Origin of the sequence: Maribellus sp. CM-23, assembly GCF_021354595.1 — a bacterium.
Classification (GTDB): domain Bacteria; phylum Bacteroidota; class Bacteroidia; order Bacteroidales; family Prolixibacteraceae; genus Draconibacterium.
The window spans coordinates 980,412-1,211,097 of record NZ_JADWYJ010000001.1 but is presented as its reverse complement, the minus strand read 5'-3'; the positions used below and the strand labels follow the sequence as shown (position 1 = coordinate 1,211,097).

The following is a 230,686-nucleotide window of genomic DNA, read 5'->3' as shown; positions in this document are numbered from 1 at the left end:
GCCGGCCATGATCCAGGGATAGTAAACATTGGTTTGCCCGTTTAGCGAACTGTTCACAATAAAATTCATCAGTGCAAACGGGATGGCGATGTAAATAAAGCCAAGTACGGTGAGTCCGCTTCTTTCCAGCGTATTATGGTTTCTGCGAAATAATTCGATGATAAACATTAAAAGAATAATGGGGATACAAATGAGTAGCAGGGATTTGGGAAGTAAGCTATTGGCAATACCGGCGCAGATCAGAAAATAGAATACGCCCATTAAAGTGCCGGGCAGGCGGGAAATTTTGTGTCCCGCGGCTTCAACCAGCGCATAAAATTCGTATTGGGTAAAAAATAAAAGTGTTCCGAATACCACGGCAAACGCGATAGGGTGAAACAAAAGGCCGCCCATCATCACAACTACATAGATCAGGCCCCAGATCGATCGTTTTGTTAAGTTACTCACCTTCCTTTAGATTTTTGAGTAACACAACAGCTTTTTGATAATCGGCTTCCGACACATATAAAATGAATTCCCCGAAGGACTGGTAAGCTGTATCGTGTTGGTTTAAAATAACTGATTTAATGCCGGCATTTGCCAGAATGTCTTTCGCCATTTCAGCTTCGTATTCAATCGCCGTCATATAAACTTCAGTCCATCCTTTTTCCATGGCGTAAAGTTAAGAAAATATGGCTATGCTGGATAATTGTATCAATTAAACGATAAATACATGTATTGCACGCGGCCCGTGCGCTCCCATTACCAGTGTTTTTTCGATATCGGCAGTCCGGCTAGGCCCGGTAATCAACGCAATGTGGGAGGGAAGAATGTCCTTATATTTGTTTTGAATGGCAGTGTAAGCCTCGTCAAGGTATGCAACCAGCTGATCTTTTCGGGCAATCACAATATGAACCGGAGGATAAACAAACATCCGGCGACCGCCTTCAATGGCAGAACTAACCATCACTGACCCGGTGTGTGCGATCAGAAATTCGCAACTGGTAATACCCGCTTCCAGATCTGAAGGAAGTTCAGAACCGCTGGAAAAGCCGATCCCGTTTTCTTTTAATCCTTGCTGAAGTAGGGTTTCGTTGCAGTAAATCTTTTCCGGAGAAAATGCTTCAAGAAACTTTTTGAGGCGCTTGTACAAATCGGTTTCAGACTCACATAAAACAACATTCCCGCTTATTTTCTCCAGGTTCTCTTTGAAAGCCAGTTCCAAAGGCTGATCGATGGGAAAATAAACGGGAGTGTTAAAATCGGGTATTTCGTCCGGCTCCGGATGAGTGGCTTGCTGAAGCCTGTTTAATATTTCCTCCCGGGCCGAAGTCATCTTTATTCAGGTAAAACTTCTGTTTCAGTGTCTTGAACGTCCTTTGGTTCGTCAGTGGAAATTTTAGGCGTTTTGCTATCGCCGTTGCCATTTTCACCAATCAGGTGCTTTTTCTCCCACGGACGTTTTCCAAAAATCTCTTCCAGATCTTCGCTAAAGATCACCTCACGCTCGAGCAATAAATTGGCCAGTTTACTGTGTCCTTCCGCATTGTCGCGCAAAACTTGTTTGGCTCTTTCGTACTGTGCGTCTATCAGTATTTTTACTTCTTCGTCGATCAGTTCAGCGGTTTTTTCACTGTAAGGTTTTGTAAACGAGTAATCTGATTGCCCGGTAGAATCATAATAGCTTACATTTCCTACCTTTTCGCTCATCCCAAAAATACTTACCATGGCATAGGCTTGTTTGGTAATTTTCTCAAGGTCGTTTTGTGCGCCCGACGAAATTTTTCCGAAAACAATTTCTTCTGCCGCACGTCCACCCAGTGCAGAGGCCATCTCATCCAAAAGTTGTTCCTTGGTGGTGATGGATCTTTCTTCCGGCAGGTACCAGGCAGCACCGAGCGCTTTCCCGCGGGGAACAATGGTAACTTTTACCAGCGGGTGGGCATATTCGAGCAGCCAGCTGATGGTGGCGTGCCCTGCTTCGTGGTATGCAATGGTCTTTTTCTCTTCCTGCGAAATAATTTTATTCTTTTTCTCCAGTCCGCCAATGATCCGGTCAACGGCATCCAGGAAATCCTGTTTGGTTACCGAGTCCTTGTTTTTACGGGCGGCAATCAAGGCTGCTTCGTTACAAACATTGGCAATATCGGCACCCGAGAAACCGGGCGTTTGTTTCGACAGAAAATCAACTTTTACGTCTTCACTCAGTTTCAGCGGACGCAAGTGAACCCTGAATATCTCGGTACGCTCGTTCAAATCGGGAAGCTCCACGTGAATCTGACGGTCGAAACGTCCGGCACGCATCAACGCGCGGTCTAGAATATCGGCACGGTTCGTAGCTGCCAAGATAATTACCCCGCTGTTGGTGTCAAAACCATCCATTTCGGTCAGCAACTGGTTCAGTGTGTTTTCGCGCTCGTCGTTCGATCCCATGTTGGGGTTCCGTCCACGGGCACGCCCGATGGCATCAATCTCATCAATAAAAACAATACAAGGTGCTTTTTCCTTGGCTTGTTTAAACAGGTCGCGCACACGCGATGCTCCAACACCTACGAACATTTCAACAAAGTCGGAACCCGACATCGAGAAGAAAGGTACGTTGGCCTCACCTGCCACTGCTTTTGCGAGCAGGGTTTTTCCTGTTCCGGGAGGGCCTACCAGCAAAGCTCCTTTTGGAATTTTACCTCCCAGTTTGGTGTACTTTGCGGGATTTTTCAAAAACTCCACAATTTCTTCCACTTCCTGCTTGGCTTCTGCCAACCCGGCCACATCTTTAAATGTGGTGGAAACACGTTGGTCTTTGTCAAATATCTTTGCCTGCGATTTTCCTACGTTGAAAATACCACCGGCACCACCACCGGCACCACCGCGGCTCATCCGGCGGAAGATCCACCACCAGAGTAAAATGATGATGATAAAGGGCCCAAACGAAAGAAGAATATCACGGAGCCAGTTATTTTCGTCTTTGTACGAAGGGAGAATTTCGTCCGGTTTTCCTTCCTGTGCTTTGGCTAAATCGGTGGCGAATTTCTCAATCGGACCTGTTTTAAAGGTGAAATGAGGACCCACTTCGGCAGGCTTTGAGAAATTCCCCTGGAATCTATCTTCGTAGTTTTTTAAGTGGTCTTTTTTGATGTAGACATTGGCTTCTTTTTCGTTGATCACCTCCAGGCGCTCAACGTCGCCGTTTTCAATCATCTGTTTTACTTCGCCCCAGTTGGTGTCAATGGGACCATGACTGTAACTGATGTAGTACTGAACCACCAGAAATACGATGGCAATAATACCGTAGATCCAGTAAGCATTGAATTTCGGCGGTTTTCCATCGCCTTTTTTATTGGGAGAAAAACGTCCGAAAGGATTGTCTTTCCCATTTTGTTGTTTTTGATTGTTATTCTGATTGTTTTCTGCCATGATACGTATTAATCTTCTTCTATTGTTCTTGATTTTGCATCGGCCCAAAGGCCTTCGAGATTGTAAAACTGACGGGGTTCTTCCTGGAAAACATGTACCATAACATCGCCGTAATCCAACAAAATCCACATAGCGTTCCGGTATCCGTCTCTGTGCCAAACATCTTCTCCGAGCATTTCCTTAACGGTTGCTTCCACCGAATGTGCAATGGAATCAACATGTGTAGAGGATGTTCCGTGACAAATTATGAAAGAACTGCATTCGGTATGCTTGATGCTCTCTAAATCAATAATTGTGATTTTTTTTCCTTTTAAACGTTGTATCCCTTCGAGGATTGCTTCTGTTAGTTTATCTGTTTCTGCTTTTTTTTGCTTCATAAATTAATCTTGAACCTTACAAAGATAATCTTTTTGTCCATTAACCATTTTTTGTCAGAATGGTTTACTTTTGATCCTCAAATGTTTTTAATGGGCCGAAATATCATCTTTTTAGACGAGGTCGACAGTACCAACAACTATGCCAAGCAACTTGTTTCGGACGGGGTCGCAAATGGCACTGTCGTTTTGGCACATTTCCAGACCCGGGGGAAGGGACAGCCGGGTAATTTCTGGGAAAGTGAGGAAGGAAAGAACCTGTTAACCAGTGTTATTCTGCATCCTGATTTCCTGGAGGCAGGCAAGCAGTTTCTGATATCAAAAATTGTCAGCCTTTCTTTAGTAGATTTGTTAATGCCGGAAGTAAATGATGTTTCAATTAAGTGGCCCAACGACATGTACATCGGAAATCGTAAAGTGGCCGGAATTCTGATCGAGAATTCGATTAAAGGCTCGACGCTCGATTCTTCGATTATCGGAATCGGACTTAACCTGAACCAGTTGGTGTTTCATTCCAAGGCACCCAATCCTGTTTCTCTGCAGCAGCTGAACGGAAAAATTTACGATACGAAGGAAGTGTTAAAAGGGTTCTTTCAGCATTTTGAAAAGTGGTACGCGCTTCTGGAAGCAGGACAGTTTCAGCAAATTGACGAAGCATATCGAAGCAAACTTTTTGGCTTTAACCAATGGAGAAACTTCCGGAAAAACAAGCAGCTATTCGAGGCCAGGATTTCCGGAATCGGTGAATTCGGGCAACTTCAGCTGGAAGACCGTTCCGGGAAAACCACGGAATATATGTTTAAGGAAGTGGAGTATATTTTTTAGTAAGATGCTTCTCTTTTAATCTGGCAGATGTTGAAGCTTCAATGTTGATGAATTGCTAAATTGTAAAACTGCCAAACTGCGACTGGCAACTGCGACTGTAAACTTATTCAAGCATTACAGCATTTTCGCATTCAAGCATTTCTCATATAATTCAATCCCTCAGTCCTTCAGTCCTTATAGTTTGCTCTATTGATACGGAAGCTTAGTCAATGTATCGGCCAGATTATTAAGGCCTTCTTCCAGTTTGTTGCCCACCATCATTTTAATCATCATACTCATTTCGGCATGAAGTGTCAGGCGCATTTTGGTGTTGTATTCATCCACCGGAAGCAGTTGGATCCAGAACGTAAAACTTAGCGGAAGTCCACCGGAACTTTCAATTTTGATGGATTTAAACGGTTCGCGGTCGATGATTTTGATCTCGGCAACACCCAGCCCGGTAATGTTGAATTTGCAGGAATCGCGGTCCGACTGAAATTCGGTGATTTTTATCTGCGGCACTTTTTCGGTGATACGCTCAATCAATCCTGAATTCATGTAGCCTGCCAGGTTCTCGAAATTCGACAAATAATTAAATACAACTTGCTGGTTGTGTCCGATTGTTTTTACGTCGCTTACGTATTTGTTAACTCCCATCTGTCTGCTTTTGAAAAAAAATCCCGTCCCGGTTGTTACCGGGAGCGGGATCTATCTGTTTTTGATAAAGTTCTAAAATTATTTTCCCCAGTTGGCCGGGTCTTCGCGCCATCCCATCAACGATTCAACCTGATCTTGGGTGATTTCTCCCTTTTCAAGAGCCAGGTCAATCAGGATTTGGTAGCGGCTTAACGAAGTAAGTTCGATGCCGGCTTTCTTAAAGTTTTCTTTGGCATGCGGGAAGTTGTAGGTGAAAATGGAAACCATTCCCACAACATCGCCACCAAAATTGTTGACTGCTTCGGCAGCTTTCAGGCTGCTGATCCCGGTTGATACCAGGTCTTCGATCACCACCACTTTTTGAAACGGTTTCAGGTCGCCTTCGATCAGGTTTTCCAAGCCGTGTCCTTTTGGCGACGAGCGAACATAAATAAAGGGCAAGCCCATTTGTTCGGCCACCAATACTCCCATGGCAATGGCGCCGGTTGCCACTCCGGCAATCACTTCGGCGTCCGGGTATTTTTCACGGATTACTTCCACAAACTTGTCGCGGATGAAAGTGCGCGTTTCCGGGTAAGACAAAATCTTACGGTTATCGCAATAAATCGGCGATTTCCAGCCGGAAGCCCATGTAAAAGGATTGTTGGGTTGTATCTTTATGGTGTTGATTTCTAACAGTCGGTTGGTAACTTCGATTTGAGTTGACTTCATGATAAATGCTATTTTGTTCGATGCAAAAGTATAAAGTTTTTTTGAATGAAAAGAGGATTGTGTTTTCCTCGCCTGCGATGATAACATTTGCGAAAACAAGCTCTGTTTCACCCGCTTTTACTGATGGTTCGGAGGTGTTAACATACCTGGAAAGCCTGCTTAAGACAGAATGCCGGGAGGCTGTTATAGAACATGAACATCCGGAGAAAGCCTTTCAGTTCTTTCAATCGGCCTTGCTGAATGTGGAGGCAGCAGGTGGAGTGGTGAAACGAAAGGACAGGATTCTTTTTATTTTCAGAAACGGAAAATGGGACTTGCCAAAAGGGAAGATTGATAAAGGAGAATCCGCATCGCAGGCTGCGTTGCGCGAAGTGGAAGAAGAATGCGGAATCAGCGGACATGCGATTGTGAAAACTTTGCCTTCGACTTTTCATATTTACCAATCGCCTTACCCGGATACAAAAGGAAAATGGGTTTTTAAACCGACGCATTGGTTTGAAATGGAATACGACGGAGCAAGCGAGGGGCTGCCGGAAACAGACGAAGGAATCACCGAAGTACGCTGGTTTCATCGCTCTGAGTTGGATGAAGTGCTGGCGAATACCTATGAAAATTTAAAAGACCTGATTCGGATTTATGCGTGATGCTCGATTTTCGATTCTGGATTCTTGATATACTTTATTTTGATTGATTGCGCTGGCGCATAAAAAGTTCGTTGCGGAGCCATTCTCCAAATTGTTGTTCAAATCCGTCAAGCGGCGTTTTTACATGTTCAAAAACCACTTCGTGTTTTTCATTCAGCAAAAAACACTGCGGAAACGAACGTATTTTGTAAAGGTCGATAAATTCGTTGTCGGTATCCACTAGCTTTTCCGCAGGTACTTTCTGTTCATTAAAAAAGTGGTGGATGCTTTCTTGCCCGGTGTTTCGGAGTATCACATAAATTTCCAGGTGCTTGTTAAACAGTTCGTCGATGCGGCTCAGGTATTTTAGTTGCTCCTGGCAAACGCGTGTTTCAACATCCGCAAAAACGATGTATTTGAATTTACTCTGGCCTTTGTTAGTGCATTTTTTTTGCCCGTCCAAATCGTTCAGGCAAACAACAGGCGCCTTGCTTCCTGTTGCCATAAAACCAAATTTGTCAAGGATATTTTTAGTGGCAGTTTTTATGATCGAATTACTGTTCTGGACAAAAAGAGGGTTCCTTACCAGTTCTTTAATGGCCGCTTTACTAAACTCATCCGAATAATAAGCATCGTGAAGCAGTTTTAGCAAGACCAATTCTGCCATTTTTCCGCTTACCTTGTATTTGTTTTCCACGAAGCTTTTTACGGCTGGAAGGTTTCTGGTTTCCACGGCCTTTTTTACCTCGCTGCCGCGAATGGCCTGTGCAGAAAAACTCAGTTGCCGGTCGAAGGTTTTATTAAACAACTCCATAAAGGCGGGATGTAGCCAGTATTCACTGGTTACTGCATTTAGTTCAGAAGAATAGGCTTCGGGCCGCATCCTGAAAATATCGGCCTCAATCAATTTTAGCTTTAGATTTTTGTACCAAATCAACGTTTTTGCAGCAGTGTCGGGTACTTTTTTGTCGAGTTCGGTTTTTATCGAATCAAACGCTGCTTTAGACTGGCGTATGTATAACTGGTTAAAATATTTGTCGGTGAGGTAATTAAAGAACTGGTCGAATTCAGAAACTTTGTCCGTTAAGACATTTTTGTTTTCGGTGATAAACCAAAAAGGTACGGGTGAGAAGTACGGATTTTTCTCGTCGGCAAACGACTTTTCTTTAAAGGGTGGAAGTTTTAGCTCGATGTTTTTACCCGCCTCCAGAAAAAGCATTCCTCTGAATACTCCAAAATCAGAAAACACATATTTTGTTTCCTTTACATCGGTGTTGGCAACCGCCTTGCCGGAAGCATCGAACTGAAGCGTAAATGCTGTCTCTGTTTTCCCCGAAACAGGGTCGCTGTAAGTAAAAAACTCGATTGTTTTTTTTGCGTATTCTGCATTCTGACAACGGATTTCAACAGACTGCGCCTGCCCGGCTGCCAGCAGAAATAAAACGACAAGAAGAAATGAAAATTTGTTTAAAGCCACTTTTACTAACCGTTAATTTTGAACTCGTTTTTGTCAAGTCCCTCGGGTAGAAACATACTGGCGTCGCCGCCGTGCGAGATAATATCGCGAATGATGGTGGCGTTTACCGGCGTGTGTTCGGGTAGTGTGAGCAGGAAAACGGATTCAATATCGGGATGCATTTTTTTGTTCATTTGCGCAATGGCCCGTTCGTATTCAAAATCGGAAGACGTACGAATTCCGCGCAGAATGTATTGGGCATTCACCGTTTTACAGAAATCCACCGTTAGCCCCTCGTGTAGCCTGACTTCTACCTTTGGTTCGTTGGCAAATACCTGGTTGATCCATTTCATGCGTTTTTCCACGGGAAAGAACGATTTCTTGTTGGCGTTGTAACCGATCATGATGTACAACTTGTCAAACATCGGCAAGGCACGCCTGACAACTGATTCGTGTCCGATGGTAAAGGGATCGAACGAACCCGGAAATATGGCAATTCTTTCCATTTTTTCTGTTTAAGATCAATCAAAGGTAAATAAATCTGCCAAGTGTGAAAACGTAGCGCTTTTTTAGTTTATTGTTTTGGCCTTGTTGGAACTCACAAAAAGGATATTTCCCAAATCGTTGTAGCCTTCGCTGAATTCGTCCATATTCTTTAATGCCTCGCTCGTAAATCCGATAATGGTGAGGTCGGCATCGGCCGAATAATTGGAGATCACATTTTTACGGTTACCCGAGTCAAAAGGCACCATCGAAATGTTGGCCGGGCTTATAGGAAGACGTCCGGTTTTGATCAGGTCCATCAATTGTTGCCGCTTGTCTTCGATGCCTTCTTCAGGATACAGCGCAAAAATCTTGATCTTTCCTTTTTTCCAGTCGGGGTGGCCCAGAATGATGTACCCCAGCAAAATCATCAGGTTGGCATTTTGGTAATCTTCGGGACTGATCCAGATATGAATTTCGTTTTTATACCCAAAGCTTTTGTAGGAAGTATTCAGGATACAGATGTCGAAACCTGCCGATTCAACAATCTGGTAATTCCCGGTTATCTCTTTCAGGTTGCCGGGATCGGTGCGCGAAAATTCAAACAAAATGAGGTTGTTCCCTTTTCCTGAAATTCCCGAAAGCTGCACCACCTGAGCAATAGCCGATGTGTACGATGGAGAAATGATGGTGTCGAGGTAAACCCGGTTTTTGCTTCCGGCGGAAAGTTGAATCAGCCGGTCCAGTATTTTCTTCGATTCTTCGGTGGTTTTTTCATTCAGCAAGCCTTTTATAAAATGAATGTAAGTGCCAAAACCGTATTTGTACGAAATCCAGCGCATAATGTCGAAGGCCGAGCGGCGCTTAAAAGTATCGTGCGAAATGCAAACGCCAAACGGACGCCAGCTGGTGTCTTTTTCGCTGTCGGCGCGCTGCAGGATTATCTGTAGCTGACGGCTTAACTGGAAAATAACCCCCTTGAAAAGTTTATTGAGTCCCTGGTTATCATCGTTGTTCAGCATAATTACATAGTAGATCATTGCCATGATAACGACCGACAGCGCTGCATAAGTGGCGTTCATTTTAAACATCAGCCAGAAGGAAAACAGTGCCCCAATCAGCGAAATTTGCCACCGCGAGCGAAAGGTGGGGCGGTAGGCGGGATCGGCAGCAAAGTGCTCAAGAAAAGAAATCAAACAAATGGCACCGTAGGTCACCATGAAAAACATGGAGATAATTTGCGCCACAAAATTCACATCGCCGATCAGTACAAACACAAAGGCAATTAAAATAGTTACCAGTGACCCGTTGATGGGCTCATTGTCTTTTTTGCGACCTTTGGCAAACCAACGGTTCACATGGTTTTGCGGGAAAATATCGTCGAAGCCAATGGCCTGCAAAGTACGGGGCGCCACCATGATCGACCCCAGCGCCGAACTCAGCGAAGCAGCTGCCAGCCCGATCGGGATGATGGGACCCCAAATCGCTATTTCCTGCATAATCAATTGGTCGCTTACCAGTTTTTCGGGGGTGGCGGAAATGGCAAATTTATAGGCTACTGCAACATATATTACCATTCCAACAACAGTCGCCCAAAGTGTTCCGCGCGGAATTGATTTTTGAGGGTCTTTCAGGTCGCCTGAAAGTCCAAGGCCCGCAGCAAGTCCGGTAAAAGCCGGAAATACGATGGTGAATACGTAAAAGAAATCGAGGTTGTCTGCTACCGTGAGGTGGAAATTTACTTCTGCAGGTTTAATGGGCGAGTCTCCCATAAAAAACATGACAATGGAAGTAAGCAGAACGGCTACAACAACATACAAGGCTTTCATGCCCACATTGGCTCCCTTGGTAAGAATGAGCAACGAAAGCAAAGCCATTGTGGGGACGGAGATAAAACGACGGTCGGGAATGTAAAAGTCGTAGGTTTGCGCGATCCAGCTGATAAGCGGCTCGAAAGCTTCGCCAAAAGCAATCACGTAAAATGCGACACTGATGGCCTGCGAAAGATAAAGCGTAAGACCAATGGCGCCACCAATGTTCAGCCCAAACGAACGGCTGATAATGTAATAAGCACCGCCGCCCTGAACGCGCTGGTTGGTAGCAATTTCGGCTACGGCAAAAGCAGTGGGGATAGTTACCACGTGCCCGAGAATGATGATTCCGATTACGCCGATAAAACCAACCTGGCCGACAGCCCAGCCAAAACGAAGGAAAAGAATAGCACCTAAAATGGTGGATAAAGCTGTTAAAAATACTGGCAGTGTGCCAAATTTTGCATTTGTGTTTACCAGTGATTTAGCCATAAGCAAAGCGTTTGTGCGCTCTAAAAATGAAAACTAATTATGAGAAATCAAATGGTTTTAATGAGAAATAGAACCGTACTCCGATAAAAATTATGTACTGTAAAGTTCAAATTTGAGTTAATCGTGCATTCTCAAATCAGTTTCTGCGATGATATAGTTGGGGCGTTTTTTATTCTCGATAAATAATTTTCCCAGGTACTCACCAATAATACCCAGCATTAAGAGGTTTAGTCCACCTATAAAAAGAACACTCATTAAAATCGAAGTCCAACCCGGAAGGGCATTGTTTGTAAACAGGAATACAGCCAGTGCGTAAACTCCGTAGAGAAATGACAATGCAGCGAACAAAAGCCCCAGATAAATAGAGAATCTTAAGGGCTTGATACTAAAAGCCGTGATTCCTGACAAGGCAAAAGACAACATTTTCTTTAGTGTGTATTTTGAGTCTCCGGCCACTCTTTCTCCTGCTTTGTAGGAAATAACACACTGTTTAAAGCCCAGCCATTGAATGACGGCCCTCAGAAATATCTGGTTTTCTGAGAAACTTTTTAAAGCGTCCAGAACTTTTCTGTCCAGTAAACGGAAATCAGCAACTCCATTCTCCAATTTTACATCCGATAACCGATTGGTAAGTTGGTAAAACATCCTGGAAGTTAATTTCTTGAATCCGGAAATGGAATCATGGTCAATCCGTTTGGTAACAACAGATTCAAACCCTTCTTCCCATTTTTCCATAAGTTGAGGGATTAGTTTTGGAGGATGCTGAAGGTCTGCATCAAGGCAAATAGCACAATTGCCGGAAGCCATATCAAACCCCGCTTTTAAAGCATTCTGATGTCCAAAGTTTCGGGAAAAGGAGATAAAATGAACCGACGAATCATTTTGCCGAAGCTCTTTGATTACTTCCAAGGTATTATCTGCACTTCCGTCATTTACAAAAATTACTTCGTAATGGTACTTTTCAGGGAGATGACTTTTGAGATCTTTGTAAAAAAGCAGAAGACCTTCTGATTCGTTAAAGCATGGAATAATTACCGAAACTTTTTGGGTTATATTCATCGACGCATGTTTTATGTTGTCAAATATACTTTAATTTGTAAAACTTAATAAACCACTGTTTGAATAATGAGCTCTAGAATCAGGGGATATGTATTGACTGTTTTGTTGGCTATTGCGGTTGTTTTTTTATTTTTTGGCAAAATTATTTCCAATCCCAATAACTATTATTATTCAGCTGACGGAGACGGTTTTAAGGCGTATTATGGAGCTATTTATCATATTGAATATGACTCCTCTGCAATGCGTATGGACGGCATGAATTATCCATATGGCGAGATGGTATTTTTTACCGGAAGCCAGCCGATGGTGGTCAACACGGTGAAGTTCATCAGCAACCATTTTTTTGACATCAGCGGGAACATTGTTGGGATAATGAATCTTCTTATGATTTTTTCGATTGTTTTGGCGGCAGGTTTTTTGTTTCTGATATTTTATGAGTTAAATATTAACTGGCTGTATGCTTCGGTGGTTTCGGTGGGTATTTGCTTGCTGTCGCCGCAAATTGCCCGATTTGGCGGACATTTCTCTCTGTCCTGGATATTCTGGATACCATTCATGCTTTTCCTGGTTCTTCGTTTTCATAAAAGGCAAAATTGCCTAAATACCAGTTTAATAGCACTTGCTACTTTTTTTTCAGGGGCTATGCACATGTATTTCTATGGGTTTAACGGTTTTATCATCGGACTTTATCTGCTGGCACAGGTTGTAAATAAAGAGCGGAGTTTTGGCTTAATAAAGGGATTGTTATTTTTCTTTATGCAACTGATTTTACCCTTTTTACTTTTCCAATGGTTAATTGGCAGTTACGACTCTGTTGTTGATAGAACAGCATATCCTTATGGATTTTTTGCCTACCGCGGACACCCGGCGGGTGTTTGGCTCCCCAGCGGAAAACCTTATGGTTTTGTGCCCGAAGTAATAACCGTGTTTAAACATGTTCCCTGGGAAAGTCTGTCTTTTATCGGAGTGTCGGCTCTTGTGGGATTTCTGGTTGGAATAGTTGTTTTTGTGAGGAAGATTGTCGTTCGCAAAAATGCATTTAAGATCACTGATAATTTTGTTCTGAATACATTTTTCTGGACTTCATTTATTGCTTTACTTTTTTCATTTGGAATCCCTTTTATATTTGGGTTGGAATGGATGGTTGATTATGTGGGCCCTTTTCGTCAGCTAAGAGCGTTGGCCAGGTTCTCGTGGTTATTTTATTATGTGCTGAATATCGTTGTTTTCTATGCCCTGTACAGAAAACTTGTTGAAAACAACAAAAGTAACTTGTGGAAAGTTCTGACGGTTTTAGCCGTCGGATTTCTGCTGTTCGATGGATATTGGAATATATACATGAACAGCCGTTTTATTCAGAATCGAAATGCGGACATGGAGGACGTTTCAAACTCCTTGCCTCAAAATGAGTGGGTGAGTAAAATTAATCCGGCAGATTATCAGGCGATTCTTCCCATTCCCTATTTTCATGTTGGTTCAGAAAATATTTGGATCGAAAGCAAAAACAATATGCAGGAGATGACGATGATTGCTTCGCTGAAAACTGGTCTGCCAACAACCGCTGTTCAGCTTAGCCGAACATCCATCTCTCAAACGTACAAAAATTACACGCTGGTAACTGAGCCATTTGAGTCCTACGCCCTTTTGACCGATCTACCCGCGAGTAAGCCTTTTTTACTGCTTATTAATGGAGATTATTCTCCCAATGAAGATGAACAGCGTTTGATCCGTTTTTCTGATCCTGTTTTTAAAAACGATAAAGTTGAGGTGAAAAGTTTGTCGATAGAAGCTTTGCAGGAAATGAGAGGATATTATTTAAGTGAAATTCGGCAAAAAATAAGTGAAAAAATATGGAAAGAAGTGCAGAGCGTTGAGGTGAGTGATTCTTCGTCTGCTTTTATTATCCGGAATTTTGATGACCAGAAATCGGATATTACCTACAGTGGAGATGGTGCTTTGCACTATTCTGCCAGGCACTGGAAAAACATTTTGAATGATACGCTGAAAGCTGATGCAGGTAAAAAGTTTAAGCTCTGTTTCTGGATGTATGATTATCAAAAAGACGGATATTTGCGAACTGCCATTGAACTGGTGCAGCGAAACCCCGAAACACAGGAAGTAACTAATTATTTTTATTCGGATGCGCACCGACACATTAAAGGTTTTGACGGGAAATGGGCATTGATTGAGATTGCCATAGAAACAAAGAATGCAAACGAGTGTATTTCAATTGCCTTGCGCAACAGTGTGTTGCGAAATAAAGAGTTGATTGTGGATGAGTTGCTCGTTAAAGAAGCCGGTGTTGATATTTTTGAACAGAAAAACGGCAGTCTCTTGCTGAACGGTAGGAGGATTGATAACACATTAAAGCGGAATTAAAATGAATAAATCCATCTGGCAAAAACTAGATCGTTATAATTTGTATGCGTACCTGTTTTTTGTATTTCTGATTGTTTGGGCTTTAGTAACAAAAGAAGAAAGAATACTTATTTCAGATCCCGCCTATTATTTTTTTCACATTGTCAACAAAGCCGATTTCTTTTATCCGGGCGTTCGTTATACTGCCATAATTAATCAGTTCCCTCTTGTGCTTGCCACACGTATGCAGCTCCCGCTCGATACGCTTCTGAGTGTGTATTCTGTTTCGTTCGTATTGGTGCGCTTATTCTACTTTTTTCTGGCAAACAATGTATTTAAAAATAAGGCAGCTGGCTATGCGGTTATCGCCATTTCATTTGTAGGAGTTGCTGAAAGTTACTTTCGGCCTACATCCGAAAGTACCATTGCTTTGCTAAACAGTATCGCTTTGTATGCCTGGTTGACTTTTGCCGATACTAAAATAAAACAGGGAAAATGGAAACAGTCGTTAATCGTATTTGTAAATGTTTTGTTTATTGTGTTTGGTTATGTTTCGCACCCTATTGCATTGTTTTCCCTGTTTTTTGTGATTGCCTATCATAGCCTGGAGCGCAACAAGTTTAAATCCATGTATCCTTATCTGTCGTTTGTAATTTTGTTTGCAGTATTTACTTTCAAAGTGTTTCTGAGCAAAAGCGGGTATCAGCATAATTCTGTTTACGGAAATCTACTAGAGTCGCCACTCTCCATTTTAACGGAATTGAAAACCTATTACCCTTATAAGTTCTTTATTCTTCATTTTAAGTGGATTTATTATCCGTATGCAGTATTGTTGGTTGCCGCAATTGCAATTTCAATTAAAAAAACAAGGTGGTATGTTCCTGTATTTTTGGTGCTATACTCCTTTGTTTATTTTGTTGTTGCCTGTGCCTCTTTTAAAGAAGGAGACGCCAATATGCAAATGGAAAAGATTTTCCTTCCGAACGCGATGTTTGCTGCACTGGTATTTGCATCCGTTGTTACAAAATATTCGCACAAATACCGTTTTGTTCTGAGTTTGATTGGAGTTATTGTTTTGGGAATGAGTATGAACATTAATATTCGGAATTACAAGCCCAAATATACGCAGCGGATTAATGATCTGCACATGGTTGCAGAGGAAGCAAACAAACTTGAAGCCCGGAAATTAGTTATAACGCCCAAACAGGTAGAGCGCTTGCCACTGGCATATTGCTGGGCATACGGGATTGAGACGTTGATTATCAGTACTATTGATTCCAACATGGACCCATTAACCGTTTTTATTGCACGAAATCCCGAAGAAATTAAGAAAAAAATGGATGATCCCGGGAATTTTATGCCTGCCGCTTTTGATACTTCATCGGGGCAGAAATATTTCAACAAAAATTACTTTAATTTGCCGGAACAGTCCTATGTTATCTGGGATAAGGTTTTTGGCGAATAAATTATTCGTTTATAAGATACTTTACGCTGTAAAAGGCTTCGTTCGAGGCTTCGTTGTAAAAGGTTTGTTCCAATTCGAACTCTTTTGAGATGTGTTTCTCAAGAACCTCTTTTATTGTGTCGAGATGTTTTATGTGCTCTAAATAAATATGAATCGGTTTTTCTGTTGTCAGTTTAAAATCATCTATCCAGGAATTGAATGTGCCGTCCCAGAAATAATAAATAACTGTATTAGGAAATAATTTGCCCAGATAAGGTTTGTAGATTTCTTTTTGTTTGCCGGCCCAGCCATAGCTAAAACGGAGGGCATACGCCGGAGAGGGACAGTTGTAGTACCCGGGCACCAAAACTTTTATGGCATCTTTTTCGAAAGATTGAAAATGATAATAGGCAGGCATTTTTTTCACTTTCTCGTTGTCGAGGTGTTTCGAAAGCGATCGTATGATCGGAACTTGTGTGGATGTGTAAAAAAACAGAAAAAGAAGAATGACAAGGGGATATGAATTTATGCCTTTTAGCCTGAGCTGCCAGGCTTGGGTTAACTTCAGGGACAGAAGAACAATAAGCGGAATTAGGAGTGGGGCAATAAAGTAACGCTGCTCATAGTTCTTGCTCATCATCAGAAACTGTGCGAAAATGGCAGCAATTATTGCGATAGCAATTCGTTGCGGAATGGATGAATCTTCTTTCTTCTTCAGAAAAGTATATAACACCAGCGTAATCAGCATTCCACCCGAGAGAATAACAAAAAGCTGGTTGTTTTCCCATACTTTTTGCAGATTGGGCAGCATTTTTTGAAAATCGAGAATACCTTCTTCCCCGGAACCATATTGCCCGCTGTGAAAAAACAATGTTTTGGTCCAGTTCCAGAAACGTTTTATCTGAAGTGTTGCGGGCAATGCGAAGGCAAAAAACAGACCGAGAGTTGAAAAACTAAATGCTATTTTCTTTTTCCAACTTCTGATAATTATAAAAGGAATTAAAGCTAAAGGAAGAAAAGTTAGTTTAATCGATAAGCCCAATGCAGTTATTGCCGCGTATTGAAATGTTTCTTGCCAGGAGCTTTGACCCGATTCTTTTTTTGTTTCGGACAGCAGACGCAGGGTCAGTAAGATTATAGGAATTGGGATAAAATTTTCGGGCGTAATTCTTCCTAGATTTCCGTAGAACGTAATGGTGTAAAAAGGGATGGTTTGAACAAGGATACTTGTAGTTACACTTTTCGTTTTCTTGTAGGCTTTAGTTCCTGCGAAATAGATAAATCCTCCCATCAACGCAACAAAAAACAAATGGGCAACATTTAAATAAAAGTCAGGATGTGCCAATGCATCTTCGATAAAAGGAACTTCGTGACTGCGGAAAAGGTAAATTGCTCTGAACGCAAGCGCTAGAAAATACTGAAGCGGTGTTCCCGGGTTATCAATATGGCCCAGTTGCAGGTGGCCATTGGCAACGCTCAATCCGCTTATGTAGTAAATGTATTCCGGATCAATTGAACGCAACGAATATAAGCCGGTAAGTTGTTGAATATAAATTCCTAAACAAGCATAGAGAAGAGGGACAATAAAAATTAACGATCTTTTTGCATCCATTTTATCGATAAATTTTTAATAGCATTCTAACGTAAAAGAAAAGCAAGCGGCTTTTATATTCTAACAAAGCTAACTCTTTACTTTTTGATATTATCTGTTAATTTTCGTGCCAAATAGTAATACTTAAGTCGTCAAAATAAATCGGGTCTTCATTTGCATTCCACAAATAGATAAAGAATTCATTATTATCCTTTTTTCGTGGCAACCAGCAGGTTAACTCAAGTTGTTTCCATCCTGTATCATCCTGTTCTGTCACCGTATTACTATGGTAGTTGAAAATATGGTTGTATTTGGCGACAATAAAAGCTTTCTCTTCGTTTCCTTTTACCCAAACATTAACCTTTATATATTTTTGTCCTGCCTCTGCATTAAAACTTATAGCTTTTCCAAAAGGATTTTGTCTACTTAACACAAGGCTGTTTTGCTTGCTTTTGAAGACATTTGTGCTTTGATTGTTTTTTAAATCGACGGTCAGGTCAGTATTGTTAAACAGAATTAGATTTGTAGTTGTATCCACGTTCTCAAAATCACAAAACAATGTTTTTGTTTGATAGTTGTCAAAGACGGAATGGTTATCCGAGGAGTCCAGGTTAGTAGTCCGTTTCAATAGAAATACCGGGAAAGCTTCATTAATCACTTTCCATTCGGGAGAATTGAAGTATTTGTTTCTTCGCGTTTCATTTTCCATGTGCGACATCAGAAAATAGTTGTCGAAAACTGAGAAAACAATGTATTCTGCATCATTCACCTCTGGAAACAAATAGATGTATTGACGTTGTGCAAGATGAGCCAATAGGTGGTCGGAAGCACTTACTTTTGCTTCAAGAGGTATTTCATTTATAAGTTTGTGCGTTGTTAATAATTGATAAGGAGAGTGATAAAAACTTTTCCCATAAAATTTCTCCTTAGCCGGAATAAACGCATCAGGAACTTTCACATTAGAACGATCCATTTTGTGAATGGTCATAGATAAAGCCGCAATACATGTAATAAGTGTAAGGTAATTCTGTACTTTTTTATTTCTTATATCGGATATTGTTAACATAACCGATAGGGGCAATAGAGTAATTATCTCAGTTGAGTAGTAAGTCGCAATACCCCATCGTAAAGGAGCATCGTTTAGAACTTTTTGAGCCACAATAGGAATAAGCCAAATAAAATATTTAGGTCGCCATAAAAGCAATATTCCTCCTGAAATTAGATAGACCAGATAGAACTCTACTTTTATCCCATTATTGGCAGGATTTTCTGTGTGGTTGATAAAAAATAATTTGAGGGTTTCAATCGGGTGTTTAAAAACGAACAATAATGCTGTTCCCGGGTTCTCGCCTAAGGCTGAATAATTAAATAAAGTAAATTGTTTCTCTTCGTTCTCTATTGATGGAATTATAACTTTGAAAAGAAGGATAAAGTATAGTAAGGAGATCAATATCCCTCCTATACATAATAAGGCTACTTTCTTTTCTTTTTTGTGCTCAAGCATCAACACTACGAATATGAAGATAAACCAGATTGGAATATTTTCTCTGGACAATAGTGCTAAAATGAAGACGATAAAGGCAATAAGATATTTTCGTATCTGAAAATAATATAGAAAAATAGGAATAAATGCCGAAGACATTACTGCAAGATTTACATCGCAAGATAACATTGTAAAGCGGCCCAATAGCAAGTAATAGTATGCAATCAGTGCTATTCCAATCCATAGGTTGCCTGTTTTTAGTCTTACCAGTTTATAACTATACCAGGCAGCTACGGCCATTAGAACATGTTGAATAATGATTAATGTATATGTTCCTGTTAACCAGTTGAGTAGCCAATAAACAGGTGTGAAATAAAATAAGGTAAACGAAAAATGATCTTGTAGGAAATTTCCCGGATAAGTTGGAATAGAGCTTATCCGAAAATGAGAGTAGTCCCAAAATGCAAAGTTATAGTTGCCGTAATCAAAAGTAAATGACCTGAAACAAAAATGATTTGCCAACCCTGCTGACAAAAAGATGACTGCAAACAAAATTAATAAAGTGAATGGCAGTCTTTCTTTTGTGATTATTTGCTTCAATTTATTCATAGAGGGCTATTTTAATATCTATAAAAGTTGAAATATCTTATTTTTCAATAACCCCCACTTCTGCAATCTAAACTGAACCGAAGTTCTCAAAACCCCCAGTGCATATACCGTGCTGTTTTTCAGGTTGATGCTCGATGCATCGTCAAAATACTTGGTGGGGCAGGTAATCTCAGCAATTTCGTACCCGGCGTACCAGATTTGTGCCAGCATTTGGTTATCAAACACAAAATTATCGGAATTGGCATTATAATTAACCTTTTCCAAAACTTCTCGCGTAAAAGCCCGGTAGCCTGTATGGTATTCTGACAGCTTGGCATTCATTAAAATGTTCTGGATAAGGGTTAGTCCGCGGTTTGAGATATATTTAATCATTGGCATTCCACCTTTTAAGGCTCCTTTTCCCAGGATTCTGGAACCCAAAACTACGTGGTAAAGTCCGCTACCTAGTAGGCTCGACATGGCTGGTATCAGCTTTGGTGTGTATTGATAATCAGGATGCAACATAATCACAATATCGGCCCCAAGTTCGAGGGCTTTGTTGTAACACGATTTCTGGTTACCTCCGTACCCTTTGTTTTGTTCGTGAATTACAATGTGTTTTATTCCCAGTTTTTTCCCCACTTCAACCGTGTCGTCTTTGCTAAGGTCGTCCACCAATATTACATCGTCAACAATAGCGAAATCAATTTCTTGGTAAGTAATTTCAAGTGTTTTTGAGGCGTTGTAGGCTGGAAGTACAACTACAACTTTTTTCCCGTTAATCATTATTATTTGGTTTTGACCGCTAAAAATAGAAAGAATTAAAGAACTAATAAATAATAAGTGACGAATTAAAAAAATAAAAACAACCAACTAGCGTGCAAATATCGGGTCTGATTTAGCCGCTTTTGGGTTTCTATCAACTTTTAATTTTCTATTGCCTGAAGTATTTAGAATACAGTAATTTATTCCTTAACTGTTTTTTTATTGAGTAATCCATTGCCTGTTTGCTAGCAGAATCTAGTGGCTTATTTTAGCCTCATTTGTCCGGCCAGCCGGGTAACAAAAGTGGCAAAGGCCACCACCGAAACCGAACTGATGGGCATTAAAATGGCGGCTACCACCGGCGAAAGATTTCCGCTGATGGCAAATGAAATTCCTACGATGTTGTAACAAAAGGAAATAATGAAGGCCATTTTTACAATGCGGAGCGATGTGTGCGTAAAGCGGATAAAAGCGGCAAGGCGGTGAAATTGGCCGGCTTCAAGCACAGCATCGCTGGCAGGCGAAAAGTGATAGGCTTTATCGGCAATGGTAAGAGCTACATCGCTTTGCATAAGTGCTCCGGCATCGTTTAGCCCGTCGCCTGTCATTAAAACCGTGTTGCCTTTGCTTTGCAGGTTTTTAATGAATTCGGCTTTGTCTCCCGGCTTTTGGTTGAAAAGCAGGTGCTGGCTGTTGAAATAAGTGGAGAGATTGCCAGCCTCGGCGTCGTTGTCGCCCGACACCAGGTAAAGGCCAAACTGGTTTTTCAAGGTCTTTAAAACTTCACTCAATCCATTTCGGTACTGATTGCTGATGGTATAATGCCCTTTCATCTGTCCGTTGATGGAAACATAAACCGTAGAAGATTTTTTGGCGGAAGCCTTTGTTGCCCCAGTAACGTATTCTTCCGAACCTATTTGAACTTCCATGTTGTTCACCTTCCCAAAGATTCCGCGCCCGGCTACTTCCACAAAATGTTCGGGAGTGCGGTAGGTCAGGTTGTTAAAGAACTGGTTTAAGGCTTCACTCAGAGGATGGGTCGACTGTTTGGTCAACGAGAAAACAGCTTCCGATTCTGAGTCTGAAAGTGTTTCTCCCGAATATCCGACCACATTCTGATTGGGTTGTGTGAGGGTGCCGGTTTTATCGAAAACAATGGTGTTGATGTGGGAAAGCTTTTCAATTACGTCGGTATTTTTAATGTAAAGCCCCTTGCGGCCGAAAATTCGCATGGTATTTCCGAAGGTAAACGGGATGGAAAGCGCAAGCGCACAGGGACAAGCCACAATCAGAACCGCCGTGAAAACAAAAACGGCCGTATGAGTTTCCCCTTTTAACATCCAAAAGGTAAACCCTGTAATGCCAATGGCAATCACAATCAGCGTAAAATATTTGCTGATGCGGTCGGAGAGGGTCTTTAGCGTGTCGCTGGGTTTGTGGTAAGTGGCATCCTGGTTCCAGAGTTTGGTGAGGTGACTCTGGTTGACCTCTTTTTTAACTTTTATGCGGATAATCCCACCCATTTGTCGTCCGCCGGCGTAAATAAAATCACCCGCTTTTTTTGTCACCGGAGTAGATTCGCCCGTAACAAAGCTGTAGTCGATGCGTGCATCTCCTTCCAGAAGTTCGCAGTCGGCGGGTATCAGCTCCTTGTTGCGAATGAGCAACACATCGTCAACGTCGATTCTTTCGAGCAGAATACTTTCTTCTACCTGTTTATTGATTTTCGTAACAGCGATGGGGAAATACGATTTGTAATTTCGTTCGAACGAAAGCGCTTCGTAGGTTTTGCTCTGGAACCATTTTCCTACCAGCAGGAAGAAAATCAGTCCAGAAAGGCTATCGCTGTATCCTGGGCCCAATCCCGACATTACTTCGTAGGTGGTGACCCCAAACAGTACGATAATACCCAAGGCAATGGGAAGATCGATGCTGATGTTTTTCTTTACCAGGTTTTTGAAGGCAGAAATGTAATAATCGCTGCCACTGTAGAAGGTGACCGGAATTACGAGTATGTAGCTGAGGATATTAAACAGCGTCTGCAATTTGTCGCTCAGTGGCTCGCCGTTAAAGTAGGCCGGGAGGCTGTATGTCATTACATTCACAAAAACAAAACCTGCCAGCCCGATTTTATACAACAGTTTTTTGTATGATTTATCGTCTTTTTTATCGGATAAACTTTGCGACAAATCCGGGATGTAATGAATGGAAGAAAGCAGTTCGACCAATTGCCGCAAGGTGATCCGGCTTTCATCGAAAGTAATGTCGACTTCCTTTTTGGTGAAATTCACAAACGAGTGCTTTACTCCCGAATGTAGCTTTTGCAGATGTTCGAGGAGCCAAATGCACGAAGCGCAGTGAATTACCGGAATAAAAAACCTCACTTTTGAAATGCTGCCTTCGGTAAATGAAATGAGTTTCTGTTTTACTTCTTCGTTGTCGAGAAAAGCATATTTGTTTCCAAACTCAGTGGTTTCAACTTTTATCCCGGGTGTTTCTTCCAGTTTGTAATAGTTGTACAGCTTGTTTTCATTCAGAAGCTGATACACGGTAAGACAGCCGTTACAGCAAAAGTGCAGGTCGTTCCACATTACAGGCTCTTTGCCGCAATCGGCTCCGCAATGCACACACGCATTATTATTTTCCTTGTTCTTCATAAATTTCCTGTGCGAAAATAATCATTTCCGGGAACTGCTTTCAGGTTAAGACACAAGGCCAAATTCAACTGGGCGGTTCTTAAACAAGCATTTTCCCGGAAGACAATTCCATTCAATTTAAAAACCGAGGATTAACTTGGAATGCATCGATTTTACACCATAATCGCGGATTTGAGTGTTAAACGTTTTCTTCATTCCAATATCCAGTTTTACCTTTTTATATTTTGCCTGTAGCCCGGTTCCTATCTCTGTTTGTTCAAATATTGGACTCCAAAGCATGAGCGGATCTATAAATTTATTATCGACCGTTAACGATGGCGTAACATACTGGCCGTGAAAATAGGCACTTACCCAATCTGTCAGTTCATATTCTAAATAAGCCTGAAAATTTAGCTGGTAGTTGGGTGTATGGGCATTTAGAACGGAGTTCTGGTGTACAAGCCCAATTCCGGCAGAGGCAACAAGTTTGTTTCCGTCTCTGTAGGTAAGTGTGTTGTTGAACTGGTGGGAGAATCCGATTGATGGGATTTCAGACTCAATCTTTGCCTGGCTGAACGAAAAAGTATTAAACTGTTTCGATTGGGGTTTGAACTGATAAACCGTTGGGGAGTTATCCGGTAATAACTGCATTTTGTTCAGCGTTAGAGATAAGAGCGTTGAAAGGGGAAAGGCTTCGGGAGGCAGGGTATTCGGAAACAGATTGTTTTTTATCCTGATCGTATCCTTCCATTCAATTTCAGATTGAGCGGTAGAGTTAAAATGAAAGACGAACAAAACACAAATAAACAAAACAATGCGTGGGAAGAATTTCTGTTTCATTTACAATAATTTGTCTGTTTAATTATTAGCCGGCATTTAAGTATCTGAGTGAAGACAAGGAATTGGACAAAAGTGGTTTCATCCCATTTCTGTTCGCTTTCCAATTTGGTATCAAGGTAAAATTATGAAAGCCAGCGTGATTTACATGATAGCTTAACTTTCTTTATACCTTTTTAAGTTTCCATAATTTTAGAGATGGAAACCAGAGCCAATGTACGAGCTCTTTTTCTTCCAGATAATTTATTCGATGTTTCCCTTACAACAATCTCCTTTCGACTCTTGGTGCAGCTCCTCGGCTTCAGACTGAAGGCTTTTTTCAAATTTTTGTTCAATCTTCTGTTTGGGCGGACTCAGGTAAGGTATTCCCAAACTCAGGCCCCGGAGAATAAACAATAGGCCCACAATTACCACAAGAACGGGAATCAGTTTGTTGATTCGTTTACGAACGGCAATGCTCATTATGTTTCCGGCCAGCGAGATGGCCAGCAACATCGGTATAGTACCCAGTCCGAACAGGATCATGTACAAAGAGCCTTCTGCCACGCCTCCGGTGCCGATAGCTCCGGCAATGGCCATGTAAACCAGTCCGCAGGGGAGTAGCCCGTTGAGCATTCCGATAAAAAACAGGCTTTGAAACGAACGGATGGCAAACATTTTTCCGATGGTTTTTTTGAGCTTTCCAACAAAGGAAAACCAGCTTTTATCGAGGCTGTACTGGTTTCTGAAAAGTGCCGGAAAAAGTACAGAGATGATCATTAAGGCGCCCATCAGCACTGAAACTTTTTGCTGAAAACCGATTAAATGCAGACCTTGTCCGAGCAAGCCAAAAACGGCGCCCATTATTCCGTAGGTGATGGTACGGCCGATATTGTAAAGCGTGCCTCCAAATATTTTTTGCGAAACGGTGTTCCCGTGCAGGGGCAGTGCAACGGCAATGGGGCCGCACATACCCGCGCAGTGAAAGCTACCCATTAATCCGAGTACAAGTGCTGATAAAAGAATTGTCATGGCAATTATATTGTACTAAAGTTAGTAATGAAGTGTCAGTCCAGGTTATTGTACGTTTACCGGCCGTTGTATCTGGTATTTTACGCCTTTGGTGTACCAGGAGAACTTGAGGATGTACCTCCCGTTTTTTAGTTCCGATTTCAGAAAAGAAACCTGGCTGGTGGGCGCTTCCAGGGAAAGAGTAATGTCACTCTTACTGTCGGAAGGACGGTACAAATACATGCTTCCGGAATCGATTTTGGCCGCAACTTCCGGAGCGATGTTTACCAGAAGACTTTCGTTGGTGGTCTGAATATCCAAAGCATCCAAAAATTCTTTCGACCGCTCTTTTACCCTGATTTCTTCGGAATAATCCACGCCTTTCTCGTAATAATCCTTGTGAACAAGGTTAACCGTTTGCCGCGATGCAAAAATGATAAAGACGGCTGATCCTGCTAAAAACAGTACCAGAAAAAGAAAAATTCCTGTCCCCCACGTAAATTTCTTCATATCAACTGATTCTAATTTTCTCTAAACTAATAACTGCGACTGTCAACTATGGTCAACTGCGACTGCAAACTTATTCCTACGGCCCAACAAAACTGGTCGTATATTTTTCCAATAGCTTATCGTTGCTGAAAATTCCAAATTCGATCTCGGTTTTATCGCTCGTAATTTCCGGTTTCTGAATATACACTAAAAATGTGGATTCGAATTTGTCCTGGTCCTTAATCACCATTGAGTTCCCTGCCATCTGAATTTTCCCTTTGTGCGAGAGAAGTCTAAGTTCCAGAGGCATTTCCTCGTGGGTTTTGTTTACGATTTTGATGTTGTACACATTGGAATAAGTGGAATCCTGTTCCTGGTAAATCAGTCCCGGAGTGCGCAAAATGGTTGTTTCAATTTCGGGACGGGAAACCAGCGTGAAAACAAAAAATGCAAAAATGATAAAAAGTACCACTGTGTAAGCCCGGTTTCTGGCGTTCCACACCGAAGAGTGGCCGCCTTTAATAGCCGCCTCGGAGGTATAACGAATCAATCCCTGCGGCTTACCGATCACTTTCATGATTTTGTTGCACTGGTCGATACAGGCAGTGCAATTGATACATTCGAGCTGCGTTCCGTTCCGAATGTCGATACCGGTGGGGCACACCGAAATACATTGCTTGCAATCGGTACAATCGCCGCTTCCCCTGCCGCCGCGCGGTTCGCCACGCACATAATCGTAGGCAACCATGATCGATTTTGAATCGAGCAAAACCCCCTGCATTCTTCCGTAAGGGCAAACCATTGTGCAAATCTGCTCGCGAAAAAACGAGTAGATCCAGTAAAACACTGCCGAAATGAGCAACATGATGGCGAAGCCTCCGAAATGCTGCGATATGGGTTCGGTGATCAACTGCAACCAGCGTTCGCTGCCAATAAACCACATCAGGAAAACATTGGTCATGGCCACCGAAATCAGTATAAATATGCCGTGTTTAAGTGTCTTTTTGAAGATCTTCTTGGTTGTCCACGGACTGTTGTCCAGTTGGTGGCGCTCGCGGTAGTCGCCTTCAATCAGGTATTCGATGCGCCGGAAAACCATTTCCAGGAAGATGGTTTGCGGGCAGGTCCAGCCGCACCACAAACGTCCGTAGGTTACGGTAAACAATACGACAAACAGTACAAACGACAGCATCAGCAAGGCCAGGATAAAGGTATCCTGTGCCCAGAAGATAGCGCCAAAAATGATAAATTTCCGGTTGGCGATATCAAGTAAAATAAGCGGGTTCCCGTTGATTCGGATAAAAGGCACCGCTACCCAAAATGCCAGCAGCAGCCAGGCAACAATGGTCCGGCGCTTCCACCACTTTCCGGAAGGTTTTTTTGCGTACACCCATTTTCTTCCGCCCCGTTCGTTCAGGTTAATGGGTTTGTCCCTGAAAGTTAATTCCTGAGTTGGCATATGTTCAAAATAAAACTAAAAAAGGGGGAAGCAACTTCCCCTCTCTTCTTTGTATCTGTAAATTAGTTGTTACACTCAACACCCTGCGGATCTTTGGCATTTGCCGGATTCGAGTCTTTCATGCTAAGGATGTAACTGGCTACTTTCTGAATTTTCTCGTCACTGATCTGGCCTTTAAAAGCGGTCATCCCTTTGGCCGGAACCCCGTTTTTAATCACGTTAAACACGCTCTGTATATCGCATCCGTGAATCCAGAATTTATCCGTCAGGTTCGGGCCAATCGCATTGCCTTCGCCGTTTAGTCCGTGGCAGGCCATGCAAGCCATTTCTGTATAAATTTGTTTGCCTTCGGCCAGCGAAACTTCATCGGTAAACGCTACCAAATCGTCAGCCGATAAGGATGCAATCTGGTATTTCTGATCGTGTTTTTCCGATTTACGGGCGTATTCCGCATCCTGGTGGTCGCCTTCTTTCAGCCAAAAATAATAGGCACCGTAAATAATAGCCCAGCCAATGGTGATGTAGAAAAGCAGCATGATCCAGCGCGGCGGCGGATTGTCCAGCTCTTTTATTCCATCGTAGTCGTGATCCGTAATGTGATCATCCTGTTCGGTATGCTTTATTTTTTCTTCTGACATAGCTTTACGGTTTAATTTGAAGTGGTTATTTCTTCGGATTCGCCATCCGCCAGTATTGAGTTTTTTATGTTCTCCATTTCTTTGTCAGGCATTCGCATGGTACGAATGGTGATAACAATAAACAGCACCACAAAAATGAGCAATCCGATAATGTAAAAGATCTGGATTCCTTCAATACTTGTTAATAGGTCACTAACAATTTTCATTCGCTTTTATTTTTCCTGGTTCTGTTCATGAAGTGTAATCAGCACATAACTTGCCAGTTGTGTGATTTGTTTTTCCGACAACATGTTTTTGTACGGAATCATTCCCTTGGCAACGTTTCCTTCAGCAATGGAATGGTACACATCGGCAGGTTTGTTGCCTTTGATCCACTCGTCGTCTACGAGGCTGGGGAAGGCCGGTGGAATTCCTTTTCCTTCAGGACCATGGCAAACCACACAGTTGGCCTGGTAAAGTTTTTTGCCAGCTTCCAGGTCTTCCGGAGTGTTGAGCAAGGTTATTTCATGGGTCGGTTGTTCGGCTGTTTCACCATGCTCTTCGGTCACCGCGGCATTTTCACTCATGATATCACGTCCCAATTTGTGGAGGTAAGCAATCAATGCAATCATTTGTTTCTCGGGTGCCAGCTCAATTCCCGAAGCCTTCAGATCGTCGGAAATTGTTTGTGCCTGTGCCATCAGATCAGCCACTGCTTTTTGGTCGTAACCTTCTTCGTAAGGAACACCCAGTGTTTGCATGGCCCTGATTTTCTTCGGTGTCATAGTAACATCCACGTTTTTAACCGCCAGCCACGCATAATTAGGCATAATCGACTCTTCGTTCATTTTCTGCGGATCCATGAAGTGGTTGTAATGCCATGCTGCGTTTTTATACATAGGACCACCGATTACACCGGCGCGGGCCAAATCAGGTCCGGTTCGGCGCGAACCCCATTGGAACGGATAGTCGTAAACAAACTCCCCGATTTTGGAATATTCTCCGTAGCGGTCGGTTTCCCAGCGGAAGGGGCGCACCATTTGCGAGTGACACACATAACATCCTTCGGCAACGTAAATGTCACGTCCTTCCAGCTCAAGCGGCGTATAAGGTGTCACTGACTCCAGTGTCGGAACATTTGACTTGATAAAGATCATCGGGATAATTTCCACTGCACCTCCAATCGACAAGGCAACAAAAGTCCAGATCGAAAATCTTACTGCCCTGCGCTCCATCCAACGGTGGAAAGTTTCTTTTACCGCGTTGCGTTTCCCGGCCAATACAAGTGCAGGTGCTTCCGAAGCTTCGTTGTTGATAAAACTACCGGCTTTCATTGTTTTGGCCAGGTTGAATACCATGATCAGGAAGCCACCGAGGAACAACAGTCCGGCTACTACACGTACCATGTACATAGGTACAATTTGGGTGAGTGTCTCGAGGAAGTTCGGATATGCCAAAAATCCTTCGGGAGTATATTCCTGCCACATCAGCCATTGGGTAACAGCCGCCCAGTACAACGGAATTGCATACAGCAGGATGGCCAGCGTTGACATCCAGAAATGGATGTTGGCCAGTTTTTCTGAAAATAATTTTGATTTGAATAATTTGGGAACCAGCCAGTACAGCATCCCAAACACAAGGCCGCCGTTCCAGCCCATTCCGGCAATGTGAACGTGGGCGATGGTCCAGTCGGTAAAGTGAGTGATTTGGTTCACGGTTTTCAGCGACATCATCGGTCCTTCGAAGGTCGACATACCGTAAGCAGTTACGCCTACTACCAGGAATTTCAGTGCCGCACTGTCGCGAACTTTGTCCCAGGCACCTCTCAGCGTTAGTAGTCCGTTGATCATACCTCCCCAGCTTGGAGCAATCAACATGATCGAGAAGGTTACTCCCAGCGCCTGCGCCCATTCAGGTAATGCCTGGTATAGCAGGTGGTGAGGGCCGGCCCACATGTACAGGAAAATGAGCGACCAGAAGTGGATGATGGATAATTTATAGGAATAGATTGGCCGGTTGGCTGCTTTGGGCAGGTAGTAATACATTAGCCCCAGGAATGGCGTGGTAAGGAAGAAAGCCACGGCGTTGTGACCGTACCACCATTGCACTACAGCATCCTGTGCCCCGGCGTAAATCGAATAACTTTTGAACAAGGAGATAGGCAACTCAAAAGAGTTTACCACGTGCAAAATGGCTACTCCCAGAAAAGTAGCCAGGTACCACCAAATGGCCGCGTAAATGTGCTGAACACGACGCACAATCAGTGTTCCGATCATGTTCCAGCCAAATATTACCCAGATAATGGTGATCATAATGTCGATCGGCCATTCCAGTTCGGCATATTCTTTACTGGTTGTGATTCCGGCGAGCAGGGTTACTGCCGCCAGCACAATAATGGTTTGCCAGCCCCAAAAATGGATTTTACTCAAAGTATCGCTGAACATGCGCGTTTTGAGCAGCTTTTGCATGGAGTAGTAAACACCCGCAAAAATGGCATTTCCTACAAATGCAAAAATGATTGCATTGGTGTGCAGGGGCCGTACCCGCCCAAAAGTGGTGTATTCCAATCCGAAGTTGAAGACCGGGAACGCCAGTTGGGCCGCTGCCAGAATTCCAACAAGGATACCGACAACTCCCCAAACCAATGTGGCAAGGATAAACAGCTTAACGATTTTGTTGTCGTAGTAGAATTTTTGATTTTCCATAATCTGGATTTATGTCGTTTGTTTTTTTTCTTCGTTTATTTCCGTCTCCGGTTCATCGTCGTCGAATAATACCCTGATTGAAGGTGTTTCGTTGTCATCGAACTGGCCATTGCGCACCGCCCAAATAAAGGCTCCCAGAAAAATCAGGGCCGCCAGCAAACTCACTCCTATCAGCAGGTAAAATATATTCATAACGATCTTATTCTTTTCCGAGGCGCCAGATCTTAAAAATCTGGAATACTACGTATGCGATGGCCGCCCAGGCAGCGCCAACTGCACCCAGGTAGGATAACAATAACCAGGTTTGGATGTTTTCGTTGGTCGACCACAAAATTTCTTTTTTGATCAGCTTGGGTTGTGGCTTGAGTTGCCCTACTTTTGCGGCGTCCAGCACAACATTGTCGGTAACATAAGCTTCATCCAGCTGAACCACAATGTTTACCATCCCGTTTTCGTCACCGATCAGTGTTTCCGGAATTTTGTATTCGGCACGGCCGTCGGCATTGGTAAGCACTTCCCCGATTGGCAGGTTGCCAAAAGCTTTTTTAGCTGAAATTTTTACCGTAGCATCGGTTAAGGTTACAAACGATCCGTTGGCGCTTTCCACTTCGGCAAAAATCTCGACTTTCTTTTCTACTTCGTTGACCGAAGCCAGTAGTTTGGCTTTTTTAGGCGGAGCATCTACCAAAAGTTGTTCGCGCGAAGGATCAAAATTCCGGATGAAGTTGATCAGCCTCCAGCGGTCGTCATCCGAAATGGTGCCTTCGAACTGAGGCATTCCACCCCGTCCTTTGGTGATTTTGAAGTGCAGTTCCCCATCGGTGTTGTTCTGCATTTTTTCGGACACCACATCCGGTGGTGCAGGTACCAGCGGTAAGCCGTTGTGTTTCCCGGGATCGCCGTGGCACGACTTACAGTTTTTTATGTACAGGTCTTTCCCTTTTTTTACGTTGGAAAGATTGTATTCCGAAGGATTGGTTAAGGTTTTCTGATCATCCGGAACCAACCATTCCTGTGCGAATCCCTGAGAAACAGACATCAGGGCAATTACCAGTGTAAGTATGATTTGCTTCTTCATCTTTCCTTATTTTTTGGGTTCCGAAATAATTTCTCTTGAAATGCCCTTTTCTTCGGCGTATTCCCAGATCGTAATTACCGGGAACATTTTGGCCAGTACCGTAATGATCAGCAAGGCCGCCATAAACGAAAAGATCGTAATCATGAGCTCGATGCTGGTGGGCGCGTAATGCTGAAAATTTTCAGGTACATTCTGAACCGGCAGAAATGGATGCTCCAGGGTGGGGATTACAATAATGTAACGCTTGAACCACGAAGCGATCAGCACAAACACCGAAATGATTGTGATAGGCACCGGTCTTCTGAAATATTTGTTCACCATCAGTGTAATGGGAAGCAGCAATCCGAAAAATTGCGTGGCCCAAAACATGGTGGAATATTTTCCGGTAAACAGGTTGGAAAGGTGAATACTTTCAGCCGTTTTCATTTTATAACCCGGAACCAGGAATTCGTTGATGTTGAAATAGAGATAAACGAGGCAAACCAACACAAACAGTTTTCCCATCATATTGAAGTGGTAATCTTCAAAATAATCTTTTAGTCCGTAGCGCGTGCGGTACAGGAACATGACAATAATAACCGCGGCTACACCGGCCACAAAGGCACCGGCCACGAAATAGGGACCAAAAATAGTGGTGTCCCAGCCCGAGCGTAAAGTGGCCGCAAACAGCCACGAAGTAACGGTATGGATTGAAAGCCCCACGGGAATGATTAAAATCATCAGGATACGCATGGCATGCGCAACTATTTTGTACTGTTCGGCATGGCCTTTCCAGCCCAAGGCAAGGATGCGGTATATATTTCTTTTCCATTGTGGAATGTCGTCAGTGCCTTTGTCGCGCAACAAGGCCAAATCCGGAATCAATGGTAAATAATACAGCAGTACCGAGATGGTCAGGTAAGTGGTCACCACGGTAACGTCCCAGATAATGGGCGAAGCAAAACGCCCGTGCAGGAATACATTGAGAAAGCGGTCGGGGCGCCCCATGTCGGTAACAATGATGATACCGGCCAGCGCAACGGCAGCAATCGCCACTTGTTCGGCAACACGCGAGATCACTTTCGACCATTTTATTTTCAAAAGGTGCAAAGCCGAACTGATCAGGAAGCCGATCAAACTAACGGCCACAAAAAATACAAAGTTGGCAATGTACATTCCCCACGACACATAATCGCGCATTCCGGTAACGCCAAGTCCGTCGCGTATCTGAATACCCCAGCCCCACAATCCGACGAGGGCAAAGATGATCAGTAAAAAGTACCAAAAGTTGGTGAACTCGTCGCGTTTTACAATGGAACGCGTGAGGTCGAATGTAATTTTATCTAGCAGCTTCCGGGATTCTTCCGGTGATTTGACTTTATCCATGTTGCTGATATTAGTTGATTATGAATGGTGTTGATCAATTTCTCCCTGGAATGGAAATGCCCTGTCTTTTGGAGGAAGATAGTAAACCCTTGGTTTGGTTCCGAGTTCTTCCATTAAAGTGTACGCTGCATTGTCTTTAATTAACTTGCTAAAGCTGGTTGTTTCGTGTGTCGTTCCGTTGGTAACGGCATCTTCGTTCTGGTCGCCAAACCAGTAAACGCCGTTCGGGCAGGCTGATACGCACGAGGGAAGTTTGCCGTCGCGCAAACGGTCGGCACTAAACAAACATTTCGAAATGGTTCCTTTTTTCTGCGGAACATTGGCTTCGATGTTATAGGTTACGCCTTCGTACTTTTCGGCGTCGCGTGGTTCAAACCAGTTGAAAACCCTTGCTGAATAAGGGCAGGCAGCAATACAGAAACGACATCCGATGCAACGCTCGTTGTCGATCAGCACAATCCCGTCTTCGCGTTTAAAAGTGGCATTTACCGGGCAAACCTTGGTACAGGGCGGGTTGTCGCAATGCTGGCAGGGCTTGGGCATGTAGTACGGTGCAGTGTTCTCTGCATCCTGCATCTGCAATACGTTTATGTGATGCTGTTCAGGCCGGAGCTGGTGGTGGTTCTGGCAGGCTTTCATACACTGGCGTGCATTCCGGCATTTCGAAAGGTCAATTACCATTACAAATTTTCTTCCGGGTAATCCTTCGCGGCCACGCTTTTGATTTTCCGACAAACTTGGCAGATCTGCAGGTTTTAACTGCGATTTATCCACTTTCACCAACTCGCCGCTTGAAGTTAACAAGGTGATTGTGTCGCTGTTGGTGGAGGCTACCTGGGTACAGGAGTTCAAAATTGACGATCCACCGACTACTCCTGCTGCTCCGATAGATACTCCAAGAGCTTTCACAAAGCTTCTGCGCGATTTCTTTTCCATAAAACTGACAATTTATATCAACTAATTCAGAAGAACTAACATTCCTTCTGTAGCGAAATTATAAAATATGGGGATCGTTCCAAATAACAATTTTACGTTAAGAATAAAAGACAAAAATGTCTCAGATAGCTAAACGAGAGTTAGTTACAGCGAAAAGTGATAAAAAAATCAACTTTTATTTTTGAATAAACAATTGAGTAGAACGGCAATAGCAGTCATTAGTAAATTTTCGTGAAATTTTGTGTGAACAAACTAAATCCGGGGATTGTTCCATTGGGTTTTTTGCTTGAAGGGGCAGTTCAACATAAAGTCGATTCTGGGGGTGAATTTATATGTTGTAAAACATGTTTTAAATAAGCTTTTCAGCTTTTGACTTTGTGAAAATAATCATTTTTCTTGAATTTTTCTCCCTTTTTCATCGGATGTTTCCTGCGTTTTTGGGTGTTTGTGTTCTGAACAAATGATTTTTTGGTGGATAGGCTGACTCAGGCAAATTCGAAAAACATTAAGAAACAGCGGTTTTGCATAAACATTCAGAAGCTTTTGTGGTTTTATTAACGAACAATTTGAGTCGATTGTCTTTTTTGCTTGGATGACTTTTGTCTGAAACCAATGGCAGATAAGCAAATCAGGATAAAGGATAAAAGACAGAGCCTGCTAAAACTGGATTAAAAAAATGAGAAATCAGCTTATCATAAAATTCCTGATTATCACTGTGCTTCTTTTTGGGGGTGGTAAAGCCATCCTGGCGCAGGAGGTTATTAATCCTTCCGCCAATGCCGATGATGTGGAAATCGGGGTAGTTGAACATCTCGATGATTTTCTTCCTGATAGCATTTCGCTTATAAACGAAGCAGGGGAGCAGGTTTGGCTGGCCGATCTTATTGATAAACCAACCATCATTAACTTTGTATATTACCGTTGCCCGGGAATTTGCAGCCCGCTGATGGAAGCGGTGGCAGGTGTGATGGACAAGTCGGAATTAATACCGGGAAAAGATTACCAGGTGCTGACCATTAGTTTTGATCCCACCGAAACCATCGACCTTGGGATTCGCAAAAAAAACAATTATCTGAAGCTGATGAACAACGCCGACAAAGTGGAAGCCGCAAAAACCGGGTGGAAATATTTTGTTTCGGACACGGCCAGTATTTTAAGGGCTACCTCGGCAACAGGTTTCAAATACAAAAAAACAGGCAACGATTATTTACATGCCGCATCGCTGACGGTTGTCAGCCCCGATGGAAAAATAACCCGCTATCTGAACGGTTTATACTTTCTGCCTTTTGAATGGAAAATGGCGATTGTGGAAGCCTCCAAAGGACAGTCGGGACCTACCCTCAACAAGGTTTTACGGTTTTGTTATTCATACGACCCGCAAGGTCAAACATATGTACTAAATGTCACAAAAATTGGCGGAACACTGATCATGTTTTTTGCTGTGGTGTTGCTGCTTGTTTTGGTAATAAAACCAAAACGTAAGAAGTCAATTTAAATAAAACTTTATGCAAACAACTGCTGTTAACGGAGCAAATTATTTAACCTATCAGGGAAAGTACAAAGGTTTGCTCGGATGGATTTTATCAACAGATCACAAAAGAATCGGACTGTTGTATCTGTATTCAATAGCTACCATGTTTACAACAGGTGTATTACTGGGGCTGGCCATGAAATTCGAATTGCTGGCTCCCGGAAAAACCATCATGGAAGCCCAAACTTACAATTCGGTTTTTACCGTTCATGGCGTGATCATGATATTTATGGTGGTGGTTCCCGGACTACCGGCAGTTTTTGGTAACCTGATGTTGCCGATTATGATCGGTGCGCGCGATGTGGCTTTCCCAAAACTGAACCTGCTGTCGTGGTGGTTGTATGTGGCCGGAGTTTTCCTGGTACTGGCAGCTTTGCTTTTTGGCAAAGGTTCGCCCGATACAGGCTGGACTTTTTACGCGCCTTACAGTTTTAAAACAGGAACAAACATGTTACCAGCCATTTTTGGGGCTTTTGTGTTAGGGTTTTCATCCATTCTTACCGGGCTGAACTTTTTGGTAACCATTCACCGCTTACGGTGTAAAGGAATGAAGTGGATGAAACTGCCGCTTTTTGTTTGGACACTTTACGGAACTGCCTGGATTCAGCTTTTGGCAACGCCGGTGGTAGGCATCACCCTCGTATTGGTGGCGCTGGAGCGCGTGTTTGGTGTCGGTATTTTTGACCCGGCACTGGGTGGCGATCCCATCCTTTACCAGCATTTATTCTGGATTTATTCGCACCCGGCTGTTTACATCATGATACTTCCGGCCATGGGCGCGATTTCAGAAATTATACCGACTTTTTCACAAAAACATATTTTTGGGTACAAAGCACTTATCGCTTCAACAATGGCCATTGCATTTGTGGGCTACCTTGTTTGGGGACACCACATGTTCACGGCCGGGATGAGCGGAACAGCCCAGTATTATTTTTCGCTGTTAACGTTTATTGTGGCGATTCCGAGTGCCATTAAGGTGTTCAACTGGATTTCGACCCTGTACAAAGGATCGATCAATGTTCAAACGCCTTTTTACTGGGCGGTGTCGTTTATTTTTGTTTTTATGATCGGTGGTTTAAGCGGCCTTGTTTTGGGAGCTCTGGCAACCGATGTTCATGTACACGACACGGCTTTTGTGGTAGCGCATTTCCACTACATCGTATTTGGCGGAACAGGTTTTGCCTTTTTTGCCGCCATTCATTACTGGTTCCCCAAAATTTTTGGGCGAATGTATGATAAAGCCTGGGCCAACACGGGCTGGCTGGTTTTCTTCGTTGGTTTCCTGGCACTTTATACACCCATGTTTTACCTGGGAATGATGGGGATGCCCCGCCGTTATTACGACTATCTGGAAGAATTTCATGGCGGTAATATCCTGAGTACATTTGGTTCCTGGGTATTGGCAACCGGTTTCATCATCATTGTGGTTAACCTGGTGCGTTCGGCCCGAAAAGGAGCCCCCGCCGAAGCCAATCCTTGGCATGGTAAAACCCTCGAGTGGACCGTTCCATCGCCTCCTCCGGTGTTGAACTTTGACGAAGAACCGGTACTCGGAGAAAAAGACGGACCTTACAATTACGAATAAAACTTAACTAAACGGATATGGAACATGCACATCATGTAGAACATCCCGATATGTACGATGCCGAGTCGTCGAAAGTCGGCATGTGGTTGTTTATTTTTACTGAATTACTGCTTTTTGGAGCGCTGTTCGTTATTTACGCGGTTTACCGCTATATGAACCCCGATGCATTTCACCTGGCAGGCGAGGAGTTGAACCGGGTCATCGGGACAGTCAATACCGTTATCCTGCTGATAAGTAGTATGACCATTGCCATGGCTACCACTGCTTTGCAGAAAGGACAGCGAAATGTGGCCATCGGCCTGGTAAGTATCACTTTTGTGATCGGGCTCGTTTTTTTGGTCAACAAGTACTTCGAGTGGGGAGTGAAATTTTCGCACGGAATCTGGCCGGGATCGGAACATATGATGAACGAAATGAGCCACGGTGAGATTTTGTTTTTTGGTTTGTACTTCGTAATGACGGGCTTGCATGCCCTGCACATCATCATCGGGATGGCGATCATGGTTTTTGCCGTACGTGGCCTTGTAAGAGGGAAAGTGCATGCCGACCGGCCTTCGCTGCTCGATAACTGCGGATTGTACTGGCACCTGGTCGATCTGATCTGGATTTTCCTGTTCCCGTTATTTTATTTAATACACTAAAACTAAATCAATATGTCCGGAGAAAAGCATCACATAGTTCCCTATCGGCTGTATTTTGTTGTGTTGATTGCCTTGCTGGCTCTCACTTTTGCGTCGGTATGGATCACCAGCATCGAACTGCGGGACTATACGGTGGCAGCTGCCTTATTGTTTGCAATAGTTAAATCATATCTGGTTTTGAACTATTTCATGCACCTGAAATACGATAAACCTTATATCAAGATTATGGTCGGCTTTGTGTTCGCCATCTTTTTGGTGATGATAGTGATAACCTTTTTAGATTACCTTTATAGATAGCTATGAACTCAGAAGTGACTCAAGCCTCAAATTTTGTACAAGGTGTTGACACGGCCTTTATTATAATCCTGGCAATATGTTTCATATTCCTGATTGGTTTAACGGCCGTTATGTTGTATTTCATTTACAAGTACAATAAAAAGAAAAATCCGAAACCAACTCAGATCGAGGGAAGTACAAAACTGGAGATCATCTGGACGATCATTCCGTTTTTGCTAACCATGCTGATGTTTTATTATGGCTGGGCAGGCTGGAAACCCATGCACAAGCCGCCGAAAGATGCCATGGAAGTAACGGTTTACGGCCGGATGTGGAATTTCAGTTTTGAATACGATAACGGGAGAAGGTCGGATACCTTGTTTCTTCCGAAAGACAAACCGGTGAAACTGAACCTGGTGGCGATGGATGTACTGCACAGTTTGTACATTCCGGCTTTTAGGGTAAAACAGGATATGGTGCCGGGAAAGAAAGACAATTTTATGTGGTTTGAACCGCAGAAAGAAGGAACCTACGAATTGTTTTGTGCCGAGTACTGCGGTTTGCAGCACTCCTACATGTATACCTATGTGGAGGTAATGAAAGATTCGGCTTTTCAGGCCTGGATTGCCGATACTACGAGTGTGGCTGCTTCGGTGGCAGCGGTTGAATCGCCGGCAGCTACCGGAAAACGGATTATGCAGAACATTGGCTGTTTTGCCTGCCATACCATCGACGGAACCCGCCTTGTTGGACCAAGTTTTAAAGGAATATGGGGCGAAACGCAAACGGTTGCAACCGGGCGCGACAAACGCGAGGTTACCGTGGACGAAGAATACATCAAACGCTCGATATTTGATCCGAATGCCGATATTGCTGACGGCTATCAGAAAGGGCTGATGCTGACGTATGAAGGGCAACTTTCAGACGACGATGTAAACAATATTATTGAGTACCTGAAAACATTGAAATAAGAAAAGCTGGCAGAATGGAAGGGTCGTTGAGTATGCTGGAAACAAATAAAGCGCTTGATTTTAAGCAGCAGCTGAAAGTGATTTACGAATTAGGAAAAGTTCGTATATCGCTGCCTATTGCCCTTTCTGCCATTACCGGTTATGTTTTGTTTGGGCATGTAATGGATGCACAGGGCTGGTTGCTGGCCCTGGGGGTTTTCCTGATGTCGTGCAGTTCGAGTGTGATCAACCACTGGCAGGAGCGGCACCTCGATGCACAAATGCCCCGCACCAAAGACCGCCCGATCCCTTCGGGAAGAATCAGCGCCAATGGAGCCTTTATACTGGCCGTTGCTTTTGCGCTAACTGGCTCGGTTATTTTGCTGGTTTCAAGCCCGGTGATGGCCCTGGTTTTAAGTTGGGTGACATTGTTTTTTTACAACGGTGTTTATACGCCCATGAAGAAATTCTCAGCTTTTGCGGTTATACCCGGCTCCATGGTGGGGGCTTTGCCTCCAATGATCGGATGGGCCGCTGCCGGCGGAAGCCTCACTTCCGAAGTAATACTGATTGTGGCCGCTTTCTTTTTTATCGGGCAAATTCCGCATTTCTGGCTGTTGCTGCTCATGTTTGGCGAGCAATACCAAAAAGCCAGCATGCCCAGTTTAAATCAGCTTTTCAGCAGCGACCAGATCAAGCGCGTAACCTATGCCTGGGTCTTAACCACCATCGCCTCGGCATTGCTGGTGCTCTTTTTTGTGGTACAGAACCGCATTGTCATGTTTTTTCTGATTTTTTATATTTTTTACCTGCTTTTCTCCCTCACCCTGGCGGTTTTTATGCAAAAGGAATTCAAGGTTAGGCCCGCATTTTACAAGCTAAACTTTCTTTATTTGTTTATGATGATCTTTCTGATTGTCGACAGTTTGGTAAAGACTTGATTCACGGATAAGTTTGGTGGCTTTAATTTCGTTAACTTTGCAGCATCGAAATTTATTTTTTACATGAAATTTTCAGAACTCGGAATACACGATGACCTCTTGGATGCCATCGAATACATGGGATTTAAAGAAGCTACTCCTATACAGGAACAAGCGATCCCCATTATTTTGGATGGTCACGACATGATCGCCTGTGCACAGACAGGAACCGGCAAAACAGCCGCATTCTTGCTCCCCGTGCTCGACTTGATCGCTGATTTACCCGGAGGTGAAACATCCACACTTATCATAGTTCCTACACGCGAACTGGCCATGCAGATTGATCAGCAGGTTCAGGGAATCGGTTACACGATGGGCATCCATTCCATTGCGCTTTACGGAGGTGGTGACGGCGATGAATGGGGACAACAAAAAACGGCGCTTACAAAAGGAGCAGATATCATAGTTGCAACTCCCGGAAAACTGATTTCGCATCTGAACCTAGGATATGTGAAGTTTGATACCATCGAATTCCTGATTCTGGATGAGGCCGACCGTATGCTTGATATTGGTTTTTACGACGACATTGTGAAGATCATTTCCTATCTGCCCAAAAACCGGCAAACACTTATGTTTAGTGCTACCATGGCACCAAAGATCAGGAAACTTGCTTCCCAGATTTTGCACGAGCCGAAGGAAATAAACATTGCTATATCCAAACCGGCTGAAGGAGTCTTGCAAGCTGCCTACCTGATTTACGATAAACAAAAAAATGATCTGGTAGCTCATCTTATTAATGAGAATCCGGAGTATGACAGCATACTTATCTTTTGCTCAACCAAACGTGCCACCACAGAACTGGCCCGCGTTCTGAAACGAAGGAAGTTTGAAGCTGAAGCCATTTCTTCTGATTTGGAACAATCGGAACGGGAAGGTGTGTTAAATGGGTTTCGTTCCAAGCGAATCCGGATTTTGGTAGCCACCGATGTAATGAGCCGCGGAATCGACATTAAAGACATTAACCTGGTAATTAACTACGATGTGCCGAGTGATGCCGAAGACTATGTGCACCGTGTTGGGCGTACTGCCCGTGCTGATTCAACCGGAGTGGCTCTGACCCTGGTGAACGAAGACGATATGTACAAATTTCACCAGATTGAAACCTTGATTGAGCGGGAAGTTTTCAAAATACCGATGCCCGAACATCTTGGTTCCGGACCGGAATGGAAAGTGCCTGCCAAAGGAAGGAAAAAGGGGAAAGGTAGTTTTCATAAGTACAAAAAGCAGGGCGGAGGAGGTCAGCCCCAACACCGGAAGAATTACCAGAGCAAGAAGAAAAAATAGACCGCACTTTTTTACGAAGCTAAAACCACTTGTGAAATGTTATCAAAAGCTTTTATTGCAATTGCAGCACTGATATTCAGTGTTTCCTTACAGGCACAGAATCCGCTTGAAAAGCTGGAATCCCTGATTGGTAAATGGGAAGGGACAGGTGAGGGATTTGGAAACTCAAAATCAAACATCTCTGCTGAATACAACTGGCTGATGGATGGCAAATTTATTGAAGTGAAGCATCATTCAGCGTTTGCCCCAACAGCCCAAAATTCCAAAGGCGAGATTCACGACGATTGGGGGATGATCAGTTTCAATAAAGAACGTAGTGTGATCGTTTTCAGGCAATACCACAGCGAAGGTTTTTTTAATGAATACATTTTGAATAAAGCTGAATCGAATGATTCGACACTGGTTTTCGAAACCGAACGGATCGAGAATTTTGTTCCGGGAGGCAGAGCCCGTTTTACCATTAGGCTGAAAGCGGAGAGTGAAATTGAAACGGTTTTCGACGTAGGTTTTCCGGGAAAAGAACTGGCTTGTTTCGGTACCAACCGGATGACAAAAAAATAAAATCCACCGGCTTCCACCGGCGGATTCTTTCTCAAAGTCTTTTCCTCAAGCATCTGACTACTTTTGGTTTTTGTGGATGGTAACTTTTATGATCTTGTCAACTGCTGGGTAAGTAAAACCGTCATCAAGCAAACGTACCAAACCTCCTTCATCTTCATCCATTGATTTTGTCCCGGGGTATTCATTTACCTCCGTTCCTGCATCCCACAGCATTACTTCGTGTGTAATATCCTGAACGTCGTTTCCAAAGCTCAGCTTAATACCACTATCGCCAAAGGCAAAGAAAATGTCGTTGGAATTTCCGAGCATGCTTGCAATACTTAGATACTGATTTGGTTTTGCATCAATAGAGAAAGTGTATTTATCACCGGGGAACAGCGGACCTGCTTCATTCGATCCATCAGGAATCGCATAGGCACCTGCGTTGTAATCCATGGAGATCAGGCTAGCTGCAAGGTCTCCTGGATTTCCGGTCTCTGCCAGCAATTCCAGTCCTTCTCCGCGATCGGGAGTATTGGCCGTAAAAATCGGCATTTCACCTTTTTCATGAACCGCCCAAAGTACTGGAGCAACCGGCGATACATAACCACTGTTCCAAGTCAGGTAATGCGAAAGCGGACCCGGATTCCCGGTTTCTGCCAGTTCTTCCAGGCCTTTGTCCCAATCGGTCATGCCGGCTTCAAAAATTGGATTTTCCATGCTGTGTACCACCCAGGCTACCGGTGAAACGGCAGTAGTCGCTCCGGCAAGCACCTCAACGGTTACGGTGAACATGTGGCCGCCGTTGTAGTCGAGCATTACTTTCAGGTTGGTAGCTACCGTACCGTAGTCGTAGCCATCGCCAACTTCCGACATAAGTTGAACCGGATCATCGGTATCAGCGCCGTTGTGCGGATTTCCGGGGCCAGGCATCTGGTTCATCTGGGTTCCGGCATCCCACAGCATAATTTGCGAGGTTATATCGCCGGTAATCGGAGTGCCGTTGTCGTAAAGCGCTATTCCCTGTCCGGAAGGCGCATAAAAACCATCGTTCGAGAGACCGTACATGGTGGCAAACGATAGTTTGTGAGCAGGTCCGGCGTGGAATGAGAAAGTAAACGAATGCCCCGGGAAAGCAGGTCCGGCTTCGCTTTCTCCGTCCGGCACGGCAACTGCCCCAGCTACAAAAAACTTGTAGTTTGTCGAGACATTTTCAACCGTTACGGTATACATTTTCGAGGGGACAACATCCGGTAAGCTTCCTTTTTTAAGTACAGGTTCTTCCATTTCGTCTTGCATACACTGGGTAAACAAAACAGCAACAATTGCTAAACTCAATAATAAACGAAGTGATTTCATAACGATATAATTTATGGTGAATAATCTGAACCAAAGGTCCGGGTAAAGTATCACGGAAGTGTCACAAAGAATTCAACTTTTGGTAAAACTTTGAGATTGAACGGGATAAAACTGCTTAACAAATCCTCATTTTTCAGAAGCTGTTTGCAGAATTGGATTTTATCTTTCTACTTTTGCGCCATGAAAAGAGTGGTTGTAGGATTATCGGGCGGAGTTGATTCGAGCGTAGCCGCGTATTTGCTGAAAAAGCAGGGCTATGATGTGATCGCACTGTTTATGATCAATTATCATGAACGCGAAGGTGTGCTTACCAGCTCGTGTACCTGGGAAGAAGATTCGCTGATTGCCAAAATGGTGGCCAGGAAACTGGATATTCCGTTTCATATTGTTGATTTAAGCAAGGACTACAAAAAGCGGGTGGTGGATTATATGTTTGCCGAATACCAGGCAGGCCGCACACCCAATCCTGATGTGCTGTGCAACCGGGAAATCAAGTTTGATACCTTCCTGGAAGAGGCCATGAAATTTGATGCCGATTATGTAGCTACCGGGCATTATTGCCGGAAAAGCGAAGTAGAGGTGAACGGCGAAACCATTCATCAGTTGCTGGCGGGGAAGGATCCGAATAAAGATCAGAGTTATTTTTTGTGCCAATTGAGCCAGGAGCAGCTGTCGAAAGCGATGTTTCCGATCGGGGAGCTGTTGAAACCCGAGGTTCGCGAAATTGCCCGCGAGCAAAATCTACCCACTGCCGAACGTAAGGATTCGCAGGGAATCTGTTTTGTTGGGAAAGTGGATCTTCCTACTTTTCTTCAGCAACAGCTCGAACCCAAAACCGGTAACGTGATTGAAATTCCGGCGGCTTTCATGGAAAAGAAAAAGCAGTTGGAAATAACAGAAGAAAATTACCGGAAGTTGTGTCTTCCGTTTCCGTATAAACCCTGGAACGGAGAAGTGATTGGGGAGCATGAAGGCGCTCATTTTTATACCATCGGGCAACGAAAAGGCCTGAACATTGGCGGACACAAAGAACCGCTGTTTGTAATTGGTACCGACGTAAAACGCAATATTGTGTATGTGGGCGAAGGCCAGGATCATCCCGGGTTACACCGGAAAGGATTGTTTATTGCCAACGAAGACATGCACTGGATCAGAACCGATTTGAAAATGAAGGTGGGCGAGAAGCGCAATTATGATATTCGCATTCGTTACCGTCAACCCCTGGAAAAAGGGAGCATTCATTTGCGCGAAGACGGCGCCTGGTTTTTATTCGAAAACGAGCAACGCGGTATTACTTCGGGGCAGTTTGCAGCATGGTACGACGGAGATGAACTGATTGGTTCCGGGGTTATTACATGAGGTAGAAAGATTGAAGGACTGATGGATTGAGTTAATTCATGAATGGAATAATGCTTAAATGCAGCATCCAATATCGGGAATCTAGCTTCGGGCATCCTGTATTCCGCTCAATATTACAGACTTTATACTAAATTTGAACAAAAATTTTATATATGATAAAATCGATGACCGGCTTTGGGAAGGCTGAATTGGAGGTAAACAACAAGAAAATAACCATCGAGATAAAGTCGCTGAACAGCAAACAAATCGATATCAATACCCGGACTCCCGTTCTTTACCGCGAAAAAGACATAGAAATTCGTAAAATAATTTCGGACAAACTGGTTCGCGGAAAAGTGGATTTCAACATTTATGTGGAAAACCTGGGAGACGAAAGTAATTCGAAGATCAACGAGCAAATTCTGAAAGGCTATTTTCTTCAACTCAAGGACATTGGCGCCGAATTAGGCGTTGCCACCGATCATCGAACCCTGCATGCAGCCATGCGTTTGCCCGACGTGGTAAAAACCGAATACGAGTCGCTTGACGAGGAGGAATGGGAAATCATCGAAGCAAATATTAGAAAAGCGCTGGATGATATCGATTCTTTCCGTAACAAGGAAGGATTGGCGCTGGAAGCCGATATTCTCGGAAATGTAAAAAGCATTCACCAGTTGCTGAAGGATATTGAGCCTTTTGAAAAACAGCGGATCGAAGCCGTGAAAACAAGGCTAATGGATAACCTGGAAAGCTTGAAAATGAATGGGAATGTGGATCAGAACCGTTTTGAGCAGGAGCTAATTTTTTACCTGGAGAAACTGGATATCAACGAAGAGAAGGTGCGCTTGAACAACCACTGTAATTATTTTTACGAAACTGCCGGACTGAAAGAGTCCTCGGGGAAAAAGCTGGGCTTTATTTCACAGGAAATTGGTCGTGAGATCAACACCATCGGGTCAAAAGCCAACGACAGCAACATTCAACGCATTGTGGTTCACATGAAAGATCACCTGGAAAGAGTGAAGGAACAGTTGCTGAATGTTCTTTAGTTTAGTGTTCAGAGTTCAAGGTTCAGTGAATTTCAAGATAGGAAACAGCTCGCAGCTCAATGCTTGTGGCTCATAGCTCAAATAAATGAAAGGAAAGCTTATTATATTTTCTGCTCCGTCGGGAGCCGGTAAAACCACCATTGTACGTCATTTGCTCGGGAAGGGATTTAATCTCGAGTTTTCGGTTTCGGCCACTTCGCGTGCGCCGCGCACTACCGAGACCCATGGCAAGGATTATTACTTTCTTGCTGAACCTGAGTTCAAGGAAAGAATTGAGAAAAACGATTTTCTGGAGTGGGAAGAAGTGTATGCCGGTATTTTTTACGGAACACTCAAAAGCGAAGTGGAACGCATTCGCGAAGAAGGAAAAAATGTGATTTTTGATGTGGACGTAGTGGGCGGATTAAACATCAAGAAATACTACGGAGATGAGGCGCTGGCGGTGTTTGTGCAGCCTCCGTCGGTGGAGGAATTGCGCAATCGTTTAACCGCGCGTTCAACCGAAACCGAAGAGAAGATTGCCATGCGAATTGCAAAAGCAGAGCATGAACTAAGTTTTGCTCCCCAGTTTGATGTGGTGATCGTAAACGACCAACTAGAGAAAGCCTGTGTGGAGGTGGAAAAACTTATAGCCAAATTTATAGAAGGCTAAGCTCATTCTATTATTTTCTTTCTGGGGACGGATCGACACCAATTCTAAAATAAAATGAAAAGAACAGAAAGGATATTATATTATTTAATTGTTGCCGCTGTACTCTTGGTAGCTATCTCTCTTTTATTTTTCATATCGTTTTTTGGTGGCCAAAAGTTCTCTGAAGATATTTCAGATTGGGCATATTTTGGAAATTACGTAGGAGGTGTGGTTGGCACAATTACTGCAATCTTTAGCTTTATTGTTTTAGCCATAATAACAATTTGGGTGAGCAAGCAAGGTAATGAGGAAAGTAAGAATCTATTTTTGACAAAAAAGAAAATGGATGCTTATGAAGAGCTAACCTCGAAGATTCACTTGTTTGTAAAAGGGAATGATATGACAGAGTTGATTCGAGCATTAAATAGTTTTAATGAAGCTCCTTTTATTAAAATTGATGCTCAAGGGAATATGGAACTCGATCGCACTTCAGAGTTGGCAAAAGAGTCCAAACGAGTTTTTTTTAATGCAAACGAGTTTTATCTTTTTATTTTCCATTTTAGGTTAAGGTTTAGTCATGTGTTTAGTTATGATTTCGATTCTAATGAGCATAGATCACTTATTGCCTTTGTTCAAGCTTATAGAGATAAGTTGAAACTAATATATGAAAGGTATAACTATAATGAGCATTTTGGGGATTCGAAAAAATATAACTTTATCGAAGAATTTAATTCGCTTTCAGATTCTTTGTCTCAGTTTTCTACGAAACTTCGTACAGAGTTGATGTAAATGTTGTTTCTGCAATGATTAATTAAGTAAGATGAGCAATGCGGTTATTGACATACTTGCACCAAAAACCAATCTCCGCTTAAAAGTAGGATTGTATTTTGGCTCCTATAATCCGATTCACATCGGGCATCTGGCCATTGCGAATTACATGGTTGAGTTTACCGGAATCGATCAGTTATGGTTTGTGGTTTCGCCACAAAGTCCGCACAAAAAGAAGAACAACCTGCTGGACGATTACCAGCGCCTCGAAATGGTGCACCGCGCCGTGGAAGGCGACGACCGTTTGCGGGCTTCCAGCATCGAGTTTAACTTGCCCAAACCCAGCTACACGGTCGATACCCTGGCTTATTTAAAAGATCAGCACCCTAATTACGACTTTGTGATTTTGATGGGATCCGACAACCTGGAGAACTTTCATAAATGGAAAAACTTTGAGAGCATTGTAGAAAACTACGGCATCATTGTTTATCCGCGCCCCGGGTTTGATGCGTCAAAAGTGCAGGATCACAAAAACATTGTGGTAGCCGGCGAAGCCCCGCTGATGGAAATCTCTTCTTCTTTTATCCGTCGCGCTATTCGTGACGGGAAAGATGTGCGGCATTTCCTGCCCCCAAAAACATGGGAGTATCTGGAGGAGATGAATTTTTACAAATAGAAGTTATTCAACGCTCAATGCCTGGAGCGGGAAGAGCAAAACAATTATCCGATTCAATGGATTTAGCTTTCAGCTTTGATTGTTAGATGATCCCATCCCTTACGCAACGTGCAATCAGTTCGGTGGTGGTTTTGCAATCGGTTTTACGTAGAATGTTTTTTTTGTGGGTATTGATGGTATGCGGAGAGAGATTCAGGATCGTTGCTATTTCACCAAACGTTTTACCGTTGGCGACACTCTTTAGAATTTCTTTTTCCCGCTCCGTGAAAAGATTTTCATAGTCGTATTGCTTTGGGGTAAAATCAGGTTCAGTGGATAAGGCATAATAGGAAGGACGACCATCTCCGATAAATGATATTTTGTGATCAATCGGCATATCCAGGTAACTGACATCGGTGTGAATTCCCAGTACATGCTGCGCTTTTTTATCTTCAGATAAAGTTAGGGTTTTCGACTGGTGAAGGATGGTTTTGTAACGGCCGTTGGCATGCCTCATTCGAAGTACATAGACTACTTTGTAATGCAGGATATCCTCGGGAGGGATTCGGTTCAGAAGAAAATCGACAGCAGCGGCTTCCTTTCGGTGCATTTGATTTAAATCTTCGGGATGTATCGATTCAAAAGCTTTATCGAGGCTCCAGTCACTTGGATTATAGCCCAGCACCGACTGAACTCTTTTGTCGACATACTCCATTTGGAGGGTTTCAAAATTTAAAATATAGTAGTAGAAACTTCCTGCCGAGAACAAATTGGCTACTTGTTCGATAACATTCAGGTACAATTCGGTTTTAACCGGCTTCTCAATTTTGTTGGGTTTCCACGCCTCCTTTATTTTTACTACACTCTCCTTATCCATTTCCCGGTTGCCTAAGTTTTTATGTTAATAAGGCTTTGCTAAAATACCTAAAATTAGGTATTTAAAAATAGAAAATCCACGAGTATATTGCAATGCGAAAAAGGACAATATCCCTCCCTTTAAAATATTCTCCATTCGCACTTAAAAGAAAGGCAGCATCTGTATGCAGCCTTTTTTTTTAAGGACTTTGAGCCACTATGGTTCAGTCTTTGCCTTACCTCGTCCGCGTCATATCCTCATCTACACAGATCGTAAAATCGGCTTTCCCTGTGTTTTCTTCGCTGAGTTCCGAAATATCTTTTTGCGTAGCGCTGTGGATCGTAACAATTTTCAACTCTGGTTGGTAATGTTTCAGGTACCAGTAAATGCTTTCGTAGTTTTGCGAGTGGTACGCACCGTGGTAATGCAACAGCATTTTACCCGGCTCACGGTTTTTGAGTATGAAATGCGACATGGTTGCGTCTTTTATAGCCTGTGCTTTCGGAAAATTAGATGACACATGACTGCCCATACCTTCCATAGTCATCATACTGGCATAACAATTCAGCGTTGAATCGTAAGGAGGAGGAAGGGGTGGCAAAAAGGTTTTTGCCTCGTCCGATAATTCTTTAAGTCCCTCGAAACCTTTCTTATTAACAAGAGCTGCATACCTGCGCGGAACATTGGTGGCTACAAAATAAAGACCGCTGTCTTTGGCAAACTCGACCAGGGGTTTATAATCGGTTTTATAGTTGGGCCACAGTTTCATTTCGTCCTCAAAATTTCGTTGCGAGATCTTTCCCGAAAGGTATTCGTCCAGGATGACCTGGTTATCGCTTTCAAACATTTCTGCACCCAATACGAGGTTCTTCCCCTTTAGTTTGTACAGTTCTTTGGTTAGTTCCAGCTGTAGCCAGTGCGAAATCGGGTTGTCGTGCAATTCACCAAAAAGAACCACATCGGCTTCCTGAATTTGTTTGAGCATTTTTTCGTACTTAACCGTTTTTCCGTCTTTGTCAAAAAGCAGGTAAGCAGGCTTGTCCGTTTTAAATGCGGTGAAAACCAAAAAAATAACCGGAAGGAGGTAATTGTATTTATGCATATTATTTTTGTTTGTGTTAATAACAAAAAAACGCGGATCGAGTTTGTTTAAGAAAGGATATATCATGAAGACACTTTTCCTCTTAGTCTGGATTTCGATGGTTCCCATGGTCTGTTTGGCGCAGGCCGGAACAGAAAAAGTTTACCTTGAAGTGGATGGATTGATACGCTTTTACCAGGTTTATCTGCCAAAGACTTACGATGTGGGGAAAAGCTATCCGGTGGTTTTTGTTTTGCACGGAGGTGGTGGAAAAGCAAAGGGCATGCTGAATTTTACGGGGCGCAGATTCAACGAACTGGCCGACCGCGATGGTTTTATTGCCGTTTATCCCAATGGTTACCGAAAGGGCTGGAACGACGGCGAACGGGATACCTTGTCGGTAGCACGTCGGTTGAAGATCGACGACGTTGGTTTCTTTGATGCAATGATCGACGATATGGATGAGAAACTGGCCATTGACCGTAAAAATATCTTTGCCTGTGGCATTTCGAACGGAGGGTTTATGGTGCAGCGCCTGGCCATTGAGCGTTCGCAGGTTTTTAAGGCCATCGGTGTGGTGGCGGCCACCATGAGCGAAGACCAGCAAAAAAAGGATCCCGAAAATCCGGTCCCGGTTATTTTTATTGGCGGAGATGCCGATCCTTTGGTTCCCTATAACGGTGGGCCCGTAGTTGTTCTAAAGCAAAAACGGGGCGAAGTGCTCAGCAATGGGGAAGCGGTTAAATACTGGAAGGCGGTGAACGGGTGTTCGAAAAAGTCAGACCTTTATGTTTTTCCTGATATCAATACAGAGGACGATTGTACTGCTGTGAAAACGGTTTGGGAAAATCCAGCTGATGATCGGCTAAAAGTGGTCGATATTAAGGTTGTAAACGGCGGGCATACCTGGCCGGGTATGCGTCAGTACCTGCCCCGAAGTATGGTGGGCAATACCAACCGCGATTTTAATGGCTGCGATGAAATCTGGTCGTTTTTCAAGTCAACAATAACACAATAAATGGTAGAATCCGGTATTTTTTACAGCACCCTGCTCGATCCTCTCTTACGGCCGTTGCGGAAAAGGATGGTAGAGCATATTAACAAGGGAGACCGTGTAATTGACATTGCCTGTGGAACGGGAGCGCAACTTTTTGAACTGACAGATTGGGCAGGTTCGCTTACGGGGGTGGATTTAAGCGATTCGATGATTCGTTATGCAAGCAAGAGAGCTCAAAGACTAAACGTGCCGAATGCCGGTTTTTACGTGGGAGATGCAACGGATCTTTCGGGGTTTTACGGGCAAAAATTTGATGTCGCCATTCTTTCGTTGGCTTTGCACCAGTTCGATCCTGGTTTGCGCGGGCCTGTTTTAAGCGAAATCCAAAAGGTGGTGGATAAAATTGTTGTGTTGGATTATGCCGTTCCGTTGCCGCGGAATTATGCGGGAGTCGCAAGCAGAGTGGCAGAGTTTCTGGCCGGAAGAAGCCATAACCGCAATTTTAAAAGTTATACGCAGGCCGGTGGTTTAATGTCTATTCTTCCGGAGAATGGGTTTTCAATTCAAAACATACAGACCGTTGGAAAAGGAGCATTTCAACTGGTAGTAGCCCAAAGATCAGCTGATAATTAACGTTCCTTTACTGATTTTTGCAGTTGGCTACACTATTTAACAAAGCTATATTTAGTTTAACAATAACCAGACGTTCATTAAAATTCATTAACATAGTTATTTTGTAGTTTTGATCAGTGATTAAAAACTTGGTTATTTACGATTTAGCACTGTTCAAAAAACGTCAGAAAGAAGGGAATCATGTTGGTTCCCTTTTTTATTGTTGAACGTTTCTCAAAGATCAAAGCTGAATACGGTTATACTCTAACTCTCGCTGATCTGCCAGCCGTCGGACAATCATTTTGTTCAACACTAGGCCATCCTTTAGACATAAATATTCTTTGGGTAATTATTTCTAATGGGCGATTGCGGTGCGGCGCAAAGAACTTTATGTCTCTGAAGTGCCGGGAGATTGCGCCTTTTGTTCGTCCTTATCAATACCCCGGGTTGCACTTTCCGTCCGTCAACTGCTGGACGAATCGTTTACCCGCGGTTATTATTGTTTCACCCTTGCAGGGTGTTGACTAAATTGACACTGAAAGTGTCGAACATCAATAACCCGGTGCAAAGCGCCGGGTAAGCACTCGCCCAACTTTCGTCCGGCGAAGAAAGTTGTTTTGTAACGGTTCGTGATCCCGGACGAAATAATATGGTACTACATTGAATGGGACCTTAAAAAGATATTTAGAAAGGGAGCTGAGATTAGGTGGAAAAAAGGAGAGTTGAAGACTAAATATCACTCTTCTTTCTTTGACTTGATTCAAGATTGGTTTATTTCTTCTTCAGATAGTAATAACTTTTCTTTTCAGCCTTAACATCAAAGGTATAGATCTCCGCATTTTTGTGCCGGTAAAAAACAGAGAGCAGGCCTATGTCGCCGGCGCAGAAAAGGCTGTGAACGGCCATGGTCAGAAGAAAAAAATAGAGCCAGGGTGTGTGCCAGAAAAAAAGTGATAAAACCAGCGTCATCAGCTTTACAACCAGCAGGGGAGTCAAGGCAATCCAGGCAAATTGTGTTCGGTTGATCACGTGGCGGTCGGCTTCGGCATAAAAGATAAATTTCCGGAGGTAGGCACCGTAATGCACCGTGGGCGCACCGCTTAGTTTTATGGCCAAGCCGTGTAAAAGCTCGTGAATAGGTATTAGTGCAGTAAAACAAAACAGCAATGCAGCGATGGTGAAGTAAAGATTCTCCGGCGCATCGTGTAAGGCCTGGATGATGGCTCTTGTCACTAAGAACATCCCCAGAATAATCATGAGCGACTGGTAAATCATAAATGCGATGCTTATCCGGCCTCCTTGCCCCAGCTGATCGAGCACAAACGATTTTATGTTTTCGTGACTCAGCTCGGCAATCAATTCAAAACGATCCGGATCCTGCAATTCCTGAATGGTTGGATTGGCCATGTTTATTTGTATCTGATAATTTCATAAAGGTTTTTCAGATTAAAAAGTTTAAGCGCCACGGCAGAAATTACCGATGCTGCCACCAGGAAAGCGTAGCCCAGCAGCCAGTTGTCGATTTCCTTTGAAAGAGTGCCCAGCACCACCACGAGGCCGGTAAAAAGAAGCAGCTGAAAAATGTATTTAATCCCCGGGTTTAGGCGAAATATGATTAGTGCCAGCACCAGTTGTGTTCCGCCGGTAAAAAGCTGTGTTGCCAGGCTGGCCCATGCCGAGCCGTGTGCCTGGTATTTGGGAATCAGTATAATATTCAGTGTAATATTTAATATCATTCCTGTAAAGGCCATGGTGTTGAGCTGTTTCATGCTGCCGTTGGCGGTAAGCAGCGTGCCGAAAATATAGGTCATTGCAATGCCAATAAAACCGGTCATTAGAATGCCCAGCAGGTCTGCCGAATTTTCGGTGTTGGCATGGTACAACAGGTTCATGATTTCGCTGTTGTAATAGATGCTGGAAACTGCAATGATTATGGCCGGAACGATCAGCAGTGTAAACGACAGCTTCACCATTTGTCCCACGTGTTCTTTTTGCTTCAGCATTTTGGCGAAAATGGGAAGCAGCAGTCCGGCAAACAAAACCCCAAACATCGAAACGGCGTCCAGCAGGCGGAAAGCCTGTGCATAAATTCCCGCCTGTTCTTTCCCGATGGGGTGTGGCAGCAGGCGTTCGAGCATCACCGAATCGATGCGGTTGTAAAACGACATCAGCAAAATCAGGAGCGCGTACGGATACGATTTCTTCAAAAACACCCTGAAAAAAGCCGGGTCAAACTGGATTTTTATTCGCCCCGATTTCTTCAGAACAATCAATAAGGTAATCAGCGAAGTGAGGCCGTAAGCCATGGTTTGGGCGTATACAAACCAGTTGATGGTAAATTCGATCCGAAAAACATTGGTAAACAGCAAAAGGCTGCAGATAATGATCATCAGGCTGCGGTCGAGCACCGAGATCAGGCTGTCGGTGCGAAACAGCTGAAGTGCGCTGATGTTGGACCGGAGGTACAGCGTGAAGGAAATCAAAAACTGGTTCAAAATAAGAAAAGCGAGCAAATGAAACTGCAAGTTGTTATACCCGATTATGGCGGCTACCCCCAGTGTAAACAGCGCATACACAACGGCGAGCATAAATTTCAGCCCGATAATGTGCGAAAGATGCTTGGGGAGCAAAAAGCTGTAACGCGAAATATTGCGGTTGTTGTAGTTGGTGATCCCCACATCGAGCAAAATATTCAGCAGCATCGAAAAGTTGAAAAGCGCAAAATACAAACCGTAGTTTTCGTCGCCCACCGAGTTCTGAACCGTGCGGTCGATGCCAAATATCCAAAATGGCTTGATCAGCAGATTCAGGAAAAGGAGCAGGAGCAGGTTTGTTACAAATTTTCGTTTCAAACTACCGGTATTAGGTGGATATCTCGCTTGTTTTTTGAACGCTTAAAAGTAAGAAATATTGAATATACGCAAGCGGGAATAATCACCACAATCTTTGTACATTTACGAAAATTAGAAACCGACAGCATGATTATTGCCGTAAACACGCGTTTACTGATCAAAGGAAAACTGGAAGGAATCGGGTGGTTCACGTATGAAACCCTGAAGCGGATGACGCTGAATCATCCCGAACACGAATTCATTTTTCTTTTTGACCGGCCGTACAGCCCCGATTATGTTTTTTCAGAGAATGTTAAACCCGTGGTGGTTGGACCTCCCACACGGCACCCGGTGTTGTGGTATTTGTGGTTTGAATACCAGATTCCGCGCATCCTGAAAAAATACAAAGCCAACCTGTTCTTGTCGCCCGACGGGTACCTTTCGTTGCGGACAAAAGTGCCGCAGCTGGGCGTGATCCACGATATAAATTTTGTGCACCGCCCCGACGATCTTCCGTGGTTAAAGGCGAAATACTACAACCACTTTTTCCCGAAGTTTGCGCGCATTGCCCGGCGCATTGCCACGGTTTCCTTTTATTCGAAAGAAGATATTACGCGTTCGTACAAGGTTGATTACGATAAAATTGATGTGGTGTACGACGGTATCAACCAGATTTTCGAACCCATCTCGGAAAAAGAGAAAGTGGAGGTGAAAAAGCGTTACACCGGGGGTGCTGATTACTTTTTGTTTGTTGGCGCGCTGCATCCGCGGAAGAACGTGAGCGGGCTGTTAAAGGCTTTTGATGCGTTTAAAAGCGTGAAAGGCGATGCCACCAAAATGGTGGTGGTGGGAGGCGAAATGCACAAAACCGGCGATATCCACGAGACCTACGAAAACATGCGCTACCGGAACGATGTGATTTTTACCGGGCGGGTGTCGAGCAAAGAGCTGCACGATATTTTTGGAGGCGCGCTGGCCCTGACTTTTGTGCCTTTTTTCGAAGGCTTCGGAATCCCGATAGTGGAGGCAATGAGCGCCGGCATACCTGTGATTTGTTCCAACACCACGTCTATTCCGGAAGTGGGCGGGGGTGCTGTGATGTACGCCGATCCGTTAAAGATCGATCAGATCGCCGATGCCATGTTGCGGATTCACGAGGATTGCGATCTTCGGAAAACCTTGGTTGAAAAGGGATTTATTCAGAAAAATAAATTTAGCTGGGACGAAACCGCACGCCTGCTTTGGATGAGCGTGGAGAAAGCGCTGCAGTGAGGGGAGTTCGGAGTTCAAAGTTTAGAGTTCAAAGTTCAGAGAGTCGCAGTCTCAGTATTCAGTCTTAGCTTACAGAATGTCATCCTGAGCGGAGTCGAAGGATGGAGGAATTGATTTAGGAATGATGATTAACGATTTGTGATTGAAGAAGGATTGAGTGATAAGTCGCAGTCTCAGTATTCAGTCTCAGTATTCAGTCACAGTTTATCAGTTTAGCGATTTTACAGTTTGGCAATTCCGTGAGAAAGCCCTGAAAGGGCGTGGCTTGTCAGCCCGGGGCAATGCCCTGGGGATATTGACGCAAACAAGCCCGCGCTCCACGCTCTGCCCTTCGGCAATGTGTAAAGGTTCTTTGGAGCAAGACCGGGCATAAGTGGTTAAATGTTGGAAATAAAACCACATTTTTACAATTTCGCAGTATGGCAAGAGGAATTGATTGGAGAATGATGATTAACGATTTGTGATTGAAGAAGGATTGAGTGATAAGTCGCAGTCTCAGTATTCAGTCACAGTTTATCAGTTTAGCGATTTTACAGTTTGGCAATTCCGTGAGAAAGCCCTGAAAGGGCGTGGCTTGTCAGCCCGGGGCAATGCCCTGGGGATATTGACGCAAACAAGCCCGCGCTCCACGCTCTGCCCTTCGGCAATGTGTAAAGGTTCTTTGGAGCAAGACCGGGCATAAGTGGTTAAATGTTGGAAATAAAACCACATTTTTACAATTTCGCAGTATGGCAAGAGGAATTGATTGGAGAATGATGATTAACGATTTGTGATTGAAGAAGGATTGAGTAATCAGTCTCAGTTTCGCAATTATATCAGTAAGCTCAATTTAGCATGAAGAAACAAAAGCTACTATCATATTTTAAAGAGGGGCAAGTGGAGGCCGGTTGCGACGAAGCCGGGCGCGGATGTCTGGCGGGGCCGGTATTTGCCGCGGCGGTAATTTTGCCCGCTGTTTTTGAAAACCAATTGCTAAACGATTCGAAACAGCTTACCGAAAAACAACGCTACCAGCTTCGCCCGGTAATCGAAGAACAGGCGCTGGCATGGGCCGTTGTTGCGGTGGACAATCATGAAATTGATGAGGTTAATATCCTGAATGCCTCGTTTCTTGCCATGAACAGGGCAGTGGCGCAACTCAAAATAAAACCGGAGCATTTGCTGATCGACGGAAACCGTTTTCGCACGCAGGGCGACATTTCGTACACCTGCATGGTAAAGGGCGACGGGCGCTTTTATTCCATTGCGGCAGCCTCGGTGCTGGCCAAAACCTACCGCGACGATTTCATGCTGAACATTCACAGGGAGTTCCCGCACTACGACTGGGACAAAAACAAAGGTTACCCCACTAAAAAACACCGTGCTGCCATCCGGGAACACGGGCCCACCAAATACCACCGCATGTCGTTCCGCCTGCTCGATGAGCAGCTGGTGTTGGATCTTTAATGATTCCCGGTAGTGTCTGGTTCGCATCCTACGGGAGAACGAAATCCTGCAAAGCCGACATAATCAACCAGCCAGTTCCCGCTTTTTTTGCAACAAATTGAGTCGCAATCTTGGTAAAGAATGGTGTAATAGTTCGTCACCAGAATACAGCCAAATCCCCGTGTCTGACACGATCGTATTACAACTTTTCCGTTTCGCTCATCCATTCCTAAAATAAGGGTAGTGGTGTCAATATTGCTTCTGTCGGGGAGGTAGTTTAAACTATCTGCAATCTGGTATTCCCGTTTAATATCATCCAGTCCCAACAACTTCAGATTATTCGGATTTTCAATTTCATGATCGCATGAAATCATCAGTAACACCGGAAACAATACGTAAAGGAGCTTATACATGTTTTTTTAATTTCAGATGATAATTTCCAGGAAATGGTTGCGTCCAAAGTGCTTTATTTTGAAATAAATAGCTAGTTTCGGGTAGCCCCCGGCCTTAGAACCAATTTCAGAAGAAGATACCATTTCTGTCTGCCCTGTGCCAGCTTAAAGAACCGTTCTTTATGCGTTGATTAAAATAAAGAACGGTTCTCTTTTCCTGCTTTGTGGTAACAGCCTCTGGATTGAAGCAGCGTCAAGTGGTTATTGAAGTGAACCTTTCATTCATTACACTGAACTTATGAAACGCTGAAGCAAGCAACCGGAGCCAACGTTACCGTAACGTTCCATCCCCGGGCGAAAAAGGAAGCACCGTACTCAATACGTTTGTTCCCCGAAGGAAAAGTGAAGGAATGTACTCAGTACGTTTGTTGCTCGGATGAAAAGTGAAACGATGTACTCAGTACGTTTGCTGTCCAGAAGAAAAGGGAGGGAACGTAGTCAGTACGTTTGTTGTTCAGCAGAAAAAAGGAGGCATTAATAGCCCTGATTCGTTGAATACCCACTTTATATAATAACCAACGCAACCAAACGACCTGTAGAATCATCTTACCCCAAAATTGTCATGAAAGGAAAACTTCTTTGGATGGGTTTGTTGATGATGGTACTTATGGCCTGCGAAAAATCGGACGACGATGTGAAAACCGGCCCGATTGTTAATACCGAATGGAAACTGGAACAGATAATTGACGAATCAGGCATCGCATCCAATTTTCCTTCCACTATCAATGATTTTGAAATTTCCTTTAAAGAAAACGGCAACATTGATTTGGTCAACTTGTGTAATTACACTTTCGGAAGTTACTCCTTAAGCGGCGGCAATTCAATCAAAATATACAATGTTGGGCAGGGAACGGAGAAGTATTGCGAGCCACTCCTGCGTATGCAATGGGAAACGCTTTTTGTAAACAGTTTTATTACGGCCAAAACTTACTCAATCGACAAGAAGAGACTCAGCATCAGTTGCGAGGATTGTAAACTGGTTTTTGCTGTTGTTGAACCTTCGGAATAAGGCCTTGACATGCGCCGCTATTGGTTGCCCAAAGCAATGTTTTCGCCCATGCGTATGGTGGTTTCCAGTCCGTTTTGTGTATGCTGAACCAGGTCGGCATCAAAGCTAATTTTTCCCGCTTCAAAAAGCAGCACCAGTGTTGATCCGCCAAAGGCAAAATAGCCTTTCTCGCTGCCTTTTTCTACCCGCCCGGGCGAGTAAGTCTGAATGATGCTTCCCACCATGGTAGCGCCCACATCCATGATCAGAATATCGCCGTACTCGGCTGTTTGCAAGGTAGCGTATTCGCGTTTGTTCTGGCAAAAAATCTCGAGACTGCCGCGCAAAGCCAGTGGTGAAACCGAGTAGTAATGTCCTTTGATTTTTACGGATTCGGAAGCGGTGCCCGAGGCCGGAAAATGGTAGCGGTGATAGTCGGGCGGTGCCAGCCGTACAATGGCCATGGAACCGTTGGCATATTTCTTTGTGAGTTCGTCGTTACACAGAAAGCTCTGCAATGAAAATTCCGATCCCTTTACAAAAAACAAGTCCACATCACTGAGGGTAGGAAAAACCAGGATCTTTCCGTCGGCAGGAGAAACTACGTGTTCGCCAATGGGCCGCGCACCAGCTTTTAGCTTGCGGTAGAAAAAGTCATTGAAGGTTTTGTAGTCATCAACATTCGAAACGGCGTATTCGTTCATGTCGATGCGATGTTCCTTGACAAAATCAGCGGTTCGCCTGGCCGACCAGCGGGTGTTCATGTACCAGCCACCCAGGGCCGAAACAAGCTTCCGTTTAAACAACAGATTGAGCGTAAGTTTGCCGGTAGCTGAAGCGTACAGCCAGTGCAACATTCCTTCGCTGGGAACATTTTCGGTTTTCAGTTCCCCGCTTGCTCTTTCTATGTATTTTATGGTTTCCATTTTTTTATCTGCTTCCTCTTTCTGGCTGCACGCAACAAAAGCCAGAAGAAGAAGTGCCCAACTCAAATTTCTCATCTATTCCGGTTTATACCCCACATCCTCCAACAGATCTGCTTTAAATGAAGCCTCCACCGCCAACTGGTCGCAGCGTTCGTTGAGCGGGTTGTTGGCATGCCCTTTCACCCAAACAAATTTAACCAGGTGATTTTTGTAAATCTCCAGAAAACGCATCCAAAGATCGGGATTTTTTTTCCCTTTAAACCGGTTTTTCACCCAGTTGAACACCCATCCTTTTTCAACGGCGTCGGACACATACCTCGAATCGGTGTAAATGGTGACTTCGCTTCCGGGAATTTTGAGCGTTTCGAGGGCAACAATCACGGCGAGCAATTCCATCCGGTTGTTGGTGGTCAGTTTGTATCCTTCCGAGAGTTCTTTGCGGAATTCCCCCGACAATAAAACAATGCCGTAACCACCCGGTCCGGGGTTTCCGCGCGCTGCGCCATCAGTGTATATCGTTATTTTCGGTCGGGCCATTTATAAATTTTGAGTACAGAGTAGTGAGAAAATAGTACTGAGTGCAAAATAGGGAGTATTATTCGTAATAAACAAATAAGTGGGGATTGCAGTGTAGGCGTTGACGTTTGGTTTCTGTAATTTTTATTCTCAGTACTTTGGGGATACATTAATCTTTTGGAACGGTGCGTAAATAATATGTCCTGAAAGGACTAAACTTGAATAACCGCCGGTATAACCGGTGGTGGCTGAATGCCTGTCTCCTCAACCCTGAAGGGGGGAACGACGTTTGGTCTTTATCTCGCCATCGGTTGGTTATGGCGATAAAATTTTTATCTGAATTTATTCAATCCTTTTCAGGGCTGAAATCTACTGACCGTCCTTCACCGTGCGTTTCACTCACGGATATTCATATTTAGTCCCTTTCAGGACTCCATGCTCATTCCTTTAAATCTTATAAAAAGAAAACCCCGCCAAAACTGACGAGGTTTTACTTCTCATATATCTTCTGAAATATTATCGGATAATTTCCATTTCCTCGATGAGGTGATCGGCACCGGCATACACATCGATTACCCACAAAACAAAGCGGATATCGACATTGATACAGCGTTGCAGGTTGTCCTCAAAGGCAAGGTCGCCGCTCATGGCTTCCCAGTTACCGTCGAAAGCAATACCGATCAGTTCACCTTTGCCGTTGATAACCGGGCTTCCCGAGTTTCCTCCGGTGATGTCGTTGTTGGTGATAAAACAAGCGTGGAGTGTTCCGTCAGCATCGGCATACTGGCCGTAATCTTTTGCGAGCAACAACTCTTTCATGCGGGCCGGTACGTTGAATTCGTAATCGCCCGGGATTTCTTTCTCCAGGTAACCGTCGGTAGTGGTGTAGTACTTGTAGGTTACACCGTCGCGCGGATCGTAATCCAACACTTTACCGTAAGTAAGACGCATGGTTGAGTTGGCATCGGGGTAGAATTTCTTGTCGGGCTGCATTTCCATCAAACCGGCCACAAACAATCTTTGTCCCTTTTTCAGGATGTCGCTGCGGGTATCAATGGCTTCCCTGATCTGGTTGTATTTGTCAAAAATTTCAACCGCTGTTTGAAAGGCCATGTCCTTTTCCAGTACTTTCAGACTTGGGTTGTCCAAAAATGCGAGGTATTCTTCCTGGTTGTCAAAAATGGTTTTTTTGAACAGCTGCTCTGCGAATTTATCGTAATCGCCTTTGTATTTTTTCTGAATAACCTGGTAGCAAGCCGGCTGGAAGATTGCCTTGTTTTCCTGTGCATACACTTCCATCAAGGCAGCAGTCAGTTTCTGGTCGGTAGCGGCATCATAATCTTTGAAATAGCTTTCCGTCATTGCTTTCAGGAAATCGGAGTAACGTTCGATCCGGTCTTTGTTGCCAACCGGGTCTTTTAACATTTCCATCAGTGGTTTTACACGGTTGGCAAAAGTGAAGATCTCCGGGCCTCTCAGCAAGGCTTCGGTCATGAATTCACGGGCTTTGTCGTTTTCAACATCCGAGTAATAATCTTTTATCAGGTCAAGTGCTTCGCTGTATTTGGCTTTTCTTGCCGGGTCGGCATTCAGCCAGGTTGTGAACTGGTTTTCCAGCGCTTTTTTCTGGTCGATAACCTTTAGCTTGGTCAAAGCCTGGTTCATCCCAATGGAGTTCTTGTAATAGTTAGCGCTGCTGGCATGTTTCGATGCATACTGGATTTTTGCTTTTTGGCTCGATGCCATGTAATCGGCAATAATCTCCAGTTTTTTCTCACGAACCACAATACGCGCAGTGTTGGTCACCTTCATGGTGTAGTCGATGCCGTAAGAAGTTTTGTAACGGCTGGTTCTTCCCGGGTAGCCAAAAACCATGGCAAAGTCGCCTTCCTGAACACCTTTCAGCGAAATCGGTAAAAAGTGTTTAGGCTGATAAGGAACATTGTCTTCTGAATAGTCGGCAGGTTTCCCATCAGGTCCGCAATAGATACGGAACATCGAAAAATCGTTGGTATGACGGGGCCACATCCAGTTGTCGGTGTCGCCGCCAAATTTACCCAGTGCCTGCGGAGGAGCTCCTACCAAACGCACATCTCTGAACGTTTCGGTCACAAAAAGAAAGAACTGGTTTGAATTGAAAAAGTCGCGGGCATAAACTTCGTAATGCGTATCGGCTTTGGCTTCTTTTACCAGTTTATCGAGTGCTGCGTTAACCGCTTTGTCTCTTGCTTCTTCGGTCATGTCGTCGTTAACATTCTCCAGAACTTTCGCTGTTACATCTTCTACTCTAACCAGGAAAGTAACTGTTTTACCCGGGTTCGGAAGCTCTTCTTCGCGGCTCATGGCCCAGAAACCATCTTCCAGGTAATCGTGCTCAACACTCGAATGCTGTTGAATTTCGCCAAAACCACAGTGGTGGTTGGTTAACAACAGACCGTCTTTTGAAACCACTTCTGCCGTACACGATCCGCGGTCGAGCGCTACAATGGCGTCTTTCAGGCTCGAGTGGTTAATACTATAGATGTCGTCGGCACTTAACTCGCATCCCATTTGCTGCATCGTATTAATATTCAACTTGTGAATAAGCGATGGCAGCCACATCCCTTCATCAGCTACTACAGTACCGATAGTAAACACGGTAAGTAACAGCAGGAGCTTAATCTTTCTAATCATTATTTTTCGTTTCAATTTTGATAAAAGTTGCAAATATAATTTTTCCCTACACTTTCAATAGTGACATTTATCTATTAAATTGATCTGCATAACCAATTTAACACATACATCGGTTGGTATTCAAAAGAAATCAGGTCTTGTCCCGGTCAGGTTTCACCATAGGTATCACACAAAGTGCAAATGTTACACCTGGGGGGAAATTATTTTCAGGCAATACCATTTTTCGATTCCGGGATCGATAAAAATAGGACAGTCCGCTTTGTGTTGCCTATTTCCAATGGTAGTTCAGTAAGAAATTTTATTGTGCATTTTGCACGAACCGCTGCTGTTTTTCAATCGTCAATCTACAATCGTTAATCGAAATTCATCATTCATTGCTGCTTTCCAACCATCGAATTTTATTCAAGACTTATGTCTGGCTATTTCAATGTATCGTGGTTTAGCACTTTGATGGAAGCTCGCTTTATTCGTAAAGGTCGTGAATGTCGCAAAGCGCCAGTTCTGTAAAATAGGAGGCAATGGTATTGCTTACATCTTCCACAAACATTTTTCCTTTTTCGGCAGTGGCTTTTTTCGGATTTCCGATTCCGGTGTCGTCCGAAATTTTGTCCCATTGACGCGGGGCCCAGGCTGTTTTTTCGCGAATGCCTTTTAGTTTATGGGTTTTTGAACTGCCATCACCGGCTTCTTCCAGCGGCAAAACCAGTTCAGGAAAGTAATGCAGGATAATGCTCGTCTCCATTTCGTTGGCATGGTCGCCGTCTTCTTCAAAATAGTTTTCACGGATAGGAACACTGAACCATTCCACCAGTGAAAGAAACATTTCGGGGAATTGCGGTTGAAGTTCCCGGATCAGAGATTTGAAAGTGTTGCCTCCGTGGCCGTTCATGATCACCAGCTTTTTTATTCCCTGGCGGTTGAGTGACGTAACAATGTCTTTTAAAATTAAAAGCTGTGTTGACGGAGGGGTGTGCAGACAGAAAGGCATATCTACCTGCCCTGTATTCTGACTTCCGAGCGGAATTACCGGCAATACCATCACTTTGGTGCCTGCTTCCCATGCTTTGGCTGCTGCGTCTTCCGTTATTTTTGCCGTTTCCAGCGAGTCGGTTCCATAGGGCAGGTGGTAGTTGTGGGGTTCGGTGGCTCCCCACGGAAGTACCGCTACATCGTATTTTGTGTGTTTTATCTGTTTCCAGTTGGTTTGCTCCAGAATGTATGGTTTCATGCGAATGTATATTTATTAATAAGTGATATCAGAACCTGATGAGCGTAATGCCTACAGTAAAGGGTGTGAGTTCGGGGCCTCTTTCGTCGCGGAACAACGGAACCAGGTCGTAGGTGGCAAAAAAGTTAACGCTCCGGTAGCCGGTTCGTACCATCAGTCCGTAGCGAAAGTCGCGCAGCGAAAAATGATCCACTACTTTCAGCTTTTCCTTTTGGTCGATTTTGTATTTTACCTTGGTGTGGCTGTTTAGCTTTACTTCTCCGTAAGCTCCAGCCGAGAAATAGATTCGGTTGTCGTAATGGTTTACCGGTACTTGAAATTCCAGAAGCACCGGTACCATGAACGAAATCAGGGCCAGCTTTGATTTCTGGTTGTCGTAAGCCACCAGTGTTTCAGGTTGGATAACACTGTTCTCATCACGTACTATGGTTGTATTGTCATTTAGCCGATAGCTTTGAAGATGAAGCCCGAGCCCGGTAACCAGCCCGATTTTGTTTCGGTTCCGTTGAAGCCCAATGCTCTGTTGCAGCACATTGAAATAAGCAGAATTGGAGCGAAGTTCGTCGATCTCCATAAATTGGCTTGCATACCCGGTATAGTCGGGATTGAGAAGCATGTTCAACCCAAAATCAACACCCGCCCAATGTCCTGAGAAATCGTCCTGCCAGAAGTTAAAACCGTTTTTGGTGATCTGGCGTATGTGGATTCGTTTTAAGGCTTTGTCGGGGTTTACTGCCGATTCGGGTATTGAATCCCGGTTTTGGGCGAAAACACCCGTGCCTGAAACCATAAACAGAAAAAAGACGGCAAGAATCCGGGGGATGTTTAAGCTTGTTTTCGAAGGCATGTTCCTATTCATACACGTATTTTTTGAATGAAATCGGTTAAGCAAATTTAATGGAATCGATGCAATAAGCAGACGGAATAAAGCGTAATTTTGAAAATGAAGGGGCCTGGTGACGCAACTAATTCATATTTAACGTCATGCTGAAAGTTAAATTTACGGTATAGAACGTCATAAATGACTGAAATACAAATAAAAGAAATACCTTTGCGCCCACTTTTTTAATAATTAGAAGATGAGTTTATTTGAATCAATGGGTTTACGGTCTGAAATTCTGAGCGCTATTCAGGATTTGGGATTTATAGAGCCCACGCCGATACAGGAAAAAGCAGTTCCGTTTTTACTGGAAAGCGACCAAGACATGGTGGCATTGGCACAAACAGGAACCGGGAAAACTGCTGCTTTTGGCTTGCCCATTATTCAGCAAATAGACACGAACATAAAGGCGCCGCAGGCGTTGATATTGAGTCCGACGCGCGAGTTGGCGATGCAGATTGCCAACGATCTGAGCAACTTTTCAAAGAATCTGGGAAAAATCAACATCGCCGTTTTGTACGGAGGGGCTGACATTAGAAAACAAATTACCGCATTGGAAAAAGGTGCGCAGGTAGTTGTTGGCACGCCGGGGAGAACACTCGATTTGATCAAACGTGGTAAACTGCGTGTGAACGAAATTCAGTGGTTGGTATTAGACGAGGCCGACGAAATGCTTTCGATGGGCTTTAAAGACGACCTGGATGGAATTCTGAAAGATACTCCGGCTGAAAAACAAACACTTTTGTTTTCGGCTACTATGCCATCAGAGATTGTATCGATTGCCAACACCTATATGTCCGATCCGTACGAAATTTCGGTAGGAAAGAAAAACACAGGTTCTGAAAACGTTGAGCACCATTATTACCTGGTTCACGCCAAAGACCGTTATCTTGCGTTGAAGCGGGTGGCTGACATCAATCCGAATATTTACAGCATTATTTTCTGTCGTACGCGTATGGAAACCAAAGAGGTGGCCGATAAGCTGATGCAGGACGGATACAATGCCGATGCGCTTCACGGTGATCTTTCGCAGGCGCAACGCGACCATGTAATGGCCCGTTTCCGCGGAAAACATTTACAGATGCTGGTAGCCACCGACGTTGCTGCCCGTGGTTTGGATGTAAACGATCTGACCCATGTAATTAACTACAATCTTCCCGACGACCCCGAGGTGTACATTCACCGAAGCGGGAGAACCGGAAGGGCCGGTAAAAAAGGTATCTCGATTACCCTGATTCACTTGCGTGAAAAGGGAAAACTGAGAGACGTGGAGCGCAAAATAGGGAAGAAGTTTGTAAAAGTGGATGTTCCGCAGGGTAAAGAAATTTGCGAGAAGCAACTCTTTAACCTGATCGACAAGGTAGAAAAGGTGGAAGTAAACGACGAACAAATAGCGCCTTTTATGCCGGTTATCTACAAAAAACTTTCCTGGCTCGACCGTGAAGACCTGATCAAACATTTTGTTTCGGTAGAGTTCAACCGTTTTCTTACGTATTACGAAGGTGCCCAAGACATCAACGTAGATGAGAACGGGTACGATGATCGGAGAGATAGGCGGAACGATCGGAAAGACCGGAAAGATCGTCAAAATAGCACCCGCCCCGAGAGAGGTGGAAAGGGCCGCCGCGGCGACTATCAGTACTCGCGGTTCTTCTTTAGTTTGGGTAAGAAAAATGGAATCAGCAAGCGTTCGATCATTGATATGATCAACCAGCAAATGCCCGGCAAAAGCGTGGAAATTGGCAGTATTGAGGTTTTGAAAGGATTTTCATTTTTTGAGGTAGACAACCGTTTTGAGAAAGACGCAATAAAAGCATTTAAGAATGCACGTTTTAGAGGTCAGAAAGTGAATATCGAAATCGCGAATCACAAGAAATAGAATATAACAAGCGAAATATAAAGGCTGTCGGATTCCGGCAGCCTTTTTCGTTTTACTTTTTCGAGATTATTTATGGCCTGATCCTGTTTTCGGTCCAATCAAATCACCAATCAATGCTTTTTTTGGGCCAATAAAAAAGGAGCCTTTTGAAGCTCCCGTTTTGTTGTGTTTTTCAGTGTGAAAATTCACTTTTTCTATACCAGTTTGGCATCCAGCTCAATGGTGGCTGTACCTCCGGCATAAAGTCTTGAGATCGGGCATTTGGCTTTGGCCGCCGCCGCCAGCTCTTCGAATTTGTCCTGAGCCAGGCCTTCGCATTTCACTGTGCAATCCAGTTTAATGTTGGTGATTGCGGGACCACCATCCAATTCACCCAGAGTTACCGAAGCTTCCGTTTCAATGCTTTCCGGAGTCAGGCCTTCTCCACTGATCAATGCCGAAAGAAACATCGAGTAACAGCCTGAGTGTGCTGCTCCCACCAGTTCTTCCGGATTAGTGCCTTTGCCGTTTTCAAAACGGGAAGCGAACGTGAAAGGACCGCTGTAACCGGTTATATCCATTTTACCTGCACCTTGTTTCAGGGTGCCATTCCATACTGATTTTACTTTTCTTACTGTCATGACTTGTTATTTTTATTTTGGTTTTTGACGTGTATGCCGTGCTTTTTGGCAACAAACAAATTTAGTCTTTCAAATAGCGCAAGTCAAATCGATTTTTTTTAACCAGAATAGAGTTCAGCTATCTTGTGCAGGGTAAGTATTTGACAACTAGATTTGTTTTGACGAATGCCGCCTGATCTAAGCTTTCCCGCTTAAGAAATTTTAAGATTCGGTTTAACTATTTAATGGCTTCCGGCATTGTGTGTCCTGTGAATATCGCTATATTTAACAGTTTTTTTAACAGTTTTAGTATTTAAAACCTATCCGATTAAAACTACATTTATCATGAAAGAGAAAGAAAACAGTGGAATGGTTTCGAGAAGAGCCTTCCTTGGTACTACAGCGGTGGCTGCCGCCGGATTTACTATTGTTCCGCGTCACGCTGTGGCCGGATTGGGGCATAAAGCTCCCAGCGACAAACTTAATATTGTCGGAGTTGGTGTCGGCGGTATGGGCTTCGCTAACTTAAAAAATCTTAAGTCAGAGAACATCATTGGGCTTTGTGATGTGGACTGGAAATACACTGCCGGAAATGGCGTGTTTGATGCTTTCCCAAAAGCCAAAAAGTACAAAGACTGGCGTGTAATGTACGACGAGTTAGGTAAAGATATCGACGGTGTAATGGTCGCTACTGCTGACCATACGCATGCTATCATTGCTGCTCATGCCATTACAATGGGTAAACACGTATACGTTCAGAAACCTTTGACTCACACCGTTTACGAATCGCGTTTGTTGACCAAATTAGCGGATAAGTACAACGTAGCTACTTCAATGGGTAACCAGGGATCTTCAGGCGAAGGCGTAAACGTTACCTGCGAGTGGTTGGCAAATGGTGAAATTGGTGACGTTACAAAAGTAGAAGCGTTTACCGACCGCCCGATTTGGCCGCAAGGTTTGAACACTCCGGAAAGAGGAGACTGGGTGCCGGATACACTTGACTGGGACTTGTTTACAGGACCCGCCAAAATGAGGCCTTACAACCAGGTTTACCATCCTTGGAACTGGCGTGGCTGGTGGGATTACGGTACAGGTGCACTGGGTGACATGGCTTGCCATATTCTGCACCCTGTGTTTGTTGGTCTGAATTTGGGTTATCCAATTCACGCACAAGGTAACTCAAGTTTGTTACTGAACGACTGCGCACCTGTTTCTCAATCGGTGAAACTTACTTTCCCTGAAAGAAAAACAGCGAAAAAAGCGAAGATGAAACTTCCGCAAGTAGATGTTTACTGGTACGACGGTGGTATTAAACCGATGTTGCCGGAAGCATGGCCAGATGGAAAAAATCCGAATAACTCGGGTGGTGGTGTATTGTTCCACGGAACAAAAGATACACTGGTATGCGGATGTTACGGTAAAGACCCATGGTTGCTTTCAGGTCGTACACCAGACGCTCCGAAATTCCGTCGCCGTGTAGAAACCAGCCACGAAATGGATTGGGTACGCGCTTGTAAAGAAAGCCCTGAAAACCGCGTGAAAACCGCTTCTGATTTCAGCGAAGCAGGTCCGTTCAACGAAATGGTTGTGATGGGTGTTCTAGCAGTTCGTCTGCAGTCGTTAAACAAAGTGTTGGATTGGGATGGTGAGAAAATGGAATTCACCAACCTGACTGATGACGAAAAAATTAAGACTGTAGTAAAAGACGGATTTAAGATTCACGATGGTCACCCAACTTTTGATAAGTCGTGGACTGATCCGATTCCTGCAAAAGAATTTGCTGCCGAACTTATTAAGCACACATATCGTAAGCCTTGGAGCTTGCCTGATATGCCAGCATAATAAAAGTAATATCGATAGAAAAGGGTGTCAGAAAAAGGCGCCCTTTTCTTGTTTTAAAAAGATAAAAATTACTTGCGTAATTTCGGGTAAAGTTGTAAACTTGCACTCCGAAAATCATTCGTAAGAAAAGATTTTCATTCAGGGCCTATAGCTCAGTTGGTTAGAGCACCTGACTCATAATCAGGGGGTCGCAGGATCATGCCCTGCTGGGCCCACAAAATATAAAGCAGTTACAGAAATGTGGCTGCTTTTTGTTTTTTCATAACTTTGAGAAAAACAAACTTAACCCTATGCCAGCCTCGTGTTACATTCTTTTCAGTAAAAGGTTAAATAGCTTTTATATTGGTGTAACGCACGAATCTATTGAGCAAAGGATTGAAAAGCACAACAATCACGTTTATGGAAAACACCGATATACCGCAATAACAGATGATTGGAGTATTTATTTAATCCTTGAAGCTTCTGATTATTCCCATGCAGTAAGAATAGAACGCAAGATTAAATCAATGAAAAGTAAAGTTTTCATTCAGAATTTAAAGAAATACCCTGAGTTGAGGCAAAAATAGTGAACCAAACAAGCACCTGACTCTTCCGATAGCTATCGGAACAGGGGGTCGCAGGATCATGCCCTGCTGGGCCCACGAAATAAGATGGATTTTGCTGGAAAAAGCGAAATCCCTTTTTTATGCATATTAAAATATCCCTTTTCGGGAATGGTTTCTCCGACCAGCCTTAGTTTGCCGGGAATTATGCAATTATTTTTCAAAAGAGCTGAGAAATGATTTAATCTTTCTGTTGGATACTTTTCCTGGTTGATTTCTGTAATATCAATGAAACTTTCACGGACCGCTTATTTAAGGTAGTTAACTCATGATCTGAAACCTCCGTTTCTATCTTTTGCTGGGATGAGTCAGAAAGGTATGAAATTAATATCCCCGGGGAATAGGCACGTAGCATATCTCCCGGGGATATAAAACCATTCAATACAAATGGCTGTCTCCTAAAATAATCGGTGTTTACAAAACCAATTCCCAGCCTGCGCGGGGTTTTACGTTTATAAGGCTTTTGGCATAATCGTAGGCGTTAATAATTTCGTATTCCGATTGGTATTTTGGGATGCCTGTACTCAGGTCCATTTTTACAATCTTCGGCAGCCTGATTTTGTCTTCCTGCGTTATGTTGGTGAATTCCATTTTTTCACCGTCCCATTCCAGAATGCGTTCCAAACCTGCCAACCGGGGAGCAACGGTACCCATGACCACCACCTCGTTAAACGGGCCGGCATATCCGAAATGCGATTTGGGTTGTACACGCTCTTCCGGTTTTTCCCTGCATGCTCTCAGCCAGTCTTTTTCATGTCCGTCAATTCCTCCGGGAACCAAACGCTCATTTATTTGCGGAGCATAACCTTCAAAATCTTTAGACGGTAGACGTTTGGCATTTTTACCGTAGCAGCCGCACACAATCTTCCCTTTGGTTCCGATAAACAAAACACCTCCATCGGTGTCGCCCATCATCTCGCCATCTTCCATTTCAAGAGGACGGTCAGGTTTTAAGCCTCCGTCGTACCAGGTAACACTTACTGCGGGCATTTCCGCATTTCTGAATTTTTCTCTTTCCGGGAAGTAGTAAGTAACTTTTTCTGATTCGGCAGGAGATTCAACCGTCCATTTGGAAGAGCTTGCCTGAATGCCAGTCGGATATTTCAGACACAAGCTACGCATTACAACATCCAGAATATGGCAGGCCATATCTCCAAGGGCACCCGTTCCGAAGTCGTACCAGCCACGCCAGTTCCAGGGGTGGTATTGAGGTGAGTAAGGGCGAACAGCAGCCGGTCCGAGCCATAAATCCCAATCCAACTCTATCGGAAGGGCAGGGGTGTCTTCGGGCCTGTTTAAACATTGTGGCCAAATCGGGCGGTTGGTCCAGGCATGTACTTCCTTAACTTCGCCAATGTCGCCACTCCAGATGGCTTCACAAACCCAGGCAGTATCGTCACCCGAAGCTCCCTGGTTACCCATTTGTGTAACAACATTTTTATATTTTTCAGCCGCCTGCGTTAGTATTCTTGATTCATAAACGTTATGCGTTAAAGGCTTTTGGCAATAAACATGTTTGCCCAGCTTCATGGCATCCAGCGTGATTTTGGCATGCGTATGGTCGGGAGTGGCAATAATTACCGCGTCAATCTGGTCACCAATTTCCTCAAACATTTTGATGTGACTCTGGTATTGGTACGGAACCGTTTTCCCGGGGTACTTCTCCTTGAAGCTTTCAATTCTTCCGGCCAGACGCCGGGTGTCGACATCGCACAGGGCTACAATGTTTTCATCCGAACATCGCTGCATGTTTCCCCATCCCATGCCTACGCCAACAACGGCAATGTTTAACTTATCTTTGTCCCATACTTTCTTTTCTTCGGGAGCTGCGCTTTTTTCCTCGTTCGCACAACCGGCAACCAGCGCGCCGGATATTGCTGTAGCCGTAGCAACAATCGCAGTCGATTTGATAAAGTCGCGTCTGGGTACTTGAACTTCTTTACTCATTCTTATAGTATTTAATTGATTTAGGTAATGCTGTATTTTGAAATACAAATAACTTAAAAAGAATAACTCTGTTTCTGAAAGTTTATTGAGCCATTAAAACACAAAACGAGGTAAGACATTCTTGTCGTTTGTATACGTCGTAAAAGACTCAATAAAATACTGGCAGATAATACGTTTGTATTCTTTCCGTTAAAGTTGTCGATTATATTTTACAGTAACAGTGTTTCTCTCTTTCTGATACCTTCTTTTTTTACAAAAACTTTAACTTGCTCTTGTCAGAAGGCCATTGGTGCAACTACTTGTCTGTATTTCATAAGCAAACAGGCTCCGGCAGCTGTAATGAAAAGTGCACTGAACCTGTTTGTCTAAACATTTCTGCTAACTGCGAGCGATAGGCTTACAGTTCTCTTATTTTAATATTTCGGAACCAAACCGTATAACCATGGTCCTGAAGACCGATGTAGCCTTCTTTGGAGATTCCTTCAGTAAAACCTTTAAAGTTTTTGAATTTGCTGTTTTGTACCAGCTCGTCCCATTCTTTTGTCCACAAGGTGTACGACAGTACCTCTTTTCCGTTCATGTAATGTGTTACTTTTCCGTTGAGTGCTTTCACCACAAAAGTGTTCCACTGGCCGGCAGGGTTTACGGTGGCCGGATCAGCCGCAATCATGTCGTACAACGAGCCTGCGAGGTGGCTATCGACTTTGTTGTCGGTGGCATTTTCGTTATCAAGTACCTGTGCTTCGGGTGCAGCATAATAAATGGCTTCTCCGGGAGTTTCCCGCACGTAGTAAAAGATGCCGGAGTTGGCTTTTTCTCCTGCTTTCCAGTCGATTGACAATTCGAAATTTTTGAATTTTTTGCCGCTGAAAAGAATATCGCCACCTGCTCCCTGCCCCGGTTTTTTCCCTTCGCCGGTAAATACTTTCATGGCTCCGTCTTCAATCTCCCAGTTGGCTGGCATGGCGGTTCCGTTGCATTGTCTCCATCCGTCAAAATTCTTCCCGTTAAAAAGTAAAACCCAGTTGTCCTTTTTTTCTTGTTTGCTTAATTTATTAACCTTTTGTGCAAATGCCGAGACGGTAAAAAATAGCGTTACAACTGTCGTTAAATAAAGAATCTTTTTCATACGATTAAAATTTTTGTTTTGAAAGCATTGCATCGAATTCACAGGTCTTTCGGCTAACGGATAAATATCCTAACTGAAATGAATTCCATACGCATGCTCATTTCATGTTTATAATTGTTGGTTTAAGTGTGGAATGGCCCATATTCCAGCTGCTTGTATTGTCCGTTATTCCGGTTTTCTACAAGCTTGCGGATTTTTTTTTCGCCTGGTACATGTTCCATTCTCATGCTTGTATTGTTCTAACTAATTCGTTTTTTAGGAAACGATTTTTTCTACACGGCTAATATAAAGCATTTATTTGTGAAGGTCGTTCTTCGTTCCCCCAATTGTAATTGGGACGATCTCCCATTTACAGTACTAACTTGGCTCCGGTAGCAATGTCGTCGCAACTGATCCGGCATTGGTTGAATTTCCGGCCGTTTAGGGGAGCCGGTTGGATACAGGTATTCTTTCCGAATTATTACGGACAAGAATAGTAAGAGATTTTCCTTTTGAAATCAGGGCTTTAATAGAATGGGATTGTGCTAAAAGGGGCTGGTTTTTTAAATAAAGCTTTTTGATGCCGGAACGAATCACCAATCGAGTAATCGTTTTTCCCCTTTCAATGATTGGATATCGGATATTTCCTGCGAAACTTCAATCACGCCTTTGTATTGACCAGCCTGATCTCTCACGGCGAAATAGCGGATAAGAATAAACTCGCCTTTCATTTTTATCCAGAAAGAAGCCTGGTCTTTTTCGCCGGAGCGGAATGAATCAACAATTCTCTCTACCACATGAACGCTTTCAGGCGGATGGCAGTTCTTTACCTCGCGCCCGATAATGGCAGTAGTCCGCGGAAAAATTCGTTTGGGGGGAGTCGAAAAATACTGCACTTTATTGTTTTCGTCCACATAGGTAATGTCAACCGGCAGGTGGTTAAAAATCAAACTGATTTGTTCGATACTTAAAGCACCGGTTCCCAGATTGATAAAACCATTGCCTATGCTTACTTCTTCTTTCCCGGCTGTTGTCTGAGATGGTTGAATGTAGGGGTAACCCATTTTAAAGCCCAGGTGATTCATCGACTGCAGTTCTTTTTCGCTGATCGTAGAGAGAATAGCCGGAAACAGTATGTGTTCTTCCCTAAACTTGATGGCCAGCATGTTGAAGAAGATATCCCCCATACAACGGTTAAACTGCCGGGCTTCCACCGGTCCGCTTTCCAGTTGTTGTATTACTGTTTTCAGGTTTTTGCGGATGTCGTCGTGGATCGACCACATAATTTGCAGACAGCGGTAATCGGGCCACGTCTTTTCAATTACCGGAAACAAAACATTTTCCTTGATGGTATAGTGCTTTACAAATACTTCGAGCTTCCGGAAGTGCTGGAGTAATTCTGCGCGCAAAGTCTTGTCCCGAATATCTTTGGCAAAGGCTTTAAAAACAGGCCGTATTTGATCCAAAAACTGCACCATCTGGCTGTTGTTTTGTTCCAGAACATCCAAAAAAGAACCCACAGGTGGCTCTATTCGCAGATAATTTTCAATCGGGATGTGAAAAATATTCAAAACCTTGTTGGCAAGCATTTTTAGCTTGTCAACCGGGATTTCTTCCTGAACAAGCACGTCGAACAGCGCTATAAAATCAGTGGGAATAACGGTCGGAATAAAACTTTTGTTGGCCATCACAAAAGAATGTGCACTTCCTGTTTCAAGGATCAATTTTGAAACTTCCCGTAGTTTGGCCAGCCTTTTTTCGTTGGTTTTTGTGAATTCTGACATAGCCGGCTAATCGTTAATAAAAAATACCCAATATTCCTCTCCAGCTTGTTTGTCGAGCCAGTGCCGGTAACTCATGCTAAGCGATTTGTCGATCAGCGGGGCCGGAATAAATGGCGCGATGACCTTTAGGATTTCGTTGTTTTTTAACCTCTTAATGGCTGACAATACTTCGTGTACAGGTTGTTCGCCGGCATTTAGCATTTCACGGATGTCAATGGTTTCCACAATCTTGTTTTCGTCAAACCACGCCGGTTTTTCTGTGGTGTAATTTCCGCCTTCCACTTCCATTGTGTCGGTGGTGGTTTGTCCAATTTCAGTGCGCAGCCTGTTCACCAGTTCTTCTACTTTTAATCCGCCAATAGTGGCCGCCTGGCTCAAACTGGTAATTTTTGTGATGGTTTTTCGCAACACCGGGTTCTTTAATTTTTTAAAGGGGGGAGCCGCGCTAATTAAAACGTCTTCCAGTTGCGGGTAGGCTTCCAGCAGGTCAAATATTTTTGTTTTTGGAGTGATGATCAGTTTTTCCATCGCTTATGGTTTTTCATCGGTGTAAGATAAAATCCGTCGTTCGCCTTCGAGGCTGCGGTTGTCGGTCAGGTCTTGCGAAACCTCCAGCGTACCAAGGTATTCGTTGTTGTCGCCGCGTAAAGCAAAATACTCAATTTTGATGAATTTACCTTTCTTTTGAATCCAGAAGGGGGCGTGAGAGGCCTTGCCCGATTTAAAGTCTTCGAGAATTTTTTCTACAATGTGTGCGCTTCCGGGAGGGTGGCACAAGCGAACATCGCGGTTTATGATCGACCGGCTGCGGGCGAAGATGCGTTCCTTTCCCTGTGTAAAATATTTTACCTTGTCGTTTTTGTCCACAAAAGTCATATCAAAAGGAACGGAGTTTAAAATGGCCATGATCTCTTTTGCCGAAAAGCTCCCGGATGGTAACTGAATGCTGCCATCGGACGAAATGGTCGTGTCGTCACTTTCTTCCGAAAAACCTTCGGGTTTCCATTCAACCTCGGGATCGTACAGGGTAAAGCCAAATTCGAGGGTTTGCCGGTGTATGTTCCACCATTCGTCGGTGGTAAGAATATCCATGCACATCGGGAACAGGATCTCTTCTTCTTTTTGGGTCATATCGACCAGCGCCTGTAGGGTTGGAAGAAAGAGCAGTTCAAGAGAATCGTTCAGGTCATGGATGGTGAGGTCTGGAGTTTTCAGAATCTCGATACATCCTTTTAGTTGCTCCCTTATTTCATCGTGTTTTCCCCACATTACTTTGGGTGGCCCGGTAATTTCATTTTTCTCCAGGTAAGGGAAAACAAGGTACTCCTTTCGCTGATAATGTTTGTCGACATCCATAAGCTGGTGGAAAAGGCTAAGTAAGGCCAGTTTTATTTCCGGGAATTCGTTCTCATCAACTTGCTGCAATGTTGAAAGCAGGTTGCGGGCTTTTGCTGCCACGGCCTTCAGCTCGGCATTTTCGTTGATAAAAACATCTACCGGATGGCCCTCCGGAATCGCCTTGGCCGCACTCAGATCAACATTCCCTTCTAGCACGGATCCATGGATGTCACATAATTTCAGCACTTCGGTCTCGGGCAAGCCTTCGGAAATCAGCTCCTGTTCAACTTCCACAACCTCGCCGTACGGAATGCTCTTTAGCGATTCAATGAGTTGTTTTCTGACACTTTCAGCCGATTCTCCTTCGTGTAATTTCAGGATCAGCTGTTTCAGTTGTTCTTTTCTGAATTTCGAATTGTTTATTAGCTCACTCATGGGTCCGTTCCTCAAATTTTATGATTTGTACCGGGCAGTTTTCTGCCGCTTCTCTGATTTCCTGTTCGTATAAATCGTAGTCGGGCCAGGGCACTACAATCATTTTATCAAACACCTTGAAAACCCGCGGTGCATATGCCTGGCAAATTTTGCAGGCTATGCACTGGTTCACCCTATCGTCTCTCCAAACTCGTTTAATTCCCACAGCTATTCATCGTAACCAGCCTGGCACGACAGGCAGGCGTTTGCACAAGCATCGTATTCATCGTAGGCAGGGCCGGGTTTCCCATTAATGGTAATAATCCGGTCCAGCCTTGGGTGATCAGCGTTTTCAATTTCCAGAAACTCTCCTCTGCTGTTCGTTACAATCCCTTTCAGGCTTCCTGCTGATTCTTCCAATGCATTGTCAACCCCAAAATAGATAACTCTTACCTTTTTTTGCAGGAATACTTCTGCAACATCAAAAAAATCGGGTGTAACTGGTAAATATTTCTCCAATGTTTTCATCTCGCCAAATCTATTCGTTTTCAAAGATGTAATCAGGAACTTTCAGTATCGTCGTCCTGTATTTCAGAGCGGCTTTTTATAGGTCTCGCTTCACAACTTCTGGTTTCAGGCATTCTTTTAAAATAGCCTCCACATGAATTTTTGTGGTATTCAGAAACGGCATTCCCAAATACGCTTCTTCCCTGAACATGAGCGGAAACTCGGTGCAACCCAGGATAACTGCTTCAATGCCGTGCTGCTTTTGCATGTCGCCAACAATTTCGAGAAACTCGTTTTTGGTTTCTTCTTTAAAAATTCCCAGTTCAATTTCGTTGAATACTTTCTGATTGATGTACTCGATTTGTTCCGGGCCGGGCACCACTATATCCATCTGGTACTGAAGAAACACTTTGCGGTAGAAATCGTTTTGCATGGTGAATTTGGTGCCGATCAGTCCGCATTTTTTTACCGACAGTGATTGAGCTTCCCGGGCACAGGCCTCTACAATGCTGATGAGCGGAATGTCCACTTTCGACTGGATTTCGTTGAACAGCAAATGCGGTGTGTTGGCACTTAAAACGGCAAAATCAACCCCGGATTTTCCAAGACTGTTAACGCGGCGAACCAGGTAGTCAACGGCCTCTTCGTATTTCTTCTGTCCCAAAAGCCCCACAAATTTCCACATGTCCACACTGTAAATCACAATTTCAGGATAAACAGCATTTCCCGTCTGATTCTTCAGATTGAAATGGTGGATGATTTCCTTGTAGTAATCGATGGTTGCTTCGGGTCCCAGACCCCCGATTATTCCAATTGTTTTCAAAACAGTTATTTTTTGGGTTTAAGTAATCGAACGTTTTAACACGGCTTCGCCTTTTTTGATTTTTTCCGAGAGAGATTGAATCGATTCCTTCCGGACAATGTCGTAGAAGCTGTCGCGAACCACTTTGTACTGCTCGTGCAGTGGGCATGGATTTTCGTTGTTGCACGATTTCAGTCCAAATCCGCAGCGGTGGAAACAGCCGTCGCCTTCCATTACATGAATGATCTTGTATAGCGAAAGCTGGGTTTGTTCGTCGTTAAAAAAGAAGCCTCCACCGCGTCCTTTTGCCGAGTCGAGCAACTGATGCCGGGTAAGGGTTTGCAGAATTTTGGCCGAAAATGCCTCGGGCGCTTCAATCTCGCGTGCAATTTCAACTACTCCGGGTCGCTTTCCTTCCCAGTTTTTAAGCTGAACATAAACCAGTGCCCGTATGGCATATTCGGTACTTTTTGCTAACATGTCTTTAGTTTTTGGAAATAATTTCTTTTTCCAAAGCTAATGCTTTCAAAAATAAAATGTTGTTTTCCAAATGAATATGTCGGTGCAGATCCTGCTCGAAGTCGCTTAGCGTCTGATAAGTAATGCGATAGGTGTTGCATCCGTCGGGCGGGCAGGTATAGCCAGAAGTTAGGTCTGCTATTTCAAAAAAACGCTCGCCTTCGGCCTGGTGTTCCTGCAACATTACTTCTATCGGGCCGTTAACGCCTCCAAACTCGTTCGCAATGCTGGTGTCGCCGTTTTTGTATTGAACCATTTTCCGGATGTACGGGAAAAGTACCAGCTCCTCTTTTTGCATGTGCATGGTCAGGTTGCCGGCCGCAGTGCTAAACAAGTCTTTTACTTTGAAAAGCTCCGGGTGGTTTTCGCCGTGTACATCGCAAAGTTTTTGAAGCTTTTGCTGAAGAAAGGGAATATTCTGGCTTACATACGAATGATGACGTGCCACAATATAATCACTTAGCTGATCGAGACCTAAACTGTCGATGTATTTTGAATCGGGATCATCCGTAAGAAAAACCGTTTCCAGCTCTTCCAGTAAAACTTCCTGCGAAACATTTGCCTTTGCACACGCCTCTTTAACACTGATGGCTCCGCCACAACAAAAATCAATTTTGTGCTGATCAAAAATCCGGGCTGTTTTGTAGTTACCTTTTACAATTTCGCCAACTGAAGTATTCAAATTAATTTCCATAATTCTGTTTTTTGACAAAGATATAATTTTTCATAAAAGGATAGCAGGGTCCTTTTATTATTTTATTTTATATTTGCTCCCACAAACAATAAAAATCAATCTTATGAATTCAAAGAAACTTTGGATCGGTTTTATCCTGGTTATGGTTATTTCGTTTGGAATACTTGGATATTATGGCCGGGAAATTTATCGCGAAGCGCCTCCCATTCCTGAAAAAGTGGTCACCGAAGATGGCACGGTGGTATTTACCGCGGCAGATATCAAGGATGGCCAGAATGTTTGGCAATCGATGGGAGGGCAGGAAGTCGGAACTGTTTGGGGGCACGGCGCCTACAAAGCTCCCGACTGGACCGCCGACTGGCTGCACCGCGAGGCTGTTTTTATTCTGAATAAGTGGTCGTTGGATGATTTTTCAAAAAGATACGACGACCTGCCGGATGAAAACCAGGCCCAGTTGCAGAAGCGTTTACAAAACGAATTGCGAAAGAATACTTACGACACGCAGTCTAAGAACACAACAATTTCAGCCGTGCGGGCAGAAGCTATCCAAAGCAACAGTGCGCATTATGGCGGTTTGTTTATGAACGATCCGGAGCTTGCACATTTACGTGAAGCTTACAGCATTCCGGCCAATACAATAAAAGACCCGGAAAGAATGCGGAAAATGAACGCCTTTTTCTTTTGGGCTTCGTGGGCAACAGTAACCGAGCGGCCCGGCATGGAAATCACCTTTACCAATAACTGGCCACCCGAAAAACTGGTGGGCAACGAACCAACGGGGGCGTTGCTTCTGTGGACCGGCTTTAGTGTGATTATTTTGCTGTTTGGTATTGGCCTGCTTGGCTGGTATTACGCCACCAACCGCGAAGAGGAAGAGGACCATGTTGTACCCAAGGTGAATCCTTTATCGGGGACCCAACTCACCCCTTCAATGAAAGCGACCTTAAAATATTTCTGGGTAGTAACTGCCCTCATTTTGGTGCAGATATTAATGGGTGTTATTACGGCGCACTACGGAGTGGAAGGGCTCGGTTTTTACGGGCTGCCACTGGCGGATGTATTACCGTACTCCATTTCCCGCACCTGGCACATTCAGTTAGCCATTTTCTGGATCGCCACGTCGTGGCTGGCTACCGGCTTGTTTATTGCTCCCGCAATCTCGGGGAAAGAACCAAAATTTCAACGTTTCGGAGTTAACTTCTTGTTTATTGCATTGCTGATTATTGTTGTGGGCTCGCTGGCCGGACAATGGATGGGCGTAATGCAGAAACTGGGCCTGGTAGAAAACTTCTGGTTCGGACATCAGGGATACGAGTATGTTGACCTCGGACGGTTCTGGCAGATATTTTTGTTTATTGGCTTGGTTTTGTGGTTGTTGTTAATGGGAAGAGCGATTTGGCCGGCTATAAAGGCAAAAAACGAGAACCGTCATTTGCTGACGATGTTCCTGATTGCTTCGGTGGCCATTGCAGCTTTTTATGCCGCCGGCTTAATGTGGGGTCGGCAAACGCACCTGGCCATTGCTGAGTACTGGCGCTGGTGGGTGGTGCACCTTTGGGTGGAAGGCTTCTTCGAGGTGTTTGCTACCGTGGCCATTGCTTTCCTGTTTGTTCGGATGCAGTTGATTCAGGCAAAAATAGCCACTTCCAGTGTGTTGTTCTCGACCATTATTTTCCTTTCCGGAGGAATTTTAGGGACTTTTCATCACTTGTATTTTACAGGAACTCCAACCGCGGTGCTCGCTCTTGGGGCAACGTTTAGTGCGCTCGAAGTAGTGCCGCTGGTACTAATGGGTTTTGAGGCCTACCATAACATACGAATGAGTAGGGCGAAGGAATGGGTTTCAGCCTACAAATGGCCGATTTACTTTTTTGTTTCGGTGGCTTTCTGGAACTTTCTGGGCGCCGGTATCTTTGGTTTCCTGATCAATCCGCCCATTGCACTTTACTACATGCAGGGGTTGAATACAACACCGGTTCACGGACATACTGCCTTGTTTGGGGTCTACGGAATGCTGGGGATCGGGCTTATGCTCTTTGTTTTGCGTGATATGGATTTGAATGTAACGTGGAAAGAAAAAAATATACGCCTTTCATTTTGGATGCTGAATATCGGACTGCTGTTAATGGTTGTTTTAAGCGTGCTTCCGGTTGGCCTGGCTCAAACTGTTGCCAGTGTGAAACACGGATTGTGGTACGCCCGTTCGGCCGAATTTCTGGAAACGCCAACGCTGGAAACAGTTCGTTGGTTACGGGTAATCGGTGATACAATATTTGCGGTGGGCGCATTGTATCTTGGCTGGTTTGTTTTTGGGCTGAAAACAGGATGGTCTGTTAAAAAATAGCAGCCTGCCTATGAAGTTGGAAACTCAACACGGGTTTCCGGCTTCATTTGGTAACAGAAAGCATCAGAACAAATTTTTACGCTTTCGCTTTCTTTTGAAAATTGATCAGGACGATTCCTGTAAGAATTACGGTTCCGGCAAAACCAAAGGCAACAGAGGGGCCCCAACCCCACAGTTTTCCGGTAACTGCGGCGCCCAAAAACGATCCAAAGTATTGTAAGCTTACCATCACCCCGTTGCCTTTCCCACGCTGGCGGTTGTCAATTTCGCGGTTGATCAGCATCGGAACAATGGACGAGATGGAGAACACGCCCATCATCAGCAAGATGGTGCCGATAACGATTGAAACAACGGTTCGGAAATAGATGATGAGAAAACCGGCAGCAATCAGTAAAAACAGAATGGTTAACACTGTTCTGGGATTTCGCTGCGAGGCCCGTTTTGAAAAGTAAGGCAAAACCGCGATGGCAATCAAAATAGCAGGACTAAGAACAATCCACATTTGGTTAGTGGCAAGATGTCCTTCGAGTAAAAGCGGAAGCATAAAAAAGAAAGCCATCATTAACAGGTTGTTGAAGGTAAGAAGCAGGCTTTTTCGAAGGTGGGCCGGGTTAAAAACCGATTTCACCTTGTATTTTTGAGCCTGTTCTTTTCGCAAAACAGGGTTTACCTGCCGGGTGCTTGTAAGGACCCAAATAAAACAACCCACAATAAGAAAGGCAGAGAACACAAACATTTGGCTAACATTCAGCACAATGTGAACAAGTGGACCGAGCACATAGGACAACATGGTGAAAGTGGCCAGCAGGGCTCCGAGCCGGGTGAGTATTCGGTCGCGATCGGCATCGCCCGCAACCGAAGACAGCCACGAATAGCCAACGGTAACAATGGCACCGCTTCCCTGCAGGGCACGGGCAAAAATAAGCCAGCCAACCGACGTGGCATATGCAGCAGTGAGCAATCCGGCTATCAGCATTACAAGTCCGGCCAGCATCACTTTTTTATAACCGATGCGGTCGCTTAACGCGCCAAACGGAATCTGAAGGACAGCTTGTGTGAGTCCGAAAATTCCGAGTGCATAGCCGGTTAGTGCCGGGCTTCCGCCTTTAAGGTTCATGGCGTAAGCTGACAGAAATGGAATGATGATCGACATGGAAAACAAACGTAATCCAAGAGTTATGGAAATAACGGTGGTTAAATATCGGATGTTTTTGCTCATGCTTCTTCCTTTCGTTTTTGGGCAGGATGGAGTAGTTACAGGCAGAGCGGCAAAATTAAGCACAAAAAGATGAATTTGTCAGCAGAACGGGAAAACAAATTTTCTCATGGGAAGAAAGCCTGAAGAAGCCTGAAAACATTTCCCCCGGGGGATGGTTATAATGAACAACTGCCGTTTTTGTGAAAGTTTCAGTTTACAAACGAGGTAAATACTGCCAAACTGTAAGTTCCATGGGGTAGTTTATTTAACTTTGTGGCTGCGGATAGAAAAAGCGAATATAAAATACACTGGGGAGATCAGCCCCCAATCAAATACTTTGAATGAACAGACGGAAAGACATCAGGACAGAACTTAAAACACGCGTTCTTGTTATGGACGGCGCCATGGGTTCTTTGATTCAGGAATACAGGTTAACAGAGGAAGATTACCGCGGAGAGCGCTTAAAGGATTTTCCCAACGATCAGAAGGGAAATAACGACATGCTCTCAATTACAAAGCCTGAGATCATAAAAGAGATCCATACCCGTTACCTGGAGGCAGGAGCCGATATCCTGGAAACTAATACTTTTAATGCCACCAGTATTTCACAGGCCGATTATGGTGCAGAGGCGCTTGTTTATGAAATGAACAAAGCTTCGGCGGAACTGGCGGTGGCGCTTGCCAATGAGTTTACCGAAAAAACACCGGAGAAACCACGTTTTGTAGCAGGTTCCATCGGGCCTACCAACAAAACTTTATCGCTTTCGCCCGATGTGAACGACCCCGGCTACCGGGCTGTTTCGTTTGATACGGTAAAAAAGTCTTACCGCGAGCAGGTAGAAGGTTTGCTGGACGGAGGTGTTGATCTGTTGCTGATCGAAACCATTTTTGATACGCTGAATGCCAAAGCCGCCATTTTTGCGGTAGAAGAGGCATTGGAAGCCCGCGGAATCGAACTTCCGCTGATGGTTTCCGGAACAATTACCGATGCCAGCGGACGAACACTTTCGGGACAAACCCTGGAAGCTTTTCTGAATTCAGTATCGCATGTCGATTTGCTGAGTATCGGCTTGAACTGTTCGTTGGGTACCAGCGATCTCCGCCCTTATGTAAAAGAGCTTTCGAAAAAGGCGCCTTTCCACATCAGTGCGCATCCCAATGCGGGTCTGCCCAACCAGTTTGGAGGTTACGATGAGTCGCCGGAGATCATGGCCGGTTACATCAAAGATTATCTTGATAACAACTTTGTAAACATCATTGGCGGATGTTGCGGAACCACTCCGGAACATATCCATGCTTTTGCCGACCTGGCTGCCAAAGCCCGGCCTCACCATTTGGTCGATCCGGGAACTAACATGAAACTGAGCGGTTTGGAGCCCGTGACGATTACCGAAAATACCAATTTCATGAACATTGGTGAGCGTTGTAACGTGGCCGGTTCACGAAAATTTGCCCGCCTGATTAGCGAAGGGAAATACGAACAAGCCCTGACCATTGCCCGGCAGCAGGTAGAGAACGGCGCGCAGGTGATCGATGTAAACATGGACGACGCGATGTTGGATGCCGAAAAGGAAATGACCACTTTCCTGAACCTGATTATGGCAGAGCCGGATATTGCCAAACTGCCGATCATGATCGACTCGTCGAAATGGAACGTGATTGAAGCCGGGTTAAAGTGTTTGCAGGGGAAAGCGATCGTAAACTCGATCAGTTTGAAAGAAGGCGAGGAAGCTTTTATTCAGCAGGCAAAAACGGTAAAAAGATACGGTGCGGCGGTTATTGTAATGGCTTTTGATGAAAAAGGGCAGGCAGATAACACCGAACGTCGCAAGGAAATTTGTACGCGTGCCTACAAAATTCTTACTGAAAAAGTACATTTCCCACCACAGGATATCATCTTCGACCCCAATGTTTTGACCATCGGGACAGGGATTGAAGAGCACAATAATTACGCGGTTTCTTTTATTGAATCGGTAAAATGGATCAAGGAAAACCTGCCTTTGGCGAAAGTAAGCGCCGGTGTCAGCAACGTCTCCTTTTCGTTCCGCGGAAACGACGTGGTGCGCGAAGCGATGCACTCGGTTTTCCTGTTTTATGCCATCAGGGCTGGTCTCGACATGGGAATCGTCAACCCCGGAATGTTGCAGATCTACGATGAGATTCCGAAAGATTTCCTCGAAAGGATTGAAGATATTGTTCTGAACCGCCGTCCGGATGCAACGGAGCGCCTGCTTGAATTTGCTGAAAACCTGAAGGTAAGCGGTAAAAAAGAGGAGAAAAAAGACGAATGGCGTGAACTTCCGCTGGAAGAACGCATCAGTCATGCGTTGGTAAAAGGATTGCCCGAGCATGTGGACGAAGACATGGCGGAAGCACTCACCAAATATTCGCCGGCGCTGAATATTATCGAAGGCCCGCTAATGGCCGGGATGAACATCGTGGGTGAACTTTTTGGTGCCGGAAAAATGTTTCTTCCGCAGGTAATTAAATCGGCACGGGTAATGAAAAAGGCGGTGGCGTATTTGCTGCCTTACATAGAAGCCGACAAGGAGAAATTCAAAAATTCAACTTCTCAGAAAAAAGTGCTGATGGCTACTGTTAAAGGCGATGTGCACGACATTGGGAAGAACATTGTAGGTGTGGTGCTTGGTTGTAACAACTACGAAATCATCGACCTGGGAGTAATGGTGCCCACCGAAAAAATTCTGGATGAAGCCGTGAAAAACAAGGTGGATGTGATCGGGCTAAGTGGTCTGATTACGCCATCGCTGGAAATTATGGTGGACGTTGCCAAGGAAATGGAACGCCGCAAAATGGACATTCCGGTAATGATTGGCGGGGCTACTACATCCAAAATCCATACGGCGGTGAAAATTGAGCCGGAATATTCGAACCCGGTGATTCATGTAAAAGATGCTTCGCTGGCGGTAAATGTGGTGTCGAACCTGATTGCGAAAAACGAAAATTACCTGAAATCGGTCCGCGATGATTATGAAAACATCCGGCAGTTTCAGGGGCAGCGAAAAACCAAAGAATACCTGACACTGAGTGAAGCCCGTGGCAATAAATTCAGTATCGACTGGAACAACACCCCGATTTACAAACCGAATTTCACCGGGGTGAAGCATTTGATTGACTTCCCGCTGGAGGAACTGAGAAATTACATCGACTGGACGTTCTTCTTTATTACCTGGGGATTGAAAGGACATTACCCGGATATTTTCAAGGACGAAAAACAAGGAGAAGAAGCTCAGAAGCTTTATCAGGAAGCCAATGAAATGCTGGACGAGATAATCGAAAAGAAAATGTTGCAGGCAAATGCTGCTTTCGGAATTTGGCCGGCCAATGCCGATGGTGACGATGTGGTGTTGTTTGAAGACGAAACTCGCTCGAAAGAAATCGGCCGTTTTTATCACATCCGGCAACAGGAAAAGAAAAAAACGGGGGTGCCGAATTTCTGTCTCGCCGATTTTGTGGCACCGCTTGAGTCGGGAAAAATCGATTATTGCGGAGGTTTTGCCACCACCGCCGGAATTGGTATCGAGAAATGGAAAGATCAGTACCGTGCCGAGCACAACGATTACAAAGCGATTATGCTGGAAGCGCTGGCCGACCGGCTGAGTGAGGCTTTTGCGGAATTACTGCACCTGGAAGTCCGCAAAAATTACTGGGGCTACGTACCCGATGAGAACCTTTCGCTGGATGACATCCTGAAAGTAAAATACCAGGGAATTCGCCCGGCACTGGGCTATCCTGCATGTCCGGAACATTCGGAAAAAGAAAGTCTTTTCGAGCTGATTAAGGCCGAAGAAGTGGGCATTTCGCTGACCGAACATTTTGCGATGTATCCCAATGCTTCGGTATCCGGAGAGTTCTTTGTACATCCCGAGTCGCGGTATTTTAGTCTGGAGAAAATCGGGATCGACCAGGTGGCTGATTACGCCAAACGAAAAGGCAAACCCATCGACTTTGTTGAGAAATTCCTGCCGACCAATTTGAATTATAAATAATTCAAACGGGAACAGAAAGAAACCTGCTGTCGTATAAATGCTGACGGATGAAAATCTTCGGTTAAATTAACGCGCAATTTTCCGTGAAAGAGAGGGGATTTCATACCAAAGGGTACGATTTTATTACATTTGCAATTCAAAAGACAAACCGACAATGAAGGTCATAGACACCATAAAAGCAGCAAAAAGTACCGTGTTTTCATTCGAACTTTTGCCGCCCCTGAAAGGGAACGATGCTTCGAAACTGTATCAGACCATTGAGAGTCTGACAGAGTTCGATCCAAAGTACATCAACATTACGACCCACCGCGATGAGGTGGAATTCAAGGAAATGAAAGACGGTTCGATTGTGAAACGTACGGTTCGCAAACGCCCGGGAACAGTGGCAATAGCTGCTACCATTCAGCACAAATACCACATTCCGGTGGTACCGCATATTTTATGTGGCGGCTTTACCAAAAGTGAAACGGAACACGTGCTGATCGATCTTAATTTTCTCGGAATTAACAATGTGCTGGCTTTACGTGGTGACGGAATAAAAGGGCAAAGTGTGTTTCACCCGACTGAAAACGGACATGCGAATGCCAACGAGTTGGTGGAGCAGATCAAAGACCTGGGAAAAGGAAAATACCTGGATGGTGACCTGAGAAACAACATGCCGCTGGATTTTTGTATCGGAGTGGCCGGTTATCCGGAAAAGCACTTTGAAGCGCCAAACATGGATTCTGACATGGCCTACCTGAAACAAAAAGTAGATGCCGGTGCCGATTACATTGTAACGCAGATGTTTTTCGACAACCAAGTTTACTACGATTTTGTGGACCGCTGCCGCGCCATGGGAATTACGGTGCCGATTATTCCTGGAATTAAACCAATCAACCTGGTGAACCAGCTGACGGTTCTTCCGAAGATATTCAACATCGACCTGCCGATGGAGTTGTCGAAAGAACTGGCCAAGTGTAAAACCAACGACCAGGCACAAAAGGTTGGAACCGAGTGGGCTATTTACCAGTCAAAAGACCTGGTAGCGCATAAAGCACCTTCGCTTCATATTTATACTTACGGCATTTCGGATAACGTAAAAGAAATTGTAAAAGCAGCTTTTTAAACGGGCTATAACGCGATTGCACTATATTATAAAAGTAAGGCCAGAGAACTTGTTTCCCCGGCCTTCTTATTTATAAGCGTAGTTTCTTAACCTTCAATGTTGACTTCAAAATCCGACTGCTTGTTAAGCGTATCGTTTTCTTTTTGGTTATTCAGTTTGAGTGAATAGATCATTGCTTCCACCTGGCGTAGCAGGTTGCGCTTGTCTTTACTGGGTGCATAAACAAAGCCAAAAGCGTTAATAACCCTTTGGTTTTCCATGTCCAGTTCTGACAATGCGATGTAAGGACCACCCATAAAATCGTTGGCAACCCGCCACAATCCGCGCATTTCAGCCGCGTAGTTTCCATTGTGTTTTGTTACATTGAAAATCTGATCGACCCTTGTTTCCGTTGACAAATAACTGCCGTCAGACGGGCCCGGAACATTGGCCTTTAGTAAACTGTCGCGAATGGGAAGTTGGTAACTAACCGTAAATGCACTGTCGGAAACAAAAGGATAGGTGTAAATAACGATGCCCTGGAAGATCTCAGGCGAATCGTACTGTACCCACAGGAAATCCTTTTTTTGCTCCATTACTCTGAAACCCGGAGGAACATGCATGGTAACACCAAAATCCTTGTTCAAAATATTGAACACCGATTTTTCGTAGGTTTTCTTGTAATTCATCGTAACTCTTTCGCGCTCGGCAGCCAGAAAATACGACAGTATTTTGCCTTTGTTTTCGTTGAAGAGCTCCACGAAACGGTCGGGTGTTTTTGCTTTGATCTGCACGGTAGCCTGCGGATAAGCCCAAACATCATCGGTAAACGTTACGCCTTCCGTTTCAACATTCTGCGAAATATTTGTTTGAACGATGTTGCGGGTAGACCTGAAAATATCTTTGAATGCTTCGTGTGGTACGTCAATCACATCAAAAAGCGGCTCTTCCTGCGGAAGGGCGATCTGCGGTTGCGACAAGGTTGCACGAATAGCCTCTCCTGGACTTCCTTCCCAGGCGCTTTTCGAAATGACAACCACCATTTCACCCGCTTTACCGGTGATCTTTTTTCGCATGTTGGTTGAGTCGTTATTACACGAGAACAGAAATACTGCCAATATAATAATTGGAGCAAAGATGTTAATTTTGAGTTTCATAGCATTCAGATTTTTTGGTTCCGAACCTTACTAACAAAAATCTTACCATTCTGATGGTTAAGATGGCTTGTGTTAACGGGCAGACCGGAACAAGAAGAAACAAAAAAATCCCGCTCTGTTTGAACGGGATTCCATTATTTGATGGGATATGGATTACTTTTCAATTTTACCTGGTTCCGAAACATCATCCTCATTGTCTTCATCCTTGGTGGCTTTTTTGAATTCCTTCATTCCTTTCCCAAGACCTTTCATTAACTCCGGAATTTTGCGTCCACCAAACAGGAGCAATACAATAATCAGGATGATAATAATTTCCTGTGGCCCAATAAATCCTGCTAATACAAATAGATTCATGATACTTTGTTAATTGGTTCGTGACAAAAATAGAAATATTTTGCTAAAATGTTCCGTTAATCATCTTAATTATATCGTTGGCATTTGCATAAAGTACCAATGCCAGCAATAATATCATCCCGGTAATCTGGGCATACTCCAAAAACTTCTCGCCCGGTTTTCTTCCGGTAATGATTTCTCCGAACAGGAACATTACGTGGCCACCGTCGAGTGCCGGTATCGGCAGCAGGTTCATAATGGCCAGAATGATCGAGATAAATGCCGTCATATCCCAGAAGTGTGCCCAGTTCCAGGTGGGAGCGAAAATATTACCGATGGTGGCAAATCCTCCGAGCGACTCATATCCCTTTGTTTCTTTGTTGAAGATCAGTTTGAACTGTTTCAGATAATTGATGGTCGTTTGAACACCACGGTCTATTCCTGCCGGGATGGATTCAAGAAAACCGTATTTCAGTGTTTTCCACTCAAATATGTCGGGGTTGTTAAATGTAGGGTTAAAGCCCAGTTTTCCTTCTTCGTTAACCTTCACCGTTTTGGTTATTTTCTGGCCGTCGCGGGTGATTTCCAAAGATATTTCCGAGTTCTTTTTAGACGCCAGGTAATTGCTGAACTGATCGTAAAACTCAAACGAGTTTCCATCAACAGCGCCCAAAACATCGTTCTCCTGAAGACCTGCCTCTGCTGCCGGATAACCTTTGGCCAACTTTCCGATTTTGATGTCGTAGGGATCGCGTATGGTCCAGATTCCTTTGCTTTTTAACATCAGGGCCATGTCTTCGCCCGAAATTTCAACGTCTATCTTTTGCCCGTCGCGTTCAACCTGTACGGTTTTGGCTTCATCCAGAACAATGGTGGGGACGATTTTGTGAAACTCCTCGATGTAGTGATTGTCGACAGTAAGAATTTTATCGCCGGTTTTGAAACCTATTTTTTCACCGGTTTCGTTCACCACAATTCCGTACTTCACATTTTCGGTAGGCAGGTATTCTTCGCCCCAAATGTAGAGCACGCCAATGTAGATGACAAAAGCAAAAATAAAGTTCATTAAAACACCTCCCAGCATAATCAACAATCGTTGCCAGGCAGGTTTTGATCTGAATTCCCAGGGCTGCGGCGGTTGTTGCATCGCTTCCTTGTCCATCGATTCGTCAATCATTCCGGAGATTTTAACATAGCCGCCTAAAGGCAACCAGCCAATTCCGTATTCGGTTTCGCCTTTTTTTACTTTGAAAAGTGAAAACCAGGGATCAAAAAACAAGTAAAATTTTTCGACGCGTGTTTTGAATAACCGCGCAAACATAAAGTGCCCTGCCTCGTGCAGAACCACTAAAATAGAAAGGCTTAAAAGAAGCTGTGTAGTTTTAATTAATATCGATTCCATTCCAGTTTTTTAATTTCAGTTTCCAGTTAACAACTCTGTTACTGTTCTTGTTTCGTTGTCGGTTTCAATTAAGTCTTCCAATCCGGGTTTTTCAATAAAAGCCACTTGGTTCATGGCTGCTTCAATGATCTCCGGAATTTGCAGAAACCTGATTTTTTTATTTAGAAACGCCTGCACAACTACTTCGTTGGCTGCGTTTAAAATACAGGGCATATTTCCCCCTTTATCCAAGGCTTCGAATGCGAGTGCAAGGTTACGAAAAATTTTTGTATTAGGCTGTTCAAAGTTAAGACTTGGGTAATCAAGGAAGTTGAAGCGCGGGAATTTGTTTTTTATCCGCTTGGGAAATCCCATGGCATACTGGATCGGGAGTTTCATGTCCGGCACTCCCATTTGGGCTTTCATCGACCCGTCTTCGAACTGCACAACGGAGTGAATGATGGATTGGGGATGAACGATCACATCAATTTTGGAGGCCGGAAGCCCAAACAACCAACGGGCCTCAATTACTTCAAAGCCTTTGTTCATCAGGGTGGCCGAGTCGATGGTGATTTTGGCGCCCATGTCCCAGTTGGGGTGTGCCAGCGCATCGTCTACAGTCACGTGTTCAAGTTCCTGCAATGTTTTCCCGCGGAAAGGGCCTCCCGAACAGGTGAGGTAAATTTTCTCCACCGGGTTCATAAATTCGCCTACCAGGCACTGAAAGATGGCGGAATGTTCCGAATCTACCGGCAGCAGGTCAACGTTCTTTTCGAGGGCTGCTTTGGTGATAATTTCACCGGCCACCACCAGCGTTTCTTTGTTCGCCAGCGCAATGTGTTTTCCGGCTTTTACGGCATTGTATGTGGGCAGCAGGCCTGAATAACCGACCATGGCGGTCAACACCAGGTCGATGGTGTCCATTTCAACCACCTGCGCCAGTGCTTCGTTGCCGGCATACACTTTTATGTCTTCCGATTTTAGTGCCTCCGAAACCAGTTGGTATTTCTCTTTGTTGGCAATTACCACCACATTGGGTTGGAATGCTTTGGCTTGCTGAATTAGCAGGTCAACATTGTTGTTGGCCGTTAGCACCTCCACTTCAAAGAGCTCGGGGTTTTGAGCAATTACTTCGAGAGATTGCGTTCCTATGGAGCCGGTTGATCCTAAAATAGCGACTCGTTTCTTCATCTGTAAATATTTCTAATTTTCACTGTTAATCCGTCGTTGGACGAATTGTTTGCATGGCATATCGGTCCTTGCAGGAGATCCGCGAAGCGGCAGACAAGTAATTGTTCCATGCTTTTTCTTTCTAAAAATCAATGTAATGTTCGGGATTCAGGGCTTTGCCGTCGTGCCATAGTTCAAAATGAAGATGCGGCCCGGTTGAAAGCTCTCCCGTATTTCCAATAATGGCAATGGCTTCGCCTGCACTCACCTGGTCGCCTTCGTTCTTAAGCAATTCCGAATTGTGTTTGTACACCGAAACCAGGTTTCCTTCGTGCTGAACATAAATCGAATATCCGGTTTTCAATGTCCAGCCCGAAAAAATAACGGTTCCGTTCAGTACCGACGAGATTCGGGCATTGGCTTCGCTAACCAGATCGATCCCAAAATGATCGGACGACGAATTGAAATGCTCGGTAACCACTCCTTTAACCGGAACAAAAAAGTGCATGCGGCTTATGTCTGTTTTGTCATCATTTTCTGGCTGCAACGACAGGCTTAGTTGTTCAGCCAGTAGTTCATCCTGAAAAATTGAATCGTGGTTGTATTGCTGAAACTCTACTTCTGACGAGCGTGATTCGGCTTCCATAATATGATCGTCTTCCGGAACTTCGCCCGACATAATGGTTTGTATTCCTTTAAAAAAGCGGTCGCGTTTGGCCAGTTCGGTTTCCAGCGAATCTACTTTCAGTGCACTTCTGATCAGCATCTGGCGGTATTCGGCCTTGGGGTAGCCCGGAATGTATTCGCGCAGCCCGGTAGTTGCAATCAGCAAAATCACCAAAACAACAATAATTGCCGACATTAAGCTGGTGGCAGTAAAAACTTTCAGCCGCGAAAGTTTCATGCTCCATACCGATTGAAATGTGGTATCGTTGTAGATGATTAAACGGTACTGGTTCTTTAGTTTCGAATAAAATTTCTTTTTTTCTTCCACCCTGATTTATTTAAGCTTACAAATTTAGCAAGAAATAAGAAATAGCCCCCGCCGTTTATGTTTTTTAAGATTTAAAACAATTGGCGCTTTGGTGAGTGGTGTTGACGAAACCAAACAATTATCATTGCATGAATCCGGGTTTTTTCGCTACTTGCATTTCAATAGAGAAGACGAGTCAGTGACTTTGATTGACGGTCAGTGAGATACTGTATTTTCTTCTTTTTATGTCGAATCACACAATTTGGAGAATAGAAAACGATGAAACTATTATTGATTAGTAATTCAACAATGCCGGGTGAAGCATACCTGGATTATCCCAAAAATGAAATAAAGAAGTTTTTAGGAGAAAAGCCTGTTACGGCGGTGTTTATTCCTTATGCAGCGGTTACTTTTTCTTTTGATGAATATTGTGAAAAAGTAGAGTCTCGATTTGCCGAAATCGGTCACCATGTGGTGGGGATTCATACTTTCGCCGATCCGGTAAAAGCAATCCAGCAAGCCGAAGCCATTGTTGTTGGGGGAGGAAATACCTGGCAGCTGGTGCGGATGTTACGCGAAAATAAATTGCTGAATCCCATCCGTGAAAAGGCTTTTAACGATACTCCTTACATTGGTTGGAGTGCGGGCTCGAACGTGGCCTGCCCGACGCTAAGAACCACGAATGATATGCCGATTGTTGACCCGCTGGGATTTGAGTGCGCTGGTTTAATTCCTTTCCAGATCAATCCTCATTATTTGGATGCCAACCCTGAAGGACATGGAGGTGAAACGCGCGAGCAGCGCATCCAGGAATTTATTGAAGTAAATCCGAGATGTTATGTCGCCGGCTTGCGCGAAGGAACGATGTTTAAGCTCGAAAATGATCAACTGGAGCTGATCGGCGAAAGACCGTGTCGTATTTTCAAAAAAGGGCAGGAGCCTGTTGAATTGAAAGCAGGCGATGATTTTGGTTTCTTAATGAAGTAAATTACGTTTAGAATAATGAAAAGCTCCGGCTAGTTTATCTAACCGGAGCTTTTTTGTGCAATATTGTCTGTATTTTCTATTGGTAGTTTGCCGGATCAAGCGCTGCGGGCGACCAGTTTTTAAAGAAACGCAGTACCTTGTCGCGGTCGTAATCTTTGTCTTTTTCAAGGAAAGCTGAATTTTGGGTGTGAATCCGGTTTCCTTTGCCATCTAAAACAACAAACACCGGAAATCCGAAACGCTGTGGGTATCCTAGCCCGGCAAGCACTTCTTCATTCTTATTTTTTGGGTCGTAGTTCACTTTTGCCACCACAAAATTTCTCTGAATAAAATCGTTTATCTCTGCGTCGGCTTCTGTAAAACGATGAAATTTAATACACCACGGGCACCAGTTCCCTCCAATCTGCAGGAAAACGTGCTTGCCCGATTCAGCCGCAGCTTTTACTGCCGCTTTAATGTCTTCTTTTGCATTTGCTTCAGGGTTGTAGATTTTTTCCTGTGCTTGCGTGCCGCTTAGGCTCATCAGGAAAATGGCAATGAAAAGAATATTTTTCATGATAAATTGAATAACGGTTTTTCTATGCTGAAAGCCAGTTCCAATGCGGAACACAGCTTGTGTTATTTCTTGTCTTTATTGTCCCAAACAGACTTAATCTCGTAAATATCCAGTTTGTCGATGCCCAGTTCGCCGCCATTGGTAAACAGAACGAGTCCGTTTGATTTCAGATCGGGGGTGAAACAATTGGATACCACTGTTTGCCCGTCGTTTGCAAATACTTCTATGGATGCGCGATCGAGCAGGATGTCGAGTTGGATTTTGTTGTCGACCGGAGGTAGTGGAATGGTAATGCCCATTACCGAAAGCGTTCCGCGTTTTACATTGTAAAGAATTTCGGTGCCGGGTTTTTTCGCACTGTTCCTTACCATGAATCCAAAGTTGTCGGATGTTTTCAGGTCGAACTCACCCACAATTCGCAGACAGTCGCCAGATGCTTTTTTTACCTTGTTGTCGTTTATGCCGGGAATAACATTCTTGTCCTCTATTTCCAGTATTTTTTTCTGGATGGTTTCAATTTCGCGGATGGGCTTGCGGATAAGCTTATAGCCGGAAGGGAAATGACGAACGCTCAGTTCGCTTGGGAAAGTCATTTGTCCGTTAAAAGGCATATCGGGGTATTCGCCACCTCTCATCCAGGCAATCTGAATGGTTCTTCCGTCTGAAGCCGGAATGTTGCTCCAGGTTTGCGTGGCATAGTAGTTTTTTCCCCAATCACTTTTCATTTTTCCCGAAATAGGGGTGAATGCTTCTCCGTCAAAATTTCCCAAAAGGTAGGATCCGTCTCCGTCAAAAAGTGCCCACACTGTTTCGTTGGGGCGGTTTTCTACTTTGAATTTAACCAGGTCGGGGCATTCATAAAAACCATGAATGTGGCTCTTCCATTCCCAGTCAACCAGGTTGTCGGAGCTGTAAAATGAAACTCCTTTTGAATTGTCGTTCTCCGTAGATTTCCGGTAAAGTGCCATCACCCATTTTTGGCTTGGCTCGTGCCAGATTACCTTGGGATCGCGTGCATCGTCTTTTGCATCCACGGCAATAATGGGGTTGTTTTCGTATTTCTCCCAGTTGCGGCCCTTGTCGGTACTGTAAGCAATGCGTTGCCCGCAGTGCTGGCTGGTATAAAATGCAATTAGCGTTTTGGTGTCGCCCTGTTGTTTGCCCAACAGGTTTTTTTCATCCACAATGGCCGAACCGGAATAGGCCGTGCATTCTACTTTGTCCTCCGAGTTGTTGTCGGGATACAAGGCGATCGGGTGATTTTGCCAGTGAACGAGGTCTGTACTGATGGCATGCCCCCAGTGCATGTATCCCCATTCGTTTCCTTTGGGGTTGTGCTGGTAAAAAAGATGGTATTCGCCATCGTAATACACCAGTCCGTTCGGATCGTTCATCCAGTTCTTTTCCGGCGTAAAATGGTATTGCGGGCGGTAGTCTTCTTTATAGATTTCTTTGTCGTTTTTGTCTTTCGGAAGGCTAAGGAGCACAGTAATAGAAAGTAAGGCTGTTGATAAAAAGTTCATAAAATTTTCAATTGCTGTTTTCTTTGTTTCGCTAAACTTATGAAAAAAAATTTGCATTCATCAAAATAATTCCTACATTTACCTCCACAAACCCATAAATGTAAAACCGTTCTTTGGCTGACGCTTTTGATTTTCAGACAATCATCAAATTAAAATCAAGAGCTTTTATTTTCGCTTTCAAGAGTTATGTGGCATGTTTTGACGTGCAACTGTTTTACAAACCCACCGGTTCATTTTTTTAATCTTTGCGCTTAAACCGGGTAAGCAGTTTCATGGTTCGGAGTGTGTTTTTATGACTCGGCAAGAATTAACGTTTCAACCGAAGACGTTTGAAATTTGTGAGTGCGATACAGATCCTGATTAAGTCGAGATGAAGCTTAACTGTTAAATCCAGGTTGATCCACTCAGAAAAGTTTCGACGTTTGAAACTTTTTGTTCCTTGCTTTAGTTGGAAGTAGAATTGTGCAAGAGGCAGATTCGAGTTCACAAACCCACTGAATTACAATACAAACCCGGTAATTCAGGACGATTCGTATATGGTCTTTATTGTGCAGTTTGAGGGCTAACTGTAAGCTAGCTTTATCAAAACTTGATTAGGCTTGAAGTACAAACCTAATTTAAGTAGTAATGAGACGCTTTTTAATCACCGTCCTGGCAATTGCTGGCGCTTGCAATGTCTGGGCACAGAAGCAGAAACCGGAAAGAATTACCACGGTAAACGCACCGGTAAACATCGCTTCAGAAGAAATTAGAAAATCATTTACACCTCCCGCTGAGTTAAACCTCAAATCGGGATCAGTGTCTAAATCCGATTTTCAGGTAGAGTTCGTGAACTTCCCGGAAAATGCAAAACCTGCATTTTTATACGTGCTTTCCATTTACGAAAACCTGATATCTTCCGACATTCCGGTGAAGGTGCGGGCTGAATGGTCATCAATGGGCACTAACGTGCTGGCACAAAGTTCTCCGTCGTCGTTTTACAAAAACTTCACGGGAGCCCGTTTGTCAGATGTTTATTATCCGGTTGCTTTGGCTGAAAAACTTTCAGGTTCGGAACTGAATGGCTCTGAACCGGATATCGTGTGTACATTCAACAATAAAATCGACTGGTATTTCGGAACAGATGGTGATGGTCCGGGGGCACAGTACGATTTTGTAACTGTTGCATTGCATGAGATTGTTCACGGCCTGGGCTTTGCTGGCTTTTTCGATGTGAGCAATGGCATTGGAACGCTGGATAATAACGGTCATCTTCCCAGTATTTACGACCTGTACATCTACAACAACGGGTTGTCGCTGTGCGATCATTCTCATTTCGATATTCCTTCGACCCAGTTGAAAAATGCATTGCTTTCGGGCCAGTTGAAAATAAAAGGAAACGATGGTGCGGATCGCGAAAACGTTTATGCTCCAAGCAGCTGGAACAACGGAACCAGTATTTATCATTACAACGAAAGCGGTTTTAGTAAAGGCGATGCAAATGCATTGATGAGTCCTTATATTTTTAAAGGGGAGGCAATTCATTACCCCGGAGACAAAACACTGAGTATTTTGGCTGAGTTTGGATGGAAATCGGCCACGGTCGATGGTTTGGTCATTAAAGACTTTGAAGAAGTTTGTGAAACGCTTCCGGTTTCGGTAGAGGTAAGCAGTGAATTAAAGATTGATAGCTCCTCTGTTAAGTTTTTCTATTCAAGCGATAATTTTGTCACATCAAGTTTTCTTTTGCTGAAGTATAACAAGTCAACAAAGAAATTTGAAGGAGAAGTTCAGTTAGATAACAGAAAAGGAAAAATATATTATTACTATTCAGCAGCTACAACGGGGCAGATGGTTTTTACCTGTCCGGACAGAGCTCCTGAAAGAAAATATAAATTCACCATCGGTGATGATTATTATCCGCCCACGTTGAAACACAATCCTTCCAAAATGGTGTCAAATGCCAATCCTGTTCTGGGGTTGAGTGCGACTGCCACCGACAATGTAGGAATTAAATCTGTTCAGGTTGAGTACAAAATAAACGGTGCAGCCCAGGAACCATTTACATTGGCATTGGAAGGCCAGGATACCTACAATGGTGAACTAGTTTTGCCCAACGGTTTAACGGAGAACGACGACATTGAGTACCGTGTTTTAGCGCTTGATGCCACTGCCCGCGGTAACAAGAAATATCTGCCAGCTACGGGTTATTACTCGGTTGGTGTTTCCGAGGCACAGAAACCGGTACGCGGTTATGTTACCAATTTTGATAATGTTACCGACGATTTTAAATTCTCTGATTTTGAAGTAAATCGTCCTACTGGTTTCTCTTCAGGAAACTTACATACGATAAATCCTTACCCTGAGTCGAGCCTGGAAAATCAAAAATACAACCTGATTGCCCAGTTAAAATACCCGATTATTATTGAACAAGACGGTGAAATGAGTTTTGACGAGGTAGTACTGGTTGAGCCCGGTGAAGCCGGAACCATTTATACGGAAGACAAGTTTTGGGATTATGTGATTATTGAAGGCAGCAAAAACAACGGCAAAAGTTGGTTGCCACTTATCGATGGTTACGATTCAGGTGCTGATGAACTTTGGGCGTCGCATTTTACCAATGCGCTAAAGAGTACGGTTTCGGAAGCCAGCGGTGCCGAAAACATGTTCTTGCGCCAGCGTATAAACCTGACCGATAACACGCCGTTTGAAGCAGGAGATACTGTCGTATTTCGTTTCCGGTTGGCATCTGATGTTGCTGTAACTGGTTGGGGTTGGGCAATCGACAACCTTGCGATACAAAGCATAACAACCGATGTCGAAGACATTTTGGCGGAAGAAGACGTGAATATTTATCCGAACCCTTTTCAAAACAGCATTTATATCGACGGTCTTGAAACGGAAGGAGCTGATCTGGATGTAATAGTAAGGGATCTGAGTGGCAAAACCGTTTACCGCGAAACACGCTTGTCTAATTACAACCAACGCATAAAAATAGACCTGCCCAATGTTGCTCCGGGTGTTTACCTGGCAAGCATTACGGATAATCAAACACTAACAGTCAATCAAAAAATCATTAAAAATTAATATCATGAAAAGTTTACTATTAATTGCATTTGTTGCAGCAGTGATTGGTTTTATAACCTCAACGGTAGTTTTACTTCGATTAGTATCAAAGAAAAAAGCGCAAAGGTTAGAATATTAGATGATTGGTATTACGACCTTAAATTAGGAGATGCCGGAATGTTCATTCCGGCATTTTTTGTCGTGGATTTCTGATAGAAAAAGTTTGTTTTTTCTACCAATTTTCGAACTTTTGTGCGCACAAAAAGTTATGTAACAAATACTTTGAGATGATGATAAGACTTGCTCTCTTTCTGGGATTATTGATGGGGATGATATCGGTGGTTTCGGGCCAGTTGAGGAGTATTCCCAAGGGAGTTAATATTCCGTGTCCGGTGTGCAAAGCCTCGGGTAAAGCTGAAAAATCTTTCGTGCCTCCGCCTGTCGAATTCTTATTAAAATCATCTGAGCCAAAATGTGATATTATTGTTACCTACGATGGCTTTCCTGACTCGGTAAAGGTTGCTTTTGAGCATGCTGTCGGTATTTGGGAAAGCATCATTGAATCGGAAGTGCCGATCAGGCTATTTGTCGAGTGGGCAAGTCTCGACCCAAATGTTTTAGCAAGTTGCGGACCTGAAACTTACTATGCTGGTTTCGAAAATGCGCCCTTCCCGGATTATTATTACCCGGTGGCAATTGCCGAAAAACTGGCAAAAAAAGAGCTAAACGGAACTGGCAGGTTTGAGATCAAAGCTCAGTTTAGCAGTGAAATAGACTGGTATTACGGAATTGATGGGGATACGCCAATAGATGCCTACGATTTTGTTACTGTAGTCCTCCATGAAATTGGGCATGGCCTCGGGTTTACAGGCTTTTTCTTTGTAGATGGGAGTCTTGGGGGATACGGCTACGATGAAATGGGAGATTATACCTCTTTTGATGCATTGGTGGAGGAGGTTTCGGGGAAGCAGTTGGTGGATACAGACTTTTTCGACAATGCCTCGGTTGGTCTAAAAAATGCACTTGTTTCAGGAACACTGTATTCCAATAGTCCGGTAGCCAGAAGTTCCGGAACCGGTGTCCGCCCAAGGTTGTATGCTCCTGATGATTTTGATGGTGGATCAAGTGTGTATCACCTGAATGATAATACTTACAGAACGGGAACCGCCAATGCTTTAATGACACACGCGATTGCGCCGGGTGAGGCGAATCACGATCCGGGACCACTGGCCCGTGGCATTATGGAAGACATTGGTTGGACCAACCTGATCTTGCACCACCGACCGGTAAAAGATAAGGAGCAGGTAGCTCCACTTGATTTTTTGATAACAATAGATAGTTATTACAATGTGCCGGAAGATGCATCCTTTGTGGTATATTCTACCGATGGCTTTTCCAGTCATCAGGATACCCTTCCACTAACATCAACGGGCAATGCCAATGAATTTAGAGCCAGTCTTGCGATAGATCAGGGTACCGAAAGCCTTCAGTACTACGTTGTCACATCTGATGAAAAAGGCAGGGTAAGGACTTCGCCCTGGAATGCGCCAAAGTCGGTTCATAATGTGGCTTTTGGTCCGGATACGGAAGCTCCGGTAATCACTCATGCTCCGATAGAATATTTTCTGAACATAGGGGAACCGCTGGCAATTCAGGCCAATGTGGATGACAACCTGGGGCTTGATACCGTTTTTGTCAATTACTCAGTCAACGGAGTGCCGCAGACTTCGTTTGGGTTGACGCTTGGCGAAGGTACTACTTATGCCGGCGTTTTTGGTGTCAACCCGGAGACATTGAGTGATGGAGATGTAATTGCTTATGAGATTGTGGCAAGAGATGCTTCAGTTGCGAAAAATGAAACGGTTTACCCGCCGGAAGGACGACTGGAATTTAAGGTGGAACAGGTTTTTGCCCCGGTAGCGTATTATGAAAACGACTTCAGTACGAAAAATGCAGACTTTTTGCTAACCGACTTTGATATTTATACCGCCTTAAATTTTTCAAACGGAGCTTTACATAGTCCGCATCCATATCCCAGTCCCAATGAGGATAACGAAGAGTACAACTTCACTACCTTGTTAAAACATCCCATCATTTTAAAAGAGGATGGAGCGATGTGGTTTGATGAAGTGGTGCTGGTGGAGCCCGGTACAGGTAGTTACGGCGGCGATTCTTTCTGGGATTATGTAATTGTGGAAGGTAGCAAAGATTTTGGGAAAACCTGGGTTGAGTTGGCTGATGGTTACGACGCAAGCGCTAATGCTACTTGGTTAGCCGAGTATGGTGAAAGCATTATTAATCAGGTGTCGCAGGCGGTAGGAACTAAGGAGTGGTTTGTAAATCATGAGATTTCGTTGCTGGAAAATGGGAGCTTTCAGGCAGGAGATACGATTCTCGTTCGATTCAGGCTGTATTCCGATCCGTATGCCAACGGATGGGGGTGGGTAATTGATAATCTGCGAATTCAACAGCCGGTTTCTGCACCCGTAACCGCATTGTCGCCTGGTCAAGTAAATGTGTACCCCAATCCTTTTTCAGGTGAATTTAAAATTGAAATTTATCCCGATCAATCACTGAAAAGTGTGCAGGTTGATGTGTTCGATTTGTTCGGACGAAATGTTTATTCCGGTGTTGCTGAAAACGTTTGGGGACAGTACACCCGGTCTGTGGATTTAAGTGATCAGGCGAGTGGAATGTTCCTGTTGAGAGTGAGTGAAAACGGAAAACCGGTGCTTTCCAGAAAGTTAATTAAAAACTAACTTTTCGGTATTGTTCTTATTATTTTTAAGCAAAATGGAAGCGGGGATTTCATTTTAAAAATATATGCCTATATTTGTTGACACAAAATTTAGATGATGCAGACAAATTTTAACAATAGCTTTTATTACTTCTATTTTTATTTTGGTTCTAAAATCGGGATCAGGAAGTAGTGTATTGTTAAAAATGAAGATATGTTACAAAAAGGTCTCGAAGAAATTCGGGGCCTTTTTTTTATAAAAAAATTTCGAAAATGAGAATAACAATTGTTGGACTGGGATTAATAGGAGGCTCGATGGCAAAAGACCTTCGAAAATCAGGTTTTGCCACAGAACTGATCGGTGTGGATACCAACGAGGCGCATGCAGCCAAGGCGCTTGAACTTGGCCTGGTGGACAGGGTAAGCACACTGGAAGACAGTGTGAGTAAAACGGACCTGGTGTTGATCGCCATTCCGGTGGATAAAACGCTGGCTGTTTTGCCTGGAATCCTTGACCGGATTGAAAGTGGTACCACTGTTGCGGACATGGGGTCAACCAAGAAAGCACTGGTTGATTCGGTAGCCAGTCATAAACGCCGGAAAAACTATGTGGCCGCGCACCCGATGTCGGGTACCGAAAATTCCGGGCCCGCAGCAGCTCTCCAAGATTTATTTCGCGGAAAGATCGCCATTGTTTGCGACCAGGAAAACTCGGGGCCGCAACACATCGCGCTGATTGAAAAAATGTTTCAGAACCTGGGAATGGACATCGCCTATATGACTTCTGATGAACAGGACCACAGCACGGCTTTTGTGTCGCACCTGCCGCACGCTGCCGCCTTTGCCCTGGCCAATGCTGTGCAGGCCAAAGAAGACAGGAGCATCATTTTTGATCTGGCCAGCGGGGGATTTCGTTCAACTGTGCGACTTGCCAAAAGCGCCGGATCCATGTGGCATCCTATTTTTCAACAAAACCGCCGTTACGTTGTTGAAGCCCTGAATGTTTACATTAAGCATTTGAAAGAGTTCAGGGATTGCATGAAGGAGGAAGACGACGAAAGAATGTGGGAGTTGATTGAAAATGCCAACCGAATCAGAAATATTCTGGCCGGTGAAACTCCTCATCTCGTAAAAAATGAAGAAACAATAACAAAACTTTATACAAGATAATCATGACACTGAAATTAGACATTAATCCGATCAAAGCATGGTTGCCACACATCGACAACCCATTGCTTATTGCGGGGCCATGTAGCCTCGAATCGGAAAAACAAGCCCTCGATACCGCCCGCCTTCTGGCTAAAGATAAAAGAGTATTTGTATACCGCGGTGGTGTTTGGAAACCCCGTACCCGGCCCGGTTCGTTTGAAGGAGTTGGCTCGGTTGGCTTGAGCTGGCTGCAGAAAGTAAAGGAAGAAACCGGTTTGCCGGTGGGAACCGAAGTGGCGAATGCACAGCATACCGAAGAAGCGCTCAAGGCCGGATTAGATGTAATCTGGATTGGAGCGCGTTCAACTGCCAGCCCGTTTGTGGTGCAGGAGATTGCCGACGTATTGAAAGGCAGCAGTGCGGTTGTAATGATCAAAAACCCGGTAAACCCGGATGTGCAGCTGTGGATGGGCGCGATTGAACGTGTTCACCAGGCCGGTATTCGTAACATTGTGGCCATTCATCGTGGTTTTACACCCTTCAGAGAGACTAAGTACCGCAATTACCCGAACTGGAAAACCGTGATCGAGTTGCGTCGTACGATGCCGAACCTGCCTATTATTTGCGATCCGAGCCATATTGCCGGAAAGCGCGAATACCTGTTCGAAATTTCACAAAAGGCGTTTGATATGGGCATGGAGGGTTTGATGCTGGAGTCACACATTGATCCTTCGTGTGCTATGAGCGATGCGGCACAGCAGGTTACTCCCGCTGATTTGGGTAAGATCCTGGATAAACTGGTGATCCGTTACGAGAGTGCTGACAATCCAGATTTTGAGAACCGCCTGGATATGCTTCGTAACCGCATTGATGCCATCGATTCGGAGTTGCTTGAAATGTTATCGTCGAGGGTGGAAATCGTAAAAGAAATTGGTGCCTATAAGCGAGATAATAACGTTACGGCACTGCAGATCAACCGATGGACACAGTTGATGGAGAACCGTGTTAATCTGGGAAAGAAGTTGGATTTGGATGAAACTTTTGTGAAGATTCTCTTCCAGTTGATTCACGAAGATTCGGTGCGGATGCAAACCGAAATTATGGATGAAGAGAAATAGCTTTTGCTTACCATTGCGTCAAAATGATAAAAGAAAAACGGGAACCAATTGGTTCCCGTTTTTCTTTGTGGTTGACAAAGAATATGCTTAGTAGATCTTTCCAACCGGGTATCTTTTCCATGTTTTTTCAAGCCATTTAGAGTTATTGTAAATAAAAGCCATTTGTGCCCGGTGGTCTTTGGCAAACGCAGGGTCTGCTGCTCTTTTTTCTTCCAGTTTCTTTTTGAAATCAGGATGCTCTTTCAGGTATTTTAAGGCATTTTCTTCAAAACCGTACGAAGAAAAATACTCCCGCTGGTCCAGGATATTGTCAAAGAAATTCCAGCGGAAAAACGAATCTTCAGCTTTGGGCTCAAACATCTCCAACAGGTAGCGGATCCTTTCCTGCCGCACCGGAATTACCAAATCACCTTTGTAGTACCGGATCTGTTGTATTTCCGAATGTGTGGTAACCTTGTTGTGGTAATAATGCCCGTTGGCGGGGCGGGGCGAACTAGAATAGTCGTCAATGTAGTCAACCGAAACACTCATAACTGAGTCTGTTCTCAGTACCGAATAATTCACCCCGAGTAAATCGAGCTTTTGAATAATTTCAGAGTAGCCTTGTGGTAAAATATAATACTCTGGAACTTTTACCTTTTCAGAAGGAATCCAGTATTCGTAATATTTTATAGAGTCGGTGTAAGGTTTTGATGTATCGTAGCCAAAACGCTCAACGCCGGTTACAGGGCTGATTTGTTTGTCCACCGCTTCAAAGCCCTTGAATTCAATGGTGGTATAGCGGGTGGTATCCAATTGATAGCTGACCGGAAATTCATCCATTGTCATCGATTCCTGAATGCCCGCTGCTCTTTTCTGCCTGATTTCTTCACTGTTTCGGGAAGTATATTCCGCCAGCACCCGGATAAACTGGTAACAGGATTTTACGCGGTCGGGATAACCTTTGTAAATCTGATTCTCGGTCACCATGCCAAGGCTGTGAAACATTGTTGCAAATTCACTCGAATAACGCGGGCTGCCCTGGAACAATGCCATTCCCTGCCGGGGATCGTGGTAAATATAATTCACATACGGAATGAGTTCGTAGGTTCCTTTTTTCATGTCCTCAAAAAGCGCCGGGACAAAATCATCCTCAATAAAATCCTGCATTATTTTCGGGAATCTGGCGGGCGACGGTGGAATCAGGGTGATGGAATACTGGTGATCTGAGCCATTGGTAGTATGCGTGTCAAGAAAAACATCCGGATTCCACTCGTTAAAAATTTCATAAAAACTCAACGCATTTTGCGAGTCGCTTTTGGCAAAATCACGGTTCAGATCCAGGTTTCTGGCATTTCCTCGGAAGCCTGTTTCGTAAGGTGTTGTTTGCCCTGACCGGTTATAGGCACTGCGGTTTAAATGGCCGCCGATGTTGTACACTGGAATTATTATGATCACTGTGTTTTTAAGGATTTCAGACAAGTCGTCTTGCTTGCAAAGCAGGTTGTCGGCAAACCAAAGGCTGGCATCGATCCCTTCCGGTTCTCCCGGGTGAATTCCATTGTTGATCAGTAGAAGGGTCTTGCCCTGCTCGCGTATCGTTGCGGCATCAAAAACCGGTTCGTTGTTGATGACAAAAAGATGCAGGGGTTTTCCAATGTCGGTTTTTCCTTTTTCCAGCAGAACAGCATTTTCATAAACACTGTCAAGGAGCTGGAACATTTCTATCGTCTCGTTGTAAGTGGGGGTGTAGTTTTCTACAAAACGAAGGTTCAAAAGAGGTTGCTGGGCAATTGTTGTCAAACAGAAACAAAGCAGGCCCAGAATAAACATGGTTTTCTTCTCCATAAGTCAGGTCAGTTAGAATGAGTTCTGTTGAAACAATTGGCCGGGATTGTCCGTTCGGCGTCTATTTTCGTTCCAGATCGATGTACGAATAGTCAAAGCCGTTGGCTTCGTCAAAAAAATCTTCCCGCTTGTTTTCCTGCCATTCCGAAAAATCAATCTCCGGAAAATATACATCGGCCTCAAAAGGTTTATGAACCAGTGTGAGGTAGAGTTTTCCAGCCTGCGGGTAAAACTGGCGGTATACCATTCCTCCTCCAATCACAAAAGCTTCTTGTTCGCCCTGTACTTTCTGAATGGCTTCTTCGATGGAAAAAACCACTTCGCACCCCGGGAAAACATCGTCTGTTTTATCGGTGATAACAATGTGGCGGCGGTTTGGCAGTGGCCACTTGGGCAACGAAAGCAAGGTATTGCGTCCCATGATCAGGCTGTGACCGGAAGTTATTGCCTTGAAACGTTTCAGATCGTTGGGCAAATGAAAAAGCAGGTCGTTGTTTTTACCAATGGCAAAGTTCTCGGCAATAGCAACGATAATGGAAATGTTTTTATGGATCATTTTGAAATAATTAAACGGCCACAACTCCTTTAATAAGTGGGTGCGACTGGTAATTTGTCAGTTCGAAATCTTCGTATTTGAAATCGAAAATGCTTTTCACGTCGGGATTGATTTTCATGGTTGGCAGGGGATATGGCTCGCGTGTTAACTGCAGCTTTACCTGTTCGATGTGGTTGGAATAAATATGTACGTCGCCAAAAGTATGCACAAAATCTCCGGGCTGTAACCCGGTTACCTGTGCCACCATCATTGTCAGCAGTGCATACGACGCAATGTTGAACGGAACGCCCAGGAAAACATCGGCACTGCGCTGGTAAAGCTGGCATGATAGTTTCCCGTCAGCCACATAAAACTGGAAAAGAATGTGGCACGGAGGCAGGTTCATTTTGTCGAGTTCCCCCACGTTCCAGGCGCTTACAAGGTGCCTGCGCGAATCGGGATTATTTTTGATCGAGTCGATTAGCTGGCTGATCTGATCGATGTGTTTCCCGTCGGGTGTTGGCCAGCTGCGCCACTGGTAGCCGTAAATATGCCCGAGGTTGCCGTCGTCGTCGGCCCATTCGTTCCAGATTCTCACTCCGTTGTCCTGCAGGTACTTTACATTGGTGTCGCCCGCAAGAAACCACAGCAACTCATAAACAATCGACTTTAAGTGCAGCTTTTTGGTGGTTACCATCGGAAATCCTTCGCTCAGATCAAAACGCATTTGATGTCCAAACCGGCTGATTGTGCCGGTACCCGTGCGGTCTTCTTTTTTCGTCCCCTTTTCCAGAATAGTTTCCAATAAATCCAGATACTGCTTCATAATTCCTCCATTTTCTACAAAAATAGTTTTTTGATCAGAGTAGGCTCAGAAAGGGGACATTTAAATATCCACAAATGTTTGGTCCCTGTTAATTGAGTGCTTTATGTTTTATGCCGGCGGATTGATCTTTGCGCCGCATTTCTTGCAATAAACAGCGTCGTCGTCGTGGTGGTGCCACAGGCATTGCGGACAAACCTGGGTGTTGTCACGCCGCGATGGATTGATGATTTCGGCCGTAACAATACCCGTTGGAACCGCAATGATCGCATAACCCATGATCATAACTATGCTGGCCATGAACTGCCCCAACGAAGTTTGCGGGCTAATGTCGCCGTACCCGACGGTGGTTAGCGTAACAATGGCCCAGTAGATTCCGCGCGGAATGCTGGTAAAACCGTTGGCCTCGCCTTCAATCAGGTACATAACCGTCCCGATCACAATCACCAGTACGATCACAAAGAAAATAAATACGCTGATTTTTTCGCGGCTGGCCCAAAGGGCGCGTACCAGCGATCTGCCGGCCTGTGTGTAGCGGCTTAATTTCAGGATTCGGAAAATCCGGAGCATTCGCAAGATCCGAATTACAACCAGGCTGTGCGAACCAACCAGGAACAAGCCGATGTAGGTTGGAATGACCGACAAAAAATCGATAATGCCGTAAAAACTGAAAATGTACTGGAACGGCTTTCGTACGATAAGAATCCGAAGAAAGTATTCAACAGTAAAAATGCCTGTAATGATCCATTCCAGAATGTGCAAATGTGTCCGGTAGTCCTGACGGATAAACGGGACACTTTCGAGCATAACCAGCGCTACGCTAAGCAGAATGACAAACAGCAATATGACGTCGAAAAGTTTCCCTGTCGGCGTATCTGCTTCAAAAATAATTTCGTAGAGTTTTTGTCTGGTTTTACTCATTGCCGGTGCTTTGAGGCCTAAATATACAATATTTGCGGGAAGTGTGAGGCGGTCAAAAAAAAGCCTCCCCGAAAAACCGGAGAGGCTTGAAAATTATGTCGATTGGTTTTTTATAGTACCGATTCTACATTGTGGAGCGGAAGATTGAAAGCTTCAGCCACTCCTTCGTAAACAACTTTGCCATCCACAACATTGAGCCCTTTGCGTAAAGGTTCGCTGTCGATACAAGCCTGTTTCCATCCTTTTTGTGCAATCTGGATGGCGTAGGGCAGAGTTGCATTGGTTAAGGCGATGGTTGAAGTCCGCGGAACCGCACCCGGCATGTTGGCCACACAGTAGTGAAGAACGTGGTCGACTACAAAAGTCGGTTCGGCATGCGTGGTAGCTTTGGTGGTTTCAAAACATCCTCCCTGGTCAACGGCTACGTCAACCAATACGGTTCCCGGTTTCATGGTCGACAGCATGTCGCGTGTTACCAAATGGGGAGCTTTGGCGCCGGGAATAAGAACTGCTCCAATAATAAGATCGTTTTGTTTTACTGCTTCGCGAATGTTGTATTCGTTGCTCATCATCGTTTTCACATTCGGTGGCATAATGTCGTCAAGGTAACGCAAGCGGGGCAACGAAACGTCCATGATGGTAACATCGGCACCCAGTCCGGCAGCCATTTTGGCGGCTTCGGTTCCTACAATACCACCACCAATAATCAATACATTGGCCGGAGGAACACCGGGAACACCGCCCAGCAGTACACCGTATCCGCCAAATGTTTTTTCAAGGTATTTGGCACCTTCCTGTACCGACATACGGCCGGCAACTTCACTCATTGGTATCAGCAACGGAAGCGAACGGTTGGCCATTTCAACGGTTTCGTATGCCAAACAGACGGAGCCGTTTTCGATCATTGCATTGGTCAGTTCCTCGCTCGAAGCAAAATGGAAGTAAGTGTACAGGATCTGGCCTTTTTTGATCAGCTTGTATTCCGGCTCAATCGGCTCTTTTACTTTAATGATCATTTCAGCAATTCCATACACATCTTCAATGGTAGGAAGAATCTTGGCACCTGCATTTATGTAGTCTTCGTCAGGAAAGCCACTGCCGGCACCGCCGCCTGCCTGAATATACACTTCATGGCCGCGTTTACTTAGTTCGGCCGCTCCCGCAGGCGTGAGAGCAATACGATTTTCATTATTTTTGATTTCCTTAGGTACTCCGATAATCATATCTTAAAGATTTAGTAGTTATAATTCGAGCTCAAAAGTAAAAATAGAGAGTTTACGAAAACATGATAAAACTTAATTATTTAACGCTTTGTTAACGAATGAACTCTCAGTGGCTCAATGTGATGTTAATTTAGAAGTTAAATTTCCAACAATATTCCAAAATGAAACTTTTCAATCGTCGTTATTTTTAGATTGATAGGCTTATATTTGCTCACTTGTAATTTATTAAAACATGCCGACAGTATCAGACAGGGGAAGGATAATGCCTGATTCACCCATCAGGAAATTGGCTCCGTTGGCTCAACGAGCTAAGGAGAGGGGGATAAAAGTGTTTCATTTGAATATCGGTCAGCCCGATTTACCAACTCCCAAAGAAGCACTGGCGGCGATTCAGAACATCGATCGTACAATATTAGAGTACACTCCCAGTGAGGGAATTTTTTCGTTTCGGCAAAAACTGGCGAAATATTACCACAAGTTTGACATTGATGTGCAGGCCGAAGATATCATCATTACTTCGGGAGGAAGCGAAGCGGTTACTTTTGCGTTTATGAGCTGCCTCGATCCGGGAGATGAGATCATTGTCCCGGAACCGGCGTATGCCAATTACGAAGCTTTTGCGATTGTGGCGGGGGCTAAGATTCGCTCGATTGCAGCCAATATCGAAGAAGGTTTTTCTTTGCCGCCCGTGGAAGAATTCGAGAAGCTGATCACTCCCAAAACAAAAGGGATTATGATCTGTAATCCGAACAACCCAACGGGGTATCTTTATACGCAACAGGAAATGAATGAAATTCGCGACCTGGTGAAAAAGTACGATCTGTATCTTTTTTCCGACGAGGTTTACCGCGAGTTTTGTTACACCGGGGCTCCTTACATTTCGGCTTTTCACCTGGAAGGTATTGAGCAGAACGTGGTGTTGATCGATTCTGTTTCAAAACGATACAGTGAGTGTGGATTGAGGATTGGTGCCTTGATCACTAAAAATGCAGCGGTTAAAAAGAACGTAATGAAGTTCTGTCAGGCGCGTTTAAGTCCACCATTGATCGGGCAAATTGCTGCCGAGGCTTCGTTGGATGCCGACCCGGAATACATGCTCAATAACTACAACGAATACGTGAACCGCCGAAAGTTTCTGATTGACGGCTTAAACCGGATCGACGGAGTTTATTCTCCGATCCCGATGGGCGCATTTTATACGGTGGCCCGTTTGCCCGTTGATAATTCGGATCGCTTTTGTGAATGGTTGCTGTCTGACTTTGATTACGAAGGGCAAACGATTTTTCTGGCTCCCGCATCGGGCTTCTATACCGTACCCGACAGAGGGCAGGATGAAGTGAGGATTGCCTACGTTCTGAAAAAAGAAGACCTGGCAAAGGCGCTCAAAATTCTGGAGGAAGCCCTGAAAGTTTACCCGGGAAGCAAAGTGCGGCGGGTTGAAATAGGACAGGAAAGTACAAAGTAGTGATACAAGATATTGGAAAATCCGGGAGCTGTGCTTACCGGATTTTTATTTTTGTGACTGCTTGTTTAATTGCTCCTGGTCTCATCGTCCCAAAGAGGATGGAAGGTTTTGGTAAAACCTTAAAATCTCAGATGAAGATTATTCGGAGTTTTTAGCATTACTTGATAACTTAAAAACAAGCCACTTTAGTTACATGAAAAAAATTATTCTTCTTTTTCTGATTCTGGCCGGAATACAGGTTCTTGCACACGACAAAGATTCAACCTGGTTCCGAAATAATTACACCAAGCAGGAAGTTTACATTCCCATGCGCGACGGTGTAAAGCTGTTCACTTCGGTTTATATGCCCAAAAATTCGGACGAAAAACACCCGATTCTGATAACCAGAACGCCTTACTCGTGCAAGCCTTACGGTGCGGATAAATATGCCCGCATCTGGAAAAGCTATCAAAGGGAGTATCTGAAAGAAGGATACATCATCGTAACGCAGGATGTTCGTGGGCGGTGGATGAGCGAAGGTGAGTTTGTGGATGTTCGTCCCTTTAATTCCAACAAAAGAGGAAAAGAGATTGACGAAGCCAGTGATGCTTATGACACGGTGGATTGGTTGGTGAAGAATCTGCCCGATAACAACGGGAAGGTGGGCGTTTTGGGTATTTCCTATCCGGGATTTTACTCGATTATGGCGGCAGCAAGTAATCACCCGGCGATAAAGGCCGTAAGTCCGCAAGCGCCCGCTACCAACTGGTTTATTGGTGACGATTTTCATCATAATGGGGCATTTCTGCCGATGGACGCCTTTTCGTTTTTTTCGGGAGTGGGCTGGGGATTTGGCGCTCCACGACCCGAACCAACAACACAAGGTCCGGTTTCAGCAGGATTTCCTGTAGAAGATAACTACAAGTTTTATTTGGCGCAGGGCACTTTGAAGAACCTGACAAAATTAACCGGCGACACCATTGCGTTCTGGAGCGAGATGATGGAACACCCCATTTACGATGAATGGTGGCAGGCCCGCGATGCCAGAAATGCAACGTTTGATCTGAAACCTGCCCTGTTGTGGGTGGGTGGTTTGTTTGACGCCGAAGATTGCTGGGGAGCATGGAACGCTTACAAAGCTGCCGAGAAAAATAATCCGGGAAAAGTATTTAACCGGATTGTGGAAGGTCCCTGGTATCACGGGCAATGGGCACGCGGCGATGGTGCAAGTCATGGAAATATTCAGTTTGGGGCGAAAACCAGCGAGTATTACCAGGAAAATTTCGAAGTGCCGTTTTTCAATTATTTTCTGAAAGGCAAAGGAGATGTTTCTCAGATTGCAGAAGCAAACGTATTTATAACCGGGGCCAACAAATGGACGAAATTCGACCAATGGCCTCCTGTTCAAAAAGCAGACAAAGCCATCTATTTGCAGGCTGGTGGCAAATTGTCGTTTGAGGTGCCAACCTCTGGTGAAGATTTTACTGCATATATCAGCGATCCTGCCAAGCCGGTTCCTTACGAGGAACATGTTCATTTGGGCCGTACCCGCGAGTACATGTCTAACAACCAGCAGTTTGCAGCCCGTCGTCCCGATGTTTTGGTTTTTCAGACTGATGTTTTGTCGGAAGATGTAACAGTTGCCGGAAGCGTGCTTGCAGATATCATGACCAGCATTTCAACAAGCGATGCTGATTTTGTGGTAAAAATCATCGATGTTTTTCCGGATGATTTTGCGTATCCCGAAAACGTTGAAAAAGATTACCCGATGGGTGGATATCAAATGCTGGTGCGTGGCGAGGTTTTCAGGGGCCGGTTCAGAAAAAGTTTTGAAAAACCCGAAGCTTTTACGCCGGGGCTGGTGGAGCAAGTGAAGTTTGAATTGCCCGATATCGCACACTGTTTTCAAAAAGGGCATCGCATAATGGTGCAAATTCAGAGTAGTTGGTTTCCGTTGGTGGATCGCAATCCGCAGCAGTTTGTGGACATTTATAATTGCGATGAATCGGACTTTGTAAAATGCGAGATTAAAGTTTATCACGATACACAACATGCATCAAAAATAATTTTGCCGATTTTGAATTGATGTTTTGTTAGATATAGATTGAAGGGGCCGTTCCAAAAGTTCTTTTGTGTTAGATTGATGTTACAATTTGTAAGTAATCACTTGGGTTTTCACCCCTAAATCCCCTGGAGGGGATTTTAAGCCTCCCACTTTAGGGGAGGTTTGGAGGGGTAAATGAAAGCCGATTATAAGTTGTAAGTTTCTTTTAAAACAACTTGACTTTTGGGATAGCCTTTTTCTTTGTTCAATAAATTGGGTAATAATAGTTCTGATTCGGCGTTTGTAAAGAACTAAATCAAACAAAATGAACACACCGATCTCTCTTTCTTCGCGATTCAATTTTACTGATAAAAGGTATATGGCCAGCCGTGTTGCATGTATTGCATTTATGATTGTATTTGGGCTTTATCTTTGGGGTGGTCGTTCGTTGGCGGCAAGTGCAATTTCTGTTACGGCGATTCTTCTGTTCGTCCTTCAATTTGTCCTTCAGTTTAATGCAGTAAACGGAGTTTTAGGCGGCCTGATGGTGCTTGTTGGTCTCTATTTTTCAATGGCCGTTTGGTCGGAGTTTAGTGAGTTTGAAGTGGTGAACAAAGAGGCGCTAACGCTTCTGTTTGTTGGATGGGGGCTTTGTTTGTCAGTGATTGTTTTGGCAATTTTTATGGTTGTCAGCTTTATCCGTGATTTTACTGTCTAGGAAAGTGTTACAGCTACGAACGAATACAAAAACAAAAGCCGGCTAAATAACCGGCTTCTGAGTATTGTATTGCTGAATTTCTTAATTCATGTTTTTGATTCTGTCCATCGCTTCCAGCACATTTTCGCGGTCGGCAAAAGCAGAAAAACGGAAGTAGCCTTCACCCGAAGGACCAAAGCCTGAACCCGGAGTTCCAACCACGTTGGCTTCCGTTAAAACCTTGTCGAAGAATTCCCACGATTTCATGCCGTTTTTGGTTCTTACCCAAATGTAAGGAGCGTTTTCGCCACCAAACACTTCATAACCCGCATTGGCGAGGCTCTCTTTCATAATGCGTGCATTCTCCATGTAGTAAGCAATCACTTCGCTTACTTCTTTCTTGCCTTCTTCGGTATAAATAGCGGCAGCAGCTTTTTGTACCGGGTACGAAACGCCGTTGAATTTGGTCGAATGACGACGGTTCCACAATGGTTTTACCGGGTGAGCCTTTCCGGCTTTGTCGTAAGCTACCAGGTCGTCCGGAACTACAGCGAACGCACAACGTGTTCCAGTGAATCCGGCTGTTTTCGAGAAACTGCGGAATTCGATGGCCACTTTTTTGGCACCTTCAATTTCGTAGATCGAACGCGGAATGCTGTCATCCTGAATAAAGGCTTCGTAAGCTGCATCGTAAAGAATAATTGCATTCTTTTCAATGGCATAATCCACCCACTTTTTCAGTTCTTCTTTCGATGCCACCGTTCCGGTTGGGTTATTCGGATAGCAAAGGAAGATCAGGTCCGGAGTTTCGGTAGGAAGTTCCGGAATAAAGCCATTTTCTTTGTTACAAGGCATGTAAACAATGCCTTCGTAGTAGCCGTTTGCCTGGCAAGTGCCTGTTTTTCCTGACATTACCGTAGTGTCGGCATATACCGGGTAAACCGGGTCGCAAATGGCAATTTTATTATCGTTCCCAAAAATTTCCTGGATGTTGCCGGTATCACATTTCGAGCCGTCTGAAATGAAAATCTCACCTGCCGAAATATCAACACCTTTGTCCTGGTATGAATGTTTTGCAATGGCTTCGCGCAAAAAAGCATAGCCCTGTTCCGGGCCGTAACCTTTAAATGTTTCGCCTTTGGCCATTTCATCCACTCCTTCGTGGAAAGCCTTTACAACACTCGGCACCAGTGGCTGGGTAACGTCGCCGATACCCATTTTGATCACTTTTTTATCCGGGTTGGCTGCAATAAAATCATTCACACGCCGCCCGATTTCGGGGAAGAGATAACCCGCCTGAAGCTTCAGGTAATTTTCGTTAATTAATGCCATATCTATCTGTTTTTATTGAATTTCAATTGAAGCTGCTAAGATAAGAAATATAAGTGGCGACACCTTTCTTGGTGAACCGGGCTAATTCTTATTTAGATTTTTTTAATGAAGTTTGTCGGTTTTTGTTTAGACCAGAGTGTTACTTTTGTAGGAAACTCATCATTATGCAAAATTTCTATATCAAATCACACGGATTAGGTAACGACTACATAGTACTTGACCAGGATACGATCACTTTTGAATTGACTAAAAAAGCCATTGTTCGCATCTGCGATGTGCATTTTGGAATTGGCTCCGACGGAATTTTGTTGAAAGTGCCGTCAGAAGTGGCGGATTTTGGCTTGCGCATTTTAAATCCTGACGGATCGGAAGCGGAAAAAAGTGGGAACGGCCTGCGGATTTTTTCGAAGTTTTTGTATGATCACGGACACACCACTGAAAAAGTGTTTACCATTGAAACACCCGGCGGATTGGTTACTGCCGAGATTGTGGCAGAACGCAACGGCAAAGCTCACACGATTAAGGTGGATATGGGCAAAGCCATTTTTGAGGCAGTAAAAGTTCCGGTGAACATCGAGGCTGCTGAATGCATCGACAAACCTTTGCATTTGCACGACCAGTCGTTTAAAATAAACTGTGTTTCGGTGGGCAACCCGCATTGTGTAATATTGGTTGATGAGTTGGATGAAGCAGAAGTAAAAAGTTATGGCTCTGACATTGAGAATCATCCGATGTTTCCGAATCGTATCAATGTGCAGTTTGCAAAGGTAATTTCGCCGACCGAAGTGGAAGCCATGATTTGGGAACGGGGCGCCGGCTGGACACTGGCTTCCGGAAGTTCGTCGTGTGCGGTGGCAGCAACGGTTATCAAACGCGGACTGACCGAAAGAAACCTGACCATAAAAATGCCGGGCGGAAATCTTCGCATTGAAATTGATGAGGATTGGGAAATTCGCATGACCGGCGAAGTGCGTGAGATTGCCTCAGGCACACTCAGTGCAGAGTTAATGGAAGATTTTGACGCCAACTAGATCATATTTCCAGGCTTGTAAATTCTTTGGTGACTTCATATTCATATTCGGGATATTCGTACATGGGCATCCGTGCTTCGGTTTGCCCAATCGAATAACCGTAAATCCGCCGGTAATCGTCGCGGTCTTCTCCCATTTCTTCCAGCTGGTTGAGGTATTCGGCAATCGATTTCGATTCGATAACGATTACTTTACCCATGGTGTCGATTATCGGGCTGTGGTTTCGGGTGCGATCGTGATCAAACTCCAGGATTCGTCTTCCGTAGCGGGTAATGCCAATCGTTCTGAACGTTAGGCTTTTCCCTACTCCGGGGAGATTGAGGATGTTTCTGTCGGTAGCTAAAAACGGGAGATCATGCTCTTCTCTTAACCGGGTTATTTTGCTTTTGATCGTTTTTGAATCGAGCATCAGCGATTGTGTAAAATCCATTTCATCCTCCGGTATTTTCCCTATTATCTTCTCTTCCATAGCTTCCTGTACCGATCGCGAATTGGGTGCAAAACTGGCCGTGTTTTCCTTGAATCCTTTCACCGTGAAGGTGTAATAGGTCAAAACGCCTATGTCGTTCAGCACTTTCCTGAGTTTGGCTGTGTGTCCGCGACGCGACGCAGCAGTGGTGAAAACAAGCTGGTTGGTAACTGCCCATCCGGCATTTAAAAATACCTGGACAGCTCTTCGGGCCTCGGGAGTTATTTCCATCGGCGACTCGAAGTGGGTTTGAATGATAAATTGCTTAATCCCTATTTGAGAAGCTTTGATTCTGAACTTTTCCAAAATGTGTCCCAGCTCGGGTGTCATTCGTTGCGGCAGATAAACCGGCAGCCGCGTGCCAATTCTGATCCGTATGATTTCTGCATACTTCTCGTGTTCCGGGCGTCCCTTGTTTTCTTTTTTCTTTTTTGACGCCATTTGGTAAATTTCATCCAACATTTGGCGAAGGCTGTTGTCGTGGCTCATAAGGGCATCGCCGCCGGTAAGCAGAATGTCGCGCAACTGGGAGTCGTCCTTGAAATAGTCCAGTAATTTGGGTAGTCGTTCACTCCAGCTTTCGTCCGGTTTAAGTTTGTCCAGGTTAAAATTCAGACGTCCCCGCTGAAAGTCGAACATGCGTTGACAACTGGCGCATAATCCCCCACAAGCACGGCCGACCGTGTCGGGGATAAAAATGGCCACTTCGGGGTATCTTCGGTGAATGTTGTGTGAAGGAAGAATCCAGCCTGCTGCATTGGGTTTCCCGGGCTCCGTTTTGTCTTCCTTTTCCCAGGCCACAATTTCGCCAAATTCTTCTACCAGCTGCTGGCTGTAAACTACGTAACAACGAATGGCGAGATCACCACCAACCGCAAATTCAGGTGTCTGAACATTAAGCAGCGACAGGTAATAGGGATTCACAAAAAACGGAATTCCTTTTTCGCGCGCTTCGTATAAAATTTTCATGGTATCCGGGTCAAGCGAATAATCAAGCATCTCGTTTAGCAGGTCGGGCGAGCGTACAGCAAATTTGAGATGGAAACGGCTTTCATTCCACCATTCTTCCATCTTTTCCCGTTTTTGTTTGATCGTCATTCCTGTTCCAAAATTATAGCTTGGACTTGCGATCTCTCCGGCGTCAATTTTTTTCAGCAGAATGTTGACGATCCGTTCTTTGTTCTTTTTTCGCAACTCAATTATATTGCTATCAATTCCTGAGGGATATTTTTTCATCCACTCTGCTACCTCTTTCTTTTTTGGGAGGTCACGCGGTAAGGCCCCATTTAGTTGGCGGAACAGTTGAAGCATATCCATAAAGAAACCGGGTTTGGCACCTCCAATTCCAAAGTTGGTCGCCATCCACAACATTTTGATCGGGTTGCTTACCGCCATTTCTCCGTGAATATTCTGGTCGGCGTATTGTTCGCCTGCATGGTCCAGGTAATCGAGGATGCGGATGGCTGCAAAATCTTCCCAATTCAGCAAGTCATACAATTCAGGATTGGTTTTCTGGCTATAGTAGAAGCGCTCGGCCGCGCTGTTTCTTTTTAGTTTAGGCAAAATCCAGTTGCGAACCGCAGTTAGCGCCTCTTCGCGTGTGGCGGCAGTTAGCAGAATTTTTTCCAATACAGGATTTTCGTTTAGCAGTGTTCGAAGCAGGCGATGGGCGTGAACGGTGATGGCGATATTATCCAGATTTGCTGAAGTTGTCATGGCTTTGATTTTTTTAAATGGAAACCCTTATTCTTTAATATAAGAAAAACAGGGCACTTTTCCTAGGTTTTAACTTGCTTAAAGCGAGGAGTATTACCGGATTTTTAATAAAAAAGTGAAAGTAAAATTCAGTATTCGTATTATTCACCAAAACAATTATCTTTGCGCTGATTTTTAGTAATTTATTTAGAATTCCTGAAAAGGAAGGATCACCTAAAATTGAAATAATGACACATAAAGCAGGCTTTGTGAACATTGTTGGAAATCCCAACGTAGGGAAATCCACGATCATGAACGCACTCGTTGGAGAAAAACTCTCCATTATCACCCAAAAAATGCAAACCACCCGCCACCGCATCAAAGGCATTGTTAGTGGCGATGAATTCCAGATCGTTTACTCGGATACACCCGGTATTCTGAAACCCAGTTACAAACTGCAGGAATCGATGATGAAATTTGTTGATTCGGCGCTGATCGACGCGGATGTGATTTTGTTTGTAACCGATGTAAAGGAAAAGAGTGACAAAAATCCGGAGTACATTGAAAAGGTACGTAAGTCGAATATGCCGGTGATTGTATTGATCAACAAGATCGATTTGTCGAACCAGGAAGAAGTGCTAAAACTTTACGATTACTGGAGAGATGTTTTTCCGGGCGCGGATGTTTTTCCGATTTCGGCGCTCGAAAAATTTAACATTGCACCGATCTTCGACCGCATCCTGGAGTTGTTGCCCGAAAGTCCGCCATTCTTCCCAAAAGATGAACTGACCGACCGGAACGAACGCTTTTTTGTACAGGAAATTATCCGCGAAAAGATTTTGTTGAACTACCAAAAGGAAATTCCTTATTCGGTGGAAGTGGAAGTGGAAGAGTTCAAGGAAACGGACAAACTGATCAATATAAGAGCCGTGATTTATGTTTCGCGCGATAGCCAGAAAGGAATCATTATCGGGCACCAGGGGAAAATGATTAAAAGAGTGGGCTCTGAAGCGCGCGCAGATGCAGAAGAGTTTTTCGATAAAAAAATATTCCTCGAATTGTATGTGAAAGTGGCCAGGGACTGGCGGGAAACAGACCGTCAGCTGAAGAAATTTGGTTACGACGCGTATTAATTCCAGCAGAGAGTATTTAGTAGTGAGTAATGAGAATTTCTTGTTAGGCAATAACAGGAAACACCGGACTTTGGTCCTTAAACAAAGAAGAAAGAAATGAGCAGCAAAATAGTAGCAATTGTAGGAAGACCCAACGTTGGAAAATCCACGCTTTTTAACCGTTTGATTGAACAGCGAAAAGCCATCGTGGATGAAACGGCCGGTGTAACCCGCGACCGCAATTACGGGAAAAGCCAGTGGAACGGCGTGGAATTTTCGGTGATCGATACCGGAGGCTACGTGGTAAATTCGGATGATGTATTTGAAGCGGAGATCAACAAGCAGGTGCACCTGGCAATCGATGAGGCGGATGTGATAATGTTTGTAGTTGATGTTGAATCCGGGATAACCGATCTTGATGATGCCGTCGCAAACATCCTTCGCAGAAGTAAAAAAGAAGTGGTGCTGGTAGTTAACAAAGTGGATAACAATCAGCGTATCATGGATGCACAGGAATTCTACGGCCTGGGCTTGGGAGAGATTTTCTGCATTTCTTCAATGACAGGTAGCGGTACCGGCGATATGCTTGATGTACTGGTGGATAAACTTCCCAAAACATCGGATGTGGAAGAGGAGCACGAATTGCCTCACTTGTCGGTAGTGGGAAGGCCGAATGTAGGTAAATCGTCATTTATCAATGCATTGATCGGGGAAAACCGCAACATTGTAACTGATGTAGCAGGTACCACCCGTGATTCCATTCATACGCGCTACAACAAATTCGGACACGATTTTATGATTGTGGACACCGCCGGTTTGCGGAAGAAGGGAAAAGTGAACGAAGATCTTGAGTTTTACTCGGTGTTGCGCTCGGTTCGTACCATCGAAAGCTCGGATGTGTGTTTACTGATTCTTGATGCCACCCGTGGAGTGGAGGCGCAGGATGTGAATATTTTCAACCTGATCGTTCGCAATAAAAAAGGAGTTGTGGTGCTGGTAAACAAGTGGGATTTGATTGAAAAGGATACGCATTCTACCAAGAAATTTGCCGAACAAATTCAGGAACGTTTTGCACCGTTTACCGATGTGCCAATCATTTTCATTTCGGCACTTACCAAACAACGTGTGCACAAAGCGCTCGAAACAGCCATGGAAGTGCACGAAAACCGCAAGCAGCGTATTAAAACTTCGGAATTGAACGAAGTGTTGCTCGAAGCCATTGAGAACTACGGGCCACCCGCAGTAAAAGGCAAGTTTGTCAAAATTAAATACTGTACGCAGTTGCCATCGCCAACACCAACGTTTGCCTTGTTTGCCAACCTGCCGCAATACATTCGCGAACCGTACAAACGTTATATCGAAAACCAGTTGCGCGATAACTTTAATTTTACCGGCGTGCCGATTCAGATCTTTTTCCGCCAGAAATAGGAATAGAATCTTCAAAAAAAGATACAATGCTCCATTTGAACAATGCGTTTCGGATGGAGTTTTTTGTTAATAGGTATTAACAGTCAATTTGGACTAACTTGTTTAAATAGTATCTTTAAGAAAACATTCTTGCAATGGCCCGATTTTTAAAAGACCGCTCAAAGGCAAAAGGACTGGTACCGGGATCGCTGGTGCTGATCGGAAAACAAAAGATGGAAAAAACCATCATTCAGTACATGCAGATTGATACTGAAACCCTGGTGGAAGAAGAAGTGAGCAGCACCCGCGAAGCTTTGGACAAAATAAATCCGGAAGCTGTTAACTGGATCAATATATACGGGATACACGACCTGGATATGATTCAAACCCTGGGTTCTGAGTTTGAACTCCCGGCGCTTTTGCTCGAAGATATTCTGAACACCGACCAGCAGCCCAAATACGATAACGGAGAGACCTACGATGCTTTTATCATGAAAATGATGCACCAGGTTGAGAATTCGAACAGGATTCATGCAGAGCAAATCACCATTATCCTTCGGAAAGACTGTATTATTACCTTGCAGGAGCGGAGGGGAGATGTGTTTACCCCCGTGCGCGAACGGATTCGTAAAAACAAAGGCCGGATTCGTAGTCACGGGAATGATTACCTCGCATATGCTCTGATGGATACAATCGTTGATAATTATACCATCTTGATTGAAAACATCGGAACAAAGGTGGAAGACCTTGAAGACCGGTTGTTTAGGCAAATGGATACAAAAATAGTGGAAGAGATCTATCAGTTTAAAACGGAGTTGAACTATCTGCGTAAGTCAATCCGGCCGGTCCGCGATTTTTTGGTTCTACTTAATCGTACCGAAGATTCCTATATTCAGGAGAAGAATCAGAAATTTCTGGCCGACTTGTACGAACTGGCAGTGCAATGTACCGATGCCATCGAGCTTTACAACAGCCTGGTTTCGGATCAGCTCAATATCTACAACTCCAACATGAGCAACAAGATGAACGAAGTGATGAAAACACTTACCATTTTTGCATCCATTTTCATTCCCCTGACTTTTGTTGCCGGCATTTACGGGATGAATTTCAGGTACATGCCCGAGCTCGATTACAAGTATTCTTACCCCATTCTTTGGGTGATCATTTTATTGCTGGCAGGTGGTTTGCTCTATTATTTCAAGCGAAAAAAGTGGCTGTAGCCGGTTGTTTTGAGAGTGTATTTTTCCTATCAAATTATGTTTGAAAAGGTTGGAGTGTTTCAGGAAATATTTTCCAATTTTGTAGAGCCCGATGATTGTGCGTTGGGTGTTCAAGTGTCTGAAAATAAAAAAGCAAAGTTATGTACATCGTTCATGTTTTTGTTCATGTAAAAAAAGATTATGTAGAGGATTTTATGGAGGCTACTATCGAGAATGCAAAGAACAGTCTTTTGGAGCCGGGGGTTGCGCGCTTCGATATTGTGCAACAACAAGACGACCCGACCCGCTTTGTTCTCGTGGAAGTTTACCGGCACTACGAAGATCCGGCACGGCATAAAATGACGGAACATTATCAGCGATGGCGCGAAACCGTTTCAGACATGATGGCCGAACCACGCACATCCTCTGTATTTTATAATGTTTTTCCGGAAGACGAAAGCTGGGAGTAATTTTCAATAGTTGGAACAGCTGGATCTCCGGGAGTAAATTTCTTTGTATGTCATTTAGTTTTTCATTTGCAACGGCATCGCAGATTTTATTTGGCAACGATGCCGTAAACAAGGTTCCGGGCTTGATTTCGGGATATGGAAGAAAAGTGTTGATTGTTACGGGAAAGAACCCGGAACGGGCGGTTGCTTTGTCCGAAAAGCTTGTGCCCGGCACAGAGGTTTTTTTCTTTTCCGTTGAATCGGAACCCACTACTCATCTGATTAGTAAAGGTACCGAACTGGCTCGCAGTACAAAGTGTGGGGTGGTGCTTGCTTTGGGTGGAGGAAGTGTGATGGATGCCGGAAAAGCCATTGCGGCCATGGCAACAAATCCGGGAGATTTGCTTGATTACCTGGAGGTGATCGGGCATGGAAAAGCCTTGACCCAGAAATCATTGCCATGTATTGCGATTCCGACCACATCAGGAACCGGTGCCGAAGTCACTAAAAATTCGGTGATCAAATCTCCTGAAAACAATGTGAAGGTGAGTCTTCGAAGCAATTTTATGTATCCTGATGTAGCGGTGGTCGATCCAACACTGACTTACTCTATGTCGCCGGCTCTGACCGCGAGCACCGGGCTCGATGCCTTTACGCACCTGATGGAAACTTTTGTTTCGAACCAGGCCAATCCGTTTAATGATATGATCTGCCGGGAAGGCTTGCAACGCATTGCCAGGTCGTTGGCAAAAGCGTGTCAAAAAGGAGACGATGAGGCTGCCAGAACTGATATGTCGATGGCAAGTTTGCTGGGCGGAATGGCATTGGCCAATGTAAAACTGGGAGCAGTTCATGGTTTTGCCGGGCCGATGGGCGGTTTATATCCGATTCCGCACGGAACGGTTTGTGCCAGCCTGATGGCAGCGGTAATGGAAACCAACATTGAGGCCTTGAAAGAAAAAGGTTGCAGTGTTGCAAAATACGACGAGCTGGCCCGGATTCTTACCGGGAGTGAACTGGCAAAAGCAGAAGATGCTGTAGTTTGGGCCGAAAATCTGATTTCAGAATTAAATGTCCCGTCACTGGCGGCATTTGGCCTAACTCCGGATGATTTTCCGGTACTGGTGCAAAAAGCAAAGGCTGCCAGCAGCATGAAAGGAAACCCGCTTGAGTTAAACGACGAACAGTTAACCTGGATACTTGAGAAGTCGCTTTGATGCATTTTATCCGGTTTTCTTTCAGGATCAGGTGGGGCCAATGGAATAATTTTTGCGGATAAAGGTTATCTTTGTACATAAATTCTAAGACAATGATTGGCAGATTTTTTCATACACCCGGAGCGAAGAAGTTCGGTATTACTCCCCGTTTTTGGGATCCTGACAAGGAAGCAAGGGATGAACGCGAACGCAGGATAAAGGAGGAAATGGGAATTGTGGATGAAAAAGTAGATGACGGAAGACCTTATCGTCCAAACGTTAAAGGGCAGTTCCGTTCGCAGGGAGGACTTTCGCGCACTTCGGAAGATGCGCGCAGGTCGCAAAGCCGCCGCTTGATCTGGATCATCCTGATCCTTGCATTGGTTCTTTACCTGTTTTTTTATTCTGACTTTTTAGGCTAATCAAACTGTTCTACTACTCATTTTTAATCGAATAAAAATCTTACTTTGAGCGATATCATCCAGTTATTACCCGATGCAGTTGCCAACCAGATAGCTGCGGGCGAGGTCATTCAACGCCCGGCATCAGTGGTGAAAGAATTGGTAGAAAATGCACTCGATGCCGGGGCCACGGAAATAACCATCAACATAAAAGATGCAGGAAAAACGCTGATTCAGATCAGTGATAACGGTTGTGGTATGTCGCCCACCGATGCACGAATGGCTTTTGAGCGGCATGCTACCTCGAAAATAAAAAATGCCAACGATCTTTTTTGCATTCGCACCATGGGTTTCAGGGGCGAAGCGCTGGCTTCGATTGCGGCCATTGCCGATGTGGAGCTGCGTACCAAAAAAGTGGAAGATGAACTGGGAACGTTTATCCATATTATTGGTTCCGAAGTAAAAACCCAGGAACCGGCCGGTGTAAACAACGGGACAAATTTTCTGATCAAAAACCTGTTTTTCAATGTGCCAGCCCGCCGGAAATTTCTGAAAGCCAATTCAACCGAGTTAAAACATATTATTTGGGAAGTTCAACGGGTGGCGCTGCCCAATCCCGAAATCCGCTTTTCGCTCATCCACAACGGAACACCGGTTTACGAACTTCCGGCAGCCAATTACCGCAAGCGGATTGTGGATGTATTTGGGAAAAGCCTGGCGCAAAGCCTGGTGAATGTCGACGAAGATACTAGCATTGTAAAGATCTTTGGGTTTATTGGGCAGCCAAAATTTGCCCGGAAAACAATGGGAGAGCAGTTCTTTTTTGTCAACGGCAGGTTTATGCGCCATCCTTATTTTCACAAGGCAATAATGCAAGCCTACGAGCAACTGTTGCCGCCCGATTCGTACCCTTCGTATTTTTTGTTTCTGGAACTGGATCCGGGAAGCATCGATATCAACGTACATCCGACAAAAACCGAAATTAAGTTTGAAAACGAACGGGATATCTGGCCGATTATTCATGCGGCCATACGTGAATCACTTGGAAAACACAATGTGGTTCCGTCCATCGATTTTGACCAAAGTGGAAGCATCGATATTCCGGTGCCTAAGCGCAGCGCGGAAGGAATTCGCTTCCCCGATATCAAGATCAATCCCGATTACAATCCGTTTGATACCGACAAACAGCATTCGGGAGGAAGTTATACGCCCTCTTCAACCAGCACTTTTCGCGAGAAGAAGAACCTGGATAACTGGGAAGATTTGTACGAAGGAGTTCAACTAAAAATAAAGACAGAGAACGAACCGATTGCTGTAAAACAGTCGGTTGATTTTTCGGAGGCACGGGCCGAGCATTTTACCGGCAAAAAAGTGCTTCAACTTAAACAGCGTTATATTCTTACCCCGGTGAAATCGGGATTGATGGTGATAGACCAGCGGCGTGCTCACGAACGTATTTTGTTCGAGCAGTTTTTGGAAGTGCTGAAATCGGATTCGGTGGCCAGCCAGCAACAGCTTTTCCCGCAAACCATCGAGCTGAACCCGGCCGATGCAGCGGTGTTGAGATCGATTCTTGAAGATTTGCTGTCGCTGGGATTTGATATCCGTGAATTTGGAAAGGACACCTTTGTTATAAACGGAACTCCCGGGGTTTTGGATGTTACCTCTCCGGAATTGATCGTTGAAAAATTACTGGAAGAATATAAAAATTCGCCGGTGGATGCACGCACCAAGGCAAAAGAACAGATTGCACTTTCGCTGGCAAAAGCTTCGGCGCTGAATTACGGCATTGACCTGAAGCAGGAGGAAGTGGATCATTTGATCGATAATCTTTTTGCCTGCTCCACGCCAAATTTTACCCCCGACGGGAAGAAAGTGCTGAACATCATTCCTCTTGAAGACATTGAAAAAGGTTTTTTAAGATGACAGATTGTCGCTATTTTCAGCGAATGATAAAATGGAACGGCTATTGTAAACTTCCAGCCTGAAATGAATGTTTAGTTTTTATAATAAAAAATCGGTAGTTTTTGAGACGGTTTTGTTCCGACTTCTAACTTCCGACTTCTAACTTTTGGAATATGAATTACAGACCTGTACTCAATATGCCTCCGGTGGTAAAAAACCTGATCCTGGTAAACGCATTGTTTTTTCTTATGACGGTGGTGCTCGAGCAAGCCGGCATTGATTTGTACAAATACCTGGGTTTGTATTTTCCCGCATCCGATCATTTCAGGCTGCACCAGTTGTTTACGCACATGTTTATGCACGGAAGCATCGGGCATATTTTCTTCAATATGTTTGCCTTGTATATGTTTGGCCGTGTGTTGGAAAGTGTTTGGGGACCCAAACGGTTTCTTACCTTTTACCTGGTAACAGGCCTGGGTGCGGCAGCTTTGCATACTTTTGTAAATTATCTTGAGTACCAATCGGTGGTTTCAAAAATTGCTCCCGAACAGCTTGATTATTTTAAAGACCTGGCAATGCAGGGCAAGTACATTCCGAATAGCCTTTCTGAAAAGCTGACAATGATTTTGAATACGCCAACTGTGGGTGCGTCGGGAGCTGTGTTTGGGATTTTGCTGGGCTTTGGGATGCTGTTCCCCAATACCGAGTTGATGCTGCTTTTTCCGCCCATCCCAATCAAAGCAAAGTATTTTGTGATTGGTTACGGAGTACTTGAGTTGATTCTGGGGATTTCACAGCCCGGAAGTAATGTGGCTCACTTTGCGCACCTGGGAGGTATGTTGTTCGGGTATTTTATGATTCGGCACTGGAACAAGAATTCGAGGCATTTTTATTAAAAGCGAAAATACGAAGTGGACATTTGGGGCGACATAAAACGAACGTTTAAAGAAGGATCGGTATTAACCCGGCTGATCTACATCAATATCGGGGTTTTCCTGGTGTTAAAAATTATCGGGGTTGTGTTTTACCTCGCCGGACAACCTTTTTCACTTGTTGACTGGCTGGCGGTTCCTTCCGTAACCAGTGAGTTGCTGCACCGGCCCTGGACCCCGTTAACTTATATGTTTTTGCACGTGGGTTTTCTTCATCTGATATTTAACATACTTGGATTGTACTGGTTTGGGCAGTTGTTTCTTTATCATTTTGAAGGAAGCAAATTACTGAGTGTGTATTTGCTGGGAGGACTTATGGGGGCTGCTTTTTATATTGTGGCCTACAATATGTTTCCTGTATTCGACTCTGTTTACGGACTGTTGCTGGGGGCTTCGGCATCCATTATGGCAGTTTTGGTAGCCGTTTCTTTTTACGATCCGAACCGGGAAATTTACTTGTTTTTTATTGGTAAGTTTCCCTTAAAATATGTGGCTGCATTTTATGTATTGCTTTCTGTTATTGGGATTTCAACTTCCAATCCCGGGGGAAACATTGCTCATTTGGGTGGTGCTCTCTGGGGCTGGTTTTACATTTCCCAGTTGCGCCGCGGAAAAGACTGGGGCGCTGGTCTGGTTGATTTGATTGATCGATTGGCTGAGTCTCTAAAAGGTTCTTTCAAACCCAGAAGCCGGATGAAAGTAACGTACAAACAGCCTCCCCGCAACGACCATGATTACGCACACCAACAACATCTGAAGCAGGAAGAAATCAACCGTATTCTGGATAAAATCGGTAAATCGGGTTACGAAAATCTGACCAAAGAAGAAAAGGAACTGCTGTTTAAGCAGGGGAAAAAGTAGTTCAGAGTTTAGTGTTCAGAGTTCAACGTTTTGGAGAAGTGATAAAATAATTTTATTCTTCTAATGCAGAACGTGCCTGGTAAATACTGGCATTCAGCTCGAACCCGATCAGCAAAATAAGCGACATCATGTACATCAGTAATAGAATGATCAGCAGTGTGCCAATTGATCCGTACAGTGCGTTGTACTGACTGAAATTGTTGATGTAATAAGTAAAACCAATCAGTCCCAATATGCTTAAAACGGTTGTTAATGTACCTCCGGCAGAGATAAACCTCCATTTGGTTTTTTTGGCAGGTGCCATGTAGTATAAAAACGAGTAAGCAAAAAAGAACAACGAAACCGTAATAATCCATTTACTGATGGTTAGTAACACCACCAAAAAGTCGTCGCGGATAATGTTTATACGGTCGAGGTATTTAATGAATTCCTGCCCGCCGGTTAACAAGGCAATCGCAACGGTTAGTAATACTGATAAAATAATTAACATGTAAATGGCGGTAATCCGCTGGCTCCACCACGATCGTCGCTGGATGCTGTGAATGGTGGCATCAAAAGCGCTCATCATCGCTGCGAGCCCGTTGGTCGCGAAAAACAAGGCTGCTAAAAAGTTTAGCCAAAGTCTATCGTTCCTTGGAATGGTGATTATCTCAATTAAAGTTTTTTCTATTGTAGTGAAGGTACTCGAAGGAACAATCTGCTTTATAAAAAGAAATAGTTCGTCCTGGAAATTAGGTATTTTTATATAAGGGATAAGTGTAAATAAGAAGATTATAAAAGGGAAGAGGGCAACAAAGAAAGAAAATGCGATTGCTGATGCACGGGTTGTTATTGAGCCGTCAACAATGCTTCTCCAGAAAAACAGTGCTACATCGTACAAGGGAACATCGTCAAACAAAGGAAGTGAGATCTTCTTTGCGCGTTCAACAATGTTCTCTCCTAACTTTTTTACCCGTTCAAAAGTTTGGTTTGTTCCCATACAACGGTGGGATTATTGTTTTTCAATTCGTAACTGGTGAATGTATTCTTTTGCATCTGTTTTCTTCAAAAGAAAATAAACCCTGAAGTTTCCCTTTGTGGTTTGCAATTTCCCGATAACGGATTTGGCTCCTTCCTTTCCACTGTTGTGGATTACCGTAAACGCATTTTTATCGACCGGCGGAAAGCTGTTAAAAAAACTGGCAACGATCTGTTCAGCCTGCGATTTGCTGTAAACATTGTCGTTGTCCAAAACAACCAGCTCAACATTCGGGTTAAAAAAGCCGGAAAGGAGTTTTGAATCGCCGGTATCAAAACTTTTTATGATATCGTTGGGAACCTGGGCTGTCGAATTTAGCGTCAGTAATGAAAGAAAAAGAATGATTACCAGTGATATTTTTTTTATTAACTGCATCTCGTTCTAATTTTTATATTGCATTCGCGTTGCAATCTTACAAAAACTATGCAAAAACAGGATTATACCCTTATTTTTACTGTAAATTTATAAAATTATATGTCAAGTGGGAGTTTCCAGAGCTTAGTTATTGTATAAGATTTGCGCAATCGGATGCAACGATTGAAGCTTGATCCCGGCAAATGTATTGGAACAATGAAGATTACCCTGTTGGTTATTGGTAAAACGGATGCAGCATATTTACGCGAAGGAATTGATATTTATCTGAAGCGGCTAAAACATTATATTCCTTTTGAAATAGAGGTAATCCCGGATATTAAAAAAGCCAAAAACCTGACGGCAGACCTTCAGAAACAAAAAGAAGGCGAGCTTATTTTGTCCAGACTGGGGGCGGGCAAGGAGTTACATTTGTTTGATGAAGGAGGAAAATCCTATTCGTCCAGAAACTTTGCCCAACTGCTGGAACAGAAAATGTTAAGCAGTGTAAAAGAGCTTATTTTGGTAATCGGAGGACCTTACGGATTTTCGGATGAAGTGTATGAAAAGGCAAGCTCAAAAATTTCTTTGTCGAAGCTCACATTTTCGCATCAAATGGTGCGACTTTTGTGTGTGGAGCAAATTTACAGGGCATTTACCATTTTAAAGGGCGAACCATACCATCACGATTAAAATGTGGAAACTAAATAAATACACCTACCTTTTTGTCGCAATCTTCATCCTGATTACTGCTGCGGTGCTTGAAAACGGTTTGTTGAAACGACATCCCGAAACGGCTCTTATCCAGGAATTTCAGGATAAACTTATTGAAAATGAAAAGGAGTTGAAAGACCGGGTGCATGGTTTGGGTGAAAGGCTTGCTACCCAGGATTTTGAAGAAGTGGTAGATGAGTTTTTTCAGCAAAAGGAAACCAATATCCGCGAAACGGGTTTTGGCTTTTTGGTGTATCAGAATTCAAACCTGGTTTTTTGGTCCGACCGTTCGATTGCCTTTTACGACAAACCAGACTCGCTGATCAATAAAAAGGCCGGTTTTGCAGAGTTACCCAACGGTTATTACCTGCTCGATACAATGATCGTAAACGACTACCGAATTTATGGCTTGCAGCTGATCAAGAACAACTATACTTTCGAGAACAAGTACCTGCAAAACAGTTTTTACAGCAGTTATAAAATTCCGAGCGACTATATCATTGACGAGCGAAGAAACGACGATGCCTATGTGTTGTTCGATTGCGAAGGTAATTTCCTGTTTTCGCTGTGGCCTTACGGAAAATACCTTTGTACCACCAACCAGTTGTACGCACCCGGATTTATTTATTTACTGGGCTTGATCGTTTTGCTTATTTATTTCAGGCGGGAGTTTATTGCCACAAAAGCCCCGATTGTATTGAAACTTTGTGCCCTGGCAGGCGCCCTCTTTATTGTATATTGGATACATCTTTTGTTCCGGGTTCCCAAGGTGTTTTATCACCTGAAATTTTTTGGGCCCGATTTTTTTGCCATCAATTACTGGTTGCCGTCGCTGGGCGATTATTTTTTACTGGCGGTATTTTTTCTTTTCTGGATCTACAATTTTGCCCTCGACCTCAGGCTAAGGGAATTAAAAGAGAGTTCTGCGCTTTCGGAAAAAGGAATAGTCAGTTTGTTGCTGTTGTTTGCAGGATCGCTTTACCTGATGGTTCACTACCTGATTGGCGAGTTGATCAATAACTCCACCATTTCATTTGCGTTGAATAAAATTACCGGAATTTCGTTTCAGAGTGTTCTGGGAATCTTCTCCGTGGGCTTGCTGCTGCTGGGGATCACCTTTTTTATCATACGCATTGTGGACGAAGCCAGAACCAAGATGCCACTAAAGCAGTTGTTTCTTTTTTCGCTGATCATTGCCTTGTTTCTTGCCGGAGTGCAGTGGCTGGCAGTCGGCCAGGTTTATTACTATGTGTTGATTCTTTTCGTAGCCAGTACCATGCTTGCCAGCTTATTAAGTGCAAGGTACCTGGAAACGTTTACGCTAAGTTACCTGATTGTATTTGTATCACTGGTTTCGGTGTATTCGTTGATGGTGATCAATCAAACGATCAGCAACAAGGAAAAGGGACAACAGAAATGGCTGGCAGTAAAGCTGGTAACTGAACGCGATCCTGCCGCCGAGGTCTTTTTAGCTGAAATTCAGTCGCGGATAAAAGAAGACCGGGCCATACAAAGTCTTTTACTGCAAGGAGAGGATGTTGCTGAATACATCGAAAAGTCGTATTTCAACACGTATTTCAGAAAGTATCTTCTTAATATTTATGTGTGTAACGATACCACCCAGTTAGTGACGCAGCCCGATGATGCTCTGGTAAAGTGTACCAGTTTTATGGATGAGCTGATTGAAAATCAGGGCGTTGAAATTCCGGGTACGGATTTCTATTTTATGGACAACATGAACGGGCGGGTATCTTATACCGGGCGTTTCAGGTACAATTTGGGCAAAGGCGTTGGGGTGGAAATATTCATTGACCTCGATTCGGATATTTTGTTTGAGGGCATTGGTTTTCCCGAGTTGCTGATCAATAAATCGATGGTGCTGTCGAATGTTTACAGGAAATTCTCGTACGCAAAATATTACGGAGGCGAACTGACGGATAAGTCGGGGGAATACAATTACAACTATTACGGGCATGTTTACCTGAATTCTGAAGACGAGTTTTCGTTTATCAGGCAGGATAAGTACGAACACCTTGTGTTTCATACCCAGGAAAACAATTACGTGGTGGTTACCCGCGAACTACTGACTTTTATCGATTACCTGATTGCTTTCCCGTATTTGTTTGTGTTTTATTTCCTTTTGTTGCTGTTTATCCTGGTGGTTGGCAACAACACACTTCGCGAGCGCCGTTTTAGTTTTAACCTGAAGTTTAAAATACAGGCGGCGATCATTTCCATCGTATTTGTTTCGTTGCTGGTGGTTGCTCTGGTAACCATCTTTTACAATGTAAAGCAGTTCAAAACAAAACACAGCGACGATCTTAACGAGAAAATGAAATCGATCGCCGAAGAGATTGACATGCGCCTGACCAATCAACGCGCCATTACACCTGAACTGACATTGATGTTGCAAAGCGAGTTGATCAAATTATCCAATATTTTCCGGACCGATATTAATATTTATGGAACAAACGGGAGACTGGTAGCCTCGTCGCGCGCCGAGATTTTTGAACGGGGTTTGGTATCTCCGCGAATAAATTCGCGGGCGTATTACGAAGTGTTTTACAATTTCAAGATCAGCTATTTCCAGCCCGAAACCATCGGGTCACTGTCGTATTTGTCAGCCTATCGTCCGTTGTTAAACGACTGGAACGATTACCTTGGTTTTATAAACCTGCCTTATTTTATCAAGCAGGATTCGTACAGCCAGGAGATTTCCACTTACATTGTGGCTTTTATCAATTTGTATGTGCTGTTGTTTTTGGCAAGTATTATTGCAGCCGTATTTATTGCGAATCAGATTACCCGGCCTTTGGTTCTGATCCAGGAGAACCTGCAGAAAATGCAGTTGGGGAAACGAAACGAACCAATATCGTACAGCCGTCAGGATGAAATTGGCAGCCTGGTGCGAGAATACAACAAAAAGGTGGAAGACCTGGCCATCAGTGCCGAGTTGCTTGCCCGTTCAGAACGTGAGTCGGCATGGCGCGAAATGGCCAAGCAAATTGCGCACGAGATTAAGAACCCACTTACCCCGATGAAACTGAACATCCAGTATTTGCAACGGGCGAAAGGGAAGGACGAAGATTATAACAAACACCTCGACCGTGTAACCAGTATATTGATCGAGCAAATTGATAACCTCTCGAATATTGCTACCGAGTTCTCCAATTTTGCGAAGATTCCGACGGCAAGCAACCAGGTATTCAAACTGGCCGAACAGTTGCAGAAAATGATTGACCTGTATGAAACCTACAACCAGGCAGAAATTGTTTTCCACACCAACGGATACGACTATATTGAAGTGAATGCCGATAAAGAACAGTTGTCGCGCGCCATTATTAACCTGATTCGAAATGCAATACAATCCATTCCCGATAACCGGAAAGGAAAAATAAGCATGGAGCTTACCCGGAGGGAAGATATGGCTGTGATAGCTATCACGGATAACGGTGCCGGTATTCCGGTCGAGCTCCGGCACAAGCTTTTTACCCCGAGTTTTACCACTAAAACAAGTGGAATGGGGCTGGGGCTGGCCATTGTAAAGAACATTGTAGAAAATTTCTCAGGGAAAATATGGTTTGAAACAGAAATCGGAAAAGGAACCACCTTTTACATCGAGATTCCGATCAGTCAAAAAAGCTCAGACCATCGCCTGAAAAGAACAAAACGGGTTTAATTAGAAGAGATTAGAATATGGTGCCACTTTCATTTAAAGAGATCACAAAACGTTTGAAGACCATCGATTTTCCTCCGGTAGATATTGTTATCGGGATCGGAACCGGGGGAGTTCCGGCTGCTACCATGGTGGCTTATCATTTAGATGCCGAGTTGCAGGTGCTCACAATGAACTACCGCGACGAACAGAACAATCCGAGGTACGAAGTTCCCGTAGTGCTGGATCAACCCAACTGGCAGCTGGAAGGGAAGCGTATTCTTTTGGTGGATGATGTGTCGGTAAGCGGAAAAACGATGAATGCCGCCCTGGAATTGCTAAAAGACTTTGATGTAAAAACCTGTGCCATGAAAGGGAAAGCTGATTTTGTATTATTTCCTGAGGTGAAAGATTGTGTTAAGTGGCCCTGGAAACCCTAACCAATCCCTTTTTCGGTTTCTGAGACTCTGCTTATTTTTCAATTAATTGTAAATGGGAATGTAAAAAGACTGAGTTGGTAGCTCACGCTGTTCTGTTTTTATTGTGAACATATAATTGATTTAACTTAGCTGCTTCTAGAGACAGATGTTTGTCTGAAATCTTCAGTGTAGGGATAAAATGTCCTTATTTTACTATAATTTAGTTGTGCAAAATCTGCAAACAGTAATTATCCGGCTGGCTGCTGGTAACCCTTGCACTGCCGGAAAACGTCAATTCTTTTTAGCTATGAAAATGAAATTCGATTACTTTCTTAAAATAGTGGGGGTGGTAATGTTGGTACTGCTTGCTTGTTGGGGCTATTCTCAGCCAGTGCAGGAAGATGCAACGAAGAAGCCAAAGATTGGGTTGGTATTAAGCGGTGGCGGAGCCAAAGGATTGGCGCATATTGGAGTAATCAAAGTGCTGGAAGAAGCAGGTATCAGACCCGATATTATTACGGGAACCAGCATGGGCAGCATAATTGGGGCGTTGTATGCATCGGGCTATACCGTGGAGGAACTTTCAGAGATCAACAAAAATGCCGATTGGGACAACCTGCTTACCGACAAGGAGATTCTTCAGAAGGTGAGTATGGAAGAAAAGAAAGAGACACAGAAATACATCTTTATGATTCCAATCAGCGATAACAAGATACGCTTGCCTGCCGGGATGATTGAAGGGCAGCATCTGGAAGCCTATTTCTCGGAACTGCTTTGGCCTCTCACGTCGGAAGAGAATTTTGATGAGCTTCCGATTCCGTTTCACTGCATGTCGGTAGACATAATATCCGGGAAAGTTGTTGAACACCGCTCGGGGAACCTGGTAGAGGCTATTCGTGCCAGTATGTCCATTCCCACGGTGTTTACGCCTGTTGATATGGACTCGATGCTGTTGGTGGATGGAGGCGTTGCACGTAACTTTCCGGTTCAGGAGGCCATCGACATGGGGGCAGATATCATCATTGGGGTATATGTTGGTTTCCCCGAGGGAGTGACCAAGGCCGAACTCTGTACTATGCCCGAAATCCTCTCCCGTTCCATTGCCTTGTCGGGGATTGTAGATGCTCGCCAACAAAACGAGAAAGTGGATATTTTGATTGTTCCCGAATTATACAATTATGGCTCGGAAGATTTTACCAATGGCCCGGTAATTCAGCAATTGGGTGAAATAACAGCGCTTGAAAAACTGGAAGAACTAAAAGCACTGGCCGATAGCCTGGACCTCCAGCTTACACCTGTGAAAAAGATCAGGCAGCCACGTAGAATAAAAGTGGCGGGAATTGAAGTGGAAGGCCTCGAGTTTGTCGGGAAGGATTACATCGAATCCAAATCAGGAATTGAACCCGGTGATTCGGTTTCGTACAACGATGTTCGCGAGGCGATCGAATACATGCACGGATCTCCGTATTTTGATAAAATTACTTTTTCGCTCAAAAAGGGTGTGGGTAACGACGACTATATCCTTGTTTTTCATGTGAAAGAGAATCCGCGGTTTATGTTCAAGTTTACACCGAATTACGACAACGATATGGGAGTAGGGCTGGTCACCAACTTTACCCTCCTGAATGTGGTAATGCCTTCGTCGCGCTTGCTGTTTACAGCGCATATTTCGGAAAATCCGGCGCTCCGCATCGAAATGAACAAGCTCTTGGGGCGGCAGCAAAAGTTCTCCAACCATTACTTTTTCAATTTAAGCGACTACAAACACCCCATGTTTATTGGTGGAAATGAGTTGGGGAATTACAAGTATTTTTCGCTCGAAGGTGGGTATGGAATTCATTATTCGCCGGGCTTGAATCACATTCTTGGTTTAAATGGGATATTCCGGTACAGCCGGATCTCCCCAATGGAGGATTTGAAGAGTATTTACGATGAGGCAGGCTTTGTCCGGCACGCTACCAAAGAGTGGGGGTATAAATTCTTTTACCGTTTGAATACAACAGATGACCTGTATTTTCCAAGCAAAGGAGTAAGGATGAACCTTTCTTTATCGCATGTTTTGAGTGCAAAAGTTAAGCGGACCGGAGAACTGCATGGCGAGGGGGTTGATTATGTGTTATCGGAGCATGATGGATTGTATGCTTCGGTATTGGCCGATTACGATTGGTACAAAACAACGGCTGACTTTTTAACGTTCAGGTTTGGGCTGAATGCCGGGTTTAATACAGACAATCCCGGTGTGGGAGGTATGTTTTTGCTGGGAGGAGAACGATTTAATACCCGGGATATTTACCGGAATATAGCCGGCTTTAGTACGGCCGAATTATTTACTTATAACCTTGCTTTTGCCAAGGCCGAGTTAAATGCCCGCATTGTTAAAGGGCTTTATTTGTCGGCAACCGTTAATGCCGGTAATATCAACGACAGCTTCGGGGATTTGGTCACTGACTTTACCGACAAATCTGTGGCTGATTATATCTGGGGGTATAACTTCGGGTTAAAGTACAATTCGCTTATTGGTCCGATGCAGTTTTTGGTTGGAGATAACAACCTAGATTCAAAAACACGTTTTTTCCTGAGTGTGGGCTTTCCGTTTTAGCGCTTCTTTATGTTCAGGAAGTATTCGAAAGACATATGGTTAAAATTTAGGTGACTATTTTCGTTTAATGACGGGAATCTATTATTTTTAGTGCGCTTACACAAAAATCACTGGTAAACGAAAATCCATTAAAATTATATGAAATGAAAAATAGAAGAGACTTCCTTAAAATTTCTGCTGCCGGGGCGGTTGGTGCAATGGTGCTGGGCCCAGTTGCCTGTACTTCGGCTGTTACACCCGATAGAAAAAGCTTTGGAGTGGGCTTGCAGTTATACACCATTCGCGATGCAATGGCGGCTGATGTGGTAGGTTCGCTGCAAAAAGTATCTGATATGGGGTATAAAAACCTGGAATTGGCTGGTTATTCAAATGGCAAATTCTACGGATACGAACCTGCAGAGTTTAAGAAAATTGTGGAAGACAAAGGCATGCAGATCATCAGCAGCCACACCCAGGTAGAAGCAGCGGGTATTACCATGGAAAATGCCCGTAAAATGGCTGACGACCATGCAGCGCTGGGCGTAAAATATTGCGTGCAGCCCTGGATTAACGACGAAGATCGCAACATCGAAACTTACAAGCGAATGATTGCCGATTGGAACCAGGTGGCGTCTGTTATGAAAGAAGTGGGGATTCAGTTTGGATACCACAACCATAATTTTGAATTTGCGAACCTGGATGGAGTGGTTCCTTACTACGATATTTTTATGCCCGAAATGGACAAGAATTTGATCACCATGGAACTCGACTTGTATTGGGCTACCAAGGCTGGTCAGGATCCGGTGGAAATGTTCGACAAATATCCGGGCCGCTTCCAGCTGCTGCACTTCAAAGATATGGCCAAGCAAACCGATCCTTATTTTGAGGTGGTAAAAGACGACATTACTTCTGTGGGTGCCGGTTTGATCGATTTCAACCGGATTTATGCTGCACGCGAAAAGGCTGGAATGAAGTACCTTTTTGTTGAAGACGACAACCAGGGCAACGGTTTACCTTTTGAAGGAATTGAAACAAGCATCACTAATCTTACTACCAAAATTTTGGTGTAAAGTAGATTTTGAAAAATAAAGGGGAACCGGTTTCATTTTTGAAACCGGTTTTTTTGTGTCTTGTTTCATCATTTTAAAGTCGCCATTTCTTTTAAAGTTTGTCCGGGATTTCTATCTTAGTGTGAAATTTACAATAACATCATTTCTGAATATAAATACTTGCTACTAAATAGGGTGTTTATTGGCCGTCCAGAAGGTGAATCGTGACCGTAATCATTCTAAGATAAGCGACTAATTAAGGGCATTCCTGAAACAACGAACTAAAGAAGCGACGATATGAAATTTGGTTTTTTTGATGACAAAAGGAAGGAGTATGTGATCACCGATCCGGCAACTCCCTGGCCCTGGATCAATTACCTGGGCAACACCGACTTTTTTTCATTGATATCCAATACCGCTGGAGGATATTGCTTCTATAAAGATGCAAAGTTCAGAAGAATAACACGTTATCGCTACAACAATGTGCCGATGGATGCAGGTGGTCGGTACTTTTACATCAAAGACGAAGATACGGTTTGGTCACCCGGCTGGAAGCCGTGTAAAACTCGTCTCGACAGTTACGAGTGCCGCCACGGGATGAACTATACAATTATCAGAGGAGCTAAAGAGGGCATTTTTGCCGAAGTTTTGTTTTTTGTTCCCTTGAATACGCATGCGGAAGTCCAGAAACTAACCCTGACAAACACCTCGGGAACGACCAGGAAGATTCAACTCTTTTCGTTTATTGAGTGGGCCCTGTGGAATGCGGCCACCGATATGGAAAACTTTCAGCGAAATTTCTCGACCGGAGAAGTGGAAATTGAGAATTCCGTGGTTTATCACAAGACAGAATACAAAGAGCGCCGCGATCATTATGCTTATTACTCGGTGAATACTCCGATTAATGGTTTCGATACCGATCGCGAATCATTTATGGGGCTTTACAATGGTTTTGACGAGCCACAGGTAGTGCTCGAAGGTCAGGCCAGAAACAGCCTGGCACATGGTTGGTCGCCCATTGCTTCGCATTACATCGAGGTTGAGTTAAAAGCGGGAGAATCAAAAGCGTTTGTATTTGTATTGGGCTATGTTGAGAATTTACCCGGAGAAAAGTGGGAATCGAAAGGTGTTATCAATAAAACCCGGGCACAGGAAACGATTGCCCGTTTCGATACCGCAGAGAAGGTTGATGCAGCCCTTGATGAATTAAAAACCTACTGGAATGACCTGTTGAGTATTTTTTCGCTTGAATCGGGTGATGAAAAGCTGGACCGGATGGTGAATATCTGGAACCAGTACCAGTGTATGATCACCTTTAATTTCTCACGATCGGCTTCGTTTTTCGAAAGTGGAATAGGGCGGGGAATGGGGTTTCGGGATTCGAACCAGGATTTGATCGGTTTTGTACATCAGGTACCGGAGCGTGCCCGCGAACGTATCATCGACATCGCTTCAACGCAATTTCCCGACGGAGGCTGTTATCACCAGTACCAACCGCTGACCAAGCGCGGAAATAACGATATAGGCGGCGGCTTTAATGACGATCCTATGTGGCTGATATTGGGAGCAGTAAACTATCTGAAGGAAACGGGCGATTTCAGTATTTTGGATGAAAAGGTCCCGTTTGATAACGACTGGAACCTGGCAAAAACCTTGTTCGATCACCTTACTGTTTCGTTTGATCATGTGGGAAACAACCTGGGACCGCATGGTCTGCCGCTGATCGGTCGTGCGGATTGGAACGACTGCCTGAACCTAAACTGCTTTTCAAACGATCCCAACGAATCATTTCAGACAACTGAAAACAAAACTGAAGGCTCCAAAGCGGAGTCGCTGATGATTGCCGGTTTGTTTGTGGTTTATGGCCGCGACTATGTGGAACTTTGCCTGCATCTGGGAAAAAGGGACGAGGCAAACAGAGCCCAAAGGCATGTGGATGACATGATTGAAGCGGTGAAAAAACATGGCTGGGATGGTGAATGGTTCCTGAGAGCCTACGATTACTTCGGTAGCAAAATTGGCAGCCATGAAAATGAAGAAGGAAAAATTTTTATTGAATCGAATGGCTGGTGTACCATGGCGGGTATTGGCCTGGAAGAAGGGATGGTGGAAAAAGCACTCGATTCGGTAAGCGAGAAACTGGATTGTGAATACGGAATTGTGCTGAATAATCCGGCTTTCACAAAGTATTACATCGAATATGGCGAGATTTCAAGTTACCCGGCCGGATACAAGGAAAACGCGGGTATTTTTTGCCACAACAATCCTTGGATCATGATCGGCGAAACCGTTCTGGGTCGGGGCGATCGTGCCTGGGAATACTTCAAAAAGATTTGCCCTGCCTACCTGGAAGACATCAGTGAACTTCACAAAACGGAGCCGTATGTATATGCGCAAATGATTGCCGGGAAAGACGCTTTTAAACCCGGCGAAGCAAAAAATTCGTGGTTGACCGGTACTGCCGCGTGGAATTTCTACACCATCAGCCAGTACATTCTGGGAATACAACCTCATTACGAGGGGCTGATCATCAATCCGTGTATCCCGCGCGATTGGAAATCGTACAAAGTAACCCGGAAGTTCCGGGGAGCGATTTACGAAATTGAAGTGCTCAATCCGTTGGGAGTTTCAAAAGGTGTAAATAGGATTGTGGTGGATGGAGAAGTTTTACAAAATGGAAACCGGGTGCCTGTTTTACCGCGTGGAGTTCATAAAGTTGTAGTGGAACTTGGTAGTTGACTTAAAATAAACTAAGTTCAAACAAGTTTCCGATGTCGGAACTTTTCATAAAAACCAAAATTCATACAAAAGAATCATATGAAGGTACAAGCGCCTATAAAAGTGTTTCTTGCAGCTTGCGTGCTTTTGCTGGCCGGCTGTGGTGGTAAAAAAGAAGTTCCAACTCCTTCCGGTAATATTCTGATTAACCAGGTGGGTTACATAACTACGTCTGCCAAATTAGCCTTGCTGCGCACTGGTTCCGATAATTTTCAGGTTAAAACAAAGGAAGGAAAAGTAGTTTTTGAAGGCGAAACCGGTCCCCTGGAATATTGGGAATTGTCAGGAGATACTGTTCAAGTAGCAGATTTTTCAAATTTGACCACTCCCGGAGAATACATTTTATGTGCCGGAGAGGAAGTTTCCTATCCATTTAAAATTGCCGATCGCTTGTACGGCGAGCTGGCTGATGCCGCGCTCAAGTCCTATTATTTCGCTCGTTGTGGTGTTGATTTGGACAAAGCCTATGCGGGTAAATGGCACCGCAAAGCTGGGCATCCGGATACTACCGTATTGGTGCATGTTTCGGCAGTTGACGGTTACCGGCCCAAAGGAACCGTGATTTCGTCGGCAGGTGGCTGGTACGATGCTGGCGACTTTGGAAAGTACATTGTGAACAGCGGAATAAGCACGTATACATTGTTGCTGAGCAGCGAACTGAACAAAGCATACCATCAGTCACAAAACCTGAATATCCCCAAATCTGCAAATGAATTACCCGATATTGTTGACGAAACCCTGGTGAACCTGAAATGGATGCTAACCATGCAAGATCCCAACGACGGGGGAGTTTACCACAAGCTGACAACTAAGAATTTTGTGGGATTTGTAATGCCTTCCGAAACAAACGATCAGAGGTACGTTGTTCATAAAACTACTGCTGCAGCCCTCGACTATGCAGCAACTTTGGCTTTTGCTTCGCGCATTCTTCCTGAATACAATTTGACTGAATTGGCCACTGAAATGGCCGCAAGTGCGCAGAACGCCTGGCAGTGGGCGTTCCGGCATCCTGACGAGTTTTACGAACAACCGGAAGATATCAAAACCGGGGCTTACGGAGATACTAACTTAAACGACGAGTGGTTCTGGGCGGCGGCTGAAATGTATCTTTTGACGAAAGATGGACAATACCTGGAGAAGATGAAGGAAAGCTATCAGCAGCCGGGTACACCAACCTGGAGACAGGTAAATACGCTGGGAGTGATCTCGTTGCTAACCTCCGAAAGGCGGGCTGAGTTCTCCGATATGGAACAGGATTTTCTTTCGTATGCAGATCTTTTGCTGAGCAAGGAAGAAGAGTCGCCGTATGTTGTCAGCATTGATCGCTTTGCCTGGGGAAGTAACTCCGACGTTGCCAATGATGGCCTGGTGAAGTTGATTGCCTTCCGTTTAACGGGAGATGAAAAGTATGTTGCATCTGCCAGAAATGACCTGGATTACATCCTCGGCCGAAACGCAACGGGGTATTCGTTTGTTACCGGCTTTGGTTCCAAATCGCCAATGCATCCGCATCAGCGAATTTCCTCAGCTGACGGGGTGGAAGATCCCATGCCGGGTTACCTGGTGGGTGGCCCGAATACAAATGTGTTTACCGACTGCGCCCAGGATAAAGTGCAGCGAAGTCAGTTCCCGGCCCGTTCGTATGTGGACGAGGAGTGCAGCTATTCTACCAACGAAACAGCCATTAACTGGAATGCGCCGCTGGTATTTCTGGTTTCATCATTGGATGCGATGGATCGGTAATTTTTGTGTTTGTTCAATAGTTTTTACCGAAAGATTGGGTGGGACTTTTGGGCAGTTTAGTTTAGTCCGTGCCGTTACCATTATTTCCTTCCACCTGTTTTAAACCCAGTACAAGCCAATTTAAACGAATTATTAATTCAGCTTAAGATTTTACCGACTGTAAAAGATTGTTTTTATTTTTGCATTCAAAATGAATGAACGTTCATTTATTAATTAGTGAAAAATGGCCAGAATAACCGATCAGAAAAAAGTGCAGCGTTTGAAGCAATCGACCATGGAGTTGGTTGTGGAGAAAGGATTTGGAGGAGCTTCGGTAGCTTTGATCAGCAAAGATGCCCAGGTTGCTTCAGGATACTTTTATATGCATTATGCAGGTAAGTACGAGATGGTAAATGCCATTTTGCACGAGGTTTACCAAGAGGTTCTGGTTAAGTTTGATGACCTGGTAAATCACGGGTATTCTTTCTGGGAAACGGTGGAGAAGATTGTATTGCATTTTATCGAGATTGCCAATACCGAGCCTGTTAAAATCAAATTCTTGTACGTTCTGACCAACGATTACAGTTTTGTGCTCGATAACCAAATTCGGGAAAATACGTATCGCATCATTAAACGACTCTTGGACATTGGCCTGAAATCAGAAAGTATCGATAAAAACATCTCTGAAGATGATTTGTACCTGATTATGATGTCTACCATTTTCCAGTACATTAACCTGCATTTCAAACGAAACAAAACAAATATTCAGGATAAAGAGACCAAACATTTATTGTATTTGATTCATAAGCTATTAAAGTGAGAGCCATGAGAAGGAATAATATTGCATTTTTTGTATGGATGGTTGTTGCATTGCTTGCTGCGAATGTTACCGCGCAAACAAGGCCTCCCCGTTTGATGAGTTTTGAGGAAGCTTATCAGATGATGGAGCAAAACAATCCGGGGTTACTGCGGATGAAAGAGCAGGTAAAGCAAAAGGAATTTGAGCAAAAGGCAAAGCGTGGCCTGCATTTACCAACCGTTTCGCTGAATGCACAGGCGGTTACCATGTCCGACCCGCTTCACCTGGACCTGACACCGGTACGCGATGCCATTGTCCCCTTGTACAATACCTTGGGTACTTACGGTGTTTTTTCGGGCGTACCGAATCCCAACACCAACCAGGTTTTGCCTGTTTTGCCCGACGATATAAGCACGCAGGCTGTGCGGGAAAAATTGCTGGAAGCTGGTCAGGAAGTGCAGAACGGAGACTGGGACCAGATGATTCAGGAGAAAAGTTTTGCTACGGTTTCCGCCGGTTTTGTATGGCCTATTTATGCAGGAAGTAAAATTCAGGGAGCCAACGAGGCTGCCGACGTAAACGTGGGAATCAGTAAAGAAGAAGTTCGGGTGGAACAAGGGGCACTGCTTGCAGAGCTGGTTCAGCGCTACTACGGACTGGAGCTGGGCCTGCAGGTGGTGAAAGTTCGGGAGCAGATGCTGAAAAGTATGGACAACCATTACCAGGATGCAAAGAAAATGTTTGACAACGGCATCATTGCCAAGGTAGAGCTTTTGCATGCCGAAGTTGCCCGGAACGAAGCCGAACGCGAATACAAACAGGCGGTGCGAAACCTGGATATTATCCGTTCGGGTTTGACGGCAACGCTGGCCAACGATTCACTGGAAGCTTTGACTCCCACCAGCCACTTATTCATTAACAAAGAACTGAGTGCGCTGGGAGAGTGGATTGCAAAAGCCAAACAGGAAAACCCGCTGCTAAAACAAATTCAGGGCAAAAAGGAATTGGTGAACATTCAGCACAAAGTGGAGAAACGCGACTACTTGCCGTCGGTGGCTGCAATGGGGAACTATAACCTGGTGGATAAAAATCTTTCGCCTTACATGCCCGACTGGCTAGTAGGTGTTGGAATGAAATGGACCCTTTTTGACGGGATGGCCCGAAACAATAAAGTACATGCCAGCAAAACACTGCATAACCAGGTTGAATTTGCCGAGCAAAAAGCACACAGCGACCTCGAAGCCTATTTAACAAAGTTGTACCAGGAGCTTCACATGCAAATGGAACAGAAAACAGAACTGGAAACCACGCTGGAATTGGCAAGCGAGTATGCCGCCAGCACCGAAAAAGCCTTTAATGAAGGCTTTGCCACCTCTACTTCGGTGGTGGACGCGCATACAAAAGTGGCGCAGGTAAAAGCCTTTCGTTTAAAAGTGCTTTACGACTACGATGTGGCGCTGGCCCGCTTTCTTCAGGCTGCCGGAACCCCTGAAGAGTTTACGTCGTATTGCCGTGGAGAGAACACCGTTTTGGAATCATTATAGAAAATAGAAAAAATAAAAGCGATGAGTAAAAAAGCACTAGCCTCCCTGTTTGTATTGGTCGCAATTGTAGCATTTATTGTTTACACATTGATTGTGGTACTAAAACCCGAGCCGGTAATTTTACAGGGAGAAATTGAAGCCAAAGAATACAATGTGGCATCAAAAGTCCCCGGGCGAATTCAGGAGATTGCAGTAAAAAAAGGACAGAAAGTGGAAAAGGGCGACTTTGTCTTTTCCATCAACAGCCCTGAAATTGATGCAAAACTGGCCGAAGCCAATGCCGCCCGCATGGCTGCCGATGCCCAAAGCCGAAAGGCTAAAAACGGCGCTCAGAAAGAAGACATCGAAGCGGCCTACAGTACCTACATTAAAGCCGAAGCGGCCGCACAGTTTGGTGAAAAGACTTTTCAGCGTATTCTGAATTTGTACAACGACGGAGTTGTGCCGGAACAACAACGCGACGAGGCTGAAACAAAAATGAAAGCAGCGCGCGAAACGGCCAATGCTGCCAAAGCCATCTGGCAAAAAGCCGAAAAAGGTGCCCGCGAAGAGGACAAGGCCGCTGCCGATGCCCTTGTAAAACGTGCAGATGCTGCCATTGAGCAGGTACAATCTTATCTTGATGAAACCACGATTCACTCCATCGCCAAAGGCGAAATTTCAGGCGTAAATGTGGAAGAAGGCGAATTGGTTTCCACCGGATTTCCGGTAGTGAACGTAATTGATATCGACGATATCTGGGCTACCTTGTACATTCGTGAAGATTACCTGAGCCACTTTAAAATGGGCGAAACGTTTACCGCGATGATTCCGGGACTGGAAAACCGCGAGTATACTTTTAAAGTAACTTATATAAGCCCCACGGCAGATTTTGCACGTTACAATGCCACGAAAACTTCGGGCGAATTCGACCTGAAATCATTTGAGATTGAAGCTCGTCCGGTAACTAAAATTGAGGGACTGCGTCCGGGAATGACAGCGGTGGTTCGTTTGTAAAAACAGATGGAGATGAGCATCCCGAAAAGACATCCGATATTTATGGTGATGGGGCGCGAGGCCGAAAGGATCAAGCACAATCCAGCTTACCGTTTCCTTTTGTTCCTGGGGCCTCTGATCGGTATCTTTCTGCTGTATTTTATTTTCAGGCAGGGAGTAACACGCGATTTGCCCATTGCGGTTGTCGACCACGATAATTCCAGTCTTTCCATTAAATTGAGAAATGCACTGGAGGCTTCGCCTGATCTGGCTGTGGTGGCATCGCCGGCCGATATTTTTCAGGCACGCGAAATGCTGGAAAGCGCTCAGGTGGATGCCATTGTGTTGCTGCCATCCGGTTTGGAGAATAAGGTTTACCGGGAAGAGGAAGCGGTTGTTCCTGCCTACATTAACGGCACCAACGTGCTGACGGGCGGAATTATCCAACGCGCAGTACTGAAAACGGTGGGCACGATCTCAGCCGGCATTCAGCTAAAAAAACAACTGCTGGACGAAAAGAACGAAGCACAGGCCATGGCACGGGTAATGCCGGTTGAATTGCGGCAACACATACTGTTCAACCCATACGGAAACTACAACTACTTTTTGAATTCGGCGATGATGAACATTATGTTGTACCTGTTTGCTTTTCTGGCGTCGATTTATACGTTTGGAAATGAGTTGAAACGAGGTACCGGCCGTGAATTGCTGGAAGCCAGTAATTCGAGCGTGAGGCTGGCCATTGCCGGGAAAATGTTTCCGTATACCGTGATTTTTACCGGATTTGCCATGCTGATAAATGTACTGTTGTACGAATTTGGAGGTATGCCGATGAACGGCAGTTTTTTCCTGATCCTGTTCGGGCAATTGATTACCATGCTTACCTACCAGTTGCTGGGGGTTTGGCTGGTAGCGCTCACTTACAACCTGCGTCTGTCGTTGTCGATTGCCAGCGCCTATTCAATGATGGCCGTAACATTCTCGGGGCTTACCTTTCCTTTTGAAGGAATGCCTTTGGTTGCGCGCATTTTTGCCGCACTTTTTCCGTTTACCTGTTGGGAAAAACTGTTTATATCGCAATCGCTGTACGGAGGACCCAAGAGCGACGCACTGATCTACATTTGTTACATTCTGATTTTTCAATTACTGGCCTTTACCGGCTTTAAGTTGTACAAACGTCGCCTGGGCGATGAAAAATATTGGGGAAAAGCATAAGAAAAATGATGACCGAAAAAGAACATAATCCGGGAAGTCTGGAGCTGATTGCCATTCATTTTAAGCAGGAATTAAAGGAAGTTCTTGCTGATAAGGGGGCGATGCTTATTTTGATTGGCGCGATGATTATTTACCCGCTGGTATACTCGATCGGCTATTCTGGCGAGGTTCTTACCGAATTGCCGGTTGGCGTGGTCGATCTTGATCAAAGCTCTTTTAGCCGGCAGTATTCCCGAATGCTCGACGCTACAAACGAACTGGACGTAAGCTGCAATCCTTCGAGCCTTGATGAGGCCGAGAATTTATTCATGAAAGATGAAATAAAGGGTGTGCTGCTGATCCCTAAAGGTTTTGGAAAAGACATTTTGGACGGGAAACAGGCGCATGTTTCTGTTTATGCCGATGGAAGTTATTTTCTGAAGTATAAAACGGAGATTCTGGCTTCGAACATGGTTAACTCGTATTTTAACGCCGGTGTGGCTGTTCAGCGCTACATGATTGAGGGCAAGTCGTTTGACCAGGCAGTGGTGGCCAGCAGCCCGATCAGCCCACATACGCATATTTTGTACAACCCAAGCGCGTCGTACGGGAGTTTTGTTATGCCGGGTTTAATCCTGATTATCATTCAGCAAACCTTGCTGATTGGAATCGGGATTTTGGGAGGTTCTTTCTCTGCATCAAAGAAAACCCCATTTTTGCTTCCGGAGTACAAGCGAAGAAGGGAAGTTCTTCCTTATTTGCTGGGGAAAACCGGGGCCTATCTGCTGGTTTCGTTATTCAATGTGGCACTGGCTGTAATTTTGGTACACCACTGGTTCAATTATCCCGATAAAGGAAGCATCCTGCATATGATGATGCTGTTGTTCCCTTTCTTACTGGCGGTCATTTTTCTCGGGATAGCGCTTTCGACGTTGTTCAAACACCGCGAATCAGCGATTGTTTTTATGGTGTTCCTGTCGCCCATCGCTTTGTTTTTAAGTGGCATTTCGTGGCCGGTTTCGGCCATGCCCGAATGGCTGGTGGTGTTGTCCAAAATATTTCCCGGAACTACCGCTATTCCTGCCTACCTGCGTCTGCGAACCATGGGGGTGGGTATGTCTGATATCCGGTACGACATGATTGCTTTGTACATACAGGCCGCGGTTTATGCCGTATTCACACTGGTGTATTTTTACCTGCATGTTTACGCCGATAATTCAAAACTAAAAGAAAAAAGCCATACGTGAGCTAGGTGCTAGAAGACGACATAAAAGAGAGAGGCTGCCGAAATACAATCGAACAGCCTCTTCTTCTTTGATCTATTAATTGCAGCAACGAAAACTGAAGTTTTATTTTAGTATGACTCCCCATTCAGTTACGTAGAAGTCATTTCGTTCCAATGGATTTATTTCCGGCTCTTTTAAAACTTTAGCCTTGTTGGCACCGGTTATCAGGTAAAACAGGCGGCCTATATTATCCGGCTGGGTTGAAAAATTAAGCTGAATGGCTTTATCGATGATTTCATTGGTTTGCGGATAGATCAGATAAAAGCTGTTGGTATTGAGTCGCGGAACCCAGTAATCGGTAAAATCAGTGATTTCCTGTGGCGAGAAATTGTACTGTTGCAGGTTGTTTTCGAAGAAAGATTTTAGCTCGCTGCGGGGAATGCACCACCCTTCCTTGTCTTGAAAAATGTCGGGTTGCGAGCTTTCGTAAAACAAAAATGTGTATTGATTGTCAATCAGTCCATTGGGAAGAACATTGACGCACCATTCGCCGCCATATTCCGGAATCGATTCAATAACTTCTCCTCCCAGCGGAAATTCGATTTTCACACAAAGATCGGTTTGCTCGGTTGGGTAAATATAGATGTTGGGTTTGAAAACTGTAATATTTCCAATTGACGCAGTGTAAGTATCCTTCAAGCGTCCCTTTTGGGCGGTTAAACTCACAAAATAAGGAGGTGAAGAGGAAAATGTGTGAACCGGGTTTTTCTCGGTCGAAGTTTCACCATCGCCGAACTCCCACAAGTAGCTGCTAGCATTTTCTGAACAGTTGGTAAAATGAATTTGGCCTTCGGTTGTGTCGCTGAACTGATAGGTAAAACAGGCCTCCAAAAAGTCCGAATCATCATCGTCGCAACTCCAAATGAGGGCAAAAAGGAAAAACAGCGCCAGGTACTTTTTCATTATCAGCAAGTTTGGATTTCTATTTAGATGGAAGTGCGAATGAATTGGTTGCGTTGGTTTTTAAAATTGTTGGGGAAATATTGCGTATTGGCCGGTTTTCCCAAGAATAAAGGAGCTACCATTTATGTAACTCCTTTTGATGATGTTGTCGAAATTCAGCTTAATTGTTGCAAGTCCTCCATTAAGTTTACTGGCTATGTAATCCTTCTCCCTAATTGTTTTTGTTTCACTGTTTTGTTAAGCAGTTTTAAGCGCTTCGGCTACTGAGGCTGAAATAGGAGTGGTTGCTCTGTCAATTAAGGCTGAAAGCTGTTTCCCGTTGTCGTATAAATCTCCTTTTGATGCACTAACATCCCAACTGGCAAGTCCGTCGGCCAAGCCTTCCGGTAGCCCAAAACTTTTCAAAATGGCAGCATATTCAGCTTCCGGCAGGTTTTTATAGGCGATGTCTTTCCCGGTTTGCTTCGAAATTTCAGTAGCCAGGTCGGTCAAAGTGTAAGCTTCATCCCCGGCAAGTTCGTAAACTTTGCCTTTGTGATTTTCGCTGGTTAGCACAACTGCTGCAGCTTCTGCAAAATCGGCGCGCGCTGCTGAGGCTATTTTCGCATTGGCGGCACTACCCAGAAATGCTCCACCAGCCAGTGCTCCCGGAACCGAAGCAGTATAGTTTTCTGAATACCATCCGTTACGCAAAACCGTGTAATCAATTCCCGATTCTTTCAACATTTTTTCGGTTGCCAGGTGTTCGCCAGCAAGGTTTAATGTTGAGGTGTCGGCATGTAAAAGACTTGTATAAACAATCCATTTTACGCCTGCCTTTTTGGCTGCTTCAATTACATTTTTATGCTGTGGTGCACGTTGCCCGATTTCATTGCTTGAAATGAGCAACAAATTGTCAACCCCAGCTAGTGCGTCTTCCAACTGTTCCGGTTTTGAATAGTTGAATGCCACTGTTGCTACTCCCAAATCACTTGCTTTTTCAGGGGTACGTACCAATGCTACAATGTTGTCTGACGATGTTCTTTTTTGTAGTTCACTAACTACGAGACGGCCCAATTGACCGGTTGCTCCTGTAACTCCAATTTTCATCTTATTAATATTGTTTGTTTTCAAAGGTATAAGATGGAACTCGCATGATTTTAATTATCTGCCTGTGTGTGGATACTTTCTCATGCTCGTTTCATTTCTTTATTCCTTTCAATTTATTTAATAATTATTGCTATCAAAAAGTACTTTAATAACTTTTGGTTAGTCAAAGTTAAAATAAGGCTTTTATAAAACCAAGAACGTACGCTACTGTTTGTTACTTACCCTGAAGTTAGTAATGCTGATATTCAGTAGATATCAATTATTTAAAAATAAAATACTTAATATTTAATTAATAACCAAAGTAAACTTGCTCACTTAAATTATAGTAATTACTTTTGGTAATTGAAGATTGTGAGTAAATCATTCGGTTCGAAAGCAGTATTAATTTCAGGCAAATGGAAGTAAATATTTGGGAAAAGTACGGAGATCCCGAGCATTGCCCGGTTCGGAATGTAGTGGATCGTTTTGGTGATAAATGGTCGGTATTGGTGCTGTTAGTACTGGAAGACGGACAGGTGTTAAGGTTTAACGAAATTTATACCTGTATAAAAACCATTTCACAGAAAATGCTTTCGGTAACTCTGAAAACGCTGGAAGCGGATGGATTGGTGAAGCGTACCGTTTATCCGCAGATTCCGCCGAAAGTTGAGTACGAACTCACACCAAGAGGGAAGTCTCTGCTTCCACACATACACGGTCTTGTTGGTTGGGCGGTCGAAAATATGGATGGAATTCAGGAGACAAGAGCGTCGTATGCTAATTCATTGAGAGAGAGTTAATTTGTTTGATTTTCAGATTATTCGTTCAGAGGTTAGAGGGCTTTTCTTATTGAACAAGTCCTTTTTGCTTCAGATTTTTAAGGTAGACTTTTAGTTGTTTGTCGTTTTTTACCAGTTCCTTAATGTTTTCCGACTGTATTTTATTCAGCATCACTTGCTTTGTCAGTAGTTGCTGAAGAAAGGTTTGATACAATTCAGGATCAAGTTGACTCTTGTTGTCGCAAAAGATTTCGATGATCAATTCGTTGTGCAAAGAGCCCCGTGGCTCAATACTTTCTGCCAAAACTTTTCCCAGTTTATCTGAAGTCAGTGTGCCGTCTAAACGTTGCAATAAGCTTTTTTGTGCATAATAATCAAGGTTCGGCATAATTGAGACCATCGAATTCTGGAAACTCTCCGAGCTAATCACTTTTTGAGGGAGCTGATCAAGTATGTGTTGAGCCAGGAATCCTCCGCTTTCGCTCAAAAGCTTTTGTATTTCGGGAAGAAATGTGAAGCATTGATCTTCGTTTAGTCGGCTAGTTAAGTAATAGGCTACTTCTATTTCACCCGAATCAAACAACTTTTTCAGTAGCTCCTGATTAAAGTGCTTTTGCGTATGATTTTTGATGCTGTCGGCTACAATACCATGTGCAATGTGCCATAGGGTGTAACAACTGTACACCGCTCCTGCGATGACTTCATTTTTAATGGCGGCAATGGTGGCTCCGGTGTATCCGTCAACTGTATCTTTTTTTACTTTCACAACCAAATCCTCGCGTTTCATTTCCAAAAACGCGGGTTCATTGTTTAGTAGAAGTTTTGAAAGAGTTTTATAGTCGGCATCGGTAAACGGCTTGTGATCGAGTTTTGTCAACTCCCTGCCCGGAAATATCTCATACCTCTGAAATCTGCCCAGCACATCCCAATAAAACTCAAGTTCTACCGGGTAACAGGTAGTGTCTTCACAAACCGGAGAAAACACATAAGCTTTGTAGCCGCTTAATACAGAATCCTGCTCGAATAGGGCAATTACTTCAATGTTGATGGAATCTTCGGTTAAAAAGTGAAAAGCAGGTTCCGATTTATTTATGAAACGAATATCAAAAGAAGAAGACAGTAGTATGATAACTGCAATCAATGTAATTATCATACTACTGGTAAGCTTATTTTTATTCATTCAACTTTTGTGTGTGAATTTTTATTTCTTTAACGTTCCTCCCAGGTTATATGTTTGTTTGTTTGGAAGACTGGTATCTCCAACGCCTTTGTCCATGAGTTTCTCCATTTGGGCAAAATAATTATTGTAAATACCTCTTGGCGTTGTGTTTTCCTTCTTGCATACTGATGCAGCCATTCCTATCACTTCTCCCATCATCCCAATTGTTCGCATCAGACGTGTTGTCCCTAAAGCTACGTGTGAAACGCTTATGTGGCGTCCGGCCATCAGCAGATTGTCAACATTTTTAGAGTATAGGCAGCGAAAGGGGATGGGGTAGGGATAGATTTCAATGTGTTTTGCAATGGAACGAAAAGGTGCATCAGGAAACAATTCTGCATTTTCAGGATGGGGATAATGCAGGTCCATTGTCCAGGTGGTTGGTGCAGTGCCATCGGGATAAACGGTATGGTTTCGCAAATCGTTTTCATTCAAAACATAGTCTCCTACCAGGCGGCGTGTTTCGCGCTTTCCGGCAATAAAGGCCACCCATTGCAGTTGTTCGTTGGCAAATTTGTCTTTTACCGATGAGTGATTTTTGATATACGACCAATTCGAAAAGACAACCAGCATTCCATAGTCGCGAACACGTTCGAAATCTTTTGTCTGATCTACGCCCATTCCGGTTTCCCAATCCCAGTCCCCCCGGGTAAGTGCATGCGATTTTTCCTCGTTCATTTCAATCCCCCATTTAATATCAGGGAAAGGAGCCGGTTTTTCCTTTTTATTTGAAAACCATTGAACCGAGGCTCCCATGGTAAGATTGTCGGAAACTTCAGGGGCGGTAGGCTCTCCAAAAACATCGCGGCTTTCGCGGCCTTGCATAAAGTCGGCTCCTGCCAAAACACCAATGGTTCCGTCTCCGGTGCAATCAGCAAAAAGTGGAGCTTTAAAAATAAAGCGTTCACCGGTAATAATACTTTGAGCAGTAACTGCAGCAATCTTATTTCCTTCCATCTCCACTCCGTCGGCATTACAATTCAGGAACAATGTGATGTTTTTTTCTGCCAGAACAGCTTTTAGTTTTTTGTCGTCTTCGTAATAGTCTTTTGGTTGTGCGTTTCCTCCGCGTTCCGGTCCTATTTCATTTACCAGGTTTCCAAGGTTGGGCCAGGGATCCTGTTTAATTCTTGCTCCTAAATGAACGCGTACCTCCGAACTGTTGTTTCCTCCGAGTACCGGTCGGTTTTGAATGAGTGCCACTTTTACGCCAAGCCGTGCAGCTGAGATAGCGGCACACACGCCTCCCATTCCTCCTCCGACAACAACAAAATCGTATGTCCCTGCATTTTTGGGTTTATCGGGGATCCCCAGCATTTTGTGGCGATACGCTGTTAAGGCATTTAATTCGTTAACCGGGTTGAATTCAGGGTCGGCAGAAAAAATGAGTGCATCACAGCGCCCGTTAAAACCGCTTAGGTCGTGAAGTGCAATACTTGTTTCTTTTTGAGTTATTTCTACTTCTCCGCCTTTGATCCAGTCCCAGTCATTTTTTTCGGTACCAAATGTTTTGTTTACAGGTTTTCCGTTTATCAAAACCTGGAATCGTCCGGGAGCTTCAGCATCAGACCACTGAGCAGCCCAGTCTTTTGTGCGAACAAACAGGTAATATTTTCCTGTTTTGGGGAATTTAACGATGGTTTCGGCATCTTTTACCGGGATGCCCATGCCGTGTGCCATCAGGTAAGGCGAGCCCATCTCATTTATAAATTGCTGGTCGATTACCCAACCTCCCGTGTTTGAAAAGCTTTCCGCTTCTACGAAAATTGTTTCTTTCGACTTTGCCCAAAGCGTTTGTGATAGTATCAGGGTGATGATTAGTGTGGTTAAAGTTTTCATATGATAATTGCTATGCGTTATTATTTATATTCCAGCCAGGTAGTTGCATTACAGTTTTTATCCGCGACAAATCGTATCCAGCGCGACTGAAAATCTGCCGGAAAATCATAGCTGAAAGTTTCGCCCGGCTGAACGCTTACTTCTTTGTAAAGCATCCACGGACCATGTCCGATCGGTTCCACTTCTATTTTGAAAGTGACTGCTTCTTTTTTGTCGTGCGAAATTTCCAGGCTACGGTTGTCATAAAAGCCAATCAAATACGGATCTGATGGCTCATTGGCCTTTACTGCCGCATCTTTCCATGGTCCTCCATGTCCAACGGGTTTGCCCATTTCCCACAGATCATCGATAGTTCCAACCCAAAGAGCGGCATTGCCGTCGTCGGAACGAACGATGTGTTCTCCTGCCTGCACATTGCTTTCAAGGCCGGTTAAAACCAACATCCCTCGGTACGATGCATAATCGTGAATTCTGAAATTATGCGAAGAAACCGGTCGGATTTTTGCAAAACCATCGGCATTTTCGGCCGGCAATTCATAAAAAGTACCGGCGCAATTAAATAAGTCTCGTTCGGTGGCAACTTCCCTGCAAATACGCAGTTGTGCCACGTTTGTCAGCGACTCGTATTCACTGCTCCCCAATGGCAATCTCCAGCGACGTCCCTGATCGTCAACTACCAAAACAGAAGAATTATCGAATTGAACAACATTTTCAGGAATAGCAAACTTTTCTTTGATAAAACTGTTGGTTTCTGCATCGTCTTTGGCAATCAGGTTCAGATTTTCATCCAATTCGTAGTACCCGGTTTCAGTGGCAGTTCCATCTTCAAATTTCATCGCCGAGATTCCCAATGCACGACGGTTATTTCCCAGTCCGTACAAAAGTCCTCCCAATGCCTGGTTTTGATCAGCTGTGGCCAGTCCCCCGAAAATTTCAGCCAGAGAAGTAGCCCTTTCATCTACATCGGTGTAGTTGAAGCTTACGGTCGCATTTGTGGCATTATCGGCAACAACCCGCACCCATTCTCCTGTTTCGTTTGCTCCAAATTCTATAAACTTTGAGCTTTTGGGAGCAACTTCAATTCTCTTCAAAACACTGTAAATGTCGTCTCCATTTTTATCCACTTCAAACGTAAAGTCAACCTTTTGTCCGGAATCGTTGTGAATCCATGCACAACGTTTAGCCCACCCTGAAAAGAGGAACGGTTCTGAGAATTCACCGGCTTTCACATCGTCGTTCAGCCAAACAGATCCCGATGCAGTGTTCGGTCCAAGTTGGTCTGGTTTTTCGATGGAAGTAAACCATAGATTTGAATTGGATTGTCCCGGACCTTCAATATTCCCTTTTTGTTTTCTTTTATTGAGGAATTCCTTTTGAGCTGAATCGTCGCAACCAAAAACCAATTGGTTGTTCCAGCGGGTAAAATCGCCGATCACTTTCAAATAGGCAGATCGCGGACGAATACCTGCGGAACTCTTGGCAGTGAATCCTTCCGGAAAGTGCCAAAACATTCCGTGCATGGTCATCAGGTAGTCCGGATTTTCATCGGTACCAATATCACGGATTCGGGGCCATTCGGTATTCCATCCATGTGCACCATCGTAACTGTGACTTGCCTTGGGTAAACGATAGAAATCCCAACCTGTTTCCGGATTTCTTACACCCAAAAGAAGTGATCGGTGATCCCAGCCGGTTGCCCAAATCGGATCTGTTTCCGGATTTGAATTTCCATAAATTCCACCCGGGCCGGTTATCTCAACAAACTGATTTCTGCGAATAGATTTCCAGTTTTTTCCATCCCATTCTGATAAAGATCCGGCTTTGACGTCGAATTTGTGCTGAGCTTCCTGTGTTGCTTCTCCATTATTGGAATATACCATCACTCCCTGACCCGAGTACAAACCTTTCCCGTGAGCTCCCGGCAGTGTAGCATTTTCGGGATTTACTCCGGTGTCGTTGTGTTCAACTTTTCTTCCTTCCGAATTATTTCCGTCTTTGTATAATTCATGTACTTTAAGTGTATTCACATCTACTTCGTAAAAACCTTCTTCCATGGTTCCATAGTAGAACATCTCAGCCGGTTTAAATAAATGACGAGCATTCCCGGTATGACGTCCCTGCATTACGGAATAAGGAATTGTGCGTACATTCCTTTTAGCATCAATAGCGTAAGGGCCAATAAAAAGCTGATTGCTTTCTTTATGAATCATGCGGTTGGCCGGAGTTCCTCCAATGCTTTCAGGACGAACAATTTGTGCCAAATCCGGAGTTATTTCATATAATTTATCGGAAGAGCCCAGTGGAAGGTGTGGCCCGTAAGTGATTACCCACAAACGATCGGCCCAGGGAACAACGGCTCCTGTTCCACATTCTCCTTCGTTGTTGTAGTAGGCCAGCGAAGGATAAATTCCACTTACCTGAACAGGTTTGTCTTTTACTTCAATTTTTGGTTGGCAAGACATCAGCAGCGCGCAGGCTGCAATTAATGAAAGTCGTTTTATCATTTTTAAGTTTATTCGTTTAGATTGTCGCTTATAAAATATAAATTCTCTGGTTTTGTACTATCTGATTTCTTTAACTTTCGTTAAAAAGAGAAATATTGAAGGTTATCTTTTCTGTTTAATACATGTAAGTTGATTTTTAGTTAGAAGGGACTCCCTTTTCAAGGGTTTTCAATAGTTCATTTAAATGATTGAGATAGAGCTCTCGCGGTGAACAATCCTCTTTAATGCAAATCCTTGCCGCTCTGCCAATTACTTCTCCCATCATTCCAGTGGTACGCATAACCCTTACTGTTCCCAATGCAACGTGTGTCACACTAATGTTTCTACCTGCCATAAACAGGTTGCTTACATTGCGCGAATATAAAGTTCTATATGGAACAGAATAAGGTTCAATTTCTTTGATGTCGGCACGCGAACGGTAGGGTTCTATATTGAGACTTCCGGTTTCAATAGGATAATGAAGATCTATTCCCCATGTTGTGGTGAAACAAGCGTCGGGGAAAGCTGTTTGATTCAAAATGTCCTGTTCTTTCAGAATAACATCTCCAAGCAGGCGTCTTGTTTCCCTTTTTCCTCCTATGTACGCAACCCATGACAACCTGCGGTTGGCAAACTTTTCTTTATTGTTTCCCTTATTTTTTATGTAATCCCAGTTGCCATAAACGACCCGTAGTGCATGGTCTCTGATCATCTCCATTTCATTGATTTGGTCGCGGTATGCACCGGTTTCCCAGTCCCAGTCTCCTTTGGTCAGGTAATGACAGGTGCTTTCGTCGAACTGAACGGCCCATGGGCAAGATGGGAATGCTGCCGGGGCGTCTTCCTCCACACTATTCCATTGTACGGATGTGCCCATCAGCAAATTATCTGCTTTTTCAGGAGCACGGATTTCGCCGGTTTCCTTCTTACTTTCTCTTCCCATCCGAAAATCGGCTCCGGCAAGGTATCCGAGGTTTCCGTCGCCGGTGCAATCAGCGAACAGTTTTCCCCTGAAAAGGGTCTTCTGGCCGGTTCTGATATTTTTAGCTATTACCGCGACAATTTTTCCCTTTTTCTTTTCAACTTCATAAACATGGGTATCCAGAAACAGGCTGATGTTTTCCTCGTTTTCTACGATCTGTCGTTTTTTATCATCATTGTAATTGGTGGATGGACCGGCGTTGTGCTCCTTCTTTTCAGGGTTGCGTGAAATCTCTTCAAGTATTTTTTTACTTCTTTCTGAGTCGGGGTTACGCTGGGCTTCCCACAAGTTCCAATGTCCGACAGGACCTATTTCATCAACTAAATCTCCAAGAACAGGATAAGGTTCTTGATGTATCAGTCCTGATAATCCGACACGAACCTCCGAGCTGTTGTTTCCGCCCAGCACCGGGCGGTTTTGAATAAGTGCAACCTTGCACCCGAGCCGGGCTGCAGTTACAGCAGCACAGCACCCGGCCATACCTCCGCCAACCACAACAAAGTCAAATTCACCGGCATCGGCAATATCGTTACTGCTTTCCATGTATTCGTCCCTAAAGTCGGCCAGTGCTTTCCCATTTTGTGGAGGTTCAAAACCCGGGTCGGTTGATAAAAAGATTGCATCACAACGACCGTCGAACCCCGTTAAATCGTGCAGGCTAATCTCATTTGCACCCTTGCTACAACTTACTTCACCGCCATATTGCCAACTCCATTCTGCGCCATTGGTGCCGAATACCGTTTCCAAAGTTCGACCGTTTACCGAAAGTTGAAATTTCCCGGGAGCACCTCCTGCATTCCATGGTGCCACCCAATCGCGGGTGCGTACCCAAACCTTGTAGTTACCGCTATTTGGGGCATGAAAGGTTGTGACTGCGTCGTCTACCGGTCTTCCAAGTCCATGTGCCAGAAGATAGGATGATCCTATTTGGTCGATCGACTGCTGGTCGACCACCCAGCCTCCAGTGTTACTAAAACTCTCAGCTTCCAACAAAATGATTTTATCCTTTGTTTTTGCGGCAATTACAAAATGGAGAAGCATAAAAAGCAAAAAAAATACAGAAGTTTGCATGACTGTTTTTTGTTTAATAAGAAATGTATGAAAAGGTAAATTGTACTATTGATAGAGATAGAATTGGTCGCGATTGTGCTGTTTTGACGATTTGGGTCATCTTTTGTGCCTCCGCTGTATCCAAGATGATATATCTGGAACTCTTACAAGTGAGTTTGTATGGAAAATCTGATTTTCAGCCGGGTATTCGTGGAAACAAAAGGTCGTCAGTAATGACGACCTCTCTGATAAGAACTAACAAAACTAAACTCGGATTAACCTGTTTTTTGCTTCAGGTTATCGTTGATCAATATTTTTTAGTTGGTATAGGTCTCAAATCTTACTTGAGTAATATCAAGATCATGTAACTCTTTATACAAACTGTCAGTGTAAATCGGTTTCAGGCATGGAATTATATCCTGGTCATCTTGGACCCATTGGTAACATCCAACACCCGAATTAAACACTTTTACTGGAAAGCACTTTGGCTGATCATAGCATAAATGTCAATTTTCAGAATTTACTATTCAAATGATAAGAGGCTGGCTAAGAGTTAGGGAATGTGATACTAGGTCAGCCTCTTATCTTGGTTATACAGTTACCATTTGGGATTCTGATCGAGATTCTCATTAATAAGACGGTCAGCATCAGGTACTGGCCACAGGTAGTCTCTTCCTGCATCAAACTTTCGTTCACTTGCCACAACGATATAACCTGCGGTAACCATGTTGCTGAGATCAGCGATGCCGTTTTCATCAATTGTCGGAATACCGCCAAGGGGGTAGTTTCCGTCTTTCCAGTTCTGGATCAACTGACGGTATTCTGCAGATACAGAGGCCTCGTCTCCATTCCACGAAGTAGAGCCGGACCATGCACGGCGCAGGAAGTAACTCGGCCGATTGTAAACCTTTTCAGCCAGCTTCCAGCGAATTAAATCGGCATAACGATGCCCTTCCCATGCAAGCTCGATAAAACGTTCAGTGCGAACGATCGTACGCAAAGCGCTTTGCGATCCGGTTGTAACCTCAGGGTAAGTAAGCCCTGTGCCGGCATACGCTCTTTCTCGCAGTTTGTTGATTGTCGCATCTAAGACGTCCTGATCACATCTGTCCAGTTCAATCATGGCTTCTGCATACATTAGCAGTACATCTCCATATCGTAATATTGGGTATGTGGTTGGCGCCCCGGTTCGTCCGTTTTCCAGAAATGTGTTGTCGATATACTTTTTAAACAGGAAACCGTCGTATGAAGCATGCTCTGCACGGGCTTTCGAATCGGAATTGCTCACATAAGCACCGTCAGAAGCACGGTAAACAGTAGTGCGATTCGGAGCAGGGCAATATTCATACCCGAGCCAGACGTAATCCTGGGGATCATATGTTCCATTGAGAACACTCTTGTTAAAAGCTGTTGCAAATGGTACGATTGTCATAGCCATACGCGGATCACGGTTTTCGAAAAAATCCTTTGGATTGTATAGTGGCGACTCGTCAATCGCTTTACCATCAGTACAGGGATAGGCACAAATTAATTCATACGAAGGTGCCTTCTGTCCACCCCAACCTCCTGCAAGGCGTGAAATACTATTGGCTACGTCACCGGCAGCCCAGTAATACTTTTTAAGTGTTACATCGCCGCGAAAGAAGAAAATCCATTCGTCGGACCAGGAAGCGGTAAATAGATCCCTGTAATTACTATGGAGTTTATATACATCCAGATCCATGCAGTCTTTTGCTGCTTTTGCTGCTGTTTCGTAATCTCCGTTCCAAAGGGCAATACGCGCTTTGAATGCCAGGGCAGCTCCTTTTGTAGCGCGTTGTACGCCTGAATAGCTGGTTGGCAGACGTTTCGCAGCTTCATCGAGACATTGGTAGCTATATGCCAACACATCGGCCTTGGGTGAACGTGATGTTGAGTAAGCCTCGTCAAGTGTCATTCCTACTTTATCAAGTATGACATCGCCCCAGTGGAATGCCAGCATACCATAAGCATAACCGATATAAAAGTAGGCTTCGCCCTCGTATTGTGTGATATTTGCATCGGGTACTCCCAGTGATCGGGCATTCTCCATATTGCTTAGCAGGCGCAATGCACGTGCGATACCTTTGTAGTAATTTTGCCAGCGAGTGGCAACTGTGCCGTTTTCAGCGGTCATTGTTCCATTTTGCACGACCGAGGTTGTATTACGAGCCGTTACATCGTCCCCCCAGGTCATGTCGTCGATGGGGAAAAAGTCAGTGCGGTAGAAATCATTTACCGACATTTCGATCTCTTGTTGCGAAGAATACCAGGTTTCGCTGGACCCTTCAGATAAAGGGTTAAGATCGAGATCAACGCAGGCCGAAAAAGTAAGCGTTGAAAATAGGACGATTATAAATAATATCTTTTTCATGCGATTGAATTTTTAGAATTTAACATTAACACCAAGGGTGAAAGAGGTAGATATAAAATCTGAAGAAGTTCCCACTTCGGGATCCCATCCCTTTGGATAGTTACTGATGGCCGGCAGATCATTCACACTGAGATAGCAGCGCAAGTCTTTTATTCTTGCATTACTTATTAAATTCTTTGGTAATGAATAGCCGAGTGTGATATTTTTCACACGGAAATAGCCACCATTAAACAGCCAGTAATCCGAACCGGAGTAGGTATTGGTAGTATTGGTGTATGTCAAACGCGGATATTTGGCTTTGAGATTTTCTTGTTCTGAATTGTGCTGGCTCCAGTAGTTGTCGAGTACAAGTTCAGGAACTGCGCCCCATTGTTCTTTCAGCGGCTGAATCCATGCAGAATTGAACAATACTCGTTGGTGACCAATCCCCTGAAATGAAAGACTAAAGTCGAATCCTTTCCAACCCATTGCAATATTACCTCCATAAAGGTATTCAGGCAGTGAATTCCCCAGGCGTACCTTGTCGTCTGAATTGATAGTTTTACTGTCGTCAGTATCAACATACTTAATGTTTCCGGCTTTATCGTTTGCAGTAAGCGTTGGATATTTGTTGCCTTCTGCATCGTAAAGGTCGTCATCGGTCTGGAACAGGCCATCTGTTTTATACATATACCACTCGTTGTAGTATGAGCCTTCTTCGTAAATATAGTTTCCGTTAATGGTGCGTTTGTCACCCAGGTAGCCCATCTTTGAACGATAGTCAGACACGTTTGCCGAGATGCTGTACCAAAAATCACCAATATTATCAGACCAACCTACTTCCAGATCCCATCCTTTGGTGTGCATATCGCCTGCATTTTGTTGCGGCGCCGAATATCCGGCATATGAAGGAAAACCAAGGGTTAACAACATATCACTGGTCTTTTTGTAATAGTAATCACCTGTAAAACGAAAACGGTTGTCAAGGAGATTAATGTCAAGACCTCCCCCGTACGTAGTAGTTGTTTCCCATGTAATATTTTCGAATGCATAATAAACTTGTCCTGCATTCTGTACGGCTGTCACGGAACTGCTTGCTTTGTCGTACATGTAACTATTGCCGAAGTTCATAGCTGCTTGGTACGGGAATTCCGAACCGATACGTTCGTTCCCAAGCTGGCCTATAGAGCCGCGTATCTTCAGGTAGTCCACCACATCGTTTTTGAACCATGCTTCTTCCGACATTACCCAGCCTGCAGACATGGAGTAGAATGTTCCCCAACGGTAATCTTTTGAAAAACGCGATGAACCGTCGCTACGAACGTTTCCCTGAAGCATATATTTGTTTTTATAAGAATACATCAAACGCCCGAACACCGATTGGTAGGCATTATGCCCTGCTTTGCCCGAATTATACTGATAGTCTTCAGGGCCGATGTTAAGGTAAGGATAGGTGTCGAGCAAATAGTTGGTACGCGAAGCACCCAAGTCTTCCCATTTGTAGGAATAACCCTCGTAACCGGTCATGACGCTGAATGAGTGGTCGCCCCATTTCTTTTGATAATTACCATAAAACTGGTAGGTCAGGCTGTTATTGTCGTTACGCGATTCTTCCAGACCGGTGATCTTGTGTGCCTGCATAAAGGTGGTAGAACCGTTTTCATAGTAAACAGGAACGGCACGTGAGAATTTTTTCCCCTTTGTGAATGCGTATCGTGGTGCAAAAATGGCTGTTAGCGTAAGACCTTCCAAAGGAGTTACATCGAATTGCGCCTTACCTCCAAACTTGTAATAATCGATGTCGTTTGTGCCACCCTGGTCAAGGCCTGCAAGAGGATTGGCTCCATCTTTCACATCGGCATAACGACCGTCCTCCCATTTTGGAGTATAATAAGGAGATACAAGATATGCCCAGTAAATAGCATTGATCTGAGAGGGAGAAACCGAAGTTGATTTTGAAAAGTCGAGGTCGAAATTCGCACTTATCCAATCGTTAATTTTGTAGTCGTTGTTGATACGCCCAGCAAAACGTTCATAAGATTTATTCTCGTAATAGCCGTTGCCTTTCTGATAATTAAACGTAGATTTTGTGCGCAGTTTTTCTGTACCTCCTGTAACACTCAGCGTATGTTGCTCGTGTGAAGTAGATTTCTTAAGCAATAAATCAACCCAGTCGGTATTGGGATAGTGGTACGGATCCGTAGCATTGTTACTGAGCCATGAATTAATGGTTTCCTGCGAATATTGCGAATACGGGTCTGATGCTCCATCATTCCATTTTACTTCGTTTTGCACATTCATCCAGTCAATAACGTCACCATTCTTAGGTTGTGTTGTAGGCTTATCAATGGCGTATTCGTAGTTGTAATCGAATGAGAACTGGTTCTGTTTAGCGCGTTTGGTTGTGATCAAAATAACACCTGCGGCCGCACGTGAACCGTAAATGGCTGCTGAAGCTGCATCTTTTAGTACAGTCATGGTTTCCACATCGGCTGTTACTACATCGTTAAGCGATGAAGGGACGCCATCAACAATTACTAAAGGATCGTTATTCGAAAGTGTCGTGATACCACGTACGCGTACTGTGGCTGAAGCACCCGGAGCACCCGATGAACGGGTTACCTGAACGCCAGCCATTTGGCCCTGCATGGCAGTAGACAGCTGCTGTGTTGAACGTTTAACCAGGTTGTCGCCTTGAACGCTTGCTACTGCGCCGGTAAGGTCACTCTTTTTGATTGTTCCATAACCAATGGCAACCACTTCGTCAATACCAATGGCTTCCGATTTCATTACGATCGAGAACGTAGTTTGGTCACCGATTTCAACTTCCTGACTCGCCATGCCAACGAATGAAAATATCAGCGATTTTGCGCTGGCATCCACACTTAGAGAGAATCTGCCGTCAGCGTCTGTGATAGCACCTGTATTCGTTCCTGCCACAACAACCGTTACTCCTGGAAGAGGTTCTCCTTCTTCGGAAATAACACTTCCTGTAATCACCTTTTGCTGAAAGGCATTGGCCGGATTACTTAATGACATTTCTTCCGGACTTAAAATAATTTGCCGATCGCTTACAGCATATGTCACACCTTCTCCTTTAAACAGTTCGTTCAGAATATCTTCGATTCTTCTGTTATTCATTTGAATATCAACCTTACGGTCGACATCAATTAACTTATTGCTGTACAGGAAATAAAACTCACTATTCGATTCGATGTCCAGCAAGACTTCCTTTACGGGAGCATCTTTGAAATCAAGTGATAGTCGGGTTGTCTGGGAATAGGACTCAAGGGCGAGAACATTAGTAATTGTTAGGATAGTTAGAAGTAAGGATAGTTTCATAATTCTAAACAATTTTGTCAACACCTGACTTCTACAGTCTGTGTTGACTAATTTTCCATTTTTTTCCATAATTTCGTAATGGTTTGATTTTGACAAATTTTTTGAAGCATTTTGTTAGACAAATCAGAAATGGAGAGTGTTGGCTCACTTTCCATTTCCAATTTTAATTCGTTAGGTGTTGTTCATTGGCGTTTTAGTTTTAAGTTAGTATTGTTAGTTTTAGTTCTTTCGAGCCGAAATTGTATACTTTGTTTTTTCCACTCCTTTTTCACCATCTACATAAATATATTCGGTTGAATACGTTAAAGGAGCGGCCTTGCATAGATATTCCAGTACGAGTGGTAGTGGTTCGTTTGCAATTGTAAATGTGAAGGGATGATCAGCAAGCTGCGGAGAATTCTTGTCAAGTATGATCTCCGCGTTAAAATGTCTTGAAAGATCCTTACAAACGTCTGCTAAAGGGGTGTTTCTAAAGATTACTTTACCGTCTTTCCATGCTACATCAGCATCTATATCTTGCCGAGAAAAGACAACCTTATTGGTTGTAAAATCAAAGATTGTTTTTTCGCCAGGCTCCATTTCAATGGAACCACTTTTGGGAGAGTCCTCGCGGCATAATTGCACTTTCCCCTCAAGCAAAACCGTTTCAATATTTTGGTCTCCCTCGTATGATTTTACATTGAATTTTGTGCCAAGAACCTTTATTTTGGCTCCATTGACGAAAACTTCAAAAGGAAGTTTTGAGTTGTGGGCAACATCAAAAAAGGCTTCTCCCGACATATAGAGCTTTCTTTCGTTGGAGTTAAAACGATTCGAGTATTTGATTTTACTATCAGCATTTATCCAAACCTTTGTCCCATCGGGTAAGGTGAGCTGGCTCTGTTTTGCCATAGGAACATAGAGCTCAAAATATTCTGAGGATTTATTGTTGAGAATAAAATTATCGATGAGCGAGTACGAAGTTATCGCAAATACAATAATGGCGGCAACAGCCACAATTTGTCTGACGATTTTTGAAACTTTTAGAAAAGTGGTTTTTGATTTTGTGTCTCTATATTTTGTCCAGGTTTCTTCAAATTGATTGTTTAATCGGTAGTCGCTTATTTCCTTTTCTGAAGTGTGGTCGTTCATCGACGCTAATCCGGCAATTATTTTTCTTGCTTTTTCAGCATCTTCAATAGTCTTCGGATTTTTTTCAAAATATTCCTTCCACTTTTTTGAGCTTTTGACTGAACCCCGAATTATCGATTCGTTATAATCTTCATCGAACAGAAAGTCTTCAATATTTTGCGGTTTGTTTTTCATCTTAATTAGAATTCAACTAGAAAATGCAATGGTTGATTGATTGTACTATTCTATTTTCGCTTTTCTTTTCTGTGACTGTAAAAAAAGGATGACCATTCGTCCACGTGGAAGTTCATTTTCGAAGTCAGTCCTTATTTTGCTAAGTGCATTGCACAGGGTGTTTCTTACGGTCTGGTAAGAAATGCCAAGCATGTCGGCAATTTCCTTGTTATTTAGTCCTAGATAGTATTTTAGATAGATAATTTCTTTTTGACGATCGGCCAACTTATTGACTGATGTCATCAGCATTTTAAAGAACCTGTTTTCTTCTTCATTATCTCCATAGTGGGGTTCTACTCCTTCATTAAAATGAAAGGTGGGGTTATTAATGTCGAATAGGTCGGTTACTTTGTGCTGCTTGGTATTTAGGGCTTTAAATAATCTTCGGCGGATGGAGCTAAACAGGTAAAAACGAATGTTGTCTGTTTCACTTAGTCTGTCTCTATGTGCTAATAATGTCACAAAAAGATCCTGGATAATATCTTCAACTAAAGGACCGTCATTGGTATATTTTCGGCAATAGTTGTATAAAAAACGATAATGGTCAAAGTAGATTTTCTGAAATGCACTTTTATTCCCTTTAAGGAAACTTCGCCATATCGTCCGATCATTTTCCTTTTTTATCGGTTCCATAAGTTAGTTTTGTAAATATAGAATACAGAAAGACTCTTTTTGTACTATATAAAAATGAAAAAAAATAAGAAATAGTTATTTGTATCCAGTTAAAATAAAAGACGGCATAACAATACATTTTGAGGAATTGTTACTGCGATGCTACTATTGAGGTCATATAGAATATGCACTGTGATTAATTCCCTGGAAATCTTAAAACAAAAAAAGGAACTCATTTCTGAATTCCTTCTCGTTGGTTGACCTGCCAGGGCTCGAACCTGGACTCTTCTGATCCAGAGTCAGACGTGTTGCCAGTTACACCACAGGTCAATGTGGCTGCAAAAATAAGAAAACTCTGAAAAATAAAATGTTCTTTTCTAAAAATATTCAGTGGAAATGCTTCCTGTATCCGGTATTTTTAGTTCGAATAGGAAAGGTTATTTCAGTGTTGGGAATGAATTTTAACATAACTTGTACGCCAAATTAAATACCGAATCGTAAAAATGAGTTTAGCCAATTGAATGTGTATCTGGCTGACTTGTCAAAAGAACCCAGGTTATGATGAGAAAAATACTACTCTGGCTTGTGCTGGCCGTTGTTTCCGGAACTGTTTTTTCACAGGAACTTCAACCCGGATTAAGTGAGAAATCTTTTTCGCGGCATGATTGGGCGAAGGAAAAAATAGCGAAACAAATTACGTGGTATCAGCTAAAAAGCGGAGAAATGTTTGGTGAGCCGCAAAGCATCAATGTTATTAAGGTTGATTTAAGAAAGCACAGGTACGACGTATCGGTGGTTTATTCTGATTCTGCACGTATTCTATTGAGCGAAATGACCGAACAGCAGAATGCATTGGCCGCCATAAACGGAACATTCTTCGATATGAAAAAAGGAGGGTCAGTTGTGTTTCTAAAAGCCGGCAACGAAGTAGTAACTCCGCCCAATCCGGAAGCGACAGCACTTATTCGGGAGGCAGCTTTTGCTGTGGGCGATTCTGTCATGGTTGTTGAGTTTCCAAAAGAGGAATGGACACACTGGCATACAAATTTCGAAGACATCATGGTGTCGGGCCCCATGCTCGTAAAAAACGGGAAACGGGTTGAAGCTGATTCTGTTGCCTTTAATACCACGAAGCATCCGCGTTCTGCCATTGGTATTACCTATGATTATGAATTATTACTGGTAACTGCCGACGGGAGGCATAGAAACAAAGCCAATGGACTTTCGATGAACGAACTGGGGGTGTTAATGAAAGTGCTGAACTGTAAAAATGCCATGAACCTGGATGGTGGCGGCTCGACTACGCTTTGGCTAAAAAACGAGGGAGTAGTTAATTACCCTTCTGACAATAAAGCTTTCGACCATGAAGGTGCCCGGAAAGTGGCTAATGGCATTGCAATTCTGCGAAATAAGTGATGATTTCCGGGGTTGCGAGTTTTACCAAAAGAAAAAGGAACTCATTGCTGAATTCCTTTTCTTTGGTTGACCTGCCAGGGCTCGAACCTGGACTCTTCTGAACCAAAATCAGACGTGTTGCCAATTACACCACAGGTCAGTCCTTTTGTGCCCTTTTGTTAAGGACGGTGCAAAAGTATAAAAAAAAATCATTCTGCAAGGATTGCTCTGTTATTTTTTGATTTTTCCTTCTTTCTATGCTGGATACGTGTTAGTTATGTGTTGCAAAAAGGTTCAGAAATGGCAAAAAGGAAGCAATTTGCCCGTGGACTCATTACAATCTCGCCAAATATTCACTCCAAAAGCGATTTAACGGTGTTAATTGGTTTAAAACTTTATCTTTGCCAGTAATCAAAAATGCCGATTATGCAGCACACCAGACTTATCAATAACATTCTTGGTTGGATTGTATTTGTAATTGCCGCCATCACCTATTTGGTAACCATGGAACCTACCGTAAGCTGGTGGGACTGTGGCGAGTTTATTACCAGTGCATTCAAGCTCGAAGTAGGACATCCTCCGGGTGCTCCGACATTTATGATTTTAGGACGCATATTTACCCTGTTAGCACCCGACCCTACCAAAGCTGCCGTTATGGTGAATTCCCTGTCGGCCCTGGCAAGTGCGGGCACCATTATGATTCTTTACTGGACCATCGTGCATCTGGCGCGTAAGCTGTTTGCGGCAGAGCAGTTGTCGGCAGGCGAACAAGTGGCTGTGTGGGGCAGTGGTTTGGTAGGTGCGCTGGCATTTACTTTTACCGATTCATTCTGGTTCTCAGCCGTTGAAGGCGAGGTGTATGCGTTGTCGTCATTTTTTACCGCCGTGGTTTTCTGGGCCATTCTGAAATGGGAAACAGTGGCCGACGAAAAACATTCGAACCGCTGGCTGATTCTGATCGCCTACCTGGTGGGCTTGTCAATCGGGGTTCACCTGCTCAACCTGTTGGCTATTCCGGCAATTGGGCTGGTATATTATTTTAAGAAATACGAATTCTCATGGAAAGGAGTAATCTCCGCCTTAATTGTATCCATGGGTATTCTTCTCGGAATTCAGTATGGAATCATTCCCGGACTTCCACATATTGCTTTTACGATCGACCGGATTTTTGTGAATGGCTTTGGATTGCCTTTTAATTCGGGCATCATATTTATGTTTGTGTTGATGGCAGCAGCTGCGGTATGGGGACTTCGCTACACCCGAAACCGGAAAATGGTGATTTGGAACACGGCCATCACCATGGTAATGGTCATCATTATCGGGTATTCGTCGTTTGGGTTAATTGTAATCCGCGCGTCGGCCAACCCACCGATGAACCAAAACGCGCCCGACAATGCTTTTTCGCTGGTACGTTATTTAAACCGCGAACAATATGGCGACCGTCCTTTGTTTTACGGTCCTTATTACAATGCTCCGAGAATTGCCAATGGCGAACCAAAAGATCAATACAATAAAGTTGACGGAAAATACAAAATGACGGGCTCGATGCCCGGTTCACTGGTTTACGACAAAAAGATGGAAACCATTTTTCCGAGAATGTATAGCAGCTCCGACAATCACGTGCGGGCATATAAAGACTGGGCCAGGGTAAAAGGAACTCCGGTCAGGGTTCGGGAGCGGGGCGAAGTAAAAACGCTGATGAAACCCACTTTTGCTGAAAACCTGCGGTTCTTTTTTTCTTACCAGCTGGGACACATGTACATGCGTTATTTTATGTGGAACTTTGTGGGAAGGCAGAACGATGTGCAGGGACACGGCGAATTTTCGAATGGGAACTGGGTAAGCGGTATTGAGGCTTTTGATAAAGTGAAAGTAGGGCCGCGTGCAGAAATGCCCGATTTCATGAAAAACGACGCCAGCCGAAATGTATATTATTTTCTTCCGCTTCTTTTTGGATTGATAGGTTTGTTCTACCAATACAATCGGGGCAAAAAAGGGAAGGAAACATTTGCCGTTACCATGATGCTTTTTGTGCTTACCGGTATCGCCATTGTGGTTTACCTGAACCAGAACCCTTACCAACCCCGCGAACGCGACTATGCGTATGCCGGATCGTTTTATGCCTTTGCCATTTGGATAGGTCTGGCGGTGCCCGCGCTCTACAGCGTTGTGAGTAAAGTGCTGAAAGGAACCCCAGGAGCAGTATTGGTTACGGCGTTGTCGTTGGTTTTGGTACCCGGAATACTGGCTTCGCAGAACTGGGATGATCACGACCGTTCGGGCAAATACATGACCCGCGATTATGCCAAAAACTATCTTGAATCGTGTGCGCCCAATGCCATTTTATTTACCTATGGCGATAACGATACTTTCCCGCTTTGGTATGTTCAGGAAGTGGAAGGTGTCCGTCCCGATATCAAAATCATCAACATCAGTTACCTGGGGATGGATTGGTATATTTACCAACAGCAGTTCACGACCAACGATTCTCCGCCTGTTCCGTTCACGTTCACCCGCGATAAATATTACATGGGGCGAATGGATGCCATATTGTTTCAGGAACGATTTAAAGAATCGATAGAACTAAGCGACGCCATGGAGTTCCTGGGAAGCGATGATGTTCGTACGAAAGTGAAAGTTACTTCCGGAGATATGATCGACTACCTGCCGTCTAAAGATTTTCACATTACGGTTGACAAACAAAAGGCGCTGGAGTCAGGAACTGTTAAGCCTGAAAATGCAGATTTGATTGCCGACCGTGTTGAGTTTTCTATCAATAAAAGCATGATCGGGAAAAATGAAATGGCCGTGCTGAATATGATTGCTGCCAACAACTGGGAGCGGCCGATTTACATTGACCACAGCTTGTTGTATACCGGCAATGTTCATTTCCTCGACTGGCTGCAGTTTGAAGGGTTGGCCTATCGTTTTGTGCCAATCAAAACGCAACGTCAGGGAATAATGAGCGGCCGTATTGATACCGATATTCTTTACGACAATGTAATGAACAAGTTTGTATGGGGAAATGTGAACGATCCGAATATTCATATGGACGAATACAACCGGAAGCAGATCAATATTATGCAAACCCGTTATATGTTTGCGCGCCTGGCAGAGGCTTTGATTCAGAAAGGAGAAAAGGAAAAGGCTGTTGAAGTGATCGACCGGTTGTTTGAACTTTTCCCGAACGAGGCTATTCCTTATACCTACGATTCGTTCCCGGCTATAGAACAGTATTACCGGGCAGGTGCAGCGGATAAAGCCAATGAGGTGGTTCGTGTAATGGCCCAAAACAGCCTGGGGATTTTAAATTATTATGCTTCGTTACCTGAAAGACTGGCCGCAGCAATAGAGTCGGATCAAAACAGGGAGATGACCAACTTGAGAAACCTGGTGGTGATTACCCGGAATTACAAACAGGAAGAACTGAACAAGGAGATTGACGATCAGTTACAGGCGTTGATTGTGAAGCTTTCGAGCTAGAGAGGTTATCGCGTCCGAATTTGTTTTTGAAGTTTCTGTACCAGCTTTTTCCCTCGGCTTACAATTCCCGGAGTTGGATGAAATTCCATTTCCTGCAAAATAATTTCGAGCAGCTCGGGCTTTAACTCCGGTTCGGTTTCGGAGACATTGTAAAGAATTTGCATGGCATGAACCCGGTTGGCTACGGGCTCTTTTTCCGAAGTGAAGGTATTCAGACAATAATCCATCAAAAAACCAGAAGTGTTGGAAAGAACCTGGTTCTGGCTGATTAGTTTGAGTAAATGCCGTTTCTTCCCGTGGTGCTTTTCTATTTTTAGTTGCTCGATCATGTCGGGCAGATAAGGCGCAATTTCTTCCGGCTGAATGTCGTGCAGCTTGTCGGCAAGGTACAAAGCCCTCCAGCTGTTGGGATTGTTGCTATGGATAGCGACTTTCATCAAAACAGGAATGTATTCCGGGTTTTGTTCGATTTGCTGAAGTGCAAATTGAAAATTCTGCCAGCTTTCTATTACGGTCAGGATGTCGTTTTCTGTCATGCCCCACGGTTTTGAACAAAGATAGACAGAAAGACCGATTGCCGGTAAACTTTCCTATTTTTAGAAGATGATTCAGGTAACATGTGCAATTATTGTTCAGGGTGGAGAAATCCTGCTGGCGCAAAACAGGGCCGATGCTGATCACGCTTTTCAATGGGAATTTCCGGGAGGCAAAATACACGGGAATGAAAACGAAGAAACTTGTATTATCAGGGAAATAAGAGAAGAACTGGAAATAGAAGTTGCGATTATTCAGAGATTGGCTTCCGTGGAATATGATTATGGACACAAACAAATTTGCCTCATTCCTTTTTTATGCGCCATGGAGAGTGAAACGCTTGTTTTGAATGATCATTTAAGTAGTAAGTGGTGCGAGCCAGAAGAGCTGCTGCAAATGGATCTTTCAGGTGCCGACAGGGCATTGCTCGAAGATAAAAGTAATTGGAAACTATTGGAAGAATATGCGCGGAAACAGAAGAATTATTCCTGAATAAACCATCCCCCAGCTAACAATCGAGAGGATCATATAAAACACAATGTTTTTACGGCGTGAATAATATTTATTCGCCAGAAAAGCACCCACCGGGATGGTCAGGAACAAGGGAGTTGCAATAATAATTCCCCACAGACCATAGGTGGTTTTTACTTTCACTAAAAATCTCTTTCGACGGGTAAAACGCTTGCGCGGCTTTTTGTTTTTACTGCTGCAAAAAAGCTGAACCCGTTGTTTGATGCTCACCGGAACCCGTTGGCAAATTTGCGGAAGCAACGCGCGCCAGCCTTTCAAAACCGGCTTGCTGAGGTAGTAAAAGAAAAGAAAGCCGCCGATACCGCCACCCAGTAGCGCAAGGATTGCATACTTGTACTCCATCCCGATGATCATTGCATAAGGCAAGGTCAACATGTATTTTACTGAAGCAAGTATTACTATATGAAGGACTTTCAACGCCATAGATCTCTCTTCCCAAACTCTTGCTAAAACGTTTAGTGATCTCAATTTGTTTCACAACAATTGAACTCAATTAGCCATTATTAACTATTTTTAGCAAAAAGCTGCTGCAAGTTAATTTCTGTCCTTCAGTCTGCATAAGTATTATGATTAGCAGCGAGTTGCAATTGATGTTTTCTTAATTTACAACATTGGTTGGGCTGCCTTTGATAAATGCTTTCAAATTATTGGCTGCGATTTCCATCAAGCGCTCACGGGCTTCGAAAGTAGCCCAGGCAATGTGTGGAGTAATGTAACAGTTCCTGGCTTTTGGTAGCGGATTGTCTTTGGTGGCAGGTTCCACTGACAAAACATCCAGGCCGGCACCGGCAATGGTACCATTGTTCAAAGCATCGGCCAGATCCTGCTCGTTAATAAGCGGGCCTCTTCCGGTGTTGACCAGAAAAGCCGTTCTTTTCATCTTTTGAAGCGACTCCCTGTTAATAAATCCTTTGTTGGCATCGGTTAACGGACAGTTAATGCTGATGAAATCGCTGTTCTCCAACAAGATGTCCATGTCCACCTGCCGGGCTTCCAATCCGGTTTCTTTTTTACTCCGGTTGTTGAAAAGAACTTTCATGCCAAAGGCCAGACCGATACGTGCCACCCCCTGCCCGATCTGTCCAAACCCGATTATCCCTAGGGTTTTTCCGGCCAGTTCAATCTGCGGTCTGATCCAGTAACTAAAGTCGATACTATCGGCCCATTTTCCGTTCGAAACGGTCTCGGCATGTTCGGCAACGCTTTGTGTAAAATGAAGAATGTGCGCAAATACCATTTGGGCGACCGACTCGGTGCTGTAGGCAGGTATGTTTGAAACGACAATTCCGGCATCACGGGCTGCATCAACGTCAACAACATTGTAGCCGGTAGCCAATACTCCAATAAACTTTAAGTCGGGTAACTGGCTGATAATCCCGGCATCGATAATCACCTTGTTCGTGAAAATTGCAGTGGCCTTTTGGGCTCTTTCCACAACCTGTTCCCGGGGGGTGCGGTCATAAATTTCACACTCGCCCGATTCTTTTATGGCATCCCAGCTAAGATCTCCCGGATTTAAGGTATATCCGTCCAATACAACAATTTTCATTTCCCGGTTTTTAGTTTGTGTTTTCCGAAATTCTGCTCAAAAGTAAATAAAACAAGTCATTTGCGACCTTTTGATGGTTTATTCTATTAAAAGTTTATCTTTATGTTTTCTTTCCGGAATCGGAAAATCTAGGGACGTTTTTGCAAATAATTAAGTTTTAAAGTATTCGTAAGGGAGATGGAAGAACCCATAAAGGAGAAGGCCATTGGGAATAGACGTATTCTGGTGGCTGAGGACGATAAAATCAATCAACGCTTATTCTTCTACTTGCTAAAAGATGTAGCTGATGAGCTAATTTTTGCCGACGATGGTGCGGAAGCAATAAAAAGGTATACCGAAGACGGCAATTTTGGGTTGGTGCTGATGGATATAAAAATGCCGGTAATGGATGGTTACGAAGCCACCCGTAAGATTCTGGGGCATGATCCGGCAGCAAAGGTAGTCGCATTGTCAGCTTATGCATTTGAACATGAGAAGAATAAAGCGCTCGACGAAGGGTTTGTGGACTACATCACAAAACCTGTTCAACGCGAAAAGCTTTTGGAAACGGTAGAGAAGTATTTTGAGGAATCACAGCCCTGAGGTTTTTGGGGCTTAAATTTTTTAATTTCTGTCATTTGGTTATTGATCCCCAAATCTTTTGATTCCCGAATGCTGTGATGGAGTACTTGAAGGTATATGTCTGAACAAAAGGCGAATGGAAAAGATGCTGGATATCTTTACTTTTTACGTTATTCTGTCTGATTCCTTTTTTTTTATTTAAGTTCGATAGATTATTATGGTTAAACAGACTCTACAGGATGCACAATTCAACCCATTCTTTTAAGTTTGATGAAATCAGTCAAAAAGAATCTGTATCCTAAATAAATGAACATAAAATGAGTGCTTTAACAAGTTTTATTCTTCAGCGGTGGGGTGTTTTAATACTGCTGTCTCTATTTGCTGCGTCAACAATATCGTGTGATTCTCCTAAACCTGCCGAGCCCGTACTAATCAGGAAAGCGCTTCCCGTTTGGGCGAAAGGCCGTGAAACCGAAAAGAACCTGAACCTTGGCTTTCACGGTGTTTTTCAGGCAAAGGAAGATCAGGATATAAAACTAAGAATAACGGGCTCTACCATTTACCGTGTTTTTCTGAATGGTGAATTTCTGAGCTACGGTCCGGCGCGTACAGCGCAAGGTTTTTTTCGTGTGGATGAATACGAACTGAAAGACCGCCTGAAGTCGGGGGTGAACGTTCTGGCAGTTGAGGTGGCCGGATACAATGTGAATTCCTACTATACCATGGATCAGCCCTCGTTTTTACAGGCTGAAGTGGTAGCCGGTGACGATGTTTTGTTAGCAACCGGAGAAGAAAATGGCTTCAGTGCTTTCGTGTTAAAAGAGCGTCTGCAAAAAGCAGAACGTTATAGTTTTCAGCGGCCGTTTACCGAATATTACCGTTTAGCAGATAATTCACGTGCGTGGAGAAGTGCGGAAGCAAAACCTGTCGAAACTCTGGAGTTGGCGGTACAAGCGGGAGGAGAACTGCTTCCCCGAAATTTATTGTTGCCCGATTTTGACGTAGTTCGCCCACAGACGATTTATTCAAAGGGAACATTGTCAAAACAAGTTCCGGAAGGCTATCAAAAAGACCGGTCGCTTACCAACATCAGTGATATTTTAAAAGGTTTTCCAGAAGACAAACTGGAAACAATTCCTTCACTTTGGTTGCAGGAAATTGTAACTGCTTCCCAGGAAATAGTCAGTGAACCGTATAGTGGAGCCTCTTTTTCGGTAAATGAAAACTCGTTTGTGACCTGCGATTTTGGAACCAATCTTTCCGGTTTTATCGGAGGAAAAGTGAGCTGTTCAGAATCGTCAAAACTGGTATTCTTTTTCGACGAAATATTGACCGATGGTGATGTACAACCCAAAAAACGGTCAGGGAGTGTAAATAATTACGTGGGATACGAACTGGAGCCGGGGACTTATAACCTTGAGTCATTCGAGAGTTATACGTTTAAATTCCTGAAAATAATGGTGCTGGAAGGAGCATGTAAATTCGACGATGTTCATTTGCGCGAATATGCTTATCCCGAACATTCACTGGCCAGCTTTGATAGCGACAATGCCAAGCTGAACGCCATATACAAGGCAGCCGAACAAACATTTCGTCAAAATTCGGTGGATATTTTTATGGACTGCCCATCGCGCGAAAGAGCGGGCTGGCTTTGCGACAGCTATTTTATGGCCATTATGGAAAAGGGCTTCACCGGAAAATCGGCCATTGCCTATAATTATTACGAAAACTTTGCCCTGCCCGACAGTTTTGCTTTTTTGCCCGACGGGATGCTCCCAATGTGTTTCCCGGCCGACCATAACGACGGAGTCTTTATTCCCAACTGGGCAATGTGGTTTATTGTGCAGGTGGAAGATTATGCCAGCCGTGGCGGCGATCCGGAGCTGATTGCAAAACTGGAACCGCGGGTGGCGAAGCTGCTCGATTATTTTGTTCAGTTTGAAAACGAAGACGGGCTGCTCGAAAAACTTCAAAGCTGGATTTTCGTGGAATGGTCGAAAGCCAACGATTTTGTGCAGGATGTAAATTACCCCACCAACATGCTTTACAGTGCTGCTCTGGAAAAGGCCGGCAAACTGTATCAAAATACAACGTGGACGGAAAAAGCGGAGAAGGTAAAACAGACCATTTTGAAGCAGTCGTTTAACGGAAGTTTCTTTGTGGACAATGCCGTTCGGGAAGTCGGTGGAAAGCTTCAGGTGACCAATAATACAACGGAAGCATGCCAGTATTATGCTTTCTTTTTCAATATTGCCACACCGGAAACACACCCGGAACTGTGGAAGAAACTGACCTCCGATTTCGGCCCCAAGCGTGACGATAAAGTTACTTACCCCGATGTTTTCCGGGCCAATGCTTTTATCGGCAACTACCTCCGGATGGACATTCTTTCGCGTTATGGCCTGCAGAAACAGATGTTGGGCGAAATACAGGATTATTTCTATTACATGGCCGAACAAACGGGAACGCTGTGGGAGAATGTGGGGTCATACGCGAGCTGTAATCACGGATTTGCTTCGTATCTCGGGCATGTTTTGTACCGCGATGTGTTGGGAATCAGTTCGGTGGATTACCTCAAAAAAGAAGTGACCATTCGCTTTGCTGATCTCGATCTGAACAAGTGCAGCGGAGTAATGCCGGTGGAAGATGAGGCGATTGAATTGAAGTGGGAGCGTTCCGGTAACCAGTTAAGTTATTCGTTGAAAGTACCTGTGAATTTTACGGTTAATATTGAGAATCAGAGTTCTTTGGAGTTGACTAGGGCAGATTAGTCCCTTATGAATTGATAATCAATCTCATTTCTTGACAATATTAAACTTCGACTATGCTCAGTCTAACTGTCACCCTGAGCGTAGTCGAAGGGTGCATAATCGCAGGATTCTCATAAATCCTGTCTTAACTAAACAACACTGAATTTGAATAATACCGGAAATAATAGCACTTTTATGTGACATTGATTTTCGAATAAACAACCTAAGTCCAATGAAAACCATTTTACCCGTTTTAATGGCTGTATTGCTGCTTTCATGCAGCCGGCAGTCTGTTGAGTTTGCACCTGAGAATCTGAAAAGTGAGTACCTCGTAAACCCGATCGGGATCGACACCAAAAATCCACGATTTACCTGGCAGCTGCTTTCAGATGAACCCGGAATTCAGCAAAAGGCTTACCAGCTAATTGTCGGAACCGATTCTTCGAATGTTGTAGCAGGTAACGGAGATGCCTGGAATTCGGGCAGCATTCAGGCTGAAGCTATTCCTGTAAAATACGAGGGTGCCGGGTTGCAGCCTTTTACCAAGTATTTCTGGCAAGTTAAAGTTCAGCTTCAGAACGGGAGTTGGACCGCCTATTCAAAAGTGGCGGATTTTGAAACCGGAATGATGGATCCGAGCAACTGGAAAGGCGACTGGGTTTCAGATTCGTACGACTTCAACATAAAACCGGCTCCGTATTTTCGAAAAGGATTTACGGTTGGAAAAAAGATCAAATCGGCGCGGGCTTACATTGCAGCCGCCGGATTGTACGAGTTGTATTTAAACGGCGAAAAGGTAGGGAATCATCGCCTCGACCCGACGTACACCCGTTTCGACCGCCGTGTCCTTTACGTAACGTATGATGTAACCCAAAATCTTTCGGAAGGAGAAAATGCTGTGGGCGTTATTCTCGGAAATGGCTGGTACAATCATCAGTCAAAGGCGGTTTGGTATTTCGACAAAGCACCGTGGCGGGCACGTCCTAAATTTTGTATGGACTTAAAGATTCAGTATGAAGACGGAACGGAAGAAACCCTTTCAACCAACAATGAATGGAAAACTTCGCTGTCTCCCGTTGTCTTCAACAGTATTTATACGGCAGAACACTACGATGCACGTTTGGAGCAGGAAGGCTGGAACAAGGCAGGTTTTGACGATTCGAAATGGAGAGGTTCGATGAAAACCAATGCTCCTTCGAATAACATTACAGCGCAGGTTTTACATCCGATCAGGAACGTTACTGAAATTCAGGCAAAGACTGTTACAAAATTCAGCGACCGTAATTATGTGGTTGATTTTGGGCGTAACATGGCCGGTGTTACAAAACTGGAAATAAAAGGTGCGGAGGGCACAACGGTTCGATTGAAACACGGAGAACGCTTGTATGAAGATGGACATGTTGATATGTCGAATATTGATGTGCACTACCGCCCAACCGATGATTCCGATCCGTTTCAAACCGATATTGTGATCCTGAGTGGAAACGACGATGTGTTTATGCCGAAATTCAATTACAAAGGGTTTCAGTTTGTGGAAGTGACTTCTGACAAGCCTATTGAACTGACAGAAAAGAGCCTGACGGCTTATTTTATGCACAGCGATATTCCTGCGGTGGGAACCATTCATTCCTCCAACGAAACGCTGAACAAAACCTGGAAGGCGGCGAACGCATCTTACCTTTCCAACTTGTTTGGTTACCCGACTGACTGTCCGCAACGCGAGAAAAACGGCTGGACCGGTGACGCACAGATCAATATTGAAACCGGTCTGTATAACTACGATGCCATCACCATTTACGAAAAATGGATGGCCGACCATCGAGATGAACAACAGCCAAACGGCGTACTTCCGGCAATTATTCCTACCGATGGTTGGGGGTACACCTGGGCAAACGGCCCCGACTGGACCAGCACGATTGCGATTATTCCGTGGAATATTTACCTGTTTTACGGCGATACAAAAATTTTGGAAGACTGTTACGAAAACATCAAACGTTATGTCGATCACATTAGCGAGTTGTATCCTTCCGGAATTACTGATTGGGGGCTGGGCGATTGGGTTCCCGTAAAATCGAAAGCGCCCAAAGAATTTACCTCTACTGCTTATTATTTTGTGGATGCCACTATTCTGGCTAAAACAGCTGAAATTTTAGGCAAAAAGGCCGATGCAGAAAAGTATTTCGCCTTGGCTGAGAAAATAAAAACAGCGCTGAACAATAAATACCTCGACCGCGAAACCGGCATTTACGGAAGCGGGCTTCAAACCGAGTTGAGTTTTCCGCTGCAATGGGATTTTGTTCCGGAAGATATGCGTGAAAAGGTAGCCGCCAATCTGGCCAAGAGAGTGGAAGCAGATAATAAACACATTGATGTGGGGCTGCTGGGAACAAAAGCCATTTTAAACGCATTGAGTGAAAACGGTTATCCCGATCTGGCATACGAAGTGGCCGCGCAGGAGACTTTCCCGTCGTGGGGATGGTGGATCGTAAACGGAGCCACCACGTTTTTCGAGAACTGGCCGCTGGATGCCCAAAGCGATATTTCGATGAACCACATCATGTTTGGAGAAATCGATGCCTGGTACTACAAAGCTTTGGGTGGAATTTTTCCCGACGAAGAAAAGCCCGGTTTTAAAAACGTGATCCTGAAACCCAATTTTGTAGCGGGGCTTGATCATTTTGAAGCCAAACACGAAAGTCCGTACGGTGAAATTGTTTCGGCCTGGAAAAAAGCGGGAGAGGAAGTGGAATACAACGTGCAAATTCCGGCAAACAGCACGGCAACACTTATCCTGAGCACTTCGGGAGTAACAGAAAGCGGAAAAGATCTTTCTGAAAACGAAAACATTGTGGTTGTGCAAAAGGATGACAAGCAGGTTAAACTTCAACTTGTCTCGGGGATTTATTCGTTCAGAATAAAACAGTAAAAGACCGGAACCGTCTGGGACAAAGAACAACAGAATACCGATACAAACTTAAAAGATGAATGAGGCAGAGATCTTTATTGGATCACTAACGAATAGCGTATTGGTGCCCCGGTAAAAAGAGTTGCTTCAAACAATGGGTTCTGGCAATCTTCAGAACGTTAACGTCATCAATGTTTATTGACAGGTCAATCGTAACAAAGACTTTATAAAAAGAATCAACCGGAAGAATTAATCCTCCGGTTGACTTTTTTGCTCCGGAATTTCAATGCCCGGAAATTTCAAAATGCTTATTTCTTTACTAATTTGTTTTCTTCTCCAAACTGATCGTCATATTAAACGCATCGATCGTAAGGATGCATTCGCCAGCCTGCTCTTCTGTAATCAACCATTTTAAATCGGGGTTGTATCCCGAAGGAGTTGCCTGTAACTTATCATCTTCCCAGATATTAGCATTGGCATTTACTGGCCTTAAAAAAGGACAACTCCAACCGCTACTTTGGTCGTTGTAGGGCAATTTGAAGTCCTGATTAGCCTGTGTTGTGCATTCCAGTGTAAAGATGCCGGGATTGTTAGGATCCCAGTTAAATTCTGTCGAAGATGGCATAGACCAGGCAATACCAATTCCCAGACCTACGCCCCATACGTGACTGAATCCCTTGTATCCATGAATGATCTCCGTTTTCTTTTTATCAAGAATAATGGAGTATAAACCGGCTTTTGTAACTGTAAATTCAAGATCAGAAGTCCCGATGGTTTCTTGCTTCACCAAACTTGTTTCATTGTCACCTTTACTCCAAGAGCCTTTGTCTTCGGTTATCGAGTTCACAAATTTAAATGTACCTTCTTGTAAAGTTCCAACCCATTCGTAATTGTTTCCAATATTGCGACCTTCAATAATCTCGGTAAGTTTAATTCCATCAGAAATCTCTGGTCCTTTAGGATTGGCAGAGCCGACGAGATAAAGATTGACTGGTGCAATCTCGAATGTGGTTACTATAACCTTGGTCTTCGATATTTCTGGTTTTACAAAATAATCTCCTTCTGACCAAGCTATTACTTCTGCCTCTATTTGAGTGGTGCTACCCAGATTCACGCCCAAACCATACAGCATCGAATTTAAATCGAAATGATTGATGCTGTATTCTGAAACACCTTCTTCTATTTCAATCTTGTCGATGGCGGTGGTTAGTCCCGGTAGGCCCAGTTTGAAATAATAAGTAATACTTCCATTGTTGTTACGCTCCTGGGCCGGGTTCCAATGGAAAGTAAGGGCCGTTTCGTCCATTAAGTCTTGTGACAGAATGATTTCTTCAACATTGGCAGTAATTAACATGCCGTCGTCAACAGTGTCCAAAATAATCTTGACATCGTCTTCATCACCACAACTGCCCATAACAAGCAAACTCATGGCAAACAGTATTGTTCTTATATTTATTCTTTTCATTTATTTTCAGCTTAATGATTTGATAAGTTGCCTTTACTCTGATTCAGTCCAATAAGGAGATTGTACCAGGTTTGGATTTTTATCAATCTCGGTTTGGTAGATGGGGAACCAGTAGTACTTTTTGTGATACACCCTTTTCTGGTATTGAGTGCGTACATAGAATGCATTCGGATTGGTCGGGTCATCTGATTTTTCTGTACCGGAGAAATTCATACCGTAAAAATCGTCGTCCAATGTTTCTTCTGCTTCTTTCCAACGTCTCAAATCGTCGTACCGAATGCCTTCGCCACATAGTTCCACCCTACGTTCGCGACGGATTATCTCGCGCATTTCATCCTGATCTCCCAGGTTCACTTTTATATATCCGTCCATTTGTGAGGTTGCATATTGCGGAACACCTGCTCGTTCCCGAATCATATTCAGGTAGGTCAGAATCTCTGAGTTTCCAGGACTAACTTCATTCAGAATTTCACAATATCCCAGGTAAGCTTCTGCCAAGCGGTATACGATTCCCGGACGATACTGATAAGCGCCGTTTTTTGAATCGGAATTGGGATGCTTTCTTTTTAGACCCAGATAACCGTTTTGGGGCGCATCGTGCGTGTAATTGTTGTCTTTCCCATATTTGTAGAAATCTACATTTCGGTTGTCCCATATGTAGTAACGTTCATTCCATAGGATTGCATTGTAAAAGCGGGGCTCTCTGTTTACATACATATTAAAGGTTCCTGCTTTGGCTGCAACACCTTCTTTGCCGTCGTACCAATTCCAGTTGTCAGTGTTCCTTGTATCGTCGGAGGCCGAAAAACCAGTTTCGGAGTATCCAGATTCGGGATTAATAATCGGTTTCGTTTTATCTCCGTTTTCATAGCCAAGAATGGCAGGAAGACCGTTTTCCATAAAGAAAGCATCTACCAATGATTGTGTCATTCCCAAGCCACCGTTCCCTTTTGCTCCATAAGGAGACATGTGTTTATCTTGGTCTGTTTGGTTCTGCGGCCTTGCAAATAGAATTTCTTTATTGCCATCAGCAAATGTACGGGCATGCACCCAAGCCGTAGACGCAAATGCATCGATGCTTCCATCGTCATTAAGCATTGTATAAAGCTGATGGCCTGCTTCCTCTGCTTTTTCAATTAGTAATTTGTGAGCATCCAGGGCTCTTGTCCATTTGGTGGCGTCGTAAGTGCTGTTAAATAGATGTACTCCCTGGGTATCTGTGAAATCGGCATAATCTGCATTTCCGTTAACCAAAGGAGAAGCCGCGAACAGCAACATGCGGGCACGCGCAGCGAGGCACATGATTGATGTAACACGTCCGTATTTTATGGCCTGAGAGTAAGTTGCCGGCAAAATTTTTGAAGCTTCCAGCATTTCTGTATCGCACCATTCGATAATCTCATCATAAGGTACGGGACCAGTAAGCAACTCTTCAGTTGAACCGTCGGTTGGGGCAATATAATCGGGCTGAAACGGGCAAACACCATAGCAGTTCAGAAATAGACTGTAATAGTAGGCCTGCAAAAAGCGACATTCGGCTTTGATGTACTTGACCTCTTGTTCATCAATTGTAGTTCCATCGATTGGAACAACATTTTTTCTCAGAATATTGGCGGTTCTGATACATTTGGGCAATCCTCCCCAGTAATTTCCATCCCAGCCGGTAGCCGTGTTCCAGTTTCCGGTAATTTTAGGAACAGCATCCCAACCCCATTGTTGCCAGCGTTCGGAAGGGGTCCAATCGTCCCCCAAAACACTCCATCCGGTTGTTCTTAAATAACCCCAACTGGGATCAGGAATGCCCGAATAAGCGTAAGCCAGCATTCCTTCCATTCTATCTTTGTCGATAAAAACCATGTTCATGGTCAGTTCCGTATCTGCTTCTTTGTCCAGGTAATCGGAACAAGAGAGTAATGTGCCTAGAAGAACCAGGAATATATATTTAATCTGTAATTTCATTTTCAAATCGTTTTGTTATAGTTTTCAATATCAAAATATTAGATCAACACCCAACATTACTGACTTGATGGGCGGATATTTACAGCCATTGGAAGTTGAAAGCTCAGGATCCCATAATTTGAATTTGGAGAAAGTCATCAGGTTATTTGCATTGATGTATATGCGACAGGCTTTAATTCTGTCTTTCTTAACCGATGCCGGAATATTGTACCCAATTTCAATCTGTTTTAAACGTAGAAAGCTCATATCCTTTTTCCACCAAGTTGAGTTTGCATTGTTGTTGTAACTGGTTGCGTACGACAAGCGAGGCCAAAAAACATCCTGAGATGGATTCTCCTCCGTCCATCTGTCAGTATAATTGGAAAATATATTCCCCTGAATTCCCTGTCCTGATCCTGGAATAAAATATTCACTTTCATCTCCAATAAAACGGTAGGTGTCTCCCACGCCCTGGAAGAATATGCTAAAATCGAAGCCGTGGAATGAAACATTGCCGCCAAATCCGTAAACCAGACGCGGATCGTTTGTTCCTCCTATAAATCCTTTGTCTTTCGAATTGATTACGCCGTCTTCGTTCCAGTCCAGTATTCTGATGTCACCGGGACGAACATCAGCGAGTTCGTTTTGAGGTAATTCAGCTAACAAATTGCCATCAACATCAAAATCTTCTGCTGTGTACAAGCCAATTGCTTTGTAGCCGTATAGTTCGTTAATCGAATGGCCGGTTATATCCTGGTGGGTTCCCTGCTGTCCGATGGGTACGTCGTATTCCAGGATTTCATTCTTGGCATAACTTACATTGGCAAAGAGTGATACGTCGGTTTTGTTTAGCTTTTTGTTATATGTAATGGCAATTTCACCTCCACGGTTTTTTACTTTTCCAAAGTTGGCATACGGAGTACTCAACAATCCTGCTTGTGTTGGAATAGTACGTCGTTGCATAAAAATGTTGTTCCTGTATTCGTGAAATACATCCAATTGAACCCTTAATGAGTTCAATAGGCCTAGTTCTAATCCCAGGTTTTTTTTGGTAACCGTTTCCCAGGTTAAGTTACTTACACCAATTTCTCCTTCTGTAACACCGTCTTTGTGATAATTAGCTGTGGTTCCCCAATAATATCCGGTTGCTGATGAATTCATTGTAGTTAGGTAGGCAAAACGCCTGCTTGACCCAATCTGATCGTTTCCGGCTTGTCCCCATGATGCCCGAACTTTGAAAAAATCAACTGTTTCTTTCATGCCTGCCCAGAAATTTTCTTCAGATACCAACCAGCCCAGTGCAAATGAAGGGAAGAATCCATAACGTTGTCCTTTGGCAAAGTTTTCAGATCCGTTGTAGCCGAAATTGAATTCTCCTACATATTTGTTTTTGTAAGAATAAGTGGTGCGTCCTGCAATCCCCTGGTTGCGGTAGGGCTGAATACCTCCATCGTCATAACTTCGCTGATTGTAGAGTAATAATCCGGTAACGTTGTGGTCCTGGTTGAATGTATGGTCGTAGTTTATAACCCACTCGAGATAAGTCTGGTTATTCCCATAATCGCTTCCTTTGGAATAGCTTAAAAATTCTGAACCCGAGCTAATAAGTGTCAACTCCAGCTCTCCTTCGTCGTCGCGGCTAGTTGCCGGAGAATAATAAGTGGGGTTTTTACTTCTGGTCAATGAGCTGTAGCTGTAGTTATCAAATGAGAATGATAGTTTTGAGCTAAGTCCCTTGGTTATAAAATCAAGTTTCTGTTCAATTGCAAACAACGATTCAATTTTACTGCTCGTGTATATGCCATATCCGTATTGTGTTAAATATGCCCAAGGGTTTACACGTTCACTCCGGACCGGAATTTTTCCGTCAGCGTAGATGGCAGGATGCACCATCGGCGGAGTTTGGAAAGCATAATCCCATGTTGTTGAAGTTGAATTGGCTTGTTTATGCAGTTTTTGCAGGTACCCGCCAACACTGAAGCGAATGGAGGTTGTTTTGGTAAGGTTCAGGTCAACATTTGAGCGAAGGTTGTAACGGGTCAATCCGGTACTGGTATCGTATGTTAGTGATTTATCACGTTTCATAATACCATCTTCATAGTAAACTGAGCCAGTGAGGTTATACCGCAGCATGGCCGATCCTCCGTTTACGTTCAGATTGGCGCGTGTATTGTAAGCGCTTTCTTTCGAAATGGCCTTTACCCAGTCTACGTTGGGATACAACTCCGGGTCAAAGCCACTTCGGGTGCGGTCGATCGCTTCTTGTTCGTAATAAGGAACTTTAGATTCTTCAGAAGCCAGATCGTTTAACAATTGCATGTGGTCGGCAGCATTAATAAAAGAGGGCATTTGAGTAGGAGCTGTAACTGAATGTTCTACTCTTACATTCACAACCGGTTTCTGTATTTTACCTCGTTTGGTATTAACCAGGATAACTCCGTTTGCCCCGCGAACACCGTACATCGCACTGGCAGCAGCATCTTTTAATATTGAGAATGATTCTATTTCGGATATGTCCAGGTCGTCGAGTGTGCGCTGAACTCCGTCAACCAAAACCAGTGGGTTGGTACTTCCTGAAAACGAGGAAATTCCGCGAATCCAGAAATTGGATTGGTTATAACCGGGTTCTCCAGAGCGGGTTACTGCAATTATCCCGGCTAGTTTGCCTGCCAGTGTATTGGAAATATTTTTGGAAGAACTAATTTGTAATTCTCCTGGGTTGATGTTTTGAATGGCTCCGACAACCGATGCTTTTTTCTGTGTACCGAAACCAACTACCATCACTTCTTCCAAATCGGTTGTTGCTTCTTCCAGTACAATATCGCGCGGAAGCTTGTTCACAGGTATTTCTTGAGTTTTCATCCCGATAAAGGAGAAAATCAGGACTGCGTCTTCAGGAGCATTAAGACTGTAAACTCCATCAGCACTGGTGATGGTTCCGTTAGCGGTTCCTTTTACAACCACCGATACGCCTGGTAACGGTAACCCTTTACTGTCGATGATCCGCCCACTGATTGCCTTGTCTTTTTGTTGGACATGCTTCTCTGCAACTGTTTCTTTTGCAGGAAGAAGAACAATTTGTCGATCAAAAATTTTATACGATAAACCTGTGTTCGTTAAAACTTGTTCCAGAATTTCGTTTACCGAAGAGTTCTCGGCAATCACCTCAACTGTTCTGGCAAGGTTTACCTGGCTGTCTTTGTAAAAGATGTTGAATTCACTCTGTTTTTGAATCTCGTCAAATACCTGTTTTACAGTTACATTTTTTAAATGAAATGAAAACCTGGTGCTTTGCGAATAAGATGTGTTGGCAAAAACACTACTTATTCCAATTAGCATAAAAAAAATTGTTATCCTCATTACCCGAAGAAATTGGGTCCCCATTTTCCAGCTAAAGCAAAAGGGACACCTCGTTTTAGTTTTTTTCATAAATTTGTTTGATTTATAAAGTTTAAGATACATTCGCGTAGCAGCGATGTTGATTAATTCTACAGCCTGCAGATGCTGGAACATCTGCAGGCTTTCCCATTTTTATTAAAGACAAAATGAGTGGTTCTACATAGGCTTAACTAGTTTAGATTTATGATTAGTTTATTCTTTTCTTTATGAATGGTGAAGGAAGTGGTTTCGGCTATAATGCTTAACACTTCTTCTGGAGTGTTCCTTAGATTCAGATTCCCTGAGAATGTTTCTTTACCAATGTCGGTATTTTGTAATTCAATTTCAGCATTGTAATACCGGGCGATCTTTTTCAGAATATTTTCAAGCGGTTCTTTTTCCATAATTAGATATCCGTCACGCCACGAGAGATAGTTCGTCGTATTAACTATGCTTTCCTTAAATAGTTGGTTTTTCGTATCAAAAACTGCACGCGTTCCTGGGAAAATTGTCCGCTTTTCTTTTTGGAACAGATTTTTACTGTTTGGGCTAAGTTCTATCTTGCCTTCTGCCAAAACGGTGCTCGGGTTTTCTTCGTCGCTGTATGAGCATACATTAAAAATGGTCCCCAGTACTTTTATCTCGAAATCTTTCGTCTTGACGTAGAAGGGCCTCCCCTCTATGTGGGTGACATCAAAAATGGCTTCCCCATCGATATAAACCTCCCTCTTATCTCCTGTATTGGCTGCCGGATACAGTAGTTTTGATCCGGAATTTAGCCATACTTTTGACCCATCAGCAAGTGTTATTTGCGTTCGTTTTCCGTAAGGGACAACCAAGGTGTTAAAAACAGGTTTTTTGCTCTCTACGGTTTGAGTGATTGTTTGTTCGGAGTCGATTACAATGTTTTCCCCCTTTTGATCATATACGATTTTCGATTCTTCCTCGGAAATTAAAACCTGACGTCCGTCATTTAGAATGAGTTGTGTTGCGCTGTCCGGTTTTGATATGGACAAGGTCTCAACCAATCCAACGAAGTCGGTTTGTTCTGTATTATTTCGAACTTGCCAAACTGAAAAGATGACAACCAGCAAAGAAGCTGCTACTGTCCATCGTGAAATCATTTTTCTTTTGTTGGCCCGCTGAATTGAAATCTTTAGTTGCCGGCGAACTTCATCTTTTTCTCTTATCCTAGGCGTTTTTCTGGAGGTGTTAAGAAAAGAAAAAATGATACGGGCTATGTATAATTCACTTTCGTCTGAGTCGTTTTTAACTTCTGATTCACAAAGTAGTGAGTCTGAACGAAATCTTTCGTCAGACAGTATATCGCACGCTTTTTTCTCTTCCTCTCTATGCATTATTATTCAATCTTCATTTGTATAAAGAGAGAGAACTTAAAAACATAGACAAAAAAAAGTAGAAAAAAGTAGAACGTTAGATTTTGTGGGTGTGAATCAGGTTTTTGAATACGAAAAATAACAGCAACGAATTAAAAGTTTGGTTCTTTTTAAGGGCCTTGCGGAGGTCTTTTAATGCGCGGTATATAATTGTTCGGGCCGATTCTACCGAAATGTCTAAAGTGGTCGCAATTTCTGTATAGCTCAAATTGTGTTCAAACTTAAGCGAAAGTCCCTCTTGCTGTCTTTTTGACAAGCTTTTCATGACATCAGTAAGGGCTTTAAAATGTTCTTTCTGAATCTCATCAGCAATAATCACATCTTCTATTGCCATTACTGGTGTGTCATTCTGGAACATAAGCTGTTCGTCGGTCAGCAGCATATTTCGTTTTGTCAATTCTTTATGTATTAGTCTTCGTAATGATCTTAATAAATAATACAAAATGTTATCAGTTTTGGAAAGTCGTTTGCGGTATTTATAAAGATCAAGAAAAAGATCGTGGATGCAGTCTTTGATCAGATTTTCATCGGGCGTAAAGTGTAATCCGTAGTTGTATAATGAATCAAAATACTGATCGTAAATAGAGTAGAACGCGTCATTGTCGCCATTTTTGAAACGTTCCCAAAGAAAATATGCAGAATTTGTTTGTCCTGGCATTTGTTTCTTTTAGTGACTTTATCGGTTATGATGAATGATGGCAAAAATAACGAAAATGAATTACTTCAGGAGAATCTTCCGGGGATCTTTAATATCGCAAAAACCACCAAATAAAAAGGGGAAAACTTTCGTCTTCCCCTTTCTTCGGTGGTGCCACTCGCACCCCTTTTATTTGATTCATATTTTTTCAATTTTCCATGTTCGCTAGTTGTAATGCCTATTATAAGAGGGTTATAGATGGTGTTAGATAAACTGAAATTAAGTTAAATTAAAAATAAGTGTCCCCTGTAGTGTCCCCTAGAATGTAAAATTTATATCTTTAGACAAAAGTCAAGCACATGGCAAATGTCAATTTCTTTCTTAAAGAACCGAACTCGGATGAAGAAACATTAATCTATTTGTACTTCAGTTACAATCGTAGGCGGCTGAAATACTCAACTGGTGAAAAGATATTGGTCAAGTTTTGGAACACGGAAAATAAACGGGCAAAACAAACAAAGAAATTCCCCGAGTATCCAGAGTTTAATTCGAGATTGGATAACATCGAAAAGGAAGTAAAAAATGCCTATCGAAAAATCCTGAATGATGGAGAAGAACCAACGAATAATAAAATTCGGGATGAGTTAGATAAGGCTTTGCGCTTTAGTGATACGAAAGAGATTAAAGATCTATTCTCCTTTATCGAAAACTATATAAAAGAAAATGAATCAGTAAAAAGTGTAGCCACTATTAAAACATATAAGGCTCTCCTGCGAAATTTGAAAACTTATGCAAGTGAGAAAAACAGAAGAATCGACTTTGAAGATATTGACTTGAATTTCTATGATTCGTTTCTAAGTTTTTTAATTGGTAAGGGATATTCTCAAAATACAATTGGTAAGAATATTCAGATTTTAAAAACGCTGTTAAATGCTGCGACTGATAGAGGGATAAATAAATATTTTGGTTTTAAGCATAGTAAATTCAAGAGGCTTTCCGAGGAATCGGATAGTATTTATCTTACCCTTGCGGAATTGGATAGCATTTATAAACTGAATTTGTCAAATGATAAGTCTTTGGAGAAAGTAAGAGATTTATTTATTATAGCCTGTTTCACCGGTCTTCGATTTTCTGATTTTACAAAGTTGAAAAAGGAGAATTTTAATGATGGTAAAATAAGAATAAGAACAGAAAAAACGGATGAAACAGTAATTATACCACAGCATAAATATGTTAGAGAGATTTTGAAGAAATACAAAAATGAAATTCCTGAGCCGCTGAGTAATCCAAAGATGAATTTATTGATTAAACACATTGGTCTAGTTGCTAAAATTAAGACCAAAATAGAAGTATCTATTACAAAAGGCGGAAAAGTAGTAAAAGAGATAAAACAGAAACATGAGTTAATTACTACACATACAGCTCGGAGAAGTTTTGCAACAAATTTATATTTACAAGAAATTCCGACAATTACTATAATGAAGATCACAGGTCACAAAACAGAGAGAAGTTTTTTGAAATACATAAAAATTAGTCAGGAAGAGAACGCTAATAAGTTAATGAACCATCCATTTTTTAAATAATGAATATAAAAATCGAGCATGGATTCCTGTATGTATCAGATGAAGACAGGGAAACCTTAAAACAGGAATTTGATAAACTGCTAACCATTGACGCGCAATATGGTTTTTGGCAAGAAAAATTTGGATTGAACTATTCTTTAAATTATAAGAGTAATATTCAAGAAAATACATTCGGCGAGTTTTTAATTAAGCCTCAAAGTAAAGATGGAATTGAGGAGTTAAATCGAAGAGTTTACAATGATTGGTTGGAGCAGGTTCCATACTTTAATGAAAAATCTGAAATCACAAAATTGCTGGAAGAATTCGAACTTGATATTAAGAGGGCGCCAAACAAAGAACACTATATTGATTATGTTATCGGCAAGATTGATAACTATGTTCTAGATCAAGGAAAGAGTAAGGAAGTAGGAGGATTCTTTAAAAGTGGTAAAATTAGATTACCCGGGAATAAGACCTTTACGGATAGTTATGAGGGATATTTAAAGTTTAAAATAGATTTCGATTGGGGGGAATCCGTCTATTCTGCTTATGAAATTAAAGATAAGCTAGAGGGTGTTGAGTGTGCAAAGTATAGGATATATGTTTCGGAGTATTTGAAAAGAAAAACAACAAAAAAAGGAGTTGAAATTGAATTGACAGATGCTCAAAAAGTTTTGTTGTTGCATCATTTGGGATTTTGTTCTGATCTCGATGATACATTGAAGTCAAAAATATATCACCAATTTATACCTGAACTTACTTCCGACTCAATACGGACTAGATTTTCAAGAATAAGTGAGCATTATAATAAAAAGAGTAAAGACGCATTAATAGAGTTTTATCAATCGATAAATTACAATGAAAAGGCATATGAGTTAATGCCTCAAATAATTAAAAAGAATAAGGGTAAGTAAAATAATCCTGCACACACTTTTGCACGCTTTCTTACACACCAAGTTTTCCTAAAGAATTTTGTGGCATAACATTTAAAACAAAATTTATGTCACAAATTATTTTACAAGGCATTAGCCTAGATGAGTTTAAGGAACTTCTCGCTGAAACCGTTGAAAGTAGGTTCAAAGTCCAAGAAGTTCATAGTAAAGTTCAAAGTAATCAGAATTACCTTAGTCGTTTGGAGGTTGCTAAACTTCTGAAAATTTCACTTCCAACACTTAATGAGTGGACTAAAATCGGTCACTTACAATCCTATCGAATTGGAAACAGAGTTTTGTATAAAGCTGAGGAGGTTGACAAATCTCTTAGCAAAGTTATGAACCTAAAACACAGGAGGGCATAATCATGGGTAAGCATAAAAATGATTACTCGGTGGTTGCCTTTCTGTCAACAGGAGAGGTTAAAAAGTGGTCCTATGTTGGTAAGTTGGATGGCTTTGCAAAATTCTTGGATGAAAAGCATTCTGATTGGATGTATATAAATGTTTACAATAGAAGAACACGAGAGTATTTGAAACGCTTCTATAACGGGAACAAAGTTCCTGCCTACCTGTAACCCTTTATTTTGGAACCTTTAATATTCACCTTTAATAACCTTTATTGGATTTATTTAATACCGAATATTTCAAACTTTTTTGAGATGACAATAAGTATAAGCTATAGATCAAAAGTTGAGCACAATAACACAATTGCATCAAAATTTAGTGGTTCTTCAAGATATAGGTTGGAGGAGGGCGAATTAATTGAAAAGATAGTGAAAAAGGATAATGAGCCTAATCCGTTTGAAAGCCAATTCGAGAAGGATAATCTCTCTCTGGATGATGTAATTATTGATGAAGAATGTAAAAAGACCTATCGACTTAATAAGGCCAAAGTAAAAAGAAAATGTCATGCATTTGGACGACTTGAAAAGAGCAAGAAATTTTTAGCATTTTATTCAATTTCTTTCCCTCAGGGATTATCGGATGAAACTTCTTATAAGGTTTTTAATACATGGCTTACACGTTGTAGGAGTAGAGCAAATTTAAACTCGTACTTGTGGGTTGCCGAGAGGCAAGATAATGGAACAATTCACTTCCATTTATTAACTAATGACTTTATGGATATTAGAGTAGTAAACGGTTTCATGGCTTCGGCTCTTAAGACTGAAAAGAAAAAGGGAAATGAAGCATTAAAAGATGTTGATGTGGGAGTATATAACGGTGTTGATGTTCAACGTGTAGGTAAGAAGAGAAACAAGCTGATAAGCTATTTGGCAAAGTATGTTTCTAAGAATGATGTTGAATTTTATCGTTTGCCCTGGCATAGCTCAAGAGATGTTTCGAGGTTGTTTACTTCAATCAACCTGGATGAATCGGATAAAGAAAAAATACTAAGTCTTTTACCAACTGATGAAAGTAAATATACTGAACCGTATGAAAAGGATTTTATCAAAGTAACAGGATTTAGATTTACTCCTGACGATAAGGTATTTGAGGACTTGGATTTGATTAATGAAATTATTTACAACAATTAAAAAAAAACAAAAATGTATATATCAGAAAAAGACAAAAATGAAATCTTAGCCTTTTTGATGGCAACAAATAACAATTGTAAAAACTGCGGTTTTGAGAGAATCGAAGTAGATGAAAAGGATCTTCCACTAAATATAAAACAACAGTTTAGCGATTTAGGGTTAAAAGGGAGGTATTTGTACTGTCACAGATGTAAAGAGTATTCGATATTTAGCAGTTTTGAATATGAATAGCATTCAGTCGAACTGTAAATGAAAACCTGACATATGTTTGATGGGATTTCTAATTACGGATTTTATGGCTTGGCGATGGACAGTATGTCCCATTTTAAGAGAGTGTTCAATTGTGGTATTTGGTAAAAACGCCATATTGACATAATTCTGAGGAATGTTAAAATGTGGTATGTTGTTTGTGGTTTGTATTACAGTTCATTGAAAATATTGCTGGATTCGACTTTAGGTTCACTCATAAACCTATCGTCAGGATTGCCCAAGAACATCTTATGGCAATAATTGTCCGAACGACTTTGGTCATTGGACTGTGTTTGTCCTTCAGTTGTTCTGTGCTGTTCTCGTTTGATGCCACTGTGTATGACAGTTCATTACCTACGGAAACATTGGTACCAAGTTCTTTTAAGAGCAGAGAGAGCAGGCAATCAGTCTCGATTTTGATGCAGATTGCAAAAAATCAAAAAAGTTTGCAAAAGTCACAAAAAACACTAAATTTGTTTACAATGAGTAAATTATGTAAATTGAGGTTTGGCATTGAGAGACAATCCAAAAAATTGCAGTCTTGAACGCCGTTGAGGATTCGGTCGAATTTCGATTCGGCTTTGCGTTCGACTTTAGGTTCACTCATAAACCTATCGTCAGGATTGCCCAAGAACATCTTATGGCAATAATTGTCCGAACGACTTTGGTCATTGGACTGTGTTTGTCCTTCAGTTGTTCTGTGTCTATATTGTAAGGGCTGTCATACGACTTGTTTGTCTTCCAATAGGTCTTTGCAACACAAGCGCAGTTTATATGGAAAATACCCTTTTATACAAAATTTCATCTGAGGCTAATCTACTCAATGCATGGGGTAAGCTGAACAAAATGAATAGGCTATCTCATGGAATGGATAAAGTATCTATTGAAGAATTCGCCGCAAATATTGACGATAAAATAAACTCAATCTCGCGACGGTTAAGAGAAGGTAAATACAAATTTACCCAAAGTAGAGCGGTCCTCATACCAAAGTCAAATGGGAAATTTAGACCACTTCAAGTTCCCATTGTTGCTGATAGATTAGTTTTGAAATCGATAGCTATTGAGCTTGAGGAACAGTTTAAAGAGATAATAGCCAAAAGTGAAGGACTAAGTTTTGCATATCAAAAGAAACTTGGCATCAAAGATGCAGTGGAAAAGATAGTAGAGCACTACACGAATGGATATGATGTTGTGCTTGAAGCTGATTTGGTGAATTTCTTTGGAGAAGTAGATAAAGAACGAGTTTTAAAGGAACAGGTCTTTCCTGCTTTGCCAGATACGAGTTTAAATGAACTAATAACTTTAGCCTTAAATCAGAAGATTGGAGGTCTCGAATCGATTCCCAAAGATCGCAGACATTATTTTGATGGATTAAATAAAGGGATTCCTCAAGGAAATCCATTGTCACCTTTATTGTCAAATTTATATCTCTCCCCATTCGACATGTTCTTAAAGGATAAGGGGCATAAATTAGTTAGGTATGCTGATGACTTTGTAGTCCTATGTAAAAGCACAGAAGAAGCTATGCGAGCATACAAGGATAGTGTATCTGTTTGTCATGACTTAGGACTCAGGATTCATTCTATGGAGGAAAAGGAGAAGACAAAGATAGTAGAGGCTAAGAATACAACATATGATTTTTTGTCAATAACATTTGACGGGATTAGATACTATCCGTCAAGAGAAAATGTTGATAGATTTAAAAGTAAAATCCGAGATGTGTGTAATGGTAGAATCGAATATAATGTATTAACATTATTAAAAAAGGTACATAATGTATTTGATGGATGGGTATCTGCTTTTTACTATACACAAGTTGATAAGTATGCTGAAGAATTAGATTATTTTATTAATCGGCAATTGTATCTAAGTTTAAGGAGATTCGATTGGAAACTTACAGCTTCTTCAAGAGCTAAGTTGCCGAAAAAATACAGATTGGAGGAGGGAAGTCACGATTGTTTATCTTCTATTCAAAGAGAATCCTCAGGAATACCGATGTGTATAGAAATGTTGACGCAAAAAAGAAATATTGACATCCAAAATAGTGAGTCGTAGTGTTGATTACTAATCTCAAAAAATCAGAAGAGAGTAATAAAACCTGTAATTTGAATTTCAGTTAGATGTCGAATTTAATTATGACAAGCAATATTCAAACAAAAAAACTTCTCAAATCTGAGGCTTTTGGAATTCAAGGGTTTTTAAGGGCTGGATATGATGATTATATGTCTGCTCGTATATTGATTAATCATGATCTCTTGTTGCAAGGTGCTATTATGGCAAATACCGCTGTAGAAAAGTATTTCAAAGCGATACTACTGTTTGCGCAGGATAAATCAAAATATACACATAAGACTACAGAGTTACTTAAGCGGATTAGTATAGTTGATGCGGGTTTGTATACCCAAATTGATAAATCATTTATCGCTGATCTGGAAAAATCATATATGTTGAGATATATAGATTCAGCTCCAGCAGGTTTTAGGATTTGTTTAATCAAAAGAAAATTGTTGGCTGAACTTGATTCTACGGTGTCATTGCTTATCGATAGGATTAAATTTAGAGATAGTAGCGGAAAAGGGTATCAGGAAGATAAATATCACATTGATTTTAAAGAAAGGAACGTCGCATTGTATGAGAATAATTATTTGCTCAATAAAATACCAAAAGAGAATTTTTTAATCGGGATTGATGATGTATATGAGTTTTTTGTTGACAAAGACTTAGGTTTTTTGGAGGTGTTTTATAAAACTAATGTTTCTGGGGTAAGTGATAAATGAATTCGAATTGTCCTCTCAATTGTCCCCTGATAAAATCAAAAGCTCCATAAATCATTGATTTACAGAGCTTTATTTTGTTCTTTAAGTGGTGCCACTCGGGATCGAACCAAGGACACACGGATTTTCAGTCCGTTGCTCTACCTACTGAGCTATGGCACCCCTTTATTTTGGTGTTGCAAAAGTAGACATTTTTTTGAAACTCCAAAGAAAAAATGTAGAATTTGAAAAAAAATCCTTCTTTGTTTCTCTTGCCCTGCGCCGGATGTGATCATTTTAGGGATTCCCCGGAATCCTGACTTTGCAATTGAATACTTTTCTTACTTTTGCAGGCTGATTATAATACATAATGGTAGAGACTGATTTTCTGACACATACATTGGGGAATGGGATTCGCATTATCCACCAGTTTACCGATTCGCCGGTGGGCCACCTGGGAGTGCTGATCAATGCGGGCTCGCGTGATGAATTGGAAGAAGAACATGGCCTGGCTCATTTTATCGAGCACTCGGTTTTTAAGGGAACGCAAAAACGGAAGGCTTTTCATATTCTGAGCCGGATTGAAGGAGTGGGGGGAGAGCTGAATGCATACACTACCAAAGAAGAAACCGTGCTCTACGCTACTTTCTTGACCGAATATTATGAGCGCTCAGCCGAGTTGCTGGCGGATATTCTTTTTAACAGTGTTTATCCCGAGAAGGAGCTGAAGCGCGAAAAAGAAGTAGTGGTGGAGGAAATCAATTCGTACAAGGATTCGCCTTCTGAATTGATTTTTGATGAGTTTGAAGAGCTGGTTTTTGACGGCCATCCCATTGCACGCAATATTCTGGGGACAAAAAAGAACCTTCGGTCTTTTACCCGCGACTCCATTTTTCGTTTTATCGAAAACAATTACCACACCGACCAGATGGTGATCAGCTCGGTGGGGAACGTGGATTTTGGTGTGCTGGTAAAAATGCTGGAGAAATATTTTGGTGCGGTACCGGCCAAACTCCGGAGCAACTCCCGCATAAAATTTGAAAACTACAAGCCGCAGCAGCAAATTATTCAGAAAGATACTTTTCAGTCGCACTGTATTATCGGAAACATTGCTTTCGATGCTTGTCATCCGCAGCGTACCGTAATGGTTTTGCTGAACAATATTCTGGGTGGTCAGGCCATGAATTCACGTCTGAACCTGGCATTGCGCGAGCGCCGTGGAATGGCTTACAACGTAGAGTCGGGTTATACGGCTTATTCTGATACGGGGCTTTTTAACGTCTATTTCGGAACGGATAAGGAAAACCTTGATAAGGCACTTGCTCTGGTTCTGAAAGAGTTTGACCTGCTGCGTGATAAAAAGTTGGGCGCACTGCAACTCAGCAGGGCTAAAAAACAACTGATCGGTCAGATTGCGGTGGCGACAGAAAGTCGTGACGATATGATGCTCTCGATCGGGAAAAGTTACCTCTTGTACGACAAGGTAGACCCATTGCGGGTGGTTTTTAAAACCATTGAAGAGATTACCGCTGAGCAATTACTGGAAGCTGCGAACATTGTTTTGGATAAAGACCAGATGAGTACGCTGATTTATAAGTAATCTGAAAACTTTCGAAAATGAACCGGCAAAAGGACATTGATCAGTACATTCTGAGCCATATTGATGAGGAAGATGATATTCTGAAGGAACTTGATCGTGAAACGCACTTGAAAGTGCTGGGAGCCCGTATGTTGTCGGGGCATCTGCAGGGGCAGGTGCTGGCAATGATCTCCCGGATGATCCGACCCAAGTACGTTCTGGAGCTGGGAACCTTCACCGGTTATTCGGCCATTTGCTTGTCAAAAGGATTGCAGGCTGATGGAAAAATTGTAACCATCGAAATTGACGACGAGTTGGAATCGCTGGCAGCAAAATATTTCAAAAAAGCCGGAATTCAGGATCAGGTGGAACAACGCATCGGTTCGGCGCTCGAAATTATCCCGACTTTAAACGAAAAATTCGACCTGGTTTTTATTGATGCCGATAAACGCGAATACGTGGAGTATTACAATCTGCTGATCGTTCGTTTGGGAAGCGGCGCTTTTATCATTGCAGATAACACACTCTGGAGTGGAAAGGTGTTGGATGAGCCCCGGGCAGATGATTTTCAAACCCAGGGAATACTGGCGTTCAATGCGCTCATTAAAAACGACAATCGCGTAGAGAAGGTGTTACTTCCGCTACGCGATGGTATGACGTTGATCCGAAAAAAATAGATTTATTCGGCTTTCTTATTTGCTTTAAACTTTGGTTTCCGGTTTCTATTGCGTTGGTTCCTGTTGTTCGATGCGCCTTTTTCCTGCTGATTTTGCATTTCCTGCGGGTTATTTCTCTTTTCCTGTTGAGGGTTTCTTTTTTCTTGCTGGTTGTTTCTCGGGCCCCTGTTGCTGCCGCGGCGTTCCTTGCTTTTGTTTCGCGCTTTTTTCTTGTCGAAACGGTCGAGTTCGCCATCCAGCGTTACTTCCATCTGGCTCGATTCTTTTACTTTCTTCCCAAGCAGGTCAACTTCAGGTTGTATTCCCCGTTTGTTTTGCTGAATAATGTCTTTTACCTGTTTCAGAGAAAGGTTGAAAGTGGTTCCCATACTTCCTGCAAGTGCATACCAGATTTCTTTTTTCAGGTAATCGGTTTTGAATGGTTTGGCGATTCCTTTGGCCAGTTCCAGGTCGAGCAGTTCTCTTGGGAATTCATTGCCGGCTTCCACGTATGCATCGAGTTCGTACAGCAAACAGCATTTTAGTTTTCCACAGGCACCGGCCATTTTCTGTGCCGATGGTGACAAGCCTTGACGCAAGGCTGCTTCCGACGAGATGCTGGAAAAATCGGTACGCCAGCTTGAACAGCAAAGCTCGCGGCCACACGATCCGATTCCGCCTACCAGCCCGGCTTCCTGTCGGGCACCAATCTGCTTCATCTCAATTTTGATGCGAAAATCACGCGCAAAAATTTTGATCAGCTCGCGAAAATCAACACGTCCTTCGGCGATGTAATAAAAAATGGCTTTTTTGTTGTCGCCCCTATATTCAACGTCTCCGATTTTCATATCAAGCCCCAATTCTGCTGCAGCCTGACGTGCTTTTATCATGGTTTCCTTTTCGCGTCCGCGGGCTTCCTTCAATTTCTCGATATCCGATTCGGTGGCCTTCCTGTAAACAGGATTCAGCGTGTAGCGCGACGGGTTTTTTATGCGAAGTTTAAATTGCTTCTCCGCGAGATAACCGGTTAGGGTCACTTCGCCCACATCATGACCGGGTGATGTGGCAACTACTATTTTGTCGCCTCTTTTTACCGGCAGTCGGTCTATATTTTTAAAATACTCTTTCCGAGTAGTTTTGAATTTGACTTCAACAATATCTGATTTATCTGAGGTGTCCGGCAGATCGCTCAGCCAGTCATATCCTTTTACTGTATTGGTCGAATCGTTGTTAAATGAACATCCGTTACAACTCATATATCCTCTCCACGTTTTAATCTCAACATGTTACATGCTTTGTTGCACGACACGTTTCCTGAAAATATTTGGGTACAAAGATTGGAAAAAGAATTGAATATCGTAATTTAATTAGCGTCTAATTTAATACCTATAAGTATGAATATGTCTGAAATTCTTTCTTCAATCAATGTTTGGGCGGTATTGGTGGCTGCTCTAAGTGCATTTGTCGTGGGCTGGCTGTGGTACGGACCTTTGTTTGGAAAACAGTGGATGAAGCTAAATGGTTTCACCGAAGAAATGTTGCGAGAAGGTGGCGGAATGTCCATGCCTTTGATCATGATTATCAACTACATTGCCACTGCTTTGGCCGCTTTTGCCATTGCCATGTTTATCGGAAGCGAAGCCGACATGCACTTTGGTATTTTTGCCGGTTTTATGATTGCCTTGTTTTGGATTGGCACCAGCCGCTTGAACGATGTGTTGTACGAGCGAAAGCCATTCAAATTGTACCTGATTAATGTGGGGTATTACCTGGTTATCTACATCATAATGGGAGCCGTGCTTGGTGCATGGCACTGATTGGTTGGTACGAGTTTAGAGGGCAGGATACAAAAGTGTTCTGCTTTTTTTGTCTCTTTGGGTTGTTGTATTGTTGAAAAAAATCTTTGAACAATCAGGCCGCAGATTTCCTTTCCGTAGCTAAACTTTTATCTTTGTTTCGTTCAAAAAACAGATTGATTTGACAGGATCGAAAAAATATGTGGAAACACCTTTGATGAAGCAATATTACGACATCAAGGACAAGCATCCGGAAGCTATTTTGTTGTTTCGTGTGGGTGATTTCTACGAGACATTTGGTGAAGACGCCATTAAAGCTGCCGAGATTTTAGGTATAACACTTACACGCCGGGCAAACGGAGCAGCCAGTTATGTGGAACTGGCCGGATTTCCGCACCATGCGCTTGATACGTATTTGCCCAAACTGGTGCGTGCCGGGCAGCGGGTGGCCATTTGTGAGCAGCTCGAAGACCCGAAACTCACCAAGAAAATTGTAAAAAGGGGAATTACGGAGTTGGTTACTCCGGGAGTTTCCATCAACGATAATATTCTCGAAAACCGGGAAAATAACTTTCTGGCATCGGTTCATTTTGATAAAAAACGCGCCGGTGTGGCATTTCTTGATATTTCGACCGGGGAATTTCTGGCAGCGGAAGGTACCCACGAGTACGTTGATAAACTGTTGTCCTCGTTTCAACCCAAAGAAGTGCTTTATCAGCGGGGAAGAGGAAATGATTTTCAGGCCCTGTTCGGATCAAAATACTACACCTTTAACCTCGAAGACTGGGTTTATACCAGCGATGCGGCCAGCGATCGTCTGACCCGGCATTTTGAAACCAGCTCGCTAAAAGGTTTTGGTGTGCAATCCTTGCAAATGGCGGTGATTGCTGCCGGAGCAGTGTTGCATTACCTTGATATCACCCAGCATCAGCATTTGAGCCATATTTCGGGATTGAGCCGGATTGAAGAGGAACACTATGTTTGGATGGACCGGTTTACTATTCGGAACCTGGAACTTTTTGCGCCCATTCACGACGGTGGCAGGTCGCTGATTGAGGTGATCGATAAAACCATTTCGCCGATGGGCTCCCGCTTGTTGAAACGCTGGATGGCGCTGCCTTTAAAGGAGGTCGGTCCGATAAACGAGCGTTTGGAAGTGGTTGAGATGTTGCTGAAAAGGCCAGATGTAAAAGAAAACCTGGAAGAACATTTGCGGCAGATTGGCGATCTGGAACGGCTTATTTCAAAAGTGGCCGTGGGAAGAATTAACCCGCGCGAAGTGGTACAGGTGATGAATGCGCTGAATGCCATTGGCCCGATAAAAGAAGCCTGTGCCGCCGTTGAAAATCCGGCGTTGAACCGTTTTGCTGAACAACTGAATACATGTACTTTGATCCGCGACCGGATTCATAAAGAAATTACAGCCGATCCGCCAACCGCAGTACAGAAAGGAAAAGTGATTGCTGAAGGTGTTTCGGCAGAATTGGATGACCTACGCTCGCTGGCCTATTCGGGGAAAGATTATCTGTTGAAAATACAACAACGCGAAAGCGAGAAACACGGAATTTCTTCATTGAAAGTGGGGTTCAACAATGTTTTCGGTTATTACATCGAGGTTCGGAATACACATAAAGACAAGGTTCCCGAGGAGTGGATTCGCAAGCAAACACTGGTAAATGCCGAGCGCTACATTACCGAAGAGCTAAAAGAATACGAATCAAAAATTCTGGGGGCCGAAGAGAAGATACAGGTATTGGAGAGCAGGTTGTTTAGCGATTTGGTAATGGCTTTGTCGGAATACATTTCCGCTATTCAGTTAAATTCAAATATTTTGGCGCGGATCGATTGTTTGTTGTCGTATGCGTCGTGTGCGGTTCAATATAAATATTTTAGGCCCGAGGTAAACGAAACCGCCCAGATTGACATCAAAAACGGCCGACATCCGGTAATTGAACACCAGTTGCCGATTGGGGAGTCGTACATCTCTAACGATGTTAAACTGGATCAGGATGATCAGCAGATCATCATCATTACGGGGCCCAACATGGCCGGTAAATCGGCTTTGCTACGGCAAACGGCTTTGATTGTTTTGCTGGCGCAGATGGGAAGTTTTGTGCCGGCAGAGGTTGCCAAAATAGGTTTTGTTGACAAGATATTTACGCGTGTAGGCGCCTCCGATAATATTTCGCTGGGCGAATCTACCTTTATGGTGGAGATGAATGAAGCAGCCAGCATCTTGAACAACGTTTCGAACCGCAGCCTGATTCTGTTTGATGAACTGGGGCGCGGAACTTCGACTTACGATGGTATTTCCATTGCCTGGTCGATTGTGGAGCATCTGCATGAACATTCGTATGCAAAAGCCAAAACGCTTTTTGCCACGCATTACCACGAATTGAATGAAATGGAAGGAGCTTTTCCACGGGTGAAAAACTACAATGTGTCAATCAAGGAAGTGGCGAATAAGGTGATTTTCCTTCGGAAACTGGTGCGTGGAGGCAGTAACCACAGCTTTGGTATCCATGTGGCAGCGATGGCCGGGATGCCAAGGTCGGTGATAAAACGGGCCGAACAGATATTAAAAAAGCTGGAAGGCGGAAAAGAAAAGGAAAGTCTGGCAAAACCTTTGGAAGAGATCGGGGAGAACAGGGAAGGAATGCAGTTGAGCTTTTTTCAGCTCGATGATCCTGTTTTGAAGCAGGTTAGAGATGAGATCGCAGGTTTGGATGTAAACAATCTGACCCCGCTGGAGGCCTTGAATAAGCTGAATGAAATAAAGAAATTAACCGGAATCAAATAAAGCTGTGCATTTATATTTTGCGAGATTAAAAAATAGCAATATATTTGCAACGCTTTTGAAAAACGTTCTTAAAGATATGCGAGAATAGCTCAGTTGGTAGAGCACGACCTTGCCAAGGTCGGGGTCGCGGGTTCGAGTCCCGTTTCTCGCTCATATAAAGAAGGGAAGGAAATGTCTATCCCTAATCCGGGAGAAGGATTGGGACGTCACCTACCCGTCGTTCAAAAACATAAGGATGCCCGGGTGGTGGAATGGTAGACACGTTGGACTTAAAATCCAATGAACATTATGTTCGTGGGGGTTCAAGTCCCCCTCCGGGTACCAAATGCGAGAATAGCTCAGTTGGTAGAGCACGACCTTGCCAAGGTCGGGGTCGCGGGTTCGAGTCCCGTTTCTCGCTCCAGTAAAAGGCTGCACAAAAATGTGTAGCCTTTTTATTTTTCGCTCAGTTGGTTGAGCGCGATCCGTCAGCCGACAGATCGGGGGCGTTCCGGTGTTCGGGAGTTTGCGCTCGAAAAGAAAGCTTCACATTTTGTGAGGCTTTTTTTATTGCCCTTTCTCCGGCAAGCAAAGCGTTTGAATGTTGGTTCTCCTGAATAGTTTGATTGTGTATACAATATTTGTTTATGATGATCTTTTTTTGTGCATGCTTTGGATTTTATCGGATCTCCGGTAATTTTAAGTTGACCGTGGATGGTGTATATGTGTGGGTTTTAATTTATTTTGCGCTTTGGTTTAATATTATCGCTTCAAATCATGAAGAAATCAAAAGTCACAATCAAGGAAATTGCAGAGAAGTTGAATGTTTCACCATCTACAATTTCCAGGGCTTTGCAAAATCATCCGAGCATCGGGAAGAAGACTACCTCGGAAGTGCAGAAACTGGCTAAAAAAATGGGGTATTACCCCAACTCGCTTGCTGCAAATCTCCGGAGGAATAAAACCAACCTGATTGGCGTAATTATTCCCCGTATTGACAGGCATTTTCAGTCGCTGGCAATCAGCGGAATTGAGGAGGTTGCCAGTAAGGCCGGGTATTATGTGGTTATTTTTCAGTCGAACAACTCCTACGAAAGAGAGAAAGAAAACGCGCGCATGTTAATGGCCAGTCAGGCCGATGGAGTGATTGCTTGTTTGGCCATGGAAACAAATAATTATGATCATTTAAACGCCTTTAAAAACAACAATGTGCCGCTGGTTTTTTTTGACAGGGTGTGCTACGAACTTGAAACACACAAGGTGGTCATCGATGATTTTGGGGCAGCGGTGAAAGCAACCGAGCATCTGATCTCCATCGGTTGCAAGCGAATTGCACATGTTGCCGGTAATCAACACATGGCAATTTTCAGGGACCGCTTGCGGGGCTACCAGGAAGCTTTGCGCAAGAACGGTATCTTGCCGGAAGATGAACTGATTTCCTACACCGAAGATCTTAGCAGGGAAGAGGGAATCTTGGCGGCCCGTAAGTTTTTGGAAATGCAAGCTCGTCCGGATGGAATATTTTGCTCCAATGATACCAGTGCGATAAGTGTTATTCAGGAAGTTAAAAGATTTGGACTGAAAGTCCCGGGTGATGTGGCTGTAATTGGTTTCAGCAATACGCCTTCGTCATTGATTGTGGAACCGGCCCTGACTACAATCGACGACCATGCTTTTGAAATGGGGCAGGCAGCAGCACGCATGGTTATCCGCCAAATTGAAGACCCTCAGCAGGATATTGCGTCAGAAACCATTGTTGTCCGAAATGATTTGGTTGTAAGGGATTCTACGCTTAGTGGGGAGCGCAACGTTAATTAGGGCATTGATTTTAATCATTTTTTTTTGCTTGGCAAGACAAACGATTGTTTTTAAATAGTTACATGCAGTTCTATTCGTGAAAATATTTCTCACAAAATATGTGTTTTTATTTACACAAACGATTGCGTAATGTTTTTTGTTTTTTATTTTTGTTGATCATTACGGGGATGTCAAAGCATAGAAAAATTTCCATACTATGAGAAAACGAATGATAGTTGTGCTTTTTCTGGTGGGTGTAGCGCTTGCTTCCCTTTTGTTTTGGGGCTTAGGTTCTGATGCAAAAACAGGAGGATCACTGGCGGATATATTCTGTAATGCAGAAGATAGTGGTCTTGTCGGACAGGATTCGGCAGGTCAGCTACCTGATTCAATTTTTACACCTCCAGATAGATTTGCAGAAGAGTACGGTGAATTTCGTTCTCCGTTGAATTTCTATGATGGTACACCGGTAGAAACAGCAGGGCAATGGAGTAAACGCAGAAACGAAATACTCGATCGCTGGCACGAAATGATGGGTGAATGGCCGGCTATTATTAACGATCAGGAGTTGGAATACCTGGAAACAACCCGTTGGGAAAATATTACGCAACATCATGTTCGGTTTTATTGGACTCCCAACGAAACAACCGACGGATATCTGCTGGTACCCGATGGTGAAGGACCGAAACCGGCAGTGATTACGGTTTTTTATGAACCCGAGACTTCCATTGGAGGGGGGACGAAGCCATACCGCGATTTTGCCTGGCAGCTGAGTCAACGAGGCTTTATTACTTTGTCTATCGGAACACGGGAAGCTTCAAAGGCCAATAACTTCTCGTTGTATTATCCTTCAATTGACAACGCGCAGGTTCAGCCGTTGTCGATGCTGGCCTACGCTGCGGCCAATGCCTGGAACGTTCTGGCTAAGGTTGACGGTGTTGATTCTACCCGGATTGGCATTGCAGGGCATTCATTTGGCGGAAAATGGGCCATGTTTGCATCGTGTTTGTACGAGAAGTTTGCATGTGCCGTTTGGTCCGATCCCGGAATTGTTTTCGAAGAATCACGTCCGTCAGTAAACTACTGGGAACCATGGTATTTGGGTTATCATCCCAAACCCTGGCGGCAGCGGGGATTAATTACGGAAGACAACCCGGCAAAGGGGCTTTACCTGAAACTAAGAGAAGAAGGATACAATCTGACTGAACTTCATGCCCTGATGGCTCCCCGTCCCTTCCTGGTGTCGGGAGGTTCGGAAGATCCTCCGGAGCGTTGGGTGCCCTTAAATCATACCATAAAAGTGAATGCGTTGCTCGGATATGAAAAGCGGGTGGCAATGACTAATCGGCCCGAGCATTCTCCAAATAAAGAATCGAATGACCAGATTTACCAGTTTTTTAGCTATTTTTTGAAACCGTAATAGCAGACCTGAATCAATAAAATGATAAACCAAAAAAAGATATTATGACTAAAAGATGGATTTCTATTAAAGCAGGAGTATTGCTGACAGTAATGGCTCTTTTGAGTGGCTTTGGCATAGCGCAAAATGTAACAAAAGGGAAAAGGGTAGGCATTATTGGTCTGGATACTTCGCACAGTATTGCATTTACAAAAGCAATGAATAGCCCTACTGCCGGGGATAGTTTTCTGGGATATAAAGTAGTGGCTGCTTATCCGCAGGGAAGTTTGGATATTCAGTCTTCTGTGGAGAGGATTGAAGGTTATACCAAGGAAATACAAAATTACGATGTGGAAATTGTTGCTTCTATCGAAGAGTTGCTGACCAAGGTAGATGTTGTGTTGCTGGAAACAAACGATGGACGCCGTCACCTTGAGCAGGCTTTGCCGGTGCTGAAAGCCGGAAAACGATTGTTTATTGACAAACCGATGGCAGCATCGTTAAGCGATGCCATGGCAATCTTTGATGCAGCCGAACATTATAATGTGCCGGTTTTCTCGGCTTCTTCGCTGCGTTACATTGTTAAAATGGATGAAGTTACCAGTGGAAAAGCGGGAAAAGTATTAGGGGCTGAAACGTTTAGTCCCTGTAAGTTGGAACCGACGCATCCTGACTTCTTTTGGTACGGAATTCATGGAGTTGAACCTTTGTTTACCGCCATGGGAACCGGTTGTAAAACCGTAGTGCGTGTAACTACCGCCGATACCGACATGGCCATTGGTACATGGGCAGACGGAAGAATCGGTTCATTCCGCGGATTGCGTGGAGGAAAAGCCGGTTATGGAGGAATTGTGTTTGGAGAGAAAGACATCATCACCTTGGGATCTTACAACGGTTACAATCCTTTGCTCGAGGAAATTGTCCGTTTCTTTGAGTCGGGCGTTTTGCCTTTCCCAAAAGAAGAAACACTTGAAATACTTGCCTTTATGGAGGCTGCCGATTGGAGCAAGAAAAAAGGCGGCATCCCTGTTTCGATGGAAGACGTGATGAAAAAGGCTGAAAAAGAAAGTAAGAAGAAAATCAAATTATAACAATCAAACGATAAATCATGGAAAAAGATAGAAGAACCTTTATAAAAACGACAGTGTTGGGAACCGCCGCTTTATCACTGGGTGGAGTATTGCCGGGATTCGCAGCCAAAAACTACCGCAATGTGGTGGGTGCTAACGAGCGAATTAATGTTGGTGCCATGGGGGTTAACTCCAGAGGATTGGCTTTGGCGAAAAACTTTGCGATGCAGAAAAATTGCAACCTGATGTCGGTTAGCGATGTGGATAGCAGGGCTGCGGAGAAATGTGTGAGCAGCATTAACGAGATTACCGGCAGTCGTCCGAAGTCTTTTGGTGATTTCAGAAAGGCACTGGAAGATAAAGACATGGATGCGATAATTATCGCAACACCCGACCACTGGCACGCTCCGGCTGCTTTGCTGGCCCTGAAAGCCGGGAAGCACGTTTACCTTGAAAAACCATGTAGTCACAGTCCTGCCGAGGGCGAGATACTGGTAGAAGCTGCCAGTCGTTACAACCGTATTTTGCAAATGGGAAACCAGCGTCGCTCATGGCCCAATGTGATCAAGGCAATAGAAGAAATTAAATCAGGCGCCATTGGTAAACCGTATTTTGGCAAAAGCTGGTATACAAATAAACGGCCATCCATCGGTGTTGGAAAATTGTCAGCCGTTCCGGAATGGTTAGACTGGGAATTGTGGCAGGGCCCAGCTCCGCGTATGCAGTTCAAAGACAATTATGTACATTATAACTGGCACTGGTTCTGGCAGTGGGGAACAGGCGAAGCCCTGAACAACGGAACGCATATGGTTGACTTGTTACGCTGGGGTATGGATGTTAATTACCCGATACGTGTTAGCTCAAATGGCGGAAGGTTCCACTTTCAGGATGATTGGGAAACACCGGATACACAGGTGATCAGCATGGATTTCGAAGAAGGCTTCACAATGACCTGGGAAGGCCGCAGCTGTAATGCCCGCAGCATTGAAGGATCGTCAGTAGGAGCCATGTTCTACGGTGACAAAGGTTCGTTGCTGATTACCGGCGGTAATGGTTATACGGTTTATGACCTGGCCGGGAAAGAGATCAGTAAAGTAGAGGACAAGGAAAAAATTGATCCGCGTAATGCAGCCAGTCCTGCTCAGCAGTTGGATGCCTTGCATATTCAGAACTTTTTTGGCGGCATAACCAAAGGAGAAGCGCTTAGCTCCGATATCGACTCCGGTCACAAAAGTACTTTGCTGGTGCAATTAGGAAACATCGCACAACGCGTAGGCCGGTCATTGGATATTGACCCAACAAACGGTCACATCATCAAAGACAAGGAAGCTAATAAATTGTGGGCGCGCGACTATCAAAAAGGCTGGGAAATGAAGCTGTAGTTTTGGCGATTTATTTTTAGTTAAATGAGTAAAATGAAGAACAACTATACCCGTTGGCAGCTAACGTTTCTGGTGGCTTTGCGCTTTCTGATCGGATGGCATTTGCTGTACGAGGGGGTGGCAAAACTGCTAAACCCCCAATGGTCGTCCGTTGGCTTTTTAAAAGAGTCGCAATGGATACTTTCCGGGTTTGCTGATTGGGTTGTTACTAATCCAAACATCCTGAGTACGGTTGATTTTCTCAATACCTGGGGGCTGATTGCCATTGGCCTGGGACTTATCCTGGGGATGTTTTTCCGAGTTGCTGCCGTGTCTGGATTTGTGCTGCTGGTAGTTTATTACCTGAATTGTCCTCCGTTGGTGGGTATCGAGTATTCACTGCCAGCTGATGGAAACAATCTGATTGTCAATAAAACGCTGATCGAGGCTTTTGCACTGGCTGTGCTTGCCTTGTTTCCAACCGGCAGTATCCTTGGTTTGGATGCGCTGCTTGGTCGGTTCACAATAAAGAAGGAGGAGAAATAATATGAGTGATAAAAAAACGGATCAGGGAGCTTTGCAGCAGGAAAATACCGGTTTAAACCGGGATATGAAACGAAGAACTGTTTTGAAAGCAATGGCCGGACTGCCTGTTTTGGGTTTGTTTGGAGTCGGCTTACTCAATAAACGCGATTACGATCTTTCGAAGAAAAGTTCAATCATAAAAGATTTGGGCCTGGATTCTCTGGAGCTTCCTAAATCTGATTACGGACAAAAAAAATCACAGGGAGAATTGATCCGTGTTGGGTTTATTGGTTTTGGTACCCGTGGCAGACAGTTGTCGAATGCGTTGGGATTTATGCATCCGGATGATGTGAAAACACGTCAGCAAAAAAATACTCTCAACAGTTGGCTGGAACAGGAGTACCTGGATGTGGCCATAACGGGTATTTGCGATGTTTTTGACAACCATGCTGAAAACGGACTGGCCACTGCCGGAAACTATACACGTCCGGGAGGGGAGACAGCACCGAAGTTACCGGTTAAACGCTATCGGACCTATCAGGAGATGCTGGCCGACAAAGAAATCGATGCGGTAATTATTGCCACTCCCGATCATCATCATGCACGTATTGCAACCGATGCCGCAAAAGCGGGTAAGCATATCTATTGTGAGAAAAGCGCGGCACTGCACGAAGCGGAACTCAACGAGTTGTACGAAACGGTAAAAAACAGTCCGGTTGTCTTTCAGCTGGGGCATCAGATTCCGCAAAGTGTGGTTTTTCAACAAGCCAAAGAAATTGTCAAAAAGAATATTCTTGGGAAAATTACCTTGATTGAAACCACCTCCAACCGGAATTCTGCCAACGGTGCCTGGGTCAGGCATCTCGACGCAAAGGGAAACCTCAAGCCCGGTGATGAAACAGTAATCGACTGGAAGCAGTGGCTTGGAGCAGCGCCTGAGGTTCCGTTCAGTGTCGAAAGGTTTTATAACTGGACCAAATGGTTCGACTATGATTCCGGAATGATCGGTCAGTTATTCACGCATGAATTTGATGCGGTAAATCAGCTGCTGCGAGTAGGAATTCCTAAATCGGTGGTTTCTTCGGGCGGCGTGTATTACTGGAAAGACGGGCGGGAAATGCCTGATTCGCTTCATTGTGTTTTTGAGTACCCTGAAAAGGAATTAACGCTGATGTACAGCGGTAACCTTGCGTCAAGTCGCAGCAGGGGAAGGGTTTTTATGGGGCACGATGCCTCGATGGAGCTTGGAAACAATGTGATTATCCATGCCGATTCGGGCTCAACCCGTTACCGGGAGCAGATTAAATCGGGAGCCATTGACACCGGTTCGCCTTTGTTGACCTACAATCCGGCTTCGCAGCAGATTGATGCGGTGAGTTCGGCTTCCGAGAAATACTATGCTTCCCGCGGACTTACCACCACTACGCTTAACGGGCGGGCGGTGGATGTTACGCACCTGCACCTGCGCGAATGGCTGAACTGCATCCGAAACGGAGGGACCACCAGTGCCAACATCGATATGGCTTTTGAAGAAGGTATAACCTGTATTATGGCTCATCGGTCCTACGTCGAGAAACGAAGAATGGAGTGGGACGAGGTGAACAGGAGAATTGTATAAAACTAAACAGAAACGAATCATAAATGGGAGTATTCCCGCACTCCTGGGAAACCATTCAAAACAAACAATTTTAAACTGATGAAGAACAAAACATCCTTTATATCTATCGCCATACTTGGCTTAATGTTTTTTATTTTTGGCTTTGTCTCCTGGGTCAATGCCATTCTGATACCGTATTTTAAAATAGCCTGTGAACTCACGCATTTTCAGTCCTATTTGGTGGCTTTTGCCTTTTATGTGGCCTACTTTTTTATGTCGGTACCTTCTTCCTTTTTGCTGGAAAAGGTGGGATTTAAAAAAGGGATGATGATGGGCTTTTTTGCCATGGCTTTCGGGGCATTCCTGTTTGTGCCGGCAGCTCTTAGCCGCGCCTATCCTGTATTTCTGACAGGTTTATTTCTGATTGGAACCGGACTGGCTTTGTTGCAAACGGCGGCTAATCCGTATATTACCATTGTGGGGCCGATTGAAAGGGCCGCACAGCGCATCAGCATCATGGGAATCTGTAACAAAGTGGCCGGTATTTTGGCGCCGCTTATTTTTGCGGCCGTTGTGTTGAAAGTAACCGACAGCGAATTGTTCCGTACGCTCGAAAGCGGTACGCTTTCAGTTGCCGAGAAAAACCATTTGCTGGATGAGCTTATCCGACGGGTGATTCTTCCGTATTCGGTGCTGGGAGCAATGTTGATCGCGGTGGGACTGCTGGTCCGTTTTTCGCCGCTGCCCGAGTTAAATACTGAGCAATCAAACAAGGAAGAACTGGCAGAAGGTGAACACAGTAAAACCAGCATCTTTCAGTTTCCATACCTGATTCTGGGGGCGCTGGCCATTTTCTTTCACGTTGGGTCTCAGATTATTGCCATTGATACCATTATTGGTTATGCGCAAACGATGGGGCTCGATTTGCTGGAAGCCAAAGTATTTCCATCGTACGTGCTGGGAGCTACCATGTGCGGTTATTTTATTGGGGTGATCACAATTCCCCGCTATATCAATCAGCGCAATGCTTTGCTGGTTTGTACCATCATGGGGCTGGTTCTTTCGGGAGGAGTGCTTGTGTTTAGCGGGCAAGTAAATGTGTTCGGGCACCAGACCGATGTTTCCATCTGGCTTTTGGCAGCGTTGGGATTACCCAATTCACTGATATTTGCCAACATTTGGCCGCTGGCCATCAAAGGACTCGGACGTTTCACCAAACTGGGTTCTTCCATTATGATCATGGGCTTGTGTGGTAACGCGCTTACACCGGTTTTGTACGGAATAATGGCCGATCATTTTAGTGTGCGTTCGGCATACATGATCCTGATTCCGTGTTATATATACCTGGTTTTCTTTGCGGCTTACGGTTATCGCGTAAAGCGTTGGAAACCGGCAGTAAAAGCGCTGGCTTAATTTTTCTGAAAAATAAAAGAAAGGAATACAATGAAGCGGATAAAAATTACAAACGGAAAACTGATTACTCCTTTTCGAATAGTTGAAAACGGAACTTTGCTGATTGAAAACGGAAAGATCGTGGGGACGGGAGAAGGTGAAATGAGTTTTCCGGGTGCGGAAGAAATAGATGCTGCCGGAAATTACGTTTCGCCGGGATTTATCGATATGCACACGCACGGCGGTGGCGGCTACGATTTTATGGATGGTACGCCCGAAGCTTTTCGGGAAGCAGCACGAACGCATGTTCGGTTCGGGACAACGGCGCTGGTGCCAACCACGCTTACCGCCGAAAAAGAAGACCTGTTGGAGCTTCTGGAGTCGTACAAGCAGGTGAAAAATGAAAATTTCGGGGGCGCTCAGTTTCTGGGGCTTCACCTCGAAGGACCGTATTTTGCCATGAGCCAGAAAGGAGCACAGGATCCGCGTTACATCCGCAATCCGCAACGTGATGAGTACGAAGCTTTGCTCAATCAGTCGTCGGATATTATTCGTTGGAGTGCAGCGCCCGAGCTGGAGGGCGCGATGGAGTTTGGCCGCAAACTAAGCGCAAAAGGTATTTTGGCTGCTATCGCTCACTCCGATGCGACTTCTGAAGTAGTGGCGGAAGCCCTGGAAAATGGCTACACTCATCTGACCCATTTTTATTCGGCGATGTCGGGTGTGACCCGTCGCAATGCTTTCCGTTATGCCGGAATTATTGAAAGTGGCTATTTGTACGATCAGTTAACTGTAGAGATCATTGCCGACGGCGTACATCTTCCGCCCAGTTTGTTGCAACTTATATATAAACAGATGGGACCCGCGCGGATTGCGCTGATAACGGATTCGATGCGGGCTGCCGGGCAGGAAGTTGACGAGAGCATACTGGGAAGTAAAAAGGACGGCCTGCCGGTACTGGTAGAAGACGGAGTTGCCAAGCTTCCCGATCGTACCGCTTTTGCCGGTAGTGTAGCCACAGCCGATCGCCTGGTGCGAAACATGATTCAGCTGGCGGGCGTGCCTTTGTTGCATGCCATACAGATGATAAGTTCCACACCTGCACGAATTTGCGGAGTAGAAAAGCAAAAAGGAAGTCTGACCATCGGAAAAGATGCTGATGTGGTCATTTTCGATCCGGATATTCAGGTGTTGGCAACCCTTGTAAAAGGAGATGTTATGCATAGCAAACTATAATAAATCGGTCAATAATAGAGCCGTTGCATTTTCGGGGGTGAAGTGCAGAATAGCGGCAGTTTTTACTGGAATGAAAGTTTCCGGATGGATAAACCCTTGTCAATTATGTTGTTGTTGAAAATTTAAAACCAATGATACAAGAAACTGAATTTAAGAAAGATACTCTTTCTGTGAAGGTATTTTCTTCCCGTAAAGAAATGGGAGAAGATGCTGCCTTACAGGTAGCTCAAGCAATGCGTTCTTTGCTGGCAGAACGCGAAAACATCCGAATGATTTTTGCCGCTGCGCCTTCTCAAAACGAATTTCTGGAGGCATTGATTGCCCAACCCGGTATCGACTGGCAACGGGTGATCGCCTTTCACATGGACGAGTATATTGGCTTGTCTGCCGATGCCCCGCAGGGTTTTGGCAATTTTTTAAAAGAACGGATTTTTTCCAAAGTGCCGTTTCTTGAAGTACATTACCTGAATGGCCAGGCGGCCGACCCGCAACAGGAATGCATCCGGTATGCCGAACTGTTGAATCGTTTTCAGCCCGAAATTGTTTGCATGGGAATCGGCGAAAATACACACATTGCTTTCAACGATCCGCACGTGGCGCGTTTCGACGATCCTCAGGCCGTTAAAGTAGTTGATCTGGACTTACAATGCCGCCAGCAACAGGTAAACGACGGATGTTTTACCGCGATTGAAGAAGTGCCTACTCACGCACTTACGCTTACCGTTCCAACACTGATGAAACCCGGCTTTGTATTTTGCATGGTACCCGGTACCAACAAAGCACAGGCAGTTCAGAGTACGTTAGCGCAAACGGTTGATCAGCATTATCCGTCAACAGTCTTGCGTCGTCACCCGAATGCTGTTTTATTTCTTGATGCTGCCAGTGCCTCGCTGCTTGAGTAAGAGCTGAAATAAAACAAAATCCAAAACACCGCTAATTCGTGATTGAAAAAGAGGAGTAAAGAATTTCTGACTTTGTGAGATCCTGTTCAGGTCAGGATTCTTTACTTCTGATACTTTTTGCTAAATTCACCCTGAGTATTTTTACTTAAACCAACCGATTTCTCCCGATAAAAAATGAGCATCATTTGTTTCCGGTTGAATTGTGTAACCTGTAAAATCATGAATAAAACAAAAGTATCTCTCTTGGTCGTTTTGCTTCTCTTTTTTATTTCACTTTCCGGAATTGCACAAGAGCTGCACATTACCCACGGGCCATACATTCAGGCGCTGGGCGAGAATGAAGTGACCGTTGTTTGGACAACCGACAGCAACGCGGTGTCGTGGGTAGAAGTTGCCCCGGCAGGCGATAACAGTTTTTATGCCAGCGAACGTCCGAAGTATTACGAAACTTCCAACGGAAACAAGATCGTAGGAAAGCTGCACAAAATAAAGATTCCGGGCCTGGAAAAAGGCACCGAATACCGTTACCGTATTTTTTCGCAGGCCGTGTTAAGTTACGAAGGGCACCGAGTTTTGTACGGAAACATTGCCTCTTCCAATGTATATTCGAAAAAGCCCTTGAGGTTTTGTACACTGGATCAGGACAAAAAATCGATTTCTTTTCTTATGCTGAACGATATTCACAGCAGGGTGGACGATCTAAAAAATCTTTCGCAAAAAGTAAAGTACGGAACTACCGATCTGGTGTTTTTTAACGGCGACATGGTTTCTTCCATGAATGATGAAACCCAGTTTTTCAGCGGTTTTATGGATGAATCGGTAAACATGTTTGCCGGAGAAGTGCCTGTTTATTTTTGCCGGGGAAATCATGAAACACGGGGAAAGTTCAGCGTGGCTTTTCCTGAATATTACCCCACCAATACCGGGAAACTGTATTATTCATTCCGGCAGGGGCCTGTGTTTTTTATTGTGCTCGACGGAGGAGAGGATAAACCGGATTCAGACATTGAATATTCGGGGCTGGCACAATTTGATGCGTATCGCACGGAACAGCAAAAGTGGCTGGAAGAAGTTGTGCAGACCGAAGCGTTTAAAACCGCCCGTCACAAGGTGGTGCTGATACACATTCCTCCGGTGGGCTCGAGCTGGCACGGGCCGGCAGATATCCGGAATAAATTTTTGCCGGTGTTGAACGGACAGGGAATAACAGCGATGTTGTGCGGACATTTACACCGGTACGAATATCTGAAACCGGAACCGGAAGTGCACGACTTCCCAATCATTATTAATGCACACAATACTTCGCTGGAAGTAGAGGCCGACCTGGATAATTTTACCGTTATTCAAAAAACTACGGGTGGAGAAGCCTTGCAAAAACTGACTTTCTGAGCGGGAGTCTGGCTTTTAGGGAAATGAATTGCATCGCTTATTTTTGAAAGTGGAATCGTTCTGTTTTTGAAACATTTCAATACAACCGTCATGAAAAAACGACTAAGCCTGCTTATACTGGCGGCATTCTTTGGCGCTTTTTATGCATGTCAAACTGCTGTTGAACCCAAGCCGGAACCTCAGTTTATTACCATTAGCGGCCCCGATCTGGTGGCTCCCGACGGAAGCAAATTTTTTATCCAGGGAACCAACTTGGGGAACTGGCTGAATCCGGAAGGATACATGTTCCGTTTTCAAAAAGCAAGTTCGGCAAGACTGATCGATCAGGCATTTCGTGAAATGGTGGGGCCTGATTTTGTGGATGAGTTCTGGCAAAAATTCAAAGACAATTATGTTACCCGTGAGGATATTCAACACATTAAAAGTACCGGAGCCAATACCATTCGCATCCCTTTTCATTACAAACTTTTTACCCACGAAGATTACATGGGGCTAAGCCATGATCAAGATGGTTTTCAGCGTTTGGACAGCCTGGTGGAGTGGTGCCGTGCCTCCGAAATTTACCTGATACTGGACATGCACGATGCTCCCGGCGGACAAACCGGCGACAACATCGATGACAGTTACGGTTATCCGTGGCTGATGGTAAGCGAACGCAGTCAGAAGCTGTTTGTGGACATTTGGAAACGAATTGCGGAGCATTACAAAGACGAGCCGGTTATCCTCGCCTACGATTTATTGAACGAGCCCATTGCCACGTATTTTAAAGACGAGGAGGCCATGCTGAATGCACAGCTGGAACCTTTGTACCGAAAAGCCGTGGCAGCCGTCCGCGAGGTGGATCCCAACCATATTATCATGTTGGGCGGTGCACAGTGGAACAGCAATTTCAGGGTTTTTACCGATTCGAAACTGGATGATAAAATGATGTACACCTGTCATCGTTACTGGTGCGACACCTTGCAGGCCAACATACAGGATTTTGTCGATTTCAGAGATTCCGTAAACCTGCCCATGTTTATGGGGGAAACGGGCGAAAATACCAACGAATGGATTTCGGCCTGGACCCGGCTGATGATCCGTAACAACATTGGATACACCTACTGGCCTTACAAAAAGATGGGAAGCGAAAGGGGAATGGTAACTGTTCCAACTCCTGAAAACTGGGATCAGATCGTAGCTTTTACAGAAAGTGCGCGGGGTAATTTTACTGAAATTCGTGCGGCCCGTCCCGATCAGGAACTGGTGAAGAAAGCCCTGCTTGAATTCATCGAAAACTGCCAATTCAGAAATTGTACAGTTAACGATGAATACATTAAGGCGATGGGGCTAAACCCCTGATTCGTTTATTGGGAAATTACTTTAATCAGTTTGCCTCTTGTTAGTTGCTGGTTCAGCTCCATGTTGTTCAGAAGCGCCAGTTCCTTGTATTGTTCTTTCGGAACTTTGAAATAAGCAAAGGCGTCGGCCAGTGTACTTGTTTTTTGTACTGTTTTTATGCGGATTCTGTCGGGTTTAACATTCAGCTTCGATGCTTCAGTTAAGCTTGCAAAACCTTTCATGGTCGATTGGAAAGAAGGCAGGAACTGGTTGAAGTCGGCATCGCTGGCAATTCCATGGAAGGTGTAAACTTTGCCATCTTTTTGAATAAAATACGAGCATAGCTTAATAACCTGTTGCTGTCCCGACTGGCTTTGCGAAGCCTGCTGCGAGATAACGGCCACGGCGTTGTTCCCGTTTACTTTTACATCCTTGCTTTCGATGATCGAAAGTTTCAGGTCGCTGATGGCTTTTTGCGAAGCCGCAGCAGGGGTGGTTTCGTCCGAAAGCATGAAAATAATACCTGCTTTCTGATCGGGGGCAGCCATCTGTACCTGGGTAGGAGCATTCACCAGCTTCCATCCCGAAGGAAAGGCAAATTTAAATTTCAGTTCAGGATGATAAAATGTATTGTTTTCCACAAACCCCTGGCGTGGATCTTCTCCGTAAACAATCCCGTCAATCATGCTGAGGTAATCGTTGGTGTCAACAATAAAGTTTTTTCCCGGGTATTTGGCTTGCCATTCGTCGCTGATGCGGTGAACTGAATTAAAACGGTCTTCGGGATTGGGGTGAGTTGAAAAGAAAGTCGGCACTCCTGCCTGCTCGCTGCCCATGCTCATTTTCTCCAGCACCTGGAAAAAGTCGGCCATTTTATGAGCATCGTATCCAATTTTAGTGGCGTACTCCACTCCCAGCCGATCGGATTCGCGTTCGTTTTCCCGGCTAAAACTCATAAACAGCAATTGCATGCCGGCCATGGCTTCGTCGGCCAGCTTGTAAATTTCTTTGGAGGCGAGCATTCCGCCGAGCAATACTGCCTGCCCAATTGTTTGGTTGGTTTGCTGCTGAGCAGAGTGGCGCGCGGTTACGTGGCCCATTTCGTGCCCCAGAACACCGATCAGCTCCGCCTCGCTGTTGAACTGTGCCAAAATACCCCGGGTAACATACAAGTAACCTCCGGGCACTGCAAAGGCGTTTACCACCGGCGAATCAAGAATGGTAAAGTGATATTTTAAATTCGGGCGATGCGAGATCTTGCCCATTTCCGTTCCTTTTTCTTCAATAAATTTCTGAATGGCGGGGTTATCATAAATACCAAAAGTGGAAACCACCGAAGGGTGATACTGGGCTCCCATGGCAATCTCCTGTTCTTCCGAAACAAACATGATTTGCTTTTTCCCGGTAACCGGGTTTATCGCGCACGAGGGAACCAAAAAAATAAGCGATGCAATTATTAAAATAGAAAAGATCGATTTTGTTGTTTTCATATTCTGAATGTTAGTTGCAGTTTCTTTGTTATACGACAACACTTACAATATTAAAAGGTTTTAATGTAAACGTAGTGTTTATTGTTACTTTATAAACCAATGTGTAAATTTCTTCAAAATTTCAGATAATACCTATGTTATTACAAAAAACTGCATTTACGGGTTTATTTTGGATACTGTTTTTTTTCAACGTTTTTGCACAGAACTCAGCGGTTGACAAGATTGACAAAGACGGTTTGCATGAACATTTAAGCTACCTGGCATCTGACGAACTTCAGGGGCGTTGTTTGGGAACACAGGCCAACGGATTGGAAATGGCAGCCAATTATATTGCTGAGCAGGCTGAGAAAATAGGATTAAAACCCGGATTTCCGGCGTACAGCCAAAAGGTACCCCTGGTTTCCTCACGTCCCGATCCGGAAAGTTTTGTGGAAGTAAGCAAAGAAAATGGAAAGCCTGTTTTTCGGACCTCTGATTTTATTCGCCTGGACGGCCGTATGGAGGAAGAAGTGCTGAGCGATGCAGCCATTGTAATGGTAGGTTTTGGTGACATAGATGATGAAACAGACGTAAGTGGGAACGTTGTGCTGGTTGCTCAGGGCAAGGCCAAAGGTTTTCCGGAGTCTGCAAAGTTCTCGTGGCATAACCGCGAAGAGCGACGTAAAATTCGTTCGCTTGGGGAAAAGAATCCGGCAGCCATTGTATTGGTTACTTGTCCGCGCGATCGTCACAATCATGCCTTCAATGAACTAAAAGCCTGGAACAACCGCGAAAGTTACAGCCTGGCCAACACTCAGACAAACAACGGAATTCCGGTGTTGGTAGCACTGCCCCGGTTGGCTGATAAAATTCTGGGAGGAAAAGGACAGTTTGAAAAATACCTTGTTAGTGTAGCTGCCACCGGTGAAAAGCAGGCGATGGTGGTGGATGACAGGTATATTTCGATGGAATCAAAAGTGATAAAGAATGAAATAAATGCCCGCAACATTGTTGGCTATGTGGAAGGATCTGACCCGGTTTTGAAAAACGAATGTGTGGTGTTTATGGCACATTACGATCATGTGGGAGTGGATCAGAGCGGCGATGTGTACAACGGAGCCGATGATAACGGATCGGGAACCGTGGCCATTATGGAAGTGGCAGAAGCTTTTGCCAGCCTCGATCCAAAACCCAAGCGGAGCATCGTTTTTTTATGGGTTACCAGTGAAGAGTTGGGAATGTTTGGATCGAACTACTATTCACAGCATCCGCTGTTTCCGCTCGATAAAACGGTTACCTGTTTTAACCTCGATATGGTAGGGCGTGTGTTCGAACCCCACGATACAATCTGGAACAAATCGCCCAAGAAAGTAAAGGATTTCGACGGCCTGTATACCTTGTCAAACAATGCATGGCCCGAACTGGCGGAGATCAACCGGCAAAAATGCGAGGAAATGGGGCTGGTGCCCGATACCGCTTTGCCTGATTATTTTCTTAGGGTCAGTGATCATTACAACTTCCACAAAAACGGGGTGCCGGTGTTAAATTACGCCACCGGTTACCACGCTGATTATCATCAGGTGGGCGACGACGTGGACAAGATCAATTTCGACAAGCTGAAACGGGTGGCAGAGCTTTGCTTTTGGATGGGGCTCGATATTGCGAACCGACAGGAAATTCACAGAAAAATCAAGGAAGAGTAATTTTATCAATTGAATGTTTACTCATCAAGCATAAATCCGAATATAAATGAAGAATAAATTATTACTGACTGTTCTTTGCTTCTCCGTTTCAAGCCTTCTTTGGGCGCAAAAAAAAGAGATGGAAACCATCACCGAAAGCGACCTTAAGGCACACCTGGAATTTATTGCCAGCGATTACATGCAGGGACGCGATTTTTCAACGGCCGTTCCGGGGGTGGATTTAGCTGCCGATTATTTGAAAGCTCAGTGTAAACTGATGGGGCTGAAACCGGGAGCCGAAGATTTTTTTCAGTACGTAGAAATGGAAATGACCAAGCCCGATCTCGCGAATACGTTTTTAGAGATTCGGGACAATAATGGGGATGTTCTGGAAAGCTTTCACGACAACTTTTTTTCTTTGCTGGGGCCTCCCGACGGAGATACCATTGTCAGCGAGGTGGTTTTTGCCGGGTACGGCTGGTACAATGATAAGACAAAATACAACGACACCGAAGGAATAGATGTAAAAGGAAAGATTGTTTTGGCCATGAGCCGGAGTGTGGAACTTTGCACTGACTCGGTAGCCAAAAGCATGGATTTTGGTACCGAAATGCGCAAAATGAGTAAGATGCTGATGGGGGGAGCAAAAGCTTTGATTCTCGTTCCCGATCCCATGAATCCGGACTCAACCGCGTTTGATGAGGTAAAGCAATACATAAACGGTGGCAGCATGGCGATAAAAGGAACGTCGGTAAGAAGGCAGGTTTTACCCATAAACATGATTTTGGGAACCAAAGAACTGGCCGATCAGCTACTAAAATCTTCGGGAAAAACACTGGCACAACTGCAAAACGAGATCAATGAAAGCGGTTCGCCAAAGTCGTTTGAACTGGAAGGTATCAAGGCGAAAATTCAGCTCCCCAAAACCAGATCGGAAATACTGGGTAAAAACGTAATTGCAGTGGTAGAAGGCAGCGATCCGGTTTTGAAAAATGAATGTGTGGTACTTACAGCTCATTACGATCATATTGGAGTAGATGCCAACGGGGAGGTGTTTAACGGTGCCGATGATAACGGTACTGGCACCGTAGCTTTGCTTGAGATTGCGCAGGCTTTTCAAAGTATGAAAAAGAAACCCAAACGAAGCATTGTTTTTGCATGGGTAACGGCCGAAGAAAAAGGATTGTTCGGATCGGATTATTACACGCAACATCCGGTGTTTTCGCTGGAAAAAACTCTGATAGACATAAACCTCGATATGGTGGGACGCTCGGCTGAAGAAGAGCCTTTGCCCGATGCAGCTACCGAAAAACAACTGGCCGGCCCCAATGGTTTGTATGTGGTAACCGGGAAACAAAGCACGGAGTTTTGGAACCTGAGCCAGGAGATCAGTAAAGAGCAAAACCTTGTGTTGAATGATAAACTGTCAAAAGAATTTCTGAACAGAAGCGATTATTTTCATTTCTATAAAAACAACATTCCGGTACTGGGACTTTCAACCGGGGTACACGACGATTACCATAAAGTAAGTGACGAGATTGATAAAATTGACTATACAAAAATGAAGCGAATTACTCGTTATGCATTTTTGGTAGCCGACAGGGTGGCCAATCAAAAGACCCGCATTGTAGTGGATAACCCGGTGAATAAGAACTGATTTTTGAATATCGGTTAACGAATGTTAATGGCAGATATACTATCCGTACATTCTTTTCCTTCGTAGATCTTCAATCGTTTATCAGCAATCGTCATTCTGGAGATAGCTTCCAATGGCGAGCTTGTTTGTCATTCAGTTTATAATTACTGAGTTGCCATAAAACAATTCACCGGGTGACTGTTTGATTCATATCAAAGTCACCCGGTGAATAATGGTAATAATCCCTGCCCGTCCGTTCAGGCGGGGTTAACGATCACTCTTCTATTCCAGCGCTTTCTTCAAGCCTTCAGTAGTGGTGTAGTATTTTACAATCATGTTCGGAACTTCCCATTCAGGTAGTTTGCCGTCCACCAGGTATTGCAGGTATTTTTCGGTTACCTGTCCGAAATGTGCTTCGTGCCCAACTTTGTAATTATCAGGAATATTCAGTTTCCATTTCGAATCGCTCACTTTTTCGAGCGTAATACCGGGGAATTTTTCAGCCAGTCCTTCCACTGCATTGTACAGGAAGCCGGCAAAAGCTTTCAGGTCTTCTTCGCTTGTTTCAATGTACAACTGCGGTTTGTAACCTTCCTCTTCTCCCTGTTGGATGATGAGGTCGCATTTAGTTCCGCGCATGATTGAATAATGCGTATCACCAGTACCTTCCGGAGCCTGGAAATTCCAGATAACCGAAACTTTTGCATGAATACCTTTTAATGTATAGTTGATTTCGCCGTTGCTGTAAACCTTCAGCACATCGTTGTCAACGTCTTTTTGCAGATAGTCGGGGTAAGTGCCCAGCCCGGTAACTTTTTCAAACATTTCAGGAGAGAGGTCTGTAGTCCAGCGTTTGGCCGATAAAACCTGTACGTCCGATTTGTTTAGTGTCACTTCGGGGAAAGCTTCCCACTGGATCATGTCAACAAGGTGAGTGGTAACATCCACGATTCCTTCGCCTTGTTGCTGAGTGTCAAAAAACCAGGCCGGACGAACAAGCGGATTTCCTGAGACATATTTAAAGAAGTGGTGCACACTTTCTTTGGTTATGGCCGGATTTTCTTCTGAGCCGGCTTGCAGTTCGCCAAAAACTTCGGGAAGCAACGACAACTCGCGCTGCAGCATGGTAGTGATTTCGTAACGCTCCGTCATAATATCATAAAGCAAAACGCCTTTTTCTTCGGCCAGCTTAAATGCTTCCTCCAATTTAGGGAATTCTTCGGGCGAGATTACCATGGGTTTGTCGGCCAGTACATTAATTCCTGCTTCTATCGATTTTAGGATGTACTCGGTTTTCTTGGCATTATTTCCTGCTGTAACCATTACATTTCCCGGTTTTTCATTTAACATTTTCTCCAGGAAATCAGGACCGGTATATACTTTTTCCAACCAGGTAGTCGGGTTTTCGCTACGGGTGTTGTAACGTTCAATCAACGCCAGATGCCCTTGCACATCACGGCCTTCCGGGGCATAAACATACACTGTGGGGTCTACCTGGTCATACATATTTTTTTGTACCAGGGCAGCATGAAAGTGTCCCGGGTCTAGGGTCATGATTCTGACCTCTCCTTTGGCTCCTGTAAACATAGGTTGTGAATCTTTTTGGGTATCTGTCTTTTCGCGATTCCCCCCGGCACAGGCCGCAAGAAAAAAGCTGATCATGGCAACGCCAATAGCTTGAAGCTTCATAGTGATTTTCTTTATGGTGAATTTAGTTTCTCAAAAATATAATTTTATTTGGATTGCCCGGGTAATCAGGCCTTCAGGAATGAGCCTGTGAGCAGAAAATTAAGGATAAATACGGGGTGGACAAATTAAAATTTTTAAAAAGGTTTTTGGTTGTTTTGGAAATCATTATTTTGTCGGCTACAACCGAAAGCTAATTTTTGCCATCTTTTATGAAAGGAGCATATAAATTATTCACCTCCGAAAGAATAATTGTCCATCAGTTGACGGATATGCGAGTTCCATCCGTCGGTTGCGAACCTTTGAAAAAAACAATTTTAATCGTATGAGGAAAGTTGCTGTACTATTGCTGAATGTTTTGGTATTTCTTTTAGCCGCGTGTCAATCAACCGTTTTTGAGATTTATGTTTCGCCCGGCGGGGATGACTCCGCAAATGGAAGTAAGACGACACCGGTCGCAACGCTCGGCCAAGCCGCTGAATTGGCACGCGCCGTGGCTGGTCAAAAAGCGGTTCATGTATGGGTGGAAGACGGAATTTACTATTTGCCGCAAACCCTGAAACTGGATGCCGGTATTTCAGGAACCGCTGAGAACCCGGTCATTTTCAGAACCATCAATTCGCCCGGAGGAGTGGTAATCAGTGGCGGTCAGAAACTTGAGCTGGATTGGGAGCCTTACCGGGAAGGTATTTTTTGTGCGAAAATATCAGAAAATGTAGATATCGATCAACTTTATATCAACGGGCAACGGCAACGCATGGCCCGCTTTCCGAATGCGGTACCCGGGAAAAATGTGTTCGACGCCTGGGAACTGAAACATACACGTGAGCCGGAGCCCGAAACCGACCCGCTTACACCCGAAAGGATTGCTTCGTGGGAGAATCCGGCGGGAGCTTTTATTCATGCCATGCACATGGCTTTGTGGGGCGACATGCACTGGCTGGTTAAAGGGAAAAATACTGACGGAACACTTGATACCGAGGGAGGATGGCAAAACAACCGGCCTTCGCAGATGCACCCGCGTTACCGCATGGTGGAAAATGTGTTTGAAGAACTGGATGCGCCCGGAGAATGGTACTTCAATAAAACGGAAAGCATGTTGTACTATTTTCCGTTGAACGACAAAGACATTTCTAAAGCCTTGGTGGAAATTGTTCGGCTGAAACACCTGCTTGAACTGAACGGAACAAAAGAAGAGCCGGTAAAACACGTGCAATTCGACGGCTTTATATTTCGCCATGCCGCCCGCAGTTTTATGGAAAACAAGGAGCCGCTGCTCCGAAGCGATTGGACAACCTACCGCGGCGGGGCCGTTTTTATCAACGGTGCAGAAGATTGTTTGCTTCAGAACTGCGAATTCGATCAGGTGGGTGGCAACAGCATTTTTGTAAATAACTACAACCGCAGGATTACCATAAAAAGTTGTTACATACATCATTCGGGAGCCAATGGGGTTGCTTTTGTCGGCGATCCCGGGGCTGTACGCAGCCCGCTGTTTCGTTACGGGAAACAGGATTTTGAAGCCATTGACCGTACTCCCGGGCCAAAGTCTGACAATTACCCGTCGGACTGTTTGGTGGAAGACTGCCTGATTACCATGACCGGGCGCGATGAAAAACAAACCTCACCCGTGCAGATCTCCATGTCACACGAAATCAGGGTGAATCATTGTTCTATTTACGATGTTCCGCGTGCCGGAATTAACATCAGCGAAGGTACTTTTGGCGGGCACATCATCGAGAATTGCGATGTGTTTAACACGGTACTTGAAACCAGCGACCACGGAAGTTTCAACTCGTGGGGCCGCGACCGTTTCTGGACACCCGATACCCGCGAGACCGATGTGGAAGTGAAGAAAGATCGCAACTTTCCGAAAAACGATATGCTGGATAAAAACATCATTCGGAATTCGCGCTGGCGCTGCGACCATGGCTGGGATATCGATCTCGACGACGGATCGACCTGGTACGAGATTTACAACAATGTGTTGTTAGCCGGAGGTTTGAAAATGCGGGAAGGATATTATCGTACCGCCACCAACAACATCATCATCAATAACAGCCTGCACCCGCATGTCTGGTACCCCGAAAGCGGCGATGTGTTTAAGCACAACATTGTATTTGGTGCTTACCGTCCGGCAGTGATGAATTATACGCTTGGTCCGGATGACAAATGGGGACAGGAACTCGATTCCAATCTTTTTGCAACCGGTGAAGCGGATCGTCTTAAATTTGCTCAAAACGATTGCGATGCCCACTCTGTATCCGGGGCTCCTCTTTTTGCGGAAGCAACACATGGCGACTACACCGTGAGCGAACAATCGCCTGCGTTGAAGATCGGCTTCCGGAATTTTCCAATGGACCAGTTTGGAGTGAAATCGGAACGTTTGAAAAAGCTGGCTAAAACTCCTGATATTCCCCTGTTAATCACCGAACGCTCTAACGAAAGCGGAAAGGTATTTATCTGGAAGGAAGGGAAAGTGAAAAACATTGAAACTATGGGCGAGCAGTCGGCAGCTGGGTTGCCCGCTATGGCCGGGGTAGCTGTTCTTGAGGTTCCCGAAAATACCGCCATTTATTCGATGAATTTAAGGACGGGCGACGTAATCCTGAAATGCAACGGACAGGATGTGGCAAACTTCGATGAATTTGTAAAGATCTTTGAAAAAGCAAACCAGAAGGGAGAGGTGGTGATCACCATATTCCGAAACCAAAAAGCGGAAGAGATCAGATTTTCACCGGCCAATCCTTCAGAAAAGTAATAAGAAGAATACGGTAATTGTTCGGTAAGCAATGGTAAATTTGAAGGATATTCATTTTCCTGTTTTTCTTGAAAGAACAAAAGTCAATAACAACACAACAACAATAGAAATGACAAAACTTCGCAGCCTGATTTTATTTTTTGCGGTAGCCTTATTTGCCGCCTGTAATGTGCAGCCCGAAAAAACATCTGATCTTAAATTATGGTACAACGAACCCGCCGATGCCAGTGTTAAGGATGACCCCAATGGCTGGCGCGACGATCGCGAGTGGCTAAAAGCCTTACCGCTGGGAAATGGTTCAATGGGCGTGATGGTGTTTGGCGACGTAAACCAGGAACGCATCCAGCTGAACGAAGAGAGTATGTGGTCGGGAAGTGTGAACGACAACGACAACCCCGAAGCACGCGAAGCACAACAGGAAATAAGAAGGTTGTTGTTTGAAGGGAAATATAAAGAAGCAACCGCGCTTACCAATAAAACACAAATATGCAAAGGTGCCGGTAGCGGACATGGAAACGGTGCAGAAGTGCCGTTCGGATGTTTTCAAACGCTGGGCGATTTGCGCATCGATTTTGGCAAAACTTCGGAGTTTGAAAACTATTACCGCGAGCTCGATTTAAACGATGCCGTGGTTCGCGTAAAATATACCCGGGATGAGGTGAATTTTCAGCGCGAAATTTTTACCAGCTACCCTGACCAGGTGATGGTGGCCCGCTTAACGGCCGATAGACCGGGGCAGCTCTCTTTTAGCTGTACCATGGACCGTCCCGAGCATTTTAAAACCTATGCTGAAGGCGGTCAGTTAATCATGACAGATGCTTTGCCCGACGGAAAAGGAGGCGAGAATCTTCACTACATGGCCCGTTTAAAGGCTATTGCGAAGAATGGTAAGATCGCTTACAAAGATTCTCAACTAGTGGTAAAAGATGCCGACGAAGTGATTCTTTTGCTGGCAGCGTCAACTGATTATGTGCTGAATTACCCCGAATACAAAGGCCGCGATTATGCTGAGGTGACAGCCAAAAGTATTGAAAACGCATCCAAAAAATCATACAAGGAATTATTGAAAGCACATCTTTCTGAATATCAAAACTATTTTGCGCGGGTAGATCTTGATCTTACTCCGGCAGAGATTGAGCCCGTTCCTACCGACAAGCGGATTGAGTTATTCCGCGAAAGCAATTCAGATCCGCACCTAGTTGAGTTGATGTTTCAATACGGACGCTATTTGTTGATTTCCTCTTCCCGCCCCGGATGTTTGCCGGCCAACTTGCAGGGCTTGTGGGCCAATAAAATTCAAACACCCTGGAACGGTGATTACCATACCGATGTGAATGTTCAAATGAATTACTGGCCTGCTGAGGTGACCAACTTGTCTGAAATGCATTTGCCGTTGTTTGATCTTTTGGAGTCGTTGGTAAAACCCGGCACCAAAACGGCCGATGTTCAATATGGAAACAGGGGTTGGGTGATTCACCCTATTACCAACGTTTGGGGCTACACGGCCCCGGGCGAAGCAGCCAGTTGGGGAATGCACACCGGCGGTAGTGCCTGGATCAGTACGCACATTGCCGAACACTACCGCTTTACGGGCGATAAGGAGTTTCTGAAACGGATGTACCCCGTTTTGAAAGGTGCTTCCGAGTTTTATGTCGACTGGCTGGTAAGCGATCCCGAAACAGGGAAGCTGGTTTCCGGTCCTGCCGTTTCGCCCGAAAATACCTTTATTGCTCCCGATGGAAGCCGTAGCCAGATAAGCATGGGACCGGCACACGACCAACAGGTGATTTGGCAGCTTTTTACCGATTTTATTTATGCTTCCGAAGAGCTCGGGATGGAAAATGATTTTGTACGCGAAGTAAAGGAAGTCAGGCAGGAATTAGCAGGTCCTAAAATAGGATCGGACGGCCGTTTAATGGAATGGGCCCACGAATTTCCGGAAGTAGAGCCCGGACACCGGCATATTTCGCATTTGTTTGCCGTGCATCCGGGCGAGCAAATCAATACCTGGGATACTCCAGAATTAGTGAATGCTGCAAAAAAATCGCTGGATTACCGCATTGCCAACGGTGGCGGACACACCGGTTGGAGCGCTGCCTGGCTGATCAGTCAGTATGCGCGTGTTTTTGAGGGAGACAACGCAAAGAACAGCCTCAATACCGTGCTTCGCAAAAGTACTTCGCCCAACCTGTTTGGACAACATCCGCCGTTTCAGATGGATGCCAACTTTGGAACTACGGCCGGGATAGCCGAAATGCTGTTGCAAAGTCATGCCGGAGTGTTGCACTTGCTGCCTGCTTTACCTGAAGAATGGCCTGAAGGAAGTGTGAAGGGATTAAAGGGCCGCGGTGGTTTTGTGGTGGATATGAATTGGAAAAACAGCCGCCTGGTGAGTGCAAAAATTTACTCGGAAAAAGGAGGCAAAATCCGCTTGCTGTACAATTCTGATTATACCGAATTATCGCTGGAACCTGATGAGACCAACGAATACAAGGTGGAACTTGACAGTGGGAAGTAAACGATTCCGGAGAGAATGATAGAATTGAATATTTAGACGGAGGACTTATGGATTCTGAGAGGGGTGAAGGGAACTGAATGATTACCCTTTAGATATTTGTTTTACATTTGTTTTCTAACGATACCAGCTTTGAGCGATAAACTTATATGGGAAAATATAGCCAGGGGTGATAAAAATGCCTTGAAGCAACTTCATGAGAAGTATTTTTATCAGATGGGACTTTATGCTCATAAAGTGCTGCAGGATGATCAATTGGCGGAAGAACTGGTATCGGACTGTTTTATCAAGATATGGGAGAACCGAAAAAAACTTGAGATTCAGTCTTCTGTCAAGCATTATCTTTTTCTGATGTTACGAAACGGTATTGTCGATCATTTTCGGAAAAGGCGTATAATAAATACCGAGCCCATTGAGGATATAAAGGAACCGGCTAGCGAAGAGTATTTTGATGAACAAAAACAATATGCAAAACTGTACCAGTTCTTGCAGAAACTACCGGAGCAACGTAGGAAAATCCTTGAGATGGCTGTTTTTGATTCGCTTACTTATGCTGAAATAGCACAAAAGCTGCACATCACTAAAAATACAGTGAAAACACAAATGGGGCGGGCCTATCGTTTTCTGAAAGAGAATCTCGACCCCACTGATTTTTATCTTTTCTGTCTTTTACATCCTTCAGATAACGAGTCCCTTAAGAAAGGAATTTAAATTTTTTTCAAAAAAGTTGCTTTTGCTGTCGCCCTCTTTCTTCCTTATTTCCGTCTTTTAAATAGATCAGGGATTTTAATAGTCTGGTTTTAGTTATGGGATGGTAGAAAAGGGCCATCCCATTCATTCAACAGTTTAAAAGATACAATGGAAACGCGGGATAAATTTTGGGAACTATCAACAGGGAAAATCTTTCATGAACTAAGCCCTGACGAAGAACAGGAGTTGATGCGGCTCCTTGAGGAAGGAGAGAACGGGGAGGTTTTTGAAAGCGTTGAACAAATACATGAGAAATTAAAGAAAAGTCACCCTTTGCAGAATCTTTCCCTGCCACTTTCATGGAAAAGAATTTCAACCAGTATGAAGGTTCGGAGAGTGCAATTATACCGGTCGGTGATGAAGTATGCTGCTATTCTGCTTGTGGCATTTCTTGCTGGTATATTGGTGAAATCGCAATTTCCCTCAACCGGGATATCGGGGTATACCGAGTTAAAGGTCCCGCTGGGGCAAATGTCGGAAGTGACCCTTTCTGACGGTACACACATCTGGTTAAACTCGGGAACCACACTAAAATATCCCAACTCTTTTGGTGATGACAGCCGCGACATATCGCTGGATGGAGAAGCTTTTTTCAAAGTTGAGCACAGCAAGGTTCCTTTTGTGGTAAAACTGAAAAAAAGCGAAGTTGAAGTTTTGGGAACTTCGTTCAACGTGGTTTCGTACGCTGAAGAAAATTCGAGCCAGGTAACACTTGTTGAAGGTTCGGTGCAAATAAATACGTTGGAAGGGAAGGCGATTACCCGCATTAAACCTTCGGAGCAGATAAACATCCCGGATAACCTGGAAGGGATCAGTATAAGAACGGTTAATACGGATTTCTACAGCAGCTGGATTGACGGGAAGATTGAGTTCGATGAGGAGCGATTGGCCGATATTGCGTTTCGACTGGAGCGCTGGTACAATGTTAAAATTAGCTTTACCAGCAAAGATGCCGAAAACTTGAGGTTTTCCGGAACCATCCTGAAAAACAAACCTTTTGATCAGATTATTAAGGCGATCAGTTTGCTCCTTCCTGTTGAAATAAAGTATAAAAATAACTTGGGAATAAAAGACGAAGTAATCATATCAAAAATTGAAAAGCCTATGTAACTATTTCAAAATGCTAAAAAGCTAAAAACGGCGGAGATGCGCCACATATCCACCGTTTAATGCTTAAAACAAATTGTCGTAATTATTTTAAACATTCAAATTTATGAAAAAACGATCAAACCGGGTCGGTTTAAACCGGCCATTGAAAAAACTTTTACTAAAAATGAAATTGACTTTTGCGATATTTCTTTTTGGCCTCGTAAGCGTTAGCGCTTCTACCTATTCGCAGGTAACCAGGTTAAATATTTCTTTAAGCGGTAACAACATTGTAGACGTGTTTAAAGAAATTGAAGAACAGAGCGATTTTTATTTCTTCTATCAGCGTGAAGACCTGAAAGATCTAAACAATATTTCCGTAAATGTACAGGATGCTACCATTACCCAAATTCTTGATGAGGTGCTAAGCGGAACAAAACTAAGCTATAAAATTGTTGACCGTTATATCATTGTAAAGCAAGAAGGGAGCGATTTTGGTGAAACTCTTCTGCAGCCCGACCAACAAAAAGGAGTCCGCGGAACGGTCACCGATAATAAGGGGGAATTTCTTCCCGGAGTAACAGTGCTGGTAAAAGGCACTTCTCAGGGAACCGTAACCGATATGGATGGCAAATTCTCCCTTTCGGATATTCCGGAAGGTGCTGTTTTGCAGTTTTCTTTTATTGGAATGAAGACCCAGGAAATTGCCGTCGGAAGTAATCCTGTACTTAACGTATCGATGCAGGAAGATGCCATTGGCCTGGAAGAAGTGGTGGCTGTAGGATACGGCACACAGAAAAAGGTTAACCTGACCGGGGCTGTTTCTGCCGTAAAAATGGAAGAAGTATTGGGCGACCGGCCGGTTACCAGCCTGGGGGCTATATTGCAAGGCTCCATCCCGGGATTTACTGCTTCTTCGTCAGCTGTTCCCGGAGGCGGAAATAATTTTAATATCAGGGGTTTGGAGTCCATTAACGGCGGAGCACCGCTTGTATTGGTTGACAACGTTGTTTTCAATGACCTGTACCTGATTAACCCGGAAGACATTGAAAGTGTTTCGGTGCTGAAAGACGCTTCTTCGGCGGCAATTTACGGAGCCCGTGCATCGTTTGGGGTTATTCTGATTACTACCAAGAAAGGGAAGCGGAATGAGAAACTAACCATCAATTACAACAACAATTTTGCCTTTTCCAAAGTAGACAACCTCCCGGAGCTGGCTTCTCCCTCGGATATGATCAAAACCCTGCAGGATGGTGGTTATTCATCCATCTGGTCGGGGCAGAATATTGAGACGTATGTTGGCTTGCTACAGGATTATATCAGTAACCCGCAAAATTATCCGCTGGGCTGGACAGAAGTAAACGGAACAAAATATTTCCTGAAACAAACCGATGTTATGGGAGACATGTTTGAAACCTCGTGGAAACAAAACCACAATATTTCGGTACAGGGAGGAAGTGAAAAGATCAATTATCGTATTTCGGTTGGCTATACCGATGAAGATGGTATTCTGGTTAGCGGAAAAGATGCATTTACCCGGACCAACGTTTCGTCCTATGTAAGTGGCGATATCACACCCTGGCTGAGCACTTCAATGGATATGAAGTACAATAGCGGAGATAAGCGCTATCCTTTCCTGGACGGAAGCAGCGAGCTGGGAATCTGGAAAACCAACCTTCCGTCGTACCATCCGGATGGAATGCTGCCATACGGAACCGACGGCGAAGAGTATTTGGTTATGACCCCGGCCAATGTTATTAGCATGGCCAAGGCGTCAAAAAGTGTAAGCGACGATAGCCGTATATTTTCACGTACAGAACTCAAACCGCTTAAAGGTCTGAGTGCCATTCTGGAATATTCATTTCAGTTAAGTATGAATGATTATGAGGCTTATGCCAATTACTTTCAGGTACATCAGGGACTGGCGGAAAGTATAAAGCCTTCCACATCTACTGATCCGTTTACAACCACAAGGTCGTCAACACGGTACACCACCATCAATGCTTACGCCAATTACTCCAATACTTTTAACAAACTACACAATGTTACGCTTGTGGCGGGTTACAACCAGGAGTACAACGATTACCGGTACATTTATTCTCAGGCGTATAACATGATCAGCAATGATTTACCCTCGTTGAGCGGAACAAATGGAGCAACTCCTTCGCAAACGAGCGATGCCTACAGTCAGTATGCACTTCGCGGAAGTTTCTTCCGGGCAAATTATAACTACGCACAGAAATATTTTATTGAATTTAACGGACGTTACGATCTTTCATCAAAATTCCCGAAAGATTACCGTTCCGGATTTTTCCCCTCGGTGTCGGCAGCCTGGAACATGGCCAATGAGCCTTTTATGAAAGGGGCCGAAAAAGTTATTTCGCAACTGAAACTAAGAGGTTCGTACGGAACGCTCGGAAACCAGGATATTGGCAATTACGGCTATTTGCCAACACTGCCGGTTGTTGACGGGCAATGGATTTACAACGGTGTTGAGCCTCAGACAATCGGGAATATGCGTATGGTTCGGGCCAACTACACCTGGGAACAGGTAAATACTATCAACGGAGGTATCGATTTTGGTTTCCTGAACCAGAAACTCACCGGAACCTTTGATATTTACCAACGCAACACCATCGGGATGTTAGGACCGGGCGAGGAGCTCCCGGCTGTTGCAGGAGCCACTGCTGCCGACCAGAACGCTGCCGATATGGAAACAAACGGCTGGGAATTCTCCATAAACTGGAAAGGAAATGCCGGGGAAGTAAAGTATGGTCTTGGTTTCAATATCTACGATTCCCGCTCAAAAATTACCAAGTATAAAAATGAAACGAAATTG

Annotated in this window: 180 protein-coding genes, 7 tRNA genes and 1 pseudogene (2 of these 188 only partly in view); 99 read left to right on the top strand and 89 right to left on the bottom strand. The window is 43.9% G+C overall.

Features of this window, described 5'->3' with window-relative positions:
• The 5 genes in view from INQ51_RS04770 to rsfS are tightly spaced (at most 45 nt apart) and all read right to left on the bottom strand, a layout consistent with a single transcriptional unit that may run on beyond the window.
• Positions 1-447 carry the 5' portion of a phosphatidate cytidylyltransferase gene (locus tag INQ51_RS04770; RefSeq protein ID WP_233376737.1) on the bottom strand. Its footprint begins 384 nt before the window's first position, so only the first 447 of its 831 coding nucleotides appear in the window; it begins with the start codon at positions 445-447; its stop codon lies beyond the left edge, outside the window.
• Complete coding sequence (locus tag INQ51_RS04765; protein WP_233376736.1) at positions 440-652, bottom strand: DUF2007 domain-containing protein; 213 nt, start codon at positions 650-652, stop codon at positions 440-442. The genes INQ51_RS04770 and INQ51_RS04765 overlap by 8 nt, the downstream gene beginning before the upstream one ends.
• Positions 653-697: 45 nt before the next feature.
• Positions 698-1,315 carry a lactate utilization protein C gene (locus INQ51_RS04760; RefSeq protein ID WP_233376735.1) on the bottom strand — a complete coding sequence of 206 codons (618 nt, stop codon included), beginning with the start codon at positions 1,313-1,315 and terminating at the stop codon, positions 698-700.
• Positions 1,316-1,317: 2 nt separating this feature from the next.
• Positions 1,318-3,393 (bottom strand): ATP-dependent zinc metalloprotease FtsH, encoded by a 2,076-nt coding sequence (gene ftsH / locus INQ51_RS04755; RefSeq protein ID WP_233376734.1) that lies wholly within the window; start codon positions 3,391-3,393, stop codon positions 1,318-1,320.
• A gap of 8 nt (positions 3,394-3,401) precedes the next feature.
• On the bottom strand, positions 3,402-3,770 hold the full coding sequence (gene rsfS, locus INQ51_RS04750) for a ribosome silencing factor (RefSeq protein ID WP_119437223.1): 369 nt from the start codon (positions 3,768-3,770) through the stop codon (positions 3,402-3,404).
• Between the two features lie 90 nt (positions 3,771-3,860).
• Between rsfS and INQ51_RS04745 the strand changes: the two genes are divergently transcribed.
• Positions 3,861-4,592: a biotin--[acetyl-CoA-carboxylase] ligase gene (locus INQ51_RS04745; RefSeq protein WP_233376733.1), complete on the top strand. Its 732-nt coding sequence runs from the start codon at positions 3,861-3,863 to the stop codon at positions 4,590-4,592.
• Between the two features lie 186 nt (positions 4,593-4,778).
• Here the strand turns inward: INQ51_RS04745 and INQ51_RS04740 are convergent, their stop codons facing one another.
• Both INQ51_RS04740 and pyrE read right to left on the bottom strand, forming a co-directional pair.
• Positions 4,779-5,228: an SRPBCC family protein gene (locus INQ51_RS04740; protein WP_119437221.1), complete on the bottom strand. Its 450-nt coding sequence runs from the start codon at positions 5,226-5,228 to the stop codon at positions 4,779-4,781.
• Between the two features lie 78 nt (positions 5,229-5,306).
• On the bottom strand, positions 5,307-5,939 hold the full coding sequence (gene pyrE, locus INQ51_RS04735) for an orotate phosphoribosyltransferase (RefSeq protein ID WP_233376732.1): 633 nt from the start codon (positions 5,937-5,939) through the stop codon (positions 5,307-5,309).
• 20 nt (positions 5,940-5,959) lie between these two features.
• On the opposite strand from pyrE, the gene INQ51_RS04730 reads away from it, so the two are divergent.
• Positions 5,960-6,583 carry an NUDIX hydrolase gene (locus INQ51_RS04730; RefSeq protein WP_233376731.1) on the top strand — a complete coding sequence of 208 codons (624 nt, stop codon included), beginning with the start codon at positions 5,960-5,962 and terminating at the stop codon, positions 6,581-6,583.
• Between the two features lie 34 nt (positions 6,584-6,617).
• Here the strand turns inward: INQ51_RS04730 and INQ51_RS22600 are convergent, their stop codons facing one another.
• From INQ51_RS22600 to INQ51_RS04710, 4 genes are all read right to left on the bottom strand, one after another.
• Positions 6,618-8,039: a peroxiredoxin family protein gene (locus INQ51_RS22600; RefSeq protein WP_233376730.1), complete on the bottom strand. Its 1,422-nt coding sequence runs from the start codon at positions 8,037-8,039 to the stop codon at positions 6,618-6,620.
• A 5-nt stretch (positions 8,040-8,044) separates the two neighbouring features.
• Positions 8,045-8,524, bottom strand: a complete 480-nt coding sequence (coaD, locus tag INQ51_RS04720; RefSeq protein WP_119437217.1) for a pantetheine-phosphate adenylyltransferase — start codon at positions 8,522-8,524, stop codon at positions 8,045-8,047.
• 63 nt (positions 8,525-8,587) lie between these two features.
• Positions 8,588-10,804, bottom strand: a complete 2,217-nt coding sequence (locus INQ51_RS04715; RefSeq protein WP_233376729.1) for an amino acid permease — start codon at positions 10,802-10,804, stop codon at positions 8,588-8,590.
• A 117-nt stretch (positions 10,805-10,921) separates the two neighbouring features.
• Complete coding sequence (locus INQ51_RS04710; RefSeq protein WP_233376728.1) at positions 10,922-11,863, bottom strand: glycosyltransferase family 2 protein; 942 nt, start codon at positions 11,861-11,863, stop codon at positions 10,922-10,924.
• 66 nt (positions 11,864-11,929) lie between these two features.
• Here INQ51_RS04710 and INQ51_RS04705 point away from each other — a divergent pair, with 66 nt between their 5' ends.
• Together INQ51_RS04705 and INQ51_RS04700 are read left to right on the top strand one after the other, a co-directional pair.
• Positions 11,930-14,242 (top strand): hypothetical protein, encoded by a 2,313-nt coding sequence (locus tag INQ51_RS04705; RefSeq protein ID WP_233376727.1) that lies wholly within the window; start codon positions 11,930-11,932, stop codon positions 14,240-14,242.
• A 1-nt stretch (position 14,243) separates the two neighbouring features.
• Positions 14,244-15,686 carry a hypothetical protein gene (locus tag INQ51_RS04700; RefSeq protein WP_233376726.1) on the top strand — a complete coding sequence of 481 codons (1,443 nt, stop codon included), beginning with the start codon at positions 14,244-14,246 and terminating at the stop codon, positions 15,684-15,686.
• Position 15,687: 1 nt separating this feature from the next.
• Here the strand turns inward: INQ51_RS04700 and INQ51_RS04695 are convergent, their stop codons facing one another.
• The 15 genes from INQ51_RS04695 to INQ51_RS04625 form a co-directional block, all read right to left on the bottom strand.
• Positions 15,688-17,277 carry a hypothetical protein gene (locus INQ51_RS04695; RefSeq protein WP_233376725.1) on the bottom strand — a complete coding sequence of 530 codons (1,590 nt, stop codon included), beginning with the start codon at positions 17,275-17,277 and terminating at the stop codon, positions 15,688-15,690.
• A gap of 97 nt (positions 17,278-17,374) precedes the next feature.
• Positions 17,375-19,348: a DUF2079 domain-containing protein gene (locus INQ51_RS04690; protein WP_233376724.1), complete on the bottom strand. Its 1,974-nt coding sequence runs from the start codon at positions 19,346-19,348 to the stop codon at positions 17,375-17,377.
• Positions 19,349-19,366: 18 nt separating this feature from the next.
• A complete protein-coding gene (locus INQ51_RS04685; RefSeq protein ID WP_233376723.1) occupies positions 19,367-20,113 on the bottom strand; it encodes a glycosyltransferase family 2 protein in 747 nt (248 codons plus the stop codon).
• Positions 20,114-20,355: 242 nt separating this feature from the next.
• The gene (locus INQ51_RS04680; protein ID WP_233376722.1) at positions 20,356-22,749 is read right to left on the bottom strand and encodes a heavy metal translocating P-type ATPase; all 2,394 of its coding nucleotides are present in this window, start codon (positions 22,747-22,749) and stop codon (positions 20,356-20,358) included.
• Between the two features lie 117 nt (positions 22,750-22,866).
• On the bottom strand, positions 22,867-23,568 hold the full coding sequence (locus INQ51_RS04675; protein ID WP_233376721.1) for a hypothetical protein: 702 nt from the start codon (positions 23,566-23,568) through the stop codon (positions 22,867-22,869).
• A gap of 240 nt (positions 23,569-23,808) precedes the next feature.
• The gene (locus INQ51_RS04670; protein ID WP_233376720.1) at positions 23,809-24,576 is read right to left on the bottom strand and encodes a sulfite exporter TauE/SafE family protein; all 768 of its coding nucleotides are present in this window, start codon (positions 24,574-24,576) and stop codon (positions 23,809-23,811) included.
• A 45-nt stretch (positions 24,577-24,621) separates the two neighbouring features.
• Positions 24,622-25,065 (bottom strand): FixH family protein, encoded by a 444-nt coding sequence (locus INQ51_RS04665; protein WP_233376719.1) that lies wholly within the window; start codon positions 25,063-25,065, stop codon positions 24,622-24,624.
• Between the two features lie 76 nt (positions 25,066-25,141).
• Entirely contained in the window at positions 25,142-26,503 is a 1,362-nt protein-coding gene (gene ccoG / locus INQ51_RS04660) for a cytochrome c oxidase accessory protein CcoG (protein ID WP_233376718.1), read from the bottom strand.
• Positions 26,504-26,565: 62 nt separating this feature from the next.
• A complete protein-coding gene (locus tag INQ51_RS04655; protein ID WP_233376717.1) occupies positions 26,566-27,141 on the bottom strand; it encodes a cbb3-type cytochrome c oxidase N-terminal domain-containing protein in 576 nt (191 codons plus the stop codon).
• An 11-nt stretch (positions 27,142-27,152) separates the two neighbouring features.
• Positions 27,153-27,347: a cbb3-type cytochrome c oxidase subunit 3 gene (locus INQ51_RS04650; protein ID WP_233376716.1), complete on the bottom strand. Its 195-nt coding sequence runs from the start codon at positions 27,345-27,347 to the stop codon at positions 27,153-27,155.
• Between the two features lie 6 nt (positions 27,348-27,353).
• The gene (ccoN, locus tag INQ51_RS04645; protein WP_233376715.1) at positions 27,354-29,825 is read right to left on the bottom strand and encodes a cytochrome-c oxidase, cbb3-type subunit I; all 2,472 of its coding nucleotides are present in this window, start codon (positions 29,823-29,825) and stop codon (positions 27,354-27,356) included.
• A 9-nt stretch (positions 29,826-29,834) separates the two neighbouring features.
• Positions 29,835-30,017 carry a cbb3-type cytochrome oxidase assembly protein CcoS gene (ccoS, locus tag INQ51_RS04640; protein ID WP_119437200.1) on the bottom strand — a complete coding sequence of 61 codons (183 nt, stop codon included), beginning with the start codon at positions 30,015-30,017 and terminating at the stop codon, positions 29,835-29,837.
• Positions 30,018-30,024: 7 nt separating this feature from the next.
• A complete protein-coding gene (locus INQ51_RS04635) occupies positions 30,025-30,903 on the bottom strand; it encodes a c-type cytochrome (RefSeq protein WP_233376714.1) in 879 nt (292 codons plus the stop codon).
• 6 nt (positions 30,904-30,909) lie between these two features.
• Positions 30,910-32,268 (bottom strand): NrfD/PsrC family molybdoenzyme membrane anchor subunit, encoded by a 1,359-nt coding sequence (gene nrfD / locus INQ51_RS04630; protein WP_233376713.1) that lies wholly within the window; start codon positions 32,266-32,268, stop codon positions 30,910-30,912.
• 18 nt (positions 32,269-32,286) lie between these two features.
• On the bottom strand, positions 32,287-33,204 hold the full coding sequence (locus INQ51_RS04625; protein ID WP_233376712.1) for a 4Fe-4S dicluster domain-containing protein: 918 nt from the start codon (positions 33,202-33,204) through the stop codon (positions 32,287-32,289).
• Positions 33,205-33,880: 676 nt separating this feature from the next.
• Between INQ51_RS04625 and INQ51_RS04620 the strand changes: the two genes are divergently transcribed.
• The 8 genes from INQ51_RS04620 (at position 33,881) to INQ51_RS04585 (ending at position 41,012) form a co-directional block, all read left to right on the top strand.
• On the top strand, positions 33,881-34,699 hold the full coding sequence (locus INQ51_RS04620; RefSeq protein ID WP_233376711.1) for an SCO family protein: 819 nt from the start codon (positions 33,881-33,883) through the stop codon (positions 34,697-34,699).
• 10 nt (positions 34,700-34,709) lie between these two features.
• Complete coding sequence (locus tag INQ51_RS04615) at positions 34,710-36,320, top strand: cbb3-type cytochrome c oxidase subunit I (protein WP_233376710.1); 1,611 nt, start codon at positions 34,710-34,712, stop codon at positions 36,318-36,320.
• 17 nt (positions 36,321-36,337) lie between these two features.
• Complete coding sequence (locus INQ51_RS04610; protein WP_233376709.1) at positions 36,338-36,961, top strand: cytochrome c oxidase subunit 3 family protein; 624 nt, start codon at positions 36,338-36,340, stop codon at positions 36,959-36,961.
• A 12-nt stretch (positions 36,962-36,973) separates the two neighbouring features.
• On the top strand, positions 36,974-37,258 hold the full coding sequence (locus INQ51_RS04605) for a cytochrome C oxidase subunit IV family protein (RefSeq protein WP_119437192.1): 285 nt from the start codon (positions 36,974-36,976) through the stop codon (positions 37,256-37,258).
• 2 nt (positions 37,259-37,260) lie between these two features.
• Positions 37,261-38,208 (top strand): cytochrome c oxidase subunit II, encoded by a 948-nt coding sequence (gene coxB / locus INQ51_RS04600; protein WP_233376708.1) that lies wholly within the window; start codon positions 37,261-37,263, stop codon positions 38,206-38,208.
• 14 nt (positions 38,209-38,222) lie between these two features.
• Positions 38,223-39,128 carry a protoheme IX farnesyltransferase gene (locus INQ51_RS04595; protein ID WP_233376707.1) on the top strand — a complete coding sequence of 302 codons (906 nt, stop codon included), beginning with the start codon at positions 38,223-38,225 and terminating at the stop codon, positions 39,126-39,128.
• A 63-nt stretch (positions 39,129-39,191) separates the two neighbouring features.
• On the top strand, positions 39,192-40,451 hold the full coding sequence (locus INQ51_RS04590; protein ID WP_233376706.1) for a DEAD/DEAH box helicase: 1,260 nt from the start codon (positions 39,192-39,194) through the stop codon (positions 40,449-40,451).
• Positions 40,452-40,487: 36 nt separating this feature from the next.
• Positions 40,488-41,012 (top strand): hypothetical protein, encoded by a 525-nt coding sequence (locus tag INQ51_RS04585; RefSeq protein ID WP_233376705.1) that lies wholly within the window; start codon positions 40,488-40,490, stop codon positions 41,010-41,012.
• Between the two features lie 57 nt (positions 41,013-41,069).
• Here INQ51_RS04585 and INQ51_RS04580 read toward each other — a convergent pair whose 3' ends face one another.
• Complete coding sequence (locus tag INQ51_RS04580) at positions 41,070-42,350, bottom strand: spondin domain-containing protein (protein ID WP_233376704.1); 1,281 nt, start codon at positions 42,348-42,350, stop codon at positions 41,070-41,072.
• Positions 42,351-42,530: 180 nt separating this feature from the next.
• Here INQ51_RS04580 and mnmA point away from each other — a divergent pair, with 180 nt between their 5' ends.
• From mnmA to nadD, 5 genes are all read left to right on the top strand, one after another.
• The gene (gene mnmA, locus INQ51_RS04575; protein ID WP_233376703.1) at positions 42,531-43,709 is read left to right on the top strand and encodes a tRNA 2-thiouridine(34) synthase MnmA; all 1,179 of its coding nucleotides are present in this window, start codon (positions 42,531-42,533) and stop codon (positions 43,707-43,709) included.
• Positions 43,710-43,861: 152 nt separating this feature from the next.
• The gene (locus INQ51_RS04570; RefSeq protein ID WP_233376702.1) at positions 43,862-44,737 is read left to right on the top strand and encodes a YicC/YloC family endoribonuclease; all 876 of its coding nucleotides are present in this window, start codon (positions 43,862-43,864) and stop codon (positions 44,735-44,737) included.
• An 85-nt stretch (positions 44,738-44,822) separates the two neighbouring features.
• Positions 44,823-45,389: a guanylate kinase gene (gmk, locus tag INQ51_RS04565; protein WP_233376701.1), complete on the top strand. Its 567-nt coding sequence runs from the start codon at positions 44,823-44,825 to the stop codon at positions 45,387-45,389.
• 54 nt (positions 45,390-45,443) lie between these two features.
• Positions 45,444-46,157, top strand: a complete 714-nt coding sequence (locus tag INQ51_RS04560; RefSeq protein WP_233376700.1) for a hypothetical protein — start codon at positions 45,444-45,446, stop codon at positions 46,155-46,157.
• 31 nt (positions 46,158-46,188) lie between these two features.
• Entirely contained in the window at positions 46,189-46,812 is a 624-nt protein-coding gene (gene nadD / locus INQ51_RS04555) for a nicotinate (nicotinamide) nucleotide adenylyltransferase (protein ID WP_233376699.1), read from the top strand.
• Between the two features lie 82 nt (positions 46,813-46,894).
• Here nadD and INQ51_RS04550 read toward each other — a convergent pair whose 3' ends face one another.
• A complete protein-coding gene (locus tag INQ51_RS04550) occupies positions 46,895-47,668 on the bottom strand; it encodes a LuxR C-terminal-related transcriptional regulator (RefSeq protein ID WP_233376698.1) in 774 nt (257 codons plus the stop codon).
• A 214-nt stretch (positions 47,669-47,882) separates the two neighbouring features.
• Positions 47,883-48,749: a ChaN family lipoprotein gene (locus INQ51_RS04545; RefSeq protein ID WP_233376697.1), complete on the bottom strand. Its 867-nt coding sequence runs from the start codon at positions 48,747-48,749 to the stop codon at positions 47,883-47,885.
• A 64-nt stretch (positions 48,750-48,813) separates the two neighbouring features.
• Here INQ51_RS04545 and INQ51_RS04540 point away from each other — a divergent pair, with 64 nt between their 5' ends.
• Positions 48,814-49,746: an alpha/beta hydrolase family esterase gene (locus INQ51_RS04540; protein ID WP_233376696.1), complete on the top strand. Its 933-nt coding sequence runs from the start codon at positions 48,814-48,816 to the stop codon at positions 49,744-49,746.
• A complete protein-coding gene (locus INQ51_RS04535; protein WP_233376695.1) occupies positions 49,747-50,358 on the top strand; it encodes a class I SAM-dependent methyltransferase in 612 nt (203 codons plus the stop codon).
• A 750-nt stretch (positions 50,359-51,108) separates the two neighbouring features.
• Here the strand turns inward: INQ51_RS04535 and INQ51_RS04530 are convergent.
• Together INQ51_RS04530 and INQ51_RS04525 are read right to left on the bottom strand one after the other, a co-directional pair.
• Positions 51,109-51,744 (bottom strand): DUF3267 domain-containing protein, encoded by a 636-nt coding sequence (locus INQ51_RS04530; protein WP_233376694.1) that lies wholly within the window; start codon positions 51,742-51,744, stop codon positions 51,109-51,111.
• 2 nt (positions 51,745-51,746) lie between these two features.
• Positions 51,747-53,189: an oligosaccharide flippase family protein gene (locus INQ51_RS04525; protein WP_233376693.1), complete on the bottom strand. Its 1,443-nt coding sequence runs from the start codon at positions 53,187-53,189 to the stop codon at positions 51,747-51,749.
• Between the two features lie 126 nt (positions 53,190-53,315).
• On the opposite strand from INQ51_RS04525, the gene INQ51_RS04520 reads away from it, so the two are divergent.
• Both INQ51_RS04520 and INQ51_RS04515 read left to right on the top strand, forming a co-directional pair.
• A complete protein-coding gene (locus INQ51_RS04520) occupies positions 53,316-54,440 on the top strand; it encodes a glycosyltransferase family 4 protein (RefSeq protein ID WP_233376692.1) in 1,125 nt (374 codons plus the stop codon).
• Between the two features lie 834 nt (positions 54,441-55,274).
• Positions 55,275-55,886, top strand: coding sequence for a ribonuclease HII (locus INQ51_RS04515; RefSeq protein WP_233376691.1), 612 nt, complete (start codon positions 55,275-55,277; stop codon positions 55,884-55,886).
• On the opposite strand, the gene INQ51_RS04510 is transcribed toward INQ51_RS04515, so the two are convergent.
• Positions 55,883-56,278, bottom strand: coding sequence for a hypothetical protein (locus tag INQ51_RS04510; protein WP_233376690.1), 396 nt, complete (start codon positions 56,276-56,278; stop codon positions 55,883-55,885). The two genes, INQ51_RS04515 and INQ51_RS04510, sit on opposite strands and share 4 nt — an antisense overlap.
• A 601-nt stretch (positions 56,279-56,879) precedes the next feature.
• On the opposite strand from INQ51_RS04510, the gene INQ51_RS04505 reads away from it, so the two are divergent.
• Positions 56,880-57,326 carry an META domain-containing protein gene (locus tag INQ51_RS04505; protein ID WP_233376689.1) on the top strand — a complete coding sequence of 149 codons (447 nt, stop codon included), beginning with the start codon at positions 56,880-56,882 and terminating at the stop codon, positions 57,324-57,326.
• Between the two features lie 17 nt (positions 57,327-57,343).
• Here the strand turns inward: INQ51_RS04505 and INQ51_RS04500 are convergent, their stop codons facing one another.
• The 5 genes from INQ51_RS04500 to INQ51_RS04480 all read right to left on the bottom strand — a co-directional run bounded on the left by INQ51_RS04500 (position 57,344) and on the right by INQ51_RS04480 (position 63,507).
• Positions 57,344-58,306, bottom strand: a complete 963-nt coding sequence (locus INQ51_RS04500) for a phosphatidylserine decarboxylase (RefSeq protein ID WP_233376688.1) — start codon at positions 58,304-58,306, stop codon at positions 57,344-57,346.
• The gene (gene rnhA / locus INQ51_RS04495; RefSeq protein ID WP_233376687.1) at positions 58,307-58,768 is read right to left on the bottom strand and encodes a ribonuclease HI; all 462 of its coding nucleotides are present in this window, start codon (positions 58,766-58,768) and stop codon (positions 58,307-58,309) included.
• A gap of 495 nt (positions 58,769-59,263) precedes the next feature.
• Positions 59,264-61,420, bottom strand: a complete 2,157-nt coding sequence (locus tag INQ51_RS04490; protein WP_233376686.1) for a S46 family peptidase — start codon at positions 61,418-61,420, stop codon at positions 59,264-59,266.
• A gap of 463 nt (positions 61,421-61,883) precedes the next feature.
• Entirely contained in the window at positions 61,884-62,648 is a 765-nt protein-coding gene (locus INQ51_RS04485) for a creatininase family protein (protein ID WP_233376685.1), read from the bottom strand.
• Between the two features lie 28 nt (positions 62,649-62,676).
• A complete protein-coding gene (locus tag INQ51_RS04480; RefSeq protein ID WP_233376684.1) occupies positions 62,677-63,507 on the bottom strand; it encodes an outer membrane beta-barrel protein in 831 nt (276 codons plus the stop codon).
• A gap of 220 nt (positions 63,508-63,727) precedes the next feature.
• Here INQ51_RS04480 and INQ51_RS04475 point away from each other — a divergent pair, with 220 nt between their 5' ends.
• A complete protein-coding gene (locus INQ51_RS04475) occupies positions 63,728-65,407 on the top strand; it encodes a DEAD/DEAH box helicase (protein ID WP_233376683.1) in 1,680 nt (559 codons plus the stop codon).
• A 194-nt stretch (positions 65,408-65,601) separates the two neighbouring features.
• Here the strand turns inward: INQ51_RS04475 and INQ51_RS04470 are convergent, their stop codons facing one another.
• On the bottom strand, positions 65,602-66,027 hold the full coding sequence (locus INQ51_RS04470; protein WP_233376682.1) for an OsmC family peroxiredoxin: 426 nt from the start codon (positions 66,025-66,027) through the stop codon (positions 65,602-65,604).
• 324 nt (positions 66,028-66,351) lie between these two features.
• On the opposite strand from INQ51_RS04470, the gene INQ51_RS04465 reads away from it, so the two are divergent.
• The 3 genes from INQ51_RS04465 to INQ51_RS22715 all read left to right on the top strand — a co-directional run bounded on the left by INQ51_RS04465 (position 66,352) and on the right by INQ51_RS22715 (position 68,414).
• A complete protein-coding gene (locus tag INQ51_RS04465) occupies positions 66,352-67,848 on the top strand; it encodes a Gfo/Idh/MocA family protein (protein WP_233376681.1) in 1,497 nt (498 codons plus the stop codon).
• A gap of 141 nt (positions 67,849-67,989) precedes the next feature.
• Positions 67,990-68,063 (top strand) — tRNA-Ile (locus INQ51_RS04460).
• Between the two features lie 75 nt (positions 68,064-68,138).
• A complete protein-coding gene (locus tag INQ51_RS22715; RefSeq protein WP_410796115.1) occupies positions 68,139-68,414 on the top strand; it encodes a GIY-YIG nuclease family protein in 276 nt (91 codons plus the stop codon).
• Between the two features lie 450 nt (positions 68,415-68,864).
• On the opposite strand, the gene INQ51_RS04455 is transcribed toward INQ51_RS22715, so the two are convergent.
• From INQ51_RS04455 to ric, 10 genes are all read right to left on the bottom strand, one after another.
• On the bottom strand, positions 68,865-70,397 hold the full coding sequence (locus INQ51_RS04455) for a Gfo/Idh/MocA family protein (protein ID WP_233376680.1): 1,533 nt from the start codon (positions 70,395-70,397) through the stop codon (positions 68,865-68,867).
• 397 nt (positions 70,398-70,794) lie between these two features.
• Entirely contained in the window at positions 70,795-71,526 is a 732-nt protein-coding gene (locus INQ51_RS04450; protein WP_233376679.1) for a DUF1080 domain-containing protein, read from the bottom strand.
• Positions 71,527-72,098: 572 nt separating this feature from the next.
• On the bottom strand, positions 72,099-73,289 hold the full coding sequence (locus tag INQ51_RS04445) for a DUF438 domain-containing protein (RefSeq protein ID WP_233376678.1): 1,191 nt from the start codon (positions 73,287-73,289) through the stop codon (positions 72,099-72,101).
• A gap of 6 nt (positions 73,290-73,295) precedes the next feature.
• Positions 73,296-73,817 carry a DUF1858 domain-containing protein gene (locus tag INQ51_RS04440; RefSeq protein WP_233376677.1) on the bottom strand — a complete coding sequence of 174 codons (522 nt, stop codon included), beginning with the start codon at positions 73,815-73,817 and terminating at the stop codon, positions 73,296-73,298.
• A 3-nt stretch (positions 73,818-73,820) separates the two neighbouring features.
• Positions 73,821-75,062, bottom strand: coding sequence for a DUF438 domain-containing protein (locus tag INQ51_RS04435; protein ID WP_233376676.1), 1,242 nt, complete (start codon positions 75,060-75,062; stop codon positions 73,821-73,823).
• Positions 75,055-75,234, bottom strand: a complete 180-nt coding sequence (locus tag INQ51_RS22710; protein ID WP_410796113.1) for a ferredoxin — start codon at positions 75,232-75,234, stop codon at positions 75,055-75,057. The genes INQ51_RS04435 and INQ51_RS22710 overlap by 8 nt, the downstream gene beginning before the upstream one ends.
• Positions 75,235-75,269: 35 nt before the next feature.
• Positions 75,270-75,569 (bottom strand): hypothetical protein, encoded by a 300-nt coding sequence (locus INQ51_RS04430; RefSeq protein WP_233376675.1) that lies wholly within the window; start codon positions 75,567-75,569, stop codon positions 75,270-75,272.
• Between the two features lie 76 nt (positions 75,570-75,645).
• Complete coding sequence (locus INQ51_RS04425) at positions 75,646-76,371, bottom strand: aspartate/glutamate racemase family protein (RefSeq protein ID WP_233376674.1); 726 nt, start codon at positions 76,369-76,371, stop codon at positions 75,646-75,648.
• Between the two features lie 18 nt (positions 76,372-76,389).
• On the bottom strand, positions 76,390-76,830 hold the full coding sequence (locus INQ51_RS04420) for an RrF2 family transcriptional regulator (protein WP_233376673.1): 441 nt from the start codon (positions 76,828-76,830) through the stop codon (positions 76,390-76,392).
• Positions 76,831-76,834: 4 nt separating this feature from the next.
• Complete coding sequence (ric, locus tag INQ51_RS04415; protein ID WP_233376672.1) at positions 76,835-77,563, bottom strand: iron-sulfur cluster repair di-iron protein; 729 nt, start codon at positions 77,561-77,563, stop codon at positions 76,835-76,837.
• 103 nt (positions 77,564-77,666) lie between these two features.
• Here ric and INQ51_RS04410 point away from each other — a divergent pair, with 103 nt between their 5' ends.
• Complete coding sequence (locus INQ51_RS04410) at positions 77,667-79,907, top strand: nitric-oxide reductase large subunit (RefSeq protein WP_233376671.1); 2,241 nt, start codon at positions 77,667-77,669, stop codon at positions 79,905-79,907.
• Between the two features lie 76 nt (positions 79,908-79,983).
• Here the strand turns inward: INQ51_RS04410 and INQ51_RS04405 are convergent, their stop codons facing one another.
• A complete protein-coding gene (locus INQ51_RS04405; protein WP_233376670.1) occupies positions 79,984-81,126 on the bottom strand; it encodes an MFS transporter in 1,143 nt (380 codons plus the stop codon).
• 320 nt (positions 81,127-81,446) lie between these two features.
• Here INQ51_RS04405 and metH point away from each other — a divergent pair, with 320 nt between their 5' ends.
• Both metH and metF read left to right on the top strand, forming a co-directional pair.
• Entirely contained in the window at positions 81,447-85,115 is a 3,669-nt protein-coding gene (metH, locus tag INQ51_RS04400; protein WP_233376669.1) for a methionine synthase, read from the top strand.
• A gap of 154 nt (positions 85,116-85,269) precedes the next feature.
• Positions 85,270-86,223, top strand: coding sequence for a methylenetetrahydrofolate reductase [NAD(P)H] (gene metF / locus INQ51_RS04395; RefSeq protein WP_233376668.1), 954 nt, complete (start codon positions 85,270-85,272; stop codon positions 86,221-86,223).
• An 86-nt stretch (positions 86,224-86,309) separates the two neighbouring features.
• Here metF and INQ51_RS04390 read toward each other — a convergent pair whose 3' ends face one another.
• The 5 genes from INQ51_RS04390 to INQ51_RS22595 form a co-directional block, all read right to left on the bottom strand.
• On the bottom strand, positions 86,310-87,359 hold the full coding sequence (locus tag INQ51_RS04390; protein ID WP_233376667.1) for a DUF4837 family protein: 1,050 nt from the start codon (positions 87,357-87,359) through the stop codon (positions 86,310-86,312).
• A 153-nt stretch (positions 87,360-87,512) separates the two neighbouring features.
• Positions 87,513-87,713, bottom strand: a complete 201-nt coding sequence (gene tatA / locus INQ51_RS04385) for a twin-arginine translocase TatA/TatE family subunit (protein WP_233376666.1) — start codon at positions 87,711-87,713, stop codon at positions 87,513-87,515.
• 43 nt (positions 87,714-87,756) lie between these two features.
• The gene (rseP, locus tag INQ51_RS04380) at positions 87,757-89,094 is read right to left on the bottom strand and encodes an RIP metalloprotease RseP (protein WP_233376665.1); all 1,338 of its coding nucleotides are present in this window, start codon (positions 89,092-89,094) and stop codon (positions 87,757-87,759) included.
• 15 nt (positions 89,095-89,109) lie between these two features.
• Positions 89,110-90,264, bottom strand: coding sequence for a 1-deoxy-D-xylulose-5-phosphate reductoisomerase (locus INQ51_RS04375; protein ID WP_233376664.1), 1,155 nt, complete (start codon positions 90,262-90,264; stop codon positions 89,110-89,112).
• Between the two features lie 121 nt (positions 90,265-90,385).
• Entirely contained in the window at positions 90,386-91,237 is an 852-nt protein-coding gene (locus INQ51_RS22595; RefSeq protein WP_233376663.1) for a M23 family metallopeptidase, read from the bottom strand.
• A gap of 258 nt (positions 91,238-91,495) precedes the next feature.
• On the opposite strand from INQ51_RS22595, the gene pepE reads away from it, so the two are divergent.
• Complete coding sequence (pepE, locus tag INQ51_RS04365) at positions 91,496-92,203, top strand: dipeptidase PepE (protein ID WP_233376662.1); 708 nt, start codon at positions 91,496-91,498, stop codon at positions 92,201-92,203.
• 76 nt (positions 92,204-92,279) lie between these two features.
• On the opposite strand, the gene INQ51_RS04360 is transcribed toward pepE, so the two are convergent.
• Positions 92,280-92,759 carry a thioredoxin family protein gene (locus INQ51_RS04360; protein ID WP_233376661.1) on the bottom strand — a complete coding sequence of 160 codons (480 nt, stop codon included), beginning with the start codon at positions 92,757-92,759 and terminating at the stop codon, positions 92,280-92,282.
• A gap of 62 nt (positions 92,760-92,821) precedes the next feature.
• On the bottom strand, positions 92,822-94,282 hold the full coding sequence (locus tag INQ51_RS04355) for a glycoside hydrolase family 32 protein (RefSeq protein WP_233376660.1): 1,461 nt from the start codon (positions 94,280-94,282) through the stop codon (positions 92,822-92,824).
• 627 nt (positions 94,283-94,909) lie between these two features.
• On the opposite strand from INQ51_RS04355, the gene INQ51_RS04350 reads away from it, so the two are divergent.
• From INQ51_RS04350 to INQ51_RS04335, 4 genes and pseudogenes are all read left to right on the top strand, one after another.
• A complete protein-coding gene (locus INQ51_RS04350; RefSeq protein ID WP_233376659.1) occupies positions 94,910-97,348 on the top strand; it encodes a T9SS type A sorting domain-containing protein in 2,439 nt (812 codons plus the stop codon).
• A 266-nt stretch (positions 97,349-97,614) separates the two neighbouring features.
• Positions 97,615-100,086 carry a T9SS type A sorting domain-containing protein gene (locus tag INQ51_RS04345; RefSeq protein ID WP_233376658.1) on the top strand — a complete coding sequence of 824 codons (2,472 nt, stop codon included), beginning with the start codon at positions 97,615-97,617 and terminating at the stop codon, positions 100,084-100,086.
• A gap of 227 nt (positions 100,087-100,313) precedes the next feature.
• Positions 100,314-101,234, top strand: a pseudogene (locus tag INQ51_RS04340) (prephenate dehydrogenase); the annotation flags it as partial.
• Between the two features lie 2 nt (positions 101,235-101,236).
• Entirely contained in the window at positions 101,237-102,331 is a 1,095-nt protein-coding gene (locus INQ51_RS04335; protein ID WP_233376656.1) for a chorismate mutase, read from the top strand.
• Positions 102,332-102,418: 87 nt separating this feature from the next.
• On the opposite strand, the gene INQ51_RS04330 is transcribed toward INQ51_RS04335, so the two are convergent.
• The 5 genes from INQ51_RS04330 to ald form a co-directional block, all read right to left on the bottom strand.
• Positions 102,419-104,158 (bottom strand): M14 family zinc carboxypeptidase, encoded by a 1,740-nt coding sequence (locus tag INQ51_RS04330; RefSeq protein ID WP_233376655.1) that lies wholly within the window; start codon positions 104,156-104,158, stop codon positions 102,419-102,421.
• 61 nt (positions 104,159-104,219) lie between these two features.
• On the bottom strand, positions 104,220-104,714 hold the full coding sequence (locus INQ51_RS04325; RefSeq protein ID WP_233376654.1) for a dihydrofolate reductase: 495 nt from the start codon (positions 104,712-104,714) through the stop codon (positions 104,220-104,222).
• Between the two features lie 10 nt (positions 104,715-104,724).
• The gene (locus INQ51_RS04320) at positions 104,725-105,519 is read right to left on the bottom strand and encodes a thymidylate synthase (protein WP_233376653.1); all 795 of its coding nucleotides are present in this window, start codon (positions 105,517-105,519) and stop codon (positions 104,725-104,727) included.
• Between the two features lie 108 nt (positions 105,520-105,627).
• Complete coding sequence (locus INQ51_RS04315; RefSeq protein ID WP_233376652.1) at positions 105,628-106,437, bottom strand: ion transporter; 810 nt, start codon at positions 106,435-106,437, stop codon at positions 105,628-105,630.
• 110 nt (positions 106,438-106,547) lie between these two features.
• Entirely contained in the window at positions 106,548-107,660 is a 1,113-nt protein-coding gene (ald, locus tag INQ51_RS04310) for an alanine dehydrogenase (RefSeq protein WP_233376651.1), read from the bottom strand.
• Between the two features lie 232 nt (positions 107,661-107,892).
• Between ald and INQ51_RS04305 the strand changes: the two genes are divergently transcribed.
• From INQ51_RS04305 to INQ51_RS04295, 3 genes are all read left to right on the top strand, one after another.
• Positions 107,893-109,125 carry a pyridoxal phosphate-dependent aminotransferase gene (locus INQ51_RS04305; protein ID WP_233376650.1) on the top strand — a complete coding sequence of 411 codons (1,233 nt, stop codon included), beginning with the start codon at positions 107,893-107,895 and terminating at the stop codon, positions 109,123-109,125.
• Between the two features lie 193 nt (positions 109,126-109,318).
• Positions 109,319-111,190: a CocE/NonD family hydrolase gene (locus INQ51_RS04300; RefSeq protein ID WP_233376649.1), complete on the top strand. Its 1,872-nt coding sequence runs from the start codon at positions 109,319-109,321 to the stop codon at positions 111,188-111,190.
• A gap of 283 nt (positions 111,191-111,473) precedes the next feature.
• Positions 111,474-111,866, top strand: a complete 393-nt coding sequence (locus INQ51_RS04295) for a hypothetical protein (protein ID WP_233376648.1) — start codon at positions 111,474-111,476, stop codon at positions 111,864-111,866.
• An 81-nt stretch (positions 111,867-111,947) separates the two neighbouring features.
• Here INQ51_RS04295 and INQ51_RS04290 read toward each other — a convergent pair whose 3' ends face one another.
• A complete protein-coding gene (locus INQ51_RS04290; RefSeq protein ID WP_233376647.1) occupies positions 111,948-113,177 on the bottom strand; it encodes an LL-diaminopimelate aminotransferase in 1,230 nt (409 codons plus the stop codon).
• Positions 113,178-113,341: 164 nt separating this feature from the next.
• Between INQ51_RS04290 and dapF the strand changes: the two genes are divergently transcribed.
• Positions 113,342-114,208 (top strand): diaminopimelate epimerase, encoded by an 867-nt coding sequence (dapF, locus tag INQ51_RS04285; RefSeq protein WP_233376646.1) that lies wholly within the window; start codon positions 113,342-113,344, stop codon positions 114,206-114,208.
• A 1-nt stretch (position 114,209) separates the two neighbouring features.
• Here dapF and INQ51_RS04280 read toward each other — a convergent pair whose 3' ends face one another.
• The gene (locus tag INQ51_RS04280) at positions 114,210-116,393 is read right to left on the bottom strand and encodes a KamA family radical SAM protein (protein ID WP_233376645.1); all 2,184 of its coding nucleotides are present in this window, start codon (positions 116,391-116,393) and stop codon (positions 114,210-114,212) included.
• Positions 116,394-116,620: 227 nt separating this feature from the next.
• Here INQ51_RS04280 and era point away from each other — a divergent pair, with 227 nt between their 5' ends.
• The 9 genes from era (at position 116,621) to INQ51_RS04235 (ending at position 125,834) form a co-directional block, all read left to right on the top strand.
• Positions 116,621-117,505, top strand: a complete 885-nt coding sequence (era, locus tag INQ51_RS04275; RefSeq protein ID WP_233376644.1) for a GTPase Era — start codon at positions 116,621-116,623, stop codon at positions 117,503-117,505.
• 96 nt (positions 117,506-117,601) lie between these two features.
• Positions 117,602-118,912: a ribosome biogenesis GTPase Der gene (der, locus tag INQ51_RS04270; protein ID WP_233376643.1), complete on the top strand. Its 1,311-nt coding sequence runs from the start codon at positions 117,602-117,604 to the stop codon at positions 118,910-118,912.
• A 134-nt stretch (positions 118,913-119,046) separates the two neighbouring features.
• Positions 119,047-120,111: a magnesium/cobalt transporter CorA gene (gene corA / locus INQ51_RS04265; RefSeq protein WP_233376642.1), complete on the top strand. Its 1,065-nt coding sequence runs from the start codon at positions 119,047-119,049 to the stop codon at positions 120,109-120,111.
• Between the two features lie 140 nt (positions 120,112-120,251).
• Positions 120,252-120,560 (top strand): putative quinol monooxygenase, encoded by a 309-nt coding sequence (locus INQ51_RS04260; RefSeq protein WP_119437132.1) that lies wholly within the window; start codon positions 120,252-120,254, stop codon positions 120,558-120,560.
• 47 nt (positions 120,561-120,607) lie between these two features.
• Positions 120,608-121,756, top strand: coding sequence for an iron-containing alcohol dehydrogenase (locus INQ51_RS04255; RefSeq protein WP_233376641.1), 1,149 nt, complete (start codon positions 120,608-120,610; stop codon positions 121,754-121,756).
• Between the two features lie 92 nt (positions 121,757-121,848).
• The gene (locus INQ51_RS04250; protein ID WP_233376640.1) at positions 121,849-122,157 is read left to right on the top strand and encodes a hypothetical protein; all 309 of its coding nucleotides are present in this window, start codon (positions 121,849-121,851) and stop codon (positions 122,155-122,157) included.
• Between the two features lie 45 nt (positions 122,158-122,202).
• Positions 122,203-124,062, top strand: a complete 1,860-nt coding sequence (gene mutL / locus INQ51_RS04245) for a DNA mismatch repair endonuclease MutL (RefSeq protein WP_233376639.1) — start codon at positions 122,203-122,205, stop codon at positions 124,060-124,062.
• A gap of 152 nt (positions 124,063-124,214) precedes the next feature.
• Positions 124,215-124,937 (top strand): rhomboid family intramembrane serine protease, encoded by a 723-nt coding sequence (locus tag INQ51_RS04240; RefSeq protein WP_233376638.1) that lies wholly within the window; start codon positions 124,215-124,217, stop codon positions 124,935-124,937.
• A 15-nt stretch (positions 124,938-124,952) separates the two neighbouring features.
• Positions 124,953-125,834 carry a rhomboid family intramembrane serine protease gene (locus INQ51_RS04235; RefSeq protein WP_233376637.1) on the top strand — a complete coding sequence of 294 codons (882 nt, stop codon included), beginning with the start codon at positions 124,953-124,955 and terminating at the stop codon, positions 125,832-125,834.
• Positions 125,835-125,886: 52 nt separating this feature from the next.
• Here the strand turns inward: INQ51_RS04235 and INQ51_RS04230 are convergent, their stop codons facing one another.
• Together INQ51_RS04230 and INQ51_RS04225 are read right to left on the bottom strand one after the other, a co-directional pair.
• Positions 125,887-126,813 (bottom strand): YihY/virulence factor BrkB family protein, encoded by a 927-nt coding sequence (locus tag INQ51_RS04230; protein WP_233376636.1) that lies wholly within the window; start codon positions 126,811-126,813, stop codon positions 125,887-125,889.
• Between the two features lie 12 nt (positions 126,814-126,825).
• Positions 126,826-127,227 carry a DUF4783 domain-containing protein gene (locus INQ51_RS04225; RefSeq protein WP_233376635.1) on the bottom strand — a complete coding sequence of 134 codons (402 nt, stop codon included), beginning with the start codon at positions 127,225-127,227 and terminating at the stop codon, positions 126,826-126,828.
• Positions 127,228-127,422: 195 nt separating this feature from the next.
• Between INQ51_RS04225 and rlmH the strand changes: the two genes are divergently transcribed.
• From rlmH to INQ51_RS04165, 12 genes are all read left to right on the top strand, one after another.
• Entirely contained in the window at positions 127,423-127,896 is a 474-nt protein-coding gene (rlmH, locus tag INQ51_RS04220; RefSeq protein ID WP_233376634.1) for a 23S rRNA (pseudouridine(1915)-N(3))-methyltransferase RlmH, read from the top strand.
• A gap of 1 nt (position 127,897) precedes the next feature.
• On the top strand, positions 127,898-131,596 hold the full coding sequence (locus INQ51_RS04215; protein WP_233376633.1) for a sensor histidine kinase: 3,699 nt from the start codon (positions 127,898-127,900) through the stop codon (positions 131,594-131,596).
• A 17-nt stretch (positions 131,597-131,613) separates the two neighbouring features.
• On the top strand, positions 131,614-132,012 hold the full coding sequence (locus INQ51_RS04210; RefSeq protein WP_233376632.1) for a phosphoribosyltransferase: 399 nt from the start codon (positions 131,614-131,616) through the stop codon (positions 132,010-132,012).
• A gap of 286 nt (positions 132,013-132,298) precedes the next feature.
• Positions 132,299-134,590, top strand: a complete 2,292-nt coding sequence (locus tag INQ51_RS04205; RefSeq protein WP_233376631.1) for a patatin-like phospholipase family protein — start codon at positions 132,299-132,301, stop codon at positions 134,588-134,590.
• A gap of 143 nt (positions 134,591-134,733) precedes the next feature.
• Entirely contained in the window at positions 134,734-135,639 is a 906-nt protein-coding gene (locus INQ51_RS04200; protein ID WP_233376630.1) for a TIM barrel protein, read from the top strand.
• Positions 135,640-135,915: 276 nt separating this feature from the next.
• Entirely contained in the window at positions 135,916-138,357 is a 2,442-nt protein-coding gene (locus tag INQ51_RS04195; protein WP_233376629.1) for a GH36-type glycosyl hydrolase domain-containing protein, read from the top strand.
• A gap of 78 nt (positions 138,358-138,435) precedes the next feature.
• On the top strand, positions 138,436-140,139 hold the full coding sequence (locus INQ51_RS04190; RefSeq protein WP_233376628.1) for a glycoside hydrolase family 9 protein: 1,704 nt from the start codon (positions 138,436-138,438) through the stop codon (positions 140,137-140,139).
• Between the two features lie 223 nt (positions 140,140-140,362).
• Positions 140,363-140,938 carry a TetR/AcrR family transcriptional regulator gene (locus tag INQ51_RS04185; protein WP_233376627.1) on the top strand — a complete coding sequence of 192 codons (576 nt, stop codon included), beginning with the start codon at positions 140,363-140,365 and terminating at the stop codon, positions 140,936-140,938.
• Positions 140,939-140,943: 5 nt separating this feature from the next.
• On the top strand, positions 140,944-142,461 hold the full coding sequence (locus INQ51_RS04180; protein ID WP_233376626.1) for a TolC family protein: 1,518 nt from the start codon (positions 140,944-140,946) through the stop codon (positions 142,459-142,461).
• A gap of 21 nt (positions 142,462-142,482) precedes the next feature.
• Entirely contained in the window at positions 142,483-143,457 is a 975-nt protein-coding gene (locus INQ51_RS04175; protein ID WP_233376625.1) for an HlyD family secretion protein, read from the top strand.
• Positions 143,458-143,469: 12 nt separating this feature from the next.
• Positions 143,470-144,651 carry an ABC transporter permease gene (locus INQ51_RS04170; protein ID WP_233376624.1) on the top strand — a complete coding sequence of 394 codons (1,182 nt, stop codon included), beginning with the start codon at positions 143,470-143,472 and terminating at the stop codon, positions 144,649-144,651.
• A gap of 5 nt (positions 144,652-144,656) precedes the next feature.
• Positions 144,657-145,877 (top strand): ABC transporter permease, encoded by a 1,221-nt coding sequence (locus INQ51_RS04165; protein ID WP_233376623.1) that lies wholly within the window; start codon positions 144,657-144,659, stop codon positions 145,875-145,877.
• Positions 145,878-145,979: 102 nt separating this feature from the next.
• On the opposite strand, the gene INQ51_RS22465 is transcribed toward INQ51_RS04165, so the two are convergent.
• Positions 145,980-146,819 (bottom strand): PKD domain-containing protein, encoded by an 840-nt coding sequence (locus INQ51_RS22465; RefSeq protein WP_262909851.1) that lies wholly within the window; start codon positions 146,817-146,819, stop codon positions 145,980-145,982.
• Between the two features lie 237 nt (positions 146,820-147,056).
• Positions 147,057-147,908: an SDR family oxidoreductase gene (locus tag INQ51_RS04155; RefSeq protein WP_233376622.1), complete on the bottom strand. Its 852-nt coding sequence runs from the start codon at positions 147,906-147,908 to the stop codon at positions 147,057-147,059.
• Between the two features lie 395 nt (positions 147,909-148,303).
• Between INQ51_RS04155 and INQ51_RS04150 the strand changes: the two genes are divergently transcribed.
• Positions 148,304-148,687 carry a winged helix-turn-helix transcriptional regulator gene (locus tag INQ51_RS04150; RefSeq protein WP_233376621.1) on the top strand — a complete coding sequence of 128 codons (384 nt, stop codon included), beginning with the start codon at positions 148,304-148,306 and terminating at the stop codon, positions 148,685-148,687.
• Between the two features lie 46 nt (positions 148,688-148,733).
• Here the strand turns inward: INQ51_RS04150 and INQ51_RS04145 are convergent, their stop codons facing one another.
• The 9 genes from INQ51_RS04145 to INQ51_RS04105 all read right to left on the bottom strand — a co-directional run bounded on the left by INQ51_RS04145 (position 148,734) and on the right by INQ51_RS04105 (position 164,238).
• Complete coding sequence (locus INQ51_RS04145; RefSeq protein ID WP_233376620.1) at positions 148,734-149,846, bottom strand: hypothetical protein; 1,113 nt, start codon at positions 149,844-149,846, stop codon at positions 148,734-148,736.
• Positions 149,847-149,867: 21 nt separating this feature from the next.
• The gene (locus INQ51_RS04140) at positions 149,868-151,724 is read right to left on the bottom strand and encodes an FAD-dependent oxidoreductase (RefSeq protein ID WP_233376619.1); all 1,857 of its coding nucleotides are present in this window, start codon (positions 151,722-151,724) and stop codon (positions 149,868-149,870) included.
• Between the two features lie 20 nt (positions 151,725-151,744).
• Positions 151,745-154,228: a hypothetical protein gene (locus tag INQ51_RS04135; protein ID WP_233376618.1), complete on the bottom strand. Its 2,484-nt coding sequence runs from the start codon at positions 154,226-154,228 to the stop codon at positions 151,745-151,747.
• Positions 154,229-154,364: 136 nt separating this feature from the next.
• The gene (locus INQ51_RS04130; protein ID WP_233376617.1) at positions 154,365-156,260 is read right to left on the bottom strand and encodes an FAD-dependent oxidoreductase; all 1,896 of its coding nucleotides are present in this window, start codon (positions 156,258-156,260) and stop codon (positions 154,365-154,367) included.
• A gap of 577 nt (positions 156,261-156,837) precedes the next feature.
• Positions 156,838-158,631: a RagB/SusD family nutrient uptake outer membrane protein gene (locus INQ51_RS04125; RefSeq protein WP_233376616.1), complete on the bottom strand. Its 1,794-nt coding sequence runs from the start codon at positions 158,629-158,631 to the stop codon at positions 156,838-156,840.
• A gap of 12 nt (positions 158,632-158,643) precedes the next feature.
• Entirely contained in the window at positions 158,644-161,952 is a 3,309-nt protein-coding gene (locus INQ51_RS04120; protein WP_233376615.1) for a TonB-dependent receptor, read from the bottom strand.
• 219 nt (positions 161,953-162,171) lie between these two features.
• A complete protein-coding gene (locus INQ51_RS04115; RefSeq protein WP_233376614.1) occupies positions 162,172-163,257 on the bottom strand; it encodes a FecR family protein in 1,086 nt (361 codons plus the stop codon).
• Positions 163,258-163,302: 45 nt separating this feature from the next.
• Complete coding sequence (locus INQ51_RS04110; protein ID WP_233376613.1) at positions 163,303-163,929, bottom strand: RNA polymerase sigma factor; 627 nt, start codon at positions 163,927-163,929, stop codon at positions 163,303-163,305.
• 233 nt (positions 163,930-164,162) lie between these two features.
• A tRNA-Gln gene (locus INQ51_RS04105) sits at positions 164,163-164,238 on the bottom strand.
• Between the two features lie 228 nt (positions 164,239-164,466).
• Between INQ51_RS04105 and INQ51_RS04100 the strand changes: the two genes are divergently transcribed.
• Positions 164,467-165,324: a phosphodiester glycosidase family protein gene (locus tag INQ51_RS04100; protein WP_233376612.1), complete on the top strand. Its 858-nt coding sequence runs from the start codon at positions 164,467-164,469 to the stop codon at positions 165,322-165,324.
• 63 nt (positions 165,325-165,387) lie between these two features.
• On the opposite strand, the gene INQ51_RS04095 is transcribed toward INQ51_RS04100, so the two are convergent.
• Positions 165,388-165,463, bottom strand: a tRNA-Gln gene (locus INQ51_RS04095).
• 266 nt (positions 165,464-165,729) lie between these two features.
• Between INQ51_RS04095 and INQ51_RS04090 the strand changes: the two genes are divergently transcribed.
• Positions 165,730-168,786, top strand: coding sequence for a DUF2723 domain-containing protein (locus INQ51_RS04090; RefSeq protein ID WP_233376611.1), 3,057 nt, complete (start codon positions 165,730-165,732; stop codon positions 168,784-168,786).
• A 5-nt stretch (positions 168,787-168,791) separates the two neighbouring features.
• Here INQ51_RS04090 and INQ51_RS04085 read toward each other — a convergent pair whose 3' ends face one another.
• On the bottom strand, positions 168,792-169,322 hold the full coding sequence (locus INQ51_RS04085) for a hypothetical protein (RefSeq protein WP_233376610.1): 531 nt from the start codon (positions 169,320-169,322) through the stop codon (positions 168,792-168,794).
• 67 nt (positions 169,323-169,389) lie between these two features.
• Between INQ51_RS04085 and INQ51_RS04080 the strand changes: the two genes are divergently transcribed.
• Entirely contained in the window at positions 169,390-169,812 is a 423-nt protein-coding gene (locus INQ51_RS04080) for an NUDIX domain-containing protein (protein WP_233376609.1), read from the top strand.
• On the opposite strand, the gene INQ51_RS04075 is transcribed toward INQ51_RS04080, so the two are convergent.
• Positions 169,771-170,274, bottom strand: coding sequence for a hypothetical protein (locus INQ51_RS04075; protein ID WP_233376608.1), 504 nt, complete (start codon positions 170,272-170,274; stop codon positions 169,771-169,773). The genes INQ51_RS04080 and INQ51_RS04075 overlap by 42 nt on opposite strands.
• Positions 170,275-170,449: 175 nt before the next feature.
• On the bottom strand, positions 170,450-171,400 hold the full coding sequence (locus INQ51_RS04070; protein ID WP_233376607.1) for a D-2-hydroxyacid dehydrogenase: 951 nt from the start codon (positions 171,398-171,400) through the stop codon (positions 170,450-170,452).
• Between the two features lie 177 nt (positions 171,401-171,577).
• Here INQ51_RS04070 and INQ51_RS04065 point away from each other — a divergent pair, with 177 nt between their 5' ends.
• From INQ51_RS04065 to INQ51_RS04055, 3 genes are all read left to right on the top strand, one after another.
• Positions 171,578-171,982: a response regulator gene (locus INQ51_RS04065; protein WP_233376606.1), complete on the top strand. Its 405-nt coding sequence runs from the start codon at positions 171,578-171,580 to the stop codon at positions 171,980-171,982.
• A 296-nt stretch (positions 171,983-172,278) separates the two neighbouring features.
• Entirely contained in the window at positions 172,279-174,732 is a 2,454-nt protein-coding gene (locus INQ51_RS04060; RefSeq protein ID WP_233376605.1) for a hypothetical protein, read from the top strand.
• 211 nt (positions 174,733-174,943) lie between these two features.
• Positions 174,944-177,637, top strand: coding sequence for an alpha-L-rhamnosidase (locus INQ51_RS04055; protein ID WP_233376604.1), 2,694 nt, complete (start codon positions 174,944-174,946; stop codon positions 177,635-177,637).
• Between the two features lie 298 nt (positions 177,638-177,935).
• On the opposite strand, the gene INQ51_RS04050 is transcribed toward INQ51_RS04055, so the two are convergent.
• The 5 genes from INQ51_RS04050 to INQ51_RS04030 form a co-directional block, all read right to left on the bottom strand.
• A complete protein-coding gene (locus tag INQ51_RS04050) occupies positions 177,936-179,081 on the bottom strand; it encodes a SusE domain-containing protein (protein WP_233376603.1) in 1,146 nt (381 codons plus the stop codon).
• 33 nt (positions 179,082-179,114) lie between these two features.
• Positions 179,115-181,040, bottom strand: coding sequence for a RagB/SusD family nutrient uptake outer membrane protein (locus tag INQ51_RS04045; RefSeq protein ID WP_233376602.1), 1,926 nt, complete (start codon positions 181,038-181,040; stop codon positions 179,115-179,117).
• A gap of 30 nt (positions 181,041-181,070) precedes the next feature.
• On the bottom strand, positions 181,071-184,358 hold the full coding sequence (locus INQ51_RS04040) for a TonB-dependent receptor (protein WP_233376601.1): 3,288 nt from the start codon (positions 184,356-184,358) through the stop codon (positions 181,071-181,073).
• 230 nt (positions 184,359-184,588) lie between these two features.
• Positions 184,589-185,755 (bottom strand): FecR family protein, encoded by a 1,167-nt coding sequence (locus tag INQ51_RS04035; protein ID WP_233376600.1) that lies wholly within the window; start codon positions 185,753-185,755, stop codon positions 184,589-184,591.
• A gap of 76 nt (positions 185,756-185,831) precedes the next feature.
• A complete protein-coding gene (locus INQ51_RS04030; protein WP_233376599.1) occupies positions 185,832-186,452 on the bottom strand; it encodes an RNA polymerase sigma factor in 621 nt (206 codons plus the stop codon).
• Positions 186,453-186,790: 338 nt separating this feature from the next.
• Between INQ51_RS04030 and INQ51_RS04025 the strand changes: the two genes are divergently transcribed.
• From INQ51_RS04025 to INQ51_RS03990, 8 genes are all read left to right on the top strand, one after another.
• Entirely contained in the window at positions 186,791-188,014 is a 1,224-nt protein-coding gene (locus INQ51_RS04025) for a site-specific integrase (protein WP_233376598.1), read from the top strand.
• Positions 188,014-188,907, top strand: coding sequence for a hypothetical protein (locus tag INQ51_RS04020; RefSeq protein WP_233376597.1), 894 nt, complete (start codon positions 188,014-188,016; stop codon positions 188,905-188,907). The genes INQ51_RS04025 and INQ51_RS04020 overlap by 1 nt, the downstream gene beginning before the upstream one ends.
• Before the next feature lie 86 nt (positions 188,908-188,993).
• The gene (locus tag INQ51_RS04015) at positions 188,994-189,290 is read left to right on the top strand and encodes a helix-turn-helix domain-containing protein (protein ID WP_233376596.1); all 297 of its coding nucleotides are present in this window, start codon (positions 188,994-188,996) and stop codon (positions 189,288-189,290) included.
• A 2-nt stretch (positions 189,291-189,292) separates the two neighbouring features.
• Positions 189,293-189,502, top strand: coding sequence for a hypothetical protein (locus INQ51_RS04010; protein ID WP_233376595.1), 210 nt, complete (start codon positions 189,293-189,295; stop codon positions 189,500-189,502).
• A gap of 84 nt (positions 189,503-189,586) precedes the next feature.
• A complete protein-coding gene (locus tag INQ51_RS04005; RefSeq protein ID WP_233376594.1) occupies positions 189,587-190,462 on the top strand; it encodes a hypothetical protein in 876 nt (291 codons plus the stop codon).
• 12 nt (positions 190,463-190,474) lie between these two features.
• Positions 190,475-190,693 carry a hypothetical protein gene (locus INQ51_RS04000; protein WP_233376593.1) on the top strand — a complete coding sequence of 73 codons (219 nt, stop codon included), beginning with the start codon at positions 190,475-190,477 and terminating at the stop codon, positions 190,691-190,693.
• A 792-nt stretch (positions 190,694-191,485) separates the two neighbouring features.
• Entirely contained in the window at positions 191,486-192,766 is a 1,281-nt protein-coding gene (locus INQ51_RS03995) for a reverse transcriptase domain-containing protein (RefSeq protein ID WP_233376592.1), read from the top strand.
• A 65-nt stretch (positions 192,767-192,831) separates the two neighbouring features.
• On the top strand, positions 192,832-193,488 hold the full coding sequence (locus tag INQ51_RS03990; RefSeq protein ID WP_233376591.1) for a HEPN domain-containing protein: 657 nt from the start codon (positions 192,832-192,834) through the stop codon (positions 193,486-193,488).
• A gap of 86 nt (positions 193,489-193,574) precedes the next feature.
• Here the strand turns inward: INQ51_RS03990 and INQ51_RS03985 are convergent.
• Positions 193,575-193,647: transfer RNA gene (locus INQ51_RS03985), tRNA-Phe, on the bottom strand.
• Between the two features lie 187 nt (positions 193,648-193,834).
• Here INQ51_RS03985 and INQ51_RS03980 point away from each other — a divergent pair.
• Entirely contained in the window at positions 193,835-195,064 is a 1,230-nt protein-coding gene (locus tag INQ51_RS03980) for a M16 family metallopeptidase (protein WP_233376590.1), read from the top strand.
• A gap of 17 nt (positions 195,065-195,081) precedes the next feature.
• The gene (locus INQ51_RS03975) at positions 195,082-195,720 is read left to right on the top strand and encodes an O-methyltransferase (RefSeq protein ID WP_233376589.1); all 639 of its coding nucleotides are present in this window, start codon (positions 195,082-195,084) and stop codon (positions 195,718-195,720) included.
• Positions 195,721-195,722: 2 nt separating this feature from the next.
• Here INQ51_RS03975 and INQ51_RS03970 read toward each other — a convergent pair whose 3' ends face one another.
• Positions 195,723-196,955, bottom strand: coding sequence for a stage 0 sporulation family protein (locus tag INQ51_RS03970; RefSeq protein ID WP_233376588.1), 1,233 nt, complete (start codon positions 196,953-196,955; stop codon positions 195,723-195,725).
• Between the two features lie 138 nt (positions 196,956-197,093).
• Between INQ51_RS03970 and INQ51_RS03965 the strand changes: the two genes are divergently transcribed.
• From INQ51_RS03965 to INQ51_RS03890, 16 genes are all read left to right on the top strand, one after another.
• Positions 197,094-197,516, top strand: coding sequence for a DUF1761 domain-containing protein (locus tag INQ51_RS03965; RefSeq protein ID WP_119437109.1), 423 nt, complete (start codon positions 197,094-197,096; stop codon positions 197,514-197,516).
• A 160-nt stretch (positions 197,517-197,676) separates the two neighbouring features.
• Positions 197,677-200,295: a DNA mismatch repair protein MutS gene (mutS, locus tag INQ51_RS03960; protein ID WP_233376587.1), complete on the top strand. Its 2,619-nt coding sequence runs from the start codon at positions 197,677-197,679 to the stop codon at positions 200,293-200,295.
• A 78-nt stretch (positions 200,296-200,373) separates the two neighbouring features.
• A tRNA-Gly gene (locus INQ51_RS03955) sits at positions 200,374-200,446 on the top strand.
• A gap of 86 nt (positions 200,447-200,532) precedes the next feature.
• Positions 200,533-200,619, top strand: a tRNA-Leu gene (locus INQ51_RS03950).
• Positions 200,620-200,622: 3 nt separating this feature from the next.
• Positions 200,623-200,698 (top strand) — tRNA-Gly (locus tag INQ51_RS03945).
• Positions 200,699-201,051: 353 nt separating this feature from the next.
• Positions 201,052-202,092 (top strand): LacI family DNA-binding transcriptional regulator, encoded by a 1,041-nt coding sequence (locus tag INQ51_RS03940; protein ID WP_233376586.1) that lies wholly within the window; start codon positions 201,052-201,054, stop codon positions 202,090-202,092.
• Between the two features lie 196 nt (positions 202,093-202,288).
• A complete protein-coding gene (locus INQ51_RS03935; protein ID WP_233376585.1) occupies positions 202,289-203,491 on the top strand; it encodes a S9 family peptidase in 1,203 nt (400 codons plus the stop codon).
• A 44-nt stretch (positions 203,492-203,535) separates the two neighbouring features.
• Positions 203,536-204,561 (top strand): Gfo/Idh/MocA family protein, encoded by a 1,026-nt coding sequence (locus INQ51_RS03930; RefSeq protein ID WP_233376584.1) that lies wholly within the window; start codon positions 203,536-203,538, stop codon positions 204,559-204,561.
• A gap of 17 nt (positions 204,562-204,578) precedes the next feature.
• Positions 204,579-205,922 carry a Gfo/Idh/MocA family protein gene (locus INQ51_RS03925; RefSeq protein WP_233376583.1) on the top strand — a complete coding sequence of 448 codons (1,344 nt, stop codon included), beginning with the start codon at positions 204,579-204,581 and terminating at the stop codon, positions 205,920-205,922.
• Between the two features lie 33 nt (positions 205,923-205,955).
• Positions 205,956-206,447: a DoxX family membrane protein gene (locus INQ51_RS03920; protein WP_233376582.1), complete on the top strand. Its 492-nt coding sequence runs from the start codon at positions 205,956-205,958 to the stop codon at positions 206,445-206,447.
• Position 206,448: 1 nt separating this feature from the next.
• Entirely contained in the window at positions 206,449-208,044 is a 1,596-nt protein-coding gene (locus tag INQ51_RS03915) for a Gfo/Idh/MocA family protein (RefSeq protein ID WP_233376581.1), read from the top strand.
• A gap of 78 nt (positions 208,045-208,122) precedes the next feature.
• Positions 208,123-209,436: a sugar MFS transporter gene (locus INQ51_RS03910; protein WP_233376580.1), complete on the top strand. Its 1,314-nt coding sequence runs from the start codon at positions 208,123-208,125 to the stop codon at positions 209,434-209,436.
• A gap of 30 nt (positions 209,437-209,466) precedes the next feature.
• A complete protein-coding gene (gene nagA / locus INQ51_RS03905) occupies positions 209,467-210,651 on the top strand; it encodes an N-acetylglucosamine-6-phosphate deacetylase (RefSeq protein ID WP_233376579.1) in 1,185 nt (394 codons plus the stop codon).
• Positions 210,652-210,782: 131 nt separating this feature from the next.
• Entirely contained in the window at positions 210,783-211,553 is a 771-nt protein-coding gene (locus INQ51_RS03900; RefSeq protein WP_233376578.1) for a glucosamine-6-phosphate deaminase, read from the top strand.
• A 219-nt stretch (positions 211,554-211,772) separates the two neighbouring features.
• A complete protein-coding gene (locus INQ51_RS03895; protein ID WP_233376577.1) occupies positions 211,773-212,942 on the top strand; it encodes an FN3 domain-containing metallophosphoesterase family protein in 1,170 nt (389 codons plus the stop codon).
• A gap of 90 nt (positions 212,943-213,032) precedes the next feature.
• Complete coding sequence (locus INQ51_RS03890; RefSeq protein ID WP_233376576.1) at positions 213,033-214,283, top strand: glycoside hydrolase family 5 protein; 1,251 nt, start codon at positions 213,033-213,035, stop codon at positions 214,281-214,283.
• 5 nt (positions 214,284-214,288) lie between these two features.
• Here INQ51_RS03890 and INQ51_RS03885 read toward each other — a convergent pair whose 3' ends face one another.
• Entirely contained in the window at positions 214,289-215,752 is a 1,464-nt protein-coding gene (locus tag INQ51_RS03885) for a M48 family metalloprotease (RefSeq protein WP_233376575.1), read from the bottom strand.
• 134 nt (positions 215,753-215,886) lie between these two features.
• On the opposite strand from INQ51_RS03885, the gene INQ51_RS03880 reads away from it, so the two are divergent.
• Both INQ51_RS03880 and INQ51_RS03875 read left to right on the top strand, forming a co-directional pair.
• The gene (locus tag INQ51_RS03880) at positions 215,887-217,434 is read left to right on the top strand and encodes a M28 family metallopeptidase (RefSeq protein ID WP_233376574.1); all 1,548 of its coding nucleotides are present in this window, start codon (positions 215,887-215,889) and stop codon (positions 217,432-217,434) included.
• 46 nt (positions 217,435-217,480) lie between these two features.
• Positions 217,481-219,070, top strand: coding sequence for a M20/M25/M40 family metallo-hydrolase (locus INQ51_RS03875; RefSeq protein WP_233376573.1), 1,590 nt, complete (start codon positions 217,481-217,483; stop codon positions 219,068-219,070).
• 261 nt (positions 219,071-219,331) lie between these two features.
• On the opposite strand, the gene INQ51_RS03870 is transcribed toward INQ51_RS03875, so the two are convergent.
• Positions 219,332-220,738 carry a putative oxidoreductase C-terminal domain-containing protein gene (locus INQ51_RS03870; protein ID WP_233376572.1) on the bottom strand — a complete coding sequence of 469 codons (1,407 nt, stop codon included), beginning with the start codon at positions 220,736-220,738 and terminating at the stop codon, positions 219,332-219,334.
• 322 nt (positions 220,739-221,060) lie between these two features.
• Between INQ51_RS03870 and INQ51_RS03865 the strand changes: the two genes are divergently transcribed.
• The 5 genes from INQ51_RS03865 to INQ51_RS03845 form a co-directional block, all read left to right on the top strand.
• Positions 221,061-223,496, top strand: a complete 2,436-nt coding sequence (locus INQ51_RS03865; RefSeq protein WP_233376571.1) for a PDZ domain-containing protein — start codon at positions 221,061-221,063, stop codon at positions 223,494-223,496.
• A gap of 109 nt (positions 223,497-223,605) precedes the next feature.
• Positions 223,606-226,014, top strand: a complete 2,409-nt coding sequence (locus INQ51_RS03860) for a glycosyl hydrolase family 95 catalytic domain-containing protein (protein WP_233376570.1) — start codon at positions 223,606-223,608, stop codon at positions 226,012-226,014.
• Between the two features lie 129 nt (positions 226,015-226,143).
• Complete coding sequence (locus INQ51_RS03855; protein ID WP_233376569.1) at positions 226,144-226,722, top strand: RNA polymerase sigma factor; 579 nt, start codon at positions 226,144-226,146, stop codon at positions 226,720-226,722.
• Between the two features lie 147 nt (positions 226,723-226,869).
• Positions 226,870-227,871 carry a FecR family protein gene (locus INQ51_RS03850; protein WP_233376568.1) on the top strand — a complete coding sequence of 334 codons (1,002 nt, stop codon included), beginning with the start codon at positions 226,870-226,872 and terminating at the stop codon, positions 227,869-227,871.
• Between the two features lie 103 nt (positions 227,872-227,974).
• Positions 227,975-230,686 carry the 5' portion of a TonB-dependent receptor gene (locus INQ51_RS03845; RefSeq protein ID WP_233376567.1) on the top strand. The gene runs 741 nt beyond the window's last position, so the window shows 2,712 of its 3,453 coding nt (coding positions 1-2,712); it begins with the start codon at positions 227,975-227,977; its stop codon lies off the right edge, out of view.

Coding starts and splice junctions, on each gene's coding strand:
- INQ51_RS04765 (WP_233376736.1), bottom strand. CDS start 652: ATGGAAAAAGGATGGACTGAAGTTTATATGACGGCGATTGAATACGAA.
- INQ51_RS04225 (WP_233376635.1), bottom strand. CDS start 127,227: ATGCAGTTAATAAAAAAAATATCACTGGTAATCATTCTTTTTCTTTCA.
- ald (WP_233376651.1), bottom strand. CDS start 107,660: ATGATTATCGGAGTACCTAAGGAAATCAAAAATAATGAAAATCGTATT.
- INQ51_RS04590 (WP_233376706.1), top strand. CDS start 39,192: ATGAAATTTTCAGAACTCGGAATACACGATGACCTCTTGGATGCCATC.
- INQ51_RS04685 (WP_233376723.1), bottom strand. CDS start 20,113: ATGATTAACGGGAAAAAAGTTGTAGTTGTACTTCCAGCCTACAACGCC.
- INQ51_RS04240 (WP_233376638.1), top strand. CDS start 124,215: ATGAATTACAGACCTGTACTCAATATGCCTCCGGTGGTAAAAAACCTG.
- INQ51_RS04690 (WP_233376724.1), bottom strand. CDS start 19,348: ATGAATAAATTGAAGCAAATAATCACAAAAGAAAGACTGCCATTCACT.
- INQ51_RS04680 (WP_233376722.1), bottom strand. CDS start 22,749: ATGAAGAACAAGGAAAATAATAATGCGTGTGTGCATTGCGGAGCCGAT.
- INQ51_RS04130 (WP_233376617.1), bottom strand. CDS start 156,260: ATGCAAACTTCTGTATTTTTTTTGCTTTTTATGCTTCTCCATTTTGTA.
- INQ51_RS04205 (WP_233376631.1), top strand. CDS start 132,299: ATGAAAATGAAATTCGATTACTTTCTTAAAATAGTGGGGGTGGTAATG.
- INQ51_RS04635 (WP_233376714.1), bottom strand. CDS start 30,903: ATGAAGAAGCAAATCATACTTACACTGGTAATTGCCCTGATGTCTGTT.
- INQ51_RS04250 (WP_233376640.1), top strand. CDS start 121,849: ATGATTGGCAGATTTTTTCATACACCCGGAGCGAAGAAGTTCGGTATT.
- INQ51_RS04075 (WP_233376608.1), bottom strand. CDS start 170,274: ATGGCGTTGAAAGTCCTTCATATAGTAATACTTGCTTCAGTAAAATAC.
- INQ51_RS03915 (WP_233376581.1), top strand. CDS start 206,449: ATGAGTGATAAAAAAACGGATCAGGGAGCTTTGCAGCAGGAAAATACC.
- der (WP_233376643.1), top strand. CDS start 117,602: ATGAGCAGCAAAATAGTAGCAATTGTAGGAAGACCCAACGTTGGAAAA.
- INQ51_RS04520 (WP_233376692.1), top strand. CDS start 53,316: ATGATTATTGCCGTAAACACGCGTTTACTGATCAAAGGAAAACTGGAA.
- INQ51_RS04345 (WP_233376658.1), top strand. CDS start 97,615: ATGATGATAAGACTTGCTCTCTTTCTGGGATTATTGATGGGGATGATA.
- INQ51_RS04675 (WP_233376721.1), bottom strand. CDS start 23,568: ATGAAACAGAAATTCTTCCCACGCATTGTTTTGTTTATTTGTGTTTTG.
- INQ51_RS03865 (WP_233376571.1), top strand. CDS start 221,061: ATGAGGAAAGTTGCTGTACTATTGCTGAATGTTTTGGTATTTCTTTTA.
- INQ51_RS04065 (WP_233376606.1), top strand. CDS start 171,578: ATGGAAGAACCCATAAAGGAGAAGGCCATTGGGAATAGACGTATTCTG.
- INQ51_RS04465 (WP_233376681.1), top strand. CDS start 66,352: ATGAAAGAGAAAGAAAACAGTGGAATGGTTTCGAGAAGAGCCTTCCTT.
- INQ51_RS04325 (WP_233376654.1), bottom strand. CDS start 104,714: ATGATCCATAAAAACATTTCCATTATCGTTGCTATTGCCGAGAACTTT.
- INQ51_RS04020 (WP_233376597.1), top strand. CDS start 188,014: ATGAATATAAAAATCGAGCATGGATTCCTGTATGTATCAGATGAAGAC.
- INQ51_RS04655 (WP_233376717.1), bottom strand. CDS start 27,141: ATGTCAGAAGAAAAAATAAAGCATACCGAACAGGATGATCACATTACG.
- pyrE (WP_233376732.1), bottom strand. CDS start 5,939: ATGAAGTCAACTCAAATCGAAGTTACCAACCGACTGTTAGAAATCAAC.
- INQ51_RS04760 (WP_233376735.1), bottom strand. CDS start 1,315: ATGACTTCGGCCCGGGAGGAAATATTAAACAGGCTTCAGCAAGCCACT.
- INQ51_RS04545 (WP_233376697.1), bottom strand. CDS start 48,749: ATGCATAAATACAATTACCTCCTTCCGGTTATTTTTTTGGTTTTCACC.
- INQ51_RS04550 (WP_233376698.1), bottom strand. CDS start 47,668: ATGGATAAGGAGAGTGTAGTAAAAATAAAGGAGGCGTGGAAACCCAAC.
- INQ51_RS04120 (WP_233376615.1), bottom strand. CDS start 161,952: ATGAAACTATCCTTACTTCTAACTATCCTAACAATTACTAATGTTCTC.
- INQ51_RS04615 (WP_233376710.1), top strand. CDS start 34,710: ATGCAAACAACTGCTGTTAACGGAGCAAATTATTTAACCTATCAGGGA.
- INQ51_RS04180 (WP_233376626.1), top strand. CDS start 140,944: ATGAGAAGGAATAATATTGCATTTTTTGTATGGATGGTTGTTGCATTG.
- INQ51_RS04145 (WP_233376620.1), bottom strand. CDS start 149,846: ATGAATAAAAATAAGCTTACCAGTAGTATGATAATTACATTGATTGCA.
- INQ51_RS04000 (WP_233376593.1), top strand. CDS start 190,475: ATGTATATATCAGAAAAAGACAAAAATGAAATCTTAGCCTTTTTGATG.
- INQ51_RS04480 (WP_233376684.1), bottom strand. CDS start 63,507: ATGAATAGGAACATGCCTTCGAAAACAAGCTTAAACATCCCCCGGATT.
- ccoN (WP_233376715.1), bottom strand. CDS start 29,825: ATGGAAAATCAAAAATTCTACTACGACAACAAAATCGTTAAGCTGTTT.
- INQ51_RS04280 (WP_233376645.1), bottom strand. CDS start 116,393: ATGACAACTTCAGCAAATCTGGATAATATCGCCATCACCGTTCACGCC.
- INQ51_RS03990 (WP_233376591.1), top strand. CDS start 192,832: ATGTCGAATTTAATTATGACAAGCAATATTCAAACAAAAAAACTTCTC.
- INQ51_RS04150 (WP_233376621.1), top strand. CDS start 148,304: ATGGAAGTAAATATTTGGGAAAAGTACGGAGATCCCGAGCATTGCCCG.
- rlmH (WP_233376634.1), top strand. CDS start 127,423: ATGAAGATTACCCTGTTGGTTATTGGTAAAACGGATGCAGCATATTTA.
- INQ51_RS04025 (WP_233376598.1), top strand. CDS start 186,791: ATGGCAAATGTCAATTTCTTTCTTAAAGAACCGAACTCGGATGAAGAA.
- INQ51_RS04260 (WP_119437132.1), top strand. CDS start 120,252: ATGTACATCGTTCATGTTTTTGTTCATGTAAAAAAAGATTATGTAGAG.
- INQ51_RS04515 (WP_233376691.1), top strand. CDS start 55,275: ATGAAGAAACAAAAGCTACTATCATATTTTAAAGAGGGGCAAGTGGAG.
- INQ51_RS04585 (WP_233376705.1), top strand. CDS start 40,488: ATGTTATCAAAAGCTTTTATTGCAATTGCAGCACTGATATTCAGTGTT.
- INQ51_RS04035 (WP_233376600.1), bottom strand. CDS start 185,755: ATGCATAGAGAGGAAGAGAAAAAAGCGTGCGATATACTGTCTGACGAA.
- INQ51_RS04440 (WP_233376677.1), bottom strand. CDS start 73,817: ATGGAAAAACTGATCATCACTCCAAAAACAAAAATATTTGACCTGCTG.
- INQ51_RS04055 (WP_233376604.1), top strand. CDS start 174,944: ATGAAAACCATTTTACCCGTTTTAATGGCTGTATTGCTGCTTTCATGC.
- metH (WP_233376669.1), top strand. CDS start 81,447: ATGAACAGACGGAAAGACATCAGGACAGAACTTAAAACACGCGTTCTT.
- INQ51_RS04015 (WP_233376596.1), top strand. CDS start 188,994: ATGTCACAAATTATTTTACAAGGCATTAGCCTAGATGAGTTTAAGGAA.
- INQ51_RS04175 (WP_233376625.1), top strand. CDS start 142,483: ATGAGTAAAAAAGCACTAGCCTCCCTGTTTGTATTGGTCGCAATTGTA.
- INQ51_RS04125 (WP_233376616.1), bottom strand. CDS start 158,631: ATGAAAAAGATATTATTTATAATCGTCCTATTTTCAACGCTTACTTTT.
- INQ51_RS04595 (WP_233376707.1), top strand. CDS start 38,223: ATGGAAGGGTCGTTGAGTATGCTGGAAACAAATAAAGCGCTTGATTTT.
- INQ51_RS03970 (WP_233376588.1), bottom strand. CDS start 196,955: ATGAGTTGTAACGGATGTTCATTTAACAACGATTCGACCAATACAGTA.
- pepE (WP_233376662.1), top strand. CDS start 91,496: ATGAAACTATTATTGATTAGTAATTCAACAATGCCGGGTGAAGCATAC.
- mnmA (WP_233376703.1), top strand. CDS start 42,531: ATGAAAAGAGTGGTTGTAGGATTATCGGGCGGAGTTGATTCGAGCGTA.
- INQ51_RS03910 (WP_233376580.1), top strand. CDS start 208,123: ATGAAGAACAAAACATCCTTTATATCTATCGCCATACTTGGCTTAATG.
- nagA (WP_233376579.1), top strand. CDS start 209,467: ATGAAGCGGATAAAAATTACAAACGGAAAACTGATTACTCCTTTTCGA.
- INQ51_RS04070 (WP_233376607.1), bottom strand. CDS start 171,400: ATGAAAATTGTTGTATTGGACGGATATACCTTAAATCCGGGAGATCTT.
- INQ51_RS04390 (WP_233376667.1), bottom strand. CDS start 87,359: ATGAAACTCAAAATTAACATCTTTGCTCCAATTATTATATTGGCAGTA.
- INQ51_RS03995 (WP_233376592.1), top strand. CDS start 191,486: ATGGAAAATACCCTTTTATACAAAATTTCATCTGAGGCTAATCTACTC.
- INQ51_RS04540 (WP_233376696.1), top strand. CDS start 48,814: ATGAAGACACTTTTCCTCTTAGTCTGGATTTCGATGGTTCCCATGGTC.
- INQ51_RS04485 (WP_233376685.1), bottom strand. CDS start 62,648: ATGAAACCATACATTCTGGAGCAAACCAACTGGAAACAGATAAAACAC.
- INQ51_RS04110 (WP_233376613.1), bottom strand. CDS start 163,929: ATGGAACCGATAAAAAAGGAAAATGATCGGACGATATGGCGAAGTTTC.
- INQ51_RS04410 (WP_233376671.1), top strand. CDS start 77,667: ATGAATTCAAAGAAACTTTGGATCGGTTTTATCCTGGTTATGGTTATT.
- nrfD (WP_233376713.1), bottom strand. CDS start 32,268: ATGGATAAAGTCAAATCACCGGAAGAATCCCGGAAGCTGCTAGATAAA.
- INQ51_RS03890 (WP_233376576.1), top strand. CDS start 213,033: ATGAAAAAACGACTAAGCCTGCTTATACTGGCGGCATTCTTTGGCGCT.
- INQ51_RS03870 (WP_233376572.1), bottom strand. CDS start 220,738: ATGAAGCTTCAAGCTATTGGCGTTGCCATGATCAGCTTTTTTCTTGCG.
- INQ51_RS04730 (WP_233376731.1), top strand. CDS start 5,960: ATGCAAAAGTATAAAGTTTTTTTGAATGAAAAGAGGATTGTGTTTTCC.
- INQ51_RS04135 (WP_233376618.1), bottom strand. CDS start 154,228: ATGATAAAACGACTTTCATTAATTGCAGCCTGCGCGCTGCTGATGTCT.
- INQ51_RS04360 (WP_233376661.1), bottom strand. CDS start 92,759: ATGAAAAATATTCTTTTCATTGCCATTTTCCTGATGAGCCTAAGCGGC.
- INQ51_RS04610 (WP_233376709.1), top strand. CDS start 36,338: ATGGAACATGCACATCATGTAGAACATCCCGATATGTACGATGCCGAG.
- INQ51_RS03930 (WP_233376584.1), top strand. CDS start 203,536: ATGACTAAAAGATGGATTTCTATTAAAGCAGGAGTATTGCTGACAGTA.
- INQ51_RS03925 (WP_233376583.1), top strand. CDS start 204,579: ATGGAAAAAGATAGAAGAACCTTTATAAAAACGACAGTGTTGGGAACC.
- INQ51_RS03980 (WP_233376590.1), top strand. CDS start 193,835: ATGGTAGAGACTGATTTTCTGACACATACATTGGGGAATGGGATTCGC.
- INQ51_RS04090 (WP_233376611.1), top strand. CDS start 165,730: ATGCAGCACACCAGACTTATCAATAACATTCTTGGTTGGATTGTATTT.
- INQ51_RS22715 (WP_410796115.1), top strand. CDS start 68,139: ATGCCAGCCTCGTGTTACATTCTTTTCAGTAAAAGGTTAAATAGCTTT.
- ccoS (WP_119437200.1), bottom strand. CDS start 30,017: ATGAATATATTTTACCTGCTGATAGGAGTGAGTTTGCTGGCGGCCCTG.
- INQ51_RS04210 (WP_233376632.1), top strand. CDS start 131,614: ATGGTGCCACTTTCATTTAAAGAGATCACAAAACGTTTGAAGACCATC.
- INQ51_RS04445 (WP_233376678.1), bottom strand. CDS start 73,289: ATGTCAGAATTCACAAAAACCAACGAAAAAAGGCTGGCCAAACTACGG.
- INQ51_RS04665 (WP_233376719.1), bottom strand. CDS start 25,065: ATGAAGAAATTTACGTGGGGGACAGGAATTTTTCTTTTTCTGGTACTG.
- rnhA (WP_233376687.1), bottom strand. CDS start 58,768: ATGGCCCGACCGAAAATAACGATATACACTGATGGCGCAGCGCGCGGA.
- metF (WP_233376668.1), top strand. CDS start 85,270: ATGAAGGTCATAGACACCATAAAAGCAGCAAAAAGTACCGTGTTTTCA.
- INQ51_RS04080 (WP_233376609.1), top strand. CDS start 169,390: ATGATTCAGGTAACATGTGCAATTATTGTTCAGGGTGGAGAAATCCTG.
- INQ51_RS03920 (WP_233376582.1), top strand. CDS start 205,956: ATGAAGAACAACTATACCCGTTGGCAGCTAACGTTTCTGGTGGCTTTG.
- INQ51_RS04620 (WP_233376711.1), top strand. CDS start 33,881: ATGAGAAATCAGCTTATCATAAAATTCCTGATTATCACTGTGCTTCTT.
- INQ51_RS03900 (WP_233376578.1), top strand. CDS start 210,783: ATGATACAAGAAACTGAATTTAAGAAAGATACTCTTTCTGTGAAGGTA.
- ccoG (WP_233376718.1), bottom strand. CDS start 26,503: ATGCCAACTCAGGAATTAACTTTCAGGGACAAACCCATTAACCTGAAC.
- INQ51_RS04710 (WP_233376728.1), bottom strand. CDS start 11,863: ATGAATATAACCCAAAAAGTTTCGGTAATTATTCCATGCTTTAACGAA.
- INQ51_RS04605 (WP_119437192.1), top strand. CDS start 36,974: ATGTCCGGAGAAAAGCATCACATAGTTCCCTATCGGCTGTATTTTGTT.
- INQ51_RS04165 (WP_233376623.1), top strand. CDS start 144,657: ATGATGACCGAAAAAGAACATAATCCGGGAAGTCTGGAGCTGATTGCC.
- INQ51_RS04305 (WP_233376650.1), top strand. CDS start 107,893: ATGCCGACAGTATCAGACAGGGGAAGGATAATGCCTGATTCACCCATC.
- INQ51_RS03860 (WP_233376570.1), top strand. CDS start 223,606: ATGACAAAACTTCGCAGCCTGATTTTATTTTTTGCGGTAGCCTTATTT.
- INQ51_RS04700 (WP_233376726.1), top strand. CDS start 14,244: ATGAATAAATCCATCTGGCAAAAACTAGATCGTTATAATTTGTATGCG.
- INQ51_RS03850 (WP_233376568.1), top strand. CDS start 226,870: ATGGAAACGCGGGATAAATTTTGGGAACTATCAACAGGGAAAATCTTT.
- INQ51_RS04060 (WP_233376605.1), top strand. CDS start 172,279: ATGAGTGCTTTAACAAGTTTTATTCTTCAGCGGTGGGGTGTTTTAATA.
- INQ51_RS04740 (WP_119437221.1), bottom strand. CDS start 5,228: ATGGGAGTTAACAAATACGTAAGCGACGTAAAAACAATCGGACACAAC.
- INQ51_RS04715 (WP_233376729.1), bottom strand. CDS start 10,804: ATGGCTAAATCACTGGTAAACACAAATGCAAAATTTGGCACACTGCCA.
- INQ51_RS03880 (WP_233376574.1), top strand. CDS start 215,887: ATGTTATTACAAAAAACTGCATTTACGGGTTTATTTTGGATACTGTTT.
- gmk (WP_233376701.1), top strand. CDS start 44,823: ATGAAAGGAAAGCTTATTATATTTTCTGCTCCGTCGGGAGCCGGTAAA.
- INQ51_RS04050 (WP_233376603.1), bottom strand. CDS start 179,081: ATGAAAAGAATAAATATAAGAACAATACTGTTTGCCATGAGTTTGCTT.
- ftsH (WP_233376734.1), bottom strand. CDS start 3,393: ATGGCAGAAAACAATCAGAATAACAATCAAAAACAACAAAATGGGAAA.
- INQ51_RS03885 (WP_233376575.1), bottom strand. CDS start 215,752: ATGAAAACAACAAAATCGATCTTTTCTATTTTAATAATTGCATCGCTT.
- INQ51_RS04455 (WP_233376680.1), bottom strand. CDS start 70,397: ATGAGTAAAGAAGTTCAAGTACCCAGACGCGACTTTATCAAATCGACT.
- nadD (WP_233376699.1), top strand. CDS start 46,189: ATGAGCAATGCGGTTATTGACATACTTGCACCAAAAACCAATCTCCGC.
- INQ51_RS04670 (WP_233376720.1), bottom strand. CDS start 24,576: ATGACAATTCTTTTATCAGCACTTGTACTCGGATTAATGGGTAGCTTT.
- INQ51_RS04510 (WP_233376690.1), bottom strand. CDS start 56,278: ATGTATAAGCTCCTTTACGTATTGTTTCCGGTGTTACTGATGATTTCA.
- INQ51_RS04040 (WP_233376601.1), bottom strand. CDS start 184,358: ATGCTAATTGGAATAAGTAGTGTTTTTGCCAACACATCTTATTCGCAA.
- INQ51_RS04320 (WP_233376653.1), bottom strand. CDS start 105,519: ATGAAGCAGTATCTGGATTTATTGGAAACTATTCTGGAAAAGGGGACG.
- era (WP_233376644.1), top strand. CDS start 116,621: ATGACACATAAAGCAGGCTTTGTGAACATTGTTGGAAATCCCAACGTA.
- INQ51_RS04010 (WP_233376595.1), top strand. CDS start 189,293: ATGGGTAAGCATAAAAATGATTACTCGGTGGTTGCCTTTCTGTCAACA.
- rseP (WP_233376665.1), bottom strand. CDS start 89,094: ATGGAATCGATATTAATTAAAACTACACAGCTTCTTTTAAGCCTTTCT.
- INQ51_RS04580 (WP_233376704.1), bottom strand. CDS start 42,350: ATGAAATCACTTCGTTTATTATTGAGTTTAGCAATTGTTGCTGTTTTG.
- INQ51_RS04290 (WP_233376647.1), bottom strand. CDS start 113,177: ATGGCATTAATTAACGAAAATTACCTGAAGCTTCAGGCGGGTTATCTC.
- INQ51_RS04625 (WP_233376712.1), bottom strand. CDS start 33,204: ATGGAAAAGAAATCGCGCAGAAGCTTTGTGAAAGCTCTTGGAGTATCT.
- dapF (WP_233376646.1), top strand. CDS start 113,342: ATGCAAAATTTCTATATCAAATCACACGGATTAGGTAACGACTACATA.
- INQ51_RS03895 (WP_233376577.1), top strand. CDS start 211,773: ATGAATAAAACAAAAGTATCTCTCTTGGTCGTTTTGCTTCTCTTTTTT.
- INQ51_RS04335 (WP_233376656.1), top strand. CDS start 101,237: ATGACACTGAAATTAGACATTAATCCGATCAAAGCATGGTTGCCACAC.
- INQ51_RS04355 (WP_233376660.1), bottom strand. CDS start 94,282: ATGAACTTTTTATCAACAGCCTTACTTTCTATTACTGTGCTCCTTAGC.
- INQ51_RS04430 (WP_233376675.1), bottom strand. CDS start 75,569: ATGAAAACATTGGAGAAATATTTACCAGTTACACCCGATTTTTTTGAT.
- rsfS (WP_119437223.1), bottom strand. CDS start 3,770: ATGAAGCAAAAAAAAGCAGAAACAGATAAACTAACAGAAGCAATCCTC.
- INQ51_RS04045 (WP_233376602.1), bottom strand. CDS start 181,040: ATGAAATTACAGATTAAATATATATTCCTGGTTCTTCTAGGCACATTA.
- INQ51_RS03940 (WP_233376586.1), top strand. CDS start 201,052: ATGAAGAAATCAAAAGTCACAATCAAGGAAATTGCAGAGAAGTTGAAT.
- INQ51_RS04300 (WP_233376649.1), top strand. CDS start 109,319: ATGAAAAAAATTATTCTTCTTTTTCTGATTCTGGCCGGAATACAGGTT.
- INQ51_RS04560 (WP_233376700.1), top strand. CDS start 45,444: ATGAAAAGAACAGAAAGGATATTATATTATTTAATTGTTGCCGCTGTA.
- coaD (WP_119437217.1), bottom strand. CDS start 8,524: ATGGAAAGAATTGCCATATTTCCGGGTTCGTTCGATCCCTTTACCATC.
- INQ51_RS22465 (WP_262909851.1), bottom strand. CDS start 146,819: ATGAAAAAGTACCTGGCGCTGTTTTTCCTTTTTGCCCTCATTTGGAGT.
- INQ51_RS04200 (WP_233376630.1), top strand. CDS start 134,734: ATGAAAAATAGAAGAGACTTCCTTAAAATTTCTGCTGCCGGGGCGGTT.
- tatA (WP_233376666.1), bottom strand. CDS start 87,713: ATGAATCTATTTGTATTAGCAGGATTTATTGGGCCACAGGAAATTATT.
- INQ51_RS04085 (WP_233376610.1), bottom strand. CDS start 169,322: ATGACAGAAAACGACATCCTGACCGTAATAGAAAGCTGGCAGAATTTT.
- INQ51_RS04435 (WP_233376676.1), bottom strand. CDS start 75,062: ATGAGTGAGCTAATAAACAATTCGAAATTCAGAAAAGAACAACTGAAA.
- INQ51_RS03975 (WP_233376589.1), top strand. CDS start 195,082: ATGAACCGGCAAAAGGACATTGATCAGTACATTCTGAGCCATATTGAT.
- INQ51_RS04530 (WP_233376694.1), bottom strand. CDS start 51,744: ATGGCCAATCCAACCATTCAGGAATTGCAGGATCCGGATCGTTTTGAA.
- INQ51_RS04695 (WP_233376725.1), bottom strand. CDS start 17,277: ATGGATGCAAAAAGATCGTTAATTTTTATTGTCCCTCTTCTCTATGCT.
- INQ51_RS04475 (WP_233376683.1), top strand. CDS start 63,728: ATGAGTTTATTTGAATCAATGGGTTTACGGTCTGAAATTCTGAGCGCT.
- INQ51_RS04115 (WP_233376614.1), bottom strand. CDS start 163,257: ATGAAAAACAAACCGCAAAATATTGAAGACTTTCTGTTCGATGAAGAT.
- INQ51_RS04155 (WP_233376622.1), bottom strand. CDS start 147,908: ATGAAAATTGGAGTTACAGGAGCAACCGGTCAATTGGGCCGTCTCGTA.
- INQ51_RS04705 (WP_233376727.1), top strand. CDS start 11,930: ATGAGCTCTAGAATCAGGGGATATGTATTGACTGTTTTGTTGGCTATT.
- INQ51_RS04195 (WP_233376629.1), top strand. CDS start 135,916: ATGAAATTTGGTTTTTTTGATGACAAAAGGAAGGAGTATGTGATCACC.
- INQ51_RS03875 (WP_233376573.1), top strand. CDS start 217,481: ATGAAGAATAAATTATTACTGACTGTTCTTTGCTTCTCCGTTTCAAGC.
- INQ51_RS04650 (WP_233376716.1), bottom strand. CDS start 27,347: ATGAAAATTGTTAGTGACCTATTAACAAGTATTGAAGGAATCCAGATC.
- INQ51_RS04170 (WP_233376624.1), top strand. CDS start 143,470: ATGAGCATCCCGAAAAGACATCCGATATTTATGGTGATGGGGCGCGAG.
- INQ51_RS04450 (WP_233376679.1), bottom strand. CDS start 71,526: ATGAAAAAGATTCTTTATTTAACGACAGTTGTAACGCTATTTTTTACC.
- INQ51_RS04230 (WP_233376636.1), bottom strand. CDS start 126,813: ATGGGAACAAACCAAACTTTTGAACGGGTAAAAAAGTTAGGAGAGAAC.
- INQ51_RS04295 (WP_233376648.1), top strand. CDS start 111,474: ATGAACACACCGATCTCTCTTTCTTCGCGATTCAATTTTACTGATAAA.
- INQ51_RS04005 (WP_233376594.1), top strand. CDS start 189,587: ATGACAATAAGTATAAGCTATAGATCAAAAGTTGAGCACAATAACACA.
- corA (WP_233376642.1), top strand. CDS start 119,047: ATGGCCCGATTTTTAAAAGACCGCTCAAAGGCAAAAGGACTGGTACCG.
- INQ51_RS04185 (WP_233376627.1), top strand. CDS start 140,363: ATGGCCAGAATAACCGATCAGAAAAAAGTGCAGCGTTTGAAGCAATCG.
- INQ51_RS04405 (WP_233376670.1), bottom strand. CDS start 81,126: ATGAGCAAAAACATCCGATATTTAACCACCGTTATTTCCATAACTCTT.
- INQ51_RS04255 (WP_233376641.1), top strand. CDS start 120,608: ATGTCATTTAGTTTTTCATTTGCAACGGCATCGCAGATTTTATTTGGC.
- INQ51_RS04330 (WP_233376655.1), bottom strand. CDS start 104,158: ATGGAGAAGAAAACCATGTTTATTCTGGGCCTGCTTTGTTTCTGTTTG.
- INQ51_RS04505 (WP_233376689.1), top strand. CDS start 56,880: ATGAAAGGAAAACTTCTTTGGATGGGTTTGTTGATGATGGTACTTATG.
- ric (WP_233376672.1), bottom strand. CDS start 77,563: ATGGAAATTAATTTGAATACTTCAGTTGGCGAAATTGTAAAAGGTAAC.
- coxB (WP_233376708.1), top strand. CDS start 37,261: ATGAACTCAGAAGTGACTCAAGCCTCAAATTTTGTACAAGGTGTTGAC.
- INQ51_RS04490 (WP_233376686.1), bottom strand. CDS start 61,420: ATGATTAGAAAGATTAAGCTCCTGCTGTTACTTACCGTGTTTACTATC.
- INQ51_RS04030 (WP_233376599.1), bottom strand. CDS start 186,452: ATGCCAGGACAAACAAATTCTGCATATTTTCTTTGGGAACGTTTCAAA.
- INQ51_RS04535 (WP_233376695.1), top strand. CDS start 49,747: ATGGTAGAATCCGGTATTTTTTACAGCACCCTGCTCGATCCTCTCTTA.
- INQ51_RS04375 (WP_233376664.1), bottom strand. CDS start 90,264: ATGAAGAAACGAGTCGCTATTTTAGGATCAACCGGCTCCATAGGAACG.
- INQ51_RS04470 (WP_233376682.1), bottom strand. CDS start 66,027: ATGACAGTAAGAAAAGTAAAATCAGTATGGAATGGCACCCTGAAACAA.
- INQ51_RS04745 (WP_233376733.1), top strand. CDS start 3,861: ATGGGCCGAAATATCATCTTTTTAGACGAGGTCGACAGTACCAACAAC.
- INQ51_RS04140 (WP_233376619.1), bottom strand. CDS start 151,724: ATGAAAACTTTAACCACACTAATCATCACCCTGATACTATCACAAACG.
- INQ51_RS03965 (WP_119437109.1), top strand. CDS start 197,094: ATGAATATGTCTGAAATTCTTTCTTCAATCAATGTTTGGGCGGTATTG.
- INQ51_RS04190 (WP_233376628.1), top strand. CDS start 138,436: ATGAAGGTACAAGCGCCTATAAAAGTGTTTCTTGCAGCTTGCGTGCTT.
- INQ51_RS04315 (WP_233376652.1), bottom strand. CDS start 106,437: ATGAGTAAAACCAGACAAAAACTCTACGAAATTATTTTTGAAGCAGAT.
- INQ51_RS04350 (WP_233376659.1), top strand. CDS start 94,910: ATGAGACGCTTTTTAATCACCGTCCTGGCAATTGCTGGCGCTTGCAAT.
- INQ51_RS04500 (WP_233376688.1), bottom strand. CDS start 58,306: ATGAGAAATTTGAGTTGGGCACTTCTTCTTCTGGCTTTTGTTGCGTGC.
- INQ51_RS04100 (WP_233376612.1), top strand. CDS start 164,467: ATGATGAGAAAAATACTACTCTGGCTTGTGCTGGCCGTTGTTTCCGGA.
- INQ51_RS04420 (WP_233376673.1), bottom strand. CDS start 76,830: ATGTTAGCAAAAAGTACCGAATATGCCATACGGGCACTGGTTTATGTT.
- INQ51_RS04215 (WP_233376633.1), top strand. CDS start 127,898: ATGTGGAAACTAAATAAATACACCTACCTTTTTGTCGCAATCTTCATC.
- INQ51_RS04570 (WP_233376702.1), top strand. CDS start 43,862: ATGATAAAATCGATGACCGGCTTTGGGAAGGCTGAATTGGAGGTAAAC.
- INQ51_RS03935 (WP_233376585.1), top strand. CDS start 202,289: ATGAGAAAACGAATGATAGTTGTGCTTTTTCTGGTGGGTGTAGCGCTT.